The organism is Pseudomonas sp. JAI120, from assembly GCF_014207255.1.
Taxonomy (GTDB): Bacteria; Pseudomonadota; Gammaproteobacteria; order Pseudomonadales; family Pseudomonadaceae; genus Aquipseudomonas.
In genome coordinates, this window is record NZ_JACHCZ010000005.1 from 1 (window position 1) to 230,166 (window position 230,166).

The window sequence follows — 230,166 nt, forward strand, 5'->3', positions numbered from 1 at the left end:
TCAGGCCGCTGGTCCTGTTGGAAGGCTTCGGCCCAAAAGACACCAAGCCCTACCACTACCAACTCGACCACCTCGGCACGCCGCAGGAACTGACCCACCCCGACGGCGAAATCGTCTGGTCCGCGCACTACCGCGCCTACGGCCAGATCAGCCGTCTCGACAAAGGCAAAATCGACAACCCGCTGCGTTTTCAGGGCCAGTACTTTGATCAGGAAAGCGGACTGCACTACAACCGTCATCGCTACTACAATCCGGATGTCGGTCGCTACCTGACGCCTGATCCGGTGAAGTTGGCAGGTGGGATCAACACGTACCAGTACGTGCCCAATCCGACGGGGTGGGTGGATCCGTTAGGGTTAAGCTGTAAGATTGGAAATTGCCCGGATTCAAAAAACGATTTAACAAAAAAAGCACCTCCTGGAGTATTAACTACTCACGAGAAGGCTGGAGGACACCTGATTGAAAAACATGTCGGTCGAACAGACGAACAGTTAGCGGCAAGATTTGAATCTGAACCGCACATCCCAGCCTCATCCACCTTCAAAACTCTAGAAGAGGCTGAGGCTATAGTGTCCAAAAGCTTGACTGCACACCAGCAAGAAATAACTACATTTTTAAGTGGAAACAAGGAAAAACTCCTAATTAAAGACAGCTCAAGTCAACCCGTAGGGGTAAGCATTCTAAATGGAGCAACAAAATCCGTACCTGTTTATAAGTTCCTATTAGTCATAAAACGAGATCCTAAAATGCCAGATGGCTATCTATTGCTAACAGGATACCCAGAAAAATGAATGAACCATTAACAGAGCTACAACAATTTTTTGGTGCTTACTTTAATCAGGATTGGGCGGAAGATCATTCATCGGCCGATGATGTCATCGATACATTTCTACTAGACTCGCCTAGAGAAATAATCATGACAGTAAAACAGGAAATTTTAGAGCTGATAAGTTCGTATACCAACGAGCCAGACCTTCAAGAAAATTTACTGCATATACAGCATTGCTATTACTACTATCCATACCAATGGGCCTCAGGCCCGTTATGGCTAAATCACATAGTTCGAAAGTTTGATGAACACCTACAAAAAAACCCATATTCAACTTAAAAATCAGCCGTATAACGATCTTTGCTATTAATATTTTGGCCTGCTGCGCAGTCCACGCAGGGCAAGCCTGCTCACCACAAGGAATGAAGGCTCAGCCAAGTTGAATGGGTGAGCCTCCCAGGCTGATCAGCGTTTACTCAGCTCCATAATCATCCGACTCAGCAAGTAGATCCGTGGCGCCACGCTCTCCACCTCCGCATACTCCTGCGCCGTATGAATATTCCCCCCCACTATCCCAAACCCATCCAACGTCGGCGTGCCCACCCCGGCTGACAAACTGGCATCCGCCGCGCCGCCGCTGCCTTCAATGGTTAACTTTTTACCCAGCTCCCCATAAATGCCCTGGGCAATCGCCACCAGCTTGTCCGACTCCGGCGTCTGCGGCATGGGCGGCAGGCCGCGTTTGAGGGTGGTGGTCACTTCGGTTTCCGGGATCAATTTGTTGGCGGAGACCCGCACCAAGTCCTTCTCGATCCGATCGAACTCTTCCGGCAACGCTGCACGCACGTCGGCTTTGGCGGTGGCTTGGTCGGGGATGACATTGGTGCGGTCGCCCGCGTTGATCACGGTGAAGTTAATCGTGGTTTTCTTTTCTTCATCGCCGAGTTTGCCCAGTTGCAGAATCTGGTGCGCGGCTTCCATGGCGGCGTTGCGCCCCAGCTCCGGGGCGACGCCGGCGTGGGCGGCTTTGCCTTTGACTTCGACCACGGCGGTGGCACTGCCTTTGCGCCACACCACCAGGCCGTCGGCGGGGCGGCCGGGTTCGAGGTTCAGGGTGACGTCGTGGGCCTTGGCGGTGTTGCGGATCAAGTCAGAGGCGATGTCCGTGCCGGTTTCTTCGCTGGCATCGAGCAGGAAGGTAATCTGTGCGTAATCCTTGAACCCTTGGTTCTTCAGGACTTTGAGCGCGTAGATCCCGGCGACGATGCCACCTTTGTCATCCATCACGCCGGGACCATAGGCGCGGCCATCCTTGATGTGAAACGGACGTTCGGCAGCCGAGCCTTCCTTGAAGACCGTGTCCATGTGGGCCATCAGCAATATCTTGGCCTTGCCGCTCCCCTTGAGGGTGGCGATCACATGGCTGCTGTTGGCGGCGGCATCCGGCACCCGTTCAATCGTGAAGCCCAGCTGCTTGAGTTCATCGACGGCGATGTCACTCACCTGGGTCAGGCCTGGCCCGTAGCCGGAACCCGAGTCGATATTCACCAGGCGCTCCAGCAGTTTCAGGGCCGGGGCCTTGTACTGCTCGGCGTCCGCCTGGATCTGCTTGTGGGGTTCGGCGCTGTAGGCCGGGAGTGCGAAGGACAAGGCCAGCGTGGCGGCCAGGAGGGAACGCGGGAAGGTGAAGAGCATGAACCGATCCTTGTTGTTTGTTGGGGTGCGGCCTCACCCTACCCCACTGAACCGATCGCAACCAAGTGCCTTGCACCGAACTGACCCGGTTGGGCCCGCTGCTCTTGGCTTCATACAGCGCCAGGTCTGCATCGTTGAGCCAACGGGTGGAATCGGCGTGTCCCGGTTGATACGGCGCCAAGCCGATGCTCAAGCTGGAAAGCCCCGGGCCAGCATCCACGCCACCCCCAGCAACAGCACCGCCATGACCCGCTGCAACAACACGCGGCGCCTGGGGTTTTCCAGCACTTGCTTGATGCGCTGGCCGAAGTAGCAATACAGGCAACCGCTGGCAAATTGCAGCACCAGGAAGGTCGCCCCGAGGATGGTGATATCCGCCGCCGAACTGTGCTCCCCTGCCCCGGTGAACTGTGGGAAAACGGCGCTGAACATGATGAGGGTCTTGGGATTGGAAAACCCGGTGAGCAGCCCTTTGCCGAACAGGCTCCGTGTGCCCTCCACGGCAGCCGCCTTGCCGATCGACGCGCCGCTGCTGGTCCACTGCTTGTAGGCCAGGTAAAGGATGTAGGCCACGCCGACACACTGAATGGCCTGGGTAATGGCGAGATTGCCCTTGATCAGTTCCGAAAAACCCACGGCAAAGATCAGGATCGAAATCAGGTACGACACACTGGCACCGAGTTGCGCCGGAATCGAACTGCGCAAGCCGCTCTTCAAGCCCAGGCTCAACAACAGAAGGGTCATGGGGCCGGGGCTGAAGGTCATGGTGGCGCAAAACAGCAGGAAGTAGAGAAACGAAGAGTGCGTCAATGCGCTGGTCATGGCCTTGGACCCGGGGTGAGAAGGCCTGCAGTGTAGGCAAGCGACGTTGCACAAGGCAGGTAAAGTAATGCCTAATCCGGCCGAACTTCACCGGTAAAATCACCGGCAAACACAAGGAAGATTCATGCTTGTATCCGCCATCGCCTTTGTAGACGGCACGCCCAAGGTGCAGCAGATCGTCGAGGCGTTCAGCCAGTTCATCGAGAGCGGCGAATGGGCACCCGGCAGCAAGTTGCCGTCGGTGCGGGAGTTGACCCAGACCCTGGGCGTCAGCAAGTTCACCCTCAACGAAGCCCTCGACCGCCTGCGCGGGCGCAACCTGCTCACCTCCAGCCAGGGGCGTGGCTACTTCGTGGCGATGGACAGCGCGCGCCCGGCCTCGGTGGCGTGGGTCGACCTGCTGCCCCAGGACCTGCTCAGCGTCTTGCGTCGCCCGCTGGTCACCGTCGGCGGCGAGTTGTGCCCCGGCGGCGGCCACCTGCCGGAAGCATGGCTGAGCACCGAGGCCATCCGCCAAGCCATGCGCAGCGTGGTGCGCGCGCCGTCGTTACGCATCGCCGGGCTCGGCACGCCAGCTGGCTTATTGCCGCTGCGCCAGGCCTTGCAACAAAAGCTGCACGGCGAAGGCCTGTCGGTGCCGGTGGAACAGATCATCACCACGCCCAACACCGTGCAAGGCCTGGACATGCTGATGCGCCTGCTCGCACGCCCCGGCGACACCGTGCTGCTCGACGCTCCGTGCTATTTCAACTTCCACGCCAACCTGGCGCTGCACGGCGTCAAGGCGGTGACCATCCAACGCCGCCCCGACGGTTTCGATTTCGCCGCCCTCGAACAGCTGCTGGCCGAACACCGCCCCAGCCTGTACCTGACCACCAGCGTGCTGCATAACCCCACCGGCCATTCCTTCAGCCCCAGCCAAGCGTTTCGCCTGTTGCAACTGACCCAGCAGTACCACTGCCATATCGTCGAGGACGATCTTTACGGCGACCTGCACCCCAACCCGCCGCCGCGCCTGGCCGCTGTCGCCGGCCTGGACCAGGTTACCTACCTGTCGGGCTTCTCGAAGATCCTCAGCGCCAACACCCGGGTCAGCTTCGTGGTGGCCGCGCCGCAACTGGCCGCCAACCTGACCAATATGAAGTTGATGAGCGGTGGCGTGACCTCGGAGCTGTTCGAGCAGATCGTCTATCGCATGCTCAGCGAAGGCAGCTATACCAAGCACCGCAAGCGCATGGTCCAACGCCTGATGGAGGCCGGCGGGCGCGTGGAGCAATGGCTCCGACGCTGCGGGTGCGATTTGACGATGGCCTACGAAGGCGGCATGTTCATCTGGGCACGCCTGCCACCGGGTGTGAACGGCGAGTGGTTGGCCCAGGAAGCGTTGAAACACAGCATGGTATTGGCGCCGGGCACGCTCTTCGGCTACGACCCGGCCCATCGCGATTCGATGCGTTTCAACGTGGCCCACAGTGATGAGCCACGGGTGCAGCAGGTGTTTGAAGCGCTGTTACTGAAGGCCGTGCGCGGGTCCTGAACGGCAGCGGCGGTTCTGCCGCCCCTGCGACGTTCGATCCATTCTTGTTCGTTGACCCGTTCGGTTACACACCATATAGTGTGCCCACAAACAGAACAGACCACTACATAGTGTGCAGTATCGGTATTGACCGACCACACTCTGCGCAGTATTTCAATGCCTGGCAGCCTGCAAATCAGATTTTTTTGGACGGGTTCACACGCCGTCAAAACAGAACAGAACAGAAGGGAGTATTTCAATGCTGAGTTGGGATGAAGTCGACAACGAGGACACCGGTGCAGCTGTAATCAAGGGCGCCAACGCCGGCCACGCCAGCGAAGCCAACATGGACCGTCTCGACGGTGCCGGCGCCGCCGCCGCCCTGGAAGCACGCAACGTGACCGCCAACGACTCCGCCGCGATCATCCGTGCCAAGGCTGCCCTGGACAAACTCGACGTCGCCGAAGGCCTCGCCGAACTCGAAGGCGCCTCCGCCCGCGTCGCTGTTGACGAAAAGCGCATGATCAACTGCCGCGCCGACCTCAACCAACTCGTGCCCTTCAAGTACGACTGGGCCTGGCAGAAATACCTCGACGGCTGCGCCAACCACTGGATGCCGCAAGAGGTCAACATGACCGCCGACATCGCCCTGTGGAAAAACCCCGAAGGCCTGACCGACGACGAACGCCGCATCGTCATGCGCAACCTCGGCTTCTTCTCCACTGCGGATTCGTTGGTCGCGAACAACCTGGTGCTGGCCGTGTACCGCCTGATCACCAACCCGGAGTGCCGCCAGTACATCCTGCGCCAGGCCTTCGAAGAAGCGATCCACACCCACGCCTACCAATACTGCATCGAATCGTTGGCCATGGACGAAGGCGAGATCTTCAACATGTACCACGAGATTCCATCGGTCGCCAAAAAGGCAGCCTGGGGCCTGAAATACACCCGCTCGATCTCCGATCCGAAGTTCGAAACCGGCACCGTCGACACCGACAAGGAACTGCTGCGCAACCTGGTCGCCTACTACTGCGTGCTGGAAGGCATCTTCTTCTACTGCGGCTTCACCCAGATCCTCTCCATGGGCCGCCGCAACAAAATGACCGGCGTGGCGGAACAGTTCCAGTACATCCTGCGCGATGAGTCGATGCACCTGAACTTCGGCATCGACGTGATCAACCAGATCAAAATCGAAAACCCACACCTGTGGGATGCCGAGATGAAGGAAGAAGCGACCCAGATGATCCTGCAGGGGACTCAGCTGGAGATTGAATATGCGCGGGATACCATGCCGCGTGGGGTGCTGGGCATGAACGCGGCGATGATGGAGGATTACCTCAAGTTCATCGCTAACCGTCGTCTGTCGCAGATCGGCTTGAAGGAAGAGTATCCAGGCACGACTAACCCGTTCCCTTGGATGAGTGAAATCATGGACTTGAAGAAAGAGAAGAATTTCTTTGAGACCCGTGTGATCGAGTATCAGACCGGCGGTGCGCTGAGCTGGGATTGATTAAAAACGGCCCCTTTCTGGGGCCGTGTTGTTTCACTTGTCGATGTTTTTTATGCCCAATCAAACCATCAAGACGCCCTGCATAGGCCTGTGTTCCACCGTTTACGGGGACCTGGTCTGCCGGGGTTGCAAGCGTTATCACCATGAAGTGATCCAGTGGAATGGCTACAACGCCGAGGAAAAGCAGGCGGTATGGCTGCGCCTTGAGCAGTTGCTGGTGCAGGTGATGGCCAGCAAGCTGGAAGTGTTCGACCCACAGCGCCTGCGCCAGCAACTGGAGGACCGCAAGATCCGCTTTATGCCGCACCAGTCGCCGTATTGCTGGGCATATCAGCTGATTGCCCGGGGCGCGCGGGTGATTTCCAGGCTGGATGCGTATGGGTTGGCGTTGTTGCCGGAGTTTCGCGAGCGCAGCCTGGCGGATTTGCGCGATGCAATTGACCGGGAGTTTTTCCTGCTGTCCGAGGCGCATTACGAACGGTATATCGCGCCGGGGTTTATCAGGGACGCCTTCGGACCTGCCCTGATCGCCACGCTTTAAAACTCAGCGCAACACTAAAATGTGGGAGGTCACACTGCCTCTTCAACGTAGCGCTGTCGCGCAGCAAACTGGAACTTCTGTGGCGAGCGGTCGCCCGACATTGTTCAGGCAAGACTCAAGACTTCAGGGTGAAATTTTAACCTCTTAAAATCAGTCAGTTATTTTAAGGTTGATAAGAGGGAGCTTGCCCCCTCCCACATTCAGACCCAGGAAGCTGCGCGATCCACCTGCACGCCATACCGTTCAATTGCCTGCTGGCATACGTGCCGTTCAAGACTGCCCTGCTCTACCAACGCGGTAAGCGCCGCCAACACGATGTGATGCCGATCCACCTCAAAGAAATCCCGCAGCGCCGCCCGTGTATCACTGCGACCAAACCCGTCGGTGCCGAGCACGGTGTAGCTTGAGTCCAGATAGGACGCAATCATCTGCGGGACCGCGCGTACGTAGTCGGACACGGCAACCACCGGCGCACCCGCCGGTAAGCAATCATGCAGATGACTGACGCGCTTGCCGGCCTGTGGATGCAAGCGGTTCCAGCGCTCCACTTCCCGTGCCTCCCGTGCCAGTTCGCTGAAACTGGTGACGCTGTACACCTCGCTCGCCACGTGCCAATCCTCAGCCAGTAACCGCGCGGCAGCCTGGGCTTCACGCAGCAAGGTCCCCGAACCGAGCAGGCGTACCTTAGCCTCAGCGGCGCGCTCCAGGCGATACATACCCTTGATAATCGCCGCCTCCACGCCTTCGGGCAGGCTCGGCTGCGGGTAGTTTTCGTTCATCAGGGTCACGTAGTAGAACTCGTCCACGTCATGCTCCAGCATCTGGCGCATGCCGTGGTCGAGAATCACCGAAAACTCCCCTGCAAACGCCGGATCGTAGGCGCGGCAGTTGGGCACGGTGGCGGCGGTGAGATGGCTGCTGCCGTCCTGGTGCTGCAAGCCCTCGCCGCCGAGGGTGGTGCGCCCGGCAGTGGCGCCGAGCAGGAAACCACGGGCACGCTGGTCGGCGGCGGCCCAGATCAGGTCGCCGACGCGCTGGAAGCCGAACATCGAGTAGTAGATGTAGAACGGCAACATACGCAGGCCATGCACCGAGTAGCTGGTGGCCGCCGCCACCCAGGAACTGATGGCACTGGCTTCACTGATGCCTTCTTCAAGAATCTGCCCGTCGGTGGCCTCGCGGTAGCTGAGGATCGAGCCGATGTCTTCCGGCTCATAGCGCTGGCCGACGCTGGAATAGATGCCGATCTGCTTGAACAGGTTGGCCATGCCGAAAGTACGCGCCTCATCCGCCACGATGGGCACGATGCGTGGCCCGAGCGCCTTGTCCTTGAGCAGGTTGGTCAGCATGCGCACGAAGGCCATGGTGGTGGACATTTCCTTGCCGTCGGCCGCCGTGGCGAAGCCGGCGTAACCGCTCACGGGCGGTACGTTCACCGGTGCTGCGGCCTGGCTACGGCTGGGCACATAACCGCCCAGGGCCGTGCGCCGCTGATGCAGGTAGCGCAACTCGAGGCTGTCATCCGTGGGTTTGAAGAAGCTCAGCGATTCGGCCTGCTCATCGCTCAGCGGCAACTGGAAGCGGTTGCGGAACGCGAGCAACGCCTCGCGATCAAGCTTCTTCTGCTGATGAGTGGTCATCTTGCCCTGCCCGGCCTCGCCCATGCCGAAGCCTTTTTTGGTCTGGGCCAGGATCACCGTAGGCTTGCCCTTGACCCGGCGCGCCGCATGATAGGCGGCGTGGATCTTGACCATGTCGTGGCCGCCACGCTTGAGGCGGTCGATTTGCTCATCGCTCATACCCTCGACCAGCTTGGCCAGCGCCTCGCTCTGGCCGAAGAAGTGTTCGCGGTTGTAGGCCCCGTCCTTGGCGGCGAAGGTCTGGAATTGGCCGTCCACGGTGTTCGACAACGTGTTGACCAGTAAACCGTCGGCGTCCTTGGCGAGCAAGGCGTCCCAGTCCGAACCCCAGACCAGCTTGATCACGTTCCAGCCAGCGCCTGCGAACAACGCCTCCAGTTCATCGATGATCCGCCCATTGCCACGCACCGGGCCGTCGAGGCGTTGCAGGTTGCAGTTGACCACCCAGGTCAGGTTGTCGAGGCCTTCACGGGCGGCCAGGGTCAGGGCCGACATGCTTTCCGGCTCGTCCATCTCGCCGTCGCCGAAGACACCCCACACGTGGCGCTCAGCAGTGTCCTGCAGGCCGCGATGCTGCAGATAGCGCATGAAGCGCGCCTGGAAAATCGAACTGATGGGGCCAATGCCCATGGAACCGGTGGGAAACTGCCAGAAGTCCGGCATCAAGCACGGGTGCGGGTAGCTGGACAGCCCGCGGGCGCCGGCCTTGGCGCCGCCGAGTTCCTGGCGATAGTGGGCCAGGTCGTCCGCGCTCAAGCGCCCCTCAAGGAAGGCGCGCGCATAAATGCCGGGGGCCGAATGCGGCTGGTAGAACACCAGGTCGCCGCCAAAGTCGTGGTTGCGAGCGCGGAAAAAGTGGTTGAAGCCCACCTCGAACAAATCCGCAGCACTGGCGTAGCTGGCAATGTGGCCACCGAGTTCGCCATAGGCCTGGTTGGCCCCCACCACCATGGCCAGGGCGTTCCAGCGCACCAGTGAGGCCAGGCGCTCTTCGGTAGCCAGGTCGCCGGGAAACGCCGGCTGCTGCTCGACGCTGATGCTATTGATGTAGGGCGTGCCGTGGCGGGGCTTCCAGTCGATGTGCGGAGCGCTGGCGTCGCGAGCCAGCAGGTCCAGGATCTGGCGTGCGCGCTCAGGGCCCGCATTGGCTACCAGCGAAGCCAACGCGTCACGCCATTCGTCGAGCTCTTGTTGATCCTGGGCTGTGTGATTCACTGCAGTCGCGATACCGTTCATGGGCACCTCCGGGCTTTTTTCCAGTTTATGTCGGTGCCTGAGGATTTTTTGCCTGTTATCAGGCGCAGCTTGCAGCATTTTGAGCATGAATCACTGCCCACAGGCGTTTTTCCAGCACGTTGTGCTCAATCAACCCGAAACCTCACCATTGTGTTTAAAATGCCGCCCGCTCAACGAACGACGCTCAACGATGAACCCAGACGCACTCGCCAACCTGCACGCCCACCTGCTCACCGCCCTGGCCAGCGCCCCGGCTGAAACCCGGCGCCTGTTCCACGGCCGTGGTCGCTGCTGGCCGGGCCTTGAGCAGTTGACCGTAGACTGGCTGCAAGGCGTGGTGCTGGTCGCGCTGTTCAAGGCGCCCGAAGCGACACACCTGGATGCGTTGAAACAACTGTTGATCGACTTCGACTGGGCCCCATTCGGCGCCCACACCGTCGCCCTGCAACACCGCTACCTGCCACAAAGCACCACCGAATGGCTGGTGGGCGCAGCCATCGACGAGTTGACCATCACCGAAGGCGGCCTGCGTTACCTGATCGACCTGGGCAAAAAGCAGAACAGCGGGCTGTTCCTCGATATGCGTTACGGGCGCAACTGGGTGCGCGAACAGGCCAAGGGCCAGCGCGTGCTCAACCTGTTTGCCTACACCTGCGGGTTCTCGGTTGCGGCCATCGAGGGCGGCGCCAGCCACGTGGTGAACCTGGACATGGCCCGTGGCGCCCTGAGCCGGGGCCGCGATAACCACCGCCTCAACGGTCATGACCTGAGCAAGGTCACCTTCCTGGGCCACGACCTGTTCAAATCCTGGGCCAAGGTCACCCACAGCGGCCCCTACGACCTGGTGATCATCGACCCGCCGTCCTTCCAGAAAGGCAGCTTCCTGCTGACCAAGGACTACCAGCGCGTGTTGCGCCGCCTGCCGGATTTGCTCACGGCCCAGGGCACTGTCCTGGCGTGCATGAACGATCCGGCCTTTGGCGAAGACTTCCTGATCGACGGCGTCACCCGCGAAGCACCGGGCCTGCGCTTTGTTGAACGGCTGCAAAACCCGCCGGAATTTCCGGATATCGACGCCCAAAGCGGCCTCAAGGCACTGGTGTTTCGCCAAGGCTGATGCTGAAACTTCCTACGCTTGCTACGCTATGTGATGCGCCGGGTGGTGAACCTTATGCCCCCCTTCCCGGTCGATACCTGCATTCCCCGGCCAGACTCGACAGCGTCACGTTGTCGGCTGCCCCGTTTCACCTTTTGGAGAACCGCCCGTGATATCGACCCTGCATGTAGCCAGAATCAAAGCCTGGGGCGCCCACGGCTTCACCGCCACCGGTGTGGTATTGGCCTTCCTGGCCACCCTGGCGCTGCTGGAAAACTCACCCAAGGCCTGCCTGCTCTGGCTGGGCCTGGCCTTGGTAGTAGACGGCGTCGATGGTTCCCTGGCGCGGCGGGTGAATGTCAGCACGGTATTGCCCAGCTTTGACGGCTCGGTACTGGACCTGGTGATCGATTACCTCACCTATGTGTTTATCCCGGCACTGTTTATCTACCGCTATATCGACCTGCCGGACTTTACCCACCTGTTCACGGTGTCGGTGATCCTGGTGTCATCGCTGTTCTGCTTCTGCAACGTGAACATGAAGAGCAAGGACAACTACTTCGTCGGTTTCCCCGCCGCCTGGAACGTAGTGGCCTTGTGCGTGTACATCATCCAGCCGGCCGCCTGGGTCACCTTGCTGACGGTGATCGGCCTGGCCCTGCTGACCGTGACGCCGATGAAGTTCTTGCACCCATTTCGGGTCAAGCGCTTCATGCCGATCAATATCGCAGTGACCACCATCTGGTTGCTGTGCAGCTTTTTGATGGTGGTGGATTATCCCAACACCAACCCGTGGACGTTTGGGTTGTGGTCAGTGATGTCGGCGTATTTCCTCGGGATTTGCGTGTGGCGCACGGCGCTGGAGTGGATGGGAACCCACAAATAGCCAGATGAACACAGTTCAACTGTGGGAGGGGGCTTGCTTCCGATTGCGGTGTGTCAGTCAGCTTATCTGTCACTGATACACCGCAATCGGGGGCAAGCCACCTCCCACATTTGGTTCTGCGTACATCAGGCAGGTAAGATGGCAGCCCTTCGCACAGCGCTTTGCTGCGCACTGCCAACCATAAGCCCTGCCCAATGCCCTTCGAACTCAGCGTAGACCTCACCACCCTCGCCATTCTCGCCGTCGTGGCCTTTATTGCCGGCTTTATCGATGCCATCGCCGGCGGCGGCGGCCTGCTTACCACCCCGGCGCTGCTCACCGCCGGGATGCCGCCCCATCTGGTACTGGGCACCAACAAGCTCAGCTCCACCTTCGGCTCGGCCACGGCCAGCTTCACCTTCTATCGCCGCAAGCTGTTCCACCCGCGCCAGTGGGTGCATGCGATCGTCGGCACGCTGATCGGTGCGTTGGCCGGTGCGGTGGTTGCCCACTACCTGCCCGCCGAAACCCTGAACAAGATGCTGCCGGTGATCGTATTCGGTTGCGGCGTGTATTTGCTGTTCGGTGGCACGCCCAAGGCGCCGCTGGACGCCGACGCGCCGATCAAGAAGAAATGGCAAGGCGCCCAGGGTTTTGGCCTGGGCTTCTACGACGGCGTGGCCGGCCCCGGTACCGGTGCGTTCTGGACCGTGAGCACGATGCTGCTGCACCCCATCGACCTGGTGAAGGCCAGCGGCGTGGCGCGCAGCATGAACTTCGTCAGCAACGCGGCGGCGCTGTCGGTGTTTATCATCAACGGCTCGGTGGATTGGATTGTCGGCCTGGCAATGGGGATTTCGGTGATGTGTGGCGCATTCTTTGGCGCCCGCAGCGCGATCAGCGGCGGCGCCAAGTTCATTCGCCCGGTGTTCATCACCGTGGTCCTCGGCCTGACCGTGCGCCTAGCCTGGCAGCACTGGTTCAGCGTGGCCTAGGCGACGGGCCAGGTAGAGGTCGATCAGGTAACGCGCAATCGAGCGTGATGCCGGCAACGGCGGCAGGTCGTGGATGCTGAACCACTGCGCGTCCTCGATCTCGTCAGCCTGGGGCACGATGTCGCCACCGGCGTACTCGGCATGGAAGCCCAGCATCATCGAATGGGGGAACGGCCAGCACTGGCTGCCCATGTACTGGATGTTCTTGACCTCCACCTGCACTTCTTCGCGCACCTCGCGGATCAGGCAGTCTTCGGCCGACTCACCCGGCTCGGCAAAGCCGGCCAAGGTACTGTAGACCCCGGTGACAAAACGCGGCGAGCGCGCCAGCAGGATCTCGTCGCCACGGGTCACCAGCACGATCATGCTCGGCGAAATCCGTGGGTAGCTGCGCAGGTCGCAGGCCTGGCAGTACATCGCCCGCTCCCGCGGCACCTGGACCATCGCCTGGCCGCAACTGCCGCAGAACCGATGCTCGCGCGCCCAGGTGCCGATCTGCGCGGCGTAGCCCAGCACTTTGTACAGGGTGTGATCACCTTGCAGCATGAAGCCGCGCAGGCCCTGCCAACTGCAACCTTGCACCTCGCCCGCCGAGTCGAGTTCCAGCAGGTACACCGGCTCACCGTCGAGGTGGCCGATGCCGTGCTCGGCAAACACCGAAAGGTCCTGGCGCTTGAGCCATTCCCGAGGGAACAGCGGGCCATTGGCGTCATGCAAAAAGCCGTCGCGGCTGCGGGCGACAGCCCAGCCGCCGGGGGCGTCGTTGTCCAGCAGCGTTGTGGTAATCCAGCCTGGGGTCATGTCAGTCAATCCACGAATTCGGGTTTCTGCTTACTCATATGGGCCGCGATGGCCACGCGCAGGTCGTTGGATTGCAACATAGCCGAGTTCCAGGTGGCAACGTATTCCAGACCGTCATTGACCGTATGGTCACGCATGTAGCTGATCATGGCTTTGGTGCCGGTGACCGCAATCGGCGACTTGGCGGCGATTTCATGAGCGATTTCAAACACGCCGGCCAACAGGCTTTCCTGGTCGGCATACACACGATTGACCAGGCCGATGCTGCGCGCTTCCTCGGCACCGAACTGGCGACCGGTGTAGGCCAGCTCACGCAGCATGCCATCGCCGATGATGCGTGGCAGGCGTTGCAGGGTGCCGACGTCGGCGGCCATGCCGATGTCGATTTCCTTGATCGAGAATTGCGCGTCTTCAGCGGCGTAGCGCATGTCGCAGGCGCTGATCAGGTCGATGGCGCCACCGATGCAGTACCCCTGGATCGCCGCCAGTACCGGCTTGCGGCAGTTGTCGACGGCATTGAACGAGGCTTGCAGCTCGAGGATCTTGCGGCGCAGCAAGCGTGCATTGCGGCCCACGTCCTTGCCGAAGTCATTGGCCACCGAGGCCAGCATCATCAGGTCGATGCCGGAGGAAAAATGCTTGCCGGCACCGCTGAGCACCACGGCGCGTACGGCATCGGTGTCTTCGACCCATTGGAAGATGTCGATGATCTCGGTCCAGAACGCGGCGTTCATCGCGTTGATCTTTTCCGGGCGGTTGATCTGCACATGGGCAACGTTGCCGGTGAGTTCGACGACGAAAGCTTGGTATTCGGACATGGCAGTGATCCCTGGCTGGCGAGTGATAAGGCCCGAACTATAACAAGGCTACGTGACGGCGCATCGGCCAAAAGCGGGACTGGCAACGGCGATGGAAAAGACGCTGGATAAAAGCCCCGGCACACGCCATCCTTCGCGCTTTGAGCCGCCCCATCAGCGGCGTTCGACGTTTAAAGGATATGCCCATGCACGCCCAACCCCTCGCCCCCGCCGATTTCGATTTCATCGAAGAAACCCTGTTGAAGTACGGCGACGACCATTCGGTGCTGAACCTGGCCGAGCTCGACGGCTACTTCACCGCATTGGTGTCCAGCCCCGCGCAGGTGGATATTGCAGAGTGGTTCCCGGCGATCTGGGGTGGGCAGAACCCGGAATGGGAAAGCGCCGAAGAGGCCAAGCAGTTCCTGGACCTGTGCGTGCGTCATATCAACCTGCTCGCCGGGCAACTGGCGACTGACGCCGGGGGCTTCAAGGCGCGCTTCGATGAAACCGAACATCAGGGCCAGGACGTGACCCTCGCCGAAGAATGGTGCTTTGGCTATATCCGTGGCGCGGCGATCGGCAACTGGCCGGAACTGCCGGCCGAGCAGGCCGCACAGCTGGAGAAAATCTCCTGGTGCGCCGAGCAGGACAACTTCGAGTTGCCCGCCGACCTGGATGTGAAGCTGCATCAGCAACGGGTCAGCGCTATCGAACCGGCGGCACGGGCACTGCACGATTACTGGTTGAGCAAGCGCTAGACCTCGACAAGCACCGCACCTTTGGCCGATTATTCGGGTCCGCCCGTCGGCCACTCCGTACCACCTTGCCTTGATCAGGAGCCTTGTACCTTGAGTTCGCAGAAAACCGTGACCGTTACACCGCCCAACTTCCCCCTGAATGGCAAGGTCGCGCCCCCCGGCTCCAAATCCATTACCAACCGCGCCCTGCTGCTGGCCGCCCTGGCCAAGGGCACCAGCCGCCTGAGCGGCGCCTTGAAGAGCGATGACACCCGGCATATGTCGGTGGCCCTGCGCCAGATGGGCGTGACCATCGACGAGCCGGACGACACCACCTTCGTGGTCACGGGCACCGGCAAGCTGCAATTGCCGGCGCAGCCGTTGTTCCTCGGCAATGCCGGCACCGCGATGCGCTTCCTGACAGCCGCCGTGGCTACCGTGCAAGGTACCGTGGTATTGGACGGCGACGACTATATGCAAAAACGCCCGATCGGCCCGCTGCTGGCCACCCTCGGCCAGAACGGTATCCAGGTCGACAGTCCGACCGGTTGCCCACCGGTGACGGTGCACGGCGTGGGCAAGGTCCAGGCCAAGCGCTTTGAGATCGACGGTGGCTTGTCCAGCCAGTATGTCTCGGCCCTGTTGATGCTGGCCGCGTGCGGCGAAGCGCCGATTGAAGTGGCCCTGACCGGCAAGGACATCGGCGCCCGTGGCTACGTGGACCTGACCCTGGACTGCATGCGTGCCTTCGGCGCCCAGGTCGATGTGGTCGACGACACCACCTGGCGCGTGGCTCCCACCGGCTACACCGCCCATGATTACCTGATCGAACCCGACGCTTCCGCCGCCACCTACTTGTGGGCTGCCGAAGTGTTGACCGGTGGCCGCATCGACATCGGCGTCGCCGCGCAGGCCTTCACCCAACCGGACGCCAAGGCGCAGGCCGTGATCGCCCAGTTCCCGAACATGCAGGCCACCGTGGTGGGTTCGCAGATGCAGGACGCGATCCCGACCCTCGCCGTGCTGGCCGCGTTCAACAACACCCCGGTGCGTTTTACCGAACTGGCCAACCTGCGGGTCAAGGAATGTGATCGCGTACAGGCACTGCATGACGGTCTCAATGAGATCCGTCCGGGCCTCGCCAGCATTGAAGGCGATGATCTGCTGGTCGCGGCCGACCCTGCGCTGGCCGGCACGTCGTGCAACGCCCTGATCGATACCCACGCCGACCACCGCATCGCCATGTGCTTTGCACTGGCGGGCTTGAAAGTCGCGGGGATCCGCATTCAGGACCCCGACTGCGTGGCCAAGACCTATCCTGGGTACTGGAAGGCCTTGGGCAGCCTCGGGGTCGCGTTGAGCTACTGACTCACCGGCGTCGGAATGGGGAGGTAAGGATCATGATAATTCGCCAACCCTGCCCACCCGGCGCCTGCGTCTGCGAGCGTGAACAACTGCTGGATGCCCCCGGGGCCGACCTGCGTATCCTCAGCCTGACGCGTCAGGAAGAGAAACGCCTGATCGAGCGCCTGGAAAACCTGCAAAGCCTGCAAGACCTGGAGCGCATGCAACAGCGGATGCATGAGCTATTGGGCATTCGCGTGCATGTCGCACCGGGGCACACCGAGGTCAAAAGCATGCGCGGCATCCAGATCGTCATCGACGAACTGCCGGGCATGTGCCGCAAGACCCGGCAAGCGATCCCGGCGGCGATTCGTCGGGGCCTGGAAAAAAACCCGGAAATTGCCTATCGCCTGCTGGACGCCCACGACCTGTTTCGCGAAGGTTGAATCAACCGGCGACCGTCTCGGCCTCGAACAGTCTCTGGCCTACCGCCCTGGCCGTCTTCAGATGCGCCGGGGCTGCGCCGCCTTCAGAGTCCAGCAACAACTCGGACGTGACCACCTTCGCCCCGCAGTAATCGAAGATGCCGTAGTCGATCTGCGTGCGCATCGCCTTGGCATAGCCATGACGGTCAAATGCACTGTCATCCGCACCGCCGAGGGCCAGCACGTGCACCTGCAAGTGCCGCAGTTTTTTCACCACGGGCGTGTCCGGGCCGTAATCGATCGCCCAGCCGTTGACGAACACGCGGTCGACCCAGCCCTTGAGCAGGCCTGGCAGCGACCACCAGTAGATCGGGAACGCCAGCACCAGGGCATCGGCGCGATCCAGCCGCGCCTGTTCGGCCAGCACGTCGGCTGGGGGCGCGGCGTGGGCGCGGTGTACCCGATGGTCGGCGGCGGTGTAGCGCGGGTCGAAGCCCTCGGCGGCGAGGTCGGCGATTTCGAAAGTGTGGCCCGCAGCCGTAAGGCCGGCAGCCACCTGCGTGGCCACGGCGTGGGTGAGAGATTGTGGGTCGTGATGGGCAACGACGATGAGTGCGTGCATGACTTTGACTCCCTTTGAGATTAAGCTACGTTTAGTAAGTTACGCCCATTAAGTTACTTTTGGTATATAAGCATGTCAAGCAGTGAGTCCCCTGCCCCGCGTCGGCGCTTGTCCCGTGAAGACCGACTGCGTCAATTACTCGATGCGGCCTGGCAACTGGTACGTGATGAGGGCACCGAAGCCCTGACCCTCGGCCGCCTGGCGGAACTGGCCGGTGTCACCAAGCCGGTGGTCTATGACCATTTCGTCACCCGTGCCGGGTTGCTCGCCGCGCTGTATGAAGACTTCGACGGACGTCAGAACCAGGTGTTTGCCGAGGCCCTCGACGCCAGCAGCGCGACGCTGGAAGAGCGCGCAGGCGTGATCGCCTCGTGCTATGTCGATTGCGTGTTATTGCAGGGCCGGGAAATTCCGGGCGTGATAGCGGCACTGAGCAGCTCGCCGGAACTGGAAACGCTCAAGCGCAAGTACGAGGCGATCTTCCTCGACAAATGCCGCGACGCATTGGCGCCCTTTGGCCAGGTATCACAGGCAGGATTAAGGGCGATGCTGGGTGCAGCGGAAGCGTTGTCCTACGCCGCAGCCAGTGACGAGATCAGCCGTGAAGAGGCGCAAGAGGAACTATTGGCAACCATCCTGGCAATGGTCAACCGCGCACGGCGCTGAAGACTGAAGACTGAAGAAGCTTCTGTGGCGAGCGGGCTTGCCCCGCGTTGGAGTGCGCAGCGCTCCCGTTTTTTTTGGGGCCGCTACGCAGCCCAACGCGGGGCAAGCCCGCTCACCACAAAAAACCCACCTACCAGGCCCAGGCTAACGCCCTGCCACGAACAGCTGCACCTTGCGCGCCAGTTGATCGAGGTGCCGGTCCCGCTGTTTCTCGGCATCCACCATCGCCCGCTTGCCGTGCTTTTGCAGCAGGTAGGTGTGGATCTGGCGTACCTCCAGCGAGCTGTAGATCGCCGCCACGTCCAACACCCCCATCAAGCCGTCGGTACCGTAGTCCCGCGTATTCATCAGCACTTGGGTGCCCCGCGCACCCCGCACTTGAAAGCCCATGGCCTCGAAGGCCGGTACCTTCTCCACGGCACACGCCAACTCGGCATGGGGATAGCGCGCCAGCACGTCCGCCATCATCCCGCGCGCCACGCCCTGGAGCCTGAAGCCGGCCTGCACCGCCATAAAAGCGATGCCACAGGCTTCGGGATCATCTTTCACCGGCAGATACAGGCAAAAGCCAATCACCTGTTCCTCAACCATCGCCACGATCAGCTCAACGGCAATCCCCTTCGACCCGCCCACCGCCTCCAGGTACAGGTGCACCTCAAAACCGACGGCGTATTGGTAGATGTTGTAGAGCAAGTTGCTCGGCGGCAGCGCGACGCTGCTGATGTCGGTGAGGTTATCCACCACCATCTGCAGGATCTGGGCATTGATGGGCTCGGGGCACGGTGTGGTGTAGCGGGTAAGGCTGAACATGCAGATTCCTGGGGTTTCGCGTCAAGGCAGTGGCGATTGTACCTGTTGCAGGCCGTTCAGTGCCCGCACACCTCACGCACACACCCGCGCAACCAGCGGTGGGCCAGGTCGGCATCCAGCCGCGGATGCCAGAGCATCGCCACGGTGAACGGTGCCAACGTCAACGGCAACGCAAAACTGTGCAGGCCTTCGCGCTGATGGGTGGCGTAGCGTTCGGGCACGCTGGCAATCAGGTCGGTGTCGCGGGCCAAGGCGATGGCCGTGGCGAATCCGGCGACGATAGTGCTGATCTGCCGGGTGAGGCCCAACGCTTGCAAGGCATCGTCGACCTGGCCGCGCGCCTGTCCACGGCGGGACACGTAGACGTGCCGACCTTCGGCGAATCGCTGGGCACTGACCTCGCCCTGGTTGAGCGGATGGCCGCTGCGCACCACACCCACCAGGCGGTCACGGAACAGCGCCTGGGTCAGCACTTCGGGGCTGGCGGTGGGATCAACCACGCCGGTTTCCAGGTCGACGCTGCCTTCGCGCAGCAACGTGCTGTCCTTGTCGGTCTTGCTGACGAAACGCAGGCGTACACCGGGAGCCTCCCGTGCGATGCGCGCCAGCAACGCGGGACCGAAGTTTTCGACGAACTCTTCGCTGGTGCGCAAGGTGAAGGTGCGCTCCACCTGGGCCAGGTCCAGGGATTGTGCCGGGCGCAGCACCGCGTGGGCGTCCTGCACCAGGCGGCTGACCTGCTCACGCAACGCCAGCGCCCGCGGCGTCGGCACCAGCCCGCGCCCCGCGCGCACCAACAGCGGGTCGCCGGTGGTTTCGCGCAGGCGCGCCAGCGCACGGCTCATGGCCGAGGGGCTCAACTGCAAGCGTTTGGCCGCTCGGGCGACACTGCCTTCGGCCAGCAAGACATCCAGGGTGATCAGCAAATTGAGATCGGGCATCGGCGCTCCTCATCAGGCGTTTGACGCACGTATTAACTGCAAACCCTGCGTCTTCCGCCATGTTAGGCGACGTCGTAGATTTGTGACAGTTGCGTCCACTCAAGGAGTCTCCCATGCACACCTCTTCACGCGGCGGCCTTGCCAGCCTGTCGCTGTCCATGTTGCTCGCCTCCCTTGGCACCAGCATTGCGAATGTCGGCCTGCCCAGCCTGGTCCAGGCGTTCGATGCGTCGTTTCACGCAGTGCAGTGGGTGGTGCTCGCTTACCTGATGGCGATCACGGCGGTGATTGTCATGGCGGGCCGACTGGGGGATCGCCTGGGCCGTCGCCGGCTGCTGCTCGGCGGGCTGCTGTTGTTTGCGCTGGGCAGTGGGTTGTGTGCGGGCGCGCCCTCGCTGGGCTGGCTGATTGCTGCACGCCTCCTGCAGGGCTTGGGTGCGGCGAGCATGATGGCGATGGCGCTGGGGATGGTCGGCGATACGGTGCCCAAGGAGCGCACCGGCCGGGTGATGGGTCTGCTGGGCACGATGTCAGCCGTCGGTACCGCCATGGGCCCCGCCGCTGGCGGGTTATTGCTCAGTGTGTGGGGCTGGCGCGCGCTGTTTCTGGTGGGCATGCCCTTGGGGGTACTCACGGCCTGCCTCGCGTGGCGCTATTTGCCGGTTGATCGTCGCCCAGTGGGATTACCTTCCAGCTTCTGGTTGCCCTTGAAGGACGCGCCATTGCGCACGGGGCTGGCGATGAGTGCCTTGGTGGCGGCGGTGATCATGGCGACCTTTGTGGTCGGCCCGTTCTACCTGTCCCAGGGGCTGGGGCTTGACCCGCAATGGATGGGCCTGGCCATGGCCGTCGGGCCTTGTGTGGCGGCGCTCAGCGGTGTACCGGCGGGTCGCCTCACCGACCGCCAGGGCTGGCGACCGATGACGTTCGCCGGGTTGGGCATCCTGTTTTGCGGTGCCTTGCTGTTGTCGGTGGCCTCGGGGTTGATCGCCTACCTGGCGGGGCTGGTGATTCTGACGACGGGCTATAGCCTGTTCCAGGCCGCCAACAACACGGCGGTGATGTGCGACGTAGACAGTGCGCGCCGAGGCACGGTCGCAGGCTTGCTCAACCTGTCACGCAATATCGGGCTGATCTTCGGTACCTCGGCCCTGGGGGCGGTGTTTGCCTGGGCAACCCCGGATGTCACCCACGCCACCGCGCAATCCGTGGCGGGCGGCCTGCATGCAACGTTCGCCGTCGCCGTGGGCCTGATCCTGCTGGCTATCGCGATGGCAACGGGCCGCATCCGCGCCTGGAATGCCCCGCAGAATACCCGTTGAGGCAAAAAAACAAAAAAGGCGTTGCGCCAGACGGGGTTACATCGCGCATCATGGGCACTTTCAAGCTCAAGGGTAACGTCCATGCGCGTTCTGTCATTGATGATGGGCCTCACGACGCTGGCCGCCAGTACGGTGTTCTGCGCCAGCGCGATGGCGAATGAAGAAAGTCAGTTGGTGCAACAGATCAACGAGTACCGCAGCCAGGTGCAGCGCTGCGGCGACCAGGGTTCCCAGGAACTGCCACCGTTGGCCAGCGATACACGGCTGGTGCTGCCGGCCAATAACGTCGGCGACCTGCAGCAGGCGCTGGCCCGCGCGGCCTACCCGATGGTCAACGTGCAGGCCATCAGTCTGTCCGGCCCCAAGGACGCCCAGGCGGCCATGAAAGCCGTGCGCGAGAGTTTCTGCCGCGTGGTGCTGGACCCGCAGTTCGTCGACATCGGTGTAAGCAACAACGGCCAGGACTGGCGCATCGTGCTTGCTCGCCCGTTGCTGTCCAGCGGCCTGGGCGATTGGCAAACCGAGGGCCGCAAACTGCTCGACCTGATCAATGCTGCCCGTACCCAACCGCGCCAGTGCGGTACCCAGGCGTTTACCGCAACCACGCCATTGTCGTGGAACGAGGAGCTGGCCGGAGCCGCCAACAGCCACACGCGCAACATGGCCAACGGCAATTTCTTCGACCATCTGGACCACGACGGCCGCACGCCTGGCGACCGCGCCGAACTGGCCGGGTATATCGCGAAGAACATCGGCGAAAATATCGCCGCCGGCCTGGACACCCCGCGCAAGGTGGTCGACGGCTGGCTCGCGAGCCCAGGCCATTGTGCGAACCTGATGAACCCGCAGTTTCGCGAATTGGGCGCGGCTTATGCCATGGACCCGAAGAGTGATGCGGGCATTTACTGGACCGGTTTATTCGGCACGCAATAGGGATTGGGCCACCGGCCAATGGCGCTGAATTCTACCGCTTCAAACGAATGAAGCATCAAATTGCCATCTAGCCGATAATTACGCTGAACTGGCAGCGTTCAACCGGGTCTGTAGCTCTGCGCCACACACTGGAATACGCGCTGAGACTCTGGAAAACAAGGTGTTCCCTCAATGATGAATTGGCTGCAAAGCAGCAGCGACATGGCTGAACGGGTGCGCCAGCATCACTGGGCCGATACACCTCTCGGTCCGTTGGAGCAGTGGCCGGACGTTTTGAAGACCACGGTCGCGCTGTGTTTCGCCTCAAGCTTTCCCCAAGCCATTGTCTGGGGGCCGCAGTTGATCACGATCTACAACGACGCGTTCATTCCGATCCTGGGCAATAAGCCCTATGCCCTCGGACGCCCCTTCAGCGACATATGGAGCGAAGTGTGGCCCCAGGTCAGCCCCATCGCCGACGCGGCTTTCCAAGGGCACGCCACCTATATCGAAAACTTCCCCCTGGTGATTGAACGCGGCCAGGCACGGGAACAGGCGTACTTCACCTTCTGCTACAGCCCGATTCGCGACCCCCAAGGCAAGGTGGTCGGTATGCTCGACACCGTCACCGAGACTACCGCGACGGTGTTCCTGGCACGCCGCCTGGCGGTGCTGGACACCATCGGCAACGCGGTGGTCAACGCCGCCGATGCCGAAGCCGTCATGACCGGCACCACCCGGTTGCTGGCCGAGCACCTGCAGGTGAGCAATTGCGCCTACGCCGACATGGACGCCGATGAAGACGGCTTTACCATCCGCGACAATTGGACCGCACCCGGTTCTCCCAGCATCATCGGCCGCTACAGCCTGGCGGCGTTCGGAGCGATGGCCGTCAAATGCCTGCGGGCCGGCGAGCCCCTGGTAATTCATGACAATGTGCGTGAGCTGCCGCCAGAAGAATCCGCCACCTTCCAGGCCCTGGGGGTGACGGCGACGATCTGCATGCCACTGATCAAGAACGGTCGCCTGACCGCCCTGATGGCCGTACATGACAAAAATCCACGCACCTGGTCACCCTACGACCTGGCCCTGTTGCGGGAAGTCACCGAGCGCTCCTGGGCGCATATCGAACGCGTGCGTGCCGATGCCGATGTGCGCAAGGGGCTGGCGGCCTATGCCGAACTGAACACCACCCTGGAACAGCGCGTTGAAGAACGCACCCTGGCGCTGGCCAAGGCCGAAGCCGCGCTGCGCCAGTCGCAGAAACTCGAAGCCATCGGCCAACTGACCGGCGGCGTGGCCCATGACTTCAACAACCTGCTGACGATCATTCGCTCATCGGTGGACTTCTTGCGTCAGCCAGACCTGTCGGAACAACGTCGCCAGCGCTATATGGGCGCGGTGGCGGATACCGTAGAGCGTGCCAGCAAGTTGACCAGCCAATTGCTCGCCTTTGCCCGTCGCCAACCGCTGAACCCGGAAGTCTTCGACGTGGGCCAGCGGGTACAGAACATCGGCGAGATGCTGGAGAGCGTGACAGGCGCGCGCATTCATGTGCGCGTCGAGATGCCTTCGCAGCCGTGTTTTGCGCGCATCGATGCCAGCCAGTTTGAAACCGCGCTGATCAACATCGCCCTCAATGCACGGGACGCAATGGATGGACAGGGCACTCTGATCCTGAGGGTCATCGGGGAACAGCCGTTGCCCCGCATTCGCGGCGACGCCGGGTCGGGTAAGGCGTATGTCGCCATCTCGCTCGCCGATACCGGCCCCGGCATTCCCGAAGAGACCGTCGAACGCATTTTCGAGCCGTTCTTCACGACCAAGGCAGTGGGTAAAGGCACCGGCCTGGGCCTGTCGCAAGTCTTCGGCTTCGCCAAGCAGTCGGGGGGCAATATCGATGTGACCAGCAAGCCTGGCCAAGGCAGCGTATTCACCTTGTATCTGCCCCAGGTCGAAGCCGAAGCAGCGCTGCCACCCCCCTGCGAGGAAACGCTGGCTTCGTCCCACGACACATCAAAATGCAGGGTGCTGATTGTGGAGGACAACCTGGAGGTCGGGCGGTTTGCCAGCCAGATTCTTCAAGACCTGGGCTACCAGGCCACCTGGGTAACCGATGCCGAACAGGCGCTGACCCTTGCGGGGCACGATGGGAGGGCCTTCGATGTGATCTTCTCCGACGTGGTCATGCCCGGTATCACCGGCGTTGCCATGGCCAAGCTGCTGCGCCAGCGCCGGGCGGACCTGCCCGTGGTACTGACCTCGGGCTACAGCGAAGAGCTGGCAGACAGCGGCTATGACGGTTTCGAGTTCCTGCCCAAGCCTTACTCTGCCGAGCAGGTTTCGCGGGTATTGATCAAGGCCATGCACAAGGATTGAGCCTCGCCCTACTCCGCCACGGCCACCTGGTTGCGGCCCAGCGCCTTGGCCCGGTAAAGCGCCTTGTCCGCGGTATTCATCAGGGTGTGCAGGTCCTCATCCACGGCATGGGTGAACGCCACTCCAAGGCTGGCTGAAAGTCCTTTGACCGGCTCGGCGGCCAAACCAGCTATAGCCTTGATCAGATCCTCGGCAATATTCCGAGCGGTTTCCAACGACGTATTGGGCAACAACACGGCAAACTCTTCGCCGCCCAAGCGCCCATACACATCGGCCTTACGGAACGACGCACTGATCACCCCGCCAATCTGGCGCAATACCTGATCGCCGGCCTGATGGCCGTAGGTGTCATTGATTTGCTTGAAGTGGTCCATGTCCATCATCAGCACGCACAGCGGCTGCTGGTTGTGACGGCATTGCGTGTACAGCAATTGGGCATGTTCGAAAAACGCCCGGCGGTTCATCAGGCCGGTCAGCTCATCGGTCTGTGCGACACGGGTCGAGATATTGTGGGCGAGTTCCATTTGCCGGGTCAGGCGAAAGGCCTTTTCCAGAGCACCGGACAACTTGCGCGTGGCGCTGGCCACATACGTGGAAAACACCAGGACCGCGATGGCAATGCCCACTTGCATCGATGACGGCTGGAACAGCAGCCACAGCGTGCACGGCAGCAACACCAGGCCCATGGAAACCAGGGTCATGTAGCGATAGGCCGAATAACACGACACGGCACTGACCGACATCCCCACGGTGAACAGCATCACGAGCGCCTGGGACAGCCGATCATCGGTGGGCATCAGCGCGAACGCCCCAGCCCCCCAAATGCTCGCGGACAGCACCAGCGTGATCCAGTAACGGCGCTCCCAGCGGTCCGGCGTGCGTTCGCTGTGGGGGCAGCGGAACCAGTCCAGGAACATCTTGACCCGCAGCAGCGACGAGGCGCCCAGCAGCACCAGCCATACCAGCATAAACGTGTGATCGAAGCGCTCCCAGCACAGCCAGCAGAGCATGGCGGCTGCCATGTAGCTGCCGAAAATGGCTGCAAATGACTGGCGAAACAACTGGTGCAAACGGTCGGTTCGCACCTGTGCCTCTATAAAACAATCCTGGTCCTGCCCATGCCCAAGGCCATTCATGAAATTCGCCTGATTCGACTGCCATGACAAAGGCGCCATTGTGGCACCCTGCCACTAGCGTGGACAACTGAATCCAGCAAGGTAGAGCCTTTAACTTGCTTCAGGCCGCAAAATCAGCACCCCCAACGGCGGCAGATTCAACGACAGCGACACCGGTTGCCCATGGCGTGGCTCATCCTCGGTGAACACGCCACCGCCATTGCCATAATTGGAACCCGCGTAGGTATCGGCGTCACTGTTGATCACCTCGCTCCAACGCCCGCCGAACGGTACCCCCACCTTGTAGGCCTCACGGGGCACCGGGGTGAAATTGGCCACCACCAGCACCGGCTTGCCGTCCTTGCTCCAGCGCAGCCAGGCGTAGACGCTGTTGATCGCGTCGTCGCCGATCAGCCACTGGAAACCCTGGGGCGCATCGTCCTGCTCGTGCAGGGCCGGTTCTTCGCGATACAGGCGGTTCAAGTCACCCACCAGCTTTTGCACGCCTTTGTGCTCGGCGTACTGCAGCAAGTACCAGTCCAGTTGCTGGTCGTGGTTCCACTCGCGCCACTGACCGAATTCGCAGCCCATGAACAGCAGTTTCTTACCCGGATGCATCCACATGAACGCCAGGTAGGCGCGCAGGTTGGCGAACTTCTGCCAGCGGTCGCCGGGCATCTTGTCGATCAGCGAGTGCTTGCCGTGCACCACTTCATCGTGGGAAATCGGCAGGATGAACCGCTCGGACCACGCATACACCAGGCCGAAGCTCAGCTCGTTATGGTGGTGGGCGCGGTACACCGGATCCTGCTGGATGTAATGCAGCGAATCGTGCATCCAGCCCATGTTCCATTTGTAGTTGAAGCCCAGGCCGCCCTGTTGGGTGGGTTGGCTGACGCCGGGCCAGGCGGTGGACTCTTCGGCGATCACCAGCGCGCCGGGGGCTTCCATCGCCACCACGTCGTTCAAGTGGCGCAGGAAGTCGATGGCTTCCAGGTTCTCGCGCCCGCCATGGCGGTTCGGCACCCACTCGCCGGCCTTGCGCGAATAGTCGCGGTACAGCATCGACGCCACGGCATCTACGCGCAGACCGTCAATGTGGAAGTGTTTGAGCCAATGCAGCGCCGAGGCCAGCATGAAACCGTGGACTTCAGTACGGCCCAGGTTGTAGATCAGCGTGTCCCAATCCTGATGGAAGCCTTCCAGCGGGTTGGCATATTCGTACAGCGCGGTGCCGTCGAATTGCGCCAGGCCGTGGGTATCGGTAGGAAAATGCGCCGGCACCCAGTCGAGGATCACGCCGATATCGGCCTGGTGAAGTGCGTTGATGAAGTAGGCGAAATCTTCCGGCGAGCCAAAGCGCGCGGTCGGGGCGAACTGTGACAGCGCCTGGTAACCCCACGAACCGCCGAACGGGTGTTCCATGATCGGCATCAGTTCAACGTGGGTGAAGCCCAGTTGCTGCACATAGGGCACCAGTCGCTCCGCCAGCTCGCGCCAGTTGTATTGGCGCGCCACTTCGCCCGCCTCGTCCAGCTCGCACTGCCAGGAGCCCACATGCAACTCGTAGATCGACAGCGGCGCCGTGGCCTTCTGCCGCTCGACTCGCGATTGCATCCACTCGTGGTCCTGCCAGTCCACCTGCAATGGCGCGGCGACTTTCGAGGCGGTGTCGGGCGGCAACTGGGTCGCGAGCGCCATCGGGTCGGCCTTGAGCGGCAGAATGCCGTTGGCGCCGAGAATTTCATACTTGTAGGCGGCGCCAGGTTGCAGGCGTGGAATGAAGATTTCCCACACGCCCGACGGATGCCGCAGGCGCATCGGATGGCGGCGGCCGTCCCAGATATTGAAGTCACCCACCACCGAGACCCGCCGCGCATTCGGCGCCCACACGGCAAAGCGCACGCCGTCGACGCCATCGACACTGGTCACCTGGGCACCCAGGCAGCTGCTGAGGTCACGGTGATTGCCTTCGGCAAACAGGTACAGGTCCATCTCACCCAGCAACAATTGCTGGAAGCTGTAAGGGTCTTCGGTGATCTGCTCACCGCCAGCCCACTGGATTTTCAGCACGTACGCCTGGCGAGTGTTGAACTGCCCGACGAACAGACCCGGCACCTGGGTCGCATCCAGACTGCCGATCTGTTCGCCGCCATCGCGGCTCAGCACCTGGACGCTCAAGGCTTCCGGCAGGAACGCGCGGATAAATTGCCCGCCCTGCTCGTCATCGTGTGGCCCGAGAATGGAAAACGGGTCGTGGTGCTCGGCGCGCACCAGCGCTTCGACGTCCTTGGACGCCGGCATGGCTGTCAACTTCGGTTGCAGCGGTTCTTTATTCGTAAAGCTCATGACGTCTCCCCACCGCGTGCAGTGTTCGATTTAGATGTAAGCCCGCTCAACAACCCGTGCAAGCCCTGTAGAGGCACCGGCAACCAGGTCGGGCGGTTTTCCGCTTCGTAAGCCACTTCATACGCGGCCTTCTCCAGGCTGAACAACGTCAGCGCGGCGTCCTGGCCCTTGGCATCCTGCCAGTCATGCGCCAGTGTAGACGCAGCGGCCTGATAAGCCTGGATAAATGCCTGGCGGGCCTCTTTCAGGTAGCGATCCGTTACGCGTCTGCGCGCCAGGTCCGCTTCGGGCGAGTGGTCCACCCCTTGTACGTTCAAGGCCATGGCCGCCGCGTAATCAAAGGAGCGCAGCACACCACTCACATCTTTATACGGGCTGTGCTTGCCGCGCCGTTCATGCAGCGGCCGCGCCGGTTCGCCTTCAAAGTCGATCAGGTAGGCATCACCTTTGACCACCAGCACCTGGCCCAGGTGCAAGTCACCATGGACACGAATGCGCAACCCGCCCAACGTGGCTTTCGCCAGGGCCTGGACATGCGCGCCGATGGCTTTTTTCTGGCCCAGCAATTCACTGACCAATGCCTGATCGGCAGGGTTCAATTGGCTTTGATGAAGCTTGAGCAATTGCAGGGCACGGTCGATCTGTGCCCCAACGTCCTTGGCCCAGGCCTGGGTGTCCTTGGCCGTGGTGAGCTCGGGTTTGAAGTCTTTGTTGGTGGTTTTGGCCCCCAGCACCCCGTGCATTTCACCCAGGCGCTGGCCGAGCAACCCGGCGAAGTCCGCCAGCTCGCCCAGGGCGTTGTAATGCTGTTCCTGTTCGGAGATGGCCTCGGCCAGCTCATCGCGAATGGCACGCTCCAAGTTGTTCTGGGTCCACGCCCAGGCGTCGCCCTGGTTGCTCAGGTAGCCCTGGGCAATCATCAGCAGGTTGTCCTGGCCTGCGGCATCATGGCGAATCACCGAGCCCATCAGCGGCGAGATATTCGGGTAACCCGCCTCCGTCAGGTAGGCGCTCATTTCCAGCTCCGGGTGCACCCCGGCGCTGACTTTGCGGATCAGCTTGAGCACCAGGCTCTCGCCCACCACCACCGAGCTGTTGGACTGCTCGGCAGACAAGTAGCGCACGGGCGACTCATCCGTCAGTTGCAGCTTGGCCAGGTGCGCCGTCGCTTCAAAACCCAGGTCGCCGTCCTGGCTGTTCAATACGGTACCGGCCTGCAAGCCCTGGATAACCGCGCGAATAAAGTGCTCGAGGCTGAAGGCATCGGTCACCAACCCCACCTGACGCACGCGTCGCACGCGGGCCATGGCCAATTGCTGCGGCAAGGCACTGGTGAACTGGTCCTCGCCAAGGAAACCGAACGGCAACTGATAACGGCTCACCTGGCCACCGGCGGTGACCTCAAGTTCGCTGAGCAATACCGGGTGCTGCGGGTCGCCAAAGCGCACGCCGTAAGCGATGCGCACACTGTCGATGGCCGTGTCCTTGCCGGCAAACCAACGCCGCTTGGGCAGCCAGGCCGGGAGCGAAGTCTGCTCCAGGGTGCTGCGACATGGCTCATCGAGCAGCTCTTCCATGCGTTTCTTCAGGACCAGGGTGGTGAAGTCCGGCATGCTTTGCGCCGGTTCCACGTGCCAGCTGGGCATTTGGTTTTCCGCCGCCAGCACGAACCAATAGAAGCCATACGGCGCCAGGGTCAGCAGGAAATTCAGCTGGCCGATGGGCGGGAACGCATTGCCGCCGAGCATTTCGACCGGGACCATGCCGGCAAAGGCCGACAGGTCCAGCTCGGCGGCCTGGGCGCTGCGCGAGACGTTGGCCACGCACAGGATGATCTCGGTACGCCCGTCTTCACCGGTGAATTCGCGGGTATACGCCAGGATGCGACGGTTGCTCGGCGAGAGCATCTTCAGGCTGCCACGCCCAAACGCCTTGGACTGTTTGCGCACCGCCAGCATGCGGCGGGTCCAGTTCAGCAGCGAGTGCGGGTCCTGGGCCTGGGTTTCGACGTTGACCGACAGGTAGCCATATTGCGGGTCCATGATCGGTGGCAGCACCAGGCTGGCCGGGTCGGCGCGGGAGAAACCGCCGTTGCGGTCGATGGACCACTGCATCGGCGTGCGCACCCCATCGCGGTCGCCGAGGTAGATGTTGTCGCCCATGCCGATTTCGTCGCCGTAATACAGGGTCGGCGTGCCGGGCATCGACAGCAGCAGGCTGTTGAGCAACTCGACCCGGCGGCGGTCACGCTCCATCAAGGGCGCCAGGCGCCGGCGAATACCCAGGTTGATGCGTGCACGGCGGTCAGCGGCGTAGTAGTTCCACAGGTAGTCACGCTCTTTGTCGGTGACCATTTCCAGGGTCAATTCATCGTGGTTGCGCAGGAAGATCGCCCATTGGCAATTGGCGGGGATTTCCGGGGTCTGGCGCAGGATATCGGTGATGGGGAAGCGATCCTCCTGGGCCAGCGCCATGTACATGCGCGGCATCAGCGGGAAGTGGAACGCCATGTGGCATTCGTCACCGTCATCGCCCTTGCGGTCACCGAAATACAGCTGCGTGTCTTCCGGCCATTGGTTGGCCTCGGCGAGCAGCATGCGGTCGGGGTAATGGGCGTCGATCTCGGCGCGGATCTGTTTGAGGACGTCGTGGGTCTCCGGCAGGTTTTCGTTGTTGGTGCCATCGCGCTCGATCAGGTACGGGATGGCGTCCAGGCGCAGGCCGTCGATGCCCATGTCCAGCCAATAGCGCATCACCGACAGCACGGCTTTCATTACCTGCGGGTTGTCGAAGTTGAGGTCCGGCTGGTGGGAATAGAAGCGGTGCCAGAAGTACTGGCCGGCGACCGGGTCCCAGGTCCAGTTGGACTTTTCGGTGTCGAGGAAAATGATGCGGGTACCGTCGTATTTCTGGTCGTCATCGGACCACACGTAGAAGTCCCGCGCCGCCGAGCCCGGCTTGGCCTTGCGCGCGCGCTGAAACCAGGGGTGCTGGTCGGAGGTGTGGTTGATCACCAACTCAGTGATGACCCGCAGCCCGCGCTTGTGGGCTTCGGCGATAAAGCGCCGGGCATCGGCCATGGTCCCGTAGTCGCTGTGCACGCCACGGTATTCGGCGATGTCGTAGCCGTCATCGCGGCGTGGCGAAGGGTAGAACGGCAACAGCCAGATGGTGTTCACGCCCAGGTCGGCGATGTAGTCAAGCTTGGCGATCAGGCCGGGAAAGTCACCGATACCGTCGTTGTTGGAGTCGAAATAGGATTTGACATGAACCTGGTAGATCACCGCGTCCTTGTACCAGAGCGGGTCTTTGATAAAGGTGGCAGCCTTGGGTTTCTTCGCCATTGGAGGCTCCTGAAATACTCGAAAAAGCTTGCAGACTGAACCGGGTCAATGTGGGAGGGGGCAAGCCCCCTCCCACATGTTGATCTTCACCAGGCTCAGGAGGTGCTGATGCGCCAGATCCCGAACGGCATCTGCGGCTCCAGCCGCGTCCACTGGGTCTTGCCATACCAAGTCCAGCGATGACCGTTCATCAGGTCTTCGCCCTGGGTTTGCGCATCGTCCGGCAGGCCCAGTTCCCACAATGGCAACTCGAAGTTGGCTTCCTGGGCATTGAACGGGTCGAGATTGACCGCCACCAGGATGAAGTTGCTGCCATCCTCGCTGCGCTTGCCGAAGTAGAGGATGTTGTCGTTCCAGGCGTTATAGAGTTTCAGGCCCAGGTGTGTCTGCAACGCCGGGTTCTGGCGGCGGATGCGGTTGAGCTGGGCGATTTCGGCGATGATGTTGCCGGGCGCGGTGAAGTCCCGAGGGCGGATCTCGTATTTCTCCGAGTCCAGGTATTCTTCCTTGCCGGGCACAGGTGCCGCTTCGCACAGTTCAAAGCCCGAATACATGCCCCACAGGCCTGAGCCCATGGTGGCCAGCGCCGCGCGGATCAAGAAACCCGGGCGGCCGGATTGGTGCAGGAAGCCTGGGTTGATATCCGGTGTATTGACGAAAAAATTCGGCCGGTAGCATTCGCGCCACGGCGACTCGTTCAATTGCGTCAGGTACTCACCCAACTCGGCCTTGCTGTTGCGCCAGGTGAAATAGGTATAGCTCTGGGAGTAACCGACCTTGCCCAGGCGCGCCATCATCGCCGGGGTGGTGAATGCTTCGGCGAGGAAGATCACCTCGGGATGCTTTGCCCGTACATCGGCGATCAGCCACTGCCAAAAGGGCAGTGGCTTGGTGTGGGGGTTGTCGACGCGAAAGGTCTTCACGCCCTCTTCCACCCAGCCGACCACGATGTCGCGCAGTTCAGTCCACAGGCCCGGGATCGCATCCGCCGCATAGAAGTCGACGTTGACGATGTCCTGATACTTCTTCGGTGGGTTCTCGGCGTATTTGATCGTGCCGTCCGGGCGCCAGTTGAACCAGCCCGGGTGCTCTTTGAGCCACGGGTGGTCCTGGGAGCACTGGATGGCAAAATCCAGGGCGATCTCCAGGCCATGCTCGGCGGCGGCCTTGACCAGGCGACGGAAGTCCTCGCGGCTGCCCAACTGCGGATGAATGGCTTCGTGGCCGCCCTCCTCGCTGCCGATGGCATACGGGCTGCCCGGATCATCGGGGCCTGCGGTCAGGGAATTGTTCTTGCCCTTGCGGTGGCTGCGGCCGATCGGGTGGATCGGCGGGAAGTACAGCACGTCGAAACCCATGTCATGAATCATCGGCAACCGCGCGTGCACGTCATTAAACGTACCGTGACGTGCAGGATCGTCGGTGATCGAGCGGGGAAACAGCTCGTACCAACTGGCAAACTGCGCCGCCTCGCGCTCCACATCAATCGGGTAGACGGTACTGATGCTCAAGTAGGCGCGGTGGTCGGCCTGGGTCATCAAGTGTGCACTGTCTTCGTGCAAAAACAGCGCGACCTGCTCGGTTTCCAGCAGGCCTGAGAGTTCGTGATGCAACAGCATCAGGCGGTCGCGCAGTTCGTTGTCGCTGCGTTCGGCGGCCTGCAGCACCAGGCTGCGGCCTTCCTGCAATTCCAGGCTGACCGGCACGCTGGCTTCATGCTTTTTACGCAGTTCGTAGCAGAAGCTGGCGAAGGTATCGATCCAGGCCTCGATGCAGTATTCGTGAGGGCCTTGGACGGTGACGGTAAACCCACCTTCCCAGCCATTGTTGCCCACGTCGTTCATGACCACGCTGTGCCAGCTTTCTTCATGCAGGGGGCGCCAGCGGATCAATACGGCCAGCTTGTCGTGGCCGTCGGCGAATACCTTGCTGGTGACGTTGACCCGCTGGCCCACTACCGCCTTGACGGCAAATTCGCCGCCGTCGATCACGGGTGAGGTGCTTTCGATCGCGATCCTGGGCAGCAACAGCGCCTGGGACAGCGGCAATATGGAGTCTTCTGTAGCCAGTGTTTCAGCAGTCATCGAGCATCTTCCCCTTACGCCCTGTGGACGCTCTTTGCTTGATCCAAATTCTGATACGGCAGCGCTCTCCCTGAGCAGGGCCGCTATAGGTCCGAGCTTGGGCCGAGGTTAAAAGTTCAGCTGGATGTGACTCCATCGGGCGGGGGAATCAATTGGCCCCTGCGAATGTCCACCGCTAGAGCAAAGCACAAAGGAGGCCACACCGATGAATATCCCGATCCCCGCGGAAACCCCAGACCCGAATATCGACAACCCGACCCTGCCGCCTACCGAGCCGCAACCGATTCCCGAGAAAGAACCGCCGGAAAATGAGCCGCCGCCGGTGGAGGAACCGCCGACAACCATGCCGCCGGTGATCGTCAGTCCTTTTCAAACTGCTTGACGATTTTTGGCATCACACTGAACACCGCCAACGCCAGCAAGGTACTCAGCACCGCTGTCGATTCCCGACCCAATCCGGCCGAGACCCCAATCGCAGCGGTCATCCACAAACCGGCGGCCGTAGTCAGGCCCTTCACATGCCCCTCGTCATCATCCTTGCCCTTGATGATGGTGCCGGCGCCCAGGAAACCAATCCCGGCAATCACGCCCTGCACCACGCGGCTCATGGCATCTGCCTGATTGCCGGACATCTGCGGCACCAGCACAAATAATGCGGCGCCCATTGCGACCAGCATATGGGTGCGCACACCGGCAGCCTTGCCCTTGTGCTCGCGCTCAAACCCGAGGATGCCCCCCAACAGCGCCGCGATCAGCAGGCGAACGGTAATTTGAGTGAGCTGTTTTGCGTCGCCCAGGTCGGCGAATTCGGCCTGCAGGGTTTGCCACACTTCATGCCACCAAGCGTCCATGAACACTGTCCTTTGTCTTTATTGATAAAGAATGGACAGCCGCGACCGCCAGTCAGTTGCCTTGAACCCACGCACATTGCCGACCCCTAACCTTCATAGCCCAAGAAAAAGGAGATCGGCATGCCCCTACGTATCGAAAACCAACTGTGCTACTTCATGCTTGATGACAACGGCCAGGAACAGAGTGTGCCGGCGACAAGGGTCAATATCGTTACCGACACCGACAAATCCATGTCTTACGTGGAACTGGCAGCTGAGCGGATCTATATCACCGAAGCCGAGGCCGACGCCCTGACGGTGGCAGGTGCCCACGATGGCCGCCAACATGTAAAGGCTGAAGAACCTGGTTCGCTGATTTAATTGATCTGTATCAGTACTGCTTCGACAGGGCTGCACCCCTTCAGCCACGGGGTGCAGCACATTGACGCAGGCGCCTGCACAAAACCCATCTGATCCGCTTTTTATCGACACACCTGAGTCTGTTATGCAAACAGACCGGCGCCCATAGTTCATCGGCCTGATGGAGGCTGATGAGCGAACGACCATGAGCGAACGAATCCCAACCGTGGAAACCTTTGAGCCGATGCACCCAAAGAAGGTGAAGGCCAAATCCAGCGACAACCTGATCCATACCCGCAGTTTCACCGGCCTGTTCCGCACCTTGCGCGTGGGCGGCGCGGGCTTTCTGTTCCTGGCGTTCTTCGGCACCGTGTGGCTGAACTGGGGTGGAAGGCAAGCCGTGCTGTGGGACTTGGCCGAAAGCAAATTTCATATTTTTGGCGCCACCTTCTGGCCCCAGGACTTCATCCTGTTATCGGCTTTGCTGATCATCTGCGCCTTCGGCCTGTTTGCGATCACGGTGTTCGCCGGTCGCGTGTGGTGTGGCTACACCTGCCCGCAAAGCTCGTTTACCTGGCTGTTCATGTGGTGCGAAAAGGTCACCGAGGGCGAGCGCAACCAGCGCATCAAGCTGCAAGCGGCGCCCTGGAACCTGAACAAGCTCGCGCGGCGCTCGGCCAAACACACGTTGTGGCTGAGCATCAGCGTGCTCACCGGGCTGACCTTTGTCGGCTACTTCACGCCGATCCGCCCACTGACCGCCGAACTGCTGACCTGGCAAATGGGTGGCGTGAGTCTGTTCTGGGTGCTGTTTTTCACCGGTGCTACCTACATCAACGCCGGTTGGCTGCGCGAAGCGGTGTGCATGCACATGTGTCCGTATGCGCGATTCCAGAGCGTGATGTTCGATAAAGACACGCTGACTATTTCCTATGACAGCGCCCGTGGCGAGCATCGCGGCCCGCGTAAACGCGAGGTCACGCCGGCCGATGTCGGCCTCGGCGACTGCATTGATTGCCAGCTGTGCGTGCAGGTCTGCCCCACCGGCATCGACATTCGCGACGGCCTGCAAATGGAATGTATCGGCTGTGCGGCGTGCATCGACGCCTGTGATTCGATCATGGACAAGATGGGCTATGCCCGTGGTCTGGTGAGCTACACCAGCGAGCATCAATTGCAAGGCGGCAAGACCCATCTGCTCAGGCCACGCCTGATCGGCTACAGTGCCGTGTTGCTGGTGATGATTGCCGCGCTGGTGGTGGCACTGGTGGAGCGGCCGATGGTCTCGCTGGACGTGACCAAGGACCGTGGCATGTTCCGCGAGAACGCCCAGGGTCAGATCGAAAACATCTACAGCCTCAAGGTCATTAACAAGACCCAGCAGCGCCAGGAATACCGCCTGGAACTGGTGGATGCCGAAGACTTCCAGTTGCAGGGCAAGACCGAGATCAGCCTGGCGCCTGGTGAAATCAGTGACGTTCCGGTCTCGGTGGCGTTGCTGGCCGACAAGCCGGCGAGCAGTTCGCAGACGTTGCGGTTCAAGGTGACAGACGTGGATGCACCGAGCATTTACAGCCTTGCCGATAGCCGATTCGTGGCGCCGCTCAACCGCTGAGACCTCGGTATCGAAAAATGATGAAGGTCACATGTGGGAGAGGCAAGCCCCCTCCCACAGTGGGATCTCCACTCATACAAAACATCTGTTTAAGGCCAAAATGAAACGCTACGAAAAATTCGCCGACGACATCGCAGAACTGATCCGCTCCGGCGTGCTCGGCCCCGGCCAGCGTGTGCCCTCGGTGCGCTATGCCAGCCAGACCTATGGCGTCAGCCCGTCCACGGTGTTCCAGGCCTACTACCTGTTGGAGCGGCGCGGGTTGATCCGTGCACGGCCGCGCTCCGGCTATTTCGTCAACACCCATGCCCCCAGCCCGTTCTCCGAGCCGGTGGTGAGCGAGCAGGTGCATGAGTCCACCGAAGTCGATGTCAGCGAGTTGGTGTTCTCAGTACTCGACTCAATCAAAGACCCCAATACCGTGCCCTTCGGCTCGGCCTTCCCCAGCCCCATGTTGTTCCCGTTGCCACGCCTGGCCCGTTCCCTGGCCAGTGCCAGCCGCGAAATGGACCCGCGCCTGGTGGTCACCGACATGTCGCCGGGCAACCCGCAACTGCGTAGGCAGATTGCCCTGCGTTATATGGTCGGCGGCCTGATGCTGCCCATGGAAGAACTGCTGATTACCAACGGCGCCCTGGAAGCGTTGAACCTGTGCCTGCAAGCGGTCACCGAACCGGGCGACCTGGTGGCTATCGAGGCCCCGGCGTTCTACGCCTGCCTGCAAGTGCTGGAACGCCTGAAGCTCAAGGCGGTGGAAATCCCCGTACACCCGCGCGACGGCATTGACCTGGGTGCCCTGGCGCAAACCCTGGAGCGCTACCCGATCAAGGCCTGCTGGACCATGACCAGTTTCCAGAACCCCATGGGCGCGACACTGCCGGAAGCGAAAAAACAGGCGCTGGTGGAACTGCTGCGTAGCCACCAGGTGCCGCTGATCGAGGACGATGTGTACGCCGAGTTGTACTACGGGCAGCAGGCCCCCAAACCGGCCAAAGCCTTCGACACTGAAGGCCTGGTGATGCACTGCGGTTCCTTCGCCAAGAGCCTCGCGCCGGGCTATCGCGTCGGCTGGGTGGCCGCTGGGCGCTATGCGCAGAAAGTCGAGCGCTTGAAGTTGATGACCTCGCTGTGCCCCTCGATGCCGGCACAAGCGGCGATTGCCGACTACCTGCAGCACGGCGGTTATGACCGGCATCTACGCAAGCTGCGTTATGCCCTGGAAGAACAGCAAAGCGCCATGCTGGCCGCCATCGCCCGCTACTTCCCGGCCCAGACGCGGGTGAGCCAACCGGCCGGCGGGTATTTCCTGTGGCTGGAATTGCCGGAGCAGACCGATTCGTTGAAGTTGTTCCAGATGGCGCTGGCGCAAGGCATCAGCATTGCACCCGGGCCGATTTTCTCGGCGACGCAACGCTTCAGAAACTGTATTCGCCTGAACTACGGCAGCCCATGGACCGAGGCCTCGGAGAAGGCGATGGAGACGTTGGGGCGGATTGTGCGGTCGTTTTAAGTTGTGGCGTTGCGCTTTCTGACGCTATCGGGGGCTTGCCCCCGATGGCGCCGGTGCAGGCACTGCGTCACTAGCGACCGCCACCCAAATCCAAAAAAGTCCCCGTGGCATACGACGCCTTGTCCGACAGCAACCAGATAATCGCTTCCGCCACTTCATCCGGCCGACCGCCACGCGCCATGGGAATCCCGGACTCCAGCTTGCTGACCCGGTCCGGGTCGCCGCTCAGGGCGTGGAAGTCGGTGAAGATGTAGCCGGGGCGCACCGCGTTGACGCGAATGCCCTCGCCGGCCACTTCTTTGGACAGGCCCAGGGTGAAGGTGTCGAGCGCACCCTTGGATGCGGCGTAGTCGACGTATTCACCCGGCGAACCCAGGCGCGCGGCCACCGAAGACACGTTGACGATACTGCCGCCCTGCCCGCCATGCTTGGGCGACATGCGCAGCACTGCGTGCTTGGCACACAGGATCGGGCCGAGCACATTGGTCTTGAGGATATTCAGGATGCGGAACTCGGACATCTCGTCCACCCGCGACTTGTGCCCCACGGTGCCGGCGTTGTTCACCAATGCCGTGACGCGGCCCAGCTCGGCGTCGACACGGTGGAACAATGCAATCACTTCATCTTCGATGCTGACATCCGCGCGCACCGCAATGGCCTGGGCACCCAGGCCGCGCACCTGTTCCAGGACGCTATGGGCGGCTTTTTCGTCGGAGTGGTAGTTGATGCAGATGCGATAGCCCTCGCGCGCCGCCAGCAAGGCCGTTTCGGCGCCAATGCCGCGACTGCCCCCAGTGATGATGACAACTTTGTCCATGCGTGCGGTCTCCTGATCGAAGCGGGTGTACGGGGTGGATCCAATACTAACCGTCACGCAAGGCTTTTGTCAGGCATCGCTGCGTCTTCGGCGCGCTGGATATCGGCCATGAAGCTGTCCGCCGGCAGCGGGTGGCCGAGCAGGTAACCTTGCAGGGAGTTGCAGCCCAGCCGCGTGAGGAAGCTCTGCTGCACATTCGTCTCCACCCCTTCAGCGACAATCCGCAGCCCCAGGGCCTGGCCGAGGGCAACGATGGCCGAGACGATGGCCGCGTCGTCGCTGTCGTGCTCCAGGTCACGCACAAACCCACGGTCGATCTTCAGCTCGTTGGCGGGCAGGCGCTTGAGGTACATCAGGCTCGAATAGCCGGTACCGAAGTCGTCGATGGACAGGTCCACGCCCATGTCCGACAGCTGCTGCAACACCGTCATGCTTGCATCAGCATCGCTCATGGCCGTGGTCTCGGTAATTTCCAGGGTCAGGCTGTTAGCCGGCAACCGGTGCCGGGCAAGTGCGCCGGCGACGCTGTTGACCAACCCGGCGTGGCAGAACTGCAACGCCGACAAGTTCACCGCGATACGCCAGTGCTCATAACCCTGGGCGTACCATACGCTCATTTGGCGACAGGCCTCATTGAGCACCCATTCGCCGATGGGGATGATCAAGCCGGTTTTTTCCGCCAACTCGATAAAAGTGGCCGGCAACAACAGGCCTTGTTGCGGATGCTCCCAGCGCACCAGCGCTTCAGCCCCCACCGGGATGCCACTGAGCGCATCAAACTTGGGCTGGTAGTACAGACGAAATTGCTCTTGCTCAAGGGCATTGCGCAGGTCTTGCAGCAACTGCAATTGCTTGCGCGCATTGGTGTTCATCGACACATCAAAAAAGCTGTAGCCGTTCTTGCCCATGCCCTTAGCGTGGTACATGGCGGCGTCGGCGTTCATCAACAGCTCCTGGGGGTTGTTACCGTTGCCCGGGAACATCGCGATGCCGAGGCTGGCGGAAATTTTCAACTCATGCTCGGCCACCTGGAACGCGCGGTTGATCAGCATCACCTGGCGTTCGGCGAGGCCAAGGGCATCGTCGGACTGCGTCAACTGCACCAGCAAGACAAACTCGTCACCACCGATACGCGCCAGGGTGTCATGGCTGCGCAGGTCTTCGCGCAGGCGCAGGCCGACTTCGCGCAACAACTGGTCACCCATGTGATGACCAAAAGCATCGTTGACCGGCTTGAAGCCGTCCAGGTCGATAAACATCAGGGCGAAGCAACCGCCCTGCTCTTTTACCGCTTCAATGGCCTGTTGAATGCGATCCGCCAACAACGTGCGGTTGGGCAGGCCTGTGAGCATGTCGTGCAGGGCCAAGTGAGTCAGTTCCTGGTTGGCCAGGGACAACGAGTCGGCGAGCACGGCGGTGCGTGCTTCCAGACGGGCATCGAGCAACGAGGTGAGCAATGCAATCGCCAGCACCGCCAGTGTCGTGACCAATACCAGGTTATCCAGGCCCTTGCCGCTCAAGCCGTCCAATGCCGCACCGCAGAAGCTTTCATCGGCAAAACGTGCCGCCGCCATACCGGTGTAATGCATGCCGACAATGGCGAACCCCATCACCATCGACGCCCCGCCTCGGGCCAGGCGCACAAACGGGGTATTACGGCGCAGGTTAAATGCGATCCACAATGCGGCACCGGAAGCCGCCACCGCGATCAGTAACGAAGCGCCGAACAACGTGGGGTCGTAATCGATACCCGGGGTCATGCGCATCGCGGCCATGCCGGTGTAGTGCATGCTGGCAATACCGCTGCCCATGACCAGCGCGCCGAACGCCAGTTGCCAGGCGGGCAAACGGGCTTGGCTGACCAGCCATAACGCAAAGCCGCTGGACAGTACAGCGATCAACAACGACAGGCCGGTGATACCCACGTCAAAGCCCAGCGCGAACGGCAAGCGCAACGCCAGCATGCCAATGAAGTGCATGGACCACACCCCCACGCCCATCGCCAGGGCACCGCCGGCTATCCATAAATAAACAGCGCGCCCTTTGGCCGTCGCGATGCGGCCGCTGAGGTCCAGCGCGGTGTAGGAAGCCAAGATCGCGACAAACAGGGAGATCACGACCAACGAGGGTGAATAACTACCGATGAGCATGGGACTTCTCGTGGGCATCGGACCTGAAACGCCCGTGCCAAGTGGCAAAGCGCGCGATTGTAGCGAGAATAATTATTGGATAGTTGATTAATTATCAGAAGGCCATTAATGGCAATTTGACGCCAATCTACTGGCTCGAAGACCCACATGATTTAGGGCCATGGCTCGAAGGCACGTGCGTTTTCAGGTACGCCCAAGCGCTATCCCACTTCGGATAACTGAGCAAAAAGAAGCGAACCATGCGCCTTTAGCAGGCCTTCATCTTTGCTACAACCGGGAAGAGTATGAGGTGTGCGGGGAGAATAGATGGCTTTGAAAACAAGGTCGTAACCTATCGTTCTCGAGCCGGAAAAGAGTACGAAATTAAAGACTCGGACACTCGATTTTTAAAATTCAGAGTCTCCGGTGAGATAGGAGAAATTCTAAAATACGTCCCTTTGAAATCTAATCTTCTTATATATGCCAATACAACCGCCCTTCCTCCGGGAGGGGAGCTAGTAGCATTTGATAGCAGCAGAGGTACGGATTTAGGTCGGCGGCCTGTATTGGGGAGCTGCTATATAAGCAAGCTCCCCGCCAAGGAACCCCCGTCCTCCTCAAGATCAATCCTTCTCGGCAATCGGCGTCTGCCCATCCCAGCCACCGCCCAGTGCGGCGATCAGTTGCACGCTGGCCACCAGGCGGCTCTGCAGCAGGGTCAGCACGGTACGCTCGTTGCTCAGCGCAGTGGCCTGGACAGTCACCACGTCGAGGTAGGCAATCAACCCGGCCTTGTACTGGTTCTGGGTCAAGCGCAGCGATTCTCGGGCGGCCTCAAGCGCTTCGTTGCTGACTACCGCCTCGTCTTCCAGCACCTTGAGCTGCACCATGTAGTTTTCCACTTCACGGAAGCCGTCGAGCACGGTCTGGCGGTACTTGGCCACGGTCTCGTCGTAGGACGCCACGGTGCGGTCGACTTCCGCCGAGCGCTGGCCGCCGTCGAACAGGGTCATGGCGAGTTTCGGCCCTACCGACCAGAAGCGGTTCGGCAGGCTGATCCAGTCGGCATAGGTGCTGCTGGAATACCCACCGGCCAGGCTCAGCGTCAGGTCCGGGTAATAGGCGGCCTTGGCCACGCCGATATTGGCGTTGGCAGCGATCACCGAGCGTTCGGCCGAAGCAATGTCCGGGCGACGTTCAAGCAACTGCGACGGCAGGCTGACCGGAATCTGCGGCAGCGCCGGAATGTCCTTGCTCACCGCCAGGTTGAAGTTGGCCGGTGCCTCGCCAATCAATACGGCGATGGCGTTTTCCAGTTGGGCGCGCTGCCAGATCAGGTCGATCAGGCTGGCCTGGGTGGTCTTGAGCTGGGTTTGCGCCTGGGCCACCGCGTCCTTGCCGGAGACGCCGGCACGGTATTGGTTTTCGGTCATTTGCAGGGAGCGCTGGTAGGTCTCCAGGGTCGCTTGCAGCAGGCGTGTCTGCTCGTCCATGACCCGCAGTTGCAGGTAGCTTTGCACCAGTTCCGACTGTTGGCTCAGGCGCATCGCGGCCAAGTCCGCCGAGCTGGCTTCGGCGCTGGCCTCGTTGGCCTCCAGGCCACGGCGCAATTTGCCCCAGATGTCCGCTTCCCAGCTCACGCCCAACTGTGCGTTGAGCGTGTCGCGAATCCCGCTGCTGGAACTGCTGAGGCTGGCGCTGCTGCTGCCGGTGCCCTGGCTGGCACGGGTTTTACCGGCGCTCAGGTCGACGCTCGGGTAAAACGCCCCGCGTGAACTGCGCACCAGCGCCTGGGCCTGGCGAAAGCGCGCTTCGGCCTGGGCCACGGTCTGGTTGGAATTATTCAGGCGCAGCACCAGGTCGTTGAGCTGGCGATCACCATACAGCTCCCACCAGGCGCCACGGGCCAGCGAGTCGCTGGGGGTGGCCTGGCGCCAGCCCTGGGCTTCCTTGAATTGCGCGGGCTCGACGACTTCCGGACGCTTGTAATCCGGGCCGACGGCGCAGGCGCTGAGCAGTGCGCCGCAAAGCACCAGACTCGCAACACGGGAACCACGGATCATGGCCAATTTGGCAAAGGTTGAATCGGTCATAGCGCAGTGTCCAGGGCAGCATCGGTACGCACGCCGCGCCAGGCGTTGAAGCGGTGGCGCGCGCGGTCGAGATAGAGGTAGACCACCGGGGTGGTGTAGAGGGTCAGGACCTGACTGAAGATCAGGCCACCGATAATGGTCAGGCCCAAAGGACGACGCATTTCCGCGCCATCGCCAGCGCCGAGCAGCAACGGCAAGGCACCGAGGATGGCCGCCAGGGTGGTCATCAGGATCGGCCGCAAACGCAGCAGGCAAGCACTGCGGATCGACTCCAGCGGGCCCATGCCGTCGTTACGCTCCAGTTGCAGGGCCAGGTCGATCATCAGGATCGCGTTCTTCTTCACCACGCCGATCAGCAGGAACAGACCCAGCAACGAGATCAGGCTGAACTCGCCGCCCGTCAGGTAGATCGCGAGCATGGCGCCGACACCGGCCGACGGCAGGGTCGAGAGGATCGTCAGCGGATGAATGTAGCTCTCATACAGAATGCCCAGCACCAGGTACACCGCCACCAAAGCGCCGAGGATCATGAACGGCTGGCCCTTCTGCGTGGCGGCAAATGCATCGGCGGTGCCGGCCATCTTGGCGATCACGTCTTCCGGCAGGCCGACCTTGGCAATCGCCCGCTCGATCGCGGCCGTGCCCTGCTCCACCGTAACCCCTGGCGCCATGTCGAAGGCGATGTTTTCCGAGGCGAACTGGCCTTCGTGGCTGACGCGGTCGTTCGCCAGGCTGTTCTCGTAATGGGCAATGGTCGACAACGGCACCCGCGCGCCGCTGGAGGTAATCACCTGCATCTGGTTGAGGGTGATCGGGTCCTGGGCGTATTTGGGGTTGACCTCCATCACCACCTGGTACTGGTTGAGGCTGTCATAGATGGTGGAAATCTGCCGCTGGCTGTAGGCGTTGTTGAGCACTGCCGTGACCATGTCCATGTCGATGCCCAGGCGCTTGGCCTGGTCGCGGTCGACAATCAGCGTGACCTGGGCCGCGCCGCGCCCTTCACGGGCGTCAATGGCCGTCAGTTCCGGCAGCTCACGCAAGGCGGCCACGACTTTCGGGTACCACAGGCGCAGCGCTGCGAGATCACCGCTTTGCAGGATGTAGGAATACTGCGCGCTGGTCTGGTCACGGCTGCCGCCAAATTGCAGGTCCTGGTCGGCCATCAGGAACAGACGCCCGCCCGGTACCAGCGGTACGTCCTTGCGCAGCCGCTCGATCACCGCCTGGGCAGAAATCCTGCGTTCGCTGATGGGCTTGAGGCGCACCAGCATCACCGCATTGTTGGTGCCGTTGTTGCCACCGATAAAGCCGGCCACGCTGAGCACCGCCGGGTCCTTGAGCACCGCCTTGCGGAAGATTTCCATCTTCGGCTGCATGACGCTGAACGACAGGCCGTCATCGCCGCGCACAAAGCCGATCAATTGGCCGGTGTCCTGTTGCGGCATAAAGGTCTTCGGCACCACCACGTAGAGCGCCACGTTCAAACCAATGGTCAGCAACAGGCTGAGCAGGGTCAGGCGGCGGTGGCGCAGCACCCAGTCCAGGGTGGTGGCGTAGCCGGCGACCATGCGGTCGTTGATCTTCTGGCTCCAGCGCTGCAGGCCGGTCATCTGCCCTTTCACGTGGGGCTTGAGCCAACGGGCGCAGAGCATCGGCGTCAACGTCAGCGAGACGATCAGCGACACGATGATCGCCGCCGACAAGGTGATGGAAAACTCGCGGAACAGGTTGGTGACGATCCCGCCCATGAATAGGATGGAGAGGAACACCGCCACCAGCGACACGTTCATCGACAGCAGGGTAAAGCCGACTTCCTCGGCGCCCAGGTAGGCGGCTTTCATCGGCGGCACACCCGCGTCGATGTGCCGGGAAATGTTCTCCAGCACCACGATGGCATCGTCCACCACCAGGCCGGTGGCCAGGATCAGCGCCATCAGCGAGAAGTTGTTCAGCGAGAAACCGTACAGGTACATGATCGCGAACGTGCCCACCAGCGACACCGGCACCGCCAGGGTTGGAATCAGCGAGGCGCGGAAGTTGCCGAGGAACAGGTACACCACCAGGATCACCAGCCCCACCGCAATCAGCAGGGTCATCTCGGCTTCATGCAGGGTCGCGGTGATCACCGGCGAGCGGTCCATGGCCAGGCTGAGCTTGACGCTGGACGGCAGCACCGCCTGCAACGCCGGCAGTTGTGCCTTGATCTGCCTGACGGTTTCGATGATGTTGGCACCGGACTGGCGGTTGATCACCAGCAGCACCGCCGCATCATTGTTGAAGAAGCCACTGTTGTAGCGGTCTTCCACGCCGTCGCTGATCTTTGCCACGTCCTTCAGGCGCAAGGCAGCGCCGTCCTGGTAGCGAATCAGCAGCGGCTCGTAGTCCTTAGCCTTTTCCAACTGGTCGTTGGCCTGGATCTGCCAGTTGCGCTCACTGTCTTCCAGGGAACCCTTGGGCCGGCGCTGGTTGGCGTTGGCGATGGTGTTGCGCACGTCGTCCAGGGCCACGCCGTACTGGTCGAGGGCCTTGGGTTCCAGCTCGATACGCACCGCCGGCAGGGAGCTGCCGCCGATCTGCACTTCGCCCACGCCCGGCACCTGGGACAGGCTTTGGGAGAGGATGGTCGAGGCCAGGTCGTACAACTGGCCCTTCTGCAACACGTCCGAGGTCAGCGACAGCACCATGATCGGTGCCTGGGACGGGTTGATCTTCTTGTAGGTGGGCATGCTGCGCATGCCGCTGGGCAGCAGGTTGCGCGAGGCATTGATGGCTGCCTGCACTTCCCGCGCGGCACCGTTGATATCACGGTCGGAGTCGAACGCCAGGATCACCCGGGTGGAGCCCTGGCTCGACGAACTGCTCATGGTGGTGATGCCGGCAATCGCGCCGAAGGAGCGCTCCAGCGGCGTCGCCACGGTGGACGCCATCACCTCGGGGCTGGCGCCGGGCAAGCTGGCCGAGACCACGATCACCGGGAAATCGATCTGTGGCAGCGGCGACACCGGCAGCAGGTTGAAGCTGACACCGCCCAGCAACATGATCGCCAGGCTCAGCAGCATGGTGGCCACCGGTCGGCGGATGAAAGGTCCGGACAGGTTCATGACTCAACCGGCTCCAGGCTTTGCGGCTCTTTACGCCAGCGGCGGCCGAGGCGATCGAAGTACAGGTAGATCACCGGCGTGGTGAACAGCGTCAACACCTGGCTCACCAGCAAGCCGCCGACCATCACCAGGCCGAGGGGCTGGCGCAATTCAGCGCCGGAGCCGGTGGCCAGCATCAACGGCACTGCACCGAACAGCGCAGCCAGGGTGGTCATCAGGATCGGCCGGAAACGCAGCAGCGCCGCCTGGTAGATCGCGGTCTGCGGGTCCAGGCCCTGATTGCGTTCGGCGTCGAGGGCGAAGTCGATCATCATGATCGCGTTCTTTTTCACGATACCGATCAGCAGGATGATGCCGATGATCGCGATCATGCCCAGGTCGTTGCCACTGAGCAGCAAGGCCAGTAAGGCCCCTACCGCTGCCGACGGCAAGGTCGAGAGAATGGTGATCGGGTGAATGTAGCTCTCGTAGAGCACACCGAGCACGATGTACATGGTGACCACCGCCGCCAGGATCAGCAGCAAGGTGCTCGACAGCGACGCTTCGAAAGCCTGTGCCGCGCCCTGGAACTGGGTCTGCACGCCCACCGGCATGCCGATGTCCTTCTGCGCCTGGTTGATCAGCTCCACGCCCTTGCCCAGCGCAACGCCGGGGGCCAGGTTGAACGACATCATCACCGCCGGGAACTGGCCGATATGCGCAATTGCCAACTGCGCCTGGCGCTGTTCCACATGGGCCAGGCTGGACAAGCGCACCTGACCGCCGTCGGTGGTTTTCACGTGGATCTGGTTCAGCGCCGCCGGGCCCAGGGTTTCTCCCGACTGGGCCTGCAAGACCACGCGGTACTGGCTGGCCTGGGTGTAGATGGTGGAAATCTGCCGCTGGCCGAACGCGTCATACAGGGCATCGGTGATGGTCGACACACTGACGCCCAGGCGCGAGGCCGCATCGCGGTCGATCACCAGGTACACCTGCAGGCCTTTGTCCTGCAGGTCGCTGGCGACGTCGGTGAGTTCCGGCATCTGGCTCAGCGCATGCACCAGCTTGCCGCTCCACAGGGCCAACAGGTCGGCGTCCGGCGAGGACATGCTGAATTGGTACTGGGTGCGGCTGACACGGTCTTCGATGGTCAGGTCCTGCACCGGCTGCATGAACAGGCGGATGCCCACCAGCTTGTCGATCTGCGGTTGCAGGCGGGTAATCACCTGGGCCGCGCTCAAGTCGCGCTGGCCGTGGGGCTTGAGGTTGATCAGCAAACGGCCGCTGTTGAGGGTGGCGTTGTCACCATCCACACCGATATAGGACGACAGGCTTTCCACCGCCGGGTCGGTGAGGATGATTTTCGCCAGTTCCTGCTGGCGCTGGCTCATGGCGGCGAATGAAATCGACTGCGGCGCCTCGGAGATCCCCTGGATCACCCCGGTGTCCTGCACCGGGAAAAAGCCCTTGGGCACCACCAGGTACAGCACCACCGTAAGGCCCAAGGTCGCGATGGCCACCAACAGGGTCAGCGGCTGGTGCTTGAGCACCCATTGCAACTTGCGCCCATAGGCTTCGATCAGCCAGTCGATCCAGGCGCCGCTGGCCTTGTAGAAACGGCTCTGCTCTTCTTCCTTGGGCTCGCGCTTGAGCAAACGCGCGCACATCATCGGCGTGAGCGTCAGGGACACCACCAGGGAAATCAGGATCGCCACCGCCAGGGTGATGGCAAACTCGCGGAACAGCCGCCCGACCACGTCAGCCATGAACAGCAGCGGGATCAATACGGCGATCAGTGACAGGGTCAGGGAAATCAGGGTGAAGCCGATCTGCTTGGCGCCCTTGAGCGCGGCGGCCAGCGGCGTCTCGCCTTCCTCGATATAGCGCGAGATGTTCTCCAGCATCACGATGGCATCGTCCACCACAAACCCCGTGGCGATGGTCAGGGCCATCAGCGTCAGGTTGTTGATGGAGAACCCGGCCAGATACATCACGCCAAAGGTGCCCACCAGCGACAGCGGCACGGCAATCGACGGAATGATCGTCGCGCTGACCCGGCGCAGGAACAGGAACGTCACCATCACCACCAGGGCGATGGCGATCAGCAATTCGTGCTGCACATCGGTGACCGAGGCGCGGATGGTCTGGGTGCGGTCGGTGAGGACGGTCACGTCGAGGCCGGCCGGCAGGTTGTCGGTGATGCTCGGCAGCAGCGCCTTGATGCGGTCGACCACCTCGATCACGTTGGCACCCGGCTGGCGCTGGATATTAAGGAGCACGGCCTGGTTTTCGTTGGCCCAGGCGGCGAGGCGTTCGTTTTCCGCGCCGTCGACGATCTGTGCCACATCTTTAAGGCGCAGAGGCGCGCCATTGTTGTAGGCCAGGATCAGTTCGGCGTATTGCTGCGGCGACACCAACTGGTCGTTGGCATCGAGCATCGACACCCGCGTGGGGCCGTCAAAGTTGCCCTTGGGCTGGTTGACGTTGGACGCGGCGATCAGGGTGCGCACGTCGGACAGGTTCAAGCCGTTGGCCGCCAGGGCTTCGGGATTGACCTTGATGCGCACGGCCTGGCGCTGGCCACCGGCGATGCTGACCATGCCGACGCCGCTGATCTGCGCGATCTTTTGCGCCATGCGCGTATCGACCAGGTCATTGAGCTTGGGCAACAGCATGGTCTTGGAGGTAATGGCCAGGGTCAGCACCGGGGTATCCGCCGGGTTGACCTTGTTGTACACCGGCGGCGCCGGCAAATCCTTGGGCAGCAGGTTGGTGGCGGCGTTGATCGCAGCCTGCACCTGTTGCTCGGCGACATCCATATTGACATCGAGGTTGAAACGCAGGGTCAGCACCGACGCACCGCCGGAACTGGTGGACGCCATCTGGGTCAGGCCGGGCATCTGCCCGAACTGGCGCTCAAGCGGCGCGGTGACCGCGCTGGTCATCACATCGGGGCTGGCGCCGGGGTACAGGGTCATCACCCGGATTGTCGGGTAATCCACCTGGGGCAGCGCCGAGACCGGCAACAAGCGGTAGGAAATAATGCCGGCCAAAACAATCGCCAGCATGCTCAGCGTGGTGGCGACCGGGCGAAGGATAAACAGCCGCGACAGGTTCATGAACCGACCTTTTGCGCCTTGCCGGCGGTGGTGCCGGTCTCCCCTTTAGCCGCTGGCTTGCCTTGCAGGTGTTCGGTTGGCGTCGTCGGCACTTCGCTGCTGTCATTGACCACTTCGATCTCGCTGCCATCCTTGAGGCGGTCGGTGCCTTCAAGCACCACGCGGTCGCCGGCGACCAGGCCTTCCTTGATCACGGTGTTGTCGCCATCGGTGTCACCCACCACCAGCGGCTGGACCTTGACCTTCTTGTCGCCATCGAGCTTGTAGACAAAGGTGCCGGTGTTGCCGAACTGAATCGCGGCGGACGGCGCCAGCACCACGTTGTGCAAGGTATCGGCAAGCAAATGCACGTTGACGAACTGGTTGGGAAACAGCGCCTGGTCCTTGTTATCGAAACGCGCCTTGAATTTCAGGGTGCCGGTGGTGACGTCGATCTGGTTGTCCAGGCTCTGCAGCACGCCGGTGGCCTGCTGTTTCACGTCGCCACGGTCCCAGGCTTCCACGGGCAGCTTGTTGCCGGCGCGATAACGGGCGAGCACGGTTTCGAGGGTGTTTTCCGGCAGGGTGAAGGCCACGCTGATCGGTTGGGTCTGGGTGATCACGGCCAGGAAGGTGGTGTCGTTGGCCGCCACCAGGTTACCCACGTCGACCTGGCGCAAGCCGACGCGACCGCTGATAGGCGCGCGGATCCTGGTGAACTCGAGGTTGAGCTTGGCGTCGTCCACCGCGCCCTGGTTGGTCTTGACAGTGCCCTGGTATTGCAGGACCAGCGCTTCGGCGGTGTCCAGGGTTTGCTTGGCGATACTGTCCTGGGCATATAGGCCACGATAACGCTCGACATCGACCTGGGCGTTTTTCAGCAGGGCCTGGTTCTGCATCAGCGTGCCCTGGGCCTGGAGCAAGGCGTTCTGGTAGCTGCGCGGGTCTATCTCGGCCAGCAGGTCGCCGGCCTTGACCATCTGCCCTTCTTCAAAAGCGATCTTGACCAGCTCGCCGCCCACCCGACTGCGCACATTGATGGTATTGAGCGCGGTGACCGTGCCCAAGGCCTTGTAGTACACCGGGAACTCCCCCAGCACCGCCGGCGCCACACGCACCGGCACCGGGCCGGTGGACCCGCCGAAGCCCGGGCGCGCCATGCCGGTTTTGCCGGTGTGCCCGGCCGGTGCGTCTTTGTGGGCGGCGCCGCTGGGCCAGAATTTCCAGCACAGGCCGGCGATAACCAGCAGCACGAGCAGGCCGAACAGCCAGCGGCGGGAGTTGCGGGGGGAGGATTGCATGGAGTGATCAACCATTGGGCGCGAGAGCTTCTTCTTCGGGAGGCTGAAAGATAAGCACTGGAGCGCTTTAAGAAAAGCGCCTTTACCGGCTATTTACCTTGGGCTTACAACTTTTAACTTCTGCGGCTTAGTCCGACAGCTATTTCGCTAAGCGCCTGACATGCAAATAAAAACGGCCTGGACTAGGCCAGGCCGCAATCATGTATCGAACGTGTTACTGCAAAACGACAGTAATGCGCCGAAACAGTTACTTCAAAACAGCCAGGGCCGCTTCGTAGTTCGGCTCTTGGCCGATTTCCGAAACCAGTTCGCTGTGCAGCACATTGTTGTTTTCGTCCAGTACCACGACAGCACGGGCGGTCAGGCCTTTGAGTGGGCCATCAGTAATTGCCACGCCGTAATCGACTGCGAAACCAGGGTCACGGAAGTCCGACAGGCTCTTCACGTTTTCCAGGCCTTCGGCGCCGCAGAAACGCGCCTGGGCGAATGGCAGGTCAGTGGAGATGCACAGCACAACGGCGTTGTTCAGCTCGTTGGCCTGGGCGTTGAACTTGCGTACCGAAGTCGCGCAGGTCGGGGTGTCGACGCTTGGGAAGATATTCAGCACTTTGCGCTTGCCGGCAAAGGTCGCCAGGGTTGCATCCGACAGATCGCCGGCGGTCAGGGTGAAGTCTGCAGCTTCAGAGCCGACTTTCGGCAATTCGCCTTCAACCTGGACAGGGTTCCCACGAAGGGTGACTTGAGCCATGAACAGAATCCTTATGCTGGGTTTTGGTTAAACGAATTCGAGAGGCGGAAGTTAACCACAAAGTGCCGTGGCTACCTACCGCCAGACACAAATTGTCATGCCACGCGGTTGTGGTTTAATTGCGTGCTTTGCGCCTGCCCTCCAAGGAAACCGTTGTTGATGAATCAGCCCGCCACCAAAGTCCTGGTCATTGGTTATGTCTGGCCGGAGCCGCGTTCCTCGGCCGCGGGCGGGCACATGATGCAGATCCTCGAAATGTTTCTTACGCAAGGTTGGGACATTACCTTCAGCAGCCCCGCAGCGCTGGGCGAGCACAAGGCCGACCTGCTTGCGCTGGGCATCGCCGAATGCGCGATTGAGCTCAATAACAGCAGTTTCGACGATTTTATCCGCGAACTAGCCCCGGACATCGTGCTGTTCGACCGTTTCATGATGGAAGAGCAGTTTGGCTGGCGCGTGGAGAAATGCTGCCCCGACGCCCTGCGCGTGCTGGAAACCGCCGACCTGCAAAGCCTGCGCGACGCCCGTCACCAGCGTCTCAAGGCGCACCTCAAGGCCCATCCGGGCAGCGACGACTTCACTGCGCTGTTTTCCCCGGCCCTGGAGGAAGAATTCCAACTGATGGCCGACACCGACCTGGCCAAACGCGAAATCGCCGCGATCTACCGCTGCGACATCAGCCTGATGATCTCCGACGTGGAAATCCGCCTGCTCACCGAACAGTTCAAGGTACCGGCCGCCCTGCTCCACTGGTGCCCGTTGATGATGACGCCGCCAACCGACGCCTTCGTACCGTTCGAGGAGCGTGCGCACTTCCTCAGCATCGGCAACTTCCGCCACGCGCCGAACTGGGACGCCGTGCTGTGGATGAAGAACAGCCTCTGGCCGCTGATTCGCCAGCAACTGCCGGGCGCCCAACTGCATATCTATGGTGCCTACACCCCGCCCAAGGCCACCGCACTGCACAACCCGGCGCAAGGCTTTCACGTGATGAACTGGGCCGAGGATGCCCTGCAAGTGATGACCGCTGCGCGTATCTGCCTGGCGCCCTTGCGCTTTGGCGCGGGCATCAAGGGCAAGTTGGCCGATGCGATGCTGTGCGGCACACCCAACATCACCACGCCGGTGGGTGCCGAGGCCATGGGCGATGAACAGCCCTGGCCTGGCGTGATCGAACCGAGCGCCGCCGCCCTGGCCGCCGCCGCGGTGAGTTTGTACCAGGACCGCGAGCGTTGGACCCAGGCCCAGGAGCACGGCCGCCAGCTGCTGGCGCGCCGCTATGACCAAAACGTGCATGGTCCCGCGTTGGTGGAGAGCCTGGAACGCTGCCGCAGCCATCTCGCCGCCCACCGTCGGGACAACTTCACGGGCAGCATGCTGCGCCACCACGCCCATAAAAGTACGCAGTACATGTCCCAATGGATCGAGGCAAAAAACCGGACCGTGTAAACGCCGGTGCTGGCGAGGTCGTGCGCGAGGGGGCATTATCCTACGCAGCAACCACAATAAAGCGACGGCAGCATGACCCGAGCAACGCGAATCACCGACCCTTCCTACGAGCTGATGGACGATCACAACGGTCTGTCCATCATCTATCGCCAGCATGGTTTCCCCTGCCCGCTGGTGCGCTGGCATTTCCACAAGGAATACGAACTGCACCTGATCGTCGCCAGCTCGGGCAAGGTGTTTATCGGCGACTACATCGGCAACTTCTACCCCGAAAGCCTGTTTCTTACCGGCCCCAACCTGCCCCACAACTGGATCAGCCAGGTGGAGGAAGACGAAGTGGTGCCCAAGCGCGACATGCTGGTGAACTTCACCGATGAGCTGTTCGAGCAGGGCAGCCACATTTTTACCGAACTGAAAATGCTGGCACCGTTGCTGGAGCGCGCTCAATACGGCATCGAGTTCCGCTGCAAAAAAACCATCGCCCAGGCCATGACCCTGATGCAACGTATCGAAGACGCCCAGGGCATGGCGCGCCTGGGGCACTTCTTTATCTTGCTGGAAGTGCTGAGTAGCTGTGAGGACTACCACCTGCTGTCCGGTGTGACCACGCCGCAACTGGCCGATGAACACAGTATCGACCGCACCAACCGCGCGGTGGACTACATTTTCGCCCACTACGCGCGCGAGTTGCCCCTGGAGGAAGTGGCGGAACACCTGGGGATGAAGCCGACGTACTTTTCCCGGGTGTTCAAGCAGGCGACCGGGCGCACATTTATCGAGTTTGTAAACCGGCTGCGCATCAGCAAGTCGTGCGAGCTGCTGGCCGATGGCGACAAGGCCGTGACGGATGTGTGTTTTGAATCGGGCTTCAACAACATCTCCAATTTCAACCGGCGATTTCAGCAGCTCAAGGGCATGACACCCTCTCACTACCGCCGCCTGGCGGTACAGCGCTTGACCGAGCAGAACCTGGCCTAATGGTGATCGCGCCCACGTAGTGGACACGATCCTCAAGTGCAAAAAAGTATCAGTCCAAGTGTTCCCAAGGATTTGTCACAGCCCCGTTTGAAGGCTGTAATCAACGCACACTCTTCCTGACTGCTCGTAGGAAGACACAACAACAATAACTGTCCTTCTGTAGCCTCTGGGCGCGGAAATGGAGTGCGCGATGAAGTTCACAGCAAAAGCTCTGCTTGCCTGTACCTGTATGACCCTCAGCGCCGTCAGCCTTGGCGCGCAAACCCTGACCATTGCCACCGTCAACAACAGCGACATGATCCGCATGCAGAAGCTCTCGAAAACCTTCGAGGCCGAGCATCCGGAGATCAAGCTGAACTGGGTGGTGCTCGAAGAAAACGTACTGCGCCAGCGCCTGACCACCGACATCGCCACCCAGGGCGGGCAGTTCGATGTGTTGACCATCGGCATGTACGAAGCCGCACTCTGGGGCGCCAAGGGTTGGCTCGAACCGATGAAGGACTTGCCGGCGTCCTACGACCTCGACGACGTATTCCCTTCCGTGCGTGACGGTTTGTCCGTCAAGGGCTCGCTGTACGCCCTGCCGTTCTACGCTGAAAGCTCGATCACCTATTACCGCACCGACCTGTTCAAGAACGCCGGGCTGAGCATGCCCGAGCACCCGACCTGGAGCCAGATCGGCGAATTCGCGGCCAAACTCACCGACAAGAGCAAAGAGCAATACGGCCTGTGCCTGCGTGGCAAAGCCGGTTGGGGTGAAAACATGGCGCTGATCACCACCCTGGCCAACGGCTACGGCGCGCGCTGGTTCGATGAGAAATGGCAGCCGGAATTCAACGGCCCAGAGTGGAAGGACGCGCTGAACTTCTACGTCGACAACATGAAGAAATCCGGCCCGCCCGGCGCTTCCAGCAACGGTTTCAACGAGAACCTGGCGCTGTTCAACAGCGGCAAGTGCGCGATCTGGGTCGATGCCAGCGTCGCCGGCTCGTTCGTCACCGACAAGACCCAAAGCAAAGTGGCTGACCATGTCGGTTTCACCTTTGCCCCGCACGAAAAAACCGACAAAGGCACGTCGTGGCTGTACTCCTGGAGCCTGGCGATCCCGACCAGTTCCAAGGCCAAGGACGCCGCCAAGGTGTTCACCAGTTGGGCCACCTCCAAGGAATATGGCGCATTGGTCGCCAAGACCGACGGCGTTGCCAACGTGCCGCCAGGTACGCGCAAGTCGACCTACAGCGACGAGTACATGAAGGCTGCACCGTTCGCCAAGGTGACCCTGGAATCGCTGAAAGTCGCCGACCCGACCAAACCGACCCTCAAGCCGGTGCCGTATATCGGTATCCAGCTGGTGACCATTCCTGAGTTCCAGGCGATCGGGACCCAGGTCGGCAAGTTCTTCTCCGGCGCGCTGACCGGCCAGCAAACGGTCGATGCTGCACTGACCGCCGCGCAGACCACCACCGAGCGTGAAATGAAGCGGGCCGGTTACCCCAAGTAACCGGGGCCTCACCACAGTTCAGTGTGGGAGGGGGCTTGCCCCCGATAGCAATCTACCAGTTGATGATTTTGTGACTGATACACCGCTATCGGGGGCACGCCCCCCCCTCCCACACTGACCGCACTCCGATCCTTGCTCCGCACTGGTCTTGATTATCATGAATACACCACCCAAAAACCGCCTGGCCAACCCCGGCTGGTTCCTCGTCACGCCCTCGGTTGCCATGCTGCTGCTGTGGATGATCGTGCCGCTGGGCATGACCCTGTACTTTTCACTGATCCGCTACAACCTGCTCTACCCCGGCGAAAACCAATTCGTCGGGCTGGAGAACTTCACTTACTTCATCACCGACTCGGGTTTCCTGCCCGGCGCCACCAATACGTTGTTGCTGGTGGGCAGCGTGCTGCTGATCAGCGTGGTATTCGGCGTGTTGATCAGTGCCCTGCTGGAGGCCAGTGAGTTCCTCGGGCGGGGCATCGTCCGGGTGCTGTTGATTTCGCCCTTCTTCATCATGCCCACCGTCGGTGCGCTGATCTGGAAGAACCTGATTTTCCACCCGGTGTCGGGGATTCTCGCCGCCGTGTGGAAGTTCTTCGGCGCCGAGCCGGTGGACTGGCTGGCGCACTACCCGCTGCTGTCGATCATCATCATTGTGTCGTGGCAATGGCTGCCGTTCGCCATCCTGTTGCTGATGACCGCCATGCAGTCCCTCGACCAGGAACAAAAGGAAGCTGCGCGCCTGGACGGTGCCGGCGCCATCGCGATTTTCTGGCACCTGACCCTGCCCCACCTGGCCCGCCCGATTGCCGTGGTGGTGATGATCGAAACGATCTTCCTGCTCTCGGTCTTCGCCGAAATCTTCACCACCACCAACGGTGGCCCCGGCTACGCCTCGACCAACCTCGCCTACCTGATCTACAACCAGGCATTGGTGCAGTTCGACGTGGGCATGGCCTCGGCCGGCGGCTTGATTGCCGTGGTCATCGCCAATATCGCGGCGATCATCCTGGTGCGGATGATCGGCAAAAACCTGACTGACAAGCCTTGAGGGCCGCGCCATGACGCTTCAACAATCCCGCCGCCTGCAAAGCCTGTTGCTCGGCACCCTGGCCTGGGCCATCGCGATCCTGATCTTCTTCCCGATCTTCTGGATGGTGCTGACCAGCTTCAAGACCGAAATCGACGCGTTCGCCACGCCGCCGCAGTTCATCTTCACGCCGACGCTGGAGAACTACCTGCACATCAACGAGCGCAGCAACTACTTCAGCTATGCCTGGAATTCGGTGCTGATTTCATTCAGCGCCACCGCCCTGTGCCTGCTGATTTCGGTGCCGGCGGCCTACTCCATGGCGTTCTACGAAACCAAGCGCACCAAGGGCACGCTGCTGTGGATGCTGTCCACCAAGATGCTGCCACCGGTGGGCGTGCTGATGCCGATCTACCTGCTGGCCAAGAGCTTTGGCCTGCTGGACACGCGCATTGCGCTGATCATCATCTACACCCTGATCAACCTGCCGATCGTGGTCTGGATGGTTTACACCTACTTCAAGGACATCCCCAAGGACATCCTCGAAGCCGCACGCCTGGACGGCGCCACGCTGTGGCAGGAAATGGTCCGGGTGCTGCTGCCGATCGCCAAGGGCGGCCTGGCTTCCACGGTGTTGCTGTCACTGATCCTGTGCTGGAACGAGGCCTTCTGGTCGTTGAACCTGACCTCGTCCAACGCCGCGCCCTTGACCGCACTGATCGCCTCCTACTCCAGCCCCGAAGGCTTGTTCTGGGCCAAATTGTCTGCCGTCTCGACCCTGGCCTGTGCGCCGATCCTGATCTTTGGCTGGATCAGCCAGAAACAGCTGGTGCGCGGTTTGTCCTTCGGCGCCGTGAAATAACGGTTTCCTATAAAAATTCAAAAGGAGGCCCATCCCATGGCCAACCTGAAAATCAAGAATCTGCAAAAAGGCTTCGAAGGCTTCTCGATCATCAAGGGCATCGACCTGGAAGTGAATGACAAGGAATTCGTCGTGTTCGTCGGCCCGTCGGGCTGCGGTAAATCTACCCTGCTGCGCCTGATTGCCGGCCTCGAAGAGGTGAGCGAAGGCACCATCGAACTGGATGGCCGCGACATCACCGAAGTCACGCCGGCCAAGCGCGACCTGGCCATGGTGTTCCAGACCTACGCCCTGTACCCGCACATGAGCGTGCGCAAGAACATGTCGTTTGCCCTGGACCTGGCCGGCGTCGACAAGAAGCTGGTGGAAAGCAAGGTCAACGAAGCCGCACGTATTCTCGAACTGGGCCCGCTGCTGGAGCGCAAGCCCAAGCAACTCTCCGGTGGCCAGCGCCAGCGCGTGGCGATCGGCCGGGCGATTGTGCGCAACCCGAAGATCTTCCTGTTCGACGAACCGCTGTCCAACCTCGACGCAGCCCTGCGCGTACAGATGCGCCTGGAACTGGCGCGCCTGCACAAAGAGCTGCAAGCGACCATGATCTACGTGACCCACGACCAGGTTGAAGCCATGACCCTGGCCGACAAGGTAGTGGTGCTCAACAGCGGTCGCATCGAGCAGGTCGGCTCGCCGCTGGAGCTGTACCACCAGCCGGCCAACCTGTTTGTGGCGGGTTTTCTCGGCACGCCGAAAATGGGCTTCCTCAAGGGCAAGGTCACCCGCGTCGAAGGCCAGGGCTGTGAGGTGCAGCTGGACGCCGGCACCCTGATCAGCCTGCCGCTGAGCGGCGCCAGCTTGAGCGTGGGCAGCGCGGTGACCCTGGGCATTCGTCCGGAGCACCTGGAAATCGCGTCGCCTGGGCAAACCACCCTGACCGTCACCGCCGACGTCGGCGAGCGCCTGGGCAGCGACACCTTCTGCCACGTCATCACCTCGAACGGCGAGCCGCTGACCATGCGGATTCGCGGCGACATGGCCAGCCAGTATGGCGAAACGCTGCACCTGCACCTGGACCCGGCGCACTGCCATCTGTTCGACACCGACGGTGTTGCCGTGGCCCGTCCACTGCGCGCCGCCGCCTGATTTGCGAGATTTGTGATGAAACTGAATAGACAGAACCTCACCCAGCTGGCGCCGGAAGTCAAACTGCCGGCCTACGCCATTGCGAGTACCTCCCAGGGCATCGCCCATATCGGCGTCGGCGGCTTCCACCGCGCGCACCAGGCGTATTACACCGATGCGCTGATGAATACCGGCGAGGGCCTGGACTGGAGCATCTGCGGCGTTGGCCTGCGCGCCGAGGACCGCAAGGCCCGCGACGACCTGGCCGGCCAGGACTACTTGTTCACCCTGTACGAACTGGGCGACACCGACGACACCGAAGTGCGCGTGATCGGCTCGATCAGCGACATGCTGCTGGCCGAAGACAGCGCCCAGGCATTGATCGATAAACTGGCCAGCCCCGAGATTCGCATCGTCTCGCTGACCATCACCGAAGGCGGCTACTGCATCGACGACAGCAACGGCGAGTTCATGGCCCACCTGCCGCAGATCCAGCATGACCTGGCGCACCCCAGCTCGCCGAAAACCGTGTTTGGCTTTATCTGTGCGGCATTGACCCAGCGCCGCGCGGCCGGCCTCCCGGCGTTTACCGTGATGTCCTGCGATAACCTGCCGCACAACGGCGCCGTCACGCGCAAGGCACTGCTGGCCTTCGCCGCCCTGCACAATGCCGAGCTGCATGACTGGATCAAGGCCAATGTGAGCTTCCCGAACGCCATGGTCGACCGCATCACGCCGATGACCAGCACTGCCCACCGCCTGCAACTGCACGATGAACACGGCATCGACGATGCCTGGCCAGTTGTTTGCGAACCCTTTGTGCAATGGGTGCTGGAAGACAAGTTCGTCAACGGCCGCCCGGCATGGGAAAAGGTCGGCGTGCAGTTCACCGACGATGTGACACCCTATGAAGAAATGAAGATCGGCTTGCTCAACGGCAGCCACCTCGCCCTGACCTACCTGGGGTTTCTCAAGGGCTATCGGTTTGTGCACGAGACCATGAACGACCCGCTGTTCGTGGCTTACATGCGCGCCTACATGGACCTCGACGTCACGCCAAACCTCGCGCCGGTACCGGGTATCGACCTGACCGACTACAAGCAGACCCTGGTGGACCGCTTCTCCAACCAGGCGATTGCCGACCAGTTAGAACGGGTGTGTTCGGATGGCTCGTCGAAGTTTCCCAAGTTCACCGTGCCGACCATCAATCGCCTGATTGCCGATGGGCGCGAGACCGAGCGCGCGGCGCTGGTCGTCGCGGCCTGGGCCTTGTATTTGAAGGGCGTGGATGAGAATGGCGTGAGCTACACGATCCCCGATCCGCGCGCGGCGTTCTGCCAGGGGCTGGTGAGCGATGATGCACTGATCAGCCAGCGATTGCTGGCAGTGGAAGAGATTTTCGGTACGGCTATTCCCAACTCGCCTGAGTTTGTGGCAGCGTTCGAGCGTTGCTATGTGAGCTTGCGTGATAACGGCGTCACCGAAACCCTACAGAACCTCCTGAAGAAACCGGCTTAAATGTGGGAGGGGGCTTGCCCCGATGAGGGTGTGTCAGGCAAATATCCTTCACTGACCCACTGCCATCGGGGGCAAGCCCCCTCCCACACTGGACCGGGTTGCCAATCCAAAAAAATAACACCGCTGAGCACACTCTCATGACCCAGCAAAACCTGTTCCTCGGCATCGACTGCGGCACCCAAGGCACCAAGGCCATCGTCCTCGACGCGTCCAGCGGCAAGGTGCTGGGCCTCGGCGCCGCCGCGCACACCCTGATCAGCGGCGCCAATGGCCGGCGCGAGCAGCACACCCAGGAATGGCTGGATGCCTTTACCGAAGCCACCCACCGCGCCTTGCAACAGGCCGGCGTGGACGGCCAGGACATCTTCGGCATCGGCGTGTCCGGCCAGCAGCACGGCCTGGTGTTGCTGGATGACAGCGGCCAGGTGCTGCGCCCGGCCAAGCTGTGGTGCGACACCGAAACCGCGCCGGAGAACGAGCGCCTGCTGGCCTACCTGGGCGGCGAGAGCGGTTCGCTGGAACGCCTGGGCGTGGCGATTGCGCCAGGCTACACCGTGTCGAAACTGCTGTGGACCCTTGAGCAGCACCCGGACATCTTCGCGCGCATCGCCCATGTCCTGCTGCCCCACGACTACCTCAACTACTGGCTTACCGGCCGCGCCGTCGCCGAATACGGCGATGCCTCGGGCACCGGCTACTTCAACGTGCGCACTCGCGCCTGGGATGTGGCGCTGCTCAAGCACATCGATCCCAGCGGCCGCCTCGAAGCGGCGTTGCCGGCGTTGATCGAAGCCGATCAAACCGTGGGCAGCATCCTGCCGGCCATCGCCGAACGCCTGGGCATTAACCCCAAGGCCATCGTGTCCAGCGGCGGCGGCGACAACATGATGGGCGCCATCGGCACCGGCAATATCGCCCCCGGCGTGATCACCATGAGCCTGGGCTCGTCCGGCACCGTGTATGCCTTCGCTGACCAACCCAACGTCAGCCCGCAGGCGTCGGTCGCCACGTTCTGCTCGTCCAGCGGCGGCTGGTTGCCGTTGATCTGCACGATGAACCTGACCAACGCCACCGGGGTGATTCGCGAGCTGTTTGAATTGGACCTCAACGCCTTCAACGCGCTGGTCGAGCAAGCCCCGATTGGCGCCGATGGCGTGAGCATGCTGCCGTTCCTCAACGGCGAACGCGTGCCCGCCCTGCCCCACGCCACCGGCAGCCTGCATGGGCTGACCATGACCAACCTGACCCGTGCCAACCTGTGCCGGGCCGTAGTCGAAGGCACCACCTTCGGCCTGCGCTACGGCCTCGACCTGCTGCGCCAGACCGGCCTGCAAAGCCAGAGCATCCGCCTGATCGGCGGCGGCTCGAAAAGCCCGGTGTGGCGGCAGATGGTCGCCGATATCATGAACACCGAAGTGATCTGCACCGAACAAAGCGAAGCCGCCGCCCTGGGCGCGGCGATCCAGGCGGCGTGGAGCCAGTCCGGCGAATCCCTGGCCAGCCTGTGCGACAAATGCGTGAGCGTCGACCCGACCAGCCGTACCCTGCCGGTGGCGGCCAGTGTCAGCGCCTATCAACTGGCTTACGAACGCTATCAACAGCACGTGGCAACCCTTTAAGAGCGAACGACTATGTATTTGGTGTGTGGTGAAGCGCTGTTTGATTTTTTCAGCGAGGAAGATGCCAGCGGGCAGGCCTCCAAGGTCAATTACAAGGCGATTGCCGGCGGCTCACCGTTCAACGTCGCGGTAGGTTTGCGCCGCCTGGGCATCGAGGCCGGGTTGTTCGGCGGCCTGTCCACCGACTTCCTCGGCCGGCGCTTGTTGCAGGTGCTGAAAGATGAAGGCGTCAGCGAGCAGTTCCTGGTGGAGTTCGCCGCGCCGACTACGCTGTCGATGGTCGCCGTGGGCGCCGATGGTTCACCGCAGTACAACTTCCGGGGTGAAGGCTGCGCCGACCGACTGCTGGAAGTCGCCCACCTGCCGGAACTGGGGTCTGATATTCGCGGCCTGCATATCGGCTCGTTTTCGCTGGTGGTGCAACCGATCGGCGACACCTTGCTGAACCTGGTCAAGCGCGAAAGCGGCAAGCGCCTGATCAGCCTCGACCCCAACGTGCGCCTTAATCCGCAGCCGGATATCCAGCTGTGGCGCGACCGTGTCGCCGAGTTGGCCAAGCATGCCGACCTGATCAAGGTCAGCGATGAGGACCTGCACCTGCTCTACCCCGGCCAGTCGCCGGAAAGCGTGCTGCAAGGCTGGCTGCAGCACCGTTGCCAACTGGTGTTCCTCACCCGTGGCGGCGATGGCGCCAGTGTGTTCAGCCGTCAGCATGGCACCTGGTCGCAACCGGCACAGAGCGTGGTAATGGCGGATACCGTGGGTGCCGGGGATACCTTCCAGGCCGCGTTGATTGCCTGGCTGACCGAGCAACAGCTGGACTCGGTGGAAGGCCTGCAACAACTGAGCCGCGTGCAGATCGACGCCATGCTCGGTTTTGCCATCCGCGCTGCGGCACTGACGTGCGGCAAGACCGGGCCGGACCTGCCGTATCGCCAGCAGCTTGGATGAAGGTTTTGTCAGCCAGGGAAAATTAATCGATGGTTAATCCCGCAAGTCGAGAGTGAAGTTCTACTCACTTGCGGAGCACCACCATGAAACTGCACACCTTAATGCTCGGCAGCGCCCTGGCGCTGGCAGCGGTGTCGGGCCTGGCCCAGGCTGATGATCAAACACAGGCGAACAAACCCGTGCCTTATCATTACGGCATGCCGATGAACATTGCCAAGGTCCTGGCCATGAACGAACCCCCAACCAACGACTGCAAAGTCATCAAGGCGGATATCAAGTTCCTGGACAAGGCGGGCAAAGTGGAAGACGTGAGCTACCGGAAAATGTCCGAAGCCTGCGATTTCCAGAATTGATGGGCAAACATACACAGCATTGGGCCTGGCATTTACCAGGCCCACCGTTCATAACCAACGATCAGTAATAACCGCGCCCTCCAGCCCTTTGCTGGGCAGGTGCATGGCTGTGCTTGAGGTCTTCACGCAACCCGGTGATGAGGTTGCAAATAGCTCGACTGCTGTCGAGTTTGTCAGCATTTATACCTTTGACCTCCAAATCCACCCGGTCACGGTCGCGGTCGTCATAGACCTTGATCGTCAGCGAAGCATCTTCGGCTTTGGTGCATTCGCACCGTTTAGGCAGGAAACTTCCTTCAATAATGCTGCGAAGTTCTAATTCCGAAAGCATGGCCAACCTCTCCTTTTTTGAGACTTGCCAATCGATTGTTATAGGTCTGCAGGCGCATGCCTGCCACGTCTTGCCAGCCCTGGAAGACGCTTACCCTTACCAGCCTACTCGGCAAATTCCGTTTTTGTTGTAACTTTTCCTCATAAGCAGTGTAGGAATTTACATAGCTTAGGTTACCCCAGTTAAATCATCGTCGAACCGCTTCGATTAATCGTTTAACCCCACGCTTCGAATTAAACCGCAGCTTGTGCCGCCACTCTTTCAGCAACATATCGCAAACTATCAAAGTTGATATTGGCGCCTGAATTAACTGCGACCAAGGTCTGCGCACTCACCCCACGATTGGCCACGTACTTGCGAACCCCCGCCACCGCCAACGCACCGGAAGGCTCGGTGATGGAACGTGTATCGTCGTAGATCAACTTCATCGCGCTGCACAGTTCGTCATTGCTGACGGTGATCACTTCGTCGACCCAATCGCGGCAGATCTCAAAGCCATAGGCGCCGATTTGCGCGACCGCGGTGCCATCGGCGAACCCGTCGACACTTGGCAACACCACCCGCTCCCCGGCCTGCAGTGCGGCGAGCAGGCAACTGGAGCCTTCGGGCTCGACCCCGATGATGCGCACCTCGGGCCGCAGGTATTTGACGTAGGCGGCAATGCCGGCGATCAGGCCACCGCCGCCCACCGGCACGAAGATCGCGTCCAACGGGCCCTGTTGCTGGCGCAGGATTTCCATGGCCACCGTGCCTTGGCCAGCGATCACATCCGGGTCATCGAAAGGCGATACGAACGTGCACCCGGATGTCTCGGCCAACTGCAGCGCATGGGCCAGGGCAAACGGGAAGCTCTCGCCGTGCAGCACCGCTTCGGCGCCTCGGGAGCGCACGCCCAGCACCTTCAACTCGGGAGTGCGGCACGGCATGACGATCCGCGCCTGGATCCCCAACTCCTTCGCCGCCAGTGCCACGCCTTGCGCATGGTTACCCGCCGACGCCGTCACCACACCACGCGCCTTTTGCTCGGCGGTGAGCTGCACCAACTTGTTGTAGGCGCCGCGAATCTTGAAGGAAAAGGTCGGTTGCAGGTCTTCGCGCTTGAGCAGCACCTGGCTGCCCAGCAATGCCGACAACGCCGGCGCGGCTTGCAGGGGCGTACGCACCGCCAGGTCATAAACCGGCGCGGCGAGGATCTTCTTCACATAGTGTTCAAGCAATGCCGTATCAGCGGTGTGGGGGACGGGGCACGTGCTCATGGGTGTCTCCTGGTTTTTAAGGGCCTTGGAGACGGAAAAACAAAACCCGCCTCTAAGGCGGGTTTGGGTGCAGCCGTGTGCTATCCCGCCAGATGAGGAATGGCGGTAATAATGCTTGGCTGGCTGCGGAAGGTTTGAAATGTCATGTCACGAAACTAACCGGCGTTGAGCAGGCAAGTCAATGGCCATGCGCCATTTAGCCTCGGGGGGTTTACGATCGATATACGAAACATATACGCTTTGTATATCCATCCTTCACAGAGAACACCATGGGCATCGTCAAGATCAGCGACCAACTGCACGAACAACTCCGTCTGGCCAGCGCGGCCATGGACCGTTCCATCAACGCCCAGGCCGAGTTCTGGATCAAGGTCGGCCTGCTCGCCGAACTGAACCCCAGCCTGCCCTACCACGAGCTGATCAACAAACTGTTGCTGGACAAGCCCGACCTGATCCGGGGGCGCAGCTGATGATCAAGACCGCCGCCCAACTGACTGTGATGCGCGAATCCGGGCGCCTGCTGGCCCAAGTGTTCGACATGCTCGACGGATTTGTCGCCGCCGGCCGTTCCACCCTGGAGCTGGACAGCGCCGTCGAAGCCTTCATCCGTAACGAGCTCAAAGCCCGCCCCGCCAGCCTCGGGCAGTACGACTACCCGTTCTCCATCAACACCTCGATCAACGAGGTGGTGTGCCATGGCATGCCCAGCGCGAAGGAGATCCTCAAGGACGGCGACATCATCAACATCGACATCACCCTGGAAAAAGGCGGCTTTATCGCCGACTCCAGCAAGATGTACATGATCGGCACCGTCGCCCCCAAGGCACGCCGCCTGGTGGAGAAGACCTTTGAGGCGATGTGGGCCGGGATCCGCCAGGTCAAGCCCGGCGCACGCCTGGGTGACATTGGCCATGCGATCCAGAGCCATGCACAGGCCAATGGCTACAGCGTGGTGCGCGAATACTGCGGCCATGGCATCGGCAAACAGATGCATGAAGAGCCGCAAATCCTCCACTTCGGCCGGCCCGGTACCGGGCTGGAACTGCGCGAAGGCATGGTGTTTACCATCGAACCGATGCTTAACCAAGGCAGTTCGAAGGTGCGCAGCCTGAAAGATGGCTGGACGGTGGTGACCAAGGACAACAGCCTGTCGGCGCAGTGGGAACATACCGTGGCGGTGACGGCGGATGGCTTTGAAGTGCTGACCCTGCAAACACAGCCAGGCGAATAACCTGTGGCGAGCGGGCTTGTCCCGCGTTGGGCTGCGCAGCAGCCCCAAACCAGGCGCAGAGGCGTGCCTGATGCATTGCCACCTTTACATCGTCGCGCCCGCCATCCGCTTGAGCACTAGCACCATCAAGCCTGCCCCCAACCCCATCGCAGCCAGAAACAACGGGTACGACACCCACCACGGCGTACCCGCCGTCATCATGCTGAACTCCGACATACCGCCAATGCTGGCGATCAGGTTGAGCGGCAGGAACACCACGTTGATCAGCGTGAGCTTGCGCAACAGGTTGTTCATGCTGTTGTTCATCAGGTTGCCGCGCGCATCGATCAGCCCGGAAAACACGTTGGAATAGATCTCCGCCTGTTTGTAGCACTGATGGTTCTCGATGATCAGGTCGTCGATCAGGCCGAGGATCTCGGCACTGAAGTGCTCCTTTTCCCCATGGTTGCGCAGCCGCGACAGCACGGCGCCGTTGCTGTGCAGCGCGTTGATGTAATAGATCAGGCTTTCGCTGAGGCTGAACATCTGCATCAGGTGATGGTTGCTCATGGACGCGTTGAACTGCTGCTGCAACTCCCGTGCAACCAGCTTGATCACCTTGAGGTGGCCCAGGTAGTGGTGGATGTTGTTGAGCAGCAGGTCGAGCAATACGTCCAGCGGCGTGTGCAACGGCCGGCGCTGGCCCAGGCCACTCAGTGGGGTTTCATCGGTGGCGATCACCAGCAGGCGGCCGGGTGAAAACAGCAGGCCGCACGACGCCACTTCGAACACCAGGTTGCCGCCACCGGAATAGTTCTCCGGGCGCTTCCAGATCAGGAACAGGTTGTCGGGATGAAATTCGATGCGTGAGACTTCGTCCGGGTCGAGCGCCGACGCCAACGCGTGCTCGTCGAGCTTGTGGTGATCGCGCAGCCATTCGCGCTCGGCCAGGTCGGGGTTGTTGAACAACAGGATCGGGGCCGCATCGTTATCCCCGCTGCGCAGCTTTCCATCGGTCAGTTCAAAGCGCTGAATCATCGCGCGTCACCAGACCTGGCCCTGGCGTTTCAACTCCAGGCGCCGCACGAACTCTTCCAGCACCAGGCTGTACAGGTCGTCCTGCAAGTAGGCATCTTCGATGCCGGCATCGAGGTTGGGGTTGTCGTTGACCTCGATCACTACCACCTTGTCGCCGGACTGCTTGAGGTCCACACCGTACAGGCCGTCGCCGATCAGGTTGGCGGTTTTCACCGCCAGTTCCACCACCGCCTTGGGCGCTTCATGGACGGCCAGGGTGCGGCATTCGCCGTTGATGGCCTGGCCGATGGCCTTGTGGTTATAGATCTGCCAGTGGCCCTTGGACATGAAGTACTGGCAAGCGAAGATCGGTTTGCGGTTGAGTACGCCGATGCGCCAGTCGTACTCGGTGTAGAAGAATTCCTGGGCCAGCAGCAGCACCGAATGCTCGAACAACTCGGCGGTGGCCTTGAGCAAGGCTTCCTGGCTTTCGACCTTGATCACGCCACGGGAGAAACACCCGTCGGGAATCTTCAACACCAGCGGAAACCCGAGGCGCTCGCCGACCCGTTCGAAATCTTCCGGTCGCTCCTTGTAGAGAATCTCGGTGGCGGGCATGCCCAGGTGATGGCTGTTGAGCAGGTCGGTGAGGTAAACCTTGTTGGTGCAGCGCAGGATCGAGGCAGGGTCGTCCATCACCACCAGGCCTTCGCTTTCGGCTTTTTTCGCGAAGCGGTAAGTATGGTTGTCGACGCTGGTGGTCTCGCGGATCAGCAAGGCGTCGTATTCGGCCAAGCGCGCGTAGTCCTTGCGCTCGATCAGCTCCACATCAATGCCCAGGCCCTTGCCCACGCGGATGAAGTTCTCCAAGGCACGGGCGTTGGACGGTGGCAGTTGCTCCTGTGGATCGTGCAGGATCGCCAGGTCATAACGGGCCAGGCGACGTGAACGGGGTTGGCGCCAGATCTTGCGGCTGAAGTTATCGAGGGCATGGGCGAATTGATCTTCCTGGTCGTCGCGCAACTTGTGCAGTACGCCGGACTTCACCCCTTCGATATGCCAACCGTTGTTCTTTCTGAATTCAACTAAGAGAATCGGACTTGGAAATGTTTCAAACAACTGACGGGCCAATTCCTGCAACGGTTCTATATTGGTCCTGCCGAAGTAGAGAGTCAGGGTAAACCCTTCGGTATTACTGTAGAGGTGATGACTCAAGGCTTTATCAAGGGTTTTATCCAAGTCATCCAGCGCCAGGCCGTACAGCGACTTCTTAGTCAGTTCGCTGATGGTGCGCACCGAGGGAATCACCTTGTGTCCGCGCGCTTCGGCCAGCAACGAGCAGTAGTAGCCGTGCCCCAGGTACTTGTAGCTGCGGCACAGATTAATCACCTGCACACGCTTGCCTGTGTCGTTCTGCCAGGTTTGCTCCAGGTATTCCTGGGCGGTGACGATGTCTTCGCTGGGAAAGTAGGAGGCCCAATCCTCCTTGCGCTCAACAATGATCAGCACTTGACTGTTACTTCGAGGCGGCGCAGAAAAAAAGCCCTTCGATGTTATTGTCGCCGAGACGATTTGCTCGGATACTTCACGCCAATGACCTTGTACCGCCGACATAATATTTGATCCGCTTTAGAGAACTCGACCTTTTCTATTAAGCACGATCTCTTAGGGAAGTCCCGTTTCGTTACGCAACTTTTACGGCGGTTATATGGCTCTTTTCTCTCGCGTTGCATTACCCAACGATGTACCGGCATTAGTCGCATTGGAGCACCAGTGTTTCACCACCGACCGGCTTTCATCGCGCAGTTTTCACTGGATGATCAGCCGCGCCCATGGCCAGTTGCTGGTGGCAGAACAGGACGGGCAGTTGCTCGGTTATGCGCTGGTGCTGTTTCGTCGTCGCAGCGCGTTCGCGCGCCTGTATTCCATCGCCATTGCCGAGCACGCGCGTGGCCTCGGGCTGGGCAAGCAGTTGCTCAGCCATGTCGAGGCCTGCGGGGTGACGCACGGGTGCGCGCACCTGCGCCTGGAGGTGCGCACCGACAACCCCGGCGCCTTGGCGCTGTATGAACGCAACGGCTACCGGCGCTTCGCCCAGGTCAACGACTACTACGCAGACCACACCCCTGCCCTGCGCCTGGAAAAAACCTTGGTCAGGCCACCTGCCTGATCCCGGCCTTGGCTTCCAGCTCGCGCACCAGCGGCAACACGCGCTTGCCGAAGTACTCCACTTCTTCCTGGAAGTGCAGGAAGCCTGCCAGTACCAGGTCCACCCCCACCGCCTTGAGTACGACGATGCGCTCGGCAATTTGCTGCGGGGTGCCGATCAGGTTGGTCTTGAAGCCATCGTTGTACTGCACCAGGTCTTCAAAGCTGGACTTGGCCCAGTTGCCCTCGCCTTCGGGGGACGCCTTGCCTGCCTGCTTGGCCGCGTCGCCAAAGGCATTCACGGCTTCCGGGTCGGCCTTGTCGATGATCTCTGCGAGTACGGCGCGGGCTTCTTCCTCGGTGTCGCGGGCGATGATGAATGCATTCACGCCGACTTTGACCGCATGGTTGTTGGCGGCAGCCTTGGTGCGAATGTCATCGACCTGGGCCTTGATGCCTTCCGCGGTGTTGCCGTTGGTGAAATACCAGTCCGACACGCGCGCCGCCATGTCCCGCGCGGCCCGTGAACTGCCGCCCTGGAACACTTCCGGCTGGCCCAGCGGCTTGGGTTTGAGGGTGTAGTTGTTGAAACGGTAGAAGTCACCCTTGAAGGTAAAGTCGTCCTGGGTCCAGATGCCTTTGAGGGCGCGGATGAATTCCTCGGAACGGCGATAGCGCTCGTCGTGCTCCAGCCAGTGTTCACCGATGGCCTGGAACTCACCCTTGAACCAGCCACTGACGATATTCACCGCAATGCGGCCGTTGGTGAGCTGGTCGATGGTCGCCAGTTGCTTGGCCGCCAACGCCGGTTGCCACGGGCCGGGCAGGATCGCCGCGATGACTTTGAGCTTGGTGGTCGCGGCCAGCAACGCATGGCTGAATGCCACGGATTCATGCTGGTTCTCGGCGCCATAGCCGGCGGTGAAGCGGATCTGGGTCAGGCCATACTCGAAGCCGGCTTCTTCGGCCAATTGCGCCAGTTTGCGGTTGTAGTCGATGCCCCAGTGGGTGCGTTGTTCGATCTTGCTGACCACCAGCCCACCGCTGACGTTGGGCACCCAATAGGCAAATTTCACGGCTTGCTGACTCATCGAACGGTACCTCGCACAAAGGAATGTACTGAGGGGTTGAGCAGCAAGCGTGCCAGGCGCGGGCAAACGCCCGCGCCACAAGGGTTGCGACGCGAATTCGGGCCTGGGAGGCTTGGAATGCCAATGTCAGGGATTGCAACGGTTTGTCGGTTTGCTGTTGCTGGAGCAACAGCAAACAGCGTGCATCCTCCCCTAAACATTGGCCCTGGCACCCGGCACGGACTGTGCAATCACTCCCGGTACCGATCACTGCCCCGGAGCCTTGCTCATGACCGAACACCACGTTATCAACCCGCTGTCTGTCGGCGTCGACTACCCCACGTTGGCTGCACGCTTTCGTCCGATTTTCCAGCGCATCGCCGATGGCGCGGTGGCACGCGAACAAACCCGCGCCCTGCCCCATGAGCCGATCCAATGGCTCAAGGAGGCCGGCTTCGGCGCGGTGCGGGTGCCGGTGGAATACGGCGGTGGCGGTGCTTCGCTGCCGCAACTGTTCGAACTGCTTATCGAACTGGCCGAGGCCGACTCCAACGTGCCCCAGGCCCTGCGCGGGCATTTCGCCTTTGCCGAAGACCGCCTGAATGCGCCGCCCAATGCCGGCCGCGACCTGTGGTTCAAGCGCTTTGTGGACGGCGATATCGTCGGCTGCGCCTGGACTGAAATCGGCGCAGTGGCCATCGGTGACGTTGTCACCCAGGTCAGCCCGGACGGCGATCAGTGGAAACTCAACGGTGAAAAGTTCTACAGCACCGGCAGCATTTTCTCTGACTGGATCGACGTGTACGCCCAGCGCAGCGACACCGGCGGCGATGTGATCGCCGCCACCCGCGCGCGCCAACCCGGCGTGGAACACAGCGATGACTGGGACGGTTTTGGCCAGCGCACCACGGGCAGCGGCACCTCGCGCTTTACCGATGCAGTGGTGGAGGCGGAAAACGTCATAGACTTTGCGACCCGCTTCAAATACCAGACCGCGTTCTACCAGCTCGTACTGTTAGCGAGCCTCGCCGGTATCGGCCGTGCCGCGTTGCGCGATGTGGCCCACCAGGTGCGCAGCCGCAAGCGCATCTACAGCCATGGCAATGCCCAGCATGTCAGCCAGGACGCCCAGATCCAGCAGGTGGTGGGCGAAGTCGCAGCCTTGGTCTACGCCGCCGAAGCCAGCGCGTTGAAGGCCGCAGTGCCGGCACAACGGGCGTACCTGGCGCGTTTCGGGGGGGATGAGGGTGTCGAGCGCGAAGCCAACGTAGCGGCCGAAATCGAGTCGGCCACAGCGCAGGTGGTGGTGTCGGAGCTGATCCAGCGCGCCACCAGTGAGTTGTTCAACGCACTGGGGGCGTCGGATGTGCGCCAGGGCAAGTCCCTCGACCGCCATTGGCGCAATGCGCGGACCGTGTCGTCGCACAACCCGGTGATCTACAAGGCGCGGATCGTGGGGGACTGGGTGATCAATGGCACCGAGCCGCCGTTTGTGTGGCAGATCGGCAATGGTCCGGCGAAAGCCTGAGGCTGAGCGGGGTCAAAACTGTGGCGGCCCTGGCCCAGGACGGCTAACCCGGCGTCCTGCCGGGTTACCCACGGATTCAAGCCTGCGTTCGGCCAGTGTGTTTAATGGGGCGCCTAGGATCAAGATCAAAAGCCAGAGCAAAAACAGACCGAGGCCTACCTGCGGGATAAAGATCCAAATGTGGGAGGGGGCTTGCCCCCTCCCACATTTGGCCCTTGTATATTTGAATCCTGTGTACGCCTCAAAAGGCCAATTTGTAGCCGATGGTCATCAACATGATCGCCAGGCACGGGCGCAATACGCCGTCCGGGACTTTGCCGGTCATGTGGCTGCCGAAATAAATGCCCGGCAGCGAACCCATCAGCAGAAAGCCCAGCAGGTGCCAGTCCATATTGCCCATGCCGGCATGGCCCAGGCCCGCCACCAGGGTCAGGGGTACGGCGTGGGCGATCTCGGTGCCGACCAGGCGGCGCGTGGCCAGGAACGGATAGAGGATAAATAACGCGACCGTGCCGAGGGCGCCGGCGCCGATGGAGGTCAGTGCAACCATGGTACCCAGCACCGCACCGGTCACCACGGTCAACGCATTCAGGTTGCGCGGGTTCATATGGTAGTGATCGCCCGCATGGCGCTGGGCGAACGCCAACAGGCGCTGCTTGAACAGGATCGCCAGGGCGGTCAGCAGCAGCACCACGCCGAGGGCCTGCTTGATCACCGCGTTCATGGCGCTGGGGTCGGTGTGCAGGCTGGCGAGGAACCACAGGGTCAGCAACACCGCAGGCACACTGCCCAGGGTCAGCCAGCCGGTGATGGTCCAGTCGATGTTCTTGTTCTTGCTGTGTACCAGCACGCCACCGGACTTGGTGATGGCCGCGTACAGCAGGTCAGTGCCCACGGCCGTGGCCGGGTTGATGCCGAACCACAAGAGGATCGGGGTCATCAACGAGCCCCCGCCTACACCGGTCATGCCGACGATAAAACCAACAATCAGGCCCGCGATTACAAAACCAAAGTTACCCACTTCCATCAAAGCTACCTGCGGCCTTATAAAATTCTGGCCGCAGGATAGCGATTTTTCTTATAACGACTTATATCAATATGATCTGACTTTATGCCTTTTATGGCAGTCGGCGGCAGACATACGCCTGGGTTTGATAGGGAAACGCCACTGTGTCACGGCCTTTCAATGCCGGATGGGTGGCGATCAAGCCACGCAACTGCTCGGTCACGAGGGCTTTTTCAGCCTCGGGCAACGCGGCAATAAAGCTCACGGAGAGGAAGCGATCCATGATCACTTCCTGTGGGCTGCCTACATGGCTATACGGGAAACACGTCATTTCGGGGTCGGAAAAGTACTCGCCGTTGAACGCTTCGCGCCAGCGCCCGGAGTGAAAGCGCGGGGTGTCACCTTCGTAGGGGGTAATGATCGCGGTGATGGCCGCCACCCAATCCACCGATTCATCGCGCACATTCCACACCAGCCCAAGGCGCCCTGCGGGCTTGAGTACGCGATGGATTTCCGCCAGCGCGGCCTGGGTGGAGAACCAGTGGAAGGCCTGCGCGCAGACCACCGCGTCGGCGCTGGCAGTCTCCAGGGGGATGGCTTCGGCGGTGCCATTGACCAGGCGCACGTCCGGCAGCAGACGGGTCAACTGCGCACCCATGGCCTGCACCGGCTCCACGGCGATCAACGTAGGCGCCAGGGTACTGAGCAGGCGCGTGAACTTGCCGGTGCCGGCGCCCAGGTCGACGACTAATGAATGTGCATCAACGCCGAGTACATCCGTGAGCCAGCCGGTGAGCTGCCGGGGATAATTTGGCCGGCCTTGGGCGTAGGTGACGGCCTGGGTAGAGAAACCTTGTTGAGCAGACGCGTGAACACCAGTCATTGCCAATCTCTCCTCGGGTAAAGCGGGGGCACAGTGTGCGCCTTCCCCAGTTTATTTTCTAATCGCTGCATCCAATCGTATGCGTCATGGGTAGTCCTCCCAGTAACCCCGCTGTTTGACTGAATGGAGAAACACCCATGAAAGCTAAAGCACTGCTCTGCCTCACTGGTTTACTCATTGCCACCCCAGCGGCCTTTGCCCAGACCGGCTTGCCCGACAGCATCAAGGTGCCGGATGGCCACAAGGTGGCACTGGAAACCACCGGCATCGGCGAAATCACCTACGAGTGCCGCGACAAGGACAATGCCGCCGGCCAGACCGAATGGACCTTCGTCGGCCCCAAGGCCGTGCTGAATGACCGCAGCGGCAAGCAAGTGGGCAGCTACTTCGGCCCACCGGCTACCTGGCAGGCCAAGGACGGCTCGAAAATCACCGGCACCCAGCTCGCCGTAGCCCCCTCGGGTGCGGGTAACCTGCCCTACCAATTGGTCAAGGCCAACCCGGCCGAGGGCAAGGGCGCGATGAGCGGCGTGAGTTACATCCAGCGGGTCGCGCTCAAAGGTGGCGTGGCACCGAGCACCGAGTGCACCACTGCCAACAAGGGCAAGCAGGAAGTGGTGAAGTACCAGGCCGACTACATTTTCTGGGCGGCCAACTGAGCAAACTGCGCTACGCTGCCCCTGTAGGAGCCGGCTCCTACAGGGGGGTGGTTATCGTTATTACAGCGGTGGAAGTACGTGGCCTTGCCTGACACCCATTTTGATTATGAAGCCTGCCTATTGGCCTGTGCCCGTGGCGAGCAACGTGCCCTGCGTCAACTGTATGAGCAGGACAGCAGCCGTTTGCTCGGCGTGGCGTTGCGCATCGTCCGGGACAAAGCCCTGGCCGAAGACGTTGTGCATGACGCATTTATGAAGATCTGGCACGGCGCCGGCAGTTTCGACCCCGAACGCGGTTCGGCACGGGGTTGGGTGTTCAGTGTGACCCGTCACCTAGCCCTCAACTACGTGCGCAACCACCATCGCGAGGTGGCACTGGGCGAGGAACATGAACAGCTCGCCGCGCCTCACGACACCTTTGAATTCCCCGCACGCGCAGGCTTGATGCACACCTGCCTGCAACAACTCGACCCGGCCCGTCGCACCTGCATCCTGCATGCCTATGTCGACGGTTATTCCCACAGCGAAATCGCTTCAAGACTGGGCACCCCGCTGGGGACCGTCAAGGCCTGGATAAAACGTAGCCTCGCCGCGCTGCGGGAGTGCATGGCATGAACGAAACACTCGACGAACTGGCCAGCGAATACGTACTGGGCACCCTGCCGGCCGAACAACGCGCCGAGGTGGAACAACGCCTCCCGCACGATGCGCAATTGCGTGCGGCGGTGGACGCCTGGGAGCAGCGCCTGTTGCCCCTGACCGCGCTGGCAGAACCGGTGTCGCCCTCCGCTGAACTGTGGCGGCGTATCCAGCGCAACATCGCCCCTGCGCAAACCCGCGCAGGGTGGTGGAACCTGCTGGCGTTGTGGCGGAGCCTGGCGGGTGCGGGGCTGGTGACGACGCTGGTGCTCGCGGCCTTGTTGCTGACGCGCCCTCCTGCGCTGTCCCCCAGCTTTGTGGTGGTACTGGTGGCGCCGCAAAGCCAGGCACCGGGCTGGGTGATCCAGGCCAGCAATAATCAGCAGATCCAGTTGATTCCGTTGGGCGTGATGGAAGTGCCGGCGGACAAGGCCTTGCAGTTCTGGACCAAGGGCGATGGCTGGCAAGGCCCGGTGTCCCTGGGGCTGGTCAAGCCGGGGCAAACCCTGTCGGTGCCGCTGGACAAACTGCCGCCGCTGGCGCCCAACCAGTTGTTCGAACTGACCCTGGAAGACCCGCGTGGCTCGCCCACCGGTAAACCCACAGGACCGATCCAGGCAATCGGCCGTGCGGTCAAGGTGCTCTGATCAGGCGACATTGGGCAGCCACACCCGAAAGCGTGCGCCACCCAACGGCGAGGCCAATGCGGTCAGGGTGCCGCCCTGGGCTTCCATGGCGCGCCGGCTGATCGCCAGGCCCAGGCCAAAGCCGCCGGTGGAACGGTCGCGGCTGCGGTCGAGGCGGTAAAAGGGCTCGAAGATACGCTCGCGCTGGTCCAGCGGAATGCCGATGCCGTCGTCATCCACCCAGATTTCACAGCCTTTGGGGCAGACCTTGACGCCCACCTGAATGCGCTTGTCGCAGTAACGCGTGGCATTGCGCAGCAGGTTCTGCAAGGCGCGGGCGGTGAGGCGTGGGTCGAGGCTGAAGCCTTCCACGGTGCAATCGAGGGCCACATCGATGACGATCTCGGGGTTTTCCAGTTCGTCATCGACGCTGCCCAGCACACTGTCGATAAATTCATCGAGCACCACCTCAACCCGCTCCGGCAGTTGCGCCGGGTTTTGCAGGCGGCTGTAGGACAGCAACTCCAGCACCAGTTCATCCAACTCACGAATATGCGCCACCAGGCCATGCAGGCGTGCGCGACTGGCCTCTGGTAAATCCTCCGACAGCGCCAGGGCCAGGCCGAAATCCAGGCGTGTGAGCGGTGTGCGCAGTTCATGGGAGACCGCGTTGAGCAGGTCGCGCTGCTGGTTAAGCAGGTGTTCGATGTCGTCGGCCATGGTATCGAACACCGCCGCCAGGCTGCCGATGTTGGAGCTGGGCGGGATGTGTGTGCGCTCGGCCAGGTTGCCTTTGCCCAGTTGCGTGGCGGTGCTTTTCAGGCGTTCGAGGTCGCGCCAGTGCGGGCGCAGCCAGAACAGCAGGCAGGCCAGCAACGCCGCACCGATCAGCACGTTCATCGACCAGTACAACAGGTTCATGTCCAGCGGGTCCGGCGGGACGGTGAGCTTGACCACGAACTGCTCGTTGAGCGGCGAACTGATGTCCTCCATCCAGCCCCACTCCCCCAGGTGAATCACGGGTTTGCCCTGCTCCAGCAGTTTCGCTTCCTGCGCGGTGTAGCGGGCGTCCTGGCGTAACAGCAACTGCACTTTGAGTGGCGCGAAGTCACGGCCCAGTTGCTCGGTCACCTGGGACCAGCGCTCCACCGGCGCGCGCAGGTACTGCTTGACGATCAGCTTCTGCATGCCCCGGGATTGCTCGACGTTGTAGTCCAGGTAGCGGTGTTCGAAGAGTTGGATCACCAGCTTGGGAATCAGGAAGATCGCCGCGCTGTAGGTGATGATGGTGATCAGGTAGAGGCGTACCAGTACACGAAACATCGGTCAGCATTCCCACTCGGAACGGCTGAACAGGTAGCCCTTGCCCCACACGGTCTTGATCTTGCGCGCTTCACCGGCGTGGTCGTCGAACTTGCGGCGCAGCTTGGAAATGGCCACGTCCACCGAACGGTCGGTGCCGTTGAACTCGATACCGCGCAGGCGTTGCAGGATCTGGTCGCGGCTGAGCACTTCGCCGGCGTGCCGGGCCAGCACCACCAGCAGGTTGTATTCGCCACTGGACAACTCCACCGCCTGCTCGCGCCAGGTCACGGTGCGTTCCGACAGGTCGATGCACAGGTTGCCCATCAGGATCTGGTCGCTGGCTACCTGGGGCTCGGACAGACTGCTGCGCCGCAGCAAGGTGCGCACCCGCGCCAGCAGCACCCGCGGCTCGCAGGGTTTGGTGACATAGTCGTCGGCGCCCATTTCCAGGCCCAGCACCTGGTCGTGGCTGTCGTCGCGGGCGGTGAGCATCAGGATCGGCAGGCCCGCCGAATCGGCGCGCAACAGGCGGCACACTTGCAAGCCATCGAGGCCGGGCAGCATCAGGTCGAGGATCACCAGGTCCGGCGGGTTGAGGCGCGCGCGTTCGCGGACGTGGTCGCCCCGACTGAGCACGCTGACGTGGTAGCCATTGCGTTCCAGGTAGCTGGCAATCAGCTCGGAGAGTGCGGCGTCGTCTTCCACCAGGAGGATGTTGGGCATGGTGTTTCCAAATAATGCGGTTTGTTGGTGTGTTGCAGGATTGTGCAAGGATATACGCCCTCGACGCCCCGCGCGCCGCACCTTACATTTCTTCACAGACGACCTACACAGCTTCACAGCACCACGGCGCAGGTGACCTTAGGATGCGCCAGTCAATATTGGGATAAGAGCATGTCGAAGAATCTGTTTGCGCCATTTTGCCTGTTGGCCCTGACGCTGGCCCTGAGTGCCTGTGACAAATCGGCCGCCGAAGCGCCAGAAATGCCCCTGGCCAAAGTGCGCATCGAAACCCTTGAGGCCAAGCCCCTCTCCATCACCAGCGAGTTGAGCGGCCGCATCGCCGCGCCGCGCATCGCCGAAGTGCGCGCACGGGTCGCTGGCGTGGTGATGCAACGGGTCTTCAAGGAAGGCCATGACGTCAAACAGGGCGACGTGCTGTTTCGCATCGACCCGGCACCGTTCAAGGCTGACCTGGACAGCGCCCAGGCCAACCTGAGCAAGGCCGAGGCCAATGCGTTCCAGGCACGCTTGCAAGAGCAGCGCTACAGCCAATTGGTGGAAGGTAACGCCATCAGCGGCCAGGACTACGACAACGCCCGCGCCGCCGTGCGCCAGACCAACGCCGAAGTCGCCGCCAACAAGGCCGCCGTCGAGCGCGCCAAGTTGAACCTGGGCTACGCCACGGTGACCGCGCCGATTTCCGGGCGCATCGGCCGTGCCCTGGTGACCGAAGGCGCACTGGTGGGTCAGAACGAAGCCACGCCCCTCGCGATCATCCAGCAACTGGACCCGATCCACGCCGACCTTACCCAGTCCACCCGCGAGCTGAACGACCTGCGTCGCGCCTTCCGCGCCGGCAGCTTGAAGCAGGTGGGCCAGGACCAGGCCAAGGCCACATTGATCCAGGACGACGGCAGCCTCTACCCGCTGCCGGGCAAGTTGCTGTTCGCCGAGATCAGCGTCGACCCGGGCACCGGGCAGATCATCCTGCGCAGCGAGTTTCCCAACCCGGACCTCGACCTGCTGCCCGGCAGCTTCGTGCGGGTACGCCTGGAGCAAGCCGTCGACAAACAAGGCATCAGCGTGCCGCAACGCGCCATCACCCGCGACAGCGCCGGCATCCCCATGGTGCTGCTGCTCGACGCCGAGCAGACCGTCAGCCAGCAGCCGGTAGAACTGGGTGCGGTGATCGATGACCGCTGGGTGGTCAGCCACGGCCTCAAGCCCGGCGACCGTATCGTCGTCGAAGGCCTGCAGCACGCGCGCCCCGGTGAAAAAGTCCAGGTCGATGACAGCACCACACCCGTTGCCCAGGCTTCCGGCCAATAAGGATCATTGACAATGCCGCAGTTCTTTATTGACCGCCCGATCTTCGCCTGGGTGGTCGCCCTTTTTATCCTGCTGGCCGGCTTGCTGGCCATCCCGCAATTGCCGGTGGCCCAGTACCCCAACGTCGCGCCGCCGAAGGTGGAAATCTACGCAGTGTACCCGGGCGCCTCGGCCCAGACCCTGGATGAAAGCGTGGTCAGCCTGATCGAGCAGGAGCTCAACGGCGCCGATCACCTGCTGTATTTCGAATCCCAGAGCAGTCTCGGCTCGGCGACGATTACCGCCACGTTCCAGCCCGGCACCAACCCGGAAATGGCCCAGGTGGATGTGCAAAACCGCCTCAAGGCGGTGGAGCCGCGCCTGCCCCAGGCCGTGACCCAGCAGGGTTTGCAGGTGGAGAAAGTCTCCGCCGGCTTCCTGCTGCTGGTCACCCTTACCTCCAGCGACGGCAAGCTCGACGACGTGGCGCTCAGCGATTACCTGGCCCGCAACGTGATGAACGAGCTCAAGCGCCTGGACGGGGTGGGCAAGGCGCAGTTGTATGGCGCCGAACGCGCCATGCGCATCTGGATCGACCCGCAGAAGCTGATCGGCTTCAACCTCACACCGGCCGACGTGAACGCCGCGATCAGTGCGCAGAACGCCCAGGTGTCGGCCGGCAGCATCGGCGACTTGCCGGGCACCAGGACCCAGGAAATTACCGCCGCGATCCTGGTCAAGGGCCAGTTGTCCACGCCGGCGGAATTCGCCGATATCGTACTCAAGGCCAACCCGGACGGCTCCACCGTGCGCATCGGCGATGTGGCGCGGGTAGAAGTGGGCAGCCAGGAATACCAGTTTTCCACGCGCCTGAACGGTAAACCGTCCACCGCCGTCAGCGTGCAACTGGCGCCGGGGGCCAATGCGCTCAACACCGCGACCCTGGTGCGGGCGAAGATGGACGAGCTGTCGCGCTATTTCCCGGCCAATGTGGAATACAAGATCCCGTACGACACCTCGCCGTTCGTCAAGGTCTCGATCACCAAGGTGGTCTACACCCTGCTCGAAGCGATGGCGCTGGTGTTTGCGGTGATGTTCCTGTTCCTGCAGAACGTGCGCTACACGCTGATCCCGACGCTGGTGGTGCCGATCGCGCTGATGGGCACCTTCGCCACCATGCTGTTGCTGGGCTTCTCGATCAACGTGCTGACCATGTTCGGCATGGTGCTGGCCATCGGCATCCTGGTGGACGATGCAATTGTGGTGGTGGAGAACGTCGAGCGGATCATGGTCACCGAGGGCCTGTCGCCCAAGGACGCGACGAAAAAAGCCATGGGCCAGATCACCGGCGCCATCGTCGGCATTACCCTGGTGCTGGTCGCGGTGTTCCTGCCGATGGCGTTCATGGCCGGGTCGGTGGGGGTGATCTACCAGCAGTTCTCGCTGTCGATGGCCACCTCGATCCTGTTCTCGGCGTTCCTTGCCCTGACCTTGACCCCGGCCCTGTGCGCCACCCTGCTCAAGCCGATTGCCAAGGGGGAGCACCATGCCAAGGGCGGGTTCTTCGGCTGGTTCAACAAGCGCTTCGAGCAGCTCACCGAGCGTTACGAAGGCTGGGTCGCCTATGCGCTCAAGCGCAGCGGCCGTTACCTGCTGATCTACCTGCTATTGCTGGTGGGCCTGGGGCTGATGTTCAGCCGCCTGCCCGCCTCGTTCCTGCCGGTGGAAGACCAGGGCTACACCATCACCGACATCCAGCTGCCGCCGGGTGCGAGCAAGAACCGCACGGTGCAGGTGGCCGAGCAGATCGAAGCGCACAACGCCGGTGAGCCTGGGGTGGGTGACACCACCATGATCATGGGTTTCAGCTTCTCCGGCTCCGGGCAAAACGCCGCGCTGGCGTTTACTACGCTCAAGGACTGGTCGGAACGCGGCAGCGATGACTCCGCCGCCTCGATTGCCGACCGCGCCAACATGGCCTTCAGCGAGCTCAAGGACGCGATCGCCTATACGGTCCTGCCGCCTCCCGTGGATGGCCTGGGCACCTCCAGCGGTTTCGAGTTCCGCCTGCAGGACCGCGGCGGTGTTGGCCATGCCGCGCTGATGGCGGCACGTACCGAATTGCTCGCCGCTGCCGAGAAAAGCCCGATCCTGACCAACGTGCGCGAAAGTGCCCTGGCCGAGGCGCCGCAAGTGCAGCTTGAGGTCGACCGCAAGCAGGCCAACGCGCTGGGTGTCTCGTTTGCGGATGTGGGCAATGTGCTGTCTTCCGCCATCGGCTCGGCCTATGTCAACGACTTCCCTAACCAGGGCCGCATGCAGCGGGTGGTGGTGCAGGCCGAAGGTGACCAGCGCAGCCAGGTGGCGGATTTGATGAAGATCCACGTGCGCAACAAGGCCGGGGAGATGGTGCCGCTGTCGGCATTCGTTGTCGCCAAATGGACCCAGGGCCCGGCACAACTGACGCGCTACAACGGCTACCCCGCCATCGCCATTTCCGGCGAGGCGGCACCGGGGCATAGCACCGGTGAGGCGATGGAAGAAATCCAGCGCCTGGTCAGCCAACTGCCTGCAGGCCTGGGCCAGGAGTGGACGGGATTGTCATTGCAGGAACGTCTGTCCGGCTCACAGGCGCCAATACTGCTGGGCCTGTCGCTGCTGATCGTGTTCCTGTGCCTGGCGGCGCTGTATGAAAGCTGGTCGATCCCGACGTCGGTGCTGCTGGTGGTGCCGCTGGGCGTGCTCGGCGCGGTGCTGGCGGTGACTTTGCGGGGCATGCCCAACGATGTGTTTTTCAAGGTCGGCCTGATCACCATCATCGGTTTGTCGGCGAAGAACGCGATCCTGATCATCGAGTTCGCCAAGGACCTGTACGACCAGGGCGAAGACCTGATCGACGCCACCCTGAAAGCCGCACGACTCCGGTTGCGGCCGATCATCATGACCTCGCTGGCGTTTATTCTCGGCGTGGTGCCATTGGCGATTGCCACCGGTGCCAGTTCGGCGAGCCAGCAGGCGATTGGTACCGGGGTGATCGGCGGGATGATCACCGCAACCTTGGCGGTGGTGTTTGTGCCGGTGTTCTTTGTAGTGGTGATGAAGTTGACAAAGCGTAAGGTTGCGATCAACAAGTCCTGAATCACTTATATCTTTTAGGTCTGAAGAAGCACATTTCAAGACTGTCATATTTGACAGTTTTGAAATGTTCAACATTGCTCTAAGCTGCTCTGGCGCGTAATAACCCAGTGCCATGCGGGTCCAGTTACGTCACTCATTCAAAACCAAGTAGAGGGTTTTAAAATGACGACTGACAACAATCAATATAAGGGCAGTATTACCGCCGATACCACGCTAACTAAAAATTTCAGCGCGACGGAAGTCATGATGTCGCGGTACTCATCAACCGATGGTGCTGTGTTGGCGGTGAGGGGCGATGACGCTGACTGGGATGGAAATTTTCTCGTCCTTTTAATACCAGTCCAAAATCAGACTTCAGGATCACTTGAGGTATCCGAATCTTATGAGCGCAACAAAGCTCGCATTCACTTTAATCGTTTTTTGGGTGGAGAAGAACCTGTCCGTGGATATGCGCAGAGCGGGAAAATCACATTTGAATATGATCAGCAAGGCAATACCGTGAACGGCACTGGCCACTTCAAGGTTCGATCTGATGACTTGGGCCACGAGTACACATTTGAAAAGCTGGAGTTCTCAGTTCAGCCCGTCAAATAACCGCTTCGGTGCGTCACCTGCCACAATCACACACTATCATGGAGTTCCCTCTGTTTTTGTGTGAATACGCTATAGTGGCTCCCCTGTCTTTCGGGGAGCCTCTATGCCTTTCCTTGCCCGCACCCACCCTCGCCTCTCCGCCGCCGCCGTGCTCGGCCTTGTCATAGGCATCCTGGCACCCGCCGACACCCTCGCCAGCAAAATCCTCATTGGCTGGAACGCCGGAGTCTGGACTTACCTGGTGCTGATGCTGTGGCTGACCAGCCGTGCCAGGGCCGACGATGTAAAGCGCATCGCCGAAATCGAGGACGAGAACGCCGGGCTGGTGCTGTTCACCGTGTGCATCGCCGCCATCGCGAGCCTCGCCACCATCACCTTCGAACTGGTGGGCAGCAAAGACCTGGCCACTTCCGAGCGCCTGCTGCACTACGGGTTCACCGGGTTGACGGTGATCGGTTCCTGGCTGTTGATCGGGGTGATTTTCAGCGTGCATTACGCCCGCCTGTATTACACCTGGAACGGCAAGGAACCGGCGCTGCGTTTCGCCGAAGGGCTGTTGACGCCGAACTACTGGGACTTCCTGTATTTCTCCTTCACCATCGGCGTGGCGGTGCAAACCTCTGACGTCGGCGTCGCCACGCGCGGCATGCGCAAGGTGGTGCTGGGGCAGTCACTGATCGGCTTTTTGTTCAATACAGCGATCCTGGGGTTCTCGATCAACATCGCCGCCGGGCTGTTCAGCTAGGCTGCACAAACCTTCTAGACGCAATGGCGCCGGCAGACGCTAATACCCTTACACATAGCATGCTGGTGTTTTATGGCCGCGCACAATTGGATCGACTTGTCCCAGGACGCCGACACCGGCATCGAGACCCTGCGCGCGCATTTCGAGGGTCACGCCTACGACCCCCACTGGCATGACAGCTATCTGGTCGGCGTCACCGAACAAGGGGTGCAGCAATTCAACTGCCGCCGCACCCGGCACAACAGCGTACCGGGCCAGGTGTTCCTGGTAGAGCCTGGCGAACTGCATGACGGCGACGCGCCCACTGCGGACGGCTTTACCTACCACATGCTGTACCTCGACCCGCAGTGGCTGGCGCGGGAAGTGAGTGCGGTATTCGAAGAGGCGCCCCTCAACAGTCAACTGGGGTTTGCCAGCACCGTGACCAGCGACCCGCGCCTGGCCCTGGCCACCAGCCGTGCGTTCCAGACCCTGCACAGCGGCGAACTGCGCATCGTGCGCCAGCGCGCCATGGACCAATTGCTGGAGCGCCTTACCGCCCAACTCCAATGGCGCACCCGCTACCGTGAAGACCCGAGCTTGCCGCTGGTGGCCTATAAGGCGCGGGACTACCTGCATGCCCACCTGCAGCAAGACGTGGGCATGGACGAACTGGCCTTGACGTGCGGCGTCGACCGCTTTCGCCTGACCCGCGCCTTCAAGAGCGCCTTCGGCCTGCCGCCCCATGCCTACCTGGTGCAACTGCGCCTGGCCCGCGCCCGGCATTTACTGGCTAAGGGTGAACAACCGGCAGACGTGGCGATTGCCCTGGGCTTTGCCGACCAGAGCCATCTGGGCCGCTGGTTCATCCGCGCTTACGGCCTCACGCCCGCCGCGTACCGCAAGCGCTGCTCAAATCTTCCAGACAGGTAAGGCGCCGGCTTGTGAAGATCGACTCCATCGATTGGTTTACCGGAGTCCCCCGCCATGCTGTCCACCTTGCTGCCGTTCATGCTGTTCGCCTTCGTCGCCTCCATCACACCCGGCCCCACTAACATTCTGGTGCTGAGCAACAGCGCCCGCTACGGGTTCAAAGCCGCCCTGCCAATCATCCTCGGAGCCTGCACCGGGGCGGCCGGGCTCGTGCTCCTGGTGGGGGCCGGGTTTGGCCAGTCGCTGGTACACCTGCCCAAGGTGCAAAGCGCCATGCAGTGGGCCGGCGTCGCCTGGTTGAGTTACCTGGCCTGGCAGATCTTCCGTGCCCCCCCTCAGGTCATCGAAGTGGATGCAGGCCAAAAGCCTCTGGGGCTGATCGGCGCTGCCAGCCTGCAATTGATCAACCCCAAGACGTGGATGATGGCGTTGGCGGTGGTCAGCGTATTTGCCGGTAATGGTGAGCAGCGCCAAAGCCAGGTGGTGTACCTGTCCCTGGTGTTTTTCCTGATATCGATGCCCTGCCTGGGCACCTGGGCGCTGTTGGGGGTGGGGTCTGCGCGGGTGTTTCGTTCGCCCAAGGCCATGCAGCGTGTTAACCGAAGCATGGCCCTGCTGCTGTTGGCGGCGGCGTGGTTGGGCATGCTCGTCTGAGCACACCGATCATCTATCTTTGTCCTACAGCTTCTTGACGACTTTCCTACTTTAGTGGTTTCCTGAAACCGGTTTCAGTCATTCCAATAAAAATAGAAGGTCGATGACCGTGAACAACTTTTCTGCCGCCCAGCGCAGCCGCGTGACCATGCTCGACGTCGCCGAGCACGCCGGCGTATCCAAGGCCAGCGTGTCGCGCTTTATCGGCGAAGACCGCGCCCTGCTCTCCGATGCCATCGCCCTGCGCATCGAACAAGCCATCGAACAACTCGGCTACCGCCCCAACCAGATGGCCCGCGGGTTGAAACGTGGCCGCACGCGCTTGATCGGCATGCTGGTGGCCGATATCCGCAACCCCTACTCCATTGCCGTGATGCACGGCGTCGAAACCGCCTGCCGCCGGCACGGCTACAGCCTGGTGGTCTGCAACACCGACCGCGATGACGAACAGGAGCGCCAACACCTGGCGGCGCTGCGCTCCTACAACATCGAAGGGCTGATCGTGAACACCCTCGGCCATCACCTCGACCAATTGCTGGAACTGCAACGGGAAATGCCTCTGGTGCTGGTGGACCGCAAGGTCGAGCCGCTGCACAGCGACCTGGTGGGGCTGGATAACCCGGCGGCGGTGCGCATGGCGGTGGAGCACCTGGAACAGCAGGGTTACCGCGAGGTGTTGCTGGTGAGTGAGGCCTGCGATGGCACCAGTTCACGGCAGGAACGCCTGGACAGCTTCAAGGGCGAAATTGCCCGGCACCCGGCGCTGACCGGCGCGGTGCTGGAGCTCGATGATGCGCTGGAACAACGCCTGCAAGCCTTTCTCGCCAAACCCGGCCCCAAGGCCCTGTTCTGCGCCAACGGCATCGCCGCGCTGGCCTGCACCCGTGCGCTCAAGGCGCTGGACTGCAACCTGTTCGACGACGTGGGGTTGATCGCCCTGGATGACCTGGACTGGTACCCGCTGGTGGGCAACGGCATTACCGCCCTCGCCCAACCCACCGAAGCGATTGGCGCCAGTGCGTTCGATTGCCTGCTCAAGCGGTTGCGCGGTGACACCGAACCGACCCGCACCCTGGATTTTTTGCCCCAGTTGATCATCCGAGGCTCAACCCAGCGCCCCTACACGTAGCCGCTGTCGAGCCTTGGCGAGGCTGCGGTTACGGCAGAGTCGACTGGACATTCAACGTCAAAAAATGAAACCGGTTTCAGAGGTAAACAACAATGCACAAATACCCCGTTTCCATCAGCCTTTCCAGCTACGGCGCCGACCTGGTCCGCCAGCAAGGCCAATTGAGTTTTGTCGAATTGCTGGCCGCCGCCGGTGCCCAGCGCATCGAGTGGCGCGAAGAACTGCTGACCGTTGAGCAACCCGCCGAATTGGCCCAGGCCGCCGCCGCACAGGGCCTGGAGTGCGTATTTTCATCGCCGCTTGAATTGTGGATCGCCGGCCGCGCCCAGCCGAATGCCGAACTGAACGCCACCCTCGACCGTGCCCAGGCCTTTGGTGCGCGCTGGCTGAAAGTCTCCCTCGGTTATTTCACCGACACCAATGACCTGGAAAGCCTGCACGCCCTGCTCGCTCGCCACCCGGTCAAGCTCTTGGTGGAAAACGACCAGACCCTGCACGGCGGGCGCATTGAGCCGATGCAGCGTTTCTTCACTGAAGTCGAGCGCCTGGGCCTGCCGGTGAAGATGACCTTCGATATCGGCAACTGGCAGTGGCAGGACCAATCCGCGTTGACCGCCGCACGCCTGCTGGGCCGACACGTCGACTACCTGCACTGCAAGGCTGTGGCGCGCCGCGCAGACGGCAAGCTGGTAGCGCTGCCGCCCGGCGCCACCGACCTGCATCTGTGGGAACAACTGCTCAAGCACATGACTCAAGGCATTACACGGGCGGTGGAATTTCCGCTGCAGGGCGATGACCTGGTCGACGTCACTGCGCAACAAGTGGCGGCCCTCGCCCTCCTTGGCCAACCTCGTGGGGAGAATGCCCATGTCTGAGATCGATATTCTGTCGTTTGGCGAAACCATGGCGATGTTTGTCGCCGAGCAGACCGGCGACCTGGCCCAGGTGGCGCAGTTTCACAAACGCATTGCCGGCGCCGACAGTAATGTCGCCATCGGCCTGTCGCGCCTGGGCTTCAACGTCGCCTGGCTGAGCCGGGTGGGCGATGATTCCCTCGGGCGCTTTGTGGTCGACACGCTGAAAAAAGAAGGCCTGGATTGCCGGCATGTGGCGGTCGATCCGCTGCACCCCACCGGTTTTCAACTCAAGTCCCGCGAAGAAGCCGGCGATGACCCGCAGGTGGAGTACTTCCGCAAGGGCTCGGCCGCCAGCCAGTTGTCCGTGGCCGCCATCAGCCCTGCGCTGCTGCAGGCCCGCCATCTGCATGCCACCGGTATTCCGCCGGCCTTGTCCGAGGCCACCCGCGAGTTGTCCCGCGAGTTGATGACACAGATGCGCAAAGCCGGGCGCAGCGTGTCGTTCGACCCTAACCTGCGTCCGTCGCTATGGACCAGCCAGGCGCAGATGATCGACGAAATCAACGCCCTCGCCAGCCTCGCCGACTGGGTCTTGCCGGGCCTGGGCGAAGGCCGTCTGCTCACCGGTTTCGACGACCCGGCGGATATTGCCGCGTTCTACCTCGACCAGGGCGCCGAAGCCGTGGCGATCAAGCTCGGCCCTGACGGCGCCTACTTCCGCACCCAGCTGAACCAGGGCTTTGTCGCTGCCGTGCCCGTGGACAAGGTGGTGGACACCGTTGGCGCCGGCGATGGCTTTGCCGTGGGCATGATCAGCGCCCTACTGGAAAACCTCAGCTTCCCCGAGGCGGTGCAACGCGGCAACTGGATCGGCAGCCGCGCCGTGCAAAGTCGCGGCGACATGGAAGGTTTGCCCACCCGCTCTGAATTACCCACCCGATCCGTCGCTTGACCCACACCCTGTTGCCACAACTACAACAAGCTCAGGAGCAACCTTATGGAAACCGTGAAACTCGCCACCCGCCGTTGGTGGTACATCATGCCCATCGTCTTTATCACCTACAGCCTGGCCTACCTGGACCGCGCCAACTACGGCTTCGCCGCCGCCTCCGGGATGGCCGAAGACCTGATGATCACCCCCGGCATGTCGTCATTGCTGGGTGCACTGTTTTTCCTTGGCTACTTCTTCTTCCAGGTGCCGGGCGCCATCTATGCGCAAAAGCGCAGCGTCAAGAAGCTGATTTTCGTCAGCCTGATCCTCTGGGGTGGGTTGGCTACCCTGACCGGCGTGGTGTCCAACGCCTACATGCTGATCGTCATTCGCTTCATGCTCGGCGTGGTCGAGGCCGCCGTGATGCCGGCCATGCTGGTGTACCTGTGCCACTGGTTCACCCGTGCCGAGCGCTCGCGGGCCAATACCTTCCTGATCCTCGGCAACCCGGTGACCATGCTGTGGATGTCGGTGGTGTCCGGCTACCTCGTGCAGCATTTCAGCTGGCGCTGGATGTTTATCATCGAAGGCCTGCCGGCGGTGTTCTGGGCGTTTATCTGGTGGAAGCTGGCGGATGAAAAACCTGCAGACGCCAAATGGCTGAGCGAACAGCACAAAAAAGACCTGGAAAGCGCGCTGGCCGCCGAACAGGTCGGTATCAAGGCGGTGAAGAACTACGCCGAAGCGTTCCGTTCGCCCAAGGTGATCATCCTGGCGCTGCAGTTTTTCTGCTGGAGCATCGGCGTGTACGGCTTCGTCTTGTGGCTGCCGTCAATCCTCAAGAAAGGCCTGCAGATGGACATGGTCGAAGCCGGCTGGCTCTCGGCCCTGCCCTATCTCGCCGCCGTGATCGCCATGCTGGCGGTGTCCTGGGGCTCGGACAAACTGCAAAAGCGCAAGCGCTTCGTGTGGCCGCCACTGCTGATTGCTTCCATCGCCTTCTACGCCTCCTACGTGTTGGGCGCCGAACACTTCTGGTGGTCCTACACCCTGCTGGTGATTGCCGGGGCTTGCATGTATGCGCCGTACGGGCCGTTTTTTGCCATCGTCCCGGAAATCCTCCCCGCCAACGTCGCCGGTGGCGCCATGGCGCTGATCAACAGCATGGGCGCCCTCGGCTCGTTCGGCGGCTCGTATCTGGTGGGTTACCTCAATAGCAGCACCGGCTCGCCCGGCGCCTCGTACCTGCTGATGAGCGGCGCGCTGATGCTGTCGGTGGTGCTGACGATTTTCCTCAAGCCCGGCGCCAGTGACCGTGAGCGCGCGCCGCTGCCTACCCTCGAATTGAAGGTAAAAACTCAATGAAAAAATCTGTGGTTTTATACAAGAAACTCTCCGCACCGCTTATGGCGCGCCTGCATGAACACGCCGAGGTCACGCTGATCGAAGCGCTGGACGAGACCGGCCTGGCCAAGCTGCGCCACGCCCTGCCCACCGCCCACGGCCTGCTCGGTGCCAGCCTGCGCCTGGATGCCAGGCTGCTGGATCTCGCGCCGCAACTTGAAGCCGTGGCCAGCGTGTCCGTGGGGGTCGACAACTACGATATCGACTACCTGACCCAACGCGGCATCCTGCTCAGCAACACCCCGGACGTGCTCACCGAAACCACCGCCGACACCGGCTTCGCGCTGATCCTGGCCACTGCCCGGCGTGTGGTGGAGCTGGCGGACATGGTGCGTGCAGGCCAGTGGAACAAGAATATCGGCCCGTCACACTTCGGCAGCGACGTGCATGGCAAGACCCTGGGCATCATCGGCATGGGCCGCATCGGCGAAGCCTTGGCCCAGCGCGGGCATTTCGGCTTTGGCATGCCGGTGCTCTACCACAGCCACTCGCCCAAGCCGGCGGTGGAACAGCGCTTTGGTGCGCAGTACCGCAGCCTTAACGACTTGCTGCAACAGGCCGATTTTGTCTGCCTGACCCTTCCGCTGACCGCCGAAACCGAGAAGCTGATCGGCGCCGAGCAGTTTGCGCTGATGGGCCCGGAGACGATCTTTATCAATATCTCGCGGGGCAAAGTGGTGGACGAGGCGGCGCTGGTCGACGCCTTGCAACAACGTACGATTCGGGCGGCGGGGTTGGACGTGTTCGAAAAGGAACCGCTTGATCACGGCTCACCGTTGCTGCGTCTGAACAACGTGGTGGCGACCCCACATATCGGCTCCGCGACCCATGAGACGCGGGAGGCGATGGCCAAGTGCGCGGTGGATAATCTGTTGCAGGCATTGGCGGGTGAAAAACCGAAGAACCTGGTCAACCCAGGCGCTTGGAAGCAATAAACACATGTGGGAGGGGGCAAGCCCCTTCCACATTTTTGCCAGTATTCCAAATACTTAGATAACGAACCTCGCCACCATCCCATTCAAATCCACCGCCAGGCGCGACAGTTCATGGCTGGCTGCAGTGGTCTGGTTGGCGCCCGCCGCCGACTGAGTCGCCAGGTCGCGGATGTTGACCAGGTTGCGGTCCACTTCGCGGGAGACCTGGGCCTGTTCTTCCGACGCGCTGGCAATCACCAGGTTGCGTTCGTTGATCAGGCTGATGGACTGGGTGATCTGCTCCAGGGCCACACCGGCGGCACGGGCCAATTCCAGGGTGTTTTGGGTGCGCTGGTTGCTCTGTTGCATCGACTGCACGGCTTCACCGGTACCGTTCTGGATGCCGGCAACCATTTTCTCGATTTCCTGGGTCGACTGCGCCGTGCGATGGGCCAGGGCCCGCACTTCGTCAGCCACCACCGCGAACCCGCGACCGGCTTCACCGGCGCGCGCCGCTTCGATGGCGGCGTTGAGCGCCAACAGGTTGGTTTGTTCGGCAATCGCGCGGATCACGTCCAGCACCTTGCCGATGTCACGGCCCTGGGTGGCCAGGCCTTCGATCATCGCTGCGGTGTTTTGGACGTCCTGGGTCATGGTCTGGATCGCCCCGACGGTTTCCACCACCCGGTCGCGGCCTTCGCGCGCGGCCTGGTTGGACTGGTTGGAAGCCTCGGAGGTGGACACCGCGTTGCGCGCCACTTCTTCCACCGCAGCGGTCATCTCGTTGACCGCCGTGGCGGCCTGGTCGATTTCATTGTTCTGCTGTTGCAGGCCCCGGGACGCTTCCTCGGTCACGTTGCTCAACTCTTCAGCCGCCGAGGCCAGCTGCGTGGCCGAACCGGCAATGTGCTGGATGGTCTGGCGCAGGTTGGTTTGCATGCTCGACAAGGCGTTGATCAGGCGCGCGGGTTCATCGTTGCCATTATCTTCAATGACGCTGGTCAGGTTGCCACCTGCGATGGTTTCAGCCACCTGAACAGCTTTACGCAAAGGCGTGACAATGCTGCGGGTCAGCAACCAGGCCAGCAGCACCGTGAGCAGCGCAGCGGTGACCGACACCACGATAATCCCGGTGATGGCGCTGGTGTAGCTCTGCCCTGCGTGGTCGTCGGCTTGCTTGGCGTTGGCGGCATTGATCGCGATCAGCTTGTTCAACTGCTCGCCCATCTGGTCAGTACCGTCCTTGACACGGGTATTGATCAGGGCGCGCATCTCCTCGACGTTGCCTTGCTTGGACAACGTCAGCATGTCTGCCTGGGCCTTGAAGTAGTTATCCAGGGTGCTGACAAACGTCTTGTACAACGCCGCTTCCTCGGTACCGGCGGGTAATGCCGCGTAGCCGGCCTGGGCCTTCTTCACCTTGTCGACCAGCACGCCGATGCGCGTTTCGGCTTCCTGCAGGGCGGCGGGCTCGCGGTTGACCAGTACTCTAAATGACAGAATACGCATGCGCAGGACGTTCTCCGTCATCTGGCCCAGGTACGTCACGCTGGGCAGTTGGTTCGCGCTCATGTCCACCGAGGCTTGGCGCATCAACGTCATGCGGTTGGCCGCGAAGCCGCCCAACACCACCACTAACAGGGCGATGAAAGCGAAGCCGAGAGAAGCTCGAGGGGCGATGTTCAAGTGACGGAGTGACATAGGGGGGATCTCGAAATGGAGTGGCGGCTCGCGCCCATGCCACAAAACGACCAGCCAGCGTCAACGCACTGTCTGACCTCGGCCATCACTGTTGTTTTTGATAGGTGGGCCTATAAGCAGTATCGGCAGGAATCGAGGTTTTATGCAGGGTCTTTATAAATATTTTTTTACACTTCTGACGCTGAGCAGTTTCTGGCATCCTGCGCCTCCCTTTTCTGACCCGAGCCATCATTTTGTCTGACGCTCATGCCCCCCGCCCCCGCTATAAATCCGACCTGATCTACGGCCTGGAAGATCGCCCGCATTTCAGCGCGGCGATCTTCGCCGCGTTGCAGCATGTGCTGGCCAGTTTTGTTGGCATCATCACCCCCACCCTGATCGTCGGTGGCGTGCTCGGCCTGGAAAGCGAAGTGCCCTACCTGGTGAGCATGGCGCTGTTTGTGTCGGGGCTCGGCACCTTCGTCCAGGCACGCACGTTCGGCCCCATTGGTTCGGGGCTGCTGTGCCTGCAAGGCACCAGTTTCTCGTTTATCAGCGTGATTCTCAGCGCGGGGTTCATGGTCAAGGCCCGGGGCGGCGGCACCGATGAGATCCTCTCGACGATCTTTGGCATCTGCTTTTTTGCAGCGTTTATCGAAGTGGTGTTCAGCCAGTTCATCGGCAAGCTGCGCAAGCTGATCACCCCGGTGGTGACCGGCACCATCATTACCCTGATGGGCCTGTCACTGATCAAAGTGGCCGTCACCGACATGGCCGGCGGCTTTGGCGCCAGCGACCTGGGCGCGGCGAGCAACATGGGCCTGGCAGCCCTGGTGCTGCTGACCATCGTGGTGCTTAACCGCTTCAATAACCCGTTCCTGCGCCTGGGTTCGATCGTGATCGGCCTGGCCTTGGGTTTTGTGGTGGCCTGGTGCCTGGGCCGCGTCGATATGGCGGCATTGCCCCAGGTGCCGCTGATCAGCGTGCCGGTGCCGTTCAAGTACGGTTTCTCGTTCGACTGGGTGGCGTTTATCCCGGTGGCGGTGATCTTCCTGATTTCGCCCCTGGAAGCGGCCGGTGACCTGACGGCCAACTCGATGATTTCCCAACAGCCGGTCAAGGGCCCGCTGTACATCAAGCGCATCAAGTCGGGCCTGTTGGCCGACGGCCTCAACTCGGCGATGGCCGCGACCTTCAACAGCCTGCCGATGGTGACATTCGCCCAGAACAACGGCGTGATCCAGTTGACCGGCGTGGCCAGCCGCTACGTGGCGTACTTCATTGCCGGCCTGCTGGTGCTGCTGGGGCTGTTCCCGATGATCGGCGCGGTGCTGCAACTGATGCCCAAGCCGGTGCTGGGCGGCGCGACCCTGATCATGTTCGGCACCGTCGCCGTAGCCGGCATCAAGATCCTCGCCGAAGCCGGGCTGCATCGCCGCAATGTGCTGATCGTGGCGATCTCCCTTGGCATGGGCCTGGGCGTGGCCGCCGTGCCGGAAGTGTTGCGCGACCTGCCCAAGGCGCTGCACAACATCTTCGAATCGCCGATCACCGTGGGCGCGTTCTGTGCAATCCTGCTGAACATTTTCCTGCCGGAAGCGTTCATAGAGCTGGAAGAAGATGAATTTGAGCCGGAGTCCTCTACCCTCAAAGTGATGCAGGACCCGGACGTCACGCAATAGGAGCACCCTTTGTATGCGCAAGCTCATGGTTCTATCGCTGTTGCTGCTGAGCTTGAGCGCCTGCGCGCTGTTCCCCAACCGCGACCCGGTGAATATCAATGTGGTGGGCATCGAGCCGCTGCAAAGCCAGGACCTGGAAGTGCGCTTCGCCGTGAAGCTGCGGGTGCAGAACCCCAATGAAACGGCGATCGACTACAACGGCGTGGCCCTGGACCTGGAGGTCAACGACCGGCCGCTGGCGTCGGGAGTGAGTGACCAGAGCGGAAGCATCCCACGTTTTTCCGAGACCGTGCTGGTGGTGCCGGTGAGTGTTTCGGCGTTTTCAGTGCTGCGCCAGACCTTGGGCCTGAGCCAGACCCAGAGCTTGAACAACCTGCCCTATGTGCTGCGGGGCAAACTGGCGGGTGGGCTGTTCGGCACCATGCGCTTTGTGGACCGCGGCACGCTGGACTTGCCGAATACCGCGACCTGGTAATGACACCGTGCAACCGACACTCTTTACCGAACGCCTGATCCTGCGCCCGCTGACCCTGGACGATGCCGAAGGGATCCAGCAGCAATTTCCGCACTGGGACGTGGTGCGTTACCTCAACGCCCTGGTGCCATGGCCCTACCCGGCCGACGGCGCGCGCACCTACCTGGAGCACATCGCCCTACCCGCCATGGCCCGTGGCGAGGAATGGCATTGGTCGCTGCGCCTTAAAAGCGCACCTGAACAGTTGATTGGTAACGTCAGCTTGATGGACGAGCAGGATAACAACCGCGGGTTCTGGCTAGGGCCGCAATGGCAGGGGCAAGGTTTGATGTCCGAAGCCAGCGCGGCGGTGACCGACTACTGGTTCGGCGTGCTCAAGCGCCCCGTGCTGCGAGTGCCCAAGGCCGCACCCAACCTGGGCTCACGGCGGATTTCCGAGCGTACGGGCATGCGTTTGATCAGGACGGATGAAGGTGAGTTTGTGGCAGGGACTTTCCTGCGGGATATCTGGGAAATGACCCGCGAGGAATGGCTGGAAACCCAATCGCCCAAACGCTGAGGGCCACCTCCCACAGTTCGATCGTGGTTCAGTCGGTGATATAGCGCACGCCTGGCTTGGCGCGCTCATCCACCACCAGTTCGAACACATCCGGCCGGGCGTAATGCCCCACCACGTCATAGTCGTACCGCGCGCGCACCAGGTCATCGGTGTTGATCTGCGCGGTCAACAACCCCACCTCACCCAGCAACGGCCCAGCCAGGATGTCGCCCATGGGGCCGACAATCACGCTGCCGCCGGCGATCAACGGGCGTTCCGAAGGCCAGTTGGCGACCTCGATGCCCAGCGCCTGAGGCGAGGCCTGCACCTGGCAGGCACTGACCACAAAGCAGCGCCCCTCATGCGCCACATGGCGCATGCTCACCTGCCACATCTCGCGCTCATCCACCGTCGGCGCGCACCACACCTCGACGCCCTTGGCGTACATCGCAGTGCGCAGCAGCGGCATCATGTTTTCCCAGCACACCGCGCCGCCGATACGCCCTACCGCCGCGTCGATCACCGGCAAGGTCGAGCCGTCACCCTTGCCCCAGATCAGCCGTTCGGTGCCGGTGGGCATCAGTTTGCGGTGCTTGGCCACCAGGCCGCCCGACGGTTCGAAATACAGCACGGTGCAATACAGGCTGCTGCCACTGCGCTCGATCACGCCCAGCACCAGGCTGGCGCCGGTACGTGCCGACAAGCCGGCCAGGGCCTCGGTCTCGGCGCCCGGCACATCGATGGCGTTGGCAAAATAGCGGGCAAAGGCTTCGCGGCCTTCGGGCAGGCGATAGCCCAATTGGGTGCCAAAACCTTCACCCTTGGGATAGCCGCCTAGCAGCGCTTCGGGCATCACCACCAATTGCGCGCCGCTGCGCAGGATCTCGTGTTCATAGGCGAGAATTTTCGCCAGGGTGTCGGCCTTGCCGCCAGGCAGGGAACCGATTTGCAGGGCCGCCACAGTGGAAACTGGCATCACGATCACTCCAAATAAAGGGGGTTGCCCATTCTCTCGCCAGGCTCGATCATGAATAAAGCCCACCTCAGTGCTGAATGATATGAGCCAAAGGAATATCGCCCAGGTTGACCTGAACCTGCTGAAAACCTTCGAAGCCCTGCACGATGAGTCCAGCGCCAGCCGCGCGGCGTTGCGCCTGGGTGTTACACAGTCGGCCATCAGTGCAGGCTTGCGCCGTTTACGCGACGTCTATGGCGACCAACTGTTTGTGCGCACCGGCCGTGGCCTGGCGCCCACGCTGCGGGCCAACCAGTTGAAACCGGTGATCAGCGAGGCGCTGGAGCGCTGTCGGCAAAGCCTGGCGATGGTCAATCCAGACAACCCGAACTATCAAGGCCGCTCGGTGGTGGTGGGCCTATCCGACGACTTCGAGATTGCCTATGGCCGCCGACTGATGGACGCCATCGCACAACGTCTGCCGAAGCTGCGGGTGATTTTCCGCCAGACCCACAGCCAGATCGTTGCCGGCGCTCTGCTCGACCGCACCCTGGACCTGGCGATTACGGCGGGCGGTTTTGCGCAAAGCCGGTTGAGTCGGCAGGTATTGGGAGAGGGGGATTATCGCTGCGTCGTGGACCCTCGCAGCTTGGCGTCGGGCCAGGAAAGCCTCAGCCTGGATGAATTTGTCACCCGCGAGCATGTGCTGGTGTCGTCGGGCGGTTTTATCGGCATTACAGACGAAGGGTTGGCGGCGCAGGGGCTGAGCCGGCAGGTGTGCGCCTCGACCAGTCATTTTGCCGCGCTGCCGTTTCTGCTCAAGGGCAGCCAGGCGGTGGCGACCATTCCCGGGCATGCGGCGCAGGCCATCGCCGAGATGACCGGACTGCGGGTACTGCCCTCCCCGCTGGCGCTGCCGCGCTACCCCGTGGAGCTGGGTTGGCGAACCCAGGCCCAGCTCGACCCGATGTTACTTAAAGTCCGCGAGGCGATTGCCGCCAGCTTTACTTCGCCGCCGCCATCAGTTTGTTGACTTCACTGCGCACCATGTTGGAAAACTCCGGTGGCGACATGCCGTCGAGTTCGGCGCGGACCCATTCGGACCACTTGCCCTTGCGCTTGGCGCGCTCACCGAACAAACGCGCGGCTTCGCCCTTGGCCTTACCCAGGTTGGTTTGCCACAGGTCGTAGAGGCGGGACTTTTCATCTTCCAGCTCGGCGCGTTCGGCGAGGGTCTTGTTGGCGAGATTGAAGCTCATGTCAAAATTCCTGCTGCACAAATAAACGACATCTTACACTGTAGGTCGAATTTTCCAGATTTGGATTTCGCTCGCCAGTGCTGACCCGACAAAAAACTGCAACTTTTGCCGCCGCCCGGCACTCCATTGTTCACTGTCACATTCACCTGCAAGGAGTCACACCCATGGCCCGCAAAACTGCCGCCCAAGCTGTTGAAGATCAAATCAAGGATCAAGCATTCAGTGAACTGACGGCCCTGATCGAAGAATCGGACAAGCTGCTCAAAAGCAGCGCTGCCCTGGTGGGCGAAGAAGGCGAAACCCTGCGCGAACAGGTCGCCATCAAACTCAAGCAGGCATTGGATTCGGTATCCAACGTGCGCGAGCGCAGCAAGCCGGTGGTCGATGCCACCGAAACTTACATCGGCGGCCATCCATGGCAGACCGTGGCTATCTCCGCGGGCTTTGGCCTGGTGGTTGGCCTGCTGCTGGGTCGCCGTAACTGACACCTTCCGTATAGCTCCATGCGTACGCAGCTGCCGAGTGCAAGCGAGGCAGCTGCGTATTTGCGCGGAGCGGGATAAGACAGCATCTACGTAGCCCAGTCTCGCAGCTGGTTCAATGCTTCCAGATCCACCTCCACCCCCTCCTCCAACGACTTCGCCCGCGTGCGATGACGTCGATCCCCCGGCAAGCGCCGCAACCCTGCCGCATGCATCTGCCGCACCAACTCCTGGCTGCGCTCGGCGAAGCTTTGCCCGGCGGTTTTGCTCGGGTCGATCACAATCAGCAGTTGGCCGGTCCAGGGCGTGCGCGCGCCAGGATGGTCGGCCCAGTTGAACTCGAAAGAGAAGTTGCCGCCGGTCAAGGCCGCCGCCAGCAACTCGACCATCATCGACAACGCCGAGCCCTTGTGCCCGCCAAACGGCAGCAGCGCACCGCCCTCCAGCACGGCCTTGGGGTCGGTGGTGGGTTGGCCGAGGCTGTCGACACCCATGCCCGGCGGCAGGCGCTCGCCTTTGCGCGCAGCGATTTGCACGTCTCCGTGGGCAATGGCGCTGGTGGCCAGGTCGAAAACAATAGGGGCGCCATCGGCACGCGGCGCCGCGAAGGCAATGGGGTTGGTACCGAACAACGGGCGGTCGGCGCCATGGGGCACGACGCAGGTCATGCTATTGACCACGCTCAGCGCCACCAACCCCTCCTCGGCGAAAGGTTCGACATCGGGCCACAACGCGGCGAAGTGATGGGAATTGTGGATCGCCAGCAGCGCGATGCCGGCACTGCGTGCCTTGGCCACCAGCAACGGACGCGCGGCCTCAAGGGCCGGCTGGGCGAAGCCATTGCCGGCATCCACCCGCACGAAACCCGACGCGACATCCGTGACCACCGGTGTAGCCTTGCCGTCGACCCAGCCACTGGCCAGTGTGCTGAGGTAACCGGGGATACGAAAAATGCCATGGCTATGGGCACCGTCGCGCTCTGCACTGGCGCAATTGCGTGCCAGGATCGCGGCAACTTCCGGCGACGTGCCGTGCTTCACAAACACGGCGTGGAGCAAGCCCACCAGGTCGTTGAAACCGATGAGCGCTGTAGCGTTTTCAACTATCGGGGACTGGGCAGACATCTGTAGCTCCGATTTTATAATTGGAAGAGACAACAAGAATCCAGACCGTTGATTAAACAACGGCCCATGTGCCTGCTGTCAACGGACGCTTGAAGCCGGGTCCAGTTATCTACCGCCACACACGCCGCGGCGCCGCCTACCCTGGTCTCCATTCCCCTTTGTTGAACGGAGAGCACACCTTGGCGACCATCACCCCGCCGTATTTTTTCGATGAGTTCCTACTGCCAACCCGACGCAAGCAACCCACGCCACGGGAACATGCACTGGGGTTCACAGTCAAGGACCTCGATTGGCTGCATACGCTGTACTACGCCACTCATACGGCACGTACGGACCTGACCCTACAGCGCTACCCGATGCGGGTGGAAAGACTGTTGATCAACGCACCGGGCCAAGCCGCCCTCCCGATGGGCGGCGCCTTCATGATGAGCCCGACCCCGGACGACAACAAAGCCGTGCTGTACACCCCGTATGGCGGGCTGGAGTTATTCGAGAGCCGCACCGACCTGCTAAGTGAAGTGCAGGAGCGTTTGAAGCAACCGAGCTCGCGCACCGACCTGCTGCAATTTCTGTCGATTGCCGAGCGTGACGCATTGCCGGTGACGGTGCACCTGACGGTGACGGCGAGCGTCATCGAAGGCGCCGTGATGGAAGACCAGAAGAACACCGTCCTGGCCTGTCAGCAAAAAAATGCAGTGGCCCTGCTTGATGAGCTGCGCAAATTTCCCAGCCTCAATGGGATGCTCGACACCTTGCTCAGCATCATGGCCCGCACCTATTTCCCCGGCCTGAACCAGGCCGACACTCGGGTGAACTTCTTCAGCCGCGCGTCCGTGGGAGCACACAGCCGCTGGGTCGACTCGCTACCGTTGCGCGACGCGCTGTTACGGTTTTACGTCTCCCATGCCTGGCCCGCGGGCCAGACTCACTCCTTTTTCAACATCGGCCATGACACCCGCGCCTTTACCCAGGCGCAACTGGCCGACGACCTGCAACGCTGGGACAGCGTGGTCGAGCAAACCAGCGGGATTCTTTCAACGCTGTTGAACAGCCTGTTGCAGACCTACTGGAATGAAGACTTCAACGCAGGGCAGTCACGTCGGCAGTTTTGCGCCCGGGTCATGAGTGACAAGTGCCGCACCGACCTGCTGCTCAAGCACCAGGACAGGGTTCTGTCCACCGATGAAAGTCAAAAACTGCGGGCGTTGTTCCTTCCGGACCACGCTTCGCGTATGGCCTTCGCCGGCCCGTTGAATATAGAAAAAGTGCGGGTTCACGCACCTTTTCAACACTACGTCGAACTGGGCGGCACCCTGATGATCAGCAATGCCCAGGCGTATCTGTATACCCAATCGCGTGGCTTGCAGGTGCTCGAGAACCTGAATGACCTCAAGGACATCCTACTGACCATGCTCAAAACCGCCGGGCATGAAGATGAGCTGCTCAATTTCCTGTCGCTGGACGAGCGCAGTGTGTTTATCGGCATGGATCACATTGAGGTGACCGGGAACCCTGTCGCTGGCGATCTATTTCTCGAAATGGTTGAGGACATTCTCGCCAAGCAGTTCGACAACCTGGAGTACGCGCTGGGGCTTTTTCGGCGCAGCGCGGGGGAGATCGACCTGGACGCGCTGCTCGACAGTGCCCTGGACGTACGCACCATGCTCGACAGCCGCTTGATGGCGTTGGAAACGGGCGGCCGCTGGAGCGTCCACCCCATTACCCTTGGCAATGGCCGCCCGTCCACGGTGCATGCCGAAAAGGCCAAGGCACACCTGCAGCGCCTGCAAGCCGTCGAGGCGGCCATGGCGCTGGAACGCAGCAAACAGCCGACCTTGCGCGACCTGGCGGCCCATGCGCTGGACGCCGAACTGGCCAAGCACCGGCTGGACCTGAACGCCGACGATGTCTATATCAATACCTATGCCACACACGCCAGCGATCGCGAAGAGCGCTTGCCCCAACGGTCTTCCAGCATGGTCGAGCACTTTATTGCGCGCCTGGCCAAGCAAGCCATTGCGCTGACGGACTCGTCCCTGAGCGGGTTTTATGGCAGGCGCAGCGCGGGCGTCGCCAACAAGCTGCAAAACCTGACAACTGCTGGCTTCAATGCGGTTATCGAGCAGGTCCTGACCACCTTTGCAGAACGCGACTTGCGTGGGCTGCCACATCTGTTTCTGGACAATAACCGGGCCCACCTCAGCGATGGGATGCTGCAGGGGCTGAGCGGCGAAGCGCGACTGAGGCGGCTGGACAAAAGCTTGTCGCACCCCGGTCTCGCACTGCTGGACAGCGTCCTGCATGCCGACAGCCTGACCCGCCTGACCCGCCGAGGCCTCAACGGCTTCATCCCGGATGCGTTTGGCCTGACCCTCAAGATCGGCACTGACACCACCCCCCAGGCCCTGGCCAACTGCTTTGTGCTGACTGAACGCGGCGGCACAGACCCGGACCATTCAGGGGCGGCACTGTTGTGGACACCCCGTTGCGGCTATGAGGCATTTGCGTCGATCAAGGTGCTGTGCGAAGCCCTGAAACAACGTTTACACGACCCCTTCAGGCGGTTGCCCCTGATGGAGAATTTGCCGGTTTCCAGGCGCGCGCCCCATCAGGCCTGTCAGCTCGGCCCGCTGCGACGGATCGACGACCACCTGCTGCACAACCGCCAACAGTCCTACAGCGACTTCATGCGTGACGCGATTGACCATCTACTTTCGATGAAGTTGAGCGCCCGGCGCTTTCAGGACTGCATGGACAGCTTTATCCGTCGGTCACCACCGACCAACCTGCCCAGGGCCATTGCCATTGCGCGCGCCATGGTCCAGCAGCAAGCACTGCCTGTGTGGCTGGGCATGGCACTGCCCCATGAACAGATCCTGCAGGCCGAATTGCTCGAGCAGTATCGCGTCAACAGCGCAGACGAGCGTGACTACCTGCACGGCATCACGCCCATGCGCGAACTGGCCAAACGCACCCTTTCGACCCTGCTCGATGCGCGTTTTGCCGGGCAAATCGTCAACCCGGACACCGTTCTGATTCCCGGCCGTATCGACCTGGAGGGGCACGCTGAAACCCTGACGGATTTCGCCCTGCGACACCTGCCTGATCTACGCGCCGAAGACATCCGGCCACAATCGCGCACAGCGACGCCTTTGCCTGCCGCACTGGACGGCAATGCGGTGGTGCAACTGGTTCGCCAACTGGACTTGAAAAGCCTTTACCAGACACGGCTGACCACGCGCCTCAAAGGTCAGACCGAAGACGCCCGTGAGCGCCGCCAATTGTTCTGCCGGCAGTTGCCCTGGCAATTGCTGCAATACGCTCATGAACAAACACTGCAGGAGCGGCTATCCGCATCAGCCTGGAGCTTCGTCCAGCAAGTATTCGACATGCCAGATGCCGTGGCGCGTGCCGCCGTGGCTGGCGCGACGGCGATCATACGACCCCTTGAACTGATCGCCACTGCGGGCGCAGCCCAGGTCAAGGCACTGGGCTGCTACCTGATCGGTCCCAAAGCGGGCGCGTCCGGCCCCCTGATCCTGTATGCGCCCTACAGTCCCAAGCATTTATTAAAGGAGTACGCCAATGAGGCGGCGCTACTCAATGAGTTCACCACCGCCGGTGCGCTGCAGGACTGGGTAATCGGCCGGATGCCAGCCCCTCATCAGGCCACTTACCGCAATTTGCTGGGCCAACGCTGGAGCCAGGGGCACTCGGAAATCCAACTCGGCGCCTCGCCCATTACCGGCAACCTGTTGAGCCAGCTGTTTGAGGACAACCTCGAGATGCTGCTTCAGATGTTGGCCAGTCAGTTCTCTCCGTCGGGCAAGGTGCAGTGGAACGCAGCCACCAGCCTGTTCACCGAAGATATCCCTAAAGGATTGCAGTTCATGGCCGGCAAACTGGCGTACCCGCTGGCCGTGTGGCGCAGCCACAAACTGTTCCTGGCCTCGGCTGAAGACCTGCAGCGACACCGCTGGCAACACGCGCTCAAAACCTTTATCGGCGGTGTGGCCGAGCTGGCCTCCTTGCGCAAGGAGCTGGACAAACTCCTGCCGCAGACCGCCTCAACCGAGGAGCAAGTCCCGCTGGAGCAATGGCTGAAAGCCCCTGCGCCGGCCGCCGCCACACTGGCCGACCTGGACCTGACCGCCCCTGCCCGCACCCAATTGCAAGCCTTTGAAAACCACGCAATTGCCTTGAAGGATCTGGAGCAAGACACGCAGAGCGGCCTGTACAGCGACAAGACTGGCAGCGGTCATTTCGTGCCGTTGGCAGGCAAGGTGTACCCGGTGAAAAAAGCCGGTGAACACTGGCGCGTGAGCAATGACGAACTGCATGGCCCTTATGTGCAACGCAATGCCCAAGGCGCATGGACGCTGGACCTCGGCCGGCACCACCCGCGCTACGGCAAAACCTTGAGTCGCTACGCAGGCAGGGCCAAAACCCGGGCAGCCGAACGGGACACCATCAATATCGAAGCCGTAGGCATGCGGGAAATTGCCGCGTTATCCAGTTGGAAAGCCCAGTGCATTGATGAAGCACTCAATGTTGCGACGTACTATGCGGTCACCTGCAAGCGCAACCTCCTGTACTTTGCCACACACCTGAAGCCCAACAGCCGGCCGGGGCGGTTTTTCAGTGAGTTGTTCGGGGTTGTCACACTTACGTCCGATCAGGTGCAACGAGTCGAGCGGCGCGTCGACGAGGTGCTCGATGAATTGACCAATCACACCCTGATCAGCCCGGACTCCCGGCGGTTTGTCAGCGGCACGCGCCGCTACAGCCAACAGGATACATTTGCCTTTGTGCTGCCCGATGATGTGGAGCAGAAGATCTACTTGCTGGACCGCTTTTTCGACCCGCACATGGATATCTACCAAAACCGATTGAACACCCCATTCAACCTCTCGGCCCATGCACGGGCAACGGTGTTGATTCATGAAATCACGCACATCAAGTCCTTGACCGAAGACCTGGCGTATCTGGACACCATGCGACCGTTCCATGACCTGATTAACGCAAAGATTCGCGGCGCCCAGCTGATGCAGACCGACCTTGGCAACTTGCGTGATACCGCACTGTCGACCCTGACGCCCGCCACCCTGTTGTTCAAGACATGGGACGAGTTCACCCAGGAATGGGAGGACTTCGGCAGCAGCCGCGTGACGTCGGATCTGAAGGATAAAGTCCTCAGCACCACCGGCTGCCGGACCCTCGATGACGCACGGTCAATGTTCATGAGCAACGCCGACAAGCGTATCGACACGATTCTGGCCAATGCCGATTCCGTCACTTACCTGATCAGTCAACTCGGCCGGGAACTGGATGCGGGAGCCTGAACAGGCTCCCGGCGGGTCTATCAGTCTTTCTGGTCACGCAGGATATTGCCCGAAGCCCCATCGATGCGCGCTTCATACACGGTGCCGTCGGACTTGCGGCCTTTGACTTCCCAATAGCCGTTGTCATCGGCTTCGGCTGCATAGACTTCGATGTAGCCGGCCTTGGTCTTCGCCACTTCAATCGCCTTTTCAATGGTGATCCAGCCCGCACCGGGCTTATCGGCCAGAGCGGCGCCTGCACTGAGCAGCGCGGTGGTTGCACACAGGGCGACTAAGGTTTTCTTCAGCATATTCGTACTCCATTGTGGGAATGTCCTGAATTTTTTAGGTCGCGCCAAACAAGAATAAGTTCCAATTGATGTGCAATCGCCATGACGCCTGTTCTCGCGGTCCACCTCAGGAGGTTAGAATGTGCGAAATCAGGATGAGTTAATGAGCGAAAAGTCCCTTTCAGAAGCCGAATATGACGCCATCACCGACGCCGCCGCGCATTGGTGCATGCGCCTGCACGCAAGTGATTGCACCCCAGGTGAGCGTCAGGCTTTTGCGCAATGGCATGATTCCCACCCGCTGCACGCCTTTGAATACGCAGCGATGCTGGAAATCTGGGACGTCGCCGACCACCTGCCCCGCCACGAAACCCCGGCGTTGGTGGGGCCCTTCAAACCGCGCAGCCGGTTGCGCAGCTACGCAGTCGCGGCGGCGATCTGCCTGACCGCCTTGCCCCTGGTCGCGTTTACAGGCTGGGAAGCCGGCTGGTTGCCGAGTTCCTATGAGCGTTTCCAGGCTGCCAATGGCTTGCGCCAGGTCACCCTGGGCGACGGCAGCGAGGTGGAGCTCAACCTGGGCACCGAGCTGGTCTACAGCAACTACAAGGATCAGCGCCGGGTCACGTTGAAAAAGGGCGAGGCCTTCTTCAAGGTCAGCCATGACAGCGCGCATCCGTTTATCGTGCACGCAGGCTCAGGCCAGGTGCGCGTCACGGGCACCCGGTTCAACGTCTGGAAGTATGAAGACCAGGTGCGAGTGATGTTGCTCGAAGGCTCGGTGCAGATTGCCAGCGACCAGGTACACGGCAGCGTGCCCCTGACGCCGGGCATGCAGGCCAGCTATCAACAAGGCGATGCAACGCCGCGCGTACGCGCAATGAGCCCCAATGACACCGCCCTGGCCTGGCGCCAGGGCAAGTTGGTGCTCGACAACCTGGCCTTGGTCGACGCGTTGCCGTTGATCAACCGCTACCTGAGCAAACCGGTCATGCTGGCCGACGCCAACACCGGGACGATTCGTATCGGCGGCATCTACAACATCACCGAGGTCAACAACCTCATCCCCTCGTTGCCCAAGGTTCTGCCGGTCTACCTGACCCAAAACCAGGATGGCAACCCCGTCATCAATTCCATCCCGCGTAAATCCCCCAAAGGCTGAACGCTGGCCACAAGCCTGGGCGCGTTTGCGCCCGAAGTGTCCATTTTTGAAACACTCGACTCCTCTGGACCGCCCGCACTGGGCGGAGTCATCGTTTTGTCATGCACAGTGTTACAGCGCTGATACAGCGGGGTGAATCGTTTGTGGTATGGCGGTGTGCACATGGCCGAACACAAGCTGTATCAGCGGTGAAACAGCACTGACATCACTTTGCCCAAAAATAATTCCAACTCATTGAATAACAATAAAAAATAAAAAGCGGCACGGCTTCTGCTCTATCCCTTACAGCGCTGTTTAGGGTCAGCGCGAAGAACAGGGAATGCCACCGTGATTACACTCACTCAAGGTCCAATGAACGTACTGCTGATCAGCTGTGTACTCAGCGTCGGCATCAGTGTTCCAAGCTTTGCAGGTGACGGCGTGATCGTGACGGGGCGCAACGTACAGGCTCATATGTACGGCCGCGCCGCCTTCGGTAAAGACCCCTACCCCTCTACTGCCAACGCCAATCCCAGCCGAGAAATCATCGGTGCCACTGGCGAGCTCAGTGATAGTGATATCGGCGGCGTCAGCAGCGGCTCAAGCATCGTCCGCGCTGTTCAGACCAATGGCACCTTGACCGGCCTGCACACCACACAAAGCAGCATGTCCACCCTGGGGGCCAGCTCTGCCGCCGGCCACGGTGCGGGCAGCAGCATGGGCGGGCAGATCAGCGACTCGGTCCAGCGCGGCATGGCACCGTTGAACAACATCGGCAGCATGCTGGGGGGCAAGTAATGAATCGTTCCCTGCTCGTTCTCGCCCTGTTGGCCAGCGCCCCGGCATTCGCCGACGACACGGCAGTGATCAACAACAGCGGCCAACAATACGAGGGTGTCGTGTCGATCAACCAGGCGGCCGGCAACCAGCAACAAATGTCCAACAGCCGCGCCATCGCGCTCGGTGGCCAGGCCACCAACGTCAACATCCAGCGCCTCGATGGCAGTGTCGACCCGTCCCTGAACGCCAAGGCGGCGATCCAGGGCAGCTCTTTTACCAATGGCAACGGTGTGCTGGGCATCAACCAGTCGGCCGGCGCCAATAACCAAACAATCAATGCCGTGCGGATCAGCATCAACCCTGGCCCGCAAAGCATTGATGACAGCGTCCTGTTGCAACAGAACACCACGACGCTGGCAACCGACTCAGGGCTCACCCCCACCACTGGCAGCCGCCTTGTCGTTACAAGCGACCAGGCCTTCACAGGCAGCCGAGGAGTGATTCAGGTGAACCAGAGTGCAGGGGTGGGGAACCGAGTGGCTAACACCCTGGGCATCACTATCAAGTAAACGCTTGGTAGCACTAGTTAGACCGTACCAACACTTAACCAACTAATTAGAAGCAAGGAGAAACACCATGAAACCTCAAATGGCTCTGAAACCACTGGTTTTCGCTCTGGCTGCACTCATGGCTGCTGCTGCTCAAGCAAATGGTGGTGGCTGGCACCCTGCGCCTCAACCAACCGGGGTTGTTGCCTCTGTCGTGACCGATGTACAAAACAGCGTCGGCAACAAGTTTGACGACACCAAGACCGAAAACAATGCCTCTGCCGATGACTCGGTAAACGGCAACAGCGGCAACACCGGTGTTAACGTCCAGTCGGGCAGCGGTAACCAGGCAGACAACTCCGGCGCCATCTCCAGTGCCAAAGGTGACTTTGCAACCGTATTCGCTGTCGTCGATGTCAATCAAAACAGCGGGCTGAACAACTTCGTCAACAAAGGCACCCAAAACAACGCCTCGTTGGATGGCTCGGCTAACGGTAACTCCGGCAACCTGGGTTACAACGGCCAGGCCGGTCAAGGCAACCAGGGTAAAAACAACCTGGCAATCACCACGGCTGATGGCAAAAACATCGCAGCGGCCGCCAACACCGAGCAAAACTCGCTCGCCAACAGCTACCTGAACGCTGCCGCTACCAGCTACGGGTATGGTCATGGCAGCAAAGCCCAATACGTGTCCAACAACTCCAGCCTCGACAACTCGGTTAACCGCAACTCCGGCAACGTAGGTGTGAACCTGCAGTCCGGCTCGGGCAACCAAGGCAGCAACAGCCTGTCGATCGGTCAAGGTTGCAGCGTCTGCGCCAGCGGCGTGCGCTTCTGATCCAACGGGGCCTTGGCAACAAGGCCCTTTTTTATTCCAGTGTCCAGCAGGTCACATGATCATGCGCCTCGCGACCCTCACCCTCCTGATGCTGCTCACCGGCCCGACCTGGGCAGGCACCATGGCGATCTCCGCCCTGCCCGGCGGTACAGTAATCTACAAGAAGGTCGAGAGTATTCGTGAGCGCCGGTTCGCCAACCTGGTGGAACAGAAAACCGATTTCAGCTGCGGTGCTGCGGCACTCGCCACCATCCTGCGCCAGGGTTATTGGCTGGACGTAGACGAAGATCACGTCATCAAAGGCATGCTGGTCAATGCAGACCAGGACCTGGTACGTACCCAGGGGTTTTCCATGCTGGACATGAAGCGCTACCTCGAAAGCATCGGCATGCGTGCCCGGGGCTACAAAATCGCGCCAGAAACACTGGTCACCGTAAAGATCCCCGTGGTGGTCCTGCTGGAAATTCGTGGCTACAAGCACTTCGTGGTGATGCAGCGCGCCGACAAGGACTGGGTCTATATCGGCGACCCTGTACTGGGCCATAAGCGCTATTCGCATGACGACTTCGTCAAGGGCTGGAACGGCATCGTCTTCGCCGTGCTGGGTGAAGGTTATGACAAGGCCAATGCCCTGCTCGACCCGCCCACACCGCTGACCGCCAAAAACCAGATGAATGAATTCAGGCCCGTAGGCGATGCCGAGCTGATGGATTTCGGTTTTATCCAGAGCGACTTCTTCTAAGAAGCGCAATAAGGGGCAGGACGCTCCAGGAGCAGCAGATGAACACTTCCCGTTGGCTGACGGTCTTGTGTCTGGCAGCCTCAATGCCCGCTTATGCTTCGTCGGGGTTCAAACCCATCGAACTCAAGGACTCGGAAATGGCCGACCTGCGCGGCCGTTACGTGATGCCCGGGCGAATCATCAGCTTCGGCATTGTCATGAGCAGCACCTGGACCAATGCCGTGGGTGACAGCATTACCGGCAAGGCCAGTATGCAGGTCGACTCGTCGACCATTACCCCGCAATTCTACGTACAAACCACTGGCTCGACCGGCAACGGCACGAACCCGAACACCGGCACCGGCACGGTAACCGGTGGCGCCGGCCTGGGCAGCGGCCAGGGCGTGACGCAGAGCGTGCGTACCGCCGGCGATGGCAACACCGCCTACAACAATGTGGGCATCACCGTCGAAAACGGTTTTGCACCCTCCAACATCGTGCAATCGGGGCAAGTGCTGGTCGCCGGAGGTACGGTGACCGGTGACAGCGCGGCAGGCCGCGTGAGCGTGTCGGCCAACAACGGTGGCTTGCAGATGGCGATCCAGGCCAACCACAACCAAGGCAACAGCCTGCAGCAGATCGGTGGCGGGAATGTGCTGCAAGGCACGGTCCTGACCGGCAACACTAACTTCGTCAACAACATGACCCAACTCAACGTAGTGATGAACAACAACGGTTTGAACAACGGCGCCTTAAATTGCAACTTGGATCAACTAAAAGCCCTACGCACGCTTGGTTATTGAACTACGCTGACCGTCGACACTTACGCATTAGAAAAGGACGGCTTATTTCATGCATCGATCGTTATCGCTCCGTGCTGTGATCTGTTTAAGTACGCTCTTGCCCGCATCCGTTCTGTATGCAGCGCCAGATAGCGACATCGAAACCCTCAAACAGGAACTTCTGGAACTCAAGCAGCGATACGAAGTGCAGCAAAAGGCGCTGGCCGTCCTGGAGCAGCGCGTGCGTCAGGTCGAAGACCAACCCGCCACCCCGGCCCCCAGGCGCCTGGCCAAATCCCCGGCAGACTTTCAAAAAGCCAGCGGCACCACCGTCGCTGGCACGGGTGCCGCAGCAGCATCCGGTGGCGCGGGCGGTGGCGGCGGCAGTTCCTACGGCCAATCCCTCAAGGACGACTCCGCCCCGGCACAAAGTGTCAGCAACCTTTATAACGAAGCCAGCGGCTTTTTCGGCAATGGCAAGTTCAGCTTCGAAACCGGCGTCACCTATGCCCGTTACGACGCCCGCCAGTTGACCCTCAACGGGTTCCTGGCGCTGGACTCGATTTTCCTCGGCAATATCAACCTGGACCGGATCAAGTCCGATAACTGGACCCTGGACCTGACCGGGCGCTACAACGTCGATAACCGCTGGCAGTTCGACGTGAACGTGCCGGTTGTGTACCGCGAATCGACTTACCAGTCTGCCGGTGCCGGCAACAACGGTACCGCGACGTCGGAACAGTCGGTCACCCGCGATCCGACCATCGGCGACGTCAACTTCGGCGTAGCCTACAAGTTCCTCGACGAAACCCCCACCCTGCCGGATGCCGTGGTATCGGTGCGGGTCAAGGCCCCTACGGGTAAAGAACCGTTTGGTATCAAGCTGATCAATACACCCGGCAACGACAACCTGTTCGTGCCGGAAAGCCTGCCTACGGGCAATGGGGTCTGGTCGATCACGCCGGGGATCTCCCTGGTCAAGACCTTCGACCCTGCCGTGTTGTTTGGTTCGCTGTCCTACACCCATAACTTCGAAGAATCGTTCGATGACATCAGCAGTGACGTCAACCAGAAGGTCGGCGGCAAGGTCAGCCTGGGCGACAGTTTCCAGTTCGGTGTCGGCGTGGCCTTCGCCCTCAACGAGAAGATGAGTATGTCGTTCTCGGTGTCCGACCTGGTGCAGCGCAAGAGCAGGCTCAAGCCCAACGGCGGCGACTGGCAATCGGTGGTGTCCAGCGATGCCAACGCCGGCTATTTCAACGTGGGGATGACCATTGCGGCGTCGGATAACCTGACGATCGTGCCGAACCTTGCAATCGGCATGACGGATGATGCGCCGGACTTTACGTTCAGCCTGAAATTCCCGTATTACTTCTGATTAACTTGACGCAACATCCATAAGGAAAAGCCCCGCAACGATAAGGGTCGTTGCGGGGCTTTTCGGTTTACCCGCCCTAGCGGATCTGGTGCTTGTGCAACAACCGGTAGAACGTCGGCCGGGAAATGCCCAGCACGCGGGCCGCGACACTCAGGTTGTCGCTGTGCCGGTTAAGCACATCGCACAGCGCCTGGCGTTCGGCGCGGTGCTTGTAGTCTTCCAGTGTAGCCATGGGGGGCGAAATTGCCTGTTCGCCCACCAATCCCAGATCGGCGGCTTCGATCTGGCGCCCTTCGGCGAGTACCAGGCCGCGGCGCACGCGGTTGGCCAACTCGCGGACATTGCCCGGCCACAGGTGCTGCCCCATGGCCACCAAGGCGTCTTCGCTGAAACTGCGGGGGCGTCGACCGGTTTCCTGGCTGTAGAAGCGCGAAAAGTGGTTGGCCAACATCGCCACATCACCATGGCGATCGCGCAAAGGCGCGGTGACCACCTGCAGCACATTGAGCCGGTAGTACAAGTCTTCACGAAAAGAGCCCTTGGCGACAGCCGCTTCGAGGTCGACGTGGGTGGCCGCCAGCACTCGCACATCGACCGGAATGGGCTGGCTGCCGCCGACCCGCTCGACCTGCTTTTCCTGGAGAAAGCGCAGCAGGTTGGCCTGCAGCTCCATGGGCAAATCGCCGATTTCATCGAGGAACAGAGTGCCGCCATGGGCCGCTTCAATGCGCCCGACCTTGCGCTGATGGGCACCGGTAAACGCGCCCTTCTCATGGCCGAACAGCTCGGATTGGATCAGGTGTTCGGGAATGGCGCCGCAGTTGATCGCGACAAAGGGCTTGGCATGGCGCTGGGACTGGCGGTGCAGGGTCTTGGCCACCAACTCCTTACCGGTGCCGCTGTCGCCACGGATCAACACCGGGGACTCCGTGGGCGCCAGCTTCGACAATAATTTGCGCAGCTCACGAATGGGTCGGCTGTCACCCAGCAGTTCATGCCCTTCATCAACCGGCGTGTGACCCTTGCCGCGCAGGCGCGCCATGCCAAACGCGCGGCCCAGAGTCACCTGCACCCGCGCGACGTCAAATGGCAAGGTATGGAAGTCGAAAAACCACTCGCAGACGAAGTCGCCCACATTTTGCAGGCGCAGCACATCCTGGCTGAGTACGGCGATCCACTCGGTGCCACTGCGGCTGATCAGTTCCTTGACGGCTTCGGGCCGCTCCAGGTGATAGGGCTGCAGGCGCAACAGGCCGACATCGCAGGAGCGCTCTCCCACCGATTGCAGTGCACAGCTGTCCACATCCCACCCCGCCGTACGCAAACCGGGCAGCAAGCCGTGACAGTCGTCACAGGGGTCAACCACGAGCAAACGACGTTGGACGAGGGGCACACCCATGACTGATCCTTGGCGTCAATATTATTAAAGTTATTTAGAAACAATAGTTTGTATTGGCTGTCGATAACCCTAGCAAGATCTTGACGCCCGCTTGTATCGTTTTGCTATAAGAGCGGGCAAAAAGCCAGTGCTCGGGTTAGAGGGCAGAAAGTTGCGCCATCGCAAAGCTTTCAATCCGCTTTCAAAACAGCCGCTTACATGACGTTAGTCAGGAAAAGTTGAAAATTGTTGCTCTAACATGTGACCCGTACCCCGCCATCGCGCATCAGTACAAGTAACCCGCCGCACGGTCAGCCCAACCGCCGGCACTCACTTGAATGGGCATTTAGAGAGAGACCCACATGAACGCCCCGCTCCGCATCAACGAAGCTCTTTTGATCGCAGACCGTGCTTTCCAGCCCTTTCAATGCGTGGCCTGGCACGATGGCAACGGCGCCCTGAGCCTGAGTGTCATCGACCGCACCAATACCCGTATCGGCAGCAAACAACTGTCGTCGAACACTTATAGCGACCCGGCGCAATTGGAAGACTTGCTGTTGCAGGCCCGCGCCGAGCTCGACAAGGATGGCTACCAGTTGCAGTCCTGGGCCATGCCGAAGTAAATCGCGACCAACTTGCGATCACTGCAAAACAGTGATCGCAAGTTGCGCAATACAACTTAAGACGCTTATCGCGCCGCGAGAATAAACCGTTCGATTGCTTCGGCAGCGCCATCCTCGACATTGCTGCCGGTAACGACACTGGCCTGGCGCTTGACGACCTCTTCCGCCTGCCCCATGGCAATCGACAACCCGGCCACCTGAAACATCGCCGGATCATTGCCCCCGTCACCGATGGCCGCCGTCTGTTCCAGCTGCACCCCAAGGTGCGCCGCCAGCGTCTTCAACGCCTCGCCCTTGTTGGCCAACATGGCCGTCACATCCAGATAAATCGGCTGCGAACGCGACACTTGGGCCAAGCCCTGGACCTTGGGCTGCAATTGCGCTTCCAACGCCACCAGCAATTGGGTGTTGTTGCTCGCTGCAACGATCTTGTCGATACGATCCAGGTAGGGCTCGAAACTCTCCACCACCACCGGTCCATATCCCAGGCCATGGGCTTCGCGCGGTTCCACCGGCCCTGGCGGGCCGCGGCGCAGCCAGTCACCGTCGGCAAACACCCACGCCTCCACATCCGGCTCGGCCGAGAATAGCGCCAGGGTCACCAGCGCCGCCTCCGCCGGCAGGTGGTGGGCAACCAGGATGCTGCCATCCGGGTTGATCAAGGTGCCGCCGTTGAAGCCCGCCACCGGCATATCGATCCCGAATGTCTCGATCAGATGCAGCATGGCCTTCGGCGGTCGCCCGCTGGCCAGGCTGAAAAACACCCCGGCCTCGCGCAGGGCGCTCACCGCATCGGCGGTGCGCTGGCTCAGGCTGTGATCCGGATGCAGCAAGGTGCCGTCCACGTCGCTGAGGATAAAACGGATGGGATGAATCGCTGCATCACTCATCCTAGCGAGTGCCAGGTGCGGCCATCGCGCGCCAGCAACACATCAGCCGCTGCCGGCCCGTCTTCACCGGCCTTATAGGTCTGGATCCCGTCGTCCTCCTTCCACGCATCCAGAAACGGTTGCACTGCACGCCAGCCGTTCTCGATGTTGTCGGCACGCTGGAACAAGGTCTGGTCACCGGTCATGCAGTCGTAGATCAGGGTTTCGTACCCGGTCGACGGTTGCATCTCGAAGAAGTCCTTGTAGGCAAAACCCAGCTGGATGCTAGCCATGTCGAGGGTTGGCCCGGGCTTTTTCGCCAGCAGGTCGAACCACATGCCTTCATTGGGCTGGATCTGGATTTTCAGGTAGGTGGGCTTGACTTCATCCACCTCGGTGTCGCGGAACTGCGCATAGGGCGCCGGCTTGAAGCAGATCACGATCTCGGTGTCGCGCACGCTCATGCGCTTGCCGGTGCGCAGGTAGAACGGCACCCCGACCCAGCGCCAGTTGTCGATCATCACCTTGAGGGCGACGAAGGTCTCGGTGCTGCTGTCGGGAGCGACGTTGGCTTCTTCGCGGTAGCCGGGCAGTGACTTGCCGGCGATTTCGCCAGCGGTGTATTGCCCGCGCACCGAGTTGGCCCGCGCGTCTTCCAGGGACCACGGGCGTACCGCACCGATGACCTTGGCCTTTTCACCGCGCACCGCATCGGCACCAAAGGCGGCCGGGGGCTCCATGGCCACCATCGCCAGCAGCTGGAACAGGTGGTTGGGCACCATGTCGCGCAGGGTGCCGGTTTTTTCGAAGAAATTGCCCCGCGTCTCCACGCCGACGGTTTCGGCGGCGGTGATTTGCACGTGGTCGATGTAATGGTTGTTCCAGAACGCTTCGAACAGCACGTTGGAGAAACGGCTGATGAGGATGTTCTGCACCGTTTCCTTCCCCAGGTAATGGTCGATGCGATAGATCTGCTTCTCGCTCATCACCTTGAGCAGGCTGGCGTTCAACGCTTCGGCGGTGGCCAGGTCGGAGCCGAAGGGCTTCTCGATCACCACGCGACGGAAACTGTCATCGGTTTCCGTCAGCAGGCCGGCACTGCCCAGGCGCTGCACCACGTCACTGAAGAAGCGCGGTGCGGTGGCCAGGTAGAACACCGCGTTGCCGGTGCCGCTGTCAGCGATCTTCTTGCCGATGTCGGCGTAGGTGCTGTCATCGAGGAAATCGCCCTCGACGTAGCTGATGCCTTTGGCCAGTTGCGCCCACAATGTCGGATCGAGGGCGTTATCCGCATTGCCCTTGATCTTGCTCGCCGCCTCGGTGCGGATAAAGTCCTCGAGTTTCTTGGCGAAGTCGGCATCACTGATGGCGTTGTGATCAACGCCAACGATGCGCAAGCCATCCCCCAGCAAGCCATCACGACGGAGGTTGTACAGCGCCGGCATGAGCAGACGTTTGACCAGGTCGCCATGGGCGCCAAACAGAAACAGGGTGGTGGGTGGAGCAGGTTCGGCCTTGAGTTTCTTGCCGTTGGCGGTCATTTTTTGGAAGTCTCCACGTGGCCGCCAAAGCCAAAGCGCATGGCAGACAGCATCTTGTCACCGTAGGTGCTCTGCTGGCGCGAGCGGAACCGCGCGAACAACGAAGTGGACAATACCGGCACCGGCACGGCTTGTTCCATGGCGGCTTCGATGGTCCAGCGGCCTTCGCCACTGTCGGCCACGGAACCGGAGTAACCGTCCAGCTTGGGATCGGTGGCCAGGGCGTCGGCGGTCAGGTCCAGCAACCAGGACGAGACCACGCTGCCACGGCGCCAGACTTCGGCGATATCGGCAACGTTGAGATCGAAGCGCTGGTCTTCGGGCAGGTTTTCCGAGTTCTTGGTCTTGAGGATGTCAAAACCTTCGGCAAACGCCTGCATCATTCCGTACTCGATGCCGTTGTGGATCATCTTGACGAAATGCCCGGAGCCCGCCGGGCCGGCGTGGATGTAGCCCTGCTCGGCACGTTTGTCAGCCGCAGCGGAACGGTCCTTGGTGCGCGGGATATTGCCCAGGCCCGGTGCCAGGCTGGCGAAGATCGGGTCGAGGCGCTGCACAGTCTCGGTGTCGCCGCCGATCATCATGCAGTAGCCACGTTCCAGGCCCCAGACGCCGCCGGAGGTACCGACATCGACATAGTGCAGGCCTTTTTGCGCCAGGGCCTTGCCGCGACGCACGTCATCCTTATAGTTGGTGTTGCCGCCGTCGATGATCACGTCACCGTCTTCCAGCAGCTCACTGAGTTCATTGATGGTGTTTTCGGTGGGGTCGCCTGCCGGCAACATCACCCAGACAGCACGCGGTTTCTGCAGCCCGGCCACCAGGGCCTTCAGGTCGGCAACGCCGGTGGCGCCCTCTTCGCTCAAAACTTTGACAAATGCTTCGTTACGGTCGTAAACAACGGTGGTATGCCCGTTGAGCATCAGGCGCCGTGCAATATTCCCGCCCATGCGGCCTAGTCCGATAATCCCCAGTTGCATGTGCTGATGCTCCTAACTGCTAAAAAATGTGTGACATAGTTTATAGCGCAATGAGGCTAATGAGGGTTAGTCCAGGGCAGAACCGTGTAGTTTCATGGGAAAAAATTGCCATCGTTTCACCATCACACCCCCGAAAGTCACACGACCACCAAAAATAAAAAAGTTCCATTGAAGTGAAAAAGAATTCAGAATTGCTTTCGACTGTTGCCGAGAACCTCGACTCAAGCGTTCTGGCACACCGCGACACACCGGCTATTTGCGAGGTAAGCAATGAGCACAGCACAGATGACCCGTCCTCCACAGACCCTCTACGTCACACTCCGTCGTGATGAGTTGCGCCAGCTGAAAGACGAACGCGAACAGCTGCAGCAGGAAGTCATGCGCCTGCGTGCTCATATCATTCAAGCCCAGCTTGATCAGCCTTCCGGTGTGCAGCCTGCACTCTGCTGAGCCCGTTATTAATTTGTAAGATTACGGCTACATAAATCTCACAAAGTTTTCACATGCCCTTCCCGATACTCCCGCCCCCAAGGGCCACCCCATGCAAGGGTGGCCTCTGTTGCGCGCAGCCCTGCGCGCCAACTGAAAAATTACCGGGTTGGAGCACTGGATGGCGATGTTCGAACGCAGCACCACGTCTGCGAAAGGCTTTGATTGGGCCGGCCTTGGCTGGTTATTCCTGTTTTTCTGGTACTTCTCCGGCATTACCCAACTGCTGATCCAACTCAGCGGCACTTCCGGCTTCAGTGGTTTTCGCCAAGCCTTCTTCATGAGCGCGATATGGCTCGCGCCACTGCTGGTATTCCCCCGGCGTACGCGCTTGCTTGCCGCCCTGATCGGTGTGGTGCTATGGGCCTGTTCCATGGCCAGCCTGGGTTATTTCTTCATCTACCAGCAGGAATTTTCCCAAAGCGTCATCTTCATCATGTTCGAGTCGAACATCTCTGAAGCCGGCGAGTACGCCACCCAATACTTCGCCTGGTGGATCGTGCTGGCGTTCATTGCCCACACCGCCGTGGCTATTTTCCTGTGGACCCGGGTACGCCCGGTGTATTTGCCGCGCGGCCAGGCCCTGGTGGCGGCAACGGCGATCCTGGTGGCCATTATCGGTTACCCGCTGGTCAAGCAGATTGCCCGCAGCGACACCCTGGACGACGCCATCGACCGCTTCGAATCGCGCATCGAACCGGCTGTGCCCTGGCAGATGATCGTTGCCTACCGCCGCTACACCGAACAGCTGGACAACATGCAAGGCATGCTCGACAGCGCCAGCCAGATCCCACCCTTGACCAACCTCAAGGACACCATGGCCGGCCAGCCTTCGACCCTGGTGCTGGTGATCGGTGAGTCCACCAACCGTCAGCGCATGAGCCTCTACGGCTATCCGCGCAACACCACGCCGGAGCTGGACAAGCTGCGCGACCAACTGGCGGTGTTCGACAACGTCATCACCCCGCGCCCCTATACCATCGAAGCCCTGCAACAGGTACTGACGTTCGCCGACGAGGAGAACCCCGATCTTTACCTCAAGACACCGTCGATCGTCAGCGTGATGAAACAAGCCGGGTACAAGACCTACTGGATTACCAACCAGCAGACCATGACCAAGCGCAACACCATGCTCACGACCTTTTCCGAACAGGCCGACGAGCAGGTGTACCTGAACAACAACCGCAACCAGAACGCACGCCAATACGACGGCGACGTCCTTGCACCGTTCTCCAAGGCCCTGGCCGATCCGGCCGAGCGCAAGTTCATCGTGGTGCACCTGCTCGGTACCCACATGAGCTACCAGTACCGCTACCCGCCGACCTTCGACAAATTCACCGACCGCCAGGGTGTACCTGCCGGGATCAGTGACGATCAACTGCCCACCTACAACAGCTACGACAATGCGGTGCTGTACAACGATTTCGTGGTGTCTAGCCTGATCAAGGACTACGCCAAGACCGATCCCAACGGCTTCCTGCTATACCTGTCTGACCACGGTGAAGATGTATTCGACTCGGCTGGCCACGCCACCCTGGGACGTAACGAAGGCAAGCCGACGGCGCCGATGTACACCATTCCGTTCATGGCCTATGCCTCGCCGAAATGGCGCGAAACCCACGACTGGAAGTTTGCAGGCGACTTGCAACGCCCTTACAGCAGCTCGCAATTGATCCATACCTGGGCCGACCTCGCCGGGCTGAGTTTCAACGAACTGGACCGCAGCAAGAGCGTCGTGAGCGACAGCTTCACGTCGCGCCCGCTGATGATCGGCAACCCCTACATGCGCCCGCAAAAGGCCTTGATTGACTTCAGCCTGATCAAGCCAAAAAAGGTTAATCCGGCCGATGTGGTCCTTCAGTAAAAATAGGCTTTGCACCAGATAGATAACAATCATTCTCGTTTAAGCCTAAAGTTTCCCCGCTCCTTTCGTCTTTGAGCCAAGGCCTTCCCTTTCCGGGGTGGCCACAAAGACGACAAGGAGTCTTCCGCGATGTTCGCGCCTTTTACCCGTTCCATGACCCTCACACTCGGCCTGTGCGGCGCCGCGTTAAGCCCGGACCTGCTGGCTGAAACCGACCCCGAACATGCCCCGCTCGAACTTGGCGCGACCAACATCTCTGCCGAAGGCCTGGGTGCCACCACCGAACACACCGGCGCCTACACCACGGGCTCGATGAGTACCGCCACCCGCCTGAACCTGTCGGTCAAGGAAACCCCACAATCGATCTCGGTGATCACTCGCCAGCAGATGGATGACTTCAATCTCAATACATTGACCGACGTGCTGCGCCAGACCACCGGGATCAACGTCCAGCATAACGACTCCGACCGCGTGTCCTATTCCTCCCGCGGCTACGGCATCACCAACTTCCAGATTGACGGGATGCTCAATACCTTCGGCTACATGAAGTCCGACGCCGACACCATCATCTATGACCACATCGAGGTGGTACGCGGTGCCACGGGATTGACCACCGGCGCCGGCGACCCCTCGGCCACCATCAATATGGTGCGCAAGCGCCCGACTGCCCAATGGCAGGCGAAAACCGGCGTCAGCGCCGGCAGCCATGACAACTACTACAGCTACCTGGACGTGGGCGGCCCGCTGGCGTTGGACGGCAAGCTGCGCGGGCGCACAGTGCTGGCCTACCGAGACAGCCAATCGTTCCGCGACAACTATGGCCTGCAGCGGGCGGTCGGCTACGGCATTCTGGAAGGTGATCTTTCAGACGATACCGTGCTGGCCGTAGGTTTCGATTACCAGAACAAGCAGGTCCAAGGCACCTCATGGGGCACCGTGCCGTATTGGAACAGCCAGGGCGGCAAGGCCGGGCTGTCGCGCTCCACCAATATGGCGGCGCACTGGAGTTCCTGGCCGCTGACGGACAAGACCACCTTCGCGACCCTCGACCATAGGCTGGGCGGCGACTGGCACGTGAAGGCCGCCTACACCCATCGCCAGAGCGACACGGATGGCAAGGTGTACTACGGCGGCGCGGGCTTCCCCAACGATGATCGCAGCGGCATGACCGCTTGGGCGAGCCATATGCGCGGCACCTCCAGAATGGAGGCCCTCGACCTCAACCTCGCCGGCAGCTATGCGCTGCTGGGCCGCGAACATGCATTGATGATGGGCTATGGCGAGGCCACGCAGCGGGATGTCTCCCCCGTGATGCGCAGCAACATACCTGCCGGCTACTACACCATCGAAGACTGGAAATACATGGGCGGGATCGCCAAGTTCGGCGACACCGTCACCGACCTCAAGGGCGAACACAGCAGCAAGCAACAAAAGGCCGGCTACCTGGCCACGCGCCTGAGCCTTACCGAGCGCTTGCATGCGGTGCTGGGCAGCCGCTATGGCAGTTGGGAACTGAAAAGCGCGGCCCCACAATACGATGCCAACGACCAGCTTACTGCAGCCGGCAAAACCAGCCAGACCCACAATGATATGTGGACGCCCTACGCCGGCCTCCTCTACGACCTGACGCCGGAGTACACCGTCTACGCGAGCTACACCGACATCTTCAAGCCACAAAGCCTCAAGGATGCCAGCAAGAAGTACCTGGAACCCGTGGTGGGCAGCAACTATGAGGTCGGCCTTAAAGGGAGCGTACTGGGCGAACGCTTGAACCTGGCGGCTGCGTACTTCTGGAGCACCCAGGACAACGTCGCAGAGCGGGACGACTCGGTAGCGCGGAACCCGACCACTGGCGAGGAGTACTACAAGTCCGGCGGCAAAGGTAACAAGGTCAACGGCTTCGAATTGGAAGCTGCCGGGGAAATCATGCCCGATTGGAACCTGACGGCCGGCTACACCTACACCCATTCGGTCAACGGCTCAGGCAAACGCAACAACACCGGGCAGCCGCTGAACCTGCTGAAGGTCTCCAGCGCCTACCGATTGCCGGGGGCGTGGCGCAACCTCACGGTCGGCGGCGCGGTGAACTGGCAGAGCGACATTTACGATTGGAGCGATCGACCCACAGGGGCTCTCGTCGGCAACACACGGGTGACCGAACGGGCGAAGATCACGCAACAGGCCTACACCGTGGTCAACCTGATGTCCCGCTATCAATTCGACGAGCATCTTTCGGCGTCGCTTAACATTAATAATCTATTTGATAAAAAATATTACGAACGCGTCGGCTTTTATAACGGCGTGTATTGGGGTGACCCACGGGCCGTCACGCTTGCGCTGGACTGGAGACTATAAACAGCGTCTGCAAAGTTAACGAAATCGTTAACTTTCGATCAGCGTCATGTTAACTCCCACTTAATAAGATATCGCCATAGTCGCTCCATGATTCTGATCAAGGAGCGACCGGATACCGATCATTCTTAATGGGAACACTGCGATGAAACTTGCTACCTTGATGCTTGCCAGCCTGATGACCCTGACCTCCGCTGCCGCGTTTGCAGAAGGCGGCTCGGAGCGTTCGAAGCAGTTCTACAAAGATTTCACCTTCACGCAGCAGACACTTCACGGCACGACTGAACAAACGGCGTCCGCCGACGGCAAGACACCGAAAACCAATACTGCCGAACAGGAACAACCCAAGAGTTAATTTAATCTTTGGCTAATCCGCACTACCCGGGGCCACTCCGCTCCGTTGGCAAACGGTTTATTGGGCGCCCTCTAAAGGCGCCCTTTTTTTCGCCCGCTATTTATTAAAGCGGTTTGTTCCAGAACAACATGCGCCCATGGGCCGGATCAAACTTCGAGTCATCAAAACCAAACTTTCGATACGCCGACTGGGCGACGGCATTACCTTCCAGCACCTCCAGGGTGATCTTGCAGCAACCACGCTGGCGGGCAATTTCCTCGACCTTCAGCAGCATTTTCTGGCTCAGCCCCAAGCCGCGAAACTCATTCATCACCACCACGTCGTGAATGTTGACCAAAGGTCGGCTTGCAAAGGTGGAGAACCCCTCAAAGCAATTCACCAGACCGGCCGGCTCACCGCCGACAAACGCCAATACACTGAAGGCGTGGGGGCGCTTGGCCAGCTCAGCCGGCAGTTGCTCCAGTAGATCGGCGGGCAGGCTGTGGCCGCCACCCATCGGGTCTTCTGCGTAATGGTTAAGCACGCGGCGAATGGCTTCGGCATGCACAGGATTGGTGTAGCTGGCTTGCAGCACCAGGATATCTGGGGTGTCCATTTCCGTCCTCGATCACGACTACAAGGGAATCTGCTCCCTTTGAGGGGCACGATTGTAAGCGTGGAGTCAGCACCAGATGAAGGAGATTAACTACAAATGTGCGCCCGAAAGCGCGAAGGCTTTAGCGCTAAAAAAGCACAAAGTGCTAATTCAGGGCTTTTTTCGTACAGGTCTCAGCCGAAGCGCTGCAGCTGCATTTCTTGCAACCGGCTCAGGGTGCGACGGAAAGGAAACCCCAGGTAACCATCGGTATACAGGCGCTCCAGCGGCACCTGGGCTTCGATAAACAACGGCACCTTGCGGTCGTAGCACTCGTCCACCAAGGCGATGAACCGACGCACACTGTCGTCGTGCACCGACAACTGCGGCAGCTCGCGATCACCGGCTACCACACGCTCGGCCCCATCCTCGGTGCCACGGGCAATCCGGCCTGGACGCTGTTGCGCACTCAGGTTGGGCACCTCCCCCAGCAGGATCACCTTGAAGCGATCGCACAGCAACATGAAATCCATCGCCGCCAGGGGTTGTTCGCAGAGGTCGGCATAGCGGCACCAAAGCACGCTGTCACTGGCCTGCACGCAAACGATGGAACGATGGCCAACGGTGACCGGGCCACGACTTACCGCTTGCCCTTCAGCCAATTGTTCGAACACATTCGCCAGCGCGTCGGGTCGGTTCACCCAATAGCGCTGCAGGCCAATACCGGGATGCAAGCGATGATCCTCACCACCGTCTACCGCCACCACTTGCATATGCCGCTCGATCGCCGCAATGCCCGGCAGGAAGCGCTCCCGATTGAAGCCATCGGCATACAGCTGGGCCGGCGGTTGATTGGAGGTGCAGACCATCACCACACCGTCCTCGAACATGACCTGGAACAGCCGGCCGAGGATGATCGCGTCACCGATGTCATTGACGAACAGCTCGTCGAAACACAACACCCGCACCTCCCGGCTCAATTCCCGCGCCAGCGCCTGCAACGGGTCATGGGTGCCGGTGAGCTGGAACAGACGCTGGTGCACCCAGCCCATGAAGTGGTGAAAATGCTGACGCCGTGCGGGCACCCGCAGGCTTTGGTAGAACTGATCCATCAACCAGGTCTTGCCACGGCCCACTGGCCCCCACAGGTAAACGCCAGTCACGGGCGAATGGCCTTGATGCAAGGCCGCATGGCAGGCTTGCAGGGCGTCCACCGCCCGGCGCTGGGCGTCGTCGACGACGAAACCCTGTTGGGCGATGGCGTGTTGGTAGGCAGCGAGGGGCGAGTCGAAAGTCATGCCCGCGATTATGACCTACAGGGAGATGTCCAGTCGTGAAATCTTGCCCTGCGCGTTCAGGCGAAAGGTGTAGCGCAACTCCAGCGGGCTGCCGGGGAAATTACCGGAAACCGCGTTGCTGACCAGCACCTTGCCGGTGCGGTGCTGCACCTTGAGCACCTCGACACGCGGCTGGTAACGGCGCCCGGTGTCTTCCATCCAGCGCGCAATGGCGGCGGTGCCCACCTGGTGCTGGCCTTCATCGAACACATTGGCATCGTCGGCAAAACAGTGGGCAATGACCGAGGTGTCGCGGGCATTGGTCGCCGCGATATAAGCCGCGATGGCTGGGGCCAGTTCAGGCTGGGACATGGCAAAGCTCCTTCTTAGGTGGTTGTGGCACCATGCTAAGCCAGGGATGTGTCAGTTCTTGTCAGGAGTAAACGGCCCGGTTTCATTCTGCTCCATCAGCTTGCGCCAGGCCCGCAGCCAGTCGCTGCGCCGCCCCGGATAACGTTCACCGAGGGCCTTGGCACTCGCCACGCGGTCGGTGCGAAAGGTGCGATAGGCGCCGCGTAGCTCACACCAGGCCACGACCACCCGCACTTCATTGAGAAACCCCAGGGCCAGGGGCCAGATCAGGCGTTGGCTCTGGGTCTGGCTGGCATCGGCGTAGTCGATATGCAACTTGGCCTGATTGCGGATGGCCTCGCGGAACACATTGAGGGGCACGCGGTTTTCCGGGTAGCCGAACCCTGGCGGGCCGGGCAATAACGTCGGGTTGCGCAAGGCTTCCTGGGCGGCAGGGTCAAGTACATCGGCAATCTTGGCCAACGCGTTGGCGGCGGCTCGACTCAACACCTCATCCCCGCGCTGATCGACATAACGCAAGCCCAGCACCACGGCTTCGGTTTCCTCGGCGTTGAGCATCAACGGCGGTAGAAACAGCCCGCTGCGCAGCACATACCCTACCCCGGCCTCGCCGAAAATCGGCGCGCCCAGGGCGGTCAGCTCGGCAATGTCGCGGTACAGCGTGCGCTCCGACACCTCCAACTGCGCCGCCAGCACGGCGGCGGTCACCGGGCGTTTCTTGCCCCGCAGGGCCTGCAACAAAGTGAGTAGACGAGTGGTACGCGACACGTTGATCCCACCGAATAAGGAAAAGTGCCGCAGCTTAGCAGAGCCTTCTGCCAGGAAACGTCAGCAGCAAAAAAGCGCTCCTTGAACGAAGCTCCGGGGCAAAAAAAACGGCCTGAACAGGCCGTTTTTTTTACCGAAGCGGTTTATTTAAGCAAGACTCTTGCTCACCACCTCGAACACATCGCTGGACAACTCACCCGACCCACGAATGCGCTCCAGCTCCGCCGTCATCAACGCCTGGCGCGCGCTGTCGTATTTACGCCAGCGGGTCAGCGGCGCCAACTGGCGCGAAGCGATCTGAGGGTTGAAAGCATTCAACTGGATCACCAGGTCCGCCAGGAAGCGGTAGCCCGAACCGTCGGCGGCGTGGAAGTTGATCAGGTTCTGCCCGGCAAACGCGCCGATCAGTGCACGCACTTTGTTCGGGTTCTTGATAGTGAATGCCGGGTGCTCCATCAACGCCTTGACCCGCGCCAGCCCGCCCGGCAACGTGCTGCCGGCCTGCACGCTGAACCACTGGTCCATGACCAAGGGGTTGTCCTTGAAGTTCTCGGCAAATACCGCCAGCGCCTGGGTCTTCTCCGCTTCGAACGGCGAGTTCACCAGCACCGCCAGCGCGGTCAGGCGCTCGGTCATGTTGTCGCTGGTGTCGAACTGCTCAAGCGTCGCCGCCAGCACTTCGGGCTTGCCGCTGAGCATCAGGTACGACAGCGCGATGTTCTGCAAGGCACGCCGGGCGAAGTGCTCGGCGGCGGCTACATAAGGCGTCTGCTTGGACAGCTCGCGATTGGCCTGGTAACGCAACCACAGCGGTTCATGCAGGTTGTCAGCCAGTTGCTTGCGCGCAAACTCACGCGCGGCGTGGATGGCATCCACATCCGCCACGTCACTGATTTCCGTCAGGTACGCTTCGCCCGGCAACGACAGCATTTCCGCAACCATGGCCTGGTCCAGGCTTTCGTCGCTCAACACACTGCGCAATGCCGTGATCAGGCGCTGGTCCATCTGCAACGCCTTGCCCTGTTGATGCTGACCGATCAGTTCCTGCAACACCTGCACCGACAGCTGCTGCCCCGCATCCCAGCGATTGAAGCCGTCGCTGTCATGCTGCATCAGGAACATCAGTTGGTCGCGGTTGTACGGGAAGCTCAGTTTCACCGGTGCCGAGAAACCACGCAGCAACGACGGCAATGGCTGTTCGGCGATGTCGACGAAGGTGAAGGTTTGCTCGGCTTCGGTCACCGAAATCACGCGGGACGTGCCGCCGGCTGTCGCTTCACCGACAAGGCGCAAGGCAATGCCCGCGCCCTTCCCGTCCAGCAGGCCCAGCTCGACCGGAATTACGAACGGCAGTTTCTCGACCTTGTCCGGGGTTTCCGGGCAGCTCTGGCGGAAGGTCAGGCTGTAGGTCTTGGCCGCAGCGTCGTAGGACTCGCTCACCGCCAGGCGTGGCGTACCGGCCTGGCTGTACCAGCGCTTGAACTGGCTGAGGTCGGCGCCGTTGGCGTCTTCCATGGCCTTGATGAAGTCGTCGCAGGTCACGGCCTGGCCGTCATGGCGTTCGAAGTACAGGTCGCTGCCTTTACGGAAGCCTTCGGCGCCGAGCAAGGTATGGATCATGCCGACCACTTCCGAGCCTTTTTCGTACACGGTCAAGGTGTAGAAGTTGGATATCTCGATAAAGCTGTCCGGGCGCACCGCATGGGCCATGGGGCCGGCGTCTTCGGCGAACTGGTGGGTACGCAGGTAAGCCACGTCCTGGATGCGCTTGACCGTGGCGGAGTTCATGTCGGCGGAGAAGCCCGAATCACGGAACACGGTGAAACCTTCTTTCAGCGACAGCTGGAACCAGTCGCGGCAGGTCACACGGTTGCCCGACCAGTTGTGGAAGTATTCGTGGGCGACGATGGCCTCGACCCGTTGGTGCGCGGCGTCGGTGGCGGTTTCGGCCCGGGCCAGCACGGCGCTGGAGTTGAAGATATTGAGGCCCTTGTTCTCCATAGCGCCCATGTTGAAGTCGTTGACCGCGACGATCATGAAGATGTCGAGGTCGTACTCACGGCCGTAGGTTTCTTCGTCCCAGCGCATGGATTTTTTCAGGCTGGTCATGGCGTGCTGGCACTTGTCGATGTTTTCCGGCTCGACGTAGATGCGCAGCGCCACTTCACGGTTAGTCATGGTGGTGAAGCTGTCTTCGACACACCACAAATCACCGGCCACCAGTGCGAACAGGTAGGCGGGTTTCTTGAACGGGTCTTCCCAGGTTGCCCAGTGGCGGCCGTCTTCGCCAGGGCCGCTGGCAATCGGGTTGCCGTTGGAGAGCAGCACCGGGTAACGGTGTTGCTCGGCGATAACCGTGGTGGTGAAGGCACTCATCACGTCCGGGCGGTCGAGGTAATAGGTGATCTTGCGGAAACCTTCGGCCTCGCACTGGGTGCAGAACATACTGCCGGATTTGTACAAGCCTTCCAGGGCAGTATTGCTTTCCGGGTGGATGCGCACGCTGGTATCGACCGTGAAGGTCTCGCGGGTCGGATGCAGGGTCAGGTGGCTGTCCGTCAGCTGGTAGTCAGCCTCGCTCAGTTCCTGGTCGCCGAGGTTGACCGTCAGCAACTCCAGCTGCTGGCCGTCGAGTACCAGCGGCGGCAGGCCGGCGCCACGCTCGGGGTTACGGCGCATTACCAGCTGCGCGTAGACCAGGCTGTGGTCCTCGAACAACTCGAAGGTCAGGTGCGTCTCTTCGATCAGGTAGTCCGGCGCCTGATAGTCCTTCAGGTAAATCATCTTCGGTTGTTCGGTGCGCATGGGTGGCATCCTTCTACTGATGCACGGCGAGCTGGTAGGCCGTGTACTTACGAATATTGATCACGCCGGTGTCGAAGATCAGGTATTGGCCCTTGATCCCCAGCAGCGTGCCTTCGGCAATCGGGTTCTTGTCCAGGTTGAAGCTGACGATCTTGGCCGGATACTGCTCCACCGGGTAACGGATTTCCAACGGTTCGAGGTCGGTTACCGGTTGGATGGCCTGCAGGCCGAAGCGTTCCTGTAATTGCAGCAGGCCGTCGGCACAGGAGGCGAACAACTCGTCGCGCACCTGCTTGAGGTCCACCGCCGCCGCGTCGCCCTTGAGCAACGCACGCCAATTGGTCTTGTCCGCCACCTGGCTGCGCAGCACATCCTCGACAAACCCGGATTGCTGGCGTGTAGCCACGCGCATGATCGGCAACGCCTGGCTGGCGCCCTGGTCCAGCCAACGCGTCGGCAATTGCGTGGCACGGGTAATGCCGACCTTGATCCCCGACGAATTGGCCAGGTACACCACGTGGTCGGTCATGCAGAATGTCTCGCCCCAGCCAGGATCGCGGCAGGTGCCGGCGTCGTAATGGCAACGCTCCGGGCTCATGATGCACAAGTCACACTGGGCCAGCTTGGTCATGCACGGGTAGCAGTAGCCCTGGCTGAAGCTGGTCTTGGTCTTGCGGCCGCAATGGCTGCAATGGATGGCACCGAGGTATTCCAGGCGTACATGGGTGCCGATCAGGGGGTTGACCGGCACTTCGGTATCGCCCAAACGAAACGCGTATTGAACGGTCGGCTCACCCAGTTGCGCCGACATTTTGCTGACTGCACCGCGACCAATTTCAATCAATGGATCGCATCCGACTTGAACAGGATGTTCGGCACGGTGGTCGACTTCGACTGGCATTCCTGCGGGCCCATGTAGCCGGTGCGCTGGTCTTCCGGCAGGTTCTGGATCTCCCAGGCGATCATGGCCTGCAGGGACAGTTCGCGCTGCTCGGCACTGAGCTTGCGGCCATCGGACCACTTGCCGATTTCCACGGCGAGCTTGAGGCTCTCGTAGATGTCCGGGGTGATGTTTTCGATCATTTCAGCAAAAGAGGACATAAGGCTCTTCCTTATCAAAGAGAGGATTTGCGACGGTTATACAAACCGCCCAGCAAACCGGTAAGGCAACCGATGGCCAGGCCGCCGACGTGGGCAGCGTTGGCAATTTCGCCGAAACCGATCATCGAGACCAGCCCTGACAGGCAGAGCACCAGCCACACCAGCATCATCACCAGCACCCCACGGGGCAAGCGATAGGCCGGGTTGGGCGAGAGTAGTTGAAAGATCCAGCAATGCCCGAGCAGGCCATACAGCACGCCGGACAAGCCACCGAACAGACCCGGGCCACCGTAGGCATATTGCGCGTAGTTGGAGACCAGGCTGAACAACAGGGTCAGGCCAAGCAGGTTGATGCTGCCCTGGCGCACTTCGATACGCCGGCCCAGCTCCCAGTACCACATGCCATTCATGGCCAGGTGCAGGATGCCGAAATGGATCAGCATCGGCGTGACCAGCCGCCACCACTGACCGGAGGCCAACATCTCGGCGAACGGCGTGAACTGGATGTACTCGCCCATCACCCGGAACGGCAGGAAGGTCAGCCAGCTCATGGCCTGCAGGTTTTCACCCAGCAAGGTCACGGCGCCGACAATGATGCTCGCCAGCAGCACCAGCGCCGTTACCGGGCTATGGCGCACTTGCTGGGCAAAGCCGGGACGCGTTACCGGCGCCTGCTCGGGAATATCCAGCGTCTGGTCCGGATCACCGGCGGGAAAACGCTGGTACAGCACGCGCACGTCGTCGCTGATGGTCTCGGGCACCCACAACACCTGCTCGCCGGCTTCCTCGCTGACGCGATGGGGCACTTGCATGCGTTGCAGCAATTTCACGAAACCGCCCAGGTCGACGCTCAACGGCAAGCGCAATACGGGCACGGCACTCATACAATCACCTCGGGTCGCTCAACGTCGACCCATACGAATTTATGCGGATCCAGTCGGGTTTCCTGGTCCAGCCGATACGCCACCAGCTTGCCGTACAGCACCGCGCTGTAGTCCAGGCACGCCAGGTTCGGGCGGATCGGCGCCGGTTTGCCGCTGCGCCAGTAATGGCCGACGAACAGCAACGGTTCGTCGGCGCCGTAGCGCAGCAGGGAATTTTTTTCATGGGGCGACAAGGGCGTGCGCGCCACCGGCTCAGGCAAGGCGTCGGGCTGGAACACGATGTCGCCGTAGGTTTTCGGGTCGTCTTCCCAGAACTTGGTGCGGAAGAACGAGCGCGTCAGGCCATCGCCACCGGTCAGCGTCAGGCCGTCCGGCAGGCGCATATCGGTGCCGCGCAACAGGCGGTCGAAGGCGTTGCAGGCAAAACTGCCGGGCACGGCGGCGGCCTGCAGGAAGTGCTGGTCGATGCAGCCATCCGGGAACGTCGCGCGCAGTGGCTGGATAAAGCCGTCGTCCCAGCACGCATGCACCACGCGGAAACGCCCGGCATCGACAAACAGCGGCATGTCGTAGAACCAGCCGAGGAAGTCGTGCCAGTCGGCCGGGTGGTGCTCGAACTGGGTAAGGGTCTCGTGGATCAGCCGTTCATGCCGTGGGGTGTGCTCACGCACGAACTGCTTGCCACTGCCCGGCGGCGCCGGTGTGGCCCAGCCCAGGGCATTGAACTCGTGGTTACCCATGATGCACAGCGCCTGGCCGGCCTCGGCCATGTCGTGGACGATATGCAGCGCCTCGCGAATGCGAGGGCCACGGTCGATGATATCGCCCAGGAACACCGCCATGCGCGACGGATGGCGCCAGGTGCCAGCCTGCTTGTGGTAGCCCAACTGCTCGAGCAAGTGCTCAAGGGTATGAGCGCAACCGTGCACGTCACCAATCAGGTCGTAGCTACGCGCGGGATCGAGCATCAGTCGCCTCCACCCCCCAAGCGGCTGCCCCAGCCCAACTTGGTGCGGCACACTTCGTAGTAGTTGTGATCCAGCGGGTGGATCAACCGCAACTTCTGTGCCTTCTTGCTCACGGTGATGGTGTCACCGGGGGCGCAGGTGAAATGGTTCTGCCCGTCACAGGAGACTTGCGGGTAGATCTGCATGTCTTTGGACACCACGATTTTCAGCTCACTGTTGCCATCGACCACAATTGGCCGACTGGACAACATATGGGGGTACATCGGCACGATCACAATGGCATCGAGCTTGGGATGCATGATCGGGCCACCGGCCGACAGCGCGTAGGCGGTGGAGCCGGTCGGGGTGGCGACGATCAGGCCGTCGGCCTTCTGGCTGCACACGAACTGGCCGTCGATATACAGCTCGAATTCGATCATCCGCGTGGATTTGCCCGGGTGCAGCACCACGTCATTGAGCGCATCGCCCTGGCCGATGGCTTCGCCGTGACGGCGCACTTCGGCCTGCAGCAGGAAGCGGTTTTCCACCAGGTAGTGGCCGTCGAGCACCTTGGCCACTTCGACTTCCAGCTCGTCGGGGCGAATATCGGTGAGAAACCCCAGGCTGCCGCGGTTGATCCCCAGCACCGGCACGTTATGCCGCGCCAGGGCCCGGGCCGCGCCGAGCAGGCTGCCATCGCCGCCGACCACGATGACCATGTCGCAGACTTCGCCGAGCATCTTGCGCGAGGAGGTTTGCAGGCCATGGCCGGGGAGGATTTCGGCGATGGTGTCTTCGAGGATCACATGCAGGTGGCGTTCCAGCAGGAATTTTTTCAGCCGGCGGACGGTGTCCAACACCTGGGTACTGCCCAGGCGACCGATAATGCCGATATTGCGAAAGTGCTCCATGGGGCTCCTGCGGGATTGGGGGTGTGGCAAAAAAGAAACGATTATGGGCGAAAGGCCGCCTCAGGCAAAATCCTTTGTCGCCGTGAAGCCTTGATGACAACGGTTCTCGCCCACCTGCGCAACGGTTAAAGGGCTATGCTCGGACCATGACTGTGTTCCCGGATTTGCACAACCTGCCCCGCCAGCTGCGCCACCCCGAGGTGCGCGACCTGGCGTGGGTGATGCTTGCCCCGCCGATGCTCGCGCAAACACCTTGGCCGCAGCGCCACCCGCTGGCGGGCAGCGACTGGGTGCAGGCGCCCGAGCGTCTTGAACACTGGCTACGCGCACTCGACCAGGACAGCCGCGCCTTGCAGCATTGGCTGAGCCTGTCGCGCACCCGGCGCCTGGGTCTGTACTACGAACGCCTGTGGCAGTTCGCCGTGCAGCACGCGCCGGGGGTGGAATTGCTCGCCGCCAACCTGCCGATCCGCCGTGCCGGGCACACCCTGGGCGAGCTGGACATGCTGCTGCGCGACCGCGATGGCGTGCACCACCTAGAACTGGCGATCAAGCTCTATCTCGGCCCGCAGCAAGGCAACGGCCGGGACACCGCGCAGTGGCTGGGCCCGGGCTGTCACGATCGGCTGGACCGCAAGCTGGCGCACCTGGCTCAGCATCAATTACCGATTTCGGCGCGAGCGGAGAGCCGTGAGGTGTTGGCGGCCCTGGATATTCAGCAGTTTGACGCGCACCTGTGGCTCGGCGGGTATTTGCTCTATCCATGGCCGGGCCAGGCCGAATCGCCCAACGGCGCCCATCCGCAGCATTTGCGCGGGCGCTGGTTGCATCAACGTGATTGGCGGGATTTTGTCAGCGCGAGCGCGCCAGGTCGCTGGCAACCGTTGCCCCGGCATGCGTGGCTGGCGCCGGCGCACTACCCGGCGGATGAAGTGTGGAGTGAAGGACAGATGCAGGCCTGGCTGGCAGACCTTGATCCGATGGCGCCCGCACAGTTGCTCGTGCGCATGGTGCAGAACGGCGAGGATTGGGAGGAAGCCGAGCGGTTGTTCCTGGTGGCGGATCTTTGGCCGAATGTGCCGGGGGCTGGCTGATGGAGGGTGTGGTGTATTGAGGGCCTCATCGGGGGCAAGCCCCCTCCCACACTGACCGCATTCCAAAGGGTGTACTCGATCAAATGTGGGAGGTGGGCTTGCCCCCGATGGCGACGGTACCGGCACTACAACTCATCGATATGCCGATAATCCAACTGCAACCCCGCCGCCAACGCCTGGGCCCGCCCCAGCCTGATCGGCCCGCGCTCGATATCCACCAGCAACCCCGCACACGCCAATAACGGCAACCCGTCGATGTCCTTGAGTCGCCCATCCGTAATCACCAGCACGCGCTGCTGCTCCGCGGGATAACGCTTGCGCCGCGCCAGCAGCCAATGCCCGGCCTCGGTCAGCGCCGCCAGCAATGGCGTACCACCGCCTGCACCCAACTGATCCAGCCAGCCCGCCAGGCCTTTCGCTGCTTTCAACCCCTGTACCTGCCACTTCGGCGCCTGGCCGCTGGCGGTCAACAACGCCATGCGTGCGCGTTGCCGGTAGGCGTCGTCAAACAGCTGGGCGAGCAATCCCTTCGCGTCGGTTAATGCACGATGCCGCCGGGTGGACGCCGACGCATCCACGATCACCAGCCACAACTCATGGGGCGAGCGGCTGCGCAGGTGGTAGCGCAGGTCTTCACGGGAGTGCGGCCGACCGCCGAGCAAGGTGCCCGGCCAGTTGATCGAACCCTGCTGCGCACTGCGTGCCTTGCCCTGCCTGCCGTTGTCCAGTCGCCCCGCCTTGGGGCGGGCATCCGCCCCCGCGTCAGGTCGGGGGCGAATGCCTAGGGCTTTTTTGGCCAGGTGGGCACGTCTCGGCGTGTGCCGGTGGGCAGGGCCGGCGCGGGCATGTTGCCCCATTGGCCTTGCCCGGGCGACGTGTCCGAGGGTGTCGGCGACTGCCCTTGATTGGGTGGGCTGGCCGGTGGGGATTGCTCCTGGCGACGGTGGCGCAAGGCAAATTCCGCAACCGCTTCGATGTCTTCTTCGGCAATTTTATCCGCGCCCCGCCACGCCGCGTGGGCCCGGGCGCCGCGCAGCCAGACCAGGTCAGCACGCAAGCCGTCGACACCTGCGGCAAAGCAACGCTCGGTGATCTGCGCCAAGGCCTGATCATCCAGATCGATACTGTCCAGCCGCGCCCGCGCCTGGGTGCAGCGCTCGCGCAACGCTGCCTGCTGCTCGGTCCACTGCGCGCAGAAAGCGGCGGGGTCGCTGTCGAAATCCAGGCGACGCCGGATGATCTGCCCGCGCTCGGAAGGCACCGTCTGCCCGCTCAGCGCTACGTTGAAACCGAAGCGGTCCAGCAACTGCGGGCGCAACTCGCCCTCCTCCGGGTTCATCGTGCCAATCAGTACAAAGCGCGCCGAATGCCGATGGGAGATGCCGTCGCGTTCGATCAGGTTGGTGCCGCTGGCGGCGACGTCGAGCAACAGGTCCACCAGGTGATCAGGCAACAAGTTGACTTCATCCACATACAACACGCCGCCGTCCGCCTTGGCCAGCACGCCAGGGGAAAACTGCGCACGGCCTTCGCCCAGCGCGGCGTCGAGGTCCAGGGTCCCGACCAGACGCTCTTCGGTGGCGCCCAGCGGCAAGGTGACAAATTGCCCGCTGGCCAGCAGATCCGCCAGGCCACGGGCCAGGGTTGATTTGGCCATGCCGCGTGGGCCTTCAATCAGCACGCCACCGATCTTCGGGTCGATGGCGGTCAGGCACAGCGCCAGTTTCAGGTCGTCGGCGCCGACCACGGCGGACAGCGGGAAATGGGGAATATTGGTCATCAGCTGTCTTCTTCTATATCCAGCAACAGGTTTTCCAACGCCTCGCGGTACGCCCCCGGTTCCTGCCACAAACCGCGCTGCTGAGCTTCGAGCATGCGCTCGGTCATATCACGCAGCGCTGCGGGGTTGTGCTGCTGCACAAAGGCTCGGGTGTCAGGGTCGAGCAGGTAGGCGTCGGCGAGCAATGCATATTGATGATCGTCAATCAGCTCAGTGGTGGCGTCGAAGGCGAACAGATTGTCCACGGTCGCGGCCATTTCGAACGCACCTTTATAGCCGTGGCGCTTCACCCCGTCGATCCACTTGGGGTTGGCGGCGCGGGAACGGATCACCCGGTTCAGCTCTTCCTTCAAGGTGCGAATCCTGGGCAGGTCCGGCTGGCTGTGGTCGCCATGGTAGCTGACGGCCTTGTCGCCGCTCAGGGTTTCCACGGCAGCGAGCATGCCGCCCTGGAACTGGTAGTAGTCGTTGGAGTCGAGCAGGTCGTGCTCGCGGTTATCCTGGTTCTGCAACACCGCCTGCACCTGGCTCAGGCGCTGGGCGAACTGCTCGCGAGCGGCGGTGCCTTCATCGGAACCGCCATAGGCGTAGCCGCCCCAGTTCAGGTAGACCTCGGCCAAGTCCTCGCGGCTTTGCCACAGACGCCCGTCAATGGCGCCCTGCACGCCCGCGCCATAGGCACCGGGCTTGGCCCCGAAGATACGCCAGCCGGCCTGTTTCGCCGCCACCTCGTCATCCAGGCCGGACGCCAGCAACGCCGCGCGCTCACTGCGCACCTTGGCGGCCAGTGGGTTCATGTCGTCCGGCTCATCCAGGGCCGCCACCGCTTGCACCGCCGCGTCGAACAGGCGGATCAGGTTGGCGAACGCATCGCGGAAAAACCCGGACACGCGCAGCGTGACGTCCACGCGCGGGCGGTCCAGCAGGCTGATCGGCAGGATTTCAAAGTCATCCACCCGTTGACTGCCCGTGGCCCACACCGGCCGTACGCCCATCAGCGCCATGGCCTGGGCGATGTCGTCGCCACCGGTGCGCATGGTGGCCGTGCCCCACACCGACAGGCCGAGCTGGCGCAGGTGGTCGCCGTGGTCCTGCAGGTGCCGCTCAAGCATCAGGTTGGCCGACTGGAAACCGATGCGCCATGCCGTGGTCGTGGGCAGGTTACGCACATCCACGGTAAAGAAATTGCGCCCGGTCGGCAGCACATCCAGGCGCCCACGGCTCGGCGCGCCGCTTGGCCCAGCCGGCACAAAACGCCCGCCGAGGGCATCCAGCAAGCCGTGCATTTCCGCAGGGCCGCAGGCATCCAGGCGTGGCGCGACCACAATGCGCAGGCTTTCGATCACCGCCTTCACATCCTCCCAGCCGGGCTCTTCCAGCTGCTCCACCGGCCCTTCCAATGCCTGCTCGATCAGTCGCGCGGCGTACAGTTCCAGGCGCTCGCGGGTATCACCAGCGGTACGCCACAACTGCGTATCGATCGTCTGCAACACCGCCGGGCGTCGTCCGGTCCAGGGCTCAGCCAGGGCGCAGTCCAGCGGGTCGAAGCCCAACTCGAAGGCTTTGGCCAACACGCGCAGCAGGCTCGATTGCGGGCCACGGCCATCGCCACGCGGGATGCGCAGCAAAGCCAGCAGGGTGTCAATCCGCAAGCGACCCTGCGGGGACTCGCCAAAGATATGCAGGCCGTCACGGATCTGCGATTCCTTCAAGTCACACAGGTAGGTGTCCAGGCGCGGCAGCCAAATCGCAGCATCGGCGTCGCCATCCAGTTCAAGCTCCTGGTCGATACGGGTTTCGCGAACCAGTTGGAGGATGTCTTTTTGCAGTTCGCGGGCACGGCGCGGGTCGAGCAGTTGGGCTTCGTAGTATTCGTCCGCCAATAGCTCCAGATTACGCAACGGCCCGTAGGTTTCGGCGCGGGTCAGCGGCGGCATCAGGTGGTCGATGATCACCGCCTGGGTGCGCCGCTTGGCCTGGGCGCCCTCGCCCGGGTCGTTGACGATAAACGGGTAGATGTTCGGCAGCGGCCCCAGCAGCGCATCCGGCCAGCAGTTCTCCGAGAGCCCCACGCCCTTGCCCGGCAGCCATTCCAGGTTGCCGTGCTTGCCCACATGGATCACGCCATGGGCGCCGTAGGTGTGGCGCAACCAGAAGTAGAACGCCAGGTAGCCGTGGGGCGGCACCAGGTCCGGGTCGTGGTACACCGCGCTGGCATCCACCTGGTAACCCCGGGCCGGCTGGATGCCGATGAAGGTCAGGCCCAGGCGCAGGCCGGCGATCATCAGGCGGCCGTCGCGGAACATCGGATCGTTGTGCGGAGCGCCCCAACGCTCCAGCACCGCCTGGCGATTGGACTCAGGCAAGCGCTGGAACATCGCCTCGTAGTCGTCCAGGCCCAGGCTTTGATGGCAGGGGCGCAGGTCGAGGCTGTCGAGATCGTTGGTGACGCCGCCGAGCAGATCATGGATCAGCGCAGTGCCGCTTTCGGGCAATTGATCCGGCACCGGATAACCTTCGGTTTGCAGGGCGCGCAGGATATTCAGCGCGGCGGCCGGGGTGTCCAGGCCCACGCCATTGCCGATGCGACCGTCGCGGGTCGGGTAGTTGGCGAGGATCAGCGCAATGCGTTTATCCGCATTCGGCAGCCGTGCCAGTTCGACCCAACGGCGCGCCAATTCAGCGACGAAATCCATGCGCTCGGGCGCTGCGCGGTAGCACACCACGTCCGACTGGCTGCGCTCGCTGCGCCAGGCCAGATCCTTGAAGCTGATCGGCCGGCTGATAATCCGCCCATCCAGCTCGGGCAAGGCAATGTGCATCGCCAGGTCGCGAGGGCCAAGGCCTTGCTCGCTGGCCTGCCAGCCCGGCTGGTTATCCTGGGCGCAAATCGCCTGGATTACCGGGATATTGCGACGAAACGGCCGCAGATGCGGGGCTTCGGGGCTGGATTGGGCAAAACCGGTGGTGTTCAGGATTACCGCCGCGCCGACCTCATCCAGCAGGTCCTCGACCACCGTCAGGCAGCCGGGCTCTTTCAAACTGGCCACCGCCATCGGCAACGGGTTAAGGCCCGCCGCCTGCAAGCGCTGGCAGAACACATCAATAAAACCGGTATTGGCCGCCTGCAGGTGCGAGCGGTAGAACAGCACCGCCGCCACGGGCCAATCCGCGTGCCAATCGGTCTGCCAGTCATTGAGACGAGGGTTGGCTTTATGCGGGTGATAAATCGCCGTGCGCGGCAGGGTTTGCGGCTCGGCCCAGGCATAGTCGCGTTCGAGGTAGCCGCTGGCCAGGCAGCGATAGAAGTCCAGGGCATTGCCCAAACCACCCTGACGAAGGAAGTGCCACAGGCGGTCGCGCTGTTCGGCACTCACCGTGCTCAGGCCGCTGAGTTCCGGGTCCGGGCGATCATCCCCCGGCACCAGGATCAGGGTGACGCCGCGCGCGGCCAGCTCCACAAGACGCTCGATGCCGTAGCGCCAGTAACCGATGCCGCCATGCAGCGAAATCAGGATGACCTTGGCGTGGCGCAGCACTTCGTCTACATACAGGTCGACCGAGGCATGGTTCTGCACCTGCATCGGGTTGGCCAGGCGCAGGCTGGGGTAATCCTCGGGCAACTGCTGGGCCGCTTCGGCCAGCAGCGCCAGGCTGGAATCGCCGCTGCACAGAATCACCAGTTCAGCGGGGGTTTGGCCAAGGTCGGCAATATTGTCGTCCGCGACGAAACCACCGGGCTGAGTCCTGAGCAGGTGCATGGGTTAAACGCTGAGGGCAGCGCGCAGCTGCGCTTCGAGGCCCGCCGCGTCCAGCTCCTGGCCGATCAGCACCAGCCGTGTGATGCGCGCTTCGTCGGCGCCCCAGGCACGGTCGAAGTGCTTGTCGAAACGCGTGCCCACGCCCTGGATCAGCAGGCGCATCGGTTTGTTCGGGATGGCGGCGAAGCCTTTGACGCGCAGGATGCCGTGCTGAACCACCAATTGGGTCAGGGCGTCGAGCAGCAGCGCCTCGTCGGCTTGGGGCAGGTCGATGGAGATGGAATCGAAGGCATCGTGATCATGATCGTCTTCACCATCGTGGTGATGATCGTGGTGGCTATGGCGACCGTCGATATGTTCTTCGGAACCCGCGCCGAGACCGATCAATACATCCAACGGCAGGCGACCGCTGCTGGCTTCGATGACCTTCACAGCCGGCGGCAGTTCTTCGGCGACTTCCAGGCGTACACGGGCCAGGTCTTCGGCGCTGATCAGGTCGGATTTGTTGAGGATCACCAGGTCGGCGCTGGCCAGTTGGTCGGCAAACAGCTCGTGCAGCGGCGATTCGTGGTCCAGGTTCGGGTCAAGTTTGCGCTGGGCATCGACCTGGTCCGGGAACGCGGCAAAGGTGCCGGCGGCCACGGCCGGGCTGTCGACCACGGTGATGACCGCATCAACCGTGCAGGCGCTGCGGATTTCCGGCCACTGGAAGGCCTGTACCAACGGTTTTGGCAGGGCCAGGCCCGAGGTTTCGATAAGGATATGGTCGAGGTCGCCGCGACGGGCGACCAGTTCGCGCATCACCGGGAAGAACTCTTCCTGCACCGTGCAGCACAGGCAGCCGTTGGCCAGCTCGTACACGCGGCCGTTGGCCTCTTCTTCGGTGCAACCGATGGAGCACTGCTTGAGGATTTCACCGTCGATGCCCAGCTCGCCGAACTCGTTGACGATCACCGCAATGCGACGGCCCTGGGCGTTGTCGAGCATATGGCGCAGCAAGGTGGTTTTGCCCGAGCCGAGGAAGCCGGTAACGATGGTGACGGGGAGTTTGGCCAGTGTTTTCATCGGATGCCCTTTGGGGCGGGCATACGGGACGATAGGCCCTGCGGCGGCGCGCAGACGCGGATTTCGTCACCGGATCACCCCGCCCGGTTGAATTGGAAAATCGGTTACGAGGCAGGTCTCCTGGCTTGGGGCTTGCGGGTCTTGCGACCGGCGCCGACTGCGCCTTCCCGCCGTAATGGCAGTGGCGTGGCAGTCAGATAAACCCTTCACAGTTGCGGGGGCAGCCGCGGCTTGGACCGCGTTCCCTTCTTAGCTTCGACCTGGGCCGAAGAACCTCGAAGGTGCAAGGCTACAGGGGCTCGCCGCATTTGACTACCGTCCCCGGCCCATGCTCTCCTACACATCTTGTTTCGGGTGCCCTTCACAGGGTGAAACGGGAAACCGGTGAGTCATAGCGTTATGACGAGTCCGGTGCTGCCCCCGCAACGGTAAGCGAGTGAAGCGTCAGATCCACTGTGCCTGTACGGCATGGGAAGGCGACGCTTTATAGACCCAGTGTCCCTCGCAAGCCCGGAGACCGGCCCGAATAACATCGAATAACAAACCCGCGGTGGGCGGGCGCTGTTAAAACCCTGCGTGCCTGGCTCGCGGGGTTTGCATGCGCTCGTTTCACCCTGACACCTGAAAGGGACGCGCCATGTCGATCATCAGCAGCACCTCGCACACCGCCAGCAGCTCCGCCACCCTCAGCCAACGCCTGACCGCCGCCATCGGTGCGTCGATCCTTGGTGCATGTCTGGTGTATTTTGCCGGCTTCTCGCATATCGAGGCGGTGCACAACGCGGCCCACGATACCCGTCACAGCGCCGCGTTCCCGTGCCACTGAGGCCTGCCGATATGATCAAGCGTATTGCGCAAACCGCAGGGTTCACCGGCTTGCTCGCTGCCCTGTTGCTGACCCTGTTGCAAAGCTTCTGGGTCGCGCCGCTGATTCTGCAGGCGGAAACCTTTGAAAAGGCCCCGGCCGCGACTGAAGTCGTGCATGAGCACGCCGCCGGCGCCGCAGCACACACCCACGACGCCGAAGCCTGGGAACCGGAAGACGGCTGGCAGCGCGTGCTGTCGACCACCGGCGGCAACCTCGTGGTCGCCGTCGGCTTCGCCCTGATGCTCGCCGGCCTCTATACCCTGCGCGCCCCTACCCGTACGGCCCAAGGCTTGCTGTGGGGCTTGGCCGGTTACGCCACCTTTGTGCTGGCGCCCACTCTGGGCCTGCCACCGGAGCTGCCGGGCACTGCCGCCGCTGACCTGGCGCAACGACAAATCTGGTGGATCGGCACCGCTGCCTCGACGGCGGCCGGTATTGCCCTGATCGTGTTTGGGCGCAACTGGCTGCTGAAAGTCTTGGGCGTGGCGATCCTGGTGGTGCCACATGTGATCGGCGCGCCGCAGCCGGAAACCCATTCCATGCTGGCGCCGGAAGCCCTCGAAGCGCAGTTCAAGATCGCTTCGCAGTTGACCAACGTGGCGTTCTGGCTGGCGCTCGGCCTGATCAGTGCCTGGCTGTTCCGCCGCAACCGCGACGACCAATACTCGGCATGACCCTGGTGGTCGGCCTGGGTTGCCAGCGGGGTTGTGATGTAGACACCCTGCTGGGCCTGTTTGACAGCGCCCTCGCCAATGGCGGGATTGAGCGCCAGCGTGTCACGGCACTGGCCAGCATCGACCGTAAACAGGACGAGCCTGGGTTGCTCGCCCTGGCCCGCTTGCTCAATCTGCCGTTGCAGTGCTTCAGCGCCGCGCAACTGGCGGCGTATGAAGACCGGCTGAGCCACAAATCCACCGTGGCGTTTGCCCATACCGGCTGTTATGGCATCGCCGAAAGCGCTGCCCTGGCCCTGGCCGAACAGCTCTGCGGCGGTCCTGCCCGCTTGTTGATCACTCGCCAGAAAACCGCCCAGGCCACCTTTGCATTGGCCTGCGCCGGCTAAAATCCCGATAATCGCCCTTCCCGATCATGAGCAATCTTCATGCTCGCCCGCTTTTGCACAGGAATTCTCCATGACCGTCTACTTCATCGGCGCCGGCCCCGGCGATCCGGAATTGATCACCGTCAAAGGCCAACGCCTGATCCGCAGTTGCCCGGTGATCATCTATGCCGGCTCGCTGGTGCCGGCGGCGGTGCTGGAAGGACATCAGGCGCAACAGGTGGTCAACAGCGCCGAACTGCACCTGGAACAGATCATCGAACTGATCAAGACTGCCCACGCCAACGGCCAGGATGTGGCCCGCGTGCACTCCGGCGACCCGAGCCTGTATGGCGCGATTGGCGAGCAGATCCGTTACTTGCGTGAGTTGGGCATCCCTTTCCAGATCATTCCCGGAGTAACGGCGGTGGCAGCCTGCGCCGCGTTGCTGGAAACGGAACTGACCCTGCCGGACATCGCCCAAAGCGTGATCCTGACCCGCTACGCCGATAAAACCAGCATGCCGGCCGGGGAAGACTTCGACAGCCTGGCCCGGCATGGCACGACCATGGCGATTCACCTGGGGGTCAATCATCTGGAAAAGATCGTCGCCGAACTGCTGCCACACTATGGCGCGGACTGCCCGATGGCGGTGGTACACCGGGCGACATGGCCGGATCAGGATTGGGTGGTCGGCACGCTCAGCGATATTGCCGACAAAGTCGCCGCCAAGGGCTTTCGGCGTACGGCGCTGATCGTGGTGGGCCGGGTGCTGGCCAGTGACAATTTCAGTGAGTCGTCACTGTATCGGGCCGGGCATGCGCACCTTTATCGACCTTGATTTTTTACTTCATAAAATCACACCAACACACTGATTTAACTTAAAAAATACAAATAACAATGTGGGAGGGGGCTTGCCCCCGATGGCAATTTTTCAGCCTATTCCTGAGGCGACTGACACACCGCTATCGGGGGCAAGCCCCCTCCCACATTTGACCTTCCTTGTCAGGGAGATAGAGTCAACATTCGAATTTGATTTTTTAATTCACAAATCATCAACAACACGCTGATTTAACTGAATAAATGCAAAAAAATGTGGGAGGGGGCTTGCTCCCGATAGCGGTGTGTCAGCTTCCTCATGAGACGACTGAGGCACCGCTATCGGGAGCAAGCCCCCTCCCACACCTGATCTTTATTGTTAGATAGATGGTGTAAGAGCTTGAATTAAAAGAATAAAAAAACGGCGCTCACGGACGCCGTTTTTTATGTTCGCAGTGAACGCCTTACTCAGTAGTAGGCGTTTTCTTTCTGCGTGTGGTCTGTCACGTCACGGACGCCCTTGAGCTCCGGAATGCGCTCCAGCAAAGTGCGCTCAATGCCTTCACGCAGGGTCACATCCGCCTGGCCGCAACCCTGGCAGCCGCCGCCGAACTTCAATACGGCGATGCCGTCATCGACGACGTCGATCAAGCTGACCTGACCGCCGTGGCTGGCCAGCCCCGGGTTGATCTCGGTTTGCAGGTAGTAGTTGATGCGCTCGTTGACCGGGCTGTCGGCGTTGACGTTCGGCACCTTGGCGTTGGGCGCCTTGATGGTCAACTGGCCGCCCATACGGTCGGTGGCGTAGTCGACCACGGCATCGTCCAGGAAGGCTTCGCTGAAGTTGTCGATATACGCGGTGAAGCTTTTCAGCCCCAGGGCGGTGTCTTCAGGCTTCTCTTCACCGGGCTTGCAGTAGGCAATGCACGTCTCGGCGTACTGGGTGCCAGGCTGGGTGATAAAGACGCGGATGCCGATACCCGGGGTGTTCTGCTTGGACAGCAGGTCAGCCAGGTAATCGTGGGCGGCGTCGGTAATGGTTATGGCAGTCATGGAAACTCCTCACAGGCTTGCCGGCAGTTTACGCCAAAATATTACGCAGGTACAAAGTCCTAGTAATTTTGTCGGAAAAGACTCTCGCCCCAGTCAGAGGTTTTCATAACGGTTCATATCCAGCACCCCCTCTTCCACTGGCGTGGTTTCGCGGATGTACTGGGACAAATCGTGGAAATACTGCCAGAACAACGGATGGCTGCGGCGCACGCCCCAGCGATCGACGATTTTTTCAAAGCGCTTGGTGTCCTTGGCCCGCTCCATTTCAGCCACGAACTCCGGCACTTCCTGCGCAGGAATATTGAACATGAAGTTCGGGTAGCTGCTGAGCACGCCCGGATAGAGGGTCAGCGTGTCGAGGCCTGGCTGATAACGGTAGGCCTCACCGAGCAGGAAGGCCACGTTACTGTGAGCGCGGTTGCGCAGCAGGCTGTAGACCACACGCCGGCCGCTGGCGGTTTCGATGCGCAGCATCGTGGCTTCGGGCAACTGATCGATCACCTTGAGCCCCGCCGCCGGACGCGAGGTCAGGCGGCTGAGCGCCTGCTCCGCATCCTGCAACGCCGGGTCGATGCCATCACGCGAGCAGTACGCCCCGGCGCAACGGTTGATCGGGTCCGGGCTGGCGTTCAGGTAGCCGTAGCGGGTAAGCAATTGGTTGGCAAAGTCACGCTTCGGGTCTTTTTCATCCAGATGCAGGCCAGTGGGCTTATCGTCATCGATCGCCTCATAGTCCAGCCACAGCTTGATCTTGCCGCTGTTCTGGTACCAATCATCCATAAAGGCGTCGCGGCTATCGGCGGGCATCAGGCGCAGGAAGTTCTGCTCGGCGCCGTTGCGGATCAGGTCGAAGTACAGCCGGGTCTGGGCCTGGTGCGATACGTTGCCGAACACGTCGAAGTTGACCACCAACTGGTAATAGGTGCGCTCGATCAATGGAAAGTCGAACAACCACATCGTCTGCGGGACTTCACCGATCAGGCCTTTATTGACCGAGGCACTGTCAAAGTGGCGAAAGATGCTTAACAGCGCGTTGTCGTTGCCGGCCCATAGCGTCGACCAACTGGGCGCCGGCAGCTCGGCATAGCTGTCTCGCCGCAACGCTTCGTACTGGTTGCGCTTATCACGGTACTCGAGCCACAGGCTGAGCACGCTGCCCACGTCGTCATTTTGCCCTGGCATCGCCAGCAACGGCGTGGCCTGGCCGCGATAGCGAGCATCGGTGATGTACAGGTCGTGGTCGGGCGCCTGGAACAACGCCCAGAAATTGTCGCGGATCACATCCGTGGCAATTTGCCCGCGACACACCGGCCCGCGAATAAACGTGCGCACGAAGTACTCGGCGTTATCCAGCATGAACTGGTAGCGCGCCTGGGCGGGAATCGCCTCGAATGTCTCGAAAGGATTGGCACGACGGCCGGGGCCATAGCCCGGCAAGGCGCTGGCCTGCCAGTCACCGCTGTAGAACAAGGCTTTGATCCGCGCCATTTTTTCTGCGCTGAGGGGGTATGTGATGTGAGTCTTGTGGACGATCACCCCTTGTACGGGCCACAGGCGGTAGTACACGCGGGTGCCGGGATCGTCATTGGGACGACGGGTGTTGATCAGGTCAATCGGCTGGCCGCTGGGGGTACGCGAGCGCACCCACTGGAAAAAATGCCCCGGCTCACCGCCTTCGAAATAGAGGTGCGCAATAAACAAATGCTCGAACAGCCAACGGGCCACCAGGCTTTCCCGGGCGCCGGGGGCGTTGAACAGGTTTTCCCATTGCAGCACCTGCGCGGCTTCCTGGGCACTGGGGGCCACACCTTGCTCGTCAATCGGTGCACCGGAGGCCAGCCAGCGTTGCAGCGTCTGGTATTGCTGGTCGCTCAAGCCAGTTACGGCCAGAGGCATGCCTTCATTGGGGTGAGCACCGGCGTAAGCGTCGAACTCTCCCGGCAACGGGCACATATTCTGGCGGTTAAGGCCCAGCACAATATCAGCGGGCAACTTGGCGTTGGGTTGTAACGGCGCGCCGCGATGACCGAGTTCGAGCATGCGCGCCATCAGCGCAGCTTGGCTGCCTTGGGCGTCGAGTACTGAGCTGAAGCCTTCGCGCTGCCATGCAGCTTTGCCGAACGCGTCATAGAACAGGCGGGTCGGCTTGGTCGCCTGGCTACGTTCGCCATCGTAGACCGGCATCTTACTGGCGCCCCGCGTCGCGCCCTCGGCACTGCCTAGGTTCAATTGGCAGGCCGAGTCGTAGCACGCATGGCAAGCCACGCACTTCTCGGTGAAGATTGGTTGGATGTCGCGGGTATAAGAGATCGCCGAAGAGGGACCTTCCGCCAGAGCGGTACTGGCTATTAGTGCCAGGACGGCGCTGACGATAAGACGAAGTGACATGTATCCGGTCCCGATTCAATACGTGCGATTTATAAGTCGCGGTGATTCTACCGGGCCACGCCCCCTCTCAACATGAGCGATATTCATGCAAAACCTGGGCATGCCGCAAATCCGCACAGGTTTGTTATGATCCACGCCCTCCGTAATGCCTGACCAGAGTAGTCCCATGTCCGATCGTAGCGCTCGTCTGCAAGCCCTTCACCACGCCCTCAAGGAACGCATCCTGATCCTCGACGGCGGCATGGGCACGATGATCCAGAGCTATAAACTGGAAGAACATGACTACCGCGGCAAGCGCTTCGCCGACTGGCCGAGCGACGTCAAGGGCAACAACGACCTGCTGGTGCTCACCCGCCCGGACGTGATCGGCGGGATCGAGAAGGCCTACCTGGACGCCGGTGCCGACATCCTCGAGACCAACACCTTCAACGCCACCCGTATCTCCATGGCCGACTACGGCATGGAAGAGCTGGCCTATGAACTGAACGTCGAAGGCGCACGCCTGGCACGCAAGATCGCCGATGCCAAGACCGCCGAGAACCCGGCCAAGCCGCGCTTCGTTGCCGGCGTCCTCGGACCGACCAGCCGCACCTGCTCGCTGTCGCCCGATGTGAACAACCCCGGCTACCGCAACGTCACCTTCGATGAACTGGTGGAGAACTACACCGAGGCCACCAAAGGCCTGATCGAGGGCGGCGCCGACCTGATCCTGATCGAGACCATCTTCGACACCCTCAACGCCAAGGCCGCGATCTTCGCCGTGCAGGGTGTGTTCGAAGCGCTCGGTATCGAATTGCCGATCATGATCTCCGGCACCATCACCGACGCCTCCGGCCGTACCTTGTCGGGCCAGACCACTGAAGCCTTCTGGAACTCGGTCGCCCACGCCAAGCCCATTTCCGTGGGCCTGAACTGCGCCCTCGGCGCCAGCGAGCTGCGCCCGTACCTGGAAGAGTTGTCCAACAAAGCCAACACCCACGTGTCTGCGCACCCGAACGCCGGCTTGCCCAACGAGTTCGGCGAATACGACGAACTGCCGTCGGAAACCGCCAAGGTCATCGAAGAGTTCGCCCAGAGCGGCTTCCTCAATATCGTCGGCGGCTGCTGCGGCACCACTCCGGGCCATATTGAAGCCATCGCCAAGGCCGTGGCCGGCTACGCGCCGCGCCCGATCCCGGACATCCCCAAGGCTTGCCGCCTGTCGGGCCTGGAGCCATTCACGATTGATCGCAGTTCGTTGTTCGTCAACGTCGGCGAGCGCACCAACATCACCGGTTCTGCGCGTTTCGCCCGCCTGATCCGTGAAGACAACTACACCGAAGCCCTGGAAGTCGCCCTGCAACAGGTGGAAGCCGGCGCCCAGGTGATCGACATCAACATGGACGAGGGCATGCTCGATTCGAAGAAGGCTATGGTGACCTTCCTCAATCTGATTGCCGGCGAGCCGGACATCTCCCGCGTACCGATCATGATCGACTCCTCCAAGTGGGAAGTGATCGAAGCCGGTCTCAAGTGCATTCAGGGCAAGGGCATCGTCAACTCCATCAGCATGAAGGAAGGCGTCGAGCAGTTCATTCACCACGCCAAGCTGTGCAAGCGCTACGGCGCCGCCGTAGTGGTGATGGCCTTCGACGAAGCCGGCCAGGCCGACACCGAAGCGCGCAAGAAGGAAATCTGCAAACGTTCCTACGACATCCTGGTGAATGAAGTCGGCTTCCCGCCGGAAGACATCATCTTCGACCCGAACATCTTCGCGGTCGCCACCGGTATCGAGGAGCACAACAACTACGCCGTCGACTTCATCAACGCCTGCGCCTATATCCGCGACGAGCTGCCGTACGCGCTGACCTCCGGCGGGGTGTCCAACGTGTCGTTCTCGTTCCGCGGCAATAACCCGGTGCGTGAGGCGATCCACTCGGTGTTCCTGCTGTACGCGATCCGCAACGGCCTGACCATGGGTATCGTCAACGCCGGCCAGCTGGAGATCTACGACCAGATCCCGGCCGAGCTGCGCGATGCCGTGGAAGATGTAGTCCTCAACCGCACCCCGGAAGGCACCGACGCCCTCCTCGCCATCGCCGACAAGTACAAGGGCGACGGCAGCGTAAAAGAGGCCGAGACCGAAGAATGGCGCGGCTGGCCGGTCAACAAGCGCCTGGAACACGCGCTGGTCAAGGGCATCACCACCCATATCGTCGAAGACACCGAAGAATCGCGGCAGTCGTTCGCGCGTCCGATCGAAGTGATCGAAGGCCCGTTGATGTCCGGCATGAACATCGTCGGCGACCTGTTCGGCGCCGGCAAAATGTTCCTGCCCCAGGTGGTGAAATCCGCCCGCGTGATGAAGCAGGCCGTGGCCCACTTGATCCCGTTCATCGAGCTGGAAAAAGGCGACAAGCCGGAAGCCAAGGGCAAGATCCTGATGGCCACGGTGAAAGGCGACGTGCATGACATCGGCAAGAACATCGTCGGCGTGGTGCTCGGTTGCAACGGCTATGACATCGTCGACCTCGGCGTGATGGTGCCGGCCGAGAAGATCCTGCAGGTGGCCAAGGAGCAGAAGTGCGACATTATCGGGCTGTCCGGCCTGATCACGCCGTCCCTGGACGAGATGGTGCATGTAGCCCGCGAGATGCAGCGCCAGGACTTCCACCTGCCGCTGATGATCGGCGGCGCGACCACCTCCAAGGCGCACACGGCGGTGAAGATCGAGCCCAAGTACAGCAACGATGCAGTGATCTACGTCACCGACGCCTCCCGCGCGGTGGGCGTGGCCACGCAGCTGCTGTCCAAGGAATTGAAGGCCGGCTTCGTCGAGAAGACCCGCCTGGAATACATCGACGTGCGTGAGCGCACCTCCAACCGCAGCGCGCGCACCGAACGCCTGAGCTACCCGGCGGCCATCGCCAAGAAGCCGCAGTTCGACTGGAGCACCTACGCGCCGGTCAAGCCCACCTTCACCGGTTCCCGGGTACTGGACAATATCGACCTCAACGTCCTGGCCGAGTACATCGACTGGACCCCGTTCTTTATATCCTGGGACCTGGCCGGCAAGTTCCCGCGCATCCTTACCGATGAAGTGGTGGGTGAAGCCGCCACCGCGCTGTACGCCGACGCCCAGGAAATGCTCAGGAAGCTGATCGACGAAAAACTCATCAGCGCCCGTGCGGTGTTCGGTTTCTGGCCGACCAACCAGGTGCAGGACGATGACCTGGAAGTCTACGGTGAAGACGGCCAGCCGATTGCCAAACTGCATCACCTGCGCCAGCAGATCATCAAGACCGACGGCAAGCCGAACTTCTCCCTGGCCGACTTCGTGGCACCAAAAGACAGCGGCGTGACCGACTACATCGGTGGCTTCATCACCACCGCTGGCATCGGCGCCGAAGAAGTGGCCAAGGCTTATCAGGACGCCGGCGACGACTACAACTCGATCATGGTCAAGGCCCTGGCCGACCGCCTGGCCGAGGCCTGTGCCGAGTGGCTGCACCAGCAGGTGCGTAAGGAACACTGGGGCTACGCCAAGGACGAGCAACTGGATAATGAGGCGCTGATCAAGGAGCAATACAGCGGCATCCGCCCTGCCCCCGGTTACCCGGCGTGTCCGGATCACACCGAGAAAGCCCAGTTGTTCCAACTGCTCGACCCCGAGGCCCGCGAAATGCACGCCGGGCGCAGCGGAGTGTTCCTCACCGAGCATTACGCGATGTTCCCGGCGGCGGCGGTCAGCGGCTGGTACTTCGCCCACCCGCAGGCGCAGTACTTTGCGGTGGGCAAGGTCGACAAGGACCAGGTAACCAGCTACACCGCGCGCAAGGGCCAGGACCTGGCCGTGACCGAGCGCTGGCTGGCGCCGAACCTGGGTTACGACAACTAAGCCGGCCTGGATTGTCTATGCTGTCCGTCACACACCTTTTGTCGAGGGATGTATGGACGATCCAGTCAACAACAAACCGCCGACCTTCTGGCAGATGCTCCACAGCGTCATGGCCGCCGCCTTTGGCGTGCAGAGCGGCAAAAATCGCGCGCGGGACTTCACCCACGGCAAGCCCAGCCACTTCGTGATCCTGGGCATTCTGTTTACGGCGGTGTTTGCCTTGACCTTGTTTGGAATCGTCAAGTTGGTGCTGCACCTGGCCGGCGTCTAGCGCAGTAACAGGTGCAGGCTGAACGGGTAACGATAGGACGCCGGCTTACCCTGGGCGGACAGCGCGCGAAAATTCACCGACGGTGTCGGCCCCAACAAGCGCCGCGCCTGGCCGGCATCGATCAATTGGAACAAGGCCAACTGACGGTCGCGCCCGCCGTATGCGCCAATGTCCAGGCCCTTGGCATCATCATGAACCAATACCATGGCCCAGCCACCGACGGTGAAATGCCCGGCGACCAAGGATGATAAGCGTCCGTCCAATCGCGCCTGCAAGATCTCCGGCGAACTGTTGAGTGCGCTGAACAGCACATCCTTACCCGGCAACCGTCCACTGGCCTGCAACGCTTGCATGGCACCCAGTGCCATCTGATCGTTGGCCGACCACACCAGCGCCGTCTGCGGGTAGCGCTTGAACAGTTGCGTCGCTTGCTCGAAGGCGCGTTCGCGGCTCCACTCACCGTAGACCAACTGACGCAGGCGCACCTCGGGATGCTCGGCCAGCGCCCGCCGCATGCCTCGCTCACGCAGTTGCGCGACCGGCGTGGTCTTGACGCCGGAAAAGGCCAGCAGATCGAGGGATTGGCCGGGGCCAACCGGGCCGTGCTGGCTCAACAGGTCACGGAGCATCAGGTAACCAGCCTGTTCATCGTCAGCGACCAGGCTGCCGATCAAACGGATGCCACGGCGGGCTCCCAGCAATTGCTCCTGATCGGGGGTCAGCGCACTGTTCACGAGCAGCAGCTTGACGCCACTGCCCTCGGCCATGCGCAGGATCTGCGGCGCAACGTACTGCTCATTCACCAGTATCAGGTAATCAGGCCGCTGGCTGCCTTGCAGCACCTCACGCGCCTGGAGCAGCGTGTTGTCGGTACTACGCTCGCCATAACGCACACGCAAATCCAGGCCGAGGTCCTTGGCGGCGGCCTGCATGAATTGCGTGTAGCTGACCCAGAAGGTTTCCGTCGACATGCCCGGATTGAGAAACACCACCGACGTTGCATGAGCCATCACCCCATACGTCGATCCCAGCAACCAGAAATACGTAATCAACACCTTCAACATGGATGCTTGAGCCTCGAAAATAGGCCGCCATGATAGTGGCAATGCCTGAACCAATCGAGGCTCAATCAACGTCCTTTATTGGTGGCTGACCCAGAATACGGCCGTTCCCACCACCAGAATGATCAAGAACAGAATGGCCCAGGCATCGACGGTACTGTCAGGTTTACGGGCTTTTGTCGGATTGCTCATTGCATCGCCTCTTGTCGGTTTTATAGGTGATTGCACTCAAACACGCTCACAGTAAAGTTCACGATTGCCCGCATGACAAATGTGGGTATCACGATAACCCTTCTCATTAGTCATTTTGGTTATGTGCATATACTCAAACATCACTTTTGCGCATAAACGCAAACTGGTATCGTGCGCCGGCTCCGTTGGGAGTGCGCGGCCGTGCGCGCAGATTTGCCGAGAACAGGACCTATATGTACGTATACGACGAATACGATCAGCGCATCATCGAGGACCGCGTCAAGCAGTTCCGTGATCAGACCCGACGCTACCTAGCAGGTGAACTGAGCGAAGAAGAGTTCCGCCCTCTGCGCCTGCAAAATGGCCTTTATGTTCAGCGCTTTGCGCCGATGCTGCGGGTGGCCGTGCCTTATGGACAACTGACTTCGCGCCAGACCCGCATGATGGCCAAGATTGCCCGCGACTTCGACAAAGGCTATGCCCACATCAGTACCCGCCAGAACGTGCAGTTCAACTGGCCGGCCCTGGAAGATGTGCCGGATATCCTGGCTGAACTGGCCACCGTGCAGATGCACGCCATTCAGACCAGCGGTAACTGCCTGCGCAACGTGACCACCGACCAATTCGCCGGAGTTGCCGCCGACGAGCTGATCGACCCACGCCCGTGGTGTGAAATCGTCCGTCAATGGACCACCTTCCACCCCGAGTTCGCCTACCTGCCCCGCAAGTTCAAGATCGCCATCAATGGCTCGAGCTCGGACCGTGCAGCCATCGAAGTACACGATATCGGCCTGGAGCCGGTGTACAACGCGGCCGGCGAGCTGGGTTTCCGTGTCCTGGTGGGTGGCGGCCTGGGCCGTACTCCGGTGGTCGGTGCTTTTATCAACGAGTTCCTGCCATGGCAGGACCTGTTGAGCTACCTCGACGCCATCCTGCGGGTCTACAACCGCTACGGCCGTCGTGACAACAAGTACAAGGCGCGGATCAAGATCCTCGTCAAGGCGCTGACCCCTGAGGTGTTCGCCCAGAAAGTCGATGCCGAGATGGAGCACCTGCGCGGCGGCCAGACCACCCTGACCGAAGCCGAAGTGCACCGTGTGGCCAAGCACTTCGTCGACCCTGAGTACAAGGCCCTGAGCAATCAGGACGCCGAGCTCGCAGCGCTCGACCAGCAGCACCCAGGCTTTGCCCGCTGGCGCACCCGCAACACCCTGGCGCACAAAAAGCCGGGCTATGTGGCGGTGACCCTGTCGCTGAAACCGACCGGTGTTGCACCGGGCGACATCACCGACAAGCAGCTGGACGCCGTCGCCGACCTGGCCGAGCGCTACAGCTTTGGCCAGCTGCGCACCTCCCACGAGCAGAACATCATTCTCGCGGACGTTGAGCAGGGCCAACTGTTCACCCTGTGGGGCGAGCTGCGCGAAGGCGGTTTCGCCACGCCGAACATCGGCCTGCTGACCGACATCATCTGCTGCCCGGGCGGCGACTTCTGCTCCCTGGCCAACGCCAAGTCGATCCCGATTGCCGAATCGATCCAGCGCCGTTTCGACGACCTGGACTACCTGTTCGACATCGGCGAGCTGGACCTGAACATCTCCGGTTGCATGAACGCCTGTGGTCACCACCACGTCGGCCACATCGGCATCCTGGGCGTGGACAAGAAAGGCGAAGAATTCTACCAAGTGTCCCTGGGTGGCAGCGCCAGCCGCGATGCGAGCCTGGGCAAGATCCTTGGCCCATCCTTCGCCCAGGAAGCCATGCCCGAGGTGATCGGCAAGCTGATCGACGTGTACATCGAACAGCGCACCGAAGATGAGCGTTTCATCGACACCTACCAGCGCATCGGCATTGACCTGTTCAAGGAGCGCGTCTATGCAGCGAATCATTAAGAACAACGAAGTCCTCGACGAAACCTGGCACCTGCTGCCCAAGGACGCGAGCTTCGACGGCATTTCCAACTGCGACGACCTGATCGTGCCGCTGGCCCTGTGGCGCGAACATGGCCACGCCCTCAAGGCTCGCGACGGCGGCCTGGGTGTTTGGCTGGACGCCGATGAAGAAGCCGAGGAGATCGGCGCAGACGTGGAACACTTCCAGGTCATCGCCCTGAACTTCCCGGCCTTCACCGACGGTCGCAACTACTCCAACGCACGATTGCTGCGTGACCGCTATGGTTACAAAGGCGAGCTGCGGGCGATTGGCGACGTGTTGCGCGACCAACTGTTCTACCTGCGCCGTTGCGGGTTCGATGCCTTCGCCTTGCGCGCCGACAAAGACCCGTACGAAGCGCTGGAAAGCCTCAAGGACTTCTCGGTGACGTACCAGGCTGCAACGGACGAACCGCTGCCGCTGTTCCGTCGGCGCTGAGCATCAAATGTGGGAGGGGGGGTTGCTCCCGTGACGGCTCTGGAGCTGACAACTCTGTAACTGATGCCCCGCGCTAAATGTGGGAGGGGCGGTGCGACGATTCGACTTGCTCCCGAAGGCGGCCTCTGGGCCGCCCATGTGCTTGGGTTGGAATGAGTACATATCCATTGCTGCGGTAACGGCTACTTATGGTTTCGCTCTTACAGCGAATCACTTTTGGAGAGGCCCAAAAGTAAGCCAATGTATGGTCAGCCCACCCCCTGGCCGCCTGAGATCAAGATCTAAAGCAAGATCAAGGGCGGCTCGCTTCGCATCGTGGTTAGCGTTGGCTGCTACGTTGTGTCGATACCTATACTCATCGAAGCTTGTTCAGGCACCGATCTTAATCGACGCCAGCACCTGCTTCTGCCCCATGGAGCACGGCACGCCTTCCGGCTGCGCCCGGACCGCGTCGATCACGCCCAGCAACTGCGCCTTGCTATGAGCCAACTGCGCCTGCATCGCCTCGATCTGCGTCACCTTGCGCTCCAGCGCCTCGATCAACTCCTCGCGCTTGTGCTCCCCCGGCGCGGGCATTAGCGCCTTGAGTTCCTGCAAGGTAAACCCGGCCTGCTGTGCGCTCTGGATCAGTTGCAGCGTTTGCAGGGCATCGGGCGCATAGCGTCGATACCCGTTGGCCTGGCGCCCCACCTGGCTGATCAACCCTTCGGACTCATAGAAGCGGATACGCGACGCCGCCAACCCACTCTGCTTTGCCAGCTCACCAATATTCATCAAAACGCCCGCTTGACATTAAAGTTAACTTTAAGCTTAGCCTGAGGCCTCCCAAGCTCCGGAGTCAACTCATGTCACCCTTCGACCCCTTGCAACTGCCCAATGGCCAGGTCCTCGCCAATCGCATCGCCAAGGCAGCGATGGAAGAGAATATGGCGGACGCCGATCAAGCGCCTTCCCGTGAATTGAAGCAGCTGTACACCGCCTGGGCCAACGGCGAGCCCGGCCTGCTGTTGACTGGCAATGTGATGATCGACCGCCGTGCCATGACCGGTCCCGGCGGCGTTGCCCTCGAAGACGAACAGCATCTGGACAGCTTTCGCGAATGGGCCGATGTGGCCCGCGACAAGGGTGTGCACTTTTGGGTACAGCTCAGTCATCCGGGACGCCAGACCATGGCCAACCTCGGCCAGCAAGCCCTGGCGCCCTCCGCGATTGCACTGGACCTCGGCAGCTTTTCGAAGATGTTTGCCAAGCCCAGGGCCATGACCGAGGACGACATTCAAGACGTGATCAAACGCTTCGCCACCAGCGCACGCCTGGCCGAGAAAGCCGGGTTCACCGGGGTGCAGATCCACGGCGCGCACGGTTACCTGCTCAGCCAGTTTCTCTCGCCGTTGAGCAACCACCGAACTGACCGCTGGGGGGGCTCGCTGGAGAACCGTGCGCGCCTGCTGCTGGAGGTGATCCACGCGGTTCGCGCCAGCGTCAGCCCGTCCTTTTGCGTCGCGGTAAAGCTCAACTCAGCGGATTTCCAGCGCGGCGGATTCGCAGAGGCCGATGCGCGTGCAGTGGTGGAGATGCTCAACCCCTTGCCCATCGACCTGCTGGAATTGTCCGGAGGCAGCTACGAAGCACCGGCCATGCAAGGCGATGCGCGGGACGGTCGCACCTTGGCCCGTGAAGCGTACTTCCTGGAGTTTGCCAAGGAACTGGCGACTATCGCCCGGATGCCGTTGATGGTCACCGGCGGCATTCGCCGCCTGCCCATCGTGCAGCAGGTGCTGGACAGCGGTATTGCCATGGCCGGCATTGCTACCGCCCTGACGCTGGAGCCGCAACTGATCAAACACTGGCACGAGGGGCGCGACCTCAACCCGCAACTCAAACCGATCAGTTGGCAGCGCAAACCCTTGGCCGCCCTCGCCACCCTGGCCGTAGTGCGTGACCAGATGCGCCGCTTGAGCCGCGGCCGCTTGCCCAATGCCAAGGTCGCGCCGTGGCTGGCATTGGTGCGCGACCAATGGTTTATCGCCCGGCGCACCCGGCAATACCGCGCGGCCATGACGCAATCTTCACATTAAAGGCGGAGCATTCGCCGTGATCGAACTGTCCCCTATTGATCAGCCGCTTTTAACCTCACTGACGATTGGAGTTCTTCATGGCGAAAATCAACCTGGCCCAGCAATTGGCGACCACCCTTGAACAGGCGGGCATCAAGCGTATCTGGGGCCTGACCGGCGACAGCCTCAACGGCCTCACCGATGCCCTGCGCACCATGGACAGCATCGAGTGGATGCACGTGCGCCACGAAGAAGTCGCCGCATTCGCTGCCGGTGCCGAAGCGGCGGCCACGGGTGAACTGACCGTATGCGCCGGCAGTTGCGGACCGGGCAATCTGCACTTGATCAATGGCCTGTTCGACTGCCACCGCAATCATGTCCCTGTACTGGCGATTGCCGCACAAATTCCCTCCTCCGAGATCGGCCTGAACTACTTCCAGGAGACCCATCCCCAGGAACTGTTCAAAGAATGCAGCCACTTTATCGAGCTGGTCACCAACCCCGAGCAGATGCCCCACGTGCTGCACCGTGCCATGCGTTCGGCGATCCTCAATCGCGGCGTGGCGGTGGTGGTGATTCCGGGGGACGTGTCGTTGCTGGAGGTGGAAGACAAGCTCAAGCCCTGGCCGGCCCTGCACGCACCGCGCACCCTGCCGGCGGAACAGGACCTGCTGCGCCTGACCGAGATCCTTGAAAGCAGCGAGAAAGTCACCCTGCTCTGCGGCAGTGGCTGCGCCGGTGCCCACGATCAAGTGGTGGCCCTGGCCGACACGCTGGGGGCGCCGGTGGTGCACGCCCTGCGCGGCAAGGAGCATGTGGAGTGGGATAACCCGTTCGACGTGGGCATGACCGGCCTGATCGGCTTCAGCTCCGGTTACCACGCCATGCTCGACTGCGACACGCTGATCATGCTCGGCACTGACTTTCCGTACCGCCAGTTCTACCCCACCGACGCAAAAATCATCCAGGTCGATCGCAACCCGCAGGCCCTGGGGCGGCGCGCCACGCTGGACCTGGGAATCGCTGCCGATGTGAGCGAGACCCTCGGCGCGCTGCTGCCGCGCCTGACCCGCAAGACCGACCGCAGCTTCCTCGATACCTCGCTTAAGCACTACGAAAAAGCCCGCCAGGGCCTGGACGACCTGGCGCAACCGTCAAAGGCCAACCGGCCGATCCACCCGCAATACGTGGCGCGTCTGCTCAGCGAACTGGCGGACGACAATGCAATCTTCACCGCCGACGTGGGCTCGCCGACCGTGTGGGCCGCGCGCTACCTGAAAATGAATGGCAAGCGTCGCCTGATCGGCTCGTTCAACCACGGCTCCATGGCCAATGCCATGCCCCAGGCGATTGGCGCGCAGGCGGCCTTCCCTGGGCGCCAGGTGATCTCGATGTCCGGTGACGGCGGCTTTGCCATGCTGATGGGGGATTTCATTTCACTGGCGCAGCTGAAATTGCCCGTGAAAGTGATCGTGTTCGATAACTCGTCGCTGGGCTTTGTCGCCATGGAAATGAAGGCTGCGGGTTATCTGGATGCCGGCACCGAGCTGAAAAACCCGGACTTCGCCGCCATGTCCAACGCCATGGGCATCCTCGGCATTCGCGTGGAGCAATCCGAAGACCTGGAACCGGCCCTGCGCCGCGCCCTGGCCCATGATGGCCCGGTGCTGGTGGATGTGGTGACGGCCACCCAGGAACTGGTGATGCCGCCGAGCATCAAGCTGGAACAGGCCAAGGGCTTCAGCCTGTACATGCTTAAGGCGGTGATGAGTGGGCGCGGCGATGAGGTGATCGAGTTGGCGCGGACTAACTGGTTGCGCTGATCCAATACTGTGGGAGGGGCTTGTCCCCCGATTATGGTGTGTCAGCCAATGAATCCGGTGGCTGACAGAGAGCAATCGGGGGCAAGCCCCCTCCCACATTGGATAATGGGTGCCGATTCAAGCGCTCTGTTTTTCTACCCATTTGCCGTAGGCATCAATAAATGCCTGCAGGAAAGGCCTGGTCTTTTCCGACACCTTGCCGGACTCGTCAAACACGCTGCCCGCACCGCCCAGGTAGGCTTCCGGCTGCTGCATGCACGGCACATCAAGGAACACCAGGGATTGACGCAGATGGTGGTTGGCACCAAAACCGCCAACGGCGCCCGGCGATACGCTGATGATCGCCCCCGGCTTGCCGCTCCAGGCGCTTTGGCCATAAGGGCGGGAGCCTACATCAATCGCATTCTTCAACGGTGCGGGTACGGAGCGGTTGTACTCCGGTGTCACAAACAACACCGCGTCGGATGAACGTACTTGCTGACGGAAAGTACTGTAGGCTGCGGGCGGTGATGCCCCGTCGATGTCCTCGTTGTAGAGCGGCAAATCGCCAATTTCCACAATGTTCAACTTCAGGTTGGCGGGGGCCAGTTCGGCCAGTGCCAGGGCGACCTTGCGGTTGATCGAGTCTTTTCTCAAGCTGCCAACCAGAACGGCAATTGTGTAGACCTTGCTCATTGGGGTTTCCCGACGTGTGACTAAAGGAGCTTGTAGTTATAGAGGCTTAGCGGCGGGTGCACCAGAAGGTTTTGATAATCCTCCAGACGTTTGTCGCGCCAGTCGATGCGTAGGAACCGTCTGAAAACATCAGCGAATAGTATTTTTTTTTCAATAGGTAAACTCCCTCTCTTTATGACGGTCTACACAACCGCATATCGAGTGTTTATCTCCAGAGGTTCTAAACAGATGGCAGCAGTATTAGTCGGACAGTTTCATGCCAGAGACGCAGAAGGACGTGTGTATTCGGTGCATGAATTCCAGGAATCCAACCCGGCGCAAGGCGACCTGGCTGGCTCGGCACCCACCACCACCTACAAGCTGGCCATTGGCGACCGTGTAGAAAAACTGGAAGGCGATGAGTTCAAACTGATCCAGTCGGGGACCATTATCGTCCGCGAATCGCAAACCGTCCTCGCCTCATAAGATTGATCGCCCAGGCGTGCCTGCTCAGTCCTGGCCATTGACGGCATTGACTGGGTCGGGCGATCACGGGCTGCGAATCTCCGTCAATTCAGGTCCCTGCCCGCCGTCCACCTGCTTGAGCGTCACCATCAACCTGCCCCGCTCGCCTTCCACCTCGTACATCAAGCGTTTATAACCCGGTGCATTGTAGCCAGGGTACGCCACCACCTGCTTGACCAGCGTCATACCCAGCACCGTGCCGATGTGCTCGACTACCTGTTCCTGGGAAAGGATGAACGCTTCGAGTTCGAGGTTTTCCGGGGTTGATTCATCGTGATTGCTGAAGAGATAAGCAGCCACGCAGCCTACGGTCACCAGGACCAGCAGTTGCTTGACCGTTACCCCGAGAAATGTCGAGGGTAGAGGCATATGAGACCAGACCTGTTTTTGTTGTATGTGCCGGTAACCGGCATTGGTCGTTGATGATCAGACGAGCCATTCTAGTGAGGTCCTGGCTGAACGCCAGCGACATACACGACCCACACCGTCTTTTTTGCGCACGATGGCCTGCGCCATTGAATCCCCTCCGCGCTGCACATAGACTCCGGCCATGCGTTTACGTCATCTCGAAGTGATTCAAGCCATCCTGCAGACCGGACACCTCGGCACCGCCGCCGAATGGTTGCAGCTACCCGTGGGCGATGTAGACGCGGCACTCAAGGATGCCGAGCAGCAATTGGGTTTCATGCTGTTTGCCAGTGTGCGCGGGCGTTTGCAGGCGACACGGGAAACCCTGGAGCTGCAGGCAGAAATTGCCCACGTGTACGAAGCCCTGGAACCGGTGCAACGCCTGGCCAGCCGCCTGAAACACCATCACGCCCCCACCTTGCGCGCCTTGTGCACGCCGCCACTGGCCAATCAACTGCTGCCCCAGAGCATTGCGCTGCTGCGCCGACGCTTTCAGGACACACCGTGCAACCTGTCGAGCCAGCCGACCCGGGAAATCGTCCGCAGCCTGCTGCTGCACGAAGCCGACGTCGGCTTGAGCCTGTACGACCCGGAACACCCGCAAATCCATAGCACGGTGCTGGCCCAAGGCAAATTGCAACTGCTGGCACCCCACGGCTGGCTCAAGCCCAAGCAGAAGTACATTGCGCTGCAAGACCTGGCCGGACAGTCGATGATCGGGCTCGAAGGACACGACCCGCTCAGCCGCCTGCTGGACGCCAAGCTCCAGGCCCTGCGCCCGCTGCCGGTGGTGCAGACGCGGGTGCAGACCTACCAGATGATGCGCAGCATGGTGGAAGCCGGCGAAGGCCTGGCGATTGTTGACCCGTTCACTGCGTTTGGCGCGCGCGAAGCGGGTCTGGATGCGTGCCCGGTGTCACCGCCGATCATGGTCAGCCTGTATGCGCTGACACTCAAGGATGGCGTGACCTCACCTGCGCTGAATGCGCTGCTGGAGATTGTCACGCAAAAGGCCCAAGGCCTGCTGGCGAGTTAAAACCGCTCGGCGTCGGTCTTGAACAACCGATACCAGAAAATCGCCACCTCGCGTGTTTGCGGGTCAATGCCGCGATAGCGCAGGTGGTCGATCCCGCCCATCACGTAGCCGCAACGCTCATACAGACGGCAGGCGCCCAGGTTGTTGTTCTGGGTTTCCAGCATCATGCCCGGCAGGTTTTTCTTGCGGCTCCAGAACTGCGCCACATCCAGCAGCGACTTGGCCACCCCATGCCGCCGGGCAGGCAAGGCCACCGCCAGTTCATCAACGTGGGCAAAGCCATTCCAATTGGTACTGACCACGATATGCCCGACCGCACGATCATCCAGGTAGGCCATGAAGATCGCACTGTCCGGCGCATCGCGGAAACTGGCGAACTCTTCCGGGTCGATGCCATAACACTTGCGGTACGGCACGATGCGTTCTACAGGCCATTGATCGACCCGCCTGCCCATCTCCGGCACACCATAGGCGTTGACCTCAAAGCTGAAATCATTGCCCCACACGTAGGCATCAAAGCCTTCATCGGCGACCCGCACACTGAGCCCTGGATACTTCGGGTTCATTACAGCTTGCATAAACATCCTTAACCCTTGATGCAATCGACGGTGTAACAACGACCACTGCCGTCATCTTCGTGTTGTAACCCATGAACATCGGCAACAAAACCGGGAAAACTGCTATCGAACGTCCGGGCAAACGCCAGGTAGTCAATGATCGACCGGGTCGACTCGGTAAAGCGCTCGCCCGGCATGATCAACGGAATGCCCGGCGGATAAGGCACCAGCATCACGGCTGCAATGCGTCCTGGCAAGGCATCAATGGAGACTGCCTCCACTTCGCCCCTTACCAATTGGTCATAGGCGTCGGCCGGTTTCATCGCGATTTCCGGCAACACCGTGTACATGCGCTTGAGGTGCTTGGCGGTGGCGTTGCTGCGGTAACAGCTGTGCAATTGGTCGCACAAGTCGCGCAAACCCAAGCCCTGATAACGGGCCGGGCCCTGGGCAAACACCGATGGCAAACAACTGGCGAGGCTGACATTCGCGTCGTAACTGCGCTTGAACTCCAGCAACTCGGTGAGCAAGGTACTCCATTTGCCCTTGGTGATGCCCATGGAAAACAACACGAGGAACGAATACAGCCCGGTCTTTTCCACCACCAGCCCGCGCTCCCAGAGGAATTTACTGACCACCGCGGCGGGAATACCGCACTCGCTCAAGGCGCCACCGGCAGTGAGGCCGGGCATTACCAGGGTTACTTTGATCGGGTCCAGCAGCACGTAGTCTTCGGCAACATCACCGAAGCCGTGCCAGTCATCCTGCGGCTGCAGCAGCCAATCCGCCGTGGCGACTCGGTCGATGCCCGCCACCGACGGCGGCTGCCAGATGGAGAACCACCAGTCTTCGGCGGCGATGTGTTGGCGCAGGTTGGCCAGGGCGCGGCGAAAACTCAGGGCCTCGTCGAACATTTCCTGCAGCAGCGAGCGCCCGGCCGGGCCTTCCATCATCGCCGAGGCCACGTCCAGCGAGGCGATGATGCTGTATTGCGGCGAGGTGGAGATATGCATCATGAAGGCTTCATTGAAACGGTCGCGGTCCAGTTGGCGCGCGCCACCGTCCTGCACATGGATCATCGAGGCCTGGCTGAACGCCGCCAGCAGCTTGTGGGTAGAGTGAGTGGTGAACACCAGTGGGCTGTCCGGGGTGCGCGAGGTGCCCATGCCGTAGCGCCCGGTAAAGAACTCGTGGAAGGCCGCGTAGGCGTACCAGGCTTCGTCGAAGTGCAGCACCTCGACACTGTTGCCCAATTGCTGCTTGATCAGCTCGGCGTTGTAGCACAGGCCGTCGTAGGTGGAGTTGGTGACCACGGCCAGCTTTACCTTGGGTAGCCGGCCACGGGTCAAGGGGCTGGCGTCGATCTTGGCGCGGATCGATTCGGGGCTGAATTCGCTCAAGGGAATCGGACCGATGATGCCCAGCTCATTGCGTTCCGGGCACAGGTACAGCGGGATGGCACCGGTCATGATGATCGAGTGCAACACCGACTTGTGGCAGTTGCGGTCCACCAGCACCAGGTCATCGCGCCCGACCATGGAATGCCAGACGATCTTGTTGGCGGTGGACGTGCCATTGATCACGAAGAAGGTATGGTCAGCCCCGAAGTTACGCGCCGCACGGGCCTCGGCTTCAGCCAGGGGCCCGGTGTGATCGAGCAGCGAACCCAGTTCGGGCACCGAGACCGACAAGTCCGAGCGCAGGGTGTTTTCTCCGAAGAACTGATGAAACGCCTGCCCTACCGGGCTTTTGCGATAAGCCACGCCACCGCCATGGCCGGGGGTGTGCCAGGAATAGTTGGAGTCTGCCGTGTGTTGCACGAGGGCCTTGAAGAATGGCGGCAGCAGGCCATCCAGGTAAGTTCGGGCAGCACGGGCCACTTGGCGGGCGAGAAACGGCACGGTGTCTTCGAACAGGTAGAGAATGCCGCGCAACTGATTGAGCTCGCTCATGGCATCGGCCGGCGCGTTCTCCAGTGTGACTTGCTCGCCCAGAGCAAAAATCGGCAGGTTCGGCGCCCGCAGGCGCGCCAGGCGGATCAGCTCGACCATGTTTTGCAGCAGGTGGGTATTTTCACCGGCGCCTTCGGCCGCGATCAGCATGCACGCCAGGCCGTGATGGGTCGACGCCACCAGCCGGCCTTCGGCGTAGTCCACGGCAGAAAAGATACTGAAGCCCTCTTGTTCCAACTCTCGGGCGATGCCGCGAACCCGGTCACCGGCAACGGTGTCGGCCTTGATGTCGCGGTGCACGATAAGCACGGGAAACTTCAGGTCTTTGTACATGAGTGCTTGTCGTCCTGAGGGCTATGCACTCAAGGGTAGAAGCTCGGGGACGATGACGCGAATGAAGATTCTGAAAGCAATGGAGATCAACTGTGGGTCAGTTGGGTCCACAACGCCGGCGCACCCGCCGACTTGGCAATAGCCTCCAACCGCGCCGCATGCTCGGCCAGATCCTGCTCGCTGGCACGGATAATGGTGGAGGGCTTGCGATCCGCCGGCAGGCGACGGATTTCCGAAGGGCGGTTGCCTGAGCCTTCTGCCGAGCCGGCACCATCGGAGGCGTTTCCCGCCAGGGACAAGCTGGTCTGCCCGCCGGTCATGGTCAGGTAAACGTCGGCGAGAATCTCGGAGTCGAGCAAGGCGCCGTGGAGTTCACGGCCGGAGTTGTCGACGCCATAACGCTTGCACAAGGCATCGAGGCTGTTGCGCTGGCCCGGGTGACGCTCACGGGCCATCATCAAGGTGTCGAGGATCGAGCAGTGCTGGGAAATGTCCGCGCGATCCATCTGCCCCATCAGGGCAAATTCGTTATTGATGAAGCCGACGTCGAACGCCGCGTTATGGATGATCAACTGGGCGCCGTTGATGAATTCGAAGAACTCATCGGCCACTTCGGCGAAACGCGGCTTGCCCTTGAGGAACTCGTCGGTGATGCCGTGGACGCCGATGGCGCCTTCGTCACTGTCACGGTCCGGTTGCAGGTAGACGTGGAAGTGACGACCGGTGAGGCGCCGACCCATGAGTTCGACACAGCCGATTTCAATGATCCGGTGGCCGTCGGTCACCGGCATGCCGGTGGTTTCGGTATCGAGTACAACAGATCGGATGGCCATCAGGGTTCAGCTCTCAACGGTTTGGTGTGCAGTGTGGTGTGAGTCAAGGGGCGCGATGTTAACACGTCAGCCAACATCAGCTCTGCTTGTAGCCCCGCACTTCGTCCACACCTCTATTGGCAAGCTGGTCGGCGCGCTCGTTACCCGGATGGCCGATGTGCCCGCGCACCCATTTCCAGGTGATGTCATGGCGGTTGCATTGCTCATCGAGCAATTGCCATAGGTCGGCATTCTTGACCGGTTCCTTCGCCGCGGTCTTCCAGCCGCGCTTCTTCCAGTTGACCATCCACTCGTTGATGCCTTTCATCACGTATTGCGAGTCGGTGACCAGCAGCACGTTGCAGCGGCGCTTGAGTTCTTCCAGGCCGCGAATGGCGCCCATCAGTTCCATGCGGTTGTTGGTGGTGTTGGCTTCGCCGCCCCACAACTCCTTCTCTACGCCCTTGCACACCAGCAAGGCGCCCCAGCCGCCGGGGCCGGGGTTGCCCTTGCAGGCGCCATCGGTGAAGAGTTCTACGCTATCGGTCATCGGTTACATCCATCAAAACAGGCAGGTCTGAAATCAAAAAAGTTCTACGGTTCGCTTTGGTTGCGGTTGACCTTGGCCATCGGCATCGGCACCAGTTTGCCCATGGGCTGGCGCAGCACCTGGCGCACCGGCCGCAGGCCGACCACGATCTTGCGCGCCACCAATAAATAGAAGCCGCCCCCCGACAGCTGCCACGCCCCTGCGCGGCGTTCCCAGCCGGCCAGGCGGCCTTGCCACTTGGCCGAGGCAAGCGGCGGACGATAGCACCCGAAGCGGCGTTTCTCCAGTGCGAAGCCCAGCAGGTTCAGCCAGTCCCCGACCCGTGAGGGCGAGATGCAGCGCGCCTGGCGCAGGCCATCATGGGCGAACACATGCCGCAGCCCCCAACTGCTCCAAGGGTTGATGCCGACAATCAGCAAATGGCCACCAGGGCGCACACTGCTCGCCGCTTCACGCAACAGACCGTGGGGCGACAGGCAGAAATCCAGGCCATGCTGCAACACCACCACATCGGCGGCGTGCTCGCTCAACGGCCAGGCCTGCTCCTCGCACACAATCTCCACCCCCGGCAACGGCGCGCCCAGGCGCACATTGCGTTGCACCTGGGGCGCGGCGGGCGGGGTCTGGGCCGAAGGGCCGTAATGCACCAGGTAGCCGCCAAAGAAACGGCCCAACTCGTCTTCGAGCATGCGCCGTTCTTCATCCAGCAGAAATTGCCCGATGGGCCCGGACAGCCATTCACGGGCTGCGCCGATCAGGGCCAGCCACTCAGGATCGGCCTGGGCGAACGCTTTATCAGTCATTGCATTCTCCAACTCGCCTAGACGTTCTAAGATGCACCAATGTGTTCAGCTTGGCGAATCGAAGAATGATACAGATCAGTGCCCTGCCCGCCTTCACCGACAACTACATCTGGTTGTTGCAGGACCAGCAAACCCAACGTTGCGCCGTGGTCGATCCCGGCGATGCCACGCCGGTACTGGCCTGGCTCAAGCAAAACCCGACGTGGACCCTCAGCGACATCCTGATTACCCACCATCACCACGATCATGTCGGGGGTGTCGAGCAACTCAAGCGTGTGACTGACGCCAAGGTGTACGGTCCGGCCAACGAGCCGATCCCGGCGCGGGACACCGCCCTGCAGGATAACGACCGCATCAGCGTGCTGGGCTGGGACTTCGACGTCTATGCCGTGCCCGGCCACACCCTGGGCCATATCGCCTTCTACCACCAGGGCGTGCTGTTCTGTGGCGACACCCTGTTCGCCGCCGGCTGTGGCCGCCTGTTCGAGGGCACGCCGGAGCAGATGCACACCTCCCTCGAGCGCCTGGCCGCCCTGCCCGCCGACACCCTGGTGTACTGCACCCACGAATACACACAAAGTAACCTCAAGTTTGCCCAAGCGGTGGAACCGCAGAATGCCGACATCTCCGAACGGGTGGAAAACGTCCGTCAACTGCGGGCCCGCGGCGAGATAACGCTGCCTTCCAACCTGGCCCTGGAAAAGCGTACCAACCCCTTCCTGCGTACCTCTGAAACATCTGTTAAACAAAAAGCGGACGAACGGAATGGCCGTGACAACCGCTCTGGGGCCGAGGTATTTGCTAGCTTGAGGGCATGGAAAGATAAGTTCTAAAGGGATGCAATCTGATACGTAATTTCTGAACGGTTGACCGGAACCCCAGTGCTTTCTAGAATCGCCCGACATTTTTGCCCGGAACTTACTTCCAGCCAATGTCGTCATCTATTCGTAAATCCAACCATTCAGACGCATTGACCCGCCTGGCTCAAGCTGTGGCGGTGGCTGTGTCCGCCACGCTGGCGGGCTGCCAATCGACCAATTTCGCCGCACAATCCACCGTGCAACCCAAGCCCAACCTTGCCGCCAAGATCAAACAGAAACCCGTCATCTGGCTTTCAGAGAAACCTGCTCCAGAAGTGCCCCAGGACGTCTGGGAACGCATGCGCCGGGGCTTTCAATTGCAGGACAACGTGGGCGTCAACCCGCGTATCGAGCAACAGCGCCTGTGGTTCGCCAGCAACCCGTCCTTCCTGGAGAACGCCGGTGAACGCGGCAGCCTCTACATTCATTACATCGTCGAGCGCCTTGAAGAACGCAACATGCCCCTGGAGCTGGCGCTGCTGCCAGTGATCGAAAGTGCCTACAACCCGATGGCCTATTCGCGCAGCGATGCCGTCGGCCTGTGGCAGTTCATCCCCTCCACCGGGCGCTACTTCAACCTGCGCCAGACCCGCGCCTACGACGGCCGCCGCGACATCACCGCCTCCACCACCGCCGCCCTGGACTATCTGACCCGTCTGCACGATATGTTCAACGGCGACTGGTTGCTGGCCCTGGCCGCCTATAACGCCGGCGAAGGCACGGTAAGCCGGGCCATCGAGCGCAACGAGAAGCTCGGCCTGCCCACCGACTACTGGAACCTGCCCCTGCCCCAGGAAACCAAAGACTACGTGCCCAAGTTCCTGGCGCTGTCCCAGGTGGTGCTGGCACCCGAAGCTTATGGCGTCAACCTGAACCCGATTGCCAACACGCCGTACTTCGAAGTGGTTGAAGTCAAGCAAAGCATGGACCTGTCGCGGGTTGCCGCTCTGGCCGAGATCGACGAAGACGAACTGTTCCAGCTCAACCCCGCCCTCAAGCAACGCACCACCCTGGATGGCCCGCAGCATCTGCTGGTCCCCAGTTCCAAAGCGCAATTGCTCACCAGCACTCTTTCGACGATGAAGCCGGAAGAATTGCTGGCGATGCGCCCGAAAAAACAGGTGTTCGACGAAGTTGAGACCGCACGGGTGGCCGGGCGTACTCGCAGCTACAAGGTGCGCAATGGCGACAATCTCACGCTGATCGCCAAGGCGAACAAGGTCGATGTGCACGACCTGCAGCGCTGGAACAAGCTCAACGGCCAGGCCCTCAAGGTCGGCCAGACCCTGGTGATGCAGGACACCCGCAAGCTGGTGGCCAAGGCCCACAGCAAGAAGCCGGTGCAGTACAAGGTCAAGAAGGGCGATTCGCTGTACATCGTCGCCAAGCGCTTCAACGTCGAGATGCAGCATCTCAAGCGTTGGAACCCGCGTACTGGCCAGGCGCTGAAGCCGGGGCAGATGCTGGTGGTTTCCGGGCCGCGCTAAGGTTTCAAGAACACTGTAGATCCAATGTGGGAGGGGGCAAGCCCCCTCCCACATTGGATCTACAGTGTTCCCAACCGGCTTTTTCCAACCGGAACAAGCTGTTACTGTACCGATCATAAAGCCCAAGCCGCCTGGATCGGATCCCTGACTTGAAGCGTCCCCTCCTTCTACTAATAAGTCTGGCCTTGAGCTTTGGTGCGAACGCGACGATAACCGAGAGCCACGGTTATACGCAGTTCGGCACGCTCAAGTACCCGGCCAAATTCACCCACTTCGATTGGGTAAACCCTGCAGCGCCGAAAGGCGGGACCTTGCGGGTCATGGCATTTGGCACCTTCGATACCCTCAACCCCTATACGTTCAAGGGCTCAAGCCCGGTTTCCACCCCCAACTTCCTGCAATACGGCGTCAATGAGCTGAACGAGCCGTTGATGGTCGGCACCGGTCAGTACGCGCCGTCCGGCGATGAACCGACCTCCAGCTATGGGCTGATTGCCCAGTCGGTGGAATACAGCGAGGACCGCAGTTGGGTGGTGTTCAACCTGCGCCCGGAAGCGCGCTTTCACGATGGCAAGCCGATCACCGCGTATGACGTAGCGTTTTCCTATCGCACCCTGCTGACCGAAGGCCACCCGCAGTACCGCACCAATCTGCAGGAAGTGGCGCGGGTGGACATCCTCAACCGTCATCGCATCCGCTTTGTGTTCAAGCGCGCCGGCAACCCGTTGCTGATCCTGCGCCTGGGCGAGTTGCCGGTATTGCCCCAACACTATTGGAAGAACCGCGACTTCAAGGCGACCACCTTCGAACCGCCCCTGGGCAGCGGGCCGTACCGCATCAGCAAGGTCACCCCTGGACGCCAGTTGGTGTTTGAACGGGTCAAGGATTACTGGGGCAAAGACTTGCCGGTCAACCAGGGCTTCTATAACTACGACAAGGTCGAAGTGGAGTTCTATCGCGACAGCGACGTAGCCTTCGAAGCGTTCAAGGCCGGCGAGTTCGACATTTACATCGAGCACCAGGCCAAGAACTGGGCCAATGGCTACAACTTCCCAGCGATCAACCGTGGCGAGGTGATCAAGGCGCAGATCGCCCACCAGATCCCGACCCAGAGCCAGGGCCTGTTCATGAACACCCGGCGACCGACCTTCAGCCAGACCAAGGTGCGCGAAGCCCTGGGGCTGATGTTCGACTTCGAGTGGACCAACCGCACCCTCTTCAGCAGCGCCTACAAACGCACGCTCAGCTACTACCCCAACAGCGAGTTCGCCGCTACCGGTGTTCCAACCGGCCATGAATGGCTGATGCTCTCCCCGTACCGCGAACAGCTGCCGCCCAACCTGTTTACCCAAGCCTTCAGCCTGCCCCAGACCGATGGGCGCGGCATCCCCCGTGAAACCCTGCGCCGTGCCCTGGCGCTGCTGGGCGAAGCCGGGTGGAAGTTGTCGGGCCAACGCCTGCTCAACAAGGACGGGCAACCGCTGCGCTTCGAGATACTGCTGGTCAACCCGAACCTGGAGCGCATCCTGCAGCCCTATGTCGAGAACCTGATCAGCATCGGCATCGACGCACGCCTACGCACCGTCGACCGCGCCCAGTACAAGCAACGCCTGGATCAATTCGACTTCGACATGATCCTGATCACCCTCAACCAGACCTTGAGCCCCGGCCTGGAGCAGTGGCAGTACTTCCACTCCAGTCAGGCCGCGATCAAGGGCAGCAAGAACTATGCGGGCATCGCCAACCCCATTGTCGATCACCTGCTGGAACAACTCCTGGCGGCCCAGACCCGCGAAGAACAACTGGCTGCCGGCCGCGCCCTGGACCGGGTGCTGCTGTGGCAGCACTACAGCATTCCCAACTGGTACCTCAACTATCATCGCCTGGCGTACCGCAACCGGTTCGCCTTCGTCGCCACGCCGCCCTACAGCCTGGGCCTGAGCGCGTGGTGGCTGAAAGCTTCGGAGAAAGCCCAATGATGTATTTGCGCAACGTACTGCTCGGCAGCCTGTTGCTGTGCACCACGGCCCACGCCGCCCCGCAACACGCACTGACGCTGTACAACGAGCCGCCGAAATACCCCGCCGACTTCAAGCACTTCGACTACGTCAACCCGGATGCGCCCAAGGGCGGCACTTTCCGCGAGTCGAGCATGGGCGGCTTCGACAGCCTCAACCCGTTTATCAGCAAGGGCGTGCCCGCCGACAACGTCAGCCTGATCTACGACACCCTGGCCATGCAGAGCCTGGACGAACCCATCACCGAGTATGGCCTGGTCGCCGGCAAGATCGAAAAAGCCCCGGACAACAGCTGGGTGCGTTTCTACCTGCGCCCCGAGGCGCGTTTCCACGACGGCCACCCGATCCGTGCCGAAGACGTGGTGTTCACCTTCCAGGAACTGATCAAGGAAGGCTCGCCGATCTACCGCACCTACTACGCCGATGTCGATGAAGTGATCGCCGAAGACCCCCTGCGGGTGCTGTTCAAGTTCAAGCGCACCAACAACCGCGAATTGCCACTGATCCTCGGGCAACTGCCGGTGCTGCCCAAGCATTGGTGGGCCACGCGGGACTTTGCCAAGGGCAACCTGGAAGTGCCCCTGGGCAGCGGGCCGTACAAGGTGGCCGAGGTCAAGGCCGGGCGCATGATCCGCTACGAGCGGGTCAAGGACTACTGGGCCAAGGACCTGCCGATCACCAAGGGTTTCTACAATTTCGATAACCGCATCACCGACTACTACCGCGACAGCACCGTGTCCCTGGAAGCCTTGAAGGCCGGGCAGTTCGACTACTGGCTGGAATTCAGCGCCAAGAACTGGGCCAACGCCTACAACATTCCGGCCGTAACCGAGGGCCGGTTGATCAAGGAAGAAATTCCCAACGGCAACCCCACCGGCATGCAAGGTTTTGTGTTCAATACACGCAAGCCGATGTTCCAGGACGTGCGCGTGCGCAAGGCCATCAGCCTGTTGCTGGACTTCGAATGGAGCAACAAACAGCTGTTCAACGGCGCCTACACCCGCACCCGCAGTTACTTCGAAAACTCCGAAATGGCCGCCACCGGCCTGCCCGGCCCGGATGAGCTGAAAATCCTCGAACCCCTGCGCGACAAAATCCCGGCCGAAGTCTTCACCCAGGCCTTCGAGCCGGCCAAAACCGACGGCAGCGGCATGATCCGCGCCCAGCAACGCGAGGCCTACCAACTGCTGCAGGAGGCCGGCTGGCGCATCGTTGACGACAAGATGGTCGACACCACAGGCAAACCGGTGACCATCGAGTTCCTGCTGGCCCAGACCGAGTTCGAGCGCATCCTGCTGCCCTTCAAGCGCAATCTGGCGGACCTGGGCATCGACCTGGTGATCCGCCGGGTGGACGTCTCGCAGTTCGTCAACCGTGTGCGTTCCCGGGACTTCGACATGATGGTGGGCAGCTTCCCGCAGTCCACTTCGCCGGGTAACGAACAACGGGAGTTCTGGAAGTCTTCCAGCGCCGACAAACCTGGCAGCCGCAACTACATGGGCCTCAAGGACCCGGCAGTCGACCAACTGGTGGAAGAACTGATCGACGCCGACTCGCGCAAAAGCCTGATCGCCCATGCCAGGGCCCTGGACCGTGTGCTGCAGTTCGGCTACTACGTGATCCCCAATTGGCACATCAAGACCTTCCGCGTGGCGTACTGGGACCACCTCGGCCATCCGAAAACCCCGCCGCGCTATGACGTGGGCACCGCCACCTGGTGGGCAAAACCCAACGTAAAATCTGCCGTCACCTCAGACGCGAACACAAACACCAGCGCCGATGCGGCGAGCGGAGGCGATTAAATGCTGGCCTATATTGTTCGCCGCCTGTTGCTGATCATCCCGACGCTGTTCGGGATCCTGCTGATCAACTTCATCATCATCCAGGCCGCCCCCGGTGGCCCGGTGGAGCAGATGATCGCCAAGCTCGAAGGCTTTGAAGGCGCCACCAGCCGCATTGCCGGCGGCGGTGCCGAAGTCTCGGTGGCCGGTTCCAGCAGCTATCGCGGCGCCCAGGGCCTGGACCCGGCACTGATCAAGGAAATCGAAAAGATGTACGGCTTCGACAAATCGGCGCCGGAACGCTTGTGGATCATGGTCAAGAACTACGCCCGGCTGGATTTCGGCGACAGTTTCTTCCGTGACGCCAAGGTCATCGACCTGATCAAGGAAAAGATGCCGGTATCGATCTCCCTGGGGTTATGGAGCACGCTGATCATGTACCTGGTGTCGATCCCACTGGGGATCGCCAAGGCCACCCGACATGGCAGCCATTTCGATGTGTGGACCAGTTCGGCAATCATCGTCGGTTATGCGATCCCGGCGTTCCTGTTTGCGATCCTGCTGATCGTGGTGTTTGCCGGCGGCAGTTATTTTGACTGGTTCCCCTTGCGCGGGCTCACGTCCAACAACTTCGATGAGTTGAGCTGGGGCGGCAAGGTGCTCGATTACTTCTGGCACCTGGCGTTGCCCATCACCGCGCTGGTGATCGGCAACTTCGCGACCATGACGCTGCTGACAAAGAACAGCTTTCTCGACGAGATCAACAAGCAATACGTGATCACCGCCAAGGCCAAGGGCCTGACCAACCACCGCGTGCTCTACGGCCATGTGTTCCGTAACGCGATGCTGCTGGTGATCGCCGGGTTCCCGTCGGCGTTCATCGGGATTTTCTTCACCGGCTCGTTGCTGGTGGAAGTGATCTTCTCCCTCGACGGCCTGGGCCTGATGAGCTTTGAAGCGGCGATCAACCGCGACTACCCGGTGGTGTTCGGCACACTGTTCATTTTCACCCTGCTGGGGCTGGTGGTGAAACTGATCGGCGACCTCACCTACACCCTGGTCGATCCGCGTATCGACTTCGCCAGCCGGGAGCATTGAGATGAACCTGTCCCCCCTCAATCGCCGCCGGTTCGAGCGGTTCAAGGCCAACAAGCGTGGCTGGTGGTCGCTGTGGCTGTTCCTGATCCTGTTCGGGCTGAGCCTGGGCGCGGAGCTGATCGCCAACGACAAGCCACTGGCGGTGCACTACGACGGCGACTGGTATTTCCCGGCCCTCAAGCGCTACCCGGAAACCACCTTCGGCGGCGAGTTCCCGCTGGAAGCCAACTACAAGAGCCCGTATATCCAGGAACTGCTCAAGGCCAAGGACGCCTGGACCTTGTGGGCGCCGATCCCGTTCAGCTACCAGAGCATCAACTACGACCTGAAGGTACCGGCCCCCGCGCCGCCTTCGAGCGTCAACCTGCTGGGCACTGACGACCAGGGCCGCGATGTGCTGGCGCGGGTGATCTACGGCTTCCGAGTGTCGGTGCTGTTTGCCCTGACGTTGACCGTGCTCAGCTCGATCATCGGCGTGATCGCCGGGGCCTTGCAGGGCTTCTATGGCGGTTGGGTCGACCTGGCCGGACAGCGCTTCCTGGAAATCTGGTCCGGCTTGCCGGTGCTGTACCTGCTGATCATCCTCGCCAGCTTCGTGCAACCGAACTTCTGGTGGCTGCTGGGGATCATGCTGCTGTTTTCCTGGATGAGCCTGGTGGACGTGGTGCGCGCCGAGTTCCTGCGCGGGCGGAACCTCGAATACGTGCGCGCGGCCCGGGCACTGGGGATGCAAAACGGCGCGATCATGTTCCGCCACATCCTGCCCAATGCCATGGTCTCGACCATGACCTTCATGCCGTTCATCCTCACCGGCGCCATCGGCACCCTGACCGCCCTGGATTTCCTCGGCTTTGGCCTGCCGGCCGGTTCGCCCTCGCTGGGGGAGCTGGTGGCCCAGGGCAAATCCAACCTGCAGGCACCATGGCTGGGCATGAGCGCGTTTGCCGTGCTGGCGATCATGTTGAGCTTGCTGGTGTTTATCGGCGAGTCCGCTCGCGATGCCTTTGACCCGAGGAAATGAGATGAATCAGGACAATCTGATCGAAATCCGCGACCTCTCCGTCGAGTTCGTCACGGGCGAGCATCACCACCGCGTGGTCAACAACGTCAGCTTCGATATCAAGCGCGGCGAAACCCTGGCCCTGGTCGGCGAAAGCGGCTCCGGCAAATCGGTGACCGCCCACTCGATCCTGCGCCTGCTGCCCTACCCGCTGGCCCGACACCCGTCCGGCACCATCACCTATTCCGGGCAAGACCTGCTGACCCTCAAGGAAAAGACCCTGCGGCATATTCGCGGCAACCGCATCGCGATGATCTTCCAGGAGCCAATGACGTCGTTGAACCCGCTGCACTGCATCGAGAAACAGATCAACGAAGTGCTGGGCCTGCACAAGGGCCTGACCGGCAAGGTCGCGACCCGGCGCACCTTGGAGTTGCTGGAGCTGGTGGGCATCCCCGAGCCGCACAAACGGCTCAAGGCTCTGCCCCACGAACTGTCGGGCGGCCAGCGCCAGCGGGTGATGATCGCCATGGCCCTGGCCAATGAGCCAGAGCTGTTGATCGCGGATGAGCCGACCACGGCCCTCGACGTCACCGTGCAGTTGAAGATCCTGGAGTTGCTCAAGGAGTTGCAGGCACGCCTGGGCATGGCCTTGCTGCTGATCAGCCACGACTTGAACCTGGTGCGACGCATTGCTCACCGCGTCTGCGTGATGCAACGAGGTTGCATCGTCGAACAGGCCGAGTGCGAGACGCTGTTCCAGTCGCCCCAGCATCCATACACCCAGGAACTGCTGGCCGCGGAACCCAGTGGTGGACCGGCCACCAACGAAGTCGGGCCGCCGCTGCTGGAAGTGGACGATTTGAAAGTCTGGTTCCCGATCAAGAAAGGCTTCTTGCGCAACACCGTCGATTACGTCAAAGCGGTGGATGGGATCAACTTCAGCCTGCCCCAGGGCCAGACCCTGGGCATCGTCGGCGAAAGCGGCTCGGGCAAATCCACCCTGGGCCTGGCGATCCTGCGCTTGATTGCCAGCAAGGGCGGGATTCGTTTCGAAGGCCAGCAGTTGGACACGCTGACCCAGCAACAGGTGCGCCCGTTGCGCCGGGAAATGCAGGTGGTGTTCCAGGACCCGTTCGGCAGCCTGAGCCCACGCATGTGCGTCAGCGAGATCGTCGGCGAAGGCCTGCGCATTCACAAGATGGGCACGCCAGCCGAGCAGGAAGCAGCGATTATCGCAGCGCTCAAGGAGGTCGGCCTGGACCCTGAATCACGCCATCGCTACCCCCACGAATTCTCCGGCGGCCAACGCCAACGTATCGCCATCGCCCGTGCGTTGGTGCTCAAGCCACGCCTGATCTTGCTGGACGAACCGACCTCGGCGCTGGACCGCACGGTACAACGTCAGGTCGTGGAATTGCTGCGCAGCCTGCAGGCCAAGTACAACCTGACCTACCTGTTTATCAGCCATGACCTGGCGGTGGTGAAGGCGCTGAGTCACCAACTGATGGTGGTCAAGCAGGGGCAGGTGGTGGAGCAAGGCGATGCGCGAGCGATTTTCGCTGATCCGCAGCATGGGTATACGCGTCAACTGCTGGAAGCGGCCTTTCTGGTGCCCTGCCCGGAGCGCTTCTGAGCGATGAGCACGCCCACCTCCTGCGTGGGCGTGCCTCGCCATCGGATCACCGTGGCTGCCTACTCGACCTACAGCAACTCCGGATGGCGCAGGCTATCAAGCGCAGGTAAAAACCCTCGACCATGAAGCTCCGCTCAAGAGCGTTTTCTTGGGCAACCTTGAAACGGAACTTCATTCATGTACGAATTTGCCCCGCTGATTGCCGCTGCGGCGACCGAGCCACTGCCTGCCAGCCCCGTCTTGTTTGTCACCCAGGATGATCTGAAGCTGATCAGCAATCTGGTTGCACTGCTGTCACCCGCCTTACCGCACAATTGGACGCTGCTGGGGCCTCCCGCGTTGATCGCGGTCGACCGCAACTCCAGGCTTGGCCAATGGATGGTGCTGTTCGGCAAGGCTATCAACCAGAGCGTGTTCCTGGCATGGGCCGACGCGCAGCACCTGGAGTATCGAAGCATCAAGGTCATGGGAAGCGCCCTGCACGCCAATGTCATTCACGAGGACCAAATGACACCCAGGGCCTTTCATCTTCATGACGACCCAGGCTGGCTGGAAGTTTCCGTGCCGATCCTGGGCATCTCCGAGATCATTGATCCCAACCAGCTGGGCGTGCCCTATATCGACTTGCCAAACGGCCACAGTACGTTTGAATTGCCACTCGAGTTGACGCTGGCGTTCTACGGCTACACGTTGCCCAAAAACCAGATCCAGGCGCGGATGGTTGTCGATGAGCTGCAGGCCTACCATGCCTTTCCAACGATGGGTGACAATGGCCGCGCGCAGTCGGCGACACGCCATGAAATGCACGCCCAGCACCTGGATTTGCTGCAATTGGCCGATCACCTCGAGCAATGCATGGCCAGCGCAGCAGCCACGGATGAACCCCATGACAGCTACCTCGCTTACCGCCAGCGCCTCACACTGAGGTCTGACTCTTTCGTAGCACACACCTTGAAAGAAGCCGCGCAATTACTGCAGAGCGTGATCAATTCGATCGAGTTCACGCAAACATTCCCAACTGCGCTGGGTCCCGATGAATACTTTATTTATTCCGGCGAGGATCATTCCCTGCGGGCCTCATCCGCGCAGATCCAGGGGACCAGCATCAGCCTGCGTACACACCTGGGCGGTGCGCCAGTGGCGGGTCGGCTGATTCGCCTGGCGCAATATGCGTCGTTGCTGGGAGAACAGGTGGCCTCCAATAACAGCCTGAGCCTGGCGCAGCTCATGCACTTCTACGCCATCGAGGTCCCCCTCCAGGCCAGCGAGGTGCACGCCCTGATCGCGCGCCTGCGCCAGTCATCCGTGCCTGAGCAGCCGTACTGCAGTGAAGCGGCCCAGGATGCGCAATGGCTCAAGCGCAAACAAAACAGCCTGAGCGCCCTGAATAACTTCAATCGGCTGCAGACAGAGCTGGAGCGAGTCAGCGCTGGCAAACAACCCGATGAAAAGGTTGAGCTCGACGATACGGTCGAGCTGGACACTGACTCGATGTTCTACCAGTTGCTGGAGGAGAGCGCCGAAAAACTGCTGATGATGATCAAGCACAGATCATTTGTCGCCATTTGCGTAAAACGCGGTATCGACGACGAAAAGGCGCTGGTACTGCTGACTGAAGAGGGGTACGTAGGCGCGGACGACAGGGACGGCAGGCGCAGAAACCTCACGGACGATATCGTCTCCAGTCCAGCGCTCAAGCGCTGTCTCACGCCCTTGCAGGAGCTGGCCAAACAATTGGGTGGCGAGCTGCGCAGTGATATGAAGGCCACCCTCAAGCAGTTGATGAAGTTCCTGCGCATGCCCGAAGTGAAGACAGCGGAGCAGGCCCGGCAGGCGGCGCACTACCTGAGGGCCGTCAGGGCTGCGACACCACGGCTGGGCAACTACTGGCAGGGCCTGGGCCAGCCGCAGCCGTCATTGCTGACCTTATCCAGCACACAACGCCGACAGGTATACGAAGCGCAACAGGCGTTTGCACAGGCGCATGGAGCCCCCCTGTTCAAGTGGCTCGGCGAACCTTGTTGGGTGGGCAGGAGCGCCCCCAGGATCCGCGCCGAAGCGGACATGCTGCTGAACCAGATGGTGCAGAGCCCGCGCAGCCAGCTATTGGTCGAGCGCCTGAACACTCTCGTCATCTGGTCCGATACAGCACTGCATGGCACAACGCCGCAACAGCGCCGGCAGACGCTGCTGCTCAGCGCGCTGATTCTGAGCCTGGACGAACAGGCCGGCACACAACGCAACCTGGTCGGCGGGCTGGCCATCGACACCGATTACTACTGGGGTGACAACTGCGCACTGGTGCGCAGCAATCTTGAAGCCCTCCTGCGCCAGACGCTGCTGGAGGGTGCGCCATTGGCCGCGCATTTGCTGCTCAGTGGCAGCGCGCCACAATTGCTGGTGCGCAACATCCCCGAAACCCTGCCTTACCTGTGTAACCAGAACTGGGTCGTGTTCAAGCAGTTCGTCGATTTCATCGAGCTGAAAACCCCTGGCGCCAGCCGGTACATGACACTTGAGAACATCATGACCCTGGTCCATAACCCTGCCACGACGCTCAACCGGGAATTCTGGGCGCTGCCTCCTACGGTCGATCCCGTCCTCGACTGGGCGCGTGCCAATGGCGTGGTGGATACGACGGACACGGACCTGCCCTTTAAAGGCGAGCTCGCCGTGCGCACCTATGAGAAACAGAAGCGCACCCTCAACGATGCCTTCGGCTCGCTGCACACTCCCTATCCGGATCAGAAGGAGGCGGCATTGAGGTACCTGCGTGAGGTCTATCCGGATAACGCTCACCTGGACAAAACCGTGTTCATGCCGGCGCCCTTCCTTCCACCCGGTATTCGCTATCCGCAAGTCAGCACCCAGGATATTTCCTTTTCCCTGGCCGAACTGTATCTGGCCGGTGAGTTAAAGCACATGGAACGCTGGAGGGCGATTCAGCCACAGGTACGTGTCAACAGGTTTTCGCCACCCTTGAGAACGCTCAAGGACCACAACGCTGATGAAAACTTCCACGCCGCGCTCGAATCCATCCGTGAGAGCTATATCGTGTACATTGCCTACCTGCTGTCCTGCCTGCCGCTGCCCAGGCGCGTCAGCCTGGAGCAGGGAAACATCGCACTGTACCTGCTGCGCAAACCATCTCCCTCTGCCCGGGACACGATGATCACCGCACATTTTGGATGCCTGTTGCGTGTTCGCTACCAGCGGGATCGCTACCTGCTGCAACTGCTTCCCAGGCAGATGCTGATCACGCAGCTGGCCAACCCGCCATCCGGCTTGCTGAATGACCCGGTCGCCCCAGGCCCTGTTCAGTTGCAGATCGATTGGAGCGCTTATCTCACCGGTTCCGAACCCGTGGCGGGCGCCCGTTCGCAGGTCCTGCTCCACCCCCTGGACGCCACCCTCATAACGGATACCCAGGGTGACCCCGCCCCCATACCGAAGTCCTGGCAATCGGCACGACTCGAAGCGATTGCCAGGATGGTCGTTGACCAATGCCTGCTCAGTAACCACCGGGATCTGAGTGAGTCCACGCAGAACCTCAACAATGTGGAAAAGGTCCTGCTGATCAACAAACGCCGAAACGAGCGTTTGCACAATCTGAAACCCTATTAAGTCATCGGCTACCCAAACGCCAGGGTCTGTGCAACGATCCGTTCCTGATCTTGACTGCCCTGGAGTCGCGCCCATGACACCGCCCGCCCCTTTCCCCGCCGCACCGCGCTTCTGGCGCGACGAGCGCCTGCCGTTCATCGAAGCGCGCACCATCGCCGACGGGCGCAAGGTCACTTACACCCGTCACGCCCATGAGCATTTCTCCATCGGCGCGATCACCACCGGGCGCAGCTATTACCATTACGGCGCCGATACATTCCAGATCAGCGCCGGCACCGTGGTGTTGATGAACCCCGGCGATGTGCATGCCTGCAACCCTATCCACGACCAGCCCTGGTCCTATCATATGCTGTACCTCGACACGCCCTGGCTGACCGAGCTGCAGTACCAATTGGGCTTCAGCACCGACCAGGGTTATCGCCCGTTCAATACGCCGCATACCCGTGACCCGCTGTTGTACGGCGGCTTGCTGGCGTTGTACCGGATGCTGGTGAACGAGCAGGCCGAATTGCTGCAAAAGCAGAGTGCGCTGGTGAGTTACTTCAGCGAAGTCCAGCAGCGCCTGAACCCTTCACCCACACCGATGCGCGAGGTCAACCACAAGCTGGAGCGGGCCGCCGAGTACATCCGTGTGCACTGCACCGAGGCGTTGAAACTCGAAGACATCTGCTTGGCGGCCGAACTGTCGCCGTCGTATCTGATCCGCGCCTTCAAGCAGTACTACGGGCTGACGCCCCATGCGTTCCTGGTCAACCAGCGCATCCAGTTTGCCCGCACCCAGCTGCGCAAGGGCGAGTTGATCGCCGACGTGGCACTTGCTGCGGGCTTTGCCGACCAGGCGCACTTCCAGCGCACCTTCAAGCAACATTTCGCCGCCACCCCCGGGCAATACCGCGAGGTGCTCAAGCCATCAGCAAATAACCCACACTGGCCACCAGCAACGCGGCCATCGAGCGGTTGAACAGGCGCACGCCGCGGGGATTGTCCAGGTAACGGCGTAAAAAGGTCCCGGCATAGGCCCAGCACGCCACCGACAGGTAGCAGATCACCAGGTAGAGGCTGGCAAACAACCAGACCTGCGCCGCGTCGCCGTCGGCCACAAACAAGCCCATCCCCGCCACGCAGGCCAGCCAGGCCTTGGGGTTGAGCCACTGCATGATCGCGCCGTAGAGCATCGACGGCGCGGTCGCGCCGCCCTCCGCGTCAAGCCGACCGTCATCCACCGCCAGTTTCCAGGCCATGTACAGCAGGAAAGCCACCCCGCCCCACTGGATCAGTTGGGTCAGGACGGGCCAGCGCAGCAGCACCTCGTGCAAACCCAGGCCGATCAGTACCAACAGCAAGGTAAAGCCAACGGCGGCACCGAACACATGCTTCTGGCTGGCGACAAAACCGAAGCGCGCGCCTGAACTCAGGGCGACCACATTGACCGGTCCCGGCGTGATGGACGTGGCCAGGGCGAAGGCGGCCATGGAAATGATCAAGCTCATTGCGGTTCCCTTTTTATGATGAGGCGTAAACAGGGCTCCACGGTATAAGGCCCGCGCGCAGCGGTATTGAACAAAATGCCCCTGCGGCGGCAATGGCTTCACGCGTTGATCAACGAGAAATGTGCGCCCACCCCGGCGCGTACGCCCTCGCCCACAGCCAGCGCCACGGACCCGGCGGCGAGGGATGCATCACCACAGGCAAACACGCCGGGCACCGAGGTCTGGCGAGTGTCGTTGGTGTGCAGGTAAGGCCCGGTGGGGCCGTCGGCCAATTCACAGCCCAGTTGTTCGGCCAACGGACCGATTCGCGTGCGGGACATGGTGAAGATCCCGTCGAGGTTGAACACCCTGCCATCGTGCAATTCCAGGTCGGCACGCTCGCCGCTGATACGCCGCACGCCAGCTTTTTCCACCCTGACCCCACGTCGATCCAACTGCGCCTGTTGCTCGGCATCCGGGGTAAACACACCATTGGTGAACAAGGTGGTGGTGCCCCAGTCCGGCAGCATCAGCGCGTGGTGCATCGCCAGGGGTGAGGTTGCCAGGACGCCGATACGGCCTTGGCCAAGTTCATAGCCATGGCAGTAGGGGCAATGGAACACTCGCGTCCCCCAGCGCTCTTTCAAGCCTTCGATCGCCGGCAGTTCATCCACCACTCCGGTGGCGAGGATCAGGCGTCTGGCGTGAAACGTACCGCTATGTTCGGTGCGTACACTGAAACCCTCAGCCTGTGGGTTGACCTTAACCGCACTGCCCTGCACCCAGGTGACCGTCGGATACTCCATCAACTGACTGCGCCCTTCGGCCGCAATGACCTCCGGCGCCTGGCCGTCCTGGCCGAGAAACCCATGGGAGGTGGCGGCAAACCGGTTGCGCCGCTGCCCCGCATCGATCACCAGCACCTGGCGCCGCGCCCTTGCCAATTGCAGGCCCGCAGACAGGCCGGCATAGCTGCCGCCCACGATAATCACGTCGTACATCATGAAAGTGACTCCATGTTGTGTGCACGGGGTTATCCGCGCACTTTCACGACACACCATAAGTTACATAAAAATAGACCGTCAAGTGTCTCGCAACTTTTCGGGTTACGAACGATACTTTCGACTGACCCAACCTGAGGCTGATCGATGAGAAACGACACGCGCCTGTCGCGCATGCTCCACGTGCTGATCCATATGGGCCGCCATGAAGAACGCGCCACCTCGGAGACCATCGCGCAGATGCTGGGCACCAACCCGGTGGTGGTGCGGCGCACCCTGGGGCTGCTCAAGGAGAAAGGGTATGTGCGTTCGGAAAAGGGCCATCAGGGCGGCTGGAGCCTGGGCAAACCACTGAGTGAAATCACTCTGCTGGACATTCACAACGCCCTGAGCACGCCCTCGATATTCGCCATCGGCCTGTCCACCGATCACCCCGAGTGCCTGGTGGAGCAGGCAGTGAATGCAGCGCTCACGGATGCCTTCGAACAAGCCCAGGCACTGCTGTTGAAACGACTGGGCAAGGTCACCCTGGCGCAGTTGGCCGAAGACTTTGACGAGCGCTACCGCGTGGCAATGCTGCCTTAGCGCTGCATGGGGATGCGAATTTCGCCATCACGGCATTGAGTTTTCACATTGCGCGGGCAGCCGGCGAAGGCCAAGTCTTTAGTCAGGCACACACGCACCTCCGACAGCACCTTGCCTTTGCAGATCACCGCCAGCCCATGGTTGCCCATGCGCGGGTTGCTCTCGCGAAACAGCGCCTCGATCTCGCGGGCCGGCAACGACGCCGGCGTGTTGAACGGTTGCAGTTGTTGCGGAATGGTAACCACGCCCAACGCCGTATCGGTTTTCTCCAAGTACGCCAGCGGCTCCAGCCCGCTGCAGGTGCCGTGCTTGGCCCATTCGTGCTTGAGCAGCGAGCGCGTCGGGAACAGCGCCGCGCCCTTGTCCATCTCTTCGCGGCTCAACCGTGATTGCGGCGCGCAAGAGGCCGGCCACCCTCCGCGCGCGTATTGCGGCCACAAACCGTGCAGCACAAAGCCGTAGCCCTTGCCCGAACACTGTTCGTTGTCCGGGTGCGTCAGGCAGAAGGTCGGCGACCATGACAACGACAACACATAAAAATCAAATTCCCCAGGCGTCCCTTGGTTACGCGGGGCTGCCATTGCCGTTGTGGCAAGTGCCAGCCACAGGACCATCCAGTATTTCATTCAGCGATTCCTTGAAACATCATCCAGGCAGATTGGGATTACGTTGCAGCACCTTGTCCAGGATCCGATCGGTCTTCAATGCCTCGATCGCCAGCGACGGGTGCTCGGCTTCGCCGCGAATATGCGCGTTCATGGCAAGTACGTGGTGCCATTGGATATGTGCGTGGCACGGGACTTCCAGCACCTCATGCGTTTCGCCCTCCAGGCGCAGCGGTTGGTCTTCGAACACCGAGAACTGAATACGTCCCCGGCTGCCGATCAACTCCACTCGATCCTCCCGGCGATCAGCGACAAAGTTCCAGCAGCCCATGCCCAGTGCGCCAGAACTGAATGTCCAGCAGGCCGTCACGGCGTCCTCGGCCGCATAGTGCCCGGCCTGTCGCGCAGTAAAGCCCGAGACCTCGACGATGTCCCCGGCCAGGTATTGGAACAGGTCAAAACCGTGGCTGGCCAGGTCGGCAAAGTAGCCGCCACCGGCAATGGCCGGGTCGGTGCGCCAGTTGGCGGCGCTGGCATCTTCGGCGGCCGGCGGCTTGCACAGGGTCCAGGTCAGGTGGCGTAACGTGCCGATGCGCCCTTCCTGCAGCCACGCGCGCACTTGCTGGAAGCGCGGCAGCGAGCGCCGGTAGTAGGAAACAAACAGGTGCAGCCCGGCACGTTCGAAGGTGCGCTGCATCAGCGCGCTCTGTTCGGCGTTCAGCGACATCGGCTTCTCGACGCAGCAATGCTTGCCGGCCGCCGCCACCATCAGGCTGTATTCCAGGTGGCTGTCGGGCGGCGTGGCAATGTACACCGCGTCCACTTCGGGGTCGTTGATCAACGCCTGGGCGTTGGTGTAGTAACGGGCAATTCCATGACGTGACGCATAATCGCGCACAGCGTCCTCGCGCCGCCCCATCACGGCCACCAGCGCCGAGCCTGGCGCTTTGTAGAAAGCGGGTCCACTCTTCAACTCAGTGACACTGCCACACCCGATCATGCCCCAACGTACGCTGCTCATCTGTTTTCCTCGTCCGTTTTCATCAATCGAGCAGTATCCACATCCCCATCGCGGCGCGCCATAACCACTTAGCATGACAATTGCATTACACTTTTATGACACTCATCCCGCTGCGGGGCACAGACGATGAAAATACGCGCAACGGTCATTTGCGAACACGAAGGGCGTATCCTCTTCGTGCGCAAGGCCAGATCAAAATGGGCCTTGCCGGGTGGCAAGGTCGAACGCGACGAGCGCCCGGTCGGTGCGGCCGAACGGGAGCTGGAAGAGGAAACCGGGTTGAACGTGGACGGGTTGCTGTACTTGCAGGAGCTTAAAGCCCGCGACACCGTGCACCATGTGTTTGAAGCCTCGGTGGTGAATATCGCGGATGCACGGCCTTTGAACGAGATTGTCGATTGCCAGTGGCACCCTTATGGCGCCGTGGACGATATAGACACTACCGACGCCACACGTCATATCGTCAAATCCTTTCTACGCCGCCTGTAAATACGCACTCGACCTGCTGTCGATTAATCCTTGTTTACCAAGCCCACTTTGCAGTCTTTTCAAACCAGGCGCTGGGGGCGCTTCGCACCCCAACGGGAGCAAGCTCCCTCGCCACGGGGACAGTGCTCGTCCTTAACCGAACGACTTCAGGTCTCGCAGCTCACGACCGAGGTTTGCTGCCTGCCGACTTTGCCTGCCCGCGCATGTACAAGGCCTCTACCAGCTTCTGCCGTTCATCCTGGGGCAAGGTATTGGCGAACTGCGCCAGGGTGCTGTCCACCAGCGCCCGAAGGGCCATATCGGCCTCCCGTGCCTTGGCCAGCTCTGCAACCAGTGCTTCACGGTCCAGGCTCGGCGCTTCCAATTGCTTGATCACCCCCAACCGCGCTTCACGCCCGGCCATGATCAGCGGCTGGCTGTCGTCGCGATTGTGACGCAGCAGTTGGCGCAGCTCCCTGCGTCGCTCCGGTGGCAACTTGACCATCGCCTGACGCAGGCCGTGCGGGTTGACCACCACTTCGGCGGGCGGGGTGTTGGCCATCCAATGGTAGAGGCCACCACCGACGCCGCCGATCAAAAACACGTTGAGCAGTACCGAAACGAGCAACCACGGCTTGAGGGATCTGGCGGTCATTGTTCGGTTTCCTCGGCGTTGACGCTGAAGACGACTTCCGCGTCGCCTTGATCGAAGACGCTGGGCAGCACTTCGGAAGACAACATCGGCAGCGGCACGCTCATGGACGCCACCAGCATTCCGGTGACGATGCCGGCAATGCCCACGCCGACAAGGCCAGCAGGCGATAACCAGTTGGCATAGCGTGACCAGAATGAGCGTGGGGCGGATTGGCGTATCTGCCGGACCAGCGCCGGGTCGGGTAATGCAAGTTGATGGCTGTCCAACTGGCTGTCGAGCCAACGTGCCTGCTGCAAGGCTTTACGCGCGTTCACATTGCCGCTGCGGAGCAACGCCTGGGCCGTTTCCCGTTCAGCCTCGGGCCAGCGACGCAGGTCCGCCCCATAGACGTCGGCCAGATAAACAAAGCGTTCGGGTGTCATGATTTTCCCCTTCCTGGGCGGGCAAGCCCGGGTGTGTCGGCAAGTTGGCTGCGCAACTGGCGTCGGGCCCGCGACAGCAGGCTCTCCAGTGCCTCGACGCTGATATTCATCAGGGCCGCGGCGTCGATGTTCGACAGCTCCTGGTAGTACTGCAACACGATGGCTTCGCGCTGGCGTTCGGGCAAGGCCGCCAATGCGGCGGCCATGCGTGCACTGCGGTCCTGGGTCTCCAGTTGCTCTTCAGGCGATGGCGAGCTGTCTGCCACTTCCAGCGCCTGCGCGTCGCTTAACGGGCGCTCCTTGCGCCGCCGCAAGCGGTCGTGGCACAGGTTCAGCGCGACCCGGTGCAGCCAGGTGTCGAAACGCGCCTCGCCACTGCGCCAGTGGGCGGCCTGGCGCCAGATGCGCAGGAAGCTTTCCTGGGCCACGTCCTTGGCCTCGTCGGCGTCTCCCAGGAGACGACCGGCGAGCGCCAGCAAACGCGGGAGTTTGCGCGTCACCATTTCGTTGACGGCGGCAGGTTCGTTATTGCCGATACGCGCCAGCAGCTCGACGTCCGGATCAGGGTCTTTCAATCGGGCGGTTCTCAGGGCCAAGGGTCAGGGTTCAGCGGATCCAATGCCCTTCGCGCCAGTACCAGTTCGGGCCATGGGCTTCCCAATGACCAGGCTCCCAGCGCGCGTGACGCATCACGGGCTGCCAGTGGCCCGGCACCCAGCCATAAGCGCGCCCTTCCCAACGCCAGTGGCCAGGATCCCAGGCATAACCGGGGCGCTGGGCCGGGATCATTTCCACGCGCTGCGGCGGCGGCGCCTGCTGGATGATGATTTCGGTCTGGGCAAAAGTCGGGGTGCTGACAAACGCGGCGAGGGCCAGCGGAGCAAGCAAGGCAAAACGCAATGTGGCCAGGGGTCTCATGGCAACTCCTTCATGCAACACGCGAAAGTGCAGGTTGCTGATGGGTTGAACGACGCGTGCGCAAAAAATCCGTCGCGGGCTGCGCAGATTTATTTTCGGGCAGTGTTCGAAGGCAGTATTGCCCAGAGGATGACGGGGCTTGATGAAATATCTGAAAGCTTCGCGACGGATTCAGGCAGGCCGCAACGTTGAAGGATTAACCCAGGTCAATCCAAGAGGAAACACCATGTACCGTCGACTTACCCTGCTGGTTGCCGCTTTGCTGATCGTCTGCCTCAGCGGCTGCGTGATCGTGCCGGAGCACCGTCATTGCTGCTGGCGTTACTACGGCGCACTGGATACACCAAGCCATGCTGTCAATAGCTAGCGGGCCGCCACAATGCCCGCCCCTCGACCTCTCGTCTGCTGCCTCGGCAAGCGCTTGACTCCCACCGTCGATCACACGACGCTCTGGGCACTTAGCCATCATTCGAGCCGTCCACCATGAGCATTGCCCCTCCGAGCCAGCCCGACAGCGATGTATACCGGACACTGCTGGAGTCGACCAAGGCCATACCCTGGCGTATCGACTGGCAGAGCATGACCTTCAGCTATATCGGCCCGCAGATCGAAGCGCTGCTGGGCTGGACCCCGCAAAGCTGGGTCAGCGTTGACGACTGGGTCTCGCGCATGCACCCGGACGACCGCGAATACGTGGTGAATTTCTGCGTGTCGCAATCCCGTGCCGGGGTGGACCATGAAGCGGATTACCGGGCGCTGACGGTGAACGGCGACTATGTCTGGATTCGCGACGTGGTGCACGTGGTGCGCAAGGACGGCGAAGTCGAGGCGCTGATTGGCTTTATGTTCGACATCAGTGAACGCAAGAAGACCGAAGAACACCTGGTGCGCCTGCAAAAACAACTCGAGGAATATTCCTATCAGGACGGCCTCACCGGCATCGCCAACCGGCGCATGTTCGACACCATGCTCGAGCGCGAATGGGCCAGCGCCCAGCGGAGCCAGTTGCCGCTGTCGTTGATCATCCTGGATATCGATTTTTTCAAGCAGTACAACGACCACTATGGCCACATCAAGGGCGACGAGTGCCTGCGCCAGGTCGCGCGTACCCTGTCACTGGCCGCCAACCGGCCCCGGGACTTCATCGCACGTATCGGTGGTGAGGAGTTTGTGTGGTTGCTGCCGGAAACCGATGCGGCGTCGGCCAGACAGGTGGCACAGCGCTGCCTGCACCTGATCTGCCAGCAACAGATCGAACATGGCTGTTCAGCGGTATCGAACCTGCTGACTCTGAGCCTGGGCGTGGGTACGCACGTCGTCAAACCCGACAGCTCGATGCTGGGTTTTGTCGAAGACGTCGACAAGCTGCTTTACCAGGCCAAACGCAATGGGCGGATGCGTGCGGAGTATGCAGAAGGTGAAGTTTGACGCCGGGGGTTAAATCCCAGGCAAAAAAAATCCCAAGTAGCTGATGGAAACTTGGGATTTAAAAATGCATAAACCGTGGGAGGTGAACGCCCGGCTATAGTAACGAGTGTAAAAAGCTGTAACAAGAAAATTTTATATCCTTTCGTCGGATTAAAAGCGGTGTAAGTCCTTCAATAACCACATGTTTTTTAAGGTAGTGACGTATATGAGTGCCACTTTTTGGTGCAACTACCGTCGATATTTCCACTTATAAAAAAGGGTTATTAGTTAAGGCGGCATAACACTCTTCGACCCGTTCGCTCTCAATTGCTTGCAGGTATCGCGAAGTTCGAGGCCACCGGATGTGGCCACACTGGCGACTCGCTCAATCTGCTGGCAAAGTGCCAAACGCTCGGCCGCTTCTTCGCGCTGGCGATCCGCCTTGGCGTTGAGTTGCACGAAATAGCCCCCCAGCACCACCGCGACGAGCAGCACGCCGACCGCGAGGAAGCGCAAGCTGGCGGGCGATGGGTGTTCTGCCGGGCTCATCGGCTTACCCTGCCCTGCTCTTCTGATAGCGAACGTCGTCAGCCTCGACCCGCTCCACCACCGACCAGCCCAAGCGCCGGTAGAACCCGTTGGCGCGGATTTCGTCGCGCCCGTCTGTGATCAGAAACAGCGTGTCGTGGTGTTCAAACAATGCGGCCTCTGCCACCGCCATCAGCTTCCGGCCCAGGCCCAGATTTTCATGAGAGGGCAATACGAACATCGCAAATACCTCGCCCTCGGCCAGATCGACCATGGCAAAGGCTGCACGCACACCGTCCACTTCGGCGACCCACGCGCAGGGTGCTTCACGGATGCTGTCGGCCAGCATCTGGGGCGTAATGCCCAGGTCCGCCATCTGCGCGACACTCAAATGGTTTTGCACCACCGAAGTGCGGATGGCAAACAACGCGTCGATATCGTCCAGCCTCGCAAGGCGAATAACCGTGTGCATACAAGCCTCCTCTATCAGGAGCGCAATTGTATGCAAATGGAAACACGCGTTTGTCGTGGATTTGTAAGCCGGCGCCGGCGAGTAGGGTGTTACTTGCGTGCCACTTTGTAACGCACGCAATCCTGGTAGAAACTCTGGCGAATCGCTTCGGGCTTGAGCCGTGAACGACTGTCATATGTCTGCTCGGTGATGCCCATGGCCATCATGCGCATCCAGGATTTATTGAACTTGATGGTCTGGATCTTCTGCCGCGCAGCGTACAGCGACACCCCCGACAGCTTGAGCTCCTGGGCCCTGGCGGCCGTGCCGGCGCCCCAACTGCACATGTACTTGTCACCCTCGCGCAGCTCCCGTGCCTGCACGGCAGCCGCGCCGCCGGCCAGGGAGCAGGCGATCAGCATGATTCCAACAGTGCGCATTTGCTTCCCCACCTAACCACCTGAAAATAAAAGCGATTCTGGCGAGAATTTTGTTACAAAGGGGCCATTAAATTGCCTTATCGGCGTGCCATCACCACTGGTAGGTCGCGCTGAAGCCGTGTGGCGCGGTACCGCGTAGGTGGTGATGCCCTCAGCGTTAATGGCCGGGTCTACGCCGATATCGTTGATGGGCGCATAACGCACGGTGTTATTCGACTTGCTGATGCGGTTATCCAGGTAAGCATAGGCCGCCGTGTTGTCGTTGAGACTGGCCTTGCCTTCCAGCTCAAAACCACGGGATTGCACTTCGCCGTCCTGGCTCTGGCAGCGGCCGGCACCGAACCGTAGAACGCGCCCTTGGGGTCCTTCTGGAAATGCCCGAGCAAGGTCAGCGAGGTGCCTTCGTCGGCCGCCAGGTGAACGCGCTGGACAACGACTGGCGACGGGTTTCGGTGTGTTCGACCTGGCCATCGGCATCGTCGAAAAGCCCCGCCACCCGGTAGGAATACACGCCTTAATGGTCAATTGGTCGAGACGCGAAGCCGTGGCGCCGCGGGTTTCCGGGAGGACTGCGGCGCTGTAGCGCAGGTCTGGTTGAGGCTCTCGGCATTCTGCGCACGCATCTGTTCATTGGTGCCGATGGAGATCATTAATTTTTTATCAGCTACCGCCCTTATTATATTTAAGAAGGCAAAAATCATTATATGCAACTAACATTAGATTTTTCCGACAACTAATATATCGGAAAAGTTGAATCATTCGAACTATTGGCCGAGTGACCGAAAACATAGGGAAGTGTTATGCCTATCTACTTTACGGAGCGTTGCGTGAGGACAACTTTCTTTTCTTGCATCCCGACTCAATACTATTTAATCAGGACGTAACCCCCTCACCCCCACGCCACCACCAACAGCCCCACCCCCAACACCAAACACAACGGCGAATAAAACCACGTATCCAACCGCGCAAACCGTGACCCGCCGACCTTCTTGAAAAACCCCACCAACTCCGAATCCCCAATCGCCCTGGCAAACATCAGCAGGGCAATCGCGCTGATGCCCCATTGCAACGCCGCATGGGATACCGCCGAAAAGTACAGCCCGGCCCGCAGGCACACCAGCAGCGCAATGCCTACCAAGCCCATCGCCACCAGAAAGGTACCCAGCGCCGAGGGCTTGAACGCAGGGCGAGGCCCGCTGGCGAATTCGCCGGGCAGTTGGGGGATGGCGGCGAGGCTGCCGAGTTTGCCGCCGGCAGCCCAATACAGGTGCACCATGCTGATGCAAGTAAAAACGCCGACGATCCATCGTGCGATGACAAAACTCATGGCGGGTTCTCCCTGAAAGGTGCGAAACAGGATAGTCGCCCTGAGATTTTTTGCAGGTATTTCGTCGGCGGCTGATAGTAAAGTGCCGCCCCATAAAACTCGCCCGTGCCGACCGCTCGCTCATTGCCTGGATGCTCTATTGCTGCGTCCTGTTCAATGTGTTCGCCTGCGGTATCGGCCACGGGCAGAGGGTTCGCTTGAGCTGGCGGTGCAAACCAGATGCTAAAGCGGCAATGCAAAAAAAATGTGGAAGGAGCACCGCCCCTCCCACATTTCTGGATCTCCGCTCGGTAAGTAAGCTTCGTGCTTACTTCAAGCTCGCCTCAACCTTCTGCGCCACATCCTCGGTCAACCACGCCTTCCACACCTCTGGATGTTCCTTGAGAAACGCCTGAGCCATCTCCCGAGGCGCGGTGTGGTTCTCGCTCATGGTCGCCAAGGCTTTATTCAGCGGCTCAATCGGCAACTCAACCTTCTCGAAAAACTTGGCAATCTGCGGATACTCCTTCTGGAACGGCGTGGACACGCCAATACTCAGCTTGGATGCCAACGACCGCGTTGGCTTCGGATCAGGGTTATCCGCATCCGTCAGAGTCTTCCAAGCCTCGGCATCGAACGGTGGTTCTTCCAGCTGGATCAACTTGTAGCGTCCCATCAACGGCGTCGGTGACCAGTAGTAGAACAACACCGGTTTGCCGCGACGGATCGACGAGGCGATTTCGGCATCCAGTGCAGCTCCCGAACCGCTGCGGAAGTTCACGTAGCTGTCATCCAGGCCGTAGGCCTTGAGCTTCTGTTTGTTGACCACTTCCGAGGTCCAGCCGATGGGGCTGTTGAGGAAACGCCCCTTGCCTGGGGATTCCGGGTCCTTGAACACGTCCTTGTAACGCGCCAGGTCCTTCACGCTCTTGAGGTCCGGCGCCAGGGGTTTGATACCTTTGGCCGGGTCGCCCTTGACCACATACTCCGGCACCCACCAACCCTCGGTGGCGCCTTTGACCGTATCGCCCAGGCCCACCACCTTGCCTTCGGCCTCGGCCTTGACCCACACCGGGCTGCGGCCGGCCCACTCTTCACCAATGACCTGGATGTCGTTCTTGGCCAGGGCGGTTTCCAGGGTGATGGTGGTACCGGGCAAGGTGTCGGTGGGCAAGTCGTAGCCCTTCTCGACGATGACCCGCAGTATTTCGGTGATCAGGCTGCCGCTTTCCCAGTTCAGATCGGCAAAGTGCACCGGCGCCTGCGCGGCCGAAGCTGGCAGCGAAGTCACGGATAAACTCAGGGTCGTCAGCGATGCAGCCAACAGCGTTCTCAATCCTTTCATGCCCTTGCACCTCGCGATGTCGCAGCAAACAACGAACGGCTTTGCTGTCTATGCGCGAAGCCTCTGAATAGTTAAGTCAACTCAACTGTAGTAGAGGTTCCGGGAGATAGGAGATGTTCGCAGTATTTACCGATTATTCACTGGCCTTGAACGTCACCAGCTCACCCTTGCGCCATTTGGCGGCCTTGCCGGTCACGGCCTTGAGGGTTTTGGTCAAGCCTTCCTGCAGTTGTTCATTGGCGGCAAACACCAGCATCACACTGTGGCCTTCCTTGAAGACGATGCCCTGACCCTCGGTAGAAGACACAAAGGCGTAGTCGCCCAAGCCATACACCGTCAACTTGATATCGCGGAACTTGAGTTCGAACTTGCCACCTTCGCGACTGGGCAATACCGCAGCACGGAAATGGTCACCCACTTTGAGCTCCAGACGGGGCTTGTCATCCACCACCATGGCCGCTTCGGTATCGATTTCGGCGATGTAGATGCCTTCCGGCGTCTGCTCAGTGATGTAAACAAAACGGGATTGAAACTGCTTGACCAACTTTGCGCGCAAATCACCCAGCACGAACAACGCGTGCATATCCAGATTACTGACTGCCAAGGAAACGCCCCCATATAGAAAAAAGCACTGTCCGCCAGAGCGGGCAGCACAAAGAAACGGCCATCTCGGCACGATCACACAACACATTCATTGAAAAACTGAAGAAGACCCCGTTGCTGCGCCCAAAGCCCCGGACGGGCATGCACGATGGGCCTAGCGCAGGGACATCAGGCATCGCAGGAGATCACAGGTTCAATAACCAGAGAATACCGGTCGACCCGCTTCAGAGAATAACACTATTAAAAACGCAGTTTCCGACAGCTCATACAAACAAAAACATCTCGGCGCGGAACCAGGTGCGGGCTGCCGACGACAATACTAAAACAGCAACACGGGTCAACACCACCTGTAACGCTGCTGGTAGGTCAACAAGATCGACAGGAGCTGACCATGCAACGACGCCCATACGACGCTACGTCTTCCCGCACTCGCTCATCATGTCAGGACGAACGACAATACTACTGCTTGCGCACTCCCAACGGGTACCCCAATTCCGTTCTTTACCAAGTTGTACCCGCCGGAAGAAACTTCTTCCATATCCGCGAAGTTACCAGTGGCAGAATCAAAGGCTTTCGCAGCGACCACATCGAGGCCTGTGAACTGGCCAAGCGGCTGGAAGCCTCACTGCACGACGGGATCGTTTCGTCACCCGGATGACTTTACTGCGCCGCAGCCCTTCAACAACTGCCATACTGGCCTGTCCATTGGAATTTGCCCCCGCACGGGCCAGGTTTCATCAGTGCAGTTGGTTACCTCGAAGGGAAGGCTTACGTGACGGAATTTGATATTGGCGAATTTTTCATCCATGGCGACGCAAGGGAAGTAGACGGTGAGTTTCAAGCAGTGATCGTGATGCGCGCCAAGCCACCGTTGACTACCGTCACGACGCACCAGGTCGAAAAAGACCGTTGGTTCAAGACCCTCGATACCGCCGCCAGCGCCGGAAAAGAATCCGCGCAGGCACTCAAGGCTGCAGTGGATTCAGGGGCACTGACCTCCTGACAATCCGATCGAACTCTACCGCGCCACAAGCCTCCCATGCATAACGATCCTGAAACCCGCACGGAGACTGACATGGATGCGCCAATACCTACACTCGAATCGTTATTTGAACAACTGGGCCTGGACTCAACACCCGAAGCGATCGATGCCTTCATCGTCGCGCACCCGCTGAGTGACGACGTGAAGTTGATCGACGCGCCCTTCTGGACGCCGCAACAGGCTCAGTTCCTCAAGGAAGAACTGCGTGAAGACGCCGATTGGGCCATGGCGGTGGATGAGCTGAACCAGCGCCTGCATCAACCGCAGTAATCCACCCAATGCCGGCTGCCTGACCGCAACGGGCGCAATAGCGCTTGCCAGGCAGCCTGTATTACCCGCTGCTTCCCGACTGGCGAAGCACAGACAGCAACAATCCCTAGCGCACAGCCTTCGCCCCCTCCGGCTTATACCCCAGGCGCAAGCCACCCCAATGCCGCCCCCGGACCATGATCGGCACCGACAAGTCGTGCATCAACTCGCCGGTATCGCGGGTGTAGGTCTGCAATAACACCGCTTGCTGGTGGCTGCCGCAGCGGATCCCGGTGCGGTCATCGAACTTGCGCTTGGTGCGGTTCTGCACCGCGTCGACCTGGGCATCACCGGTCAGCGCCTGGGAAAACGCCTTGTTGTGCGTCGGCACATACCCCTGGGGCGTGCAGGCAATGGCAAACACCAAGCCTTCATGGCGTGGCAACAGCGCTTCCTGGATGGCCGGCAGCACCTGATCGGTGTAGCCATCGAACCGGCTGTGGTACTTGCTCGGGCTGGTGTTGGGGATCAAGGTGTAGCTGCGGTCGAACAAATCATCCAGGCTGATGCGATTCTGCTGTACATCGGCTTCGAATTGCGCGGCAATCCGGCTCGCGCCTTCGCACGCCAGGTCGTAGATGCGCTGGTGATAGTCATCCAGCCCGACTTCCGCCAGGCGCTCACTGATCGTTTCGGCCTGCCCTTCCATCTGCACAGCGGCCTCGGCCAACTGGCGGGTTTGCTGGTCACTGACGATAAGGTCGCTGCGCATTTGCTCCACGGCGTGGAAGAGGCTGTCGAGTTGAACGCGGTTGTCGTCGGTGCCCTGGGCGATTTCATTGACCTGGCCTTCCACACCCGCCGCCAGGCCGGCAATGTTCTCCAGGTGCTCGCCGGCGTGCTCCACCTGCTCGACACCGGTGTGCAAGTCTGCCGAGAGCTGGCGAATCTGCTCAACCACCTGGGCAGTGCGTTGCTGGATATCCGCCACCATCACCCCGACTTCATCGGTGGCCGTGGCAGTGCGGCCCGCCAGCCCACGCACTTCATCCGCCACCACGGCGAACCCGCGACCGTGTTCACCGGCCCGCGCCGCTTCAATCGCGGCGTTGAGCGCCAGCAGGTTGGTCTGGCTGGCGATGGACTGAATCACCAAGGTCACCCGCTGGATTTCTTCACTGCGTTGGCTCAGGGCTTCAATCAACTCTCGACTGGCATTGGCGCGCTGGCTGAGTTGATGCATACGAATGATCGACTGGGCCAGCACTTCACGGCCTTCAGTGCTGCGTTGATGGGCCTGGCTGGCCGCCTGCAGGGCCTCGCGACTGAGTTGAGAGGTGACCTTTTCGGTACTGATCATCACCTCGGCACTGCTGACGATCTGCTTGGCCGCGCCCAATTGCGATTGCACACGAGCCGCCAGTTGCTTGACCGAGTAGGCTACGCCGGCAGCGGAAAGTGCGTTATGGCTGGTGGTATAGGACAGATCACGGGTCAGCTCGCCAATAGCATCGGTAGTGTCGGGCGGTGCCGTGCGGGATGTGCGGTTCATAAGGCTTGGCAGCCAGATCACCAGCAAGGCAATGGGCAGGCAGAGATATATCGGCAGGCTGGCAAACGCCAGGCCCAGCAGTACCAGCACCATTGCGGCGCTCTGCAAGAGCGGCATCAACCAGCCGGGCAACCCACGCACCACCGGTTGCGGTAGCACTGCTGCGCCCATCAGAGATCCGTCTCCAGCCATCTTCGTCACCCCACCGCTTGTCATTATTGTCCCTGCATTAAACGCCACTATCGAGCCATTATCCATGGGCCTTTAGTGGGGTAGCTTGCAGCAGATCAATAGACGAGGGCGTAACGGTCTTTCTCCGGGGGACCGCGCAGGCGACCCCCCAGCTTCAGCGCATCAGGCTTGGCGCTGGTGCTTGTCGATCTGCTCGTGACGCTCTTGCGCTTCGATGCAGTATTTGGTGGTAGGACTGATCAGCAGGCGCTTGAGGCCAATAGGTTCACCGCTGTCATCGCACCAGCCGAAGGAGTCTTCCTTGATGCGTTCCAGTGCACGCTCAAGCTGCGGCAGCATGCGCTGATCGCGGTCGATGGCGTTGACCAGCCAGGTGCGCTCTTCTTCAACGGAAGCGGCGTCGGCCGGGTCGGCCGGGGTGTCCAGGCTTTCAATGGCGATGCGGTTCTGCTCAATGCGCTCGTGGTGCTCCACCTTCATGTCTTGCAGCAACTTCTCGAAAAAAGCGTGCTGTTCGGCATTCATGTAGTCATCCGCCGGCATGGCCAGCAACTTTTCCTTTGTCATTGATTTCTCTATAAAAAATACGTGCATTAAGGCGAATAAGGGAGCGTTCCGGTCGACCTCTGCAGGTCTCGGAAAGGCGCCATCCATTCCAAGCGCCACCCGGCACTCAATTTACGAGGGGCGGCAGTCTAAGGCCGACTTGAGGGCACAGCAACTGAAATGACAGGCATTTTTACCGATATAACCCCCAAAGGCACCAGGACGGGCTTGGCGAATGGTCATCGGAGTGCGTTTATAGCAAGAAATTCAGTGTTGTGGAGCTATATAGAAGACAAACGGTTGAAACAGGCTGTTGATGATTAAATGTGGGAGGGGCGGTGCGACGATTCGACTTGCCCCCTCCCACATTTTGTACTGCGTCAGCGTTTAAGCTTGCGCTTGTTGCGATATTGGTCGATCACCACCGCCACCACGATGATCAGGCCCTTGATGATGTCCTGGATATACGCATCCACGCCGACAAAGGTGAACCCGCTGGCCATCACCCCGAGGATCAGCGCGCCGATCACAGTGCCGGTGATACGCCCTACCCCGCCCGCCAGGCTGGTGCCGCCGATCACCGCGGCGGCAATCGCATCCAGCTCATACGACATGCCCATGCCCGCCTGGCCGGTGGCAGCGCGTGCCGAGGCCACCACACCCGCCAGACCTGCCAGGAGGCCGGCAATGCTGTAGACGATGATCAGGTGCCGCTTGACGTTGATCCCCGACGTCCGCGCCGCCTGCATATTGCCGCCGATGGCGTAGGTGTACTTGCCGTACTTGGTGTAGCGCAGGGCGATATGGAAAATCACCGCTACCACCAGGAAGATGATCACCGGCATCGCGCCATGGCCGATAGCCGTGTACGAATCCGAGAGCATGCTCACCGGCTGGCCTTCGGTGTAGTAGCGCGCCAGGCCACGGGCCGAGACCATCATGCCCAGGGTGGCGATAAACGGCGGAATACCCGTGACGGCGATAATGCTGCCGTTGATCGCCCCCGCCAGCAGCCCCACACCCAACCCCATCGCCACCGGAATCCACACCGGCAAGTCCGTCAGCGAAGGAAACACCGCTCGGGAAAAGTCGGAGGTTTGCGCCAAACTGGCGGCGATCATCGCCGACAGCGCCAACACCGAACCCGACGACAGATCAATCCCCGTGGTGATGATCACCTGGGTCACCCCGATCGCCAGCAGGCCGATGATCGACACTTGCAGGATCATCAGCACCAGGCGCTGGGAGTTCATCAGGAAGCTCTGGTCCCGCACGATCCAGCCAAACAGCTCAAACACCAGGCCGATGCCGATCAGCACCAGGAAGATGCTCAGCTCGGTGGGCAAGCGCCGACGATGCTTGACCGGTGCCGTGGCAGGCTTGTTGTCTGTTATTGCGTTCATAGCCAATCACCTTCTTATTCTATGGCACGGACCAACCGCAGGCCCGCGCGGCTGTTCGTCAGTGGACCGCGGTCATACCGGAGGCCAACTGCATGACTTTTTCCTGGGTCGCATCCGCACGGTCCAAGGTGCCCATCAGTTCGCCTTCGTGCATCACCATCACCCGGTCGCTCATGCCCAGCACTTCAGGCAGCTCGGAGGAAATCATGATCACCGCCATGCCTTCGCCGGCGAGGAAGGAGATCAAGCGATAGATCTCGGCCTTGGCCCCCACGTCGATACCCCGGGTCGGCTCATCGAGGATCAGCAAGCGTGGGTTGGTCATCAGCCAGCGCGCCAGCAAGGCTTTCTGCTGGTTGCCGCCGGACAAGGTGTCGATGCACTGCTCCAGGGACGGCGTCTTCACCCGCAGTTTCTTGCACATGTCCTCGCACAGGGCGCGCAGGGCTTTCTGCTGGATAAAACCGTTGCCCGAATAGTGCGGCAGCACAGCCATTTCCATGTTTTCCAGCACCGACAGGCAGGGGAACAGGCCACTGAGCTTGCGGTCCTCGGTCAACAGCGCAAAGCCTTTTTCGATGGACATGTGCGGGTCGCTGATGCGCACCGCCTCGCCATCCAGGGTGATCTGCCCACCGCTGCAGGGGGTGATGCCGAAAATGGTTTCCGCCACATTGGTGCGCCCCGAGCCCATCAAGCCGGCGATGCCGAGGATCTCACCGGCATGCAGGTCGAACGACACGCCCTGGAACACCCCGTCCAGGCGCAGGTCGCGCACCGACAGCAGCAGTTCGCCGATGGGCGTCTCGCGCACCGGGAACAACTGGCTCAGCTCACGCCCCACCATCATCGAGATCAGGCTGTCGCTGTTCATGCTGTCGGCGCGTTGCAGGCCGATGTACTGGCCGTCGCGGAACACCGCCACTTCATCGGCAATGGCGAACACTTCGTTCATTTTGTGCGTGATGTAGACGATGCCTTTGCCCTGGGCCTTGAGGTCGGCAATGATCGAAAACAGGTGGGCCACTTCCTTGTCGGTAATGGCCGAAGTCGGTTCATCCATGATCAGGATGTCGGAGTCGTAGGACACGGCCTTGGCAATCTCGACCATCTGCCGTTCGGCGATGCTCAGGTTGCCCACGTGTTCCTCGGGGTCCAGGTTGATGCGCAGGCGCGCCAGCAACTCGGCGGTGCAGCGGTGCATTTCGCGGTGGTTGACCATGTGCAGGCTGTTGAGCTGCTCACGGCCGATCCAGATATTCTCGGCGATGCTCATGTGCGGCATCAGGTTGAGTTCCTGGTGGATCATCGCGATCCCGGCCTTCTGCGCCGCGAGCGGCGTGTCAAACACGATGGGCTTGCCGCGCAGGCGGATTTCACCGGCGTCGGGCTGGTAGATGCCGGCGATGATTTTCATCAAGGTCGACTTGCCCGCACCGTTCTCGCCCATCAGTGCCAGCACCGTGCCGGGGCGCACACGCAGTTGTACATCGGCCAGGGCCACGACGCCGGGAAAGCCTTTGCTGATGTTGACGATTTCCAACAGGTAAGGTTCGTCCAGCGGCAACGGCTGGATACCGGGAGTCTGCGAGACAGCGGCTTGAGCGAGCATAAGACGGTACTCCATCAGCAGGGCGTGCACGACCGCCCTGCCGGTTCATTGTTGTTATGTCAGGGCTACTTGAACTTGGCGACGTTTTCCGGGGTGATCAGCTGGAACGGGATGATCACGTTCTGCTCGACCGGCTCGTTCCTGGCCATCTTGCGCGCCGCTTCCACCGAGCCCACTGCCTGGCCCTTGGCATCCTGGAACGCGGAGGCGGCCATGTCACCCTTGGTGATCGCATTCAAGCCATCCGGCGTACCGTCGACCCCCGCGATCAGCACACTGCCCTTTTCCTTGCCGGCCGATTTCAGTGCCATGGACGCGCCGATCGCCATCTCATCGTTGTTGGCCAACACCGCATTGAACTCGCGGCCTTGGGTCAGCCAATCGTTGACCAGGGTCATGCCCTTGTCCCGCAGCCAGATACCGGTCTGTTCCTGTTCGATCTTGATGTCCGGGTACTTGGCCAACACTTCCTTCACGCCCTTGGTGCGGTTGGTGGTGGAGTTGTTCGCCAGGTCGCCCAGCAGGATCACGATCTTGCCCTTGCCGCCGAGTTTCTCAGCGATGTACTGCATTTGCAGTTTGCCGGCCTCGACGTCATCGGAGGTCACGGCCACGACGTCCTTGGGCAAGTCCTTCTGGTCGGGACGGCGGTTGACGAACACCAGCGGGATGCCCGCCTTGGTCGCGGCATTGATGATGTTCTTGGTGGAAGCAGTGTCGACCGGGTTGACGATGATGGCGTCGACGTTCTGGCTGATAAAGTTCTCGACCTGGCTCAGTTGCTTGACCACATCGGCGCGGGCGTCTTCGAACTGCAGCTGCACGCCGTCGCCCTTGGGATAGGACTTGGCCTGCTTGTCCATGTCTTCGCGCAGGTAAGTGAGGAAGGTGTCATCGAACGCGGACATGCTCACGCCGACCTTGATGTCGGCAGCGCTGGCAAAACCGCTGGCCAGCATCATGGATAAAGCCAGCGCGGTAAAACGGATCGGGGTCTTCATGAACGGTCTGTCTCCACTTTCTTGTTGGTTTTTTGGACGTTGCGTTTATCAGAGCTCGGCGGGCAGTCGTACGACCGGTGCGCCTGGAATGCAGCAGACCAGCGCGCCTTGGTTTTCGACGCACAGCATATTAAGGAAGGAGAAGTAGAACGGCCGGGCGCGCGGCAGGCCGCGGGGCGTGTGGGCAGGGCGTAAAACTCGCAGTACAGCGTTGAAGATTTTCATCTGACGGTACCTGGTTGTTTTTGATCTTGTTTTTGTTGAGTCGCCCGAATCGAGTCCGAACGTACTTTATGCAACCTGGAAAAGACTTTATTGGAAAATAATTTCCATATCAACCTGTTTTAGAATTTTATTCTATTTTTGTTGAAACCACCTGCTGGCGCTCGGCGCTGAGGCGTGCAGCGTCCAATATACGGGTGGTTTCCAGCGCGTCATACGCATCCACGGGCAACGGGCCCTGCCCTTGCACCGCCGCTTGCAACTGGCGATAGAACTGGGTCCAGCAGCCCTTCTCCGACGGCACTCGCTCACGTTCCGGCCCCTGTTCGAACCAGCCCCAGCGTCGATGTTCTTCTGCGCCCCAGTGTTCGCCTTCGGTTTTCGGCGACTTGCCGGCCATCAGCGCTTCTTCCTGGCCATCCAGCCCGTCCACGGTGTAGCAACCCAAGGTGCCACTGACGCGAAAACGCGGAGCCTGGCTGTTCTGCAGGGCGTTGCCCCACAAATGGGAAACCACCCCGTTGGCATGGGTCAGGGAGACGAAAAAGCCATGGTCGAGGTTCGGGTATTCAGGGGTGAACTGTAACTGCGCAAAGACTCGGTCCACCGGGCCGAACAGTTGCAGCGCCTGGTCCACCAGGTGGCTGCCCAGGTCCCGCAACCAGCCGCCGCCGCTGGCATTGCCCACGGCTTGCGGGCTGTAGCGCTCGACGCGGGATTCAAAGCGGGTGATCTCACCCAAGACGCCGGCGTCGATCAATTTGCGCAGGGTCAGGTAGTCCGAGTCCCAGCGCCGGTTCTGGTAGACGCTGAGTAACACCTCATGACGCTCGGCGGCAGTGATCAGCGCCTGGGCCTGTTCGGCGTTGGCGGCAAAGGGTTTGTCGCTCACCACCGCCACACCGTGTTCGATGGCTTCCAGCACCAGCGCCGGGCGGCCCTTGAGGGTGGTGGAAATGACCAGGGCATCGACACCGGCTTCGACGATCTGGCCGATGCTGTCAAAGGCCTGGACGCCGGGGTGGTCGGTTGCCAGTTGCTGGCGACGTTCGGGTGATCGGGTGACGACACCGACAAACGTTGCGCCGGGCAGGGTTGCAATCAGCGGCGCATGAAAGAAGCGCCCTCCGTGGCCATAGCCGACAAGTCCGATTCGCATGATCAACTCCTGAATTGAATTGGAAACCAATCAACTGTGGGAGGGGGCTTGCCCCCGATAGCGGTGGGTCAGATAACAACTGGTTGACTGACACACTGCCATCGGGGGCAAGCCCCCTCCCACATTTTTTAACAGAGTTCCTTCAGTGATTTAGCCGTAGAAGTGCGGACGATCCGGCAAGCTCACCTTCACAATCTGCTCACTGCCCTGCGCTTCAATACACGCATCCGCCGCCACCGCAGCCGCAAACCCATCCCAAGCCGACGGCCCACCGACCTGCCCGGCGCGCACGCTATCAATGAAAGCCTGCAACTCCACGTCATAGGCGCCGATAAACCGATCCTTCCAATCCATCAGGATCGCATTCGACAGCTTGGCCCCACTGCGCAACTGCACCTGGGACGGTTCCGGCAATTTGGCGATGCCGGTCTCCCCCACCACTTCGCACTGGATGTCGTAGCCGTACTGGCAGTTCACAAACACTTCCACATCGATACGGGTGCCCTTGGCGGTTTCCAGCAGCACGATCTGCGGGTCACGCAGATGGGCCAGGGCCTTGCTGGTCTTGCGCGGGAACACCACCTGCACCGACACGTAGTCGTCGTTGAGCAGCCAGCGCAGGACATCCAGCTCGTGGATCAGGGTGTCGGTGATCGCCATGTCGGTCTTGTAGTTCTCGCCTACCGTCGGGTTGCGGTGCGCGCAGTGCAGCATCAACGGCTCGCCGATCTGGCCGCTGTCGATCACCGCCTTGAGGGCGCGATATCCTTCGTCATACGGGCGCATAAAGCCGACTTGCACCAGGCGCTTGCCGTAGGCCACTTCGGCGTCGACGATCTTGCGGCAGCCTTCGGCCGTCACCGCCAGAGGCTTCTCACAGAACACCGGTTTGCCGGCGGCGATGGCGGCGAGCACGAATTCCTCGTGGCTCGGGCCCCAGGACGTGACCAGAACCGCCTCGACCTGCGGCGAGTGGATCAGCGCATGGCCGTCCGGGTACACCTCGGCGTCCAGCTTCAACTCCGCGACCACCTTGGCGGCCTGCTCAAGGTTGATGTCGGTTACGGCCACCACCTGGCTGTTGAGCAGGGTCTGGCTGCAACGACGAATATGATCGCGGCCGATGGCGCCGGTACCGATTACACCAAGCTTCAAAGACATACAAACGCTCCTCTTGTTATTAGTACTGCCGGGCCTTGGCCAGGTGTTCATTGAGTTTTTTCGCGGCGGCGTTGGTGCGCTCGCTGGTGGACACCTGCGCCACCCCCACCCGCCACCACGAGAGGTAGCCGTGGACCATGGTCTTGGGCAGGACCTTGATGTCGATCAGGGTCGAGACGCTTTGCGTGCGCGCATCGGCCAGGGCCGCCTCGAGTTGTTCCACACTGCTGACCTTGTAGGTCTTGCAGCCGTAAGCCGCGGCGCTCATGGCGAAATCCACCGGCACCAGGCCACCGTCGAGCTTGCCGCTCTCGGGGTTGCGGTAACGGAACTCGGTGCCGAAGCTGTCCATGCCATTGCCGATCTGCAAATTGTTGATGCAGCCGAAGGCCATGTTGTCGAGCAGCACCACGTTGATCTTGCGGCGCTCCTGGATCGAGGTGGCCAGCTCCGAGTGCAGCATCATGTAGGAACCATCGCCAACCAGGGCATAGACCTCCTTGGTCGGCTCGGCGAGCTTCACGCCGAGGGCGGCGTTGATCTCATAGCCCATGCACGAATAGCCGTACTCGACGTGGTAGGTGTTGACGCCCTTGCTGCGCCAGGCACGCTGCAAGTCGCCGGGCAGGCTGCCGGCCGCAGCGACGATGATCGCGTCGTCGGCCAGGCGCTCGTTGAGCACGCCGAGCACCCGGCTCTGGGTCAGGCACGAACCGGTCAGTTCGATAAATTCACGCAGCACGGCGCGGTCGAGGTGGTCGTCGACTTCCGGCACAAAATCATCGCCGTGGTATTCGACCTGATGGACACGGTCCACTTCGGCGTCCAGTTGCGCCTTGGCGTCGGCGATCTGCTCGCCCCAGCCGGAACGGTAATCACCGAGGGCATCGGCCAACGCGTCGAGGGCGACCCTGGCGTCGGCCAGTACCTGCACGCCGTCGAGTTTCAAGGCATCGCAGGGGCTGATATTGAGGTTGAGAAACTTCACCTCGGCATGCTTGAACAGCGATTTCGACGAGGTGGTGAAGTCGGTATAGCGGGTACCGATGCCAATGATCAGGTCGGCCTCGGGCGCCAGCAGGTTGGCGGCCAGGCAGCCGGTTTCACCGATGCCGCCCACATTCAGTGGATGGCTGGAGACCACGGCACTCTTGCCTGCCTGGGTTTCGGCAAAGGGAATATCAAAACGCTCGGCAAAGGCTTGCAGCGCGGCATTCGCACCGGAGTACTTCACGCCACCACCGCAGATGATCAGCGGTTTGCGCTTGCCTCGGAAAGCCGCCAACGCATCGCCGATCATCGCGGCGGTGGCCGGGCGGCGGTCGATACGGTGCACACGTTTTTGCAGGAAATAGTCCGGGTAATCCCAAGCCTCGCCCTGCACATCCTGTGGCAGCGCCAGGGTCACCGCGCCGGTTTCGGCAGGGTCGGTGAGCACGCGCATGGCGTGAATCGCCGCCGTCATCAGCTGCTCAGGGCGGTTGATACGGTCCCAGTATTTGCTCACGGAACGGAAGGCATCGTTGGTGCTGATGCTCAGGTCGTGGAACTGCTCGATCTGTTGCAGCACAGGGTCGGGCTGGCGGCTGGCGTAGACATCGCCGGGCAGCAACAGCAACGGGATACGGTTGGCGGTGGCGGTCGCCGCCGCGGTGAGCATATTCGCAGCACCTGGGCCGACGGAGGCGGTGCAGGCGTAGATCTTGCGGCGCAGGTGCTGCTTGGCAAAACCGATGGCGGCATGGGCCATGCCCTGCTCGTTACGGCCCTGATGCACCACGAGGTCGCCGCTGTCCTGTTCCAGGGCCTGGCCCAGACCCAGCACATTGCCGTGGCCGAAAATGGTGAACACGCCGGCGACGAACTTGCTCTGCACGCCATCGACTTCGATGTACTGGTTATCCAAAAACTTCACCAGGGCCTGGGCCATGGTCAATCGGGTAGTGGTCATGTCGCGCCCCTTATCGTTTCTGCAGGTGGGCGATGCTTGCCCCCAAGGCCTGCTGGATATCCGCCAGCTCGTGCACGCTTGTCGCAAACGGTTCGAACGACAGGTAGCCGCTGTAACCGCTGCTGAGCAAGGTGTCGATCTGCGCGGCATTGCCGAGGATATCGCCCTCGCCCACCAGCACGCGGTGGCCGTCGCGGATCGAATTGAGCGGCGCCTGGACATCTTCCACGCCGGAGATATGCACCAGCCCGGTCAGTTCCGGGAAGAACTCATGCTCGCTGGCCAGGTGGTGATGGAAGGTGTCGTGTACCAGGCGGAACACATCCAGGCCGCCGATGGACTGGATCGCGTTCACCGCCACGCGCTTGCGGCGCATGGCGCACTCTTCGAAGCCCAGGGGCTCGATAAACCCGAGAATCCCGTACTCGCGCAGGATCGGCGCCAGCTCGCTCAACGCGGTGCGCAAACCGGCGGCGCGCTGGGCTTCGTTGCGGGTGTCGCCGGGTTCATTGAACGGGCACATAACCAAGCCTTGCGCACCGCATTCGCGGGCATAGGTGGCGAGCGCTATCGCCTGGGCGCGGCGCTCGTCGTTCCACACATCGAAGGGGTACAGCGCGTTGATCGACAGCACCGTGATGCCCTGGGCGGCGCACAATTCACGCACGCGGCTGGCCGGGGTGCCGTATTCGATCTGACGATCCTTGAGGTCGTTGCGAATCTCGATGGCATCGCATTTCAAGGCCACGGCCAGTTGGATGAAATCCGGCAGGGACAGGTTGGGCGCGACCATACGGTTAAGGGCAAAGCGTAGAGGCGACTTCATTGTTGTTGTTCTCCGTCCAACACCGTTTACAGGTCCAGCAGCCAGCTGTGCTGCGGGTCGTTGTGGAAATGCCAGGCACGCTTGGGGCCGGCCATCACGTTCAGGTAGTAAGACTCGTAGCCATACGGCACGCTGACCGGGTGATACCCCTTTGGCACCACTACCAGGTCGCTGTTTTCCACGGCCATGGCCTGGTCGATGCTGCGGTCGTCGGTGTACACGCGCTGGAACACAAAGCCCTGGGGCGGGTTGATCTGGTGGTAGTAGGTCTCTTCAAGAAAGCTCTGGTGCGGCAGGTCGTCGGTGTCGTGCCTGTGCGGCGGGTAGCTCGACGAATGCCCGGATGGTGTGCGCACTTCCACCACCAGCAGCGAATGGGCCGGATCGGTGTCCGGCAGGATGTCGCACACGTAGCGGGTGTTGGCGCCTTTGCCGCGTACGCTGCGCTTGCAGTGCTCGGGGCGAATCAGGCGTGGCTCGAAACCCGGCGCACCGGGCGCCGCGCACACGGCAATCTGTACGTCGCTCAACGCGGTGACCTGGGCATCGGTACCCGGCGGCAGATAGGCGGCGAACGGCGACTTGTCCTCGAACACCGACTGGCGATCACCGAGGTTCTGCCAGTTGAAGCCCTCGCCTTCGATAGTCACCCGGCCGCTGAGCAGCACCAGGCACAGCTCTTTATCGCCGGCAGTCACCGGCAATGTTTCGCCAAGGCTCAGGCGGTAGGCGGCAAAGCCTACGTATTCCAGGCGGCCCTCTTCCAGGGCGACCATGGTTTGCCCGCGTTTACTGCTCTTTACCAGCAAGCTCATGGTTTGGTCCTCTCGTTGAGAAGCGCACGCAACGTGTCATAACCCTTTTTTGCATAGACATAGCTGGGCGCCACGGCCGGATCCTGCTCGGCTTCCACCACCAGCCAGCCCGCGTATTTCGCGGCCAGCAGCACATCGAGCAACTCGGCAAAATCGATATCGCCGTCACCAGGCACGGTGAAAGTGCCGTTAACGATGCAATCGGGGAAGCTCCACATCTGGTTGCGCGCCAGTTGCACCACGGCTTTGCGCACGTCCTTGAAATGCACATGGCAGACGCGGTCGATATGCTTGCGCAGCACCTCGATGGGTTCGCCGCCGCCCATGTAGCAGTGGCCCGAATCGAACAGCAGGCCGACTTCCGGCCCGGTACGGCGCATCAACTCGTCGATGTCCTGCGGGGATTCGACGTACGCGCCCATATGGTGGTGGTACGCCAGGCGCACGCCCTGGGACAGGGTGAAACGCGCCAGCTCGGTGAGTTTGTCGGCGTAGTCCTGCCAGGCCTGTTCACTGTGGAAACGCGGGCGTTCGATCAGGCGAATGCGCGAGCCCTGGATTGAATCGGCCACTTCGCCGTACACCAACACCGTGGCGCCGTTTTGTTTCAACAGTTCGACGTGGCCGGCGATGGCCTCGATTTCTTCAGCCACCGAGCGACGGGCCAGGCGGCTGGAGTACCAGCCGGAAACCAGCGCCAGGTCATAGGGGCGCAGGACGTCGCCGACGCCCTTGGCGTCCTTGGGGAATTTGCCATTGAGTTCAAAACCTTCGTAGCCGATTTCCTTGCCTTCGCTCAGGGCGGTGCTCAGCGGAGTTTCACCGCCGAGGGCCGGAAGGTCGTCGTTGCTCCAGGAGATCGGGTTGATGCCAATTCGGATTGCGGGCATGGCTGCACCTTTATTATTTTCAGGTATCACTGAGATCTGCTTTCTGCTTTATGTGGGAGGGGGCTTGCTCCCGATAGCGGAGTGTCAGGCAACACTTCTGTAACTGCACCACCGCCATCGGGGGCAAGTCGAATCGTCGCACCGCCCCTCACACATTGGATTGCATTTCAAATTAAGAACTGGGTTTAGCCTCGGGCACTGCGCCAGGCGTTGATCAACTGCTCAAAGGTCGCCTGGACCTGCTGGATCAACGTCTCATCATCAATCTCCCCCGCCATCCACAAACGGCTCGGTTCCTGGAAGATCGTACGGCCCACGGCAAACCCACGGCAGGTGCTGCTCTGGCTGGCCTGCTGGAAGCCGGCGGCCAGGCATTCGGCCGACGCGTTCAGGCCCAGCAACACCACGCCACGGCAGTACGGGTCGCGTTCCTGGATCAGTTCGTCGAGCTTTGTCCAGTCCTCGGCCGACTGTGCCTCGATTTTCCACCACGCCGGGTAGATACCCAGGTTGTACAGGCGCTTGAGGCTGCGATAGAGCACGTCCGGGTAAGTGGACGGATGGTCCTTGGGCGGGATGACTTCCAGCAGCAGCTCATGGCCGCTGGTCACCGAAGCCTCGTACACCGCCTTGAGCTGCGCTTCCTGTTCCAGGCGCAGCATGGGCTCATCGTCGGGGTGGTATTGCACCAGGCACTTGATGATCTGCTCCTGGGGCCAGGCAATCAGGTTGCTGCCGATCGAGCGACCATGTTCGAACGCCAGTGGCCGCGAGTTCTGCACTTCCACCGGGCGGGCGATCCACCAGCCACGACCGCTGGCGGCATTGAGCGCGTCCTGGCCGAAGCGCTGGTCGGCCAACAGGCCCACATCGGCCTCGACGCCCTGCTCGGCGAGCTTTTTCTCCACGCGTTGGATGGCCTGGATAAACAGCTGCTTGATCTCGCTGATGCGGGTCAGGTCCTGGCCGCCGCGTTGCGCCAGGTCCACCAGTTGCCAGCGGTGATCGAAGGCAAAGATGAACAGCTGTTTCCAGGCCTTGCGCGGCACGGTGACGCGGTGCAGGCGTTGCAGGGTCGCGTCCTGGTCGGGCCGGGTGATCGGCACCGGGCTGCTGAACAGGTAATCCAGCTCGGCCGGCGTCGGCATGGCCGGCGCACAGGCGTGGCGCGAGACGACGAGACCGCCACAGGCATTGGCCAACTGGCTGCAACGCTCATCGCTGGCGTCATTGATCCAGCCGCTGAGGAACCCCGACATAAAGGCATCGCCTGCGCCCAGCACGTTGAGCACTTCAACCCGCACGCCCGGGTAGATGGCGCCATCTTCCAGCCGTGCCGGAATCGCACCGTGGATCACCGTGCAGCCTTGCGGGCCGAGCTTGACCACCAGGGTCGCCGGGGTCAGTTCACGCACGGTGCGCAAGGCGGTGAGCAGATCTTCGCTGCCGCCGGCGATCAGGAATTCTTCTTCGGTGCCGACGATCAGGTCGAAACGCGGCAGGATTTTCTGCACATGCTGGCTGACATTCTGGTCGGCGACAAAACGGGTTTCGCCGTCAGCCTTACCCGCCAGGCCCCACAACACCGGGCGGTAGTCGATATCCAGCACGCGCTTGACGTTGTGCTTGGCCGCATAGTCCAGGGCCTGGATGCTGGCCTTGTACACGCCGTCGGTGGAGAAATGCGTGCCGGTGATCAGCAAGGCTTTGCTCGAGGCAATAAAGGCCTCGTTGACGTCCTCGGCGCGCAGGGCCATGTCGGCGCAGTTTTCGCGGTAGAACACCAGCGGGAAGGTTTCGCGGTCCTTGAGGCCCAGCAGCACCATGGCGGTGAGGCGTTCCGAATCGACCTTGATGCCACTGACATCGCAGCCTTCGCGGGCCAGGGATTCCACCAGGAAACGCCCCATATGGTCGTCCCCCACCCGGCTCAACATCGCCGACTTGAGCCCCAGCCTGGCAGTGCCGAAAGCGATATTGGCGGAGGAACCGCCGAGGTATTTGGCGAAGCTGGACACGTCCTCAAGCCGCGCACCTACTTGCTGTGCGTAGAGGTCGACGCCCAGGCGCCCGAGGCAAATCAGATCCAATTGACGCCCACTGGCAAAACGAGTCTGGCCCATGCTGGCTCCTGTTATTTTTATCAGCCTGCGTTGTGCCGCCGTGGCGACGGCAAACGCTCTTGGTGGGAGCAGACTAGAACGTCCGGCGGCGGCAATCAATATTTATTCCATAATTATTTTTAGTGGAATATTTTTTCCAATACGTCAGCATAGGGGCACGCCAGCCGCCGTGCATCGTTTCAGCAGGCCACGCGGGCCGTGATGCCGGGGTATTTTTTTGCGCCTACCCTGTAGACTTGCGCCACCCATCAGCGCACCAGAAGAACACGCCAGAAGGATTGCCCATGTCCCGCACCGATCCCGAGACCACCCTGGAAGACACTATCGCCAGCCCTCCGATCAATGCCGAACGCCTGTTGCAGCTGATCACCGACGAATACGAAAGCCTGCCGCGCCAGCTCAAGCGCATCGCCAGCTACATGAGCCAGCAGAGCGACCGGATCATGGTCGACCGCATCAGCGACATCGCCCGCGAATGCGAAGTGCACCCCTCGGCGATCGTGCGGTTTTCCCAGCGATTCGGGTTCAGTGGGTTCAGTGAGATGCAGGCGCTGTTTCGCGAGGCCTACACCCACAAGACCACGCCGGTGCAGAACTACCAGCAGCGCATTCGCAGCATGATCGCCAACAAGTCGCAGAAAGCCAGCGGCGGCGACCTGGCCCGCGAGTGCGTCAACGCGACCCTGTCGGGTATCGAGCGCCTGGGGCTGGAGCTGGATGATGTGGCGTTTGAAAAAGCCGTCGACCTGGTGGTCAACGCCGACAATATCTACGTGGTCGGCGTGCGCCGTTCGTTCGCGGTGGCCGACTACCTGGTCTACAACCTGCAGCACACCAATAAGCGCATCCACCTGATCTCAGGCCTGGGCGGCAGCTATCGCGAGCAGATGCGCAGCGTGCGTGCCAATGACCTGGTGATCGCCATCAGCTTCACGCCCTACGGCAAAGAGACCCAGCACTGCCTGCGGATCGCCCAGCACCATCAGGCCAAGACCCTGATCATCACCGACAGCAACCTGTCGCCCCTGGCCAAGCGGGCCAACGCGGTGCTGTTGGTGAATGAAGGCTCGTCGTTTGCCTTCCGCTCATTGAGCGCCACCTTGTGCCTGTGCCAGGCGCTGTTTATTGCGGTGGCGTATCGGTTGGAGTTGAAGGTGGACGAGATTCACGAGCAGGTCGGGTTTGATGACTGACCGGCAGTAATTGGGCTAGCGCACGCCCGTGAAAGCGGATCTGCGCCAGGGTCAACGCGGTGTAGCCGATGATGACCGCCGGCGGCAGGATCGCCTCGACGCAGAACTTGCCCAGTGGCTGCAACGTCAGCCCGGCTTGCGCGGCACGCGCACAGAATTCGCCTTCCTCGACACCGGTCGGTAACCACAACACAAAATGCAATCCGGCCTGCTGCCCGCTGATCGTACAGTGGGGTCCAAGGCACTCGAGCAACACATCGCGCCGCGCCTGATACGCCTGGCGCGAAGCCCGCAAGTGGCGCACGAAAGCGCCGCTGCCGAGAAACTCCAGCAACCCCAATTGATCACTGGCCCCCACCGAATGCCCGGTGAGTTGCAGGGTGCGCAACAACGCCGGGCGCAGCGCCTTGGGCACCACCATGAAGCCGACGCGCAAACCGGGGAACAGGTTTTTGTTGAAGCTGCCGCAGTAGATCACCCGGTCATTGGCATCCAGGGATTTGAGCGCCGCCAGCGGTGCGCTGTGGTAGTTGTATTCGCTGTCATAGTCGTCTTCCACCACCCAGGCCTCGGCGCGGGCAGCCCAGTCCAGCAGCGCCAGGCGTCGCGACACCGACAGGGTCATGCCCAACGGTGCCTGGTGGGCCGGGGTGACGTAGGCCAGGCGCGCCGTGTCGGGGAGTTGAGCGGTATCGAGCCCCTCGGCCGTGACCGCAATCGCCTGGACCTCTGCACCCGCCAGCCCGAACAAGCGTCGTGCCGGTGGATAGCCAGGGTCTTCGACGCAGGCCGTGTCACCGGGCTTGAGCAGCGTACGCGCGATCAGGTCAAGGGCGTGGCGAATGCCGGTGGTGACGATCACTTCATCCGCCTCACAGTGCATGCCGCGATAGCTGCGCAGGTAGTCGGCGATCTGTGCGCGCAGTTCCGGCAGCCCGGCGGGATGGCCTGCTTCGAGCGCACCCGGCCCCGCCGATAGCAGTCCCCGGGAAATACAGCGTGCCCAGGCCTTCATGTCAAACAGGCTGGCGTCAGGTCGCCGAGCGACAAAAGGCACATGGCTCTGCACCCCGGACTCGGGGCGATCAACCGCCACTTCGCGACGAGGCATCGCGCGGGGTGCAGGTGCCGCAATGAATTGCTCGGGGATCACCGCACACACCCGCGTACCGGAACCGGCCACGCGCTGTACATAGCCTTCGCTGTGCAGGCGGTCGAACGCCGCCTCCAGCGTGCCACGGGATACCCGCCAGCGTTCGGCGAGGCTGCGGGTGGACGGCAAACGGCTGCCCGCCGGCACCTGTCGGTTCAGGATCGCTGCGCGCAAGGCCTCGTAAGCACCCTGCTGCTTTCCCACCTCCAGGCTGTCGGGACGCGGCAGGTCCAGGGCGGATGGGGTTTTTCCTCGGCTCATAGTGGTCCAATCATGTTCGTCATAAGCGGCCCTGAGGATTAAACCACAATGCCGCTAGAGTGCGGGCTCTCCTCCTCGTGAAGACACCGCCCATGACTCAACGCGCCCTCTCCCCGTGGTTCTGGCTGATACTGCTGACCGTGCTGATCGGCCTGCCACGCATCACCCTGGACATGCACCTGCCCGCCCTGCCCGCCATGGCCGATTACTTCCAGACCAGCGACAGCCAGTTGCAGTTGACCCTCACGCTGTACACCTTCGGTTCGGCGATCTCCCTGCTGATTAGCGGCCCGCTGACCGACCGTTTCGGCCGCCGTCCCGTATTGCTGGCGGGACTGTTTCTGTACGTGCTGGCTACCGTGGCCTGCGCCCTGGCCGACAGCATCGGTGTGCTGATCATCGCCCGCCTGTTCCAGGCCCTGGGCGGGTGCTGCACCACGGTGATCGGTCGGGTGATCGTGCGCGACTATTTCGACCGGGATGAACAGGCGCGCCTGCTGGGCCTGATTTCCATGGCCATGGCCGTGTCACCGATGGCCGCTCCGGTGCTTGGCAGCCTGATGCTGCCCTTCATCGACTGGCGCGGCCTGTTTGTGCTGCTCGGCGTGATCGGCGCAGTGCTCTACCTGGTGGTGTATCGCCGCCTGCCCGAAACCCGCCCGGCCGATGTCGCCGCCGCGCCGCCGAGCAACCTGCTACGCCTCTACGGTCAGTTACTGCGCGACCGCTATTTCCTGCGCTATTCCCTGGCGATCGGCTGCGTGTACAGCACCTATTTCCCGTTTATCAGTGAGTCTTCGGCGCTGCTGCAGCGGGGCTTCCACCTGTCTGCCACGGCGTATGCGCTGGTGTTCGCGGCGACCATCAGCGGCTACATGCTCGGCGCGAACCTGTTCCGCAGGCTGGTGCGGCGCTTCGAGCCGGACCGGTTGATCAATGCAGCCATCGGCTTGAACGTGCTGGGCAGCGTGATCCTCGCGGTTGCCACCACCGCTATGCCGGGGGAATGGCTGGCGATCGTGCTGCCGATGCTGGTGATCATGGTGTCGGTGGGGATGGTGATTCCGGCGTGCCAACTGTCGGTGTTGCAGCCGTACGGCGCGATTGCAGGAACCGCGTCGGGGTTGTTCTTCTTTACCCAGATGTTCCTCACTGCCGTGAGCAGTTGGGCCACCGGGCTGCTGTCCGACGGTACCTCGCAGCCGCTGGTGATCATGACCGCCGTTGCCAGCGCACTGTTGGTAGCAACCTGGCTGACACTCTACAAACCCAAATGTGGGAGGGAACTTGTCCCCTCCCACATCGGGCCGAGCTGAGCCCGGGATCAGTGCATGAAAATTGCAATCAGGATGATGACCGGGATCGGCACGCCGAGGAACCACAGAAGTAATGAGCGCATGGTGTTCTCCTTGAATTAACGAACGTAGGTTTCGGTTTCGACGTACACCACGGCATCGCGGCGACGGCCACCAAAGGTCGCAGCGAAGCTGGCAAAGAAAGCGCCGATCAACAGTGCGACAAAGGTCCACAGCGAGGTATAGGCAGCAACTTTCGCGGCCGTATCAGCGGCTTGCTTGGCTTTGAGCTTGGCGTCTTCGACGGCTTTACGGGCATCGCCGTAGACTTTGTCGATACGCGCTTCGGCATCGGCCTGGCTGAGGTTGGTGCGCTGGCTGATCAACTGGGCCAGGTAGGCACGGTCTTCAGCGGCGAGTTGGCCGTCGTTGCTCAGGGTGCGGGTGAAGATGCGTGCAACCACGCCATGGGCAGCGTCATCACTGACGGCGACCGGGCGATCATCACGAAACAGGCTGTCGACGTAGTAGTCAAAGTCGCCGCCGTTGACGCCTTTGGCTGCACTGCCTGCGGCTTGTGTGACACCGCTGGCCGCGCCCGCTGCCACGCTGGCACCGGCTTTCACACCGCCGCTCACGACACTGCTGACCGAACCGACCACCAGCACTGCGGTGATCAGCGTGGCAACCGCCCAGGCCAGGAAACCATGGGCGGTGTCGCGAAAGTACACCTCATCGCCATGCATATTGGCCCACTTCACCCGCAACCGGCCGGCGATATAACCGCCCAGGCCCGAGGCAACGATCTGGGTAAACGCCAGCCAGATAATCGTGGAAATGCCAAGCCCCTTGGCGCTGATACCGCTGTCGGCCCACGGCGACACCGCCGAAAAACCCAGGCCGAAGCCCAGCAATACCAGAATCAGGGATAACGCAGCCGCCGCAGCGGCCCCGGCAAAGATAGCCCCCCAGGAAACCCCGGAGCGCGCGCTCGACTCTTGCAGCATGGATGACGATGTGATCATTGTTGTTGTGCTCCCGGCAGGAAAAATAGTGTTACAAGTCTCAAAAGGGACAGTGCAGGCAGCATGCCAGTCGCGCCAAAAATTAAACTACTTATATTTCAACACGTTAAGTAAATTGAACTTGCCTGAACCATGCAACTTGCAAGAAATGGCTGTGGCAGGCGGGCGTAATGCATTCCCTGTGGGAGACGGATTGTCCCCGGCCGGTACCCGCCATGAAACTTGTGTCAGTTTTGCCAACATGAAGTTTTATTTAGGAAGCGTTCAGCCATTTCTTGGCAAAATGCCCCCACTTCTAGTGTGAATCGCTCACCAGGTAATCCTATGACCCGCATTTTGACCATCGAGGATGATGCCGTAACGGCCCGCGAGATCGTCGCCGAGCTGAGTAGCCATGGACTGGACGTAGATTGGGTGGACAACGGCCGCGAAGGCCTGGTCCGCGCCGTGAGTGGTGATTACGATCTGATCACCCTCGACCGCATGCTGCCGGAACTCGATGGCCTGGCCATCGTCACCACCCTGCGCACCATCGGGGTATCGACGCCGATCCTGATGATCAGCGCCCTCTCCGACGTCGACGAGCGCGTGCGCGGCCTGCGCGCCGGGGGTGATGACTACCTGACCAAGCCCTTCGCCTCGGACGAAATGGCCGCCCGCGTCGAGGTGCTGCTGCGCCGCAAAAGCACGGTCAAGGAATTCGAGACTGCCCTGCGCGTGGCCGACCTGGAATTGAACCTGATCAGCCGCGAAGCCAGCCGCGCCGAACAGCCGCTGAGCCTGCTGCCCACCGAATACAAACTGCTGGAATTCCTGATGCGCAACACCGGGCAGATCCTGTCGCGGATGATGATCTTCGAGGAAGTCTGGGGCTATCACTTCGACCCGGGCACCAACCTGATCGACGTGCACATCGGCCGCCTGCGCAAGAAAATCGATCCACCGGGCCTCCCGCCGCTGATCCGCACGGTACGAGGTTCCGGTTATGTCATTGCTGAACCCCTCTAAAGGCTGGCGTTCTTCCAGCAGCCGCCTGCTGGCGCTGTACAGTTCGTTGTTCGTGGCCTGGAGCTGCATCCTCATGGGGGTGCTGTATTACGAGGTGTCAGGTTACCTGGGCGACCTGTCGCGCCATTCCCTGATGCAACGCCAGCACCTGTTCCAACGCTTCGACGGCGAAGAACTGTTGGAAGCGTTGACCACCAGCATGACCTTCGACATGAAGGGCGTGGACGCCTACGGCCTGTTCGATGAGCAGTTCCGTCCCTTGAGCGGACCGATCCGCGCGATTCCGCCCGACCTGCCGCTGGACGGCAAGATCCACGCCCTGGCCAACTGCGTCGACTCCGACGACCCCAAACTGCCCAAGGACAGCTGCGACGCCGTCGCCAGCCACACCGACGACGGCCGCTGGCTGGTGCTGGTGCGCGCCAATGGCTCGCTGTTCGGTGTGACGCGGATCATCTGGCATGCCCTGCTGTGGGCGCTGTCCCTGACGATTATCCCCGGCGCCGCCGGCTGGCATCTGTTGCGCCGCCGCCCGCTGCGCCGGATCCGCGGGATCCAGGCCAGCGCTGAAGCCATCGTCGCCGGCGACCTCACCCACCGTTTGCCGCTGTCCAACCGGCGTGACGAACTGGACATGCTCGCCGCCATCGTCAACGCCATGCTCGACCGCATCGAAAAGCTGATGAACGAGGTCAAGGGCGTCTGCGACAACATCGCCCACGACCTGCGCACCCCGCTGACCCGCCTGCGTGCGCAGCTCTACCGCATCCGGCAGGAGGCCGAGCAGGACTCAGGCTACGCGGTGAAACTGGACGACGCCATCGCCGAGACCGACACCTTGATGGCGCGCTTTCGCGGGCTGCTGCGTATCTCCGAGCTGGAAGACCACCAGCGCCGTTCCGGCTTCCTGGTCATGGACCCGCTGCCGCTGCTGCGCGAGTTGCATGATTTCTACCTGCCCCTGGCGGAGGAAGGCGAATTGCAGCTGCGCCTGGAAACCCCGGAGTCCCTGCCATGGATCACCGGCGACCGCGCCCTGTTGTTCGAAGCCCTGGCCAACCTGCTGAGCAATTCCATCAAGTTCTCCCCACCGGGCGGCGAAGTGATCCTGCGCGGGCTCAACGATGCCGGCAGCACGCGCATTGAAGTGCACGACTCCGGGCCGGGCATACCGGCAGCCGAGCGCGATGCGGTGTTCCAGCGCTTTTATCGGGTGGATGAAAGCGACCAGCAAGGCGGGTTCGGGTTGGGTTTGTCGATTGTGGCGGCGATCATCAACTTGCATGGGTTCAAGTTGGAAGTCGGCACCAGCGAGCAAGGCGGTGCGCGCCTGATCCTGGAGTGCCGCCAGCAACTGATGCCCGAAGCCTGATCCATCAGCCAGTTAGGTCAAACGGTGGGAGGCGGCAAGTCGAATCGTCGCACCGCCCCTCCCACATTAGTCTTGCATTGCCTGGTAGATCGGATCAGGCCGGGAAGTTCGCGCGCAACGCTTCCAGGCCGCCGCTGTATACACCGGCAAAGAGCTCTTCCACCGCCGCCTCCGTCGTACCCGCCGCCGGGGTAAACACACCAGACCACGTCACCTTCGCCGACGACTCAGTCAACGCCTCAACCCGCAACGTTGCCAGGTACGCGCTCACCGGAAACGGCGACACTTCAATGGTGTAGCTGTAAGTACGCCCGACGTTATCGAAGGTCTGCAAACGCTCGACGATCACACCACCGTCGGCGGTCGTCAGATGGCGCACGCGGCCACCTTCACCGGGCTCGCTCTTGACGATAAACGCAAGCCAATCCGGCAGGCTGTTGAAGCCGCCGACCAATTGCCAGACCTGATCGGCCGATACAGGGATTTCAATTACGCAAGAGGCAGTTGCCACGATAAATACTCCACACAATAAAAAAGAATTCAGATCGCCATGCTGTCGACGACACCGCCATCGACCCGCAACGCGGCACCGGTGGTGGCCGAAGACAAGGGTGAAGCAATGTACGCCACCAGGTTCGCCACTTCATCCACATTCGCCGCACGCTGGATGATCGACGTGGGCCGCGCATTGCGTACAAACACATCGGCCTCGTCCCGCGCACTGCGTCCGGACTGGGCCGTGGCGTCCTTGAGCATCTGCTCCAGGCCGTCGGTAAACGTCGGGCCTGGCAGCACAGCGTTCACCGTCACCCCCGTACCCGCGAGGCGCTTGGCCAGGCCATGGGACACCGCCAGGTTGGCGCTTTTGGTCACGCCGTAGTTGATCATGTCCGCCGGTGTCGCCACGCCGGATTCCGATGACAGGAAAATCACTCGCCCCCAACCCTGCCCGACCATGCCCGGCACGTAATGCCGCGCCAGGCGCACGCCGGAGATCACGTTGACCTCATAGAAGCGCGTCCACTCGCTGTCCGGGGCGTCGAAGAAATCCACAGCGTTGAAGATGCCCAGGTTGTTGACCAGGATGTCGGCACGAGGTTCGGCAGCGAACAGCTTTTCGGCGCCTTCGGCCGTGCCAAGATCCGCCACCAGCCCGCGCAGGTCCGCGCCCGGCACCGCCTGGCGAATGCTCGCCAGCGCATCGTCGACCTTGCCGACTTCACGCCCGATCACCACCACGGTGGCGCCGGACTGCGCGAGGGCATGGCTGATGCCCAGGCCGATACCGGCGGTGCTGCCGGTGACGATGGCTACTTTTCCACTTACATCGATTTTCATCATGAACTCCTGAATTCAACGTGGCAGTGGTGCACGGTCCGAAATCAAGCGGGCATCGCGCAGGGCCTGCCAGAAGGCAGTGGGGATTTTTTCTGACAATGCCGCGACGTCTTCGGCAATCCGCCCCGGGCGACTGGCTCCCGGAATTACAGCAGCCACGGCGGGATGTGCCAGGGAAAATTGCAGTGCTGCCGCTTTTACGCTCACGCCGAATGCCTGGGCAATCGTCTTGATCTGCTCGACCTTGCTGATGATCGCCGGGCTGGCTTGCTGGTATTCGAAGTGCGCGCCACCGGCCAGGATGCCCGAACTGTAAGGGCCACCGACGACGATCTCGACGTTCTGCGCCTGGGCTGCGTCCATCAGCCGTTGCAAGGCGCGCTCATGGTCCAGCAAGGTGTAGCGGCCGGCCAGCAGGAAACCATCGGGTTGGGCTTCGCTCAGGTCCAGGGTCAGCTCACATGGCTCGACGCGGTTCACACCCAGGCCCCAGGCCTTGATCACACCCTCTTCACGCAGGCGGGTGAGCACTTTGAACGCGCCGGTACGCGCCTGGTTGAAGTATTCCAGCCACTGGTCGCCGTAGAAGTCCTGGGCAATGTCGTGAATCCACACGATGTCCAGGCGATCGGTTTGCAGACGGTTCAGGCTGTCTTCAATCGAGCGCAGGGTGGCGTCGGCGCTGTAGTCGTTGAGCATCTTGTTCGGCCGACCGTGTTCGAACACGCCGCTTTTCTCGCCAAGGTCGCGGGCGCTGTCTTCAACTTCGTCGAGGATCAGCCGGCCGACCTTGGTGCTCAACACGTAGTCATCGCGGTTATAGGTCGACAGGGCCTGGCCCAGGCGAATTTCCGCGAGACCCGAGCCGTAGAACGGCGCGGTGTCGAAGTAACGCACCCCGTGGTTCCAGGCAGCCGCTACGGTGGCCTGGGCTTCCTCCTCGGGAATGGCGCGGAACATATTGCCCAGCGGTGCGGTGCCAAAGCCCAGTTGGCCGGGCAGTTTGTCTTTCAGGCTCATGATGGATCCTCAATCGGGTTCAGGGTCGCTGTGACCGTTGAGCAGATCCTAGATTGCATAGATCAGACCGTCCAAGACATACTGCGACGAACTTGAGTCCTTGAAGGTCTTACATGATCGATCTACGCCAACTGCGCTACTTCGAAGTGGTCGCCGAAGAAGAACACGTCGGCCGCGCCGCCGAGCGCCTGCACATTTCCCAGTCGCCCCTGAGCCGGCAAATCGCCCAGCTCGAAGAGCGCCTGGGCCTGACCCTGTTCGAGCGCAGCCAGCAACGCATCCGCCTGACCCGCGACGGCCAGACCTTTCTCGCCGAAACCAAGGCCCTGCTGACCCACGCCAATCGCCTGGAATCCCTGGGCAAACGCCTGGGTCGGGGTGAAGAAGGCGGCCTGTGCATCGGTTACATCGAGAACGCCATGCATGCCGGCGTATTGCCCAATGCCCTGCGCGTCCTGCGCGATGACCGGCCCGGCGTGCACATCAAGCTCTACAACCTGCCGTCCCTGGAACAGCTCGAAGGGTTGCGCCAACGCAGCCTTGACGTCGCCCTGGTCGGTGAGCCGCCCGCTGTCGATGACCCGGACCTGACCGCGCGGCAAGTCTTGGACGATCCGATGCTGCTGGCCTTGCCCGAGCATCATCCTCTGGCGCATCAACACGAACTGCTGCCCGCCCATCTCGCCGAGCAGCAATGGATCGGCGTGCAACGCAAACCCGGCGCCGGCCCGGCCGATGACTTCGTTGCCGCGTGCATCCGTGCCGGGTTCACCCCGCAGATCCCCATGGAAGCCAGCGAGCCGTTTACCGCACTGGGCCTGGTCGCCTCCGGGCTGGGGGTGGCGATGGTGCAAAAAGGCCTGAGCCGCAATGCACCGCCCGGCGTGGTCCTGCGCGAACTGCCGTGGCTGACCTACACCACACCGCTGTGGGCGGCATGGCACCGGATCAACCTGCGGCCGTTGGTGGAAACCTTCCGCAAGGTACTCACCGAACCCCAAGAATGATGACTGCCACCTGATGCCGGTCGGCTAGACCCATTCCCTCAGGCGGTACCACAACATCCCCAACGCCAGCAGCGGCGAGCGCAACGCCTTGCCGCCAGGAAAGGTCATGTGCGGCACCTGGCTGAACACATCCAGGCCCTGGCTGTGGCCCGCGTGTATGCCTTCGGCCAACAGCCGCGCGCACCAGTGCGTCACGTTAAGCCCATGCCCGGAATAGCCCTGGGCGTAGAACACGTTCGGGTACTGCTGCAGCCGCCCGACCTGCGGGAAGCGATTGGCGGTGATACCGATCTTGCCGCCCCACTGGAACGCGATGGCGGTGTCGGCCAGTTGCGGAAACACCTTGAGCATCTTCGGTTGCATATAGGCGGCGATGTCCCGCGGATCGCGCCCGGAGTAATGACAGGCACCGCCGAACAACAGGCGGCGGTCGGCGGAAAGCCGGTAGTAATCCAGGCCGACTTTCTGGTCACACAGGGCCAGGTTTTGCGGGATCAATGCGTGGGCGACGTCTTCAGGCAACGGCTCGGTGGCGATGATGTAACTGCCCGCCGGTAGCACCTTGCCGCTCAGGCGCGGTTCCAATTCTTCCAGATGGGCATTGCAGGCCAGTACCAGACTGGCGGCGCTTACCGTGCCGCCAGCGCAACGTACCTGCACCGTGTCGCCGTGAACCAGCGCCAGCACTTCGGTGTGTTCAAAGATCCGCACCCCCAGGGACTCGGCCACCTGAGCCTCGCCGAGCACCAGGTTCAACGGGTGCAAGTGCCCGGAGCCCATGTCCACCAAAGCGCCGGCATACTGCGTCGAATCCACCACTTCGCGGATAGCCTGCGGGCCCGCCAGACGGATCTCATGGGCATACCCCAGGCGCGCCAGGCTGTCCTGCTCGTCCTTGAAGGCGGCGAACTGCGCCGGGGTATTGGCCAGCTCGGCAAACCCCCAGCGCAAGTCGCAGTCGATTCCGTGCTCGCGAATGCGCTCGCCCACCAGCGCCACCGAGTCGATACCGGCGCGCTCCAGGTAACGCACACCCTCCTCGCCCACGTACTTGGCGAACCCCGACACATCGTGGCCGATGCCGCGAATCAACTGCCCACCGTTGCGCCCACTGGCGCCCCAGCCGATACGCCGGGCCTCCAGCAGGATCACCGAGAGCCCGCGCTGGGCCAGTTCGATAGCGGTATTGACGCCGGTAAAACCACCGCCGATCACACAGACATCGGCGCTCAGGTCGGCGCCCAGTGACGGGCGCTCCGGCATGGCATTCGCGGACGCAAGGTAGTAGGAACGCGCGTGGTCACTGGCTTGAATCATTTGTTGGTCTTCACTTTGCTCCAGGCGCGCGTCATCAGGCGCATGGTCGCCGGGGTCGGCGTGGTGGAAATATAGAGTTTGTCGAGCACGGCCTGGGACGGGTACACCTCAGGGTTGTTCACCAGTTCCGGGTCCATGAACGCCTTGGCCGCCGGATTGGCGTTGGCGTAACCGACCGAGGCGCTGACCTTGGCGATCACTTCAGGGTCGAGCAGGTAATTGATAAAGGCATGGGCCTCTTTCGGGTTACTCGCATCGGCCGGGATGGCCAGCAGGTCGAACCACAGGTTGGAGCCTTCCTTGGGAATCGAGTAAGCGATATTCACGCCGTTCTTGGCTTCCTTGGCGCGGTTGGCCGCTTGGAATACGTCACCTGAATAGCCGAACGCCACGCAGATATCACCGTTGGCCAGGTCTGAAATGTACTTGGAGGAATGGAAGTAGGTGATGTACGGCCGCAGCGTCAACAGCTTGGCCTCGGCCTGCTTGTAGTCCTCGGCATTCTCGCTGCGCGGGTCCTTGCCCATGTAGTTGAGGATCGCCGGGAACAGCTCATCCGCCGAGTCGAGGAAGGCCACGCCGCACTGGTTGAGCTTCTTGATGTTCTCCGGTTCGAACAGCACCGCCCATGAATCGATATGGTCGATGCCCAACACCTGCTTGACCTTGTCGACGTTATAACCGATGCCGTTGGTACCCCACAGGTACGGCACCGAGTGCGCATTGCCCGGGTCGTTTTTCTCCAGCAGCTTGAGCAGCTTGGGATCAACGTTCTTGAAGTTGGGCAACTGCGAACGGTCGAGCTTGAGGAACGCGCCGGCCTTTACCTGGCGCGCCAGGAAGTGATTGGACGGCACCACCACGTCATAGCCGGTGCGACCGGCGAGCAACTTGCCCTCCAGGGTTTCGTTGGAGTCGAATACGTCGTAGATCACCTTGATCCCGGTCTTGGCCTGGAAATCCGCCAAGGTGGTCTCACCGATGTAGTCGGTCCAGTTGTAGACGCTCACCGTCGGCGCGGCCTGGCCGGCACTGCTGAACGCGGCCACCAGGGCCAGCGGAAGAAGCTTGTTCACAAGACGCATATCGACACCCCTTTGGTTTTTTTTAGACGCTCAACAGCAGGAACTCACGCTCCCAGGAACTGATCACACGCTTGAAATTCTCGTGCTCGGCGCGCTTGACCGCGACGTAGCCGCGCACGAACTTGTCGCCCAGGTATTGCTTGACCGTGTCGCAGTCTTCCATCCGCGCCAGGGCATCTTCGAGGGTGAACGGCAGGCGCAGGTTGCGGCGCTCATACGCGCGGCCTTCTACCGGGGCGCTGGGTTCGATCTGTTCGATCATCCCCAGGTAGCCACACAGCAGACTAGCGGCAATTGCCAGGTAGGGATTGGCATCGGCACCCGGCAGGCGGTTTTCCACGCGCATCGCGTCCGGGCTTGAGGTGGGCACACGCAGGCCGACCGTGCGGTTTTCTTCACCCCACTCCACGTTGACCGGCGCCGAGGTGTCCGGCAGGAAGCGGCGGAACGAATTCACGTTGGGCGCGAACATCGGCAACAGCTTGGGGATGTACTTCTGCAAGCCGCCGATATGGTGCAGGAACAGCGGGCTCATCTTGCCATCGGCGTCGACGAACACCGGTTTGCCCGTGGCGATCTCCACCACGCTCTGGTGCAGGTGCATGGCGCTGCCGGGCTCGTCGGCCACCGGCTTGGCCATGAAGGTGGCGGCCACGTTGTGCTTGAGCGCGGCTTCGCGCAGGGTGCGCTTGAACACGGTGATCTGGTCGGCCAGGTCGAGGGCATCGCCGTGGCGGAAGTTGATTTCCATCTGCGCCGGGCCGTCTTCATGGATCAGCGTATCGAGGTCCAGGCCCTGGGCTTCGCACCAGTCGTAGACGTCTTCGAACAGCGGGTCGAACTCGTTGGCGGCATCGATGGAAAACGACTGGCGCCCGGTTTCGGCACGCCCGGAGCGGCCAATCGGAGTTTTCAGCGGCAGGTCGGGGTCTTCGCAGCGCTGGGTCAGGTAGAACTCCATTTCCGGCGCGACAATCGGCTGCCAGCCCTGGTCGGTGTAGAGCTGCAGGACTTTCTTCAGCACGTTGCGCGGCGACAGTTCGATGGGGTTGCCGTGCTTGTCGAAGGTGTCGTGGATCACAATCGCGGTGGGCTCGATGGCCCACGGCACCACGTAGGTCGCGTTAGATACCGGGCGGCAAATCATGTCGATATCGGCCGGGTCCAGCAGGTCGTAGTAGAGCTCATCGTCGACAAAGTCCCCGGTTACCGTTTGCAGCAACACACTTTCCGGCAGGCGCATGCCTCGCTCATGCAGGAACTTGTTGGTGGGCGCAATCTTGCCGCGTGCGATGCCAGTCAAATCACTGATCACGCATTCGACTTCGGTAATCTTGTGTTCTTTCAGCCAGGCGGACAGCTGATCGAAGGGGGCGTTCATAAGGACCTCGTCATGGGGTGGGTGCTGCGCCGGCTTGTACTCGCGGCGCATTGAGGTCTATCTTGAGCCAGCCTTCACGGGCCATCTATCCACTTTGCACGCAGCACAACGCACCAATAGAGTGCGCACGGATCACCCATGACACAGGCAACCGCTTTGCGCGTACAGGCCTTCACCACCGGTGACGTGGCCGCCCAATGCAGTGCGACACCCGGTTGGGTGCAGCAGTACCAGCAGATGTCCCCCGGGCATTTTGCCGGGCGCATCCGCTACCTCGACCTGCAAGGTGTCGAGGTCTACGAAGAGAGCATGAACACCCGCGTGGAGCAGCACTTCAACGCACCACCGGGCGCGTTGGCGTTCTGTTTCGATGGCAGCGACAACGCGCTGTACCTGCTCAATGGCGAAAGCCGCAACACCTGGATCACCCCGGAAAACTACCGCGAAGTGGCGGTAGTGTTCGGCCCGCAATTCGTGCAGCGCCACGGCCTGGATATGGAGACGCTGGAAGGCCTGTTCATGGCGCCGCTGACCTGTCAGCAAAACGCGCTGTTCAGCCGCTGGCTGAGTGGCACGCTGACGCGCTTGTCCACCTTGACCGACCCGATCAGCCGCGACGCCCTCACCCAGCAATTGCTCGACGACTGCCTGTTCATCCTCGACAACGCCTGCGTGTGCCTGGACCGCAGTTCATTGCAGCGGCGCAGCGAAGAGCGCCAGTTGATGGCACGCATAGGCGAGTGGGCGGCGGATGCGCCGGACGAAACCGTCAATCTGTTGGAACTGGCTCGGATCGCCGGCGTGCCGCTGCGCCAGTTGCAGCAAGGGTTCAAGACCTACACCGGGATGAGCCCGGCGCAGTGGTTGCGCTTGCGCCGGTTGAATGGGGCACGGAGGGAGTTGCTGAGCAGTACCGGAACAACCGTGGCCGAGGTGGCGATGAACTGGTCGTTCTGGCATTTGGGGCGGTTCTCTAACAGCTATCGAGCATTGTTCAAGGAACTACCCAGCGAAACTCTAAAGCACTCACTTTGAAATGCATCTGAAAATGTGGGAGGGGCTTGTCCCCTCCCACATTGGATTGCATTTCAAGGCTGGGATTTTAGGAAGGTTGAGATTAGCTGGTTAACCCGCTCCGCCGCTTCCAACTGCACCATATGCCCCTGCCCCGGCAATATCTCCACCTGGGCCTCCAACCCCTGGGCATGGCCGGCCGGGATGATTGCATCGTCACTGCCCCAGATCACCAGGCTCGGTTGCTGCCCCACTACGCTGCGCAAATCCAGGCGCTGGCGCCCACCCTCAAACAACTGGGTATTGAGCTGACGAAGCGCCTGGTCCACCCCTTCCAAGCGCTTGAACTTGAGCATGTCCTCCAGCATCTGCCGCGTCACCAGCGTCGGGTCGCTGAACAGTTGCACCAGTTGCGGCTTGAGCGCGTTCCGGTTATTGGCCTCGGTGAACCCTTGCAGGTAATCGCCATTGATGTCCGCCCCCAGCCCGGCGCTGGCGATCAGGGTCAGCGAGGCAACGCGCGCCGGAGCCTGACGGGCGACCGTCAGGCTGACCAACCCGCCCATGGAGTGCCCGGCCAGGTGCACGCGGTCGAGCTTGAGGTGATCGAGCAAGGCCAGCACGGCCTGGCTCAGCTCCTCGGCGTCACCCGCTTGCAGATGCTTGCCCGACTCGCCATGCCCTGGCAGGTCCAGGGCGATCACCCGGCGCTCGGCGGCCAGGGCCGGTTGGTTGAACAGCCAGTTGTTCAAGTCGCCGCCAAAGCCATGCACCAGCACCAGCGGCGTACCGCCCTCACCCAGGTCGAGATAGCGCAACAAGCGCCCGCCCACCTCGATCTTCTGCGCACTCGGCCCGGTTGCTTCGGCTTCGGCGCTGCTTGAGACGAACCCGGCGTTGAAGCTTTCGATCACCGCATCGATCTCGGCCTCACTGGCCTCACCTTCCACCACGACCCCCAGCAGCGCGCCCACCGGCAAGGTCTCGTCGCTCAGCGCCAGCACGCGGCGCAACACACCGCTGAACGGCGCCTCGACACTGCTGGAGATCTTGTCGGTCTCGACGTCCAGCACTTCTTCGCCCTTTTCCACCCGGTCGCCGGGCTGCTTGAGCCAGACATCGATGCGACCTTCGGTCATCGACAGCCCCCACTTGGGCATGGTCAAGGTATGGATCATGCGGCATTCCTCTTGTCGGCGATCTTCAGCACGGCGGCCTCGATCTTCGCGGCGTTGGGGATGTACAGGTCTTCCAGCGCATCGGAAAACGGCACCGGGGTGTGCGGCGCGGTGACCATCTCGATCGGCGCGCGCAGGAACGAGAAGCCCTGCTGGGCCACCAACGCACTGATGTCGGTAGCGATGGAACAACGCGGGTTGGACTCGTCGATCACCACCAGGCGCCCGGTTTTCTCCACGCTCTCAAGGATGCTGTCTTCGTCCAGCGGGCTGGTGGTGCGCAGGTCCAGCACCTCACAGTCGATGCCCTGGCGCGCCAGGTTAGCGGCGGCTTCCAGGGCGACATGCACCATGCGCCCGTAGGTCACCAGGGTCACGTCGCGGCCTTCGCGCACAAAGTTGGCTTCGCCGAACGGCACGGTGTACAGCTCTTCCGGCACCTCACCCTGCAGGCTGTAGAGCATCTTGTGTTCGAGGAAGATCACCGGGTCGTTGTCGCGGATCGCCTGGATCAACATGCCCTTGGCGTCATACGGCGTGGCCGGGCACACCACCTTGAGGCCGGGAATGTGCGTCCACATCGACGTCAGCATCTGCGAATGCTGGGCGGCGGCGCGCAGGCCGGCGCCATACATGGCGCGCACCACCAGCGGCGTGGTGGTCTTGCCGCCGAACATGTAGCGAAACTTGGCGGCCTGGTTGAGCAACTGGTCGAGGCAGCAGCCGATAAAGTCGACGAACATCAATTCGCACACCGGACGCATGCCGCGGGTGGCGGCGCCGACGGCCATGCCGACGTAGCCGACTTCAGACAACGGCGCATCGAGTACCCGGTCTGGAAACTCCGGGTACAGGCCCTTGGTCACGCCGAGCACACCGCCCCAGGCGTCCTGCTCGCCGGGGGAGCCGGTGCCGCCGGAGACGTCCTGGCCAATGATGAACACACTCTGGTCCCGGCGCATTTCCTGGGCCAGGGCTTCGTTGATTGCCTGCTGATAGCTGATTTTGCGAGCCATGAGATTCTCTCCGAGTCTTGTTGTTATTAGCGGTAGGCGACGTAGACATCGCTGAGCAGGTCGGCGGCCTGGGGCTTGGGATCGGACTTGGCCAGGCGCACGGCGTCGTCGATCAACTGCGCGACCTCGCCGTCGATACGTTCGAACTGAGCCGCGTCAAGCCAGCCTTCGGCACTGCAGCGCTGGCGGAACAGTGCGAGGCAGTCGTGGGATTCGCGCAGGTTCTTCACTTCATCCGGGCCACGATAGGTTTGTGCATCGCCTTCAAAGTGGCCGTAGAAGCGACTCAGCTTGACCTCCACCAAGGTCGGCCCCTCGCCTTTGCGCGCACGCTCCACGGCCACGCCCAGCGCCGCGTGCACGGCGAAGAAGTCATTGCCATCGACAATCACCCCCGGCATGCCAAAGCCCACCGCCCGTTCGGCAATGTCCTTGCACGCCACCGACCAGCCGGAACCGGTGGCCTCGGCATAGCCGTTGTTCTCGGCGACGAACAGGCACGGCAGTTTCATGATCGACGCCAGGTTCATCGCCTCGAACACCGCGCCCTCGTTGGAACCGCCGTCGCCGAAGAACGCCACGGCCACACCCTGGCTGCCCTTGAGCTTGGAGGCCAGGGCAGCGCCTGCCGCCAACGGCGCACCGGCACCGACAATGCCGTTGGCGCCGAGCATGCCCTTCTCCTGGTCGGCGATGTGCATGGAGCCCCCCTTGCCGCCGCACACGCCGGTTTTCTTGCCGTAGATCTCGGCCATCATGCCGAACACATCCACGCCCTTGGCGATGCAATGGCCGTGGCCACGGTGGTTGGAGGCGATGCAATCTTCATCGTTGAGGTGCGCCATGACCCCCGCGGCGCTGGCTTCCTGGCCGGCATACAGGTGCACGAAACCGGGGATCTCACCGGTGGCGAATTCCACATGCAGGCGCTCTTCGAAATCCCGGATGGTGCGCATCACGGTGTAGGCATGCAGCAATTGATCGGTGGACAGGTGAGTGGACATCTTGTTGTTCTCCAGGTTGTCTCGACACACAAAAGGCTGGCTGCGGCCAGCTGTAAGCGGTTCAGCACAGGCTGTGCCAAGGCGTACAAAAACCTGGCAAAGCCTTGACCCAGAGCAGTTCCGCACGGTTGTGCCGCTGCGCGATGCCAGCGCAGAATGAGACCCGGCATTGCAACGTGCAGGCAGCGTCTCAGGCGAATTGAGACGCTGCGTCTCAGCCTCGGCAGTTGGTCAGGCCAGCCTTGTCCGTCGACGCCCATAAGCGCTTAATGGCGGGCATAACAACAAAGATCGAGAACCGGAGGCCTTATGTTCGCCGCGAACTCCAGGGAACACGTCGACTGTGTCAGTCGCGTGGTCCGCAATGCCGATCGCCTGCCCCAGGCGCCGGTGCCGTCGCTGATTTTCGATTCATGGCGGCGCTCCATGGAGCAACACCACCTCGACCCCGGCTCGCTGCAGGGGCCCCGCATCCTCACCGAACCCTTGCTCAAAGAATGCCGCGAGCGCGCGGAACTGTTCATGCGCATCGCCAGCGAAGAAGTCGGGCAACTGCACCATCGGGTGCGCCACGCCGACTACTGCGTGATGCTGACCGACGCCCAGGGCCAGACCATCGACCACCGCGTCGACACTGCCATCCGCAGCGACTGCCGCAAAGCCGGCCTGTACCTCGGCACCTGCTGGTCGGAAGCCGAGGAAGGCACATGCGGCGTGGCCACGGTGCTGACCAGCAAGGCCGCAGTGACCGTGCACAAGCGCGACCACTTCCGTGCCGCCTTTATCAGCCTGACCTGCTCCGCCGCGCCGATCTTCGACCCCCAGGGCAACCTGCTGGGCGTGATGGACGCCTCGGCGCTCAAATCCCCGGATGACCGACGCAGCCAGCATTTGGTGCGGCAGATGGTGGCGCAGAGTGCCCAAGCCATCGAGAACGCCTTCTTCATGCACAGCGCCCGCGAGCACTGGGTGCTCCAGGCCCACAGCACACCGGGCTATGTGGACAGCCAGCCCGACCTGCTGCTGGCCTGGGACCAGGATGGACGCCTGCAGGCGCTGAACAGCAAGGCGCGCCAGGCACTGCGCCGGCGTTTCGGCCAGGTGCCGGAGCATATCGGCGAAGTGTTCGACCTGGATGCGTTGCGCTCGGCCACCGATCAATCAACCCAACACCTGCAATGGCTGGGCGAGCCTGGCGTCTTGCACGTGCGGGTCAACACCCCGCGACGCAAACCGGCACGGCCCGTTGCGCACACTCAGGTCGACCCACGGGTGGAAGAACACCTGCGCCTGGCCGTGCGCGTCAAGGACCGCAACCTGCCGGTACTGGTGCAGGGTGAAACCGGTGCAGGCAAGGAAGTTTTCGCCCGCCAACTGCACGAACGCAGCGCCCGGCGAACAGGGCCCTTTGTCGCGGTGAACTGCGCGGCGATCCCCGAGAACCTGATTGAAAGCGAGCTGTTCGGCTACGTGGCCGGGGCCTTTACCGGTGCGTCCAGCAAAGGCATGCCGGGGCTGTTGGTGCAGGCCGATGGCGGCACGTTGTTCCTCGATGAAATCGGCGATATGCCGCTGGCCTTACAGACGCGCCTATTGCGGGTGATGGCCGAGGGTGAAGTCGCGCCCCTGGGCGGGGCCAAAACCCGCACGGTGGACATCCAGGTGATCTGCGCCAGCCACCGCGACCTGGCCGTGCTGGTCAACGAAGGACGCTTTCGCGAAGACCTGTACTTCCGCCTCGGCTGCGCCCGCTTCTGCCTGCCACCGCTGCGCGAGCGCAGTGACAAACTGGCATTGATCAACCGGCTGGTGGAGCAGCAAGCGCGCGGCAGCGGCGTCTCGGTGGGCATCGGCCAGGCCGCGCTGGAACGACTGCTGGGCTACGCCTGGCCGGGCAATGTGCGCCAACTGCACCATGCGCTGGCGTATGCCTGTGCGGTGTGTGAAGGCGGGACCATCCAGTTGGCGGACTTGCCGGTGGAAGTGCGCGGCGAACAGGTCGAGGCGCTGACCGAGCACAGCGTCAGCCCGGAACGCCAAGTGGTACTGGACGCGTTGATCCGGCATCGCTGGAAGCCGTTGCCGACGGCGCAGGCGTTGGGCATTTCCCGAGCCACCCTGTACCGCCGAGTCAACCAGTTGGGCATCGACATGCCCGGCAAGCACTGACACAACGGGGTCAACCATGTGGGAGGGGGGCTTGCCCCCTCCCACATTTAACACCGCAGGCCTTGGAAGATCAGCGATAAACCAGCCCGCCATCGATCAACGGCGCCTGCCCGGTCATGTAATCCGCATCCGGCCCGGCCAGGTAGGCCACCAACCCCGCCACATCCTCCGGCGTTTCCGCACGGCCCAAGGCAATCCCATCCACATACTTCTTGTAGGTCGCGCCCACTTCAGCCCCGGTAATCTCGGCCATACGCTTGTCGATCTCCACCCACATGTCGGTGCCCACCACCCCAGGGCAGTAGGCATTGACCGTGATCCCGGCGCTCGCCAGTTCCTTGGCCGCCGCCTGGGTCAAGGCCCGCACGGCAAACTTGGTGGCCGAGTACACACCCAGCAACGCAAAGCCTTCGTGGCCGGCGATGGAGCAGGCATTGATGATCTTGCCCTTCTGCTTGAGCGCCTTGAATTTCTTGCCGGCAGCCTGGATGCCCCACAATACGCCCTGCACATTGATGCCCAGGGTACGCTCGACCTGTTCCGGGCTGACGTCCAGCAGCGAATCGATCTGCGCGACCCCGGCGTTGTTGACGATGATGTCGAAGCCACCAAGGGTCTGGTGCGCATGCTCGACCGCCGCCACCACCTGATCGCGCTTGGACACGTCGGCGATAAACACCGAGGCCTTGCGCCCCAACGCCACGACTTCGGCGGCCACGGCTTCGAGCTTGGCGCCATTGATGTCGACCAGGGCGATGTCGGCACCGTCCTGTGCCAGGCGAAGGGCGATGGCCCGGCCAATGCCCTGCCCGGCGCCGGTCACCAGCGCAACTTTTCCAGCGATACTCATGACAATCTCCTGCAACGATGAGAGAGCGTTGTCTATCGCAGGTGCGCGCACGGGCTGTCGAGGCGCAAAGGGTTTGGCGTTGGCGTTGAGACGCACTGTCTCAGCGCACGCGCCGGTACCGAACGCTTGTAAAACCTGGCCGTTATGCCTAGTTTATGCGCCCCCCGCCCTGCGCTTTAAGGCCCTGCCCCCATGGTTTTGCGTTTTCGTCCCGTCGTCAGTACACGTTTCGCTCTCGGCCTGCTGCTCAGCGGCGGTATCGGCAATAGTTGGGCGGCGCAGATCGAACTGCCGGCGGTGCAGGTCCAGGGCGAGGACGCGTCCGGCTATCGCGCAGACACCGCCTCGGTCGGCGGCTTCAATGAGGCGCCGCTGCTGGACACCCCGGCCTCGATCACGGTGATCAATGCCGCGTTGATCAAGGACCAGCAAGCACGCCTGCTCAGTGAAGTGCTGCGCAACGATGCCTCGGTGGGCGACAGCTACGCCCCCATCGGCTACTACGAAAATTTCGTGGTGCGCGGTTTCTCGCTGAATGCGGCGAGCAGCTACAAGATCAACGGGCGCACCATCACCGGCGAGCAGAACGTTGCCCTGGAAAACAAGCAGCAGGTAGAAGTGCTCAAGGGCCTGGCCGGTTTGCAGAGCGGGATTTCCGAACCCAGCGGCGTGATCAACTACGTGACCAAGCGCCCGGAGGATGTGCGCTCGGTGACGGTGTCCACCGATGACCGTGGCAGTGGCTATATCGCCACCGACGTCGGCGGCTGGTTTGGCAGCGAGCAGCAATTCGGCCTGCGCGCCAACATCGCCCATGAAGACCTCAATTCCTATGTGGAGCACGCCAACGGCCAGCGCGATTTCGTATCCCTGGCCTTCGACTGGAACATCAGCCCCGACGCCGTGCTGCAACTCGACGCGGAATACCAGAACAAGCAACAACGCTCGGTGCCGGGCTACCAGTTGCTGGGCGGCAACGAGGTGCCCCACGATGCCTCGCCGAAAAAACTGCTGGGCCACCAGAGCGGTTCCAGGCAGGTCGGCATCGACGCGTTGAACCTCAACGGCACGTTCGAGTACAGCTTCAGCGACCAATGGAAAGGCAGCGTCAGCGCCGCGCGCAGCAAGGTGGTGATTGATGACTACAGTTCGTTTGCCTGGGGCTGCTATGGCTCGACCAGTTGCACCTCCAGCGTGCCGAACTACTTCAGCCCCGAAGGCAACTACGACGTCTACGACTACCGCAGCCCCGACGATACCCGCCGTGACGATGAAGTCCAGGCGGCGATGACCGGCCTGTTCGACACCGCAGGCATCGGCCATGAACTGACCTTCGGCACCAGCGCGTTTCGCCGGGTGATCGACAAGCGCAAGTCCGTCAACGAGTACATCGGCACGACCAATATCGACGATGATGCACCGACGTTCACGCCCACCGACAAGCCTTTGAACGACAGCCATCGCACCCTCGACAGCCGCCAGTACGGCCTGTTCGTCACCGACCGCATCCGCTTCAACGAGCAATGGCAAACCATCCTCGGCGGCCGCGAAGTGCGCCTGGATGAAAAAGCCTTCGACGGCGTGACGGGCGACCAAGCCCGCCATACCCAGCAATACGTGTTTCTGCCCCAGGCGGCATTGATCTACAAACCCATAGAAAATATCTCGCTGTACACCAGTTACAGCAAAGGCCTGTCCCTGGGCGGCACTGCGCCGTGGTTTGCCAACAACGCCGATGAAACCCTGGCCCCGACCACCTCGCGGCAAATCGAAGCCGGGGTGAAATACGACTGGCGCCGCATCAGCTTCGCCGCCGCCGTGTTCCAGACGCGCCAAGCCTACCAGTACGCCAAGCCGGAGGGCGCCGGTACCTTTACCTATGTGCAACAGGGCGAGCAGAAGAACACCGGCGTGGAACTGTCGGCCAACGGCTGGGCCACCGAGCGCCTGCAGATTTCCACCAGCGTGGCGGCGATTCGTGCCCGGGTGAACGGCAGCGGCACGCCGGAATACGAAGAGCACCAGGCGATCAACGTGCCCAAGCTGCGCGCCAGTGTGTACGCCGATTATGCCTTGCCGTGGGTCAATGGCCTGGCGGTGCTCGGCGGCGTGCAATACAGCGCCAAGAAGTACGCCAACCGCAACGGCAATGTGGAGGTGGGGGATTATGCGGTGGTCAACGTCGGCAGCCGCTACACCACCAAGGTCGACGGCTACGAGACGGTGCTGCGCCTGAGCGTCGACAACCTGTTCGACAAGCGCTACTGGCGCGACGCGGGCGAGTACATGGGCGATGACTATCTGTTCATGGGCGCACCACTGACGGCGCGCCTGAGTGCTTCGGTAAACTTCTGACACTTACCCCTGTGGCGAGCGGGCTTGCCCCGCGTTGGGCTGCGCAGCAGCCCCAATAAGAGCGCTGCAGTGCGCCAGGCAGCTCCGGGGCTGTGTTTTGGGGCTGCTCCGCAGCCCAACGCGGGGCAAGCCCGCTCGCC

Annotated in this window: 204 protein-coding genes, 4 pseudogenes and 2 riboswitches; of the genes and pseudogenes, 103 read left to right on the top strand and 105 right to left on the bottom strand. The window is 61.5% G+C overall.

Annotated elements, in window-relative coordinates; translation table 11 throughout:
- Both HDC32_RS23795 and HDC32_RS23800 read left to right on the top strand, forming a co-directional pair.
- The coding region (locus tag HDC32_RS23795) for an RHS repeat-associated core domain-containing protein (protein ID WP_184745731.1) at positions 1–791 on the top strand (791 nt) is incomplete at its 5' end.
- Entirely contained in the window at positions 788–1,108 is a 321-nt protein-coding gene (locus HDC32_RS23800) for a contact-dependent growth inhibition system immunity protein (protein ID WP_184745733.1), read from the top strand. The genes HDC32_RS23795 and HDC32_RS23800, both read left to right, overlap by 4 nt.
- 126 nt (positions 1,109–1,234) lie before the next feature.
- Here the strand turns inward: HDC32_RS23800 and HDC32_RS23805 are convergent, their stop codons facing one another.
- From HDC32_RS23805 to HDC32_RS23810, 3 genes and pseudogenes are all read right to left on the bottom strand, one after another.
- Entirely contained in the window at positions 1,235–2,464 is a 1,230-nt protein-coding gene (locus tag HDC32_RS23805) for a M20/M25/M40 family metallo-hydrolase (protein WP_184745735.1), read from the bottom strand.
- Positions 2,465–2,513: 49 nt separating this feature from the next.
- Positions 2,514–2,663 (bottom strand): annotated as a pseudogene (locus tag HDC32_RS32120) (diguanylate cyclase AdrA); the annotation flags it as partial.
- Positions 2,654–3,286 (bottom strand): LysE family translocator, encoded by a 633-nt coding sequence (locus HDC32_RS23810; RefSeq protein WP_145338889.1) that lies wholly within the window; start codon positions 3,284–3,286, stop codon positions 2,654–2,656. The gene HDC32_RS23810 and the pseudogene HDC32_RS32120, both read right to left, overlap by 10 nt.
- A gap of 124 nt (positions 3,287–3,410) precedes the next feature.
- Here HDC32_RS23810 and HDC32_RS23815 point away from each other — a divergent pair, with 124 nt between their 5' ends.
- The 3 genes from HDC32_RS23815 to HDC32_RS23825 all read left to right on the top strand — a co-directional run bounded on the left by HDC32_RS23815 (position 3,411) and on the right by HDC32_RS23825 (position 6,853).
- A complete protein-coding gene (locus HDC32_RS23815; RefSeq protein WP_184745737.1) occupies positions 3,411–4,823 on the top strand; it encodes a PLP-dependent aminotransferase family protein in 1,413 nt (470 codons plus the stop codon).
- Positions 4,824–5,061: 238 nt separating this feature from the next.
- Entirely contained in the window at positions 5,062–6,312 is a 1,251-nt protein-coding gene (locus HDC32_RS23820) for a ribonucleotide-diphosphate reductase subunit beta (protein ID WP_003173711.1), read from the top strand.
- Positions 6,313–6,364: 52 nt separating this feature from the next.
- Positions 6,365–6,853: a DUF1289 domain-containing protein gene (locus HDC32_RS23825; protein WP_131696531.1), complete on the top strand. Its 489-nt coding sequence runs from the start codon at positions 6,365–6,367 to the stop codon at positions 6,851–6,853.
- A 200-nt stretch (positions 6,854–7,053) separates the two neighbouring features.
- Here HDC32_RS23825 and mdeB read toward each other — a convergent pair whose 3' ends face one another.
- Positions 7,054–9,729, bottom strand: a complete 2,676-nt coding sequence (gene mdeB / locus HDC32_RS23830; protein ID WP_184745739.1) for an alpha-ketoglutarate dehydrogenase — start codon at positions 9,727–9,729, stop codon at positions 7,054–7,056.
- Positions 9,730–9,919: 190 nt separating this feature from the next.
- Here mdeB and HDC32_RS23835 point away from each other — a divergent pair, with 190 nt between their 5' ends.
- The 3 genes from HDC32_RS23835 to HDC32_RS23845 all read left to right on the top strand — a co-directional run bounded on the left by HDC32_RS23835 (position 9,920) and on the right by HDC32_RS23845 (position 12,685).
- Positions 9,920–10,846 (top strand): class I SAM-dependent methyltransferase, encoded by a 927-nt coding sequence (locus HDC32_RS23835; protein ID WP_184745742.1) that lies wholly within the window; start codon positions 9,920–9,922, stop codon positions 10,844–10,846.
- Between the two features lie 148 nt (positions 10,847–10,994).
- Positions 10,995–11,711 carry a phosphatidylcholine synthase gene (gene pcsA, locus HDC32_RS23840; protein WP_090404995.1) on the top strand — a complete coding sequence of 239 codons (717 nt, stop codon included), beginning with the start codon at positions 10,995–10,997 and terminating at the stop codon, positions 11,709–11,711.
- Positions 11,712–11,905: 194 nt separating this feature from the next.
- A complete protein-coding gene (locus HDC32_RS23845) occupies positions 11,906–12,685 on the top strand; it encodes a TSUP family transporter (protein WP_131696534.1) in 780 nt (259 codons plus the stop codon).
- Here the strand turns inward: HDC32_RS23845 and nudC are convergent.
- Both nudC and HDC32_RS23855 read right to left on the bottom strand, forming a co-directional pair.
- Positions 12,653–13,486 (bottom strand): NAD(+) diphosphatase, encoded by an 834-nt coding sequence (gene nudC, locus HDC32_RS23850; RefSeq protein ID WP_131696535.1) that lies wholly within the window; start codon positions 13,484–13,486, stop codon positions 12,653–12,655. The genes HDC32_RS23845 and nudC overlap by 33 nt on opposite strands.
- A gap of 5 nt (positions 13,487–13,491) precedes the next feature.
- Positions 13,492–14,304, bottom strand: a complete 813-nt coding sequence (locus tag HDC32_RS23855) for a crotonase/enoyl-CoA hydratase family protein (protein ID WP_131696536.1) — start codon at positions 14,302–14,304, stop codon at positions 13,492–13,494.
- 185 nt (positions 14,305–14,489) lie between these two features.
- Between HDC32_RS23855 and HDC32_RS23860 the strand changes: the two genes are divergently transcribed.
- The 3 genes from HDC32_RS23860 (at position 14,490) to HDC32_RS23870 (ending at position 16,813) form a co-directional block, all read left to right on the top strand.
- Positions 14,490–15,044: a UPF0149 family protein gene (locus HDC32_RS23860; RefSeq protein ID WP_184745744.1), complete on the top strand. Its 555-nt coding sequence runs from the start codon at positions 14,490–14,492 to the stop codon at positions 15,042–15,044.
- A 90-nt stretch (positions 15,045–15,134) separates the two neighbouring features.
- Positions 15,135–16,391, top strand: a complete 1,257-nt coding sequence (gene aroA, locus HDC32_RS23865) for a 3-phosphoshikimate 1-carboxyvinyltransferase (RefSeq protein ID WP_184745746.1) — start codon at positions 15,135–15,137, stop codon at positions 16,389–16,391.
- Between the two features lie 32 nt (positions 16,392–16,423).
- A complete protein-coding gene (locus tag HDC32_RS23870) occupies positions 16,424–16,813 on the top strand; it encodes a hypothetical protein (protein ID WP_167655514.1) in 390 nt (129 codons plus the stop codon).
- Position 16,814: 1 nt separating this feature from the next.
- On the opposite strand, the gene HDC32_RS23875 is transcribed toward HDC32_RS23870, so the two are convergent.
- Positions 16,815–17,414 carry an NAD(P)H-dependent oxidoreductase gene (locus HDC32_RS23875; RefSeq protein ID WP_184745748.1) on the bottom strand — a complete coding sequence of 200 codons (600 nt, stop codon included), beginning with the start codon at positions 17,412–17,414 and terminating at the stop codon, positions 16,815–16,817.
- A gap of 72 nt (positions 17,415–17,486) precedes the next feature.
- Here HDC32_RS23875 and HDC32_RS23880 point away from each other — a divergent pair, with 72 nt between their 5' ends.
- Positions 17,487–18,080 (top strand): TetR/AcrR family transcriptional regulator, encoded by a 594-nt coding sequence (locus tag HDC32_RS23880; RefSeq protein ID WP_145337332.1) that lies wholly within the window; start codon positions 17,487–17,489, stop codon positions 18,078–18,080.
- A 144-nt stretch (positions 18,081–18,224) separates the two neighbouring features.
- Here HDC32_RS23880 and HDC32_RS23885 read toward each other — a convergent pair whose 3' ends face one another.
- Together HDC32_RS23885 and HDC32_RS23890 are read right to left on the bottom strand one after the other, a co-directional pair.
- Complete coding sequence (locus HDC32_RS23885; protein ID WP_184745750.1) at positions 18,225–18,890, bottom strand: GNAT family N-acetyltransferase; 666 nt, start codon at positions 18,888–18,890, stop codon at positions 18,225–18,227.
- Between the two features lie 56 nt (positions 18,891–18,946).
- Positions 18,947–19,831: a LysR family transcriptional regulator gene (locus tag HDC32_RS23890; protein ID WP_184745752.1), complete on the bottom strand. Its 885-nt coding sequence runs from the start codon at positions 19,829–19,831 to the stop codon at positions 18,947–18,949.
- 113 nt (positions 19,832–19,944) lie between these two features.
- On the opposite strand from HDC32_RS23890, the gene HDC32_RS23895 reads away from it, so the two are divergent.
- The 3 genes from HDC32_RS23895 (at position 19,945) to HDC32_RS23905 (ending at position 24,444) form a co-directional block, all read left to right on the top strand.
- Positions 19,945–21,153: an MFS transporter gene (locus HDC32_RS23895; protein ID WP_131696544.1), complete on the top strand. Its 1,209-nt coding sequence runs from the start codon at positions 19,945–19,947 to the stop codon at positions 21,151–21,153.
- Positions 21,154–21,234: 81 nt separating this feature from the next.
- Positions 21,235–22,086, top strand: a complete 852-nt coding sequence (locus HDC32_RS23900; protein WP_131696545.1) for a CAP domain-containing protein — start codon at positions 21,235–21,237, stop codon at positions 22,084–22,086.
- Positions 22,087–22,257: 171 nt separating this feature from the next.
- Positions 22,258–24,444 (top strand): ATP-binding protein, encoded by a 2,187-nt coding sequence (locus HDC32_RS23905; RefSeq protein WP_184745754.1) that lies wholly within the window; start codon positions 22,258–22,260, stop codon positions 24,442–24,444.
- 8 nt (positions 24,445–24,452) lie between these two features.
- On the opposite strand, the gene HDC32_RS23910 is transcribed toward HDC32_RS23905, so the two are convergent.
- The 4 genes from HDC32_RS23910 to HDC32_RS23925 form a co-directional block, all read right to left on the bottom strand.
- Positions 24,453–25,619, bottom strand: coding sequence for a diguanylate cyclase (locus HDC32_RS23910; protein WP_145337328.1), 1,167 nt, complete (start codon positions 25,617–25,619; stop codon positions 24,453–24,455).
- Positions 25,620–25,670: 51 nt separating this feature from the next.
- Positions 25,671–27,908, bottom strand: a complete 2,238-nt coding sequence (gene glgB, locus HDC32_RS23915; RefSeq protein ID WP_184745756.1) for a 1,4-alpha-glucan branching protein GlgB — start codon at positions 27,906–27,908, stop codon at positions 25,671–25,673.
- Positions 27,905–31,252, bottom strand: a complete 3,348-nt coding sequence (gene treS / locus HDC32_RS23920) for a maltose alpha-D-glucosyltransferase (RefSeq protein ID WP_184745758.1) — start codon at positions 31,250–31,252, stop codon at positions 27,905–27,907. The genes glgB and treS overlap by 4 nt, the downstream gene beginning before the upstream one ends.
- Positions 31,253–31,347: 95 nt before the next feature.
- A complete protein-coding gene (locus HDC32_RS23925) occupies positions 31,348–33,336 on the bottom strand; it encodes an alpha-1,4-glucan--maltose-1-phosphate maltosyltransferase (protein WP_167655507.1) in 1,989 nt (662 codons plus the stop codon).
- A 205-nt stretch (positions 33,337–33,541) separates the two neighbouring features.
- On the opposite strand from HDC32_RS23925, the gene HDC32_RS23930 reads away from it, so the two are divergent.
- A complete protein-coding gene (locus HDC32_RS23930; protein WP_167655506.1) occupies positions 33,542–33,718 on the top strand; it encodes a hypothetical protein in 177 nt (58 codons plus the stop codon).
- Here the strand turns inward: HDC32_RS23930 and HDC32_RS23935 are convergent.
- Complete coding sequence (locus HDC32_RS23935; protein WP_131696551.1) at positions 33,696–34,187, bottom strand: MgtC/SapB family protein; 492 nt, start codon at positions 34,185–34,187, stop codon at positions 33,696–33,698. The genes HDC32_RS23930 and HDC32_RS23935 overlap by 23 nt on opposite strands.
- Before the next feature lie 120 nt (positions 34,188–34,307).
- Between HDC32_RS23935 and HDC32_RS23940 the strand changes: the two genes are divergently transcribed.
- From HDC32_RS23940 to mapR, 3 genes are all read left to right on the top strand, one after another.
- Entirely contained in the window at positions 34,308–34,547 is a 240-nt protein-coding gene (locus tag HDC32_RS23940) for a DUF3203 family protein (RefSeq protein ID WP_092488595.1), read from the top strand.
- Between the two features lie 184 nt (positions 34,548–34,731).
- A complete protein-coding gene (gene ccoG, locus HDC32_RS23945; RefSeq protein ID WP_131696553.1) occupies positions 34,732–36,141 on the top strand; it encodes a cytochrome c oxidase accessory protein CcoG in 1,410 nt (469 codons plus the stop codon).
- Positions 36,142–36,241: 100 nt separating this feature from the next.
- Positions 36,242–37,651 carry a GntR family transcriptional regulator MpaR gene (gene mapR, locus HDC32_RS23950; RefSeq protein WP_027606390.1) on the top strand — a complete coding sequence of 470 codons (1,410 nt, stop codon included), beginning with the start codon at positions 36,242–36,244 and terminating at the stop codon, positions 37,649–37,651.
- 70 nt (positions 37,652–37,721) lie between these two features.
- On the opposite strand, the gene HDC32_RS23955 is transcribed toward mapR, so the two are convergent.
- The 7 genes from HDC32_RS23955 to tpx form a co-directional block, all read right to left on the bottom strand.
- Entirely contained in the window at positions 37,722–38,468 is a 747-nt protein-coding gene (locus HDC32_RS23955; protein ID WP_184745760.1) for an SDR family oxidoreductase, read from the bottom strand.
- Between the two features lie 53 nt (positions 38,469–38,521).
- The gene (locus tag HDC32_RS23960; RefSeq protein ID WP_145337324.1) at positions 38,522–40,618 is read right to left on the bottom strand and encodes a bifunctional diguanylate cyclase/phosphodiesterase; all 2,097 of its coding nucleotides are present in this window, start codon (positions 40,616–40,618) and stop codon (positions 38,522–38,524) included.
- 602 nt (positions 40,619–41,220) lie between these two features.
- A complete protein-coding gene (locus tag HDC32_RS23965; protein WP_131696558.1) occupies positions 41,221–42,690 on the bottom strand; it encodes an efflux transporter outer membrane subunit in 1,470 nt (489 codons plus the stop codon).
- Positions 42,687–45,794, bottom strand: coding sequence for an efflux RND transporter permease subunit (locus HDC32_RS23970; protein WP_131696559.1), 3,108 nt, complete (start codon positions 45,792–45,794; stop codon positions 42,687–42,689). Before HDC32_RS23970 ends, HDC32_RS23965 begins: the two co-directional genes overlap by 4 nt.
- Positions 45,791–48,892, bottom strand: a complete 3,102-nt coding sequence (locus HDC32_RS23975) for an MdtB/MuxB family multidrug efflux RND transporter permease subunit (RefSeq protein ID WP_145337322.1) — start codon at positions 48,890–48,892, stop codon at positions 45,791–45,793. The genes HDC32_RS23970 and HDC32_RS23975 overlap by 4 nt, the downstream gene beginning before the upstream one ends.
- The gene (locus HDC32_RS23980; RefSeq protein ID WP_145337321.1) at positions 48,889–50,187 is read right to left on the bottom strand and encodes an MdtA/MuxA family multidrug efflux RND transporter periplasmic adaptor subunit; all 1,299 of its coding nucleotides are present in this window, start codon (positions 50,185–50,187) and stop codon (positions 48,889–48,891) included. The genes HDC32_RS23975 and HDC32_RS23980 overlap by 4 nt, the downstream gene beginning before the upstream one ends.
- 232 nt (positions 50,188–50,419) lie before the next feature.
- Positions 50,420–50,920 (bottom strand): thiol peroxidase, encoded by a 501-nt coding sequence (tpx, locus tag HDC32_RS23985; RefSeq protein WP_131696562.1) that lies wholly within the window; start codon positions 50,918–50,920, stop codon positions 50,420–50,422.
- 159 nt (positions 50,921–51,079) lie between these two features.
- Between tpx and HDC32_RS23990 the strand changes: the two genes are divergently transcribed.
- The 10 genes from HDC32_RS23990 to HDC32_RS24035 all read left to right on the top strand — a co-directional run bounded on the left by HDC32_RS23990 (position 51,080) and on the right by HDC32_RS24035 (position 62,297).
- Positions 51,080–52,369, top strand: coding sequence for a glycosyltransferase (locus HDC32_RS23990; RefSeq protein WP_184745762.1), 1,290 nt, complete (start codon positions 51,080–51,082; stop codon positions 52,367–52,369).
- Between the two features lie 72 nt (positions 52,370–52,441).
- Complete coding sequence (locus HDC32_RS23995) at positions 52,442–53,347, top strand: AraC family transcriptional regulator (protein WP_131696564.1); 906 nt, start codon at positions 52,442–52,444, stop codon at positions 53,345–53,347.
- Between the two features lie 190 nt (positions 53,348–53,537).
- Positions 53,538–54,848: a sugar ABC transporter substrate-binding protein gene (locus HDC32_RS24000; RefSeq protein ID WP_145337318.1), complete on the top strand. Its 1,311-nt coding sequence runs from the start codon at positions 53,538–53,540 to the stop codon at positions 54,846–54,848.
- Between the two features lie 157 nt (positions 54,849–55,005).
- Positions 55,006–55,896: a carbohydrate ABC transporter permease gene (locus HDC32_RS24005; RefSeq protein ID WP_184745764.1), complete on the top strand. Its 891-nt coding sequence runs from the start codon at positions 55,006–55,008 to the stop codon at positions 55,894–55,896.
- 10 nt (positions 55,897–55,906) lie between these two features.
- The gene (locus HDC32_RS24010) at positions 55,907–56,737 is read left to right on the top strand and encodes a carbohydrate ABC transporter permease (protein ID WP_032886872.1); all 831 of its coding nucleotides are present in this window, start codon (positions 55,907–55,909) and stop codon (positions 56,735–56,737) included.
- A gap of 36 nt (positions 56,738–56,773) precedes the next feature.
- Positions 56,774–57,877, top strand: a complete 1,104-nt coding sequence (locus tag HDC32_RS24015) for an ABC transporter ATP-binding protein (RefSeq protein ID WP_090405114.1) — start codon at positions 56,774–56,776, stop codon at positions 57,875–57,877.
- Between the two features lie 15 nt (positions 57,878–57,892).
- The gene (locus HDC32_RS24020) at positions 57,893–59,374 is read left to right on the top strand and encodes a mannitol dehydrogenase family protein (RefSeq protein WP_184745766.1); all 1,482 of its coding nucleotides are present in this window, start codon (positions 57,893–57,895) and stop codon (positions 59,372–59,374) included.
- Positions 59,375–59,511: 137 nt separating this feature from the next.
- On the top strand, positions 59,512–60,993 hold the full coding sequence (gene xylB / locus HDC32_RS24025) for a xylulokinase (protein ID WP_184745768.1): 1,482 nt from the start codon (positions 59,512–59,514) through the stop codon (positions 60,991–60,993).
- 12 nt (positions 60,994–61,005) lie between these two features.
- Positions 61,006–61,944 carry a carbohydrate kinase gene (locus HDC32_RS24030; protein WP_131696569.1) on the top strand — a complete coding sequence of 313 codons (939 nt, stop codon included), beginning with the start codon at positions 61,006–61,008 and terminating at the stop codon, positions 61,942–61,944.
- A gap of 83 nt (positions 61,945–62,027) precedes the next feature.
- Positions 62,028–62,297 (top strand): DUF2790 domain-containing protein, encoded by a 270-nt coding sequence (locus HDC32_RS24035; protein ID WP_131696570.1) that lies wholly within the window; start codon positions 62,028–62,030, stop codon positions 62,295–62,297.
- Positions 62,298–62,358: 61 nt separating this feature from the next.
- On the opposite strand, the gene HDC32_RS24040 is transcribed toward HDC32_RS24035, so the two are convergent.
- Both HDC32_RS24040 and ilvA read right to left on the bottom strand, forming a co-directional pair.
- Entirely contained in the window at positions 62,359–62,628 is a 270-nt protein-coding gene (locus tag HDC32_RS24040; RefSeq protein WP_145337315.1) for a DUF1652 domain-containing protein, read from the bottom strand.
- A gap of 233 nt (positions 62,629–62,861) precedes the next feature.
- Positions 62,862–63,884, bottom strand: a complete 1,023-nt coding sequence (gene ilvA, locus HDC32_RS24045; RefSeq protein ID WP_184745770.1) for a threonine ammonia-lyase, biosynthetic — start codon at positions 63,882–63,884, stop codon at positions 62,862–62,864.
- Positions 63,885–64,153: 269 nt separating this feature from the next.
- Here ilvA and HDC32_RS24050 point away from each other — a divergent pair, with 269 nt between their 5' ends.
- On the top strand, positions 64,154–64,354 hold the full coding sequence (locus tag HDC32_RS24050; protein ID WP_027606410.1) for a ParD-like family protein: 201 nt from the start codon (positions 64,154–64,156) through the stop codon (positions 64,352–64,354).
- Positions 64,354–65,115, top strand: coding sequence for a type I methionyl aminopeptidase (map, locus tag HDC32_RS24055; RefSeq protein ID WP_184745772.1), 762 nt, complete (start codon positions 64,354–64,356; stop codon positions 65,113–65,115). The genes HDC32_RS24050 and map overlap by 1 nt, the downstream gene beginning before the upstream one ends.
- 84 nt (positions 65,116–65,199) lie before the next feature.
- On the opposite strand, the gene HDC32_RS24060 is transcribed toward map, so the two are convergent.
- Together HDC32_RS24060 and HDC32_RS24065 are read right to left on the bottom strand one after the other, a co-directional pair.
- A complete protein-coding gene (locus HDC32_RS24060; RefSeq protein WP_131696573.1) occupies positions 65,200–66,132 on the bottom strand; it encodes a magnesium transporter CorA family protein in 933 nt (310 codons plus the stop codon).
- A 6-nt stretch (positions 66,133–66,138) separates the two neighbouring features.
- Positions 66,139–67,725: a RimK family protein gene (locus tag HDC32_RS24065; protein ID WP_260403704.1), complete on the bottom strand. Its 1,587-nt coding sequence runs from the start codon at positions 67,723–67,725 to the stop codon at positions 66,139–66,141.
- A gap of 94 nt (positions 67,726–67,819) precedes the next feature.
- Here HDC32_RS24065 and HDC32_RS24070 point away from each other — a divergent pair.
- Positions 67,820–68,269 (top strand): annotated as a pseudogene (locus HDC32_RS24070) (N-acetyltransferase family protein); the annotation flags it as partial.
- On the opposite strand, the gene sfnG reads toward HDC32_RS24070, so the two are convergent.
- A complete protein-coding gene (gene sfnG, locus HDC32_RS24075; RefSeq protein ID WP_184745774.1) occupies positions 68,265–69,350 on the bottom strand; it encodes a dimethylsulfone monooxygenase SfnG in 1,086 nt (361 codons plus the stop codon). The pseudogene HDC32_RS24070 and the gene sfnG sit on opposite strands and share 5 nt — an antisense overlap.
- 268 nt (positions 69,351–69,618) lie before the next feature.
- Between sfnG and HDC32_RS24080 the strand changes: the two genes are divergently transcribed.
- Positions 69,619–70,857 (top strand): acyl-CoA dehydrogenase family protein, encoded by a 1,239-nt coding sequence (locus HDC32_RS24080; RefSeq protein WP_184745776.1) that lies wholly within the window; start codon positions 69,619–69,621, stop codon positions 70,855–70,857.
- Positions 70,858–71,098: 241 nt separating this feature from the next.
- Here the strand turns inward: HDC32_RS24080 and HDC32_RS24085 are convergent, their stop codons facing one another.
- Together HDC32_RS24085 and HDC32_RS24090 are read right to left on the bottom strand one after the other, a co-directional pair.
- Complete coding sequence (locus tag HDC32_RS24085) at positions 71,099–71,884, bottom strand: sulfite exporter TauE/SafE family protein (protein WP_027606416.1); 786 nt, start codon at positions 71,882–71,884, stop codon at positions 71,099–71,101.
- A 91-nt stretch (positions 71,885–71,975) separates the two neighbouring features.
- Positions 71,976–72,746: a class I SAM-dependent methyltransferase gene (locus tag HDC32_RS24090; RefSeq protein ID WP_184745778.1), complete on the bottom strand. Its 771-nt coding sequence runs from the start codon at positions 72,744–72,746 to the stop codon at positions 71,976–71,978.
- A gap of 137 nt (positions 72,747–72,883) precedes the next feature.
- Between HDC32_RS24090 and HDC32_RS24095 the strand changes: the two genes are divergently transcribed.
- From HDC32_RS24095 to HDC32_RS24105, 3 genes are all read left to right on the top strand, one after another.
- A complete protein-coding gene (locus HDC32_RS24095; protein ID WP_184745780.1) occupies positions 72,884–73,405 on the top strand; it encodes a DUF3455 domain-containing protein in 522 nt (173 codons plus the stop codon).
- An 84-nt stretch (positions 73,406–73,489) separates the two neighbouring features.
- Entirely contained in the window at positions 73,490–74,020 is a 531-nt protein-coding gene (locus HDC32_RS24100) for a sigma-70 family RNA polymerase sigma factor (RefSeq protein WP_145337309.1), read from the top strand.
- Positions 74,017–74,691 carry an anti-sigma factor domain-containing protein gene (locus HDC32_RS24105; RefSeq protein WP_184745782.1) on the top strand — a complete coding sequence of 225 codons (675 nt, stop codon included), beginning with the start codon at positions 74,017–74,019 and terminating at the stop codon, positions 74,689–74,691. The genes HDC32_RS24100 and HDC32_RS24105 overlap by 4 nt, the downstream gene beginning before the upstream one ends.
- Here the strand turns inward: HDC32_RS24105 and HDC32_RS24110 are convergent, their stop codons facing one another.
- On the bottom strand, positions 74,692–75,993 hold the full coding sequence (locus HDC32_RS24110) for an ATP-binding protein (RefSeq protein WP_184745784.1): 1,302 nt from the start codon (positions 75,991–75,993) through the stop codon (positions 74,692–74,694).
- 3 nt (positions 75,994–75,996) lie between these two features.
- Positions 75,997–76,698 carry a response regulator transcription factor gene (locus HDC32_RS24115; protein ID WP_053135156.1) on the bottom strand — a complete coding sequence of 234 codons (702 nt, stop codon included), beginning with the start codon at positions 76,696–76,698 and terminating at the stop codon, positions 75,997–75,999.
- Positions 76,699–76,869: 171 nt separating this feature from the next.
- Between HDC32_RS24115 and HDC32_RS24120 the strand changes: the two genes are divergently transcribed.
- The 11 genes from HDC32_RS24120 to HDC32_RS24170 all read left to right on the top strand — a co-directional run bounded on the left by HDC32_RS24120 (position 76,870) and on the right by HDC32_RS24170 (position 89,305).
- The gene (locus HDC32_RS24120) at positions 76,870–78,027 is read left to right on the top strand and encodes an efflux RND transporter periplasmic adaptor subunit (RefSeq protein ID WP_184745786.1); all 1,158 of its coding nucleotides are present in this window, start codon (positions 76,870–76,872) and stop codon (positions 78,025–78,027) included.
- Between the two features lie 12 nt (positions 78,028–78,039).
- Positions 78,040–81,144, top strand: a complete 3,105-nt coding sequence (locus tag HDC32_RS24125) for an efflux RND transporter permease subunit (protein WP_184745789.1) — start codon at positions 78,040–78,042, stop codon at positions 81,142–81,144.
- Between the two features lie 162 nt (positions 81,145–81,306).
- Entirely contained in the window at positions 81,307–81,738 is a 432-nt protein-coding gene (locus HDC32_RS24130) for a hypothetical protein (RefSeq protein WP_167655490.1), read from the top strand.
- A gap of 103 nt (positions 81,739–81,841) precedes the next feature.
- Entirely contained in the window at positions 81,842–82,483 is a 642-nt protein-coding gene (locus HDC32_RS24135; RefSeq protein ID WP_131696586.1) for a DUF1345 domain-containing protein, read from the top strand.
- A gap of 72 nt (positions 82,484–82,555) precedes the next feature.
- A complete protein-coding gene (locus tag HDC32_RS24140; protein WP_167655489.1) occupies positions 82,556–83,395 on the top strand; it encodes an AraC family transcriptional regulator in 840 nt (279 codons plus the stop codon).
- A 54-nt stretch (positions 83,396–83,449) separates the two neighbouring features.
- Entirely contained in the window at positions 83,450–84,049 is a 600-nt protein-coding gene (locus HDC32_RS24145; protein ID WP_184745791.1) for a LysE family translocator, read from the top strand.
- Between the two features lie 109 nt (positions 84,050–84,158).
- Positions 84,159–85,178, top strand: a complete 1,020-nt coding sequence (locus HDC32_RS24150) for a LacI family DNA-binding transcriptional regulator (RefSeq protein WP_184745793.1) — start codon at positions 84,159–84,161, stop codon at positions 85,176–85,178.
- 92 nt (positions 85,179–85,270) lie between these two features.
- Positions 85,271–86,053, top strand: a complete 783-nt coding sequence (locus HDC32_RS24155) for a sugar phosphate isomerase/epimerase (protein WP_131696590.1) — start codon at positions 85,271–85,273, stop codon at positions 86,051–86,053.
- On the top strand, positions 86,046–86,987 hold the full coding sequence (locus HDC32_RS24160) for a sugar kinase (RefSeq protein WP_145337301.1): 942 nt from the start codon (positions 86,046–86,048) through the stop codon (positions 86,985–86,987). Before HDC32_RS24155 ends, HDC32_RS24160 begins: the two co-directional genes overlap by 8 nt.
- Before the next feature lie 45 nt (positions 86,988–87,032).
- Positions 87,033–88,331, top strand: a complete 1,299-nt coding sequence (locus tag HDC32_RS24165; protein WP_167655486.1) for an MFS transporter — start codon at positions 87,033–87,035, stop codon at positions 88,329–88,331.
- Positions 88,328–89,305, top strand: coding sequence for an NAD(P)-dependent oxidoreductase (locus tag HDC32_RS24170; RefSeq protein WP_184745795.1), 978 nt, complete (start codon positions 88,328–88,330; stop codon positions 89,303–89,305). The genes HDC32_RS24165 and HDC32_RS24170 overlap by 4 nt, the downstream gene beginning before the upstream one ends.
- A 54-nt stretch (positions 89,306–89,359) precedes the next feature.
- On the opposite strand, the gene HDC32_RS24175 is transcribed toward HDC32_RS24170, so the two are convergent.
- Positions 89,360–90,985 carry a methyl-accepting chemotaxis protein gene (locus HDC32_RS24175; protein ID WP_167655484.1) on the bottom strand — a complete coding sequence of 542 codons (1,626 nt, stop codon included), beginning with the start codon at positions 90,983–90,985 and terminating at the stop codon, positions 89,360–89,362.
- 233 nt (positions 90,986–91,218) lie between these two features.
- Between HDC32_RS24175 and HDC32_RS24180 the strand changes: the two genes are divergently transcribed.
- From HDC32_RS24180 to HDC32_RS24190, 3 genes are read left to right on the top strand one after another with little or no spacing between them, the layout of a single operon-like run.
- The gene (locus HDC32_RS24180) at positions 91,219–92,646 is read left to right on the top strand and encodes a nucleobase:cation symporter-2 family protein (RefSeq protein WP_184745797.1); all 1,428 of its coding nucleotides are present in this window, start codon (positions 91,219–91,221) and stop codon (positions 92,644–92,646) included.
- Positions 92,647–92,659: 13 nt separating this feature from the next.
- Positions 92,660–93,121 carry an LEA type 2 family protein gene (locus tag HDC32_RS24185; protein WP_184745799.1) on the top strand — a complete coding sequence of 154 codons (462 nt, stop codon included), beginning with the start codon at positions 92,660–92,662 and terminating at the stop codon, positions 93,119–93,121.
- 7 nt (positions 93,122–93,128) lie between these two features.
- Complete coding sequence (locus tag HDC32_RS24190) at positions 93,129–93,680, top strand: GNAT family N-acetyltransferase (protein ID WP_167655482.1); 552 nt, start codon at positions 93,129–93,131, stop codon at positions 93,678–93,680.
- 28 nt (positions 93,681–93,708) lie between these two features.
- Here HDC32_RS24190 and HDC32_RS24195 read toward each other — a convergent pair whose 3' ends face one another.
- Entirely contained in the window at positions 93,709–94,635 is a 927-nt protein-coding gene (locus tag HDC32_RS24195) for a carbon-nitrogen hydrolase family protein (RefSeq protein WP_167655481.1), read from the bottom strand.
- 82 nt (positions 94,636–94,717) lie between these two features.
- On the opposite strand from HDC32_RS24195, the gene HDC32_RS24200 reads away from it, so the two are divergent.
- On the top strand, positions 94,718–95,647 hold the full coding sequence (locus tag HDC32_RS24200; protein ID WP_184745803.1) for a LysR family transcriptional regulator: 930 nt from the start codon (positions 94,718–94,720) through the stop codon (positions 95,645–95,647).
- Here the strand turns inward: HDC32_RS24200 and HDC32_RS24205 are convergent.
- Positions 95,619–95,873: a hypothetical protein gene (locus HDC32_RS24205; protein WP_053135090.1), complete on the bottom strand. Its 255-nt coding sequence runs from the start codon at positions 95,871–95,873 to the stop codon at positions 95,619–95,621. The genes HDC32_RS24200 and HDC32_RS24205 overlap by 29 nt on opposite strands.
- 164 nt (positions 95,874–96,037) lie before the next feature.
- Here HDC32_RS24205 and HDC32_RS24210 point away from each other — a divergent pair, with 164 nt between their 5' ends.
- Positions 96,038–96,358: a YqjD family protein gene (locus HDC32_RS24210; RefSeq protein ID WP_032887039.1), complete on the top strand. Its 321-nt coding sequence runs from the start codon at positions 96,038–96,040 to the stop codon at positions 96,356–96,358.
- 86 nt (positions 96,359–96,444) lie between these two features.
- On the opposite strand, the gene HDC32_RS24215 is transcribed toward HDC32_RS24210, so the two are convergent.
- Positions 96,445–97,479 carry an Ldh family oxidoreductase gene (locus HDC32_RS24215; protein WP_184745805.1) on the bottom strand — a complete coding sequence of 345 codons (1,035 nt, stop codon included), beginning with the start codon at positions 97,477–97,479 and terminating at the stop codon, positions 96,445–96,447.
- Positions 97,480–97,658: 179 nt separating this feature from the next.
- Between HDC32_RS24215 and HDC32_RS24220 the strand changes: the two genes are divergently transcribed.
- A complete protein-coding gene (locus HDC32_RS24220) occupies positions 97,659–102,821 on the top strand; it encodes a dermonecrotic toxin domain-containing protein (RefSeq protein WP_184745807.1) in 5,163 nt (1,720 codons plus the stop codon).
- A 20-nt stretch (positions 102,822–102,841) separates the two neighbouring features.
- Here the strand turns inward: HDC32_RS24220 and HDC32_RS24225 are convergent, their stop codons facing one another.
- Positions 102,842–103,111, bottom strand: a complete 270-nt coding sequence (locus HDC32_RS24225) for a PepSY domain-containing protein (protein ID WP_025857288.1) — start codon at positions 103,109–103,111, stop codon at positions 102,842–102,844.
- A 142-nt stretch (positions 103,112–103,253) separates the two neighbouring features.
- Here HDC32_RS24225 and HDC32_RS24230 point away from each other — a divergent pair, with 142 nt between their 5' ends.
- The 7 genes from HDC32_RS24230 (at position 103,254) to HDC32_RS24260 (ending at position 109,275) form a co-directional block, all read left to right on the top strand.
- The gene (locus tag HDC32_RS24230; RefSeq protein WP_184745809.1) at positions 103,254–104,249 is read left to right on the top strand and encodes a FecR family protein; all 996 of its coding nucleotides are present in this window, start codon (positions 103,254–103,256) and stop codon (positions 104,247–104,249) included.
- A gap of 351 nt (positions 104,250–104,600) precedes the next feature.
- Entirely contained in the window at positions 104,601–105,026 is a 426-nt protein-coding gene (locus HDC32_RS24235) for a hypothetical protein (protein ID WP_184746059.1), read from the top strand.
- Positions 105,026–105,577, top strand: coding sequence for an adhesin (locus HDC32_RS24240; RefSeq protein WP_167655476.1), 552 nt, complete (start codon positions 105,026–105,028; stop codon positions 105,575–105,577). The genes HDC32_RS24235 and HDC32_RS24240 overlap by 1 nt, the downstream gene beginning before the upstream one ends.
- 67 nt (positions 105,578–105,644) lie before the next feature.
- Complete coding sequence (locus tag HDC32_RS24245) at positions 105,645–106,394, top strand: hypothetical protein (protein WP_131696605.1); 750 nt, start codon at positions 105,645–105,647, stop codon at positions 106,392–106,394.
- 61 nt (positions 106,395–106,455) lie between these two features.
- Positions 106,456–107,136 carry a C39 family peptidase gene (locus tag HDC32_RS24250; RefSeq protein ID WP_131696606.1) on the top strand — a complete coding sequence of 227 codons (681 nt, stop codon included), beginning with the start codon at positions 106,456–106,458 and terminating at the stop codon, positions 107,134–107,136.
- Between the two features lie 38 nt (positions 107,137–107,174).
- Positions 107,175–107,918 carry a hypothetical protein gene (locus HDC32_RS24255; protein WP_053135060.1) on the top strand — a complete coding sequence of 248 codons (744 nt, stop codon included), beginning with the start codon at positions 107,175–107,177 and terminating at the stop codon, positions 107,916–107,918.
- Between the two features lie 49 nt (positions 107,919–107,967).
- Complete coding sequence (locus HDC32_RS24260; RefSeq protein ID WP_184745811.1) at positions 107,968–109,275, top strand: hypothetical protein; 1,308 nt, start codon at positions 107,968–107,970, stop codon at positions 109,273–109,275.
- Positions 109,276–109,351: 76 nt separating this feature from the next.
- Here HDC32_RS24260 and HDC32_RS24265 read toward each other — a convergent pair whose 3' ends face one another.
- The gene (locus HDC32_RS24265; RefSeq protein WP_131696609.1) at positions 109,352–110,674 is read right to left on the bottom strand and encodes a sigma-54 dependent transcriptional regulator; all 1,323 of its coding nucleotides are present in this window, start codon (positions 110,672–110,674) and stop codon (positions 109,352–109,354) included.
- A 341-nt stretch (positions 110,675–111,015) separates the two neighbouring features.
- Between HDC32_RS24265 and HDC32_RS24270 the strand changes: the two genes are divergently transcribed.
- Positions 111,016–111,276, top strand: coding sequence for a hypothetical protein (locus tag HDC32_RS24270; protein ID WP_032887053.1), 261 nt, complete (start codon positions 111,016–111,018; stop codon positions 111,274–111,276).
- 65 nt (positions 111,277–111,341) lie between these two features.
- On the opposite strand, the gene HDC32_RS24275 is transcribed toward HDC32_RS24270, so the two are convergent.
- The 3 genes from HDC32_RS24275 to gnd are packed head-to-tail and all read right to left on the bottom strand — an operon-like array spanning position 111,342 to position 114,666.
- The gene (locus HDC32_RS24275; RefSeq protein WP_184745813.1) at positions 111,342–112,166 is read right to left on the bottom strand and encodes an HAD family hydrolase; all 825 of its coding nucleotides are present in this window, start codon (positions 112,164–112,166) and stop codon (positions 111,342–111,344) included.
- Positions 112,163–113,686: a glucose-6-phosphate dehydrogenase gene (zwf, locus tag HDC32_RS24280; RefSeq protein ID WP_131696611.1), complete on the bottom strand. Its 1,524-nt coding sequence runs from the start codon at positions 113,684–113,686 to the stop codon at positions 112,163–112,165. Before zwf ends, HDC32_RS24275 begins: the two co-directional genes overlap by 4 nt.
- Positions 113,683–114,666 (bottom strand): phosphogluconate dehydrogenase (NAD(+)-dependent, decarboxylating), encoded by a 984-nt coding sequence (gene gnd, locus HDC32_RS24285; protein WP_184745815.1) that lies wholly within the window; start codon positions 114,664–114,666, stop codon positions 113,683–113,685. The genes zwf and gnd overlap by 4 nt, the downstream gene beginning before the upstream one ends.
- Before the next feature lie 270 nt (positions 114,667–114,936).
- Between gnd and HDC32_RS24290 the strand changes: the two genes are divergently transcribed.
- The 4 genes from HDC32_RS24290 to HDC32_RS24305 all read left to right on the top strand — a co-directional run bounded on the left by HDC32_RS24290 (position 114,937) and on the right by HDC32_RS24305 (position 119,726).
- Positions 114,937–115,116, top strand: coding sequence for a DUF6026 family protein (locus HDC32_RS24290; RefSeq protein WP_260403708.1), 180 nt, complete (start codon positions 114,937–114,939; stop codon positions 115,114–115,116).
- A gap of 160 nt (positions 115,117–115,276) precedes the next feature.
- Positions 115,277–117,019: a phosphoethanolamine transferase CptA gene (locus HDC32_RS24295; RefSeq protein ID WP_184745819.1), complete on the top strand. Its 1,743-nt coding sequence runs from the start codon at positions 115,277–115,279 to the stop codon at positions 117,017–117,019.
- A 129-nt stretch (positions 117,020–117,148) separates the two neighbouring features.
- Positions 117,149–119,374, top strand: coding sequence for a TonB-dependent siderophore receptor (locus HDC32_RS24300; protein ID WP_184745821.1), 2,226 nt, complete (start codon positions 117,149–117,151; stop codon positions 119,372–119,374).
- Positions 119,375–119,516: 142 nt separating this feature from the next.
- Positions 119,517–119,726 (top strand): hypothetical protein, encoded by a 210-nt coding sequence (locus HDC32_RS24305; RefSeq protein ID WP_131696615.1) that lies wholly within the window; start codon positions 119,517–119,519, stop codon positions 119,724–119,726.
- 103 nt (positions 119,727–119,829) lie between these two features.
- Here the strand turns inward: HDC32_RS24305 and HDC32_RS24310 are convergent, their stop codons facing one another.
- The 10 genes from HDC32_RS24310 to HDC32_RS24355 form a co-directional block, all read right to left on the bottom strand.
- Positions 119,830–120,321: a GNAT family N-acetyltransferase gene (locus HDC32_RS24310; protein ID WP_184745823.1), complete on the bottom strand. Its 492-nt coding sequence runs from the start codon at positions 120,319–120,321 to the stop codon at positions 119,830–119,832.
- A 173-nt stretch (positions 120,322–120,494) separates the two neighbouring features.
- Positions 120,495–121,598 carry a cell division protein ZapE gene (zapE, locus tag HDC32_RS24315; protein WP_184745825.1) on the bottom strand — a complete coding sequence of 368 codons (1,104 nt, stop codon included), beginning with the start codon at positions 121,596–121,598 and terminating at the stop codon, positions 120,495–120,497.
- Between the two features lie 15 nt (positions 121,599–121,613).
- Positions 121,614–121,949, bottom strand: a complete 336-nt coding sequence (locus tag HDC32_RS24320) for a nuclear transport factor 2 family protein (RefSeq protein WP_131696618.1) — start codon at positions 121,947–121,949, stop codon at positions 121,614–121,616.
- Positions 121,950–122,000: 51 nt separating this feature from the next.
- Positions 122,001–122,717, bottom strand: a complete 717-nt coding sequence (locus HDC32_RS24325; RefSeq protein WP_145337283.1) for a YafY family protein — start codon at positions 122,715–122,717, stop codon at positions 122,001–122,003.
- Between the two features lie 147 nt (positions 122,718–122,864).
- Positions 122,865–125,522, bottom strand: coding sequence for an aminopeptidase N (pepN, locus tag HDC32_RS24330; RefSeq protein ID WP_184745827.1), 2,658 nt, complete (start codon positions 125,520–125,522; stop codon positions 122,865–122,867).
- A gap of 13 nt (positions 125,523–125,535) precedes the next feature.
- Positions 125,536–126,366, bottom strand: a complete 831-nt coding sequence (locus tag HDC32_RS24335) for a DUF2797 domain-containing protein (protein WP_065941225.1) — start codon at positions 126,364–126,366, stop codon at positions 125,536–125,538.
- Positions 126,363–126,623, bottom strand: coding sequence for a YeaC family protein (locus tag HDC32_RS24340; RefSeq protein ID WP_017738604.1), 261 nt, complete (start codon positions 126,621–126,623; stop codon positions 126,363–126,365). The genes HDC32_RS24335 and HDC32_RS24340 overlap by 4 nt, the downstream gene beginning before the upstream one ends.
- Positions 126,624–126,637: 14 nt before the next feature.
- Positions 126,638–127,507, bottom strand: coding sequence for a rhomboid family intramembrane serine protease (locus HDC32_RS24345; RefSeq protein WP_131696621.1), 870 nt, complete (start codon positions 127,505–127,507; stop codon positions 126,638–126,640).
- A complete protein-coding gene (locus HDC32_RS24350) occupies positions 127,504–128,478 on the bottom strand; it encodes a metallophosphoesterase (protein WP_167655527.1) in 975 nt (324 codons plus the stop codon). The genes HDC32_RS24345 and HDC32_RS24350 overlap by 4 nt, the downstream gene beginning before the upstream one ends.
- Positions 128,475–129,365 carry an NAD(+) kinase gene (locus tag HDC32_RS24355; RefSeq protein ID WP_003190745.1) on the bottom strand — a complete coding sequence of 297 codons (891 nt, stop codon included), beginning with the start codon at positions 129,363–129,365 and terminating at the stop codon, positions 128,475–128,477. Before HDC32_RS24355 ends, HDC32_RS24350 begins: the two co-directional genes overlap by 4 nt.
- 146 nt (positions 129,366–129,511) lie before the next feature.
- On the opposite strand from HDC32_RS24355, the gene HDC32_RS24360 reads away from it, so the two are divergent.
- The gene (locus HDC32_RS24360) at positions 129,512–130,459 is read left to right on the top strand and encodes a DUF1853 family protein (protein WP_184745829.1); all 948 of its coding nucleotides are present in this window, start codon (positions 129,512–129,514) and stop codon (positions 130,457–130,459) included.
- 125 nt (positions 130,460–130,584) lie between these two features.
- Here HDC32_RS24360 and HDC32_RS24365 read toward each other — a convergent pair whose 3' ends face one another.
- From HDC32_RS24365 to cobW, 4 genes are read right to left on the bottom strand one after another with little or no spacing between them, the layout of a single operon-like run.
- Positions 130,585–131,187 (bottom strand): VWA domain-containing protein, encoded by a 603-nt coding sequence (locus HDC32_RS24365; protein WP_145337343.1) that lies wholly within the window; start codon positions 131,185–131,187, stop codon positions 130,585–130,587.
- Positions 131,188–131,240: 53 nt separating this feature from the next.
- Positions 131,241–132,239, bottom strand: a complete 999-nt coding sequence (locus HDC32_RS24370) for an ATP-binding protein (protein WP_184745831.1) — start codon at positions 132,237–132,239, stop codon at positions 131,241–131,243.
- A complete protein-coding gene (gene cobN, locus HDC32_RS24375) occupies positions 132,239–136,000 on the bottom strand; it encodes a cobaltochelatase subunit CobN (protein WP_131696625.1) in 3,762 nt (1,253 codons plus the stop codon). Before cobN ends, HDC32_RS24370 begins: the two co-directional genes overlap by 1 nt.
- A 3-nt stretch (positions 136,001–136,003) precedes the next feature.
- Positions 136,004–137,065 carry a cobalamin biosynthesis protein CobW gene (gene cobW / locus HDC32_RS24380; protein ID WP_131696626.1) on the bottom strand — a complete coding sequence of 354 codons (1,062 nt, stop codon included), beginning with the start codon at positions 137,063–137,065 and terminating at the stop codon, positions 136,004–136,006.
- A gap of 92 nt (positions 137,066–137,157) precedes the next feature.
- Positions 137,158–137,358: riboswitch (cobalamin riboswitch) on the bottom strand.
- A 42-nt stretch (positions 137,359–137,400) separates the two neighbouring features.
- Positions 137,401–137,606, top strand: a riboswitch (cobalamin riboswitch).
- A gap of 96 nt (positions 137,607–137,702) precedes the next feature.
- On the opposite strand from cobW, the gene HDC32_RS24385 reads away from it, so the two are divergent.
- From HDC32_RS24385 to cobM, 4 genes are all read left to right on the top strand, one after another.
- Positions 137,703–137,891 (top strand): CbtB-domain containing protein, encoded by a 189-nt coding sequence (locus HDC32_RS24385; protein WP_027606475.1) that lies wholly within the window; start codon positions 137,703–137,705, stop codon positions 137,889–137,891.
- Between the two features lie 11 nt (positions 137,892–137,902).
- The gene (locus tag HDC32_RS24390) at positions 137,903–138,607 is read left to right on the top strand and encodes a CbtA family protein (RefSeq protein ID WP_131696628.1); all 705 of its coding nucleotides are present in this window, start codon (positions 137,903–137,905) and stop codon (positions 138,605–138,607) included.
- Positions 138,604–138,996: a cobalamin biosynthesis protein gene (locus HDC32_RS24395; RefSeq protein WP_131696629.1), complete on the top strand. Its 393-nt coding sequence runs from the start codon at positions 138,604–138,606 to the stop codon at positions 138,994–138,996. The genes HDC32_RS24390 and HDC32_RS24395 overlap by 4 nt, the downstream gene beginning before the upstream one ends.
- 70 nt (positions 138,997–139,066) lie before the next feature.
- Positions 139,067–139,813, top strand: coding sequence for a precorrin-4 C(11)-methyltransferase (gene cobM, locus HDC32_RS24400; RefSeq protein WP_131696630.1), 747 nt, complete (start codon positions 139,067–139,069; stop codon positions 139,811–139,813).
- Positions 139,814–140,259: 446 nt separating this feature from the next.
- Here the strand turns inward: cobM and nfuA are convergent, their stop codons facing one another.
- Both nfuA and HDC32_RS24410 read right to left on the bottom strand, forming a co-directional pair.
- The gene (nfuA, locus tag HDC32_RS24405; protein WP_027606479.1) at positions 140,260–140,844 is read right to left on the bottom strand and encodes a Fe-S biogenesis protein NfuA; all 585 of its coding nucleotides are present in this window, start codon (positions 140,842–140,844) and stop codon (positions 140,260–140,262) included.
- A gap of 93 nt (positions 140,845–140,937) precedes the next feature.
- Positions 140,938–143,232, bottom strand: coding sequence for a fatty acid cis/trans isomerase (locus HDC32_RS24410; protein WP_184745832.1), 2,295 nt, complete (start codon positions 143,230–143,232; stop codon positions 140,938–140,940).
- A 166-nt stretch (positions 143,233–143,398) separates the two neighbouring features.
- Here HDC32_RS24410 and metH point away from each other — a divergent pair, with 166 nt between their 5' ends.
- Together metH and HDC32_RS24420 are read left to right on the top strand one after the other, a co-directional pair.
- Positions 143,399–147,109 (top strand): methionine synthase, encoded by a 3,711-nt coding sequence (metH, locus tag HDC32_RS24415; protein ID WP_167655462.1) that lies wholly within the window; start codon positions 143,399–143,401, stop codon positions 147,107–147,109.
- 52 nt (positions 147,110–147,161) lie between these two features.
- Positions 147,162–147,380 carry a DUF2970 domain-containing protein gene (locus tag HDC32_RS24420; RefSeq protein WP_027606482.1) on the top strand — a complete coding sequence of 73 codons (219 nt, stop codon included), beginning with the start codon at positions 147,162–147,164 and terminating at the stop codon, positions 147,378–147,380.
- Here the strand turns inward: HDC32_RS24420 and HDC32_RS24425 are convergent.
- Positions 147,377–148,444, bottom strand: coding sequence for an ABC transporter substrate-binding protein (locus HDC32_RS24425; RefSeq protein ID WP_167655461.1), 1,068 nt, complete (start codon positions 148,442–148,444; stop codon positions 147,377–147,379). The two genes, HDC32_RS24420 and HDC32_RS24425, sit on opposite strands and share 4 nt — an antisense overlap.
- Positions 148,445–148,866: 422 nt before the next feature.
- Here HDC32_RS24425 and HDC32_RS24430 point away from each other — a divergent pair, with 422 nt between their 5' ends.
- Complete coding sequence (locus HDC32_RS24430) at positions 148,867–150,525, top strand: nitrite/sulfite reductase (protein WP_167655460.1); 1,659 nt, start codon at positions 148,867–148,869, stop codon at positions 150,523–150,525.
- Positions 150,509–151,003, top strand: a complete 495-nt coding sequence (locus HDC32_RS24435) for a DUF934 domain-containing protein (protein ID WP_003235539.1) — start codon at positions 150,509–150,511, stop codon at positions 151,001–151,003. Before HDC32_RS24430 ends, HDC32_RS24435 begins: the two co-directional genes overlap by 17 nt.
- Positions 151,004–151,372: 369 nt before the next feature.
- Here the strand turns inward: HDC32_RS24435 and HDC32_RS24440 are convergent, their stop codons facing one another.
- Positions 151,373–151,777: a MerR family transcriptional regulator gene (locus HDC32_RS24440; protein WP_131700657.1), complete on the bottom strand. Its 405-nt coding sequence runs from the start codon at positions 151,775–151,777 to the stop codon at positions 151,373–151,375.
- 71 nt (positions 151,778–151,848) lie between these two features.
- Between HDC32_RS24440 and HDC32_RS24445 the strand changes: the two genes are divergently transcribed.
- Together HDC32_RS24445 and poxB are read left to right on the top strand one after the other, a co-directional pair.
- Positions 151,849–153,081, top strand: a complete 1,233-nt coding sequence (locus HDC32_RS24445) for an NADH:flavin oxidoreductase/NADH oxidase family protein (RefSeq protein ID WP_131700656.1) — start codon at positions 151,849–151,851, stop codon at positions 153,079–153,081.
- 77 nt (positions 153,082–153,158) lie between these two features.
- The gene (poxB, locus tag HDC32_RS24450; RefSeq protein ID WP_145337273.1) at positions 153,159–154,883 is read left to right on the top strand and encodes a ubiquinone-dependent pyruvate dehydrogenase; all 1,725 of its coding nucleotides are present in this window, start codon (positions 153,159–153,161) and stop codon (positions 154,881–154,883) included.
- 117 nt (positions 154,884–155,000) lie between these two features.
- Here the strand turns inward: poxB and HDC32_RS24455 are convergent, their stop codons facing one another.
- The gene (locus tag HDC32_RS24455) at positions 155,001–155,558 is read right to left on the bottom strand and encodes an NADPH-dependent FMN reductase (RefSeq protein ID WP_131700654.1); all 558 of its coding nucleotides are present in this window, start codon (positions 155,556–155,558) and stop codon (positions 155,001–155,003) included.
- 228 nt (positions 155,559–155,786) lie between these two features.
- Between HDC32_RS24455 and HDC32_RS24460 the strand changes: the two genes are divergently transcribed.
- The gene (locus tag HDC32_RS24460) at positions 155,787–156,023 is read left to right on the top strand and encodes a hypothetical protein (protein WP_065927911.1); all 237 of its coding nucleotides are present in this window, start codon (positions 155,787–155,789) and stop codon (positions 156,021–156,023) included.
- A 63-nt stretch (positions 156,024–156,086) separates the two neighbouring features.
- Here HDC32_RS24460 and HDC32_RS24465 read toward each other — a convergent pair whose 3' ends face one another.
- The gene (locus HDC32_RS24465; protein ID WP_131700653.1) at positions 156,087–156,431 is read right to left on the bottom strand and encodes a hypothetical protein; all 345 of its coding nucleotides are present in this window, start codon (positions 156,429–156,431) and stop codon (positions 156,087–156,089) included.
- A gap of 181 nt (positions 156,432–156,612) precedes the next feature.
- Between HDC32_RS24465 and HDC32_RS24470 the strand changes: the two genes are divergently transcribed.
- A complete protein-coding gene (locus HDC32_RS24470) occupies positions 156,613–157,506 on the top strand; it encodes a LysR substrate-binding domain-containing protein (RefSeq protein WP_131700652.1) in 894 nt (297 codons plus the stop codon).
- Here the strand turns inward: HDC32_RS24470 and HDC32_RS24475 are convergent.
- The 5 genes from HDC32_RS24475 to HDC32_RS24495 all read right to left on the bottom strand — a co-directional run bounded on the left by HDC32_RS24475 (position 157,503) and on the right by HDC32_RS24495 (position 162,513).
- Complete coding sequence (locus tag HDC32_RS24475; protein ID WP_131700651.1) at positions 157,503–158,084, bottom strand: GNAT family N-acetyltransferase; 582 nt, start codon at positions 158,082–158,084, stop codon at positions 157,503–157,505. The two genes, HDC32_RS24470 and HDC32_RS24475, sit on opposite strands and share 4 nt — an antisense overlap.
- Before the next feature lie 8 nt (positions 158,085–158,092).
- Positions 158,093–160,348 carry an Orn/Lys/Arg decarboxylase N-terminal domain-containing protein gene (locus HDC32_RS24480; protein ID WP_184745834.1) on the bottom strand — a complete coding sequence of 752 codons (2,256 nt, stop codon included), beginning with the start codon at positions 160,346–160,348 and terminating at the stop codon, positions 158,093–158,095.
- 86 nt (positions 160,349–160,434) lie between these two features.
- Positions 160,435–161,175, bottom strand: coding sequence for a DNA polymerase III subunit epsilon (gene dnaQ, locus HDC32_RS24485; protein WP_167655525.1), 741 nt, complete (start codon positions 161,173–161,175; stop codon positions 160,435–160,437).
- Positions 161,176–161,257: 82 nt separating this feature from the next.
- Positions 161,258–161,710: a ribonuclease HI gene (gene rnhA / locus HDC32_RS24490; RefSeq protein WP_003173571.1), complete on the bottom strand. Its 453-nt coding sequence runs from the start codon at positions 161,708–161,710 to the stop codon at positions 161,258–161,260.
- 44 nt (positions 161,711–161,754) lie between these two features.
- Positions 161,755–162,513 (bottom strand): class I SAM-dependent methyltransferase, encoded by a 759-nt coding sequence (locus HDC32_RS24495; RefSeq protein WP_131700648.1) that lies wholly within the window; start codon positions 162,511–162,513, stop codon positions 161,755–161,757.
- Positions 162,514–162,578: 65 nt separating this feature from the next.
- On the opposite strand from HDC32_RS24495, the gene gloB reads away from it, so the two are divergent.
- The 9 genes from gloB (at position 162,579) to HDC32_RS24540 (ending at position 176,978) form a co-directional block, all read left to right on the top strand.
- Positions 162,579–163,346 carry a hydroxyacylglutathione hydrolase gene (gene gloB / locus HDC32_RS24500; protein ID WP_145337271.1) on the top strand — a complete coding sequence of 256 codons (768 nt, stop codon included), beginning with the start codon at positions 162,579–162,581 and terminating at the stop codon, positions 163,344–163,346.
- A gap of 98 nt (positions 163,347–163,444) precedes the next feature.
- Positions 163,445–164,860, top strand: a complete 1,416-nt coding sequence (locus tag HDC32_RS24505) for a lytic transglycosylase domain-containing protein (protein ID WP_184745836.1) — start codon at positions 163,445–163,447, stop codon at positions 164,858–164,860.
- A 149-nt stretch (positions 164,861–165,009) separates the two neighbouring features.
- The gene (locus tag HDC32_RS24510) at positions 165,010–166,839 is read left to right on the top strand and encodes an extracellular solute-binding protein (protein WP_167655456.1); all 1,830 of its coding nucleotides are present in this window, start codon (positions 165,010–165,012) and stop codon (positions 166,837–166,839) included.
- Positions 166,836–168,680, top strand: a complete 1,845-nt coding sequence (locus tag HDC32_RS24515; RefSeq protein ID WP_131700644.1) for an extracellular solute-binding protein — start codon at positions 166,836–166,838, stop codon at positions 168,678–168,680. The genes HDC32_RS24510 and HDC32_RS24515 overlap by 4 nt, the downstream gene beginning before the upstream one ends.
- On the top strand, positions 168,681–169,757 hold the full coding sequence (locus HDC32_RS24520; RefSeq protein WP_027606500.1) for a microcin C ABC transporter permease YejB: 1,077 nt from the start codon (positions 168,681–168,683) through the stop codon (positions 169,755–169,757).
- A gap of 1 nt (position 169,758) precedes the next feature.
- Positions 169,759–170,778 carry an ABC transporter permease gene (locus HDC32_RS24525; protein WP_053134921.1) on the top strand — a complete coding sequence of 340 codons (1,020 nt, stop codon included), beginning with the start codon at positions 169,759–169,761 and terminating at the stop codon, positions 170,776–170,778.
- A gap of 1 nt (position 170,779) precedes the next feature.
- Complete coding sequence (locus HDC32_RS24530) at positions 170,780–172,393, top strand: ABC transporter ATP-binding protein (protein WP_184745837.1); 1,614 nt, start codon at positions 170,780–170,782, stop codon at positions 172,391–172,393.
- Between the two features lie 177 nt (positions 172,394–172,570).
- Positions 172,571–176,017, top strand: a complete 3,447-nt coding sequence (locus HDC32_RS24535) for a hypothetical protein (RefSeq protein ID WP_184745839.1) — start codon at positions 172,571–172,573, stop codon at positions 176,015–176,017.
- A 73-nt stretch (positions 176,018–176,090) separates the two neighbouring features.
- Positions 176,091–176,978, top strand: coding sequence for an AraC family transcriptional regulator (locus tag HDC32_RS24540; RefSeq protein WP_184745841.1), 888 nt, complete (start codon positions 176,091–176,093; stop codon positions 176,976–176,978).
- Here the strand turns inward: HDC32_RS24540 and HDC32_RS24545 are convergent.
- Entirely contained in the window at positions 176,920–177,507 is a 588-nt protein-coding gene (locus tag HDC32_RS24545) for a LysE family translocator (protein WP_184745843.1), read from the bottom strand. The two genes, HDC32_RS24540 and HDC32_RS24545, sit on opposite strands and share 59 nt — an antisense overlap.
- 98 nt (positions 177,508–177,605) lie before the next feature.
- A complete protein-coding gene (locus HDC32_RS24550) occupies positions 177,606–178,490 on the bottom strand; it encodes an NAD(P)/FAD-dependent oxidoreductase (protein ID WP_184745845.1) in 885 nt (294 codons plus the stop codon).
- Between the two features lie 144 nt (positions 178,491–178,634).
- Between HDC32_RS24550 and HDC32_RS24555 the strand changes: the two genes are divergently transcribed.
- Positions 178,635–179,072 carry an Rrf2 family transcriptional regulator gene (locus tag HDC32_RS24555; protein WP_184745847.1) on the top strand — a complete coding sequence of 146 codons (438 nt, stop codon included), beginning with the start codon at positions 178,635–178,637 and terminating at the stop codon, positions 179,070–179,072.
- Here the strand turns inward: HDC32_RS24555 and HDC32_RS24560 are convergent.
- Positions 179,069–179,698: a ribonuclease T2 family protein gene (locus HDC32_RS24560; RefSeq protein ID WP_145337266.1), complete on the bottom strand. Its 630-nt coding sequence runs from the start codon at positions 179,696–179,698 to the stop codon at positions 179,069–179,071. The genes HDC32_RS24555 and HDC32_RS24560 overlap by 4 nt on opposite strands.
- Before the next feature lie 19 nt (positions 179,699–179,717).
- Positions 179,718–180,698 carry a Gfo/Idh/MocA family protein gene (locus tag HDC32_RS24565; RefSeq protein WP_131700637.1) on the bottom strand — a complete coding sequence of 327 codons (981 nt, stop codon included), beginning with the start codon at positions 180,696–180,698 and terminating at the stop codon, positions 179,718–179,720.
- 126 nt (positions 180,699–180,824) lie between these two features.
- Here HDC32_RS24565 and HDC32_RS24570 point away from each other — a divergent pair, with 126 nt between their 5' ends.
- Complete coding sequence (locus tag HDC32_RS24570; protein WP_184745849.1) at positions 180,825–181,187, top strand: NUDIX hydrolase; 363 nt, start codon at positions 180,825–180,827, stop codon at positions 181,185–181,187.
- 160 nt (positions 181,188–181,347) lie between these two features.
- On the opposite strand, the gene HDC32_RS24575 is transcribed toward HDC32_RS24570, so the two are convergent.
- Genes HDC32_RS24575 through HDC32_RS24590 form a run of 4 tightly spaced genes read right to left on the bottom strand, consistent with a single transcriptional unit; the run spans position 181,348 to position 183,161 of the window.
- Positions 181,348–181,821 (bottom strand): periplasmic heavy metal sensor, encoded by a 474-nt coding sequence (locus tag HDC32_RS24575; protein ID WP_184745851.1) that lies wholly within the window; start codon positions 181,819–181,821, stop codon positions 181,348–181,350.
- Positions 181,818–182,243 carry a hypothetical protein gene (locus HDC32_RS24580; RefSeq protein ID WP_184745853.1) on the bottom strand — a complete coding sequence of 142 codons (426 nt, stop codon included), beginning with the start codon at positions 182,241–182,243 and terminating at the stop codon, positions 181,818–181,820. The genes HDC32_RS24575 and HDC32_RS24580 overlap by 4 nt, the downstream gene beginning before the upstream one ends.
- Positions 182,240–182,818, bottom strand: a complete 579-nt coding sequence (locus tag HDC32_RS24585) for an RNA polymerase sigma factor (protein WP_145337264.1) — start codon at positions 182,816–182,818, stop codon at positions 182,240–182,242. Before HDC32_RS24585 ends, HDC32_RS24580 begins: the two co-directional genes overlap by 4 nt.
- A gap of 31 nt (positions 182,819–182,849) precedes the next feature.
- Positions 182,850–183,161, bottom strand: coding sequence for a YXWGXW repeat-containing protein (locus tag HDC32_RS24590; protein ID WP_184745855.1), 312 nt, complete (start codon positions 183,159–183,161; stop codon positions 182,850–182,852).
- A gap of 226 nt (positions 183,162–183,387) precedes the next feature.
- Between HDC32_RS24590 and HDC32_RS24595 the strand changes: the two genes are divergently transcribed.
- Entirely contained in the window at positions 183,388–183,528 is a 141-nt protein-coding gene (locus HDC32_RS24595) for a hypothetical protein (protein ID WP_167655452.1), read from the top strand.
- A gap of 116 nt (positions 183,529–183,644) precedes the next feature.
- The gene (locus tag HDC32_RS24600; protein WP_184745857.1) at positions 183,645–184,589 is read left to right on the top strand and encodes a sensor domain-containing diguanylate cyclase; all 945 of its coding nucleotides are present in this window, start codon (positions 183,645–183,647) and stop codon (positions 184,587–184,589) included.
- Between the two features lie 267 nt (positions 184,590–184,856).
- Here HDC32_RS24600 and HDC32_RS24605 read toward each other — a convergent pair whose 3' ends face one another.
- From HDC32_RS24605 to HDC32_RS24625, 6 genes and pseudogenes are all read right to left on the bottom strand, one after another.
- Positions 184,857–185,117 carry a hypothetical protein gene (locus HDC32_RS24605; protein ID WP_131700630.1) on the bottom strand — a complete coding sequence of 87 codons (261 nt, stop codon included), beginning with the start codon at positions 185,115–185,117 and terminating at the stop codon, positions 184,857–184,859.
- Between the two features lie 4 nt (positions 185,118–185,121).
- Positions 185,122–185,568, bottom strand: a complete 447-nt coding sequence (locus tag HDC32_RS24610; RefSeq protein WP_131700629.1) for a GNAT family N-acetyltransferase — start codon at positions 185,566–185,568, stop codon at positions 185,122–185,124.
- A gap of 89 nt (positions 185,569–185,657) precedes the next feature.
- Positions 185,658–185,987, bottom strand: a complete 330-nt coding sequence (locus HDC32_RS24615; RefSeq protein ID WP_026136677.1) for a hypothetical protein — start codon at positions 185,985–185,987, stop codon at positions 185,658–185,660.
- A 12-nt stretch (positions 185,988–185,999) separates the two neighbouring features.
- Positions 186,000–186,293, bottom strand: a complete 294-nt coding sequence (locus tag HDC32_RS24620; RefSeq protein ID WP_409438494.1) for a hypothetical protein — start codon at positions 186,291–186,293, stop codon at positions 186,000–186,002.
- Between the two features lie 23 nt (positions 186,294–186,316).
- Positions 186,317–186,658, bottom strand: a pseudogene (locus tag HDC32_RS32530) (TonB-dependent siderophore receptor); the annotation flags it as partial.
- A gap of 218 nt (positions 186,659–186,876) precedes the next feature.
- Positions 186,877–187,314 carry a DUF3995 domain-containing protein gene (locus tag HDC32_RS24625; RefSeq protein ID WP_131700628.1) on the bottom strand — a complete coding sequence of 146 codons (438 nt, stop codon included), beginning with the start codon at positions 187,312–187,314 and terminating at the stop codon, positions 186,877–186,879.
- Positions 187,315–187,406: 92 nt separating this feature from the next.
- Between HDC32_RS24625 and HDC32_RS32125 the strand changes: the two are divergent.
- Positions 187,407–187,508: pseudogene (locus HDC32_RS32125) on the top strand (DUF2946 domain-containing protein); the annotation flags it as partial.
- 113 nt (positions 187,509–187,621) lie between these two features.
- Here HDC32_RS32125 and HDC32_RS24635 read toward each other — a convergent pair.
- A complete protein-coding gene (locus HDC32_RS24635; protein ID WP_184745859.1) occupies positions 187,622–188,638 on the bottom strand; it encodes an ABC transporter substrate-binding protein in 1,017 nt (338 codons plus the stop codon).
- 133 nt (positions 188,639–188,771) lie between these two features.
- The gene (locus HDC32_RS24640) at positions 188,772–189,221 is read right to left on the bottom strand and encodes a hypothetical protein (RefSeq protein ID WP_177409513.1); all 450 of its coding nucleotides are present in this window, start codon (positions 189,219–189,221) and stop codon (positions 188,772–188,774) included.
- Between the two features lie 792 nt (positions 189,222–190,013).
- Between HDC32_RS24640 and HDC32_RS24645 the strand changes: the two genes are divergently transcribed.
- Both HDC32_RS24645 and HDC32_RS24650 read left to right on the top strand, forming a co-directional pair.
- Positions 190,014–190,244, top strand: a complete 231-nt coding sequence (locus HDC32_RS24645; RefSeq protein WP_065927941.1) for a hypothetical protein — start codon at positions 190,014–190,016, stop codon at positions 190,242–190,244.
- Between the two features lie 72 nt (positions 190,245–190,316).
- On the top strand, positions 190,317–190,553 hold the full coding sequence (locus tag HDC32_RS24650) for a DUF2789 domain-containing protein (RefSeq protein ID WP_184745861.1): 237 nt from the start codon (positions 190,317–190,319) through the stop codon (positions 190,551–190,553).
- Between the two features lie 106 nt (positions 190,554–190,659).
- Here the strand turns inward: HDC32_RS24650 and HDC32_RS24655 are convergent, their stop codons facing one another.
- The 13 genes from HDC32_RS24655 to iolC form a co-directional block, all read right to left on the bottom strand.
- Positions 190,660–192,342 (bottom strand): methyl-accepting chemotaxis protein, encoded by a 1,683-nt coding sequence (locus tag HDC32_RS24655; protein WP_409438556.1) that lies wholly within the window; start codon positions 192,340–192,342, stop codon positions 190,660–190,662.
- Positions 192,343–192,438: 96 nt separating this feature from the next.
- On the bottom strand, positions 192,439–192,843 hold the full coding sequence (locus HDC32_RS24660) for a TraR/DksA family transcriptional regulator (protein ID WP_003191666.1): 405 nt from the start codon (positions 192,841–192,843) through the stop codon (positions 192,439–192,441).
- Between the two features lie 359 nt (positions 192,844–193,202).
- Positions 193,203–194,225, bottom strand: a complete 1,023-nt coding sequence (locus HDC32_RS24665; RefSeq protein ID WP_024076018.1) for an ABC transporter permease — start codon at positions 194,223–194,225, stop codon at positions 193,203–193,205.
- A gap of 58 nt (positions 194,226–194,283) precedes the next feature.
- The gene (locus tag HDC32_RS24670; RefSeq protein WP_184745862.1) at positions 194,284–195,837 is read right to left on the bottom strand and encodes a sugar ABC transporter ATP-binding protein; all 1,554 of its coding nucleotides are present in this window, start codon (positions 195,835–195,837) and stop codon (positions 194,284–194,286) included.
- A gap of 65 nt (positions 195,838–195,902) precedes the next feature.
- Entirely contained in the window at positions 195,903–196,838 is a 936-nt protein-coding gene (locus HDC32_RS24675) for a sugar ABC transporter substrate-binding protein (RefSeq protein ID WP_131700623.1), read from the bottom strand.
- A 48-nt stretch (positions 196,839–196,886) separates the two neighbouring features.
- Entirely contained in the window at positions 196,887–197,063 is a 177-nt protein-coding gene (locus HDC32_RS24680; RefSeq protein WP_167655448.1) for a hypothetical protein, read from the bottom strand.
- Between the two features lie 127 nt (positions 197,064–197,190).
- Positions 197,191–198,219 (bottom strand): Gfo/Idh/MocA family oxidoreductase, encoded by a 1,029-nt coding sequence (locus HDC32_RS24685; RefSeq protein ID WP_184745864.1) that lies wholly within the window; start codon positions 198,217–198,219, stop codon positions 197,191–197,193.
- A gap of 150 nt (positions 198,220–198,369) precedes the next feature.
- On the bottom strand, positions 198,370–199,380 hold the full coding sequence (locus HDC32_RS24690) for a Gfo/Idh/MocA family protein (RefSeq protein ID WP_184745867.1): 1,011 nt from the start codon (positions 199,378–199,380) through the stop codon (positions 198,370–198,372).
- A 19-nt stretch (positions 199,381–199,399) separates the two neighbouring features.
- Positions 199,400–201,331: a 3D-(3,5/4)-trihydroxycyclohexane-1,2-dione acylhydrolase (decyclizing) gene (gene iolD / locus HDC32_RS24695; RefSeq protein WP_145337259.1), complete on the bottom strand. Its 1,932-nt coding sequence runs from the start codon at positions 201,329–201,331 to the stop codon at positions 199,400–199,402.
- 10 nt (positions 201,332–201,341) lie between these two features.
- Positions 201,342–202,157, bottom strand: a complete 816-nt coding sequence (locus HDC32_RS24700; RefSeq protein ID WP_167655446.1) for a TIM barrel protein — start codon at positions 202,155–202,157, stop codon at positions 201,342–201,344.
- Positions 202,158–202,183: 26 nt separating this feature from the next.
- Complete coding sequence (gene iolB, locus HDC32_RS24705; RefSeq protein WP_184745869.1) at positions 202,184–202,972, bottom strand: 5-deoxy-glucuronate isomerase; 789 nt, start codon at positions 202,970–202,972, stop codon at positions 202,184–202,186.
- The gene (gene iolE, locus HDC32_RS24710) at positions 202,969–203,862 is read right to left on the bottom strand and encodes a myo-inosose-2 dehydratase (protein ID WP_184745871.1); all 894 of its coding nucleotides are present in this window, start codon (positions 203,860–203,862) and stop codon (positions 202,969–202,971) included. The genes iolB and iolE overlap by 4 nt, the downstream gene beginning before the upstream one ends.
- A gap of 185 nt (positions 203,863–204,047) precedes the next feature.
- Complete coding sequence (gene iolC, locus HDC32_RS24715; RefSeq protein WP_131700208.1) at positions 204,048–205,985, bottom strand: bifunctional 5-dehydro-2-deoxygluconokinase/5-dehydro-2-deoxyphosphogluconate aldolase; 1,938 nt, start codon at positions 205,983–205,985, stop codon at positions 204,048–204,050.
- 284 nt (positions 205,986–206,269) lie between these two features.
- Between iolC and HDC32_RS24720 the strand changes: the two genes are divergently transcribed.
- Positions 206,270–207,178, top strand: coding sequence for a MurR/RpiR family transcriptional regulator (locus HDC32_RS24720; RefSeq protein WP_017136418.1), 909 nt, complete (start codon positions 206,270–206,272; stop codon positions 207,176–207,178).
- On the opposite strand, the gene HDC32_RS24725 is transcribed toward HDC32_RS24720, so the two are convergent.
- A complete protein-coding gene (locus HDC32_RS24725; protein ID WP_145337256.1) occupies positions 207,108–208,592 on the bottom strand; it encodes a PLP-dependent aminotransferase family protein in 1,485 nt (494 codons plus the stop codon). The two genes, HDC32_RS24720 and HDC32_RS24725, sit on opposite strands and share 71 nt — an antisense overlap.
- Before the next feature lie 92 nt (positions 208,593–208,684).
- On the opposite strand from HDC32_RS24725, the gene HDC32_RS24730 reads away from it, so the two are divergent.
- Positions 208,685–209,908, top strand: coding sequence for a multidrug effflux MFS transporter (locus HDC32_RS24730; protein ID WP_184745873.1), 1,224 nt, complete (start codon positions 208,685–208,687; stop codon positions 209,906–209,908).
- 98 nt (positions 209,909–210,006) lie between these two features.
- Here HDC32_RS24730 and HDC32_RS24735 read toward each other — a convergent pair whose 3' ends face one another.
- Positions 210,007–210,912, bottom strand: coding sequence for a hypothetical protein (locus HDC32_RS24735; RefSeq protein WP_167655442.1), 906 nt, complete (start codon positions 210,910–210,912; stop codon positions 210,007–210,009).
- On the opposite strand from HDC32_RS24735, the gene HDC32_RS24740 reads away from it, so the two are divergent.
- From HDC32_RS24740 to HDC32_RS24750, 3 genes are read left to right on the top strand one after another with little or no spacing between them, the layout of a single operon-like run.
- Positions 210,893–211,216 (top strand): hypothetical protein, encoded by a 324-nt coding sequence (locus tag HDC32_RS24740; protein ID WP_184745875.1) that lies wholly within the window; start codon positions 210,893–210,895, stop codon positions 211,214–211,216. The two genes, HDC32_RS24735 and HDC32_RS24740, sit on opposite strands and share 20 nt — an antisense overlap.
- Before the next feature lie 20 nt (positions 211,217–211,236).
- The gene (locus HDC32_RS24745) at positions 211,237–211,920 is read left to right on the top strand and encodes a response regulator transcription factor (protein ID WP_122539638.1); all 684 of its coding nucleotides are present in this window, start codon (positions 211,237–211,239) and stop codon (positions 211,918–211,920) included.
- Positions 211,898–213,292, top strand: a complete 1,395-nt coding sequence (locus HDC32_RS24750) for a HAMP domain-containing sensor histidine kinase (RefSeq protein ID WP_131700203.1) — start codon at positions 211,898–211,900, stop codon at positions 213,290–213,292. The genes HDC32_RS24745 and HDC32_RS24750 overlap by 23 nt, the downstream gene beginning before the upstream one ends.
- A 94-nt stretch (positions 213,293–213,386) precedes the next feature.
- Here the strand turns inward: HDC32_RS24750 and HDC32_RS24755 are convergent, their stop codons facing one another.
- Genes HDC32_RS24755 through HDC32_RS24765 form a run of 3 tightly spaced genes read right to left on the bottom strand, consistent with a single transcriptional unit; the run spans position 213,387 to position 215,650 of the window.
- Positions 213,387–213,803 (bottom strand): SRPBCC family protein, encoded by a 417-nt coding sequence (locus tag HDC32_RS24755; protein WP_184745877.1) that lies wholly within the window; start codon positions 213,801–213,803, stop codon positions 213,387–213,389.
- Positions 213,804–213,832: 29 nt separating this feature from the next.
- Positions 213,833–214,630, bottom strand: coding sequence for an SDR family NAD(P)-dependent oxidoreductase (locus HDC32_RS24760; RefSeq protein WP_184745879.1), 798 nt, complete (start codon positions 214,628–214,630; stop codon positions 213,833–213,835).
- 15 nt (positions 214,631–214,645) lie between these two features.
- A complete protein-coding gene (locus HDC32_RS24765; protein WP_184745881.1) occupies positions 214,646–215,650 on the bottom strand; it encodes an aldo/keto reductase in 1,005 nt (334 codons plus the stop codon).
- A 113-nt stretch (positions 215,651–215,763) separates the two neighbouring features.
- On the opposite strand from HDC32_RS24765, the gene HDC32_RS24770 reads away from it, so the two are divergent.
- Positions 215,764–216,657, top strand: a complete 894-nt coding sequence (locus tag HDC32_RS24770) for a LysR substrate-binding domain-containing protein (RefSeq protein ID WP_131700199.1) — start codon at positions 215,764–215,766, stop codon at positions 216,655–216,657.
- 24 nt (positions 216,658–216,681) lie between these two features.
- On the opposite strand, the gene HDC32_RS24775 is transcribed toward HDC32_RS24770, so the two are convergent.
- From HDC32_RS24775 to HDC32_RS24785, 3 genes are read right to left on the bottom strand one after another with little or no spacing between them, the layout of a single operon-like run.
- The gene (locus HDC32_RS24775; protein WP_184745883.1) at positions 216,682–217,974 is read right to left on the bottom strand and encodes an FAD-binding oxidoreductase; all 1,293 of its coding nucleotides are present in this window, start codon (positions 217,972–217,974) and stop codon (positions 216,682–216,684) included.
- Positions 217,971–219,059, bottom strand: a complete 1,089-nt coding sequence (locus HDC32_RS24780; RefSeq protein ID WP_167655437.1) for a polyamine ABC transporter substrate-binding protein — start codon at positions 219,057–219,059, stop codon at positions 217,971–217,973. The genes HDC32_RS24775 and HDC32_RS24780 overlap by 4 nt, the downstream gene beginning before the upstream one ends.
- Positions 219,060–219,081: 22 nt before the next feature.
- Positions 219,082–220,440 (bottom strand): glutamine synthetase family protein, encoded by a 1,359-nt coding sequence (locus tag HDC32_RS24785; RefSeq protein WP_131700196.1) that lies wholly within the window; start codon positions 220,438–220,440, stop codon positions 219,082–219,084.
- A 138-nt stretch (positions 220,441–220,578) separates the two neighbouring features.
- Between HDC32_RS24785 and HDC32_RS24790 the strand changes: the two genes are divergently transcribed.
- Positions 220,579–221,475, top strand: a complete 897-nt coding sequence (locus HDC32_RS24790) for a helix-turn-helix domain-containing protein (protein ID WP_145337246.1) — start codon at positions 220,579–220,581, stop codon at positions 221,473–221,475.
- Between the two features lie 53 nt (positions 221,476–221,528).
- On the opposite strand, the gene HDC32_RS24795 is transcribed toward HDC32_RS24790, so the two are convergent.
- The 3 genes from HDC32_RS24795 to HDC32_RS24805 are packed head-to-tail and all read right to left on the bottom strand — an operon-like array spanning position 221,529 to position 224,652.
- Complete coding sequence (locus tag HDC32_RS24795; protein WP_184745885.1) at positions 221,529–222,632, bottom strand: acetoin dehydrogenase dihydrolipoyllysine-residue acetyltransferase subunit; 1,104 nt, start codon at positions 222,630–222,632, stop codon at positions 221,529–221,531.
- A complete protein-coding gene (locus tag HDC32_RS24800; protein ID WP_131700193.1) occupies positions 222,629–223,648 on the bottom strand; it encodes an alpha-ketoacid dehydrogenase subunit beta in 1,020 nt (339 codons plus the stop codon). The genes HDC32_RS24795 and HDC32_RS24800 overlap by 4 nt, the downstream gene beginning before the upstream one ends.
- Before the next feature lie 26 nt (positions 223,649–223,674).
- The gene (locus HDC32_RS24805) at positions 223,675–224,652 is read right to left on the bottom strand and encodes a thiamine pyrophosphate-dependent dehydrogenase E1 component subunit alpha (protein ID WP_131700192.1); all 978 of its coding nucleotides are present in this window, start codon (positions 224,650–224,652) and stop codon (positions 223,675–223,677) included.
- 309 nt (positions 224,653–224,961) lie between these two features.
- Here HDC32_RS24805 and HDC32_RS24810 point away from each other — a divergent pair, with 309 nt between their 5' ends.
- A complete protein-coding gene (locus tag HDC32_RS24810) occupies positions 224,962–226,821 on the top strand; it encodes a sigma-54-dependent Fis family transcriptional regulator (protein ID WP_131700191.1) in 1,860 nt (619 codons plus the stop codon).
- A 70-nt stretch (positions 226,822–226,891) separates the two neighbouring features.
- Here the strand turns inward: HDC32_RS24810 and HDC32_RS24815 are convergent, their stop codons facing one another.
- Positions 226,892–227,671 (bottom strand): acetoin reductase, encoded by a 780-nt coding sequence (locus HDC32_RS24815; RefSeq protein WP_131700190.1) that lies wholly within the window; start codon positions 227,669–227,671, stop codon positions 226,892–226,894.
- A 192-nt stretch (positions 227,672–227,863) separates the two neighbouring features.
- Between HDC32_RS24815 and HDC32_RS24820 the strand changes: the two genes are divergently transcribed.
- Positions 227,864–230,026, top strand: coding sequence for a TonB-dependent siderophore receptor (locus HDC32_RS24820; RefSeq protein WP_184745887.1), 2,163 nt, complete (start codon positions 227,864–227,866; stop codon positions 230,024–230,026).
- Positions 230,027–230,166 lie beyond the last annotated feature (140 nt).

Bases quoted from the DNA above. Each gene is read 5' to 3' on its own strand.
- HDC32_RS23940 (WP_092488595.1), top strand. From the start codon at position 34,308: ATGCCCCTACGTATCGAAAACCAACTGTGCTACTTCATGCTTGATGAC.
- HDC32_RS24565 (WP_131700637.1), bottom strand. From the start codon at position 180,698: ATGAGCAGCGTACGTTGGGGCATGATCGGGTGTGGCAGTGTCACTGAG.
- HDC32_RS24000 (WP_145337318.1), top strand. From the start codon at position 53,538: ATGAAGTTCACAGCAAAAGCTCTGCTTGCCTGTACCTGTATGACCCTC.
- HDC32_RS24205 (WP_053135090.1), bottom strand. From the start codon at position 95,873: ATGAGCTTCAATCTCGCCAACAAGACCCTCGCCGAACGCGCCGAGCTG.
- HDC32_RS23995 (WP_131696564.1), top strand. From the start codon at position 52,442: ATGACCCGAGCAACGCGAATCACCGACCCTTCCTACGAGCTGATGGAC.
- HDC32_RS24640 (WP_177409513.1), bottom strand. From the start codon at position 189,221: ATGCACGCGTTGTTCGTGCTGGGTGATTTGCGCGCAAAGTTGGTCAAG.
- HDC32_RS24690 (WP_184745867.1), bottom strand. From the start codon at position 199,380: ATGTCTTTGAAGCTTGGTGTAATCGGTACCGGCGCCATCGGCCGCGAT.
- HDC32_RS24215 (WP_184745805.1), bottom strand. From the start codon at position 97,479: ATGTCTGCCCAGTCCCCGATAGTTGAAAACGCTACAGCGCTCATCGGT.
- HDC32_RS23855 (WP_131696536.1), bottom strand. From the start codon at position 14,304: ATGTCCGAATACCAAGCTTTCGTCGTCGAACTCACCGGCAACGTTGCC.
- ccoG (WP_131696553.1), top strand. From the start codon at position 34,732: ATGAGCGAACGAATCCCAACCGTGGAAACCTTTGAGCCGATGCACCCA.
- HDC32_RS24035 (WP_131696570.1), top strand. From the start codon at position 62,028: ATGAAACTGCACACCTTAATGCTCGGCAGCGCCCTGGCGCTGGCAGCG.
- HDC32_RS24265 (WP_131696609.1), bottom strand. From the start codon at position 110,674: ATGGGTGTGCCCCTCGTCCAACGTCGTTTGCTCGTGGTTGACCCCTGT.
- HDC32_RS24525 (WP_053134921.1), top strand. From the start codon at position 169,759: ATGAACCTGTCCCCCCTCAATCGCCGCCGGTTCGAGCGGTTCAAGGCC.
- iolE (WP_184745871.1), bottom strand. From the start codon at position 203,862: ATGCCCGCAATCCGAATTGGCATCAACCCGATCTCCTGGAGCAACGAC.
- HDC32_RS24800 (WP_131700193.1), bottom strand. From the start codon at position 223,648: ATGGCTCGCAAAATCAGCTATCAGCAGGCAATCAACGAAGCCCTGGCC.
- HDC32_RS24250 (WP_131696606.1), top strand. From the start codon at position 106,456: ATGCGCCTCGCGACCCTCACCCTCCTGATGCTGCTCACCGGCCCGACC.
- rnhA (WP_003173571.1), bottom strand. From the start codon at position 161,710: ATGACCGATAGCGTAGAACTCTTCACCGATGGCGCCTGCAAGGGCAAC.
- HDC32_RS24455 (WP_131700654.1), bottom strand. From the start codon at position 155,558: ATGAGCAAGGTCTACACAATTGCCGTTCTGGTTGGCAGCTTGAGAAAA.
- HDC32_RS23980 (WP_145337321.1), bottom strand. From the start codon at position 50,187: ATGGTTGATCACTCCATGCAATCCTCCCCCCGCAACTCCCGCCGCTGG.
- HDC32_RS23890 (WP_184745752.1), bottom strand. From the start codon at position 19,831: ATGCCCGATCTCAATTTGCTGATCACCCTGGATGTCTTGCTGGCCGAA.
- HDC32_RS24135 (WP_131696586.1), top strand. From the start codon at position 81,842: ATGCCTTTCCTTGCCCGCACCCACCCTCGCCTCTCCGCCGCCGCCGTG.
- HDC32_RS24740 (WP_184745875.1), top strand. From the start codon at position 210,893: ATGGATGACGATGTGATCATTGTTGTTGTGCTCCCGGCAGGAAAAATA.
- HDC32_RS23970 (WP_131696559.1), bottom strand. From the start codon at position 45,794: ATGAACCTGTCCGGACCTTTCATCCGCCGACCGGTGGCCACCATGCTG.
- HDC32_RS24005 (WP_184745764.1), top strand. From the start codon at position 55,006: ATGAATACACCACCCAAAAACCGCCTGGCCAACCCCGGCTGGTTCCTC.
- HDC32_RS24235 (WP_184746059.1), top strand. From the start codon at position 104,601: ATGAACGTACTGCTGATCAGCTGTGTACTCAGCGTCGGCATCAGTGTT.
- HDC32_RS24290 (WP_260403708.1), top strand. From the start codon at position 114,937: ATGAGCACAGCACAGATGACCCGTCCTCCACAGACCCTCTACGTCACA.
- HDC32_RS24750 (WP_131700203.1), top strand. From the start codon at position 211,898: ATGTCATTGCTGAACCCCTCTAAAGGCTGGCGTTCTTCCAGCAGCCGC.
- HDC32_RS24225 (WP_025857288.1), bottom strand. From the start codon at position 103,111: ATGCTGAAGAAAACCTTAGTCGCCCTGTGTGCAACCACCGCGCTGCTC.
- HDC32_RS24015 (WP_090405114.1), top strand. From the start codon at position 56,774: ATGGCCAACCTGAAAATCAAGAATCTGCAAAAAGGCTTCGAAGGCTTC.
- gloB (WP_145337271.1), top strand. From the start codon at position 162,579: ATGATACAGATCAGTGCCCTGCCCGCCTTCACCGACAACTACATCTGG.
- HDC32_RS24240 (WP_167655476.1), top strand. From the start codon at position 105,026: ATGAATCGTTCCCTGCTCGTTCTCGCCCTGTTGGCCAGCGCCCCGGCA.
- HDC32_RS24175 (WP_167655484.1), bottom strand. From the start codon at position 90,985: ATGTCACTCCGTCACTTGAACATCGCCCCTCGAGCTTCTCTCGGCTTC.
- tpx (WP_131696562.1), bottom strand. From the start codon at position 50,920: ATGGCTCAAGTCACCCTTCGTGGGAACCCTGTCCAGGTTGAAGGCGAA.
- HDC32_RS24385 (WP_027606475.1), top strand. From the start codon at position 137,703: ATGTCGATCATCAGCAGCACCTCGCACACCGCCAGCAGCTCCGCCACC.
- HDC32_RS24745 (WP_122539638.1), top strand. From the start codon at position 211,237: ATGACCCGCATTTTGACCATCGAGGATGATGCCGTAACGGCCCGCGAG.
- HDC32_RS24700 (WP_167655446.1), bottom strand. From the start codon at position 202,157: ATGAAGTCGCCTCTACGCTTTGCCCTTAACCGTATGGTCGCGCCCAAC.
- HDC32_RS24575 (WP_184745851.1), bottom strand. From the start codon at position 181,821: ATGACCGCCAGATCCCTCAAGCCGTGGTTGCTCGTTTCGGTACTGCTC.
- HDC32_RS23820 (WP_003173711.1), top strand. From the start codon at position 5,062: ATGCTGAGTTGGGATGAAGTCGACAACGAGGACACCGGTGCAGCTGTA.
- HDC32_RS24720 (WP_017136418.1), top strand. From the start codon at position 206,270: ATGTCCCGCACCGATCCCGAGACCACCCTGGAAGACACTATCGCCAGC.
- HDC32_RS24495 (WP_131700648.1), bottom strand. From the start codon at position 162,513: ATGACTGATAAAGCGTTCGCCCAGGCCGATCCTGAGTGGCTGGCCCTG.
- HDC32_RS24815 (WP_131700190.1), bottom strand. From the start codon at position 227,671: ATGAGTATCGCTGGAAAAGTTGCGCTGGTGACCGGCGCCGGGCAGGGC.
- HDC32_RS24470 (WP_131700652.1), top strand. From the start codon at position 156,613: ATGCGTTTACGTCATCTCGAAGTGATTCAAGCCATCCTGCAGACCGGA.
- glgB (WP_184745756.1), bottom strand. From the start codon at position 27,908: ATGAGCTTTACGAATAAAGAACCGCTGCAACCGAAGTTGACAGCCATG.
- gnd (WP_184745815.1), bottom strand. From the start codon at position 114,666: ATGCAACTGGGGATTATCGGACTAGGCCGCATGGGCGGGAATATTGCA.
- HDC32_RS24785 (WP_131700196.1), bottom strand. From the start codon at position 220,440: ATGAACGCCCCCTTCGATCAGCTGTCCGCCTGGCTGAAAGAACACAAG.
- HDC32_RS23875 (WP_184745748.1), bottom strand. From the start codon at position 17,414: ATGCACGCACTCATCGTCGTTGCCCATCACGACCCACAATCTCTCACC.
- HDC32_RS24725 (WP_145337256.1), bottom strand. From the start codon at position 208,592: ATGAGCCGAGGAAAAACCCCATCCGCCCTGGACCTGCCGCGTCCCGAC.
- HDC32_RS24810 (WP_131700191.1), top strand. From the start codon at position 224,962: ATGTTCGCCGCGAACTCCAGGGAACACGTCGACTGTGTCAGTCGCGTG.
- HDC32_RS24570 (WP_184745849.1), top strand. From the start codon at position 180,825: ATGAAAATACGCGCAACGGTCATTTGCGAACACGAAGGGCGTATCCTC.
- HDC32_RS24635 (WP_184745859.1), bottom strand. From the start codon at position 188,638: ATGAAAGGATTGAGAACGCTGTTGGCTGCATCGCTGACGACCCTGAGT.
- HDC32_RS24795 (WP_184745885.1), bottom strand. From the start codon at position 222,632: ATGATCCATACCTTGACCATGCCCAAGTGGGGGCTGTCGATGACCGAA.
- cobM (WP_131696630.1), top strand. From the start codon at position 139,067: ATGACCGTCTACTTCATCGGCGCCGGCCCCGGCGATCCGGAATTGATC.
- HDC32_RS24430 (WP_167655460.1), top strand. From the start codon at position 148,867: ATGTACGTATACGACGAATACGATCAGCGCATCATCGAGGACCGCGTC.
- zwf (WP_131696611.1), bottom strand. From the start codon at position 113,686: ATGACCGCCAACGGCAAGAAACTCAAGGCCGAACCTGCTCCACCCACC.
- HDC32_RS24560 (WP_145337266.1), bottom strand. From the start codon at position 179,698: ATGAAATACTGGATGGTCCTGTGGCTGGCACTTGCCACAACGGCAATG.
- HDC32_RS24535 (WP_184745839.1), top strand. From the start codon at position 172,571: ATGTACGAATTTGCCCCGCTGATTGCCGCTGCGGCGACCGAGCCACTG.
- nudC (WP_131696535.1), bottom strand. From the start codon at position 13,486: ATGACCCCAGGCTGGATTACCACAACGCTGCTGGACAACGACGCCCCC.
- ilvA (WP_184745770.1), bottom strand. From the start codon at position 63,884: ATGAGCACGTGCCCCGTCCCCCACACCGCTGATACGGCATTGCTTGAA.
- cobW (WP_131696626.1), bottom strand. From the start codon at position 137,065: ATGAAAACACTGGCCAAACTCCCCGTCACCATCGTTACCGGCTTCCTC.
- HDC32_RS24195 (WP_167655481.1), bottom strand. From the start codon at position 94,635: ATGCCAGTTTCCACTGTGGCGGCCCTGCAAATCGGTTCCCTGCCTGGC.
- HDC32_RS23990 (WP_184745762.1), top strand. From the start codon at position 51,080: ATGAATCAGCCCGCCACCAAAGTCCTGGTCATTGGTTATGTCTGGCCG.
- HDC32_RS24680 (WP_167655448.1), bottom strand. From the start codon at position 197,063: ATGAAAATCTTCAACGCTGTACTGCGAGTTTTACGCCCTGCCCACACG.
- treS (WP_184745758.1), bottom strand. From the start codon at position 31,252: ATGGCGAAGAAACCCAAGGCTGCCACCTTTATCAAAGACCCGCTCTGG.
- HDC32_RS24320 (WP_131696618.1), bottom strand. From the start codon at position 121,949: ATGTCCCAGCCTGAACTGGCCCCAGCCATCGCGGCTTATATCGCGGCG.
- HDC32_RS23805 (WP_184745735.1), bottom strand. From the start codon at position 2,464: ATGCTCTTCACCTTCCCGCGTTCCCTCCTGGCCGCCACGCTGGCCTTG.
- HDC32_RS24590 (WP_184745855.1), bottom strand. From the start codon at position 183,161: ATGAGACCCCTGGCCACATTGCGTTTTGCCTTGCTTGCTCCGCTGGCC.
- sfnG (WP_184745774.1), bottom strand. From the start codon at position 69,350: ATGAGTCAGCAAGCCGTGAAATTTGCCTATTGGGTGCCCAACGTCAGC.
- HDC32_RS23825 (WP_131696531.1), top strand. From the start codon at position 6,365: ATGCCCAATCAAACCATCAAGACGCCCTGCATAGGCCTGTGTTCCACC.
- HDC32_RS23800 (WP_184745733.1), top strand. From the start codon at position 788: ATGAATGAACCATTAACAGAGCTACAACAATTTTTTGGTGCTTACTTT.
- HDC32_RS24270 (WP_032887053.1), top strand. From the start codon at position 111,016: ATGAACGCCCCGCTCCGCATCAACGAAGCTCTTTTGATCGCAGACCGT.
- HDC32_RS24420 (WP_027606482.1), top strand. From the start codon at position 147,162: ATGGACGATCCAGTCAACAACAAACCGCCGACCTTCTGGCAGATGCTC.
- HDC32_RS24580 (WP_184745853.1), bottom strand. From the start codon at position 182,243: ATGACACCCGAACGCTTTGTTTATCTGGCCGACGTCTATGGGGCGGAC.
- HDC32_RS24520 (WP_027606500.1), top strand. From the start codon at position 168,681: ATGCTGGCCTATATTGTTCGCCGCCTGTTGCTGATCATCCCGACGCTG.
- HDC32_RS24460 (WP_065927911.1), top strand. From the start codon at position 155,787: ATGGCAGCAGTATTAGTCGGACAGTTTCATGCCAGAGACGCAGAAGGA.
- HDC32_RS24775 (WP_184745883.1), bottom strand. From the start codon at position 217,974: ATGATTCAAGCCAGTGACCACGCGCGTTCCTACTACCTTGCGTCCGCG.
- HDC32_RS23845 (WP_131696534.1), top strand. From the start codon at position 11,906: ATGCCCTTCGAACTCAGCGTAGACCTCACCACCCTCGCCATTCTCGCC.
- HDC32_RS24540 (WP_184745841.1), top strand. From the start codon at position 176,091: ATGACACCGCCCGCCCCTTTCCCCGCCGCACCGCGCTTCTGGCGCGAC.
- HDC32_RS24345 (WP_131696621.1), bottom strand. From the start codon at position 127,507: ATGAGTGCCGTGCCCGTATTGCGCTTGCCGTTGAGCGTCGACCTGGGC.
- HDC32_RS24480 (WP_184745834.1), bottom strand. From the start codon at position 160,348: ATGTACAAAGACCTGAAGTTTCCCGTGCTTATCGTGCACCGCGACATC.
- HDC32_RS24625 (WP_131700628.1), bottom strand. From the start codon at position 187,314: ATGAGTTTTGTCATCGCACGATGGATCGTCGGCGTTTTTACTTGCATC.
- HDC32_RS24515 (WP_131700644.1), top strand. From the start codon at position 166,836: ATGATGTATTTGCGCAACGTACTGCTCGGCAGCCTGTTGCTGTGCACC.
- HDC32_RS24210 (WP_032887039.1), top strand. From the start codon at position 96,038: ATGGCCCGCAAAACTGCCGCCCAAGCTGTTGAAGATCAAATCAAGGAT.
- HDC32_RS23955 (WP_184745760.1), bottom strand. From the start codon at position 38,468: ATGGACAAAGTTGTCATCATCACTGGGGGCAGTCGCGGCATTGGCGCC.
- HDC32_RS24170 (WP_184745795.1), top strand. From the start codon at position 88,328: ATGAAAAAATCTGTGGTTTTATACAAGAAACTCTCCGCACCGCTTATG.
- HDC32_RS24145 (WP_184745791.1), top strand. From the start codon at position 83,450: ATGCTGTCCACCTTGCTGCCGTTCATGCTGTTCGCCTTCGTCGCCTCC.
- HDC32_RS23935 (WP_131696551.1), bottom strand. From the start codon at position 34,187: ATGGACGCTTGGTGGCATGAAGTGTGGCAAACCCTGCAGGCCGAATTC.
- pepN (WP_184745827.1), bottom strand. From the start codon at position 125,522: ATGCGCACCGAACAACCGAAGATGATTTACCTGAAGGACTATCAGGCG.
- HDC32_RS23930 (WP_167655506.1), top strand. From the start codon at position 33,542: ATGAATATCCCGATCCCCGCGGAAACCCCAGACCCGAATATCGACAAC.
- xylB (WP_184745768.1), top strand. From the start codon at position 59,512: ATGACCCAGCAAAACCTGTTCCTCGGCATCGACTGCGGCACCCAAGGC.
- HDC32_RS24040 (WP_145337315.1), bottom strand. From the start codon at position 62,628: ATGCTTTCGGAATTAGAACTTCGCAGCATTATTGAAGGAAGTTTCCTG.
- HDC32_RS24610 (WP_131700629.1), bottom strand. From the start codon at position 185,568: ATGCACACGGTTATTCGCCTTGCGAGGCTGGACGATATCGACGCGTTG.
- HDC32_RS23910 (WP_145337328.1), bottom strand. From the start codon at position 25,619: ATGGCGCCTTTGTCATGGCAGTCGAATCAGGCGAATTTCATGAATGGC.
- nfuA (WP_027606479.1), bottom strand. From the start codon at position 140,844: ATGACTGCCATAACCATTACCGACGCCGCCCACGATTACCTGGCTGAC.
- HDC32_RS23860 (WP_184745744.1), top strand. From the start codon at position 14,490: ATGCACGCCCAACCCCTCGCCCCCGCCGATTTCGATTTCATCGAAGAA.
- HDC32_RS24475 (WP_131700651.1), bottom strand. From the start codon at position 158,084: ATGCAAGCTGTAATGAACCCGAAGTATCCAGGGCTCAGTGTGCGGGTC.
- HDC32_RS23870 (WP_167655514.1), top strand. From the start codon at position 16,424: ATGATAATTCGCCAACCCTGCCCACCCGGCGCCTGCGTCTGCGAGCGT.
- HDC32_RS23895 (WP_131696544.1), top strand. From the start codon at position 19,945: ATGCACACCTCTTCACGCGGCGGCCTTGCCAGCCTGTCGCTGTCCATG.
- HDC32_RS24660 (WP_003191666.1), bottom strand. From the start codon at position 192,843: ATGACAAAGGAAAAGTTGCTGGCCATGCCGGCGGATGACTACATGAAT.
- HDC32_RS23960 (WP_145337324.1), bottom strand. From the start codon at position 40,618: ATGCTCATCGGTAGTTATTCACCCTCGTTGGTCGTGATCTCCCTGTTT.
- HDC32_RS23975 (WP_145337322.1), bottom strand. From the start codon at position 48,892: ATGAACCTGTCGCGGCTGTTTATCCTTCGCCCGGTCGCCACCACGCTG.
- HDC32_RS23965 (WP_131696558.1), bottom strand. From the start codon at position 42,690: ATGACCGATTCAACCTTTGCCAAATTGGCCATGATCCGTGGTTCCCGT.
- HDC32_RS24370 (WP_184745831.1), bottom strand. From the start codon at position 132,239: ATGACCAATATTCCCCATTTCCCGCTGTCCGCCGTGGTCGGCGCCGAC.
- HDC32_RS24435 (WP_003235539.1), top strand. From the start codon at position 150,509: ATGCAGCGAATCATTAAGAACAACGAAGTCCTCGACGAAACCTGGCAC.
- HDC32_RS24550 (WP_184745845.1), bottom strand. From the start codon at position 178,490: ATGATGTACGACGTGATTATCGTGGGCGGCAGCTATGCCGGCCTGTCT.
- HDC32_RS24395 (WP_131696629.1), top strand. From the start codon at position 138,604: ATGACCCTGGTGGTCGGCCTGGGTTGCCAGCGGGGTTGTGATGTAGAC.
- HDC32_RS24425 (WP_167655461.1), bottom strand. From the start codon at position 148,444: ATGTTGAAGGTGTTGATTACGTATTTCTGGTTGCTGGGATCGACGTAT.
- iolD (WP_145337259.1), bottom strand. From the start codon at position 201,331: ATGACCACTACCCGATTGACCATGGCCCAGGCCCTGGTGAAGTTTTTG.
- HDC32_RS24665 (WP_024076018.1), bottom strand. From the start codon at position 194,225: ATGAACGCAATAACAGACAACAAGCCTGCCACGGCACCGGTCAAGCAT.
- HDC32_RS24120 (WP_184745786.1), top strand. From the start codon at position 76,870: ATGTCGAAGAATCTGTTTGCGCCATTTTGCCTGTTGGCCCTGACGCTG.
- HDC32_RS24105 (WP_184745782.1), top strand. From the start codon at position 74,017: ATGAACGAAACACTCGACGAACTGGCCAGCGAATACGTACTGGGCACC.
- HDC32_RS24010 (WP_032886872.1), top strand. From the start codon at position 55,907: ATGACGCTTCAACAATCCCGCCGCCTGCAAAGCCTGTTGCTCGGCACC.
- HDC32_RS24675 (WP_131700623.1), bottom strand. From the start codon at position 196,838: ATGAAGACCCCGATCCGTTTTACCGCGCTGGCTTTATCCATGATGCTG.
- HDC32_RS24160 (WP_145337301.1), top strand. From the start codon at position 86,046: ATGTCTGAGATCGATATTCTGTCGTTTGGCGAAACCATGGCGATGTTT.
- HDC32_RS24065 (WP_260403704.1), bottom strand. From the start codon at position 67,725: ATGTCGGCGGTACAAGGTCATTGGCGTGAAGTATCCGAGCAAATCGTC.
- HDC32_RS24050 (WP_027606410.1), top strand. From the start codon at position 64,154: ATGGGCATCGTCAAGATCAGCGACCAACTGCACGAACAACTCCGTCTG.
- HDC32_RS24165 (WP_167655486.1), top strand. From the start codon at position 87,033: ATGGAAACCGTGAAACTCGCCACCCGCCGTTGGTGGTACATCATGCCC.
- HDC32_RS24770 (WP_131700199.1), top strand. From the start codon at position 215,764: ATGATCGATCTACGCCAACTGCGCTACTTCGAAGTGGTCGCCGAAGAA.
- HDC32_RS24130 (WP_167655490.1), top strand. From the start codon at position 81,307: ATGACGACTGACAACAATCAATATAAGGGCAGTATTACCGCCGATACC.
- HDC32_RS24390 (WP_131696628.1), top strand. From the start codon at position 137,903: ATGATCAAGCGTATTGCGCAAACCGCAGGGTTCACCGGCTTGCTCGCT.
- HDC32_RS24655 (WP_409438556.1), bottom strand. From the start codon at position 192,342: ATGGATAATGGCTCGATAGTGGCGTTTAATGCAGGGACAATAATGACA.
- HDC32_RS24295 (WP_184745819.1), top strand. From the start codon at position 115,277: ATGGCGATGTTCGAACGCAGCACCACGTCTGCGAAAGGCTTTGATTGG.
- HDC32_RS24765 (WP_184745881.1), bottom strand. From the start codon at position 215,650: ATGAGCCTGAAAGACAAACTGCCCGGCCAACTGGGCTTTGGCACCGCA.
- HDC32_RS24245 (WP_131696605.1), top strand. From the start codon at position 105,645: ATGAAACCTCAAATGGCTCTGAAACCACTGGTTTTCGCTCTGGCTGCA.
- HDC32_RS24080 (WP_184745776.1), top strand. From the start codon at position 69,619: ATGACCGAACACCACGTTATCAACCCGCTGTCTGTCGGCGTCGACTAC.
- HDC32_RS24360 (WP_184745829.1), top strand. From the start codon at position 129,512: ATGACTGTGTTCCCGGATTTGCACAACCTGCCCCGCCAGCTGCGCCAC.
- HDC32_RS24020 (WP_184745766.1), top strand. From the start codon at position 57,893: ATGAAACTGAATAGACAGAACCTCACCCAGCTGGCGCCGGAAGTCAAA.
- HDC32_RS23905 (WP_184745754.1), top strand. From the start codon at position 22,258: ATGATGAATTGGCTGCAAAGCAGCAGCGACATGGCTGAACGGGTGCGC.
- poxB (WP_145337273.1), top strand. From the start codon at position 153,159: ATGGCGAAAATCAACCTGGCCCAGCAATTGGCGACCACCCTTGAACAG.
- iolB (WP_184745869.1), bottom strand. From the start codon at position 202,972: ATGAGCTTGCTGGTAAAGAGCAGTAAACGCGGGCAAACCATGGTCGCC.
- HDC32_RS24465 (WP_131700653.1), bottom strand. From the start codon at position 156,431: ATGCCTCTACCCTCGACATTTCTCGGGGTAACGGTCAAGCAACTGCTG.
- HDC32_RS24600 (WP_184745857.1), top strand. From the start codon at position 183,645: ATGAGCATTGCCCCTCCGAGCCAGCCCGACAGCGATGTATACCGGACA.
- HDC32_RS24185 (WP_184745799.1), top strand. From the start codon at position 92,660: ATGCGCAAGCTCATGGTTCTATCGCTGTTGCTGCTGAGCTTGAGCGCC.
- HDC32_RS24140 (WP_167655489.1), top strand. From the start codon at position 82,556: ATGGCCGCGCACAATTGGATCGACTTGTCCCAGGACGCCGACACCGGC.
- HDC32_RS24155 (WP_131696590.1), top strand. From the start codon at position 85,271: ATGCACAAATACCCCGTTTCCATCAGCCTTTCCAGCTACGGCGCCGAC.
- HDC32_RS24410 (WP_184745832.1), bottom strand. From the start codon at position 143,232: ATGTCACTTCGTCTTATCGTCAGCGCCGTCCTGGCACTAATAGCCAGT.
- mapR (WP_027606390.1), top strand. From the start codon at position 36,242: ATGAAACGCTACGAAAAATTCGCCGACGACATCGCAGAACTGATCCGC.
- HDC32_RS24595 (WP_167655452.1), top strand. From the start codon at position 183,388: ATGTACCGTCGACTTACCCTGCTGGTTGCCGCTTTGCTGATCGTCTGC.
- zapE (WP_184745825.1), bottom strand. From the start codon at position 121,598: ATGACTTTCGACTCGCCCCTCGCTGCCTACCAACACGCCATCGCCCAA.
- HDC32_RS24200 (WP_184745803.1), top strand. From the start codon at position 94,718: ATGAGCCAAAGGAATATCGCCCAGGTTGACCTGAACCTGCTGAAAACC.
- HDC32_RS24090 (WP_184745778.1), bottom strand. From the start codon at position 72,746: ATGACTGGTGTTCACGCGTCTGCTCAACAAGGTTTCTCTACCCAGGCC.
- HDC32_RS24805 (WP_131700192.1), bottom strand. From the start codon at position 224,652: ATGTCCACTCACCTGTCCACCGATCAATTGCTGCATGCCTACACCGTG.
- HDC32_RS23900 (WP_131696545.1), top strand. From the start codon at position 21,235: ATGCGCGTTCTGTCATTGATGATGGGCCTCACGACGCTGGCCGCCAGT.
- HDC32_RS23885 (WP_184745750.1), bottom strand. From the start codon at position 18,890: ATGTTCAGCCTTACCCGCTACACCACACCGTGCCCCGAGCCCATCAAT.
- HDC32_RS24670 (WP_184745862.1), bottom strand. From the start codon at position 195,837: ATGCTCGCTCAAGCCGCTGTCTCGCAGACTCCCGGTATCCAGCCGTTG.
- HDC32_RS24275 (WP_184745813.1), bottom strand. From the start codon at position 112,166: ATGAGTGATGCAGCGATTCATCCCATCCGTTTTATCCTCAGCGACGTG.
- HDC32_RS24095 (WP_184745780.1), top strand. From the start codon at position 72,884: ATGAAAGCTAAAGCACTGCTCTGCCTCACTGGTTTACTCATTGCCACC.
- HDC32_RS24125 (WP_184745789.1), top strand. From the start codon at position 78,040: ATGCCGCAGTTCTTTATTGACCGCCCGATCTTCGCCTGGGTGGTCGCC.
- HDC32_RS24115 (WP_053135156.1), bottom strand. From the start codon at position 76,698: ATGCCCAACATCCTCCTGGTGGAAGACGACGCCGCACTCTCCGAGCTG.
- HDC32_RS24820 (WP_184745887.1), top strand. From the start codon at position 227,864: ATGGTTTTGCGTTTTCGTCCCGTCGTCAGTACACGTTTCGCTCTCGGC.
- cobN (WP_131696625.1), bottom strand. From the start codon at position 136,000: ATGCACCTGCTCAGGACTCAGCCCGGTGGTTTCGTCGCGGACGACAAT.
- HDC32_RS24615 (WP_026136677.1), bottom strand. From the start codon at position 185,987: ATGCGCACTGTTGGAATCATGCTGATCGCCTGCTCCCTGGCCGGCGGC.
- HDC32_RS24555 (WP_184745847.1), top strand. From the start codon at position 178,635: ATGAGAAACGACACGCGCCTGTCGCGCATGCTCCACGTGCTGATCCAT.
- HDC32_RS24030 (WP_131696569.1), top strand. From the start codon at position 61,006: ATGTATTTGGTGTGTGGTGAAGCGCTGTTTGATTTTTTCAGCGAGGAA.
- HDC32_RS23925 (WP_167655507.1), bottom strand. From the start codon at position 33,336: ATGACTGCTGAAACACTGGCTACAGAAGACTCCATATTGCCGCTGTCC.
- HDC32_RS24305 (WP_131696615.1), top strand. From the start codon at position 119,517: ATGAAACTTGCTACCTTGATGCTTGCCAGCCTGATGACCCTGACCTCC.
- metH (WP_167655462.1), top strand. From the start codon at position 143,399: ATGTCCGATCGTAGCGCTCGTCTGCAAGCCCTTCACCACGCCCTCAAG.
- HDC32_RS24545 (WP_184745843.1), bottom strand. From the start codon at position 177,507: ATGAGCTTGATCATTTCCATGGCCGCCTTCGCCCTGGCCACGTCCATC.
- map (WP_184745772.1), top strand. From the start codon at position 64,354: ATGATCAAGACCGCCGCCCAACTGACTGTGATGCGCGAATCCGGGCGC.
- HDC32_RS23835 (WP_184745742.1), top strand. From the start codon at position 9,920: ATGAACCCAGACGCACTCGCCAACCTGCACGCCCACCTGCTCACCGCC.
- iolC (WP_131700208.1), bottom strand. From the start codon at position 205,985: ATGGGCCAGACTCGTTTTGCCAGTGGGCGTCAATTGGATCTGATTTGC.
- HDC32_RS24735 (WP_167655442.1), bottom strand. From the start codon at position 210,912: ATGATCACATCGTCATCCATGCTGCAAGAGTCGAGCGCGCGCTCCGGG.
- HDC32_RS24505 (WP_184745836.1), top strand. From the start codon at position 163,445: ATGTCGTCATCTATTCGTAAATCCAACCATTCAGACGCATTGACCCGC.
- HDC32_RS24255 (WP_053135060.1), top strand. From the start codon at position 107,175: ATGAACACTTCCCGTTGGCTGACGGTCTTGTGTCTGGCAGCCTCAATG.
- HDC32_RS24440 (WP_131700657.1), bottom strand. From the start codon at position 151,777: ATGAATATTGGTGAGCTGGCAAAGCAGAGTGGGTTGGCGGCGTCGCGT.
- HDC32_RS24230 (WP_184745809.1), top strand. From the start codon at position 103,254: ATGAGCGAAAAGTCCCTTTCAGAAGCCGAATATGACGCCATCACCGAC.
- HDC32_RS23810 (WP_145338889.1), bottom strand. From the start codon at position 3,286: ATGACCAGCGCATTGACGCACTCTTCGTTTCTCTACTTCCTGCTGTTT.
- HDC32_RS24300 (WP_184745821.1), top strand. From the start codon at position 117,149: ATGTTCGCGCCTTTTACCCGTTCCATGACCCTCACACTCGGCCTGTGC.
- HDC32_RS24650 (WP_184745861.1), top strand. From the start codon at position 190,317: ATGGATGCGCCAATACCTACACTCGAATCGTTATTTGAACAACTGGGC.
- HDC32_RS24260 (WP_184745811.1), top strand. From the start codon at position 107,968: ATGCATCGATCGTTATCGCTCCGTGCTGTGATCTGTTTAAGTACGCTC.
- HDC32_RS24355 (WP_003190745.1), bottom strand. From the start codon at position 129,365: ATGGAGCACTTTCGCAATATCGGCATTATCGGTCGCCTGGGCAGTACC.
- HDC32_RS24085 (WP_027606416.1), bottom strand. From the start codon at position 71,884: ATGGAAGTGGGTAACTTTGGTTTTGTAATCGCGGGCCTGATTGTTGGT.
- HDC32_RS24340 (WP_017738604.1), bottom strand. From the start codon at position 126,623: ATGTCCTCTTTTGCTGAAATGATCGAAAACATCACCCCGGACATCTAC.
- HDC32_RS24110 (WP_184745784.1), bottom strand. From the start codon at position 75,993: ATGTTTCGTGTACTGGTACGCCTCTACCTGATCACCATCATCACCTAC.
- mdeB (WP_184745739.1), bottom strand. From the start codon at position 9,729: ATGAACGGTATCGCGACTGCAGTGAATCACACAGCCCAGGATCAACAA.
- HDC32_RS24685 (WP_184745864.1), bottom strand. From the start codon at position 198,219: ATGCGAATCGGACTTGTCGGCTATGGCCACGGAGGGCGCTTCTTTCAT.
- HDC32_RS23815 (WP_184745737.1), top strand. From the start codon at position 3,411: ATGCTTGTATCCGCCATCGCCTTTGTAGACGGCACGCCCAAGGTGCAG.
- HDC32_RS24605 (WP_131700630.1), bottom strand. From the start codon at position 185,117: ATGAGCCCGGCAGAACACCCATCGCCCGCCAGCTTGCGCTTCCTCGCG.
- HDC32_RS24060 (WP_131696573.1), bottom strand. From the start codon at position 66,132: ATGATTCAGCGCTTTGAACTGACCGATGGAAAGCTGCGCAGCGGGGAT.
- HDC32_RS24760 (WP_184745879.1), bottom strand. From the start codon at position 214,630: ATGAAAATCGATGTAAGTGGAAAAGTAGCCATCGTCACCGGCAGCACC.
- HDC32_RS24790 (WP_145337246.1), top strand. From the start codon at position 220,579: ATGACACAGGCAACCGCTTTGCGCGTACAGGCCTTCACCACCGGTGAC.
- HDC32_RS24445 (WP_131700656.1), top strand. From the start codon at position 151,849: ATGTCACCCTTCGACCCCTTGCAACTGCCCAATGGCCAGGTCCTCGCC.
- HDC32_RS24530 (WP_184745837.1), top strand. From the start codon at position 170,780: ATGAATCAGGACAATCTGATCGAAATCCGCGACCTCTCCGTCGAGTTC.
- HDC32_RS24310 (WP_184745823.1), bottom strand. From the start codon at position 120,321: ATGGACACCCCAGATATCCTGGTGCTGCAAGCCAGCTACACCAATCCT.
- HDC32_RS24780 (WP_167655437.1), bottom strand. From the start codon at position 219,059: ATGCGTCTTGTGAACAAGCTTCTTCCGCTGGCCCTGGTGGCCGCGTTC.
- HDC32_RS23880 (WP_145337332.1), top strand. From the start codon at position 17,487: ATGTCAAGCAGTGAGTCCCCTGCCCCGCGTCGGCGCTTGTCCCGTGAA.
- HDC32_RS24730 (WP_184745873.1), top strand. From the start codon at position 208,685: ATGACTCAACGCGCCCTCTCCCCGTGGTTCTGGCTGATACTGCTGACC.